The organism is Thiobacillus sp., from assembly GCF_013693775.1.
GTDB lineage: Bacteria > Pseudomonadota > Gammaproteobacteria > Burkholderiales > Thiobacillaceae > Thiobacillus.
The window spans coordinates 2,709,914-2,940,599 of record NZ_CP059257.1; the positions used below are offsets into that span (position 1 = coordinate 2,709,914).

General features: G+C 61.9%; 225 protein-coding genes, 1 tRNA gene and 9 pseudogenes (2 of these 235 cut by a window edge). 125 read left to right on the top strand and 110 right to left on the bottom strand.

Going from position 1 to position 230,686, the window contains the following annotated elements; translation table 11 throughout:
- The 9 genes and pseudogenes from HZY77_RS13325 to HZY77_RS13360 all read left to right on the top strand — a co-directional run.
- Positions 1 to 180: the end of a hypothetical protein gene (locus HZY77_RS13325; RefSeq protein ID WP_296820916.1), read on the top strand. 1,257 nt of this gene lie to the left of the window's left edge; 180 of the gene's 1,437 nt are visible here — the last part of the coding sequence; its start codon lies beyond the left edge, outside the window; the stop codon is at positions 178 to 180.
- Positions 177 to 371 (top strand): annotated as a pseudogene (locus HZY77_RS17880) (hypothetical protein); the annotation flags it as partial. The gene HZY77_RS13325 and the pseudogene HZY77_RS17880, both read left to right, overlap by 4 nt.
- A gap of 146 nt (positions 372 to 517) precedes the next feature.
- Positions 518 to 2,719: a putative Ig domain-containing protein gene (locus HZY77_RS13330; RefSeq protein WP_296815643.1), complete on the top strand. Its 2,202-nt coding sequence runs from the start codon at positions 518 to 520 to the stop codon at positions 2,717 to 2,719.
- The gene (locus HZY77_RS13335; RefSeq protein ID WP_296815645.1) at positions 2,635 to 3,819 is read left to right on the top strand and encodes a putative Ig domain-containing protein; all 1,185 of its coding nucleotides are present in this window, start codon (positions 2,635 to 2,637) and stop codon (positions 3,817 to 3,819) included. Before HZY77_RS13330 ends, HZY77_RS13335 begins: the two co-directional genes overlap by 85 nt.
- A gap of 113 nt (positions 3,820 to 3,932) precedes the next feature.
- Positions 3,933 to 4,148 carry a hypothetical protein gene (locus HZY77_RS13340; protein WP_296815647.1) on the top strand — a complete coding sequence of 72 codons (216 nt, stop codon included), beginning with the start codon at positions 3,933 to 3,935 and terminating at the stop codon, positions 4,146 to 4,148.
- A 113-nt stretch (positions 4,149 to 4,261) separates the two neighbouring features.
- On the top strand, positions 4,262 to 4,594 hold the full coding sequence (locus tag HZY77_RS13345; RefSeq protein WP_296815650.1) for a hypothetical protein: 333 nt from the start codon (positions 4,262 to 4,264) through the stop codon (positions 4,592 to 4,594).
- Positions 4,477 to 4,929, top strand: a complete 453-nt coding sequence (locus HZY77_RS13350) for a calcium-binding protein (protein ID WP_296820917.1) — start codon at positions 4,477 to 4,479, stop codon at positions 4,927 to 4,929. The genes HZY77_RS13345 and HZY77_RS13350 overlap by 118 nt, the downstream gene beginning before the upstream one ends.
- A gap of 60 nt (positions 4,930 to 4,989) precedes the next feature.
- The gene (locus HZY77_RS13355; RefSeq protein ID WP_296815652.1) at positions 4,990 to 7,146 is read left to right on the top strand and encodes a type I secretion system permease/ATPase; all 2,157 of its coding nucleotides are present in this window, start codon (positions 4,990 to 4,992) and stop codon (positions 7,144 to 7,146) included.
- A 9-nt stretch (positions 7,147 to 7,155) separates the two neighbouring features.
- A complete protein-coding gene (locus HZY77_RS13360) occupies positions 7,156 to 8,571 on the top strand; it encodes an HlyD family type I secretion periplasmic adaptor subunit (protein WP_296815654.1) in 1,416 nt (471 codons plus the stop codon).
- A gap of 7 nt (positions 8,572 to 8,578) precedes the next feature.
- Here HZY77_RS13360 and mtgA read toward each other — a convergent pair whose 3' ends face one another.
- The 3 genes from mtgA to HZY77_RS13375 form a co-directional block, all read right to left on the bottom strand.
- Positions 8,579 to 9,277, bottom strand: a complete 699-nt coding sequence (mtgA, locus tag HZY77_RS13365; RefSeq protein ID WP_296820919.1) for a monofunctional biosynthetic peptidoglycan transglycosylase — start codon at positions 9,275 to 9,277, stop codon at positions 8,579 to 8,581.
- Positions 9,277 to 10,077 carry a shikimate dehydrogenase gene (gene aroE, locus HZY77_RS13370; RefSeq protein WP_296815656.1) on the bottom strand — a complete coding sequence of 267 codons (801 nt, stop codon included), beginning with the start codon at positions 10,075 to 10,077 and terminating at the stop codon, positions 9,277 to 9,279. The genes mtgA and aroE overlap by 1 nt, the downstream gene beginning before the upstream one ends.
- A gap of 58 nt (positions 10,078 to 10,135) precedes the next feature.
- Positions 10,136 to 10,591, bottom strand: a complete 456-nt coding sequence (locus tag HZY77_RS13375; protein WP_296815659.1) for a rhodanese-like domain-containing protein — start codon at positions 10,589 to 10,591, stop codon at positions 10,136 to 10,138.
- Between the two features lie 286 nt (positions 10,592 to 10,877).
- On the opposite strand from HZY77_RS13375, the gene glnA reads away from it, so the two are divergent.
- The 4 genes from glnA to ntrC all read left to right on the top strand — a co-directional run bounded on the left by glnA (position 10,878) and on the right by ntrC (position 15,490).
- The gene (gene glnA / locus HZY77_RS13380) at positions 10,878 to 12,287 is read left to right on the top strand and encodes a type I glutamate--ammonia ligase (RefSeq protein WP_296815661.1); all 1,410 of its coding nucleotides are present in this window, start codon (positions 10,878 to 10,880) and stop codon (positions 12,285 to 12,287) included.
- 132 nt (positions 12,288 to 12,419) lie between these two features.
- Positions 12,420 to 12,890, top strand: coding sequence for a DUF4124 domain-containing protein (locus HZY77_RS13385; RefSeq protein WP_296634039.1), 471 nt, complete (start codon positions 12,420 to 12,422; stop codon positions 12,888 to 12,890).
- A gap of 120 nt (positions 12,891 to 13,010) precedes the next feature.
- Positions 13,011 to 14,066, top strand: coding sequence for a nitrogen regulation protein NR(II) (gene glnL, locus HZY77_RS13390; RefSeq protein ID WP_296815664.1), 1,056 nt, complete (start codon positions 13,011 to 13,013; stop codon positions 14,064 to 14,066).
- A gap of 5 nt (positions 14,067 to 14,071) precedes the next feature.
- Positions 14,072 to 15,490 carry a nitrogen regulation protein NR(I) gene (ntrC, locus tag HZY77_RS13395; RefSeq protein WP_296815667.1) on the top strand — a complete coding sequence of 473 codons (1,419 nt, stop codon included), beginning with the start codon at positions 14,072 to 14,074 and terminating at the stop codon, positions 15,488 to 15,490.
- A 74-nt stretch (positions 15,491 to 15,564) separates the two neighbouring features.
- Here ntrC and grxD read toward each other — a convergent pair whose 3' ends face one another.
- From grxD to HZY77_RS13460, 13 genes are all read right to left on the bottom strand, one after another.
- Positions 15,565 to 15,885, bottom strand: a complete 321-nt coding sequence (grxD, locus tag HZY77_RS13400) for a Grx4 family monothiol glutaredoxin (protein ID WP_296634055.1) — start codon at positions 15,883 to 15,885, stop codon at positions 15,565 to 15,567.
- Positions 15,886 to 15,947: 62 nt separating this feature from the next.
- Entirely contained in the window at positions 15,948 to 17,045 is a 1,098-nt protein-coding gene (locus HZY77_RS13405; RefSeq protein ID WP_296815671.1) for a nucleotidyltransferase family protein, read from the bottom strand.
- A gap of 5 nt (positions 17,046 to 17,050) precedes the next feature.
- Positions 17,051 to 17,968, bottom strand: coding sequence for an HprK-related kinase A (locus tag HZY77_RS13410; protein ID WP_296815674.1), 918 nt, complete (start codon positions 17,966 to 17,968; stop codon positions 17,051 to 17,053).
- Positions 17,965 to 18,219, bottom strand: coding sequence for an HPr-rel-A system PqqD family peptide chaperone (locus HZY77_RS13415; RefSeq protein WP_296815677.1), 255 nt, complete (start codon positions 18,217 to 18,219; stop codon positions 17,965 to 17,967). Before HZY77_RS13415 ends, HZY77_RS13410 begins: the two co-directional genes overlap by 4 nt.
- Before the next feature lie 847 nt (positions 18,220 to 19,066).
- On the bottom strand, positions 19,067 to 19,930 hold the full coding sequence (gene prmC, locus HZY77_RS13420; protein ID WP_296815680.1) for a peptide chain release factor N(5)-glutamine methyltransferase: 864 nt from the start codon (positions 19,928 to 19,930) through the stop codon (positions 19,067 to 19,069).
- A gap of 3 nt (positions 19,931 to 19,933) precedes the next feature.
- A complete protein-coding gene (gene prfA, locus HZY77_RS13425) occupies positions 19,934 to 21,016 on the bottom strand; it encodes a peptide chain release factor 1 (protein ID WP_296815683.1) in 1,083 nt (360 codons plus the stop codon).
- Positions 21,013 to 22,263, bottom strand: coding sequence for a glutamyl-tRNA reductase (gene hemA / locus HZY77_RS13430; protein ID WP_296815686.1), 1,251 nt, complete (start codon positions 22,261 to 22,263; stop codon positions 21,013 to 21,015). The genes prfA and hemA overlap by 4 nt, the downstream gene beginning before the upstream one ends.
- A gap of 46 nt (positions 22,264 to 22,309) precedes the next feature.
- The gene (locus HZY77_RS13435; protein ID WP_296815689.1) at positions 22,310 to 23,209 is read right to left on the bottom strand and encodes a TauD/TfdA family dioxygenase; all 900 of its coding nucleotides are present in this window, start codon (positions 23,207 to 23,209) and stop codon (positions 22,310 to 22,312) included.
- An 8-nt stretch (positions 23,210 to 23,217) separates the two neighbouring features.
- Positions 23,218 to 23,838 (bottom strand): hypothetical protein, encoded by a 621-nt coding sequence (locus HZY77_RS13440; RefSeq protein WP_296634102.1) that lies wholly within the window; start codon positions 23,836 to 23,838, stop codon positions 23,218 to 23,220.
- A 2-nt stretch (positions 23,839 to 23,840) separates the two neighbouring features.
- Positions 23,841 to 24,689: a sulfurtransferase gene (locus HZY77_RS13445; protein ID WP_296815692.1), complete on the bottom strand. Its 849-nt coding sequence runs from the start codon at positions 24,687 to 24,689 to the stop codon at positions 23,841 to 23,843.
- Between the two features lie 83 nt (positions 24,690 to 24,772).
- Positions 24,773 to 25,105 (bottom strand): TusE/DsrC/DsvC family sulfur relay protein, encoded by a 333-nt coding sequence (locus HZY77_RS13450; protein WP_296815695.1) that lies wholly within the window; start codon positions 25,103 to 25,105, stop codon positions 24,773 to 24,775.
- A 55-nt stretch (positions 25,106 to 25,160) separates the two neighbouring features.
- Complete coding sequence (cas6, locus tag HZY77_RS13455; RefSeq protein WP_296815698.1) at positions 25,161 to 25,820, bottom strand: type I-MYXAN CRISPR-associated protein Cas6/Cmx6; 660 nt, start codon at positions 25,818 to 25,820, stop codon at positions 25,161 to 25,163.
- Positions 25,817 to 26,011 carry a hypothetical protein gene (locus tag HZY77_RS13460; RefSeq protein WP_296634114.1) on the bottom strand — a complete coding sequence of 65 codons (195 nt, stop codon included), beginning with the start codon at positions 26,009 to 26,011 and terminating at the stop codon, positions 25,817 to 25,819. The genes cas6 and HZY77_RS13460 overlap by 4 nt, the downstream gene beginning before the upstream one ends.
- A 400-nt stretch (positions 26,012 to 26,411) precedes the next feature.
- Here HZY77_RS13460 and dsrA point away from each other — a divergent pair, with 400 nt between their 5' ends.
- The 15 genes from dsrA (at position 26,412) to cysG (ending at position 40,638) form a co-directional block, all read left to right on the top strand.
- Positions 26,412 to 27,713, top strand: coding sequence for a dissimilatory-type sulfite reductase subunit alpha (gene dsrA, locus HZY77_RS13465; RefSeq protein ID WP_296815702.1), 1,302 nt, complete (start codon positions 26,412 to 26,414; stop codon positions 27,711 to 27,713).
- Between the two features lie 66 nt (positions 27,714 to 27,779).
- Entirely contained in the window at positions 27,780 to 28,850 is a 1,071-nt protein-coding gene (dsrB, locus tag HZY77_RS13470) for a dissimilatory-type sulfite reductase subunit beta (protein WP_296815705.1), read from the top strand.
- Between the two features lie 90 nt (positions 28,851 to 28,940).
- Complete coding sequence (tusD, locus tag HZY77_RS13475; protein WP_296815708.1) at positions 28,941 to 29,300, top strand: sulfurtransferase complex subunit TusD; 360 nt, start codon at positions 28,941 to 28,943, stop codon at positions 29,298 to 29,300.
- 11 nt (positions 29,301 to 29,311) lie between these two features.
- Positions 29,312 to 29,707, top strand: a complete 396-nt coding sequence (gene tusC / locus HZY77_RS13480; RefSeq protein ID WP_296634125.1) for a sulfurtransferase complex subunit TusC — start codon at positions 29,312 to 29,314, stop codon at positions 29,705 to 29,707.
- A gap of 11 nt (positions 29,708 to 29,718) precedes the next feature.
- Complete coding sequence (gene tusB / locus HZY77_RS13485; RefSeq protein ID WP_296634129.1) at positions 29,719 to 30,018, top strand: sulfurtransferase complex subunit TusB; 300 nt, start codon at positions 29,719 to 29,721, stop codon at positions 30,016 to 30,018.
- A gap of 23 nt (positions 30,019 to 30,041) precedes the next feature.
- Positions 30,042 to 30,377, top strand: a complete 336-nt coding sequence (locus HZY77_RS13490; RefSeq protein ID WP_296769737.1) for a TusE/DsrC/DsvC family sulfur relay protein — start codon at positions 30,042 to 30,044, stop codon at positions 30,375 to 30,377.
- Positions 30,378 to 30,550: 173 nt separating this feature from the next.
- Complete coding sequence (locus HZY77_RS13495; protein WP_296815711.1) at positions 30,551 to 31,291, top strand: respiratory nitrate reductase subunit gamma; 741 nt, start codon at positions 30,551 to 30,553, stop codon at positions 31,289 to 31,291.
- Positions 31,292 to 31,341: 50 nt separating this feature from the next.
- The gene (gene dsrK / locus HZY77_RS13500; protein ID WP_296815715.1) at positions 31,342 to 32,865 is read left to right on the top strand and encodes a sulfate reduction electron transfer complex DsrMKJOP subunit DsrK; all 1,524 of its coding nucleotides are present in this window, start codon (positions 31,342 to 31,344) and stop codon (positions 32,863 to 32,865) included.
- Between the two features lie 64 nt (positions 32,866 to 32,929).
- Positions 32,930 to 34,888: an NAD(P)-binding protein gene (locus tag HZY77_RS13505; RefSeq protein ID WP_296815717.1), complete on the top strand. Its 1,959-nt coding sequence runs from the start codon at positions 32,930 to 32,932 to the stop codon at positions 34,886 to 34,888.
- 2 nt (positions 34,889 to 34,890) lie between these two features.
- Entirely contained in the window at positions 34,891 to 35,304 is a 414-nt protein-coding gene (locus HZY77_RS13510; RefSeq protein ID WP_296815719.1) for a hypothetical protein, read from the top strand.
- Between the two features lie 78 nt (positions 35,305 to 35,382).
- Positions 35,383 to 36,162, top strand: coding sequence for a sulfate reduction electron transfer complex DsrMKJOP subunit DsrO (gene dsrO / locus HZY77_RS13515; RefSeq protein WP_296634143.1), 780 nt, complete (start codon positions 35,383 to 35,385; stop codon positions 36,160 to 36,162).
- 6 nt (positions 36,163 to 36,168) lie between these two features.
- Positions 36,169 to 37,371: an NrfD/PsrC family molybdoenzyme membrane anchor subunit gene (gene nrfD, locus HZY77_RS13520; RefSeq protein ID WP_296815721.1), complete on the top strand. Its 1,203-nt coding sequence runs from the start codon at positions 36,169 to 36,171 to the stop codon at positions 37,369 to 37,371.
- A 90-nt stretch (positions 37,372 to 37,461) separates the two neighbouring features.
- Positions 37,462 to 38,832 (top strand): cobyrinate a,c-diamide synthase, encoded by a 1,371-nt coding sequence (locus tag HZY77_RS13525; protein WP_296815724.1) that lies wholly within the window; start codon positions 37,462 to 37,464, stop codon positions 38,830 to 38,832.
- Positions 38,833 to 38,850: 18 nt separating this feature from the next.
- A complete protein-coding gene (locus HZY77_RS13530) occupies positions 38,851 to 39,195 on the top strand; it encodes an iron-sulfur cluster biosynthesis family protein (RefSeq protein ID WP_296634150.1) in 345 nt (114 codons plus the stop codon).
- A 3-nt stretch (positions 39,196 to 39,198) separates the two neighbouring features.
- Positions 39,199 to 40,638 (top strand): siroheme synthase CysG, encoded by a 1,440-nt coding sequence (gene cysG, locus HZY77_RS13535; protein ID WP_296815726.1) that lies wholly within the window; start codon positions 39,199 to 39,201, stop codon positions 40,636 to 40,638.
- Between the two features lie 74 nt (positions 40,639 to 40,712).
- Here the strand turns inward: cysG and ybaL are convergent, their stop codons facing one another.
- Positions 40,713 to 42,422: a YbaL family putative K(+) efflux transporter gene (gene ybaL / locus HZY77_RS13540; protein ID WP_296815729.1), complete on the bottom strand. Its 1,710-nt coding sequence runs from the start codon at positions 42,420 to 42,422 to the stop codon at positions 40,713 to 40,715.
- A 153-nt stretch (positions 42,423 to 42,575) separates the two neighbouring features.
- On the opposite strand from ybaL, the gene nifJ reads away from it, so the two are divergent.
- The 3 genes from nifJ to HZY77_RS13555 are packed head-to-tail and all read left to right on the top strand — an operon-like array spanning position 42,576 to position 49,040.
- Positions 42,576 to 46,160, top strand: coding sequence for a pyruvate:ferredoxin (flavodoxin) oxidoreductase (nifJ, locus tag HZY77_RS13545; RefSeq protein ID WP_296815732.1), 3,585 nt, complete (start codon positions 42,576 to 42,578; stop codon positions 46,158 to 46,160).
- A 1-nt stretch (position 46,161) separates the two neighbouring features.
- Positions 46,162 to 47,175 (top strand): dihydroorotate dehydrogenase-like protein, encoded by a 1,014-nt coding sequence (locus tag HZY77_RS13550; protein ID WP_296815735.1) that lies wholly within the window; start codon positions 46,162 to 46,164, stop codon positions 47,173 to 47,175.
- A 41-nt stretch (positions 47,176 to 47,216) separates the two neighbouring features.
- Positions 47,217 to 49,040, top strand: a complete 1,824-nt coding sequence (locus tag HZY77_RS13555) for a sodium:proton antiporter (protein ID WP_296815738.1) — start codon at positions 47,217 to 47,219, stop codon at positions 49,038 to 49,040.
- A gap of 66 nt (positions 49,041 to 49,106) precedes the next feature.
- On the opposite strand, the gene HZY77_RS13560 is transcribed toward HZY77_RS13555, so the two are convergent.
- The 9 genes from HZY77_RS13560 to cynR form a co-directional block, all read right to left on the bottom strand.
- Complete coding sequence (locus HZY77_RS13560) at positions 49,107 to 50,855, bottom strand: GGDEF domain-containing protein (RefSeq protein ID WP_296815741.1); 1,749 nt, start codon at positions 50,853 to 50,855, stop codon at positions 49,107 to 49,109.
- A complete protein-coding gene (locus HZY77_RS13565; RefSeq protein ID WP_363154645.1) occupies positions 50,852 to 51,331 on the bottom strand; it encodes an extracellular solute-binding protein in 480 nt (159 codons plus the stop codon). The genes HZY77_RS13560 and HZY77_RS13565 overlap by 4 nt, the downstream gene beginning before the upstream one ends.
- Positions 51,294 to 51,839, bottom strand: coding sequence for an extracellular solute-binding protein (locus HZY77_RS13570; RefSeq protein WP_296815743.1), 546 nt, complete (start codon positions 51,837 to 51,839; stop codon positions 51,294 to 51,296). Before HZY77_RS13570 ends, HZY77_RS13565 begins: the two co-directional genes overlap by 38 nt.
- Before the next feature lie 169 nt (positions 51,840 to 52,008).
- Positions 52,009 to 52,674 (bottom strand): response regulator, encoded by a 666-nt coding sequence (locus HZY77_RS13575; RefSeq protein WP_296815746.1) that lies wholly within the window; start codon positions 52,672 to 52,674, stop codon positions 52,009 to 52,011.
- Positions 52,671 to 53,888, bottom strand: a complete 1,218-nt coding sequence (locus tag HZY77_RS13580) for an ATP-binding protein (RefSeq protein WP_296655436.1) — start codon at positions 53,886 to 53,888, stop codon at positions 52,671 to 52,673. Before HZY77_RS13580 ends, HZY77_RS13575 begins: the two co-directional genes overlap by 4 nt.
- Positions 53,889 to 53,995: 107 nt before the next feature.
- Entirely contained in the window at positions 53,996 to 54,880 is an 885-nt protein-coding gene (locus tag HZY77_RS13585) for a PhzF family phenazine biosynthesis protein (RefSeq protein ID WP_296815748.1), read from the bottom strand.
- A gap of 64 nt (positions 54,881 to 54,944) precedes the next feature.
- Positions 54,945 to 55,661, bottom strand: coding sequence for a transporter (locus HZY77_RS13590; RefSeq protein WP_296815753.1), 717 nt, complete (start codon positions 55,659 to 55,661; stop codon positions 54,945 to 54,947).
- 138 nt (positions 55,662 to 55,799) lie between these two features.
- A complete protein-coding gene (gene glcF, locus HZY77_RS13595; RefSeq protein WP_296815756.1) occupies positions 55,800 to 57,155 on the bottom strand; it encodes a glycolate oxidase subunit GlcF in 1,356 nt (451 codons plus the stop codon).
- 302 nt (positions 57,156 to 57,457) lie between these two features.
- The gene (gene cynR / locus HZY77_RS13600; protein WP_296815759.1) at positions 57,458 to 58,447 is read right to left on the bottom strand and encodes a transcriptional regulator CynR; all 990 of its coding nucleotides are present in this window, start codon (positions 58,445 to 58,447) and stop codon (positions 57,458 to 57,460) included.
- 390 nt (positions 58,448 to 58,837) lie between these two features.
- On the opposite strand from cynR, the gene HZY77_RS13605 reads away from it, so the two are divergent.
- The 21 genes from HZY77_RS13605 to HZY77_RS13700 all read left to right on the top strand — a co-directional run bounded on the left by HZY77_RS13605 (position 58,838) and on the right by HZY77_RS13700 (position 74,563).
- Positions 58,838 to 59,533 carry an energy-coupling factor ABC transporter permease gene (locus HZY77_RS13605; RefSeq protein ID WP_296815762.1) on the top strand — a complete coding sequence of 232 codons (696 nt, stop codon included), beginning with the start codon at positions 58,838 to 58,840 and terminating at the stop codon, positions 59,531 to 59,533.
- A 133-nt stretch (positions 59,534 to 59,666) separates the two neighbouring features.
- Complete coding sequence (gene cynS / locus HZY77_RS13610) at positions 59,667 to 60,107, top strand: cyanase (RefSeq protein WP_296634193.1); 441 nt, start codon at positions 59,667 to 59,669, stop codon at positions 60,105 to 60,107.
- A gap of 324 nt (positions 60,108 to 60,431) precedes the next feature.
- Entirely contained in the window at positions 60,432 to 61,253 is an 822-nt protein-coding gene (locus HZY77_RS13615) for a methyltransferase domain-containing protein (RefSeq protein WP_296815765.1), read from the top strand.
- Between the two features lie 783 nt (positions 61,254 to 62,036).
- Positions 62,037 to 62,462: an SH3-like domain-containing protein gene (locus HZY77_RS13620; protein ID WP_296815768.1), complete on the top strand. Its 426-nt coding sequence runs from the start codon at positions 62,037 to 62,039 to the stop codon at positions 62,460 to 62,462.
- On the top strand, positions 62,449 to 62,889 hold the full coding sequence (locus HZY77_RS13625) for an SH3-like domain-containing protein (RefSeq protein ID WP_296815771.1): 441 nt from the start codon (positions 62,449 to 62,451) through the stop codon (positions 62,887 to 62,889). The genes HZY77_RS13620 and HZY77_RS13625 overlap by 14 nt, the downstream gene beginning before the upstream one ends.
- Before the next feature lie 125 nt (positions 62,890 to 63,014).
- The gene (locus tag HZY77_RS13630; protein ID WP_296815775.1) at positions 63,015 to 63,452 is read left to right on the top strand and encodes a putative zinc-binding protein; all 438 of its coding nucleotides are present in this window, start codon (positions 63,015 to 63,017) and stop codon (positions 63,450 to 63,452) included.
- A 55-nt stretch (positions 63,453 to 63,507) separates the two neighbouring features.
- Positions 63,508 to 65,253, top strand: a complete 1,746-nt coding sequence (locus HZY77_RS13635; protein WP_296815778.1) for a thiamine pyrophosphate-binding protein — start codon at positions 63,508 to 63,510, stop codon at positions 65,251 to 65,253.
- Between the two features lie 580 nt (positions 65,254 to 65,833).
- A complete protein-coding gene (locus tag HZY77_RS17885) occupies positions 65,834 to 66,307 on the top strand; it encodes a hypothetical protein (protein WP_363153802.1) in 474 nt (157 codons plus the stop codon).
- A gap of 21 nt (positions 66,308 to 66,328) precedes the next feature.
- Positions 66,329 to 66,700: an SH3-like domain-containing protein gene (locus HZY77_RS17890; RefSeq protein ID WP_363153804.1), complete on the top strand. Its 372-nt coding sequence runs from the start codon at positions 66,329 to 66,331 to the stop codon at positions 66,698 to 66,700.
- Between the two features lie 37 nt (positions 66,701 to 66,737).
- Positions 66,738 to 67,466: a thiocyanate hydrolase subunit gamma gene (gene scnC, locus HZY77_RS13645; RefSeq protein ID WP_296815781.1), complete on the top strand. Its 729-nt coding sequence runs from the start codon at positions 66,738 to 66,740 to the stop codon at positions 67,464 to 67,466.
- Positions 67,467 to 67,498: 32 nt separating this feature from the next.
- The gene (locus HZY77_RS13650; protein ID WP_296815784.1) at positions 67,499 to 67,924 is read left to right on the top strand and encodes a hypothetical protein; all 426 of its coding nucleotides are present in this window, start codon (positions 67,499 to 67,501) and stop codon (positions 67,922 to 67,924) included.
- Positions 67,925 to 68,037: 113 nt separating this feature from the next.
- Positions 68,038 to 68,829 carry an ABC transporter ATP-binding protein gene (locus HZY77_RS13655; RefSeq protein WP_296815787.1) on the top strand — a complete coding sequence of 264 codons (792 nt, stop codon included), beginning with the start codon at positions 68,038 to 68,040 and terminating at the stop codon, positions 68,827 to 68,829.
- An 88-nt stretch (positions 68,830 to 68,917) separates the two neighbouring features.
- A complete protein-coding gene (locus HZY77_RS13660) occupies positions 68,918 to 70,342 on the top strand; it encodes an ABC transporter substrate-binding protein (RefSeq protein WP_296815789.1) in 1,425 nt (474 codons plus the stop codon).
- Positions 70,343 to 70,385: 43 nt separating this feature from the next.
- Positions 70,386 to 70,667 carry a hypothetical protein gene (locus tag HZY77_RS13665; RefSeq protein WP_296815792.1) on the top strand — a complete coding sequence of 94 codons (282 nt, stop codon included), beginning with the start codon at positions 70,386 to 70,388 and terminating at the stop codon, positions 70,665 to 70,667.
- Between the two features lie 39 nt (positions 70,668 to 70,706).
- Positions 70,707 to 71,159 carry an ABC transporter permease subunit gene (locus HZY77_RS13670; protein ID WP_296815795.1) on the top strand — a complete coding sequence of 151 codons (453 nt, stop codon included), beginning with the start codon at positions 70,707 to 70,709 and terminating at the stop codon, positions 71,157 to 71,159.
- Positions 71,159 to 71,350, top strand: a complete 192-nt coding sequence (locus HZY77_RS13675) for a hypothetical protein (RefSeq protein WP_296815800.1) — start codon at positions 71,159 to 71,161, stop codon at positions 71,348 to 71,350. The genes HZY77_RS13670 and HZY77_RS13675 overlap by 1 nt, the downstream gene beginning before the upstream one ends.
- Positions 71,351 to 71,353: 3 nt before the next feature.
- Positions 71,354 to 72,196 carry an ABC transporter permease gene (locus HZY77_RS13680; RefSeq protein ID WP_296815803.1) on the top strand — a complete coding sequence of 281 codons (843 nt, stop codon included), beginning with the start codon at positions 71,354 to 71,356 and terminating at the stop codon, positions 72,194 to 72,196.
- Between the two features lie 63 nt (positions 72,197 to 72,259).
- On the top strand, positions 72,260 to 72,649 hold the full coding sequence (locus HZY77_RS13685; protein WP_296764060.1) for a DsrE/DsrF/DrsH-like family protein: 390 nt from the start codon (positions 72,260 to 72,262) through the stop codon (positions 72,647 to 72,649).
- Positions 72,650 to 72,690: 41 nt separating this feature from the next.
- The gene (locus HZY77_RS13690) at positions 72,691 to 72,921 is read left to right on the top strand and encodes a sulfurtransferase TusA family protein (RefSeq protein WP_296630258.1); all 231 of its coding nucleotides are present in this window, start codon (positions 72,691 to 72,693) and stop codon (positions 72,919 to 72,921) included.
- A 76-nt stretch (positions 72,922 to 72,997) separates the two neighbouring features.
- A complete protein-coding gene (locus tag HZY77_RS13695; RefSeq protein WP_296815806.1) occupies positions 72,998 to 74,131 on the top strand; it encodes an FAD/NAD(P)-binding oxidoreductase in 1,134 nt (377 codons plus the stop codon).
- A gap of 12 nt (positions 74,132 to 74,143) precedes the next feature.
- Complete coding sequence (locus HZY77_RS13700; RefSeq protein WP_296655459.1) at positions 74,144 to 74,563, top strand: hypothetical protein; 420 nt, start codon at positions 74,144 to 74,146, stop codon at positions 74,561 to 74,563.
- A 114-nt stretch (positions 74,564 to 74,677) separates the two neighbouring features.
- Here HZY77_RS13700 and HZY77_RS13705 read toward each other — a convergent pair whose 3' ends face one another.
- The 3 genes from HZY77_RS13705 to HZY77_RS13715 all read right to left on the bottom strand — a co-directional run bounded on the left by HZY77_RS13705 (position 74,678) and on the right by HZY77_RS13715 (position 76,048).
- Positions 74,678 to 74,905 (bottom strand): DUF2798 domain-containing protein, encoded by a 228-nt coding sequence (locus HZY77_RS13705; protein WP_296655460.1) that lies wholly within the window; start codon positions 74,903 to 74,905, stop codon positions 74,678 to 74,680.
- Entirely contained in the window at positions 74,902 to 75,504 is a 603-nt protein-coding gene (locus HZY77_RS13710; protein WP_296815810.1) for a flavodoxin family protein, read from the bottom strand. The genes HZY77_RS13705 and HZY77_RS13710 overlap by 4 nt, the downstream gene beginning before the upstream one ends.
- Positions 75,505 to 75,556: 52 nt before the next feature.
- The gene (locus HZY77_RS13715) at positions 75,557 to 76,048 is read right to left on the bottom strand and encodes a DUF2938 domain-containing protein (RefSeq protein ID WP_296815813.1); all 492 of its coding nucleotides are present in this window, start codon (positions 76,046 to 76,048) and stop codon (positions 75,557 to 75,559) included.
- Between the two features lie 83 nt (positions 76,049 to 76,131).
- Here HZY77_RS13715 and HZY77_RS13720 point away from each other — a divergent pair, with 83 nt between their 5' ends.
- The gene (locus HZY77_RS13720; protein WP_296815817.1) at positions 76,132 to 76,563 is read left to right on the top strand and encodes a helix-turn-helix domain-containing protein; all 432 of its coding nucleotides are present in this window, start codon (positions 76,132 to 76,134) and stop codon (positions 76,561 to 76,563) included.
- 357 nt (positions 76,564 to 76,920) lie between these two features.
- Here HZY77_RS13720 and HZY77_RS17895 read toward each other — a convergent pair whose 3' ends face one another.
- The 9 genes and pseudogenes from HZY77_RS17895 to dusB form a co-directional block, all read right to left on the bottom strand.
- Positions 76,921 to 77,418, bottom strand: a complete 498-nt coding sequence (locus HZY77_RS17895; protein WP_363153811.1) for an RloB domain-containing protein — start codon at positions 77,416 to 77,418, stop codon at positions 76,921 to 76,923.
- 6 nt (positions 77,419 to 77,424) lie between these two features.
- The gene (locus HZY77_RS13725; RefSeq protein ID WP_296815820.1) at positions 77,425 to 78,618 is read right to left on the bottom strand and encodes an AAA family ATPase; all 1,194 of its coding nucleotides are present in this window, start codon (positions 78,616 to 78,618) and stop codon (positions 77,425 to 77,427) included.
- Positions 78,619 to 78,918: 300 nt separating this feature from the next.
- Positions 78,919 to 82,143, bottom strand: a complete 3,225-nt coding sequence (locus tag HZY77_RS13730) for a transglycosylase domain-containing protein (protein ID WP_296815823.1) — start codon at positions 82,141 to 82,143, stop codon at positions 78,919 to 78,921.
- Positions 82,136 to 83,076: pseudogene (gene hemF / locus HZY77_RS13735) on the bottom strand (oxygen-dependent coproporphyrinogen oxidase). The gene HZY77_RS13730 and the pseudogene hemF overlap by 8 nt, the downstream one beginning before the upstream one ends.
- A complete protein-coding gene (locus tag HZY77_RS13740; RefSeq protein ID WP_296815827.1) occupies positions 83,048 to 83,596 on the bottom strand; it encodes an L-threonylcarbamoyladenylate synthase in 549 nt (182 codons plus the stop codon). The pseudogene hemF and the gene HZY77_RS13740 overlap by 29 nt, the downstream one beginning before the upstream one ends.
- Before the next feature lie 18 nt (positions 83,597 to 83,614).
- A complete protein-coding gene (gene purD, locus HZY77_RS13745; protein WP_296815830.1) occupies positions 83,615 to 84,892 on the bottom strand; it encodes a phosphoribosylamine--glycine ligase in 1,278 nt (425 codons plus the stop codon).
- 99 nt (positions 84,893 to 84,991) lie between these two features.
- Entirely contained in the window at positions 84,992 to 86,551 is a 1,560-nt protein-coding gene (gene purH / locus HZY77_RS13750; RefSeq protein ID WP_296815833.1) for a bifunctional phosphoribosylaminoimidazolecarboxamide formyltransferase/IMP cyclohydrolase, read from the bottom strand.
- Positions 86,552 to 86,569: 18 nt separating this feature from the next.
- The gene (locus HZY77_RS13755) at positions 86,570 to 86,809 is read right to left on the bottom strand and encodes a helix-turn-helix domain-containing protein (protein ID WP_296655485.1); all 240 of its coding nucleotides are present in this window, start codon (positions 86,807 to 86,809) and stop codon (positions 86,570 to 86,572) included.
- A 14-nt stretch (positions 86,810 to 86,823) separates the two neighbouring features.
- Complete coding sequence (gene dusB, locus HZY77_RS13760; protein ID WP_296820921.1) at positions 86,824 to 87,876, bottom strand: tRNA dihydrouridine synthase DusB; 1,053 nt, start codon at positions 87,874 to 87,876, stop codon at positions 86,824 to 86,826.
- A gap of 131 nt (positions 87,877 to 88,007) precedes the next feature.
- On the opposite strand from dusB, the gene mscL reads away from it, so the two are divergent.
- Positions 88,008 to 88,469: a large conductance mechanosensitive channel protein MscL gene (gene mscL / locus HZY77_RS13765; RefSeq protein WP_296815837.1), complete on the top strand. Its 462-nt coding sequence runs from the start codon at positions 88,008 to 88,010 to the stop codon at positions 88,467 to 88,469.
- A gap of 113 nt (positions 88,470 to 88,582) precedes the next feature.
- On the top strand, positions 88,583 to 89,815 hold the full coding sequence (locus tag HZY77_RS13770; RefSeq protein ID WP_296815840.1) for an OmpA family protein: 1,233 nt from the start codon (positions 88,583 to 88,585) through the stop codon (positions 89,813 to 89,815).
- Positions 89,816 to 90,523: 708 nt separating this feature from the next.
- Here HZY77_RS13770 and HZY77_RS13775 read toward each other — a convergent pair.
- The 13 genes from HZY77_RS13775 to polA all read right to left on the bottom strand — a co-directional run bounded on the left by HZY77_RS13775 (position 90,524) and on the right by polA (position 101,997).
- Entirely contained in the window at positions 90,524 to 91,459 is a 936-nt protein-coding gene (locus tag HZY77_RS13775) for a sulfurtransferase (RefSeq protein ID WP_296815843.1), read from the bottom strand.
- Between the two features lie 223 nt (positions 91,460 to 91,682).
- Positions 91,683 to 91,961 (bottom strand): hypothetical protein, encoded by a 279-nt coding sequence (locus HZY77_RS13780; protein ID WP_296764109.1) that lies wholly within the window; start codon positions 91,959 to 91,961, stop codon positions 91,683 to 91,685.
- Positions 91,962 to 91,969: 8 nt separating this feature from the next.
- Complete coding sequence (locus HZY77_RS13785) at positions 91,970 to 92,146, bottom strand: hypothetical protein (RefSeq protein ID WP_296815845.1); 177 nt, start codon at positions 92,144 to 92,146, stop codon at positions 91,970 to 91,972.
- 4 nt (positions 92,147 to 92,150) lie between these two features.
- Positions 92,151 to 93,227: a rhodanese-like domain-containing protein gene (locus HZY77_RS13790; protein ID WP_296815848.1), complete on the bottom strand. Its 1,077-nt coding sequence runs from the start codon at positions 93,225 to 93,227 to the stop codon at positions 92,151 to 92,153.
- 11 nt (positions 93,228 to 93,238) lie between these two features.
- On the bottom strand, positions 93,239 to 93,493 hold the full coding sequence (locus HZY77_RS13795; protein WP_296815851.1) for a hypothetical protein: 255 nt from the start codon (positions 93,491 to 93,493) through the stop codon (positions 93,239 to 93,241).
- A 348-nt stretch (positions 93,494 to 93,841) separates the two neighbouring features.
- On the bottom strand, positions 93,842 to 94,150 hold the full coding sequence (locus HZY77_RS13800; protein WP_296630201.1) for a sulfurtransferase TusA family protein: 309 nt from the start codon (positions 94,148 to 94,150) through the stop codon (positions 93,842 to 93,844).
- Positions 94,151 to 94,177: 27 nt separating this feature from the next.
- Positions 94,178 to 94,864, bottom strand: coding sequence for a YeeE/YedE thiosulfate transporter family protein (locus HZY77_RS13805; protein ID WP_296815854.1), 687 nt, complete (start codon positions 94,862 to 94,864; stop codon positions 94,178 to 94,180).
- Positions 94,865 to 94,952: 88 nt separating this feature from the next.
- Entirely contained in the window at positions 94,953 to 95,357 is a 405-nt protein-coding gene (locus HZY77_RS13810; RefSeq protein ID WP_296815857.1) for a YeeE/YedE thiosulfate transporter family protein, read from the bottom strand.
- A 149-nt stretch (positions 95,358 to 95,506) separates the two neighbouring features.
- Positions 95,507 to 96,865: a sigma-54 dependent transcriptional regulator gene (locus HZY77_RS13815; RefSeq protein ID WP_296815861.1), complete on the bottom strand. Its 1,359-nt coding sequence runs from the start codon at positions 96,863 to 96,865 to the stop codon at positions 95,507 to 95,509.
- A 2-nt stretch (positions 96,866 to 96,867) separates the two neighbouring features.
- Positions 96,868 to 98,328 carry an ATP-binding protein gene (locus tag HZY77_RS13820; RefSeq protein WP_296815863.1) on the bottom strand — a complete coding sequence of 487 codons (1,461 nt, stop codon included), beginning with the start codon at positions 98,326 to 98,328 and terminating at the stop codon, positions 96,868 to 96,870.
- Positions 98,325 to 98,867: a phosphate/phosphite/phosphonate ABC transporter substrate-binding protein gene (locus HZY77_RS13825; RefSeq protein ID WP_296815907.1), complete on the bottom strand. Its 543-nt coding sequence runs from the start codon at positions 98,865 to 98,867 to the stop codon at positions 98,325 to 98,327. The genes HZY77_RS13820 and HZY77_RS13825 overlap by 4 nt, the downstream gene beginning before the upstream one ends.
- Positions 98,868 to 98,904: 37 nt before the next feature.
- Complete coding sequence (locus HZY77_RS13830; protein WP_296815909.1) at positions 98,905 to 99,051, bottom strand: PhnD/SsuA/transferrin family substrate-binding protein; 147 nt, start codon at positions 99,049 to 99,051, stop codon at positions 98,905 to 98,907.
- A 219-nt stretch (positions 99,052 to 99,270) separates the two neighbouring features.
- Positions 99,271 to 101,997: a DNA polymerase I gene (polA, locus tag HZY77_RS13835; protein ID WP_296815912.1), complete on the bottom strand. Its 2,727-nt coding sequence runs from the start codon at positions 101,995 to 101,997 to the stop codon at positions 99,271 to 99,273.
- Between the two features lie 13 nt (positions 101,998 to 102,010).
- Between polA and HZY77_RS13840 the strand changes: the two genes are divergently transcribed.
- From HZY77_RS13840 to HZY77_RS13850, 3 genes are all read left to right on the top strand, one after another.
- On the top strand, positions 102,011 to 102,739 hold the full coding sequence (locus HZY77_RS13840; RefSeq protein WP_296815915.1) for a TIGR00730 family Rossman fold protein: 729 nt from the start codon (positions 102,011 to 102,013) through the stop codon (positions 102,737 to 102,739).
- Positions 102,740 to 102,794: 55 nt separating this feature from the next.
- Complete coding sequence (locus HZY77_RS13845) at positions 102,795 to 103,121, top strand: DUF2782 domain-containing protein (protein WP_296815918.1); 327 nt, start codon at positions 102,795 to 102,797, stop codon at positions 103,119 to 103,121.
- A gap of 149 nt (positions 103,122 to 103,270) precedes the next feature.
- Positions 103,271 to 103,948 carry a BPSS1780 family membrane protein gene (locus tag HZY77_RS13850; protein WP_296815921.1) on the top strand — a complete coding sequence of 226 codons (678 nt, stop codon included), beginning with the start codon at positions 103,271 to 103,273 and terminating at the stop codon, positions 103,946 to 103,948.
- Here the strand turns inward: HZY77_RS13850 and HZY77_RS13855 are convergent.
- Positions 103,924 to 106,113, bottom strand: a complete 2,190-nt coding sequence (locus HZY77_RS13855; protein WP_296815923.1) for a UvrD-helicase domain-containing protein — start codon at positions 106,111 to 106,113, stop codon at positions 103,924 to 103,926. The genes HZY77_RS13850 and HZY77_RS13855 overlap by 25 nt on opposite strands.
- A gap of 173 nt (positions 106,114 to 106,286) precedes the next feature.
- Between HZY77_RS13855 and HZY77_RS13860 the strand changes: the two genes are divergently transcribed.
- Both HZY77_RS13860 and HZY77_RS13865 read left to right on the top strand, forming a co-directional pair.
- Complete coding sequence (locus tag HZY77_RS13860) at positions 106,287 to 106,409, top strand: MoaD/ThiS family protein (RefSeq protein WP_296815926.1); 123 nt, start codon at positions 106,287 to 106,289, stop codon at positions 106,407 to 106,409.
- A 117-nt stretch (positions 106,410 to 106,526) separates the two neighbouring features.
- Entirely contained in the window at positions 106,527 to 110,264 is a 3,738-nt protein-coding gene (locus tag HZY77_RS13865) for an EAL domain-containing protein (RefSeq protein WP_296815929.1), read from the top strand.
- Positions 110,265 to 110,347: 83 nt separating this feature from the next.
- On the opposite strand, the gene HZY77_RS13870 is transcribed toward HZY77_RS13865, so the two are convergent.
- From HZY77_RS13870 to HZY77_RS13880, 3 genes are all read right to left on the bottom strand, one after another.
- Positions 110,348 to 111,235 (bottom strand): phosphoribulokinase, encoded by an 888-nt coding sequence (locus HZY77_RS13870; protein WP_296815932.1) that lies wholly within the window; start codon positions 111,233 to 111,235, stop codon positions 110,348 to 110,350.
- 162 nt (positions 111,236 to 111,397) lie between these two features.
- Positions 111,398 to 111,889 (bottom strand): heme-binding protein, encoded by a 492-nt coding sequence (locus HZY77_RS13875; RefSeq protein ID WP_296815934.1) that lies wholly within the window; start codon positions 111,887 to 111,889, stop codon positions 111,398 to 111,400.
- Between the two features lie 9 nt (positions 111,890 to 111,898).
- Positions 111,899 to 112,852: a TraB/GumN family protein gene (locus tag HZY77_RS13880; RefSeq protein ID WP_296815937.1), complete on the bottom strand. Its 954-nt coding sequence runs from the start codon at positions 112,850 to 112,852 to the stop codon at positions 111,899 to 111,901.
- 110 nt (positions 112,853 to 112,962) lie between these two features.
- Between HZY77_RS13880 and leuS the strand changes: the two genes are divergently transcribed.
- From leuS to HZY77_RS13930, 10 genes are all read left to right on the top strand, one after another.
- Positions 112,963 to 115,605 carry a leucine--tRNA ligase gene (gene leuS, locus HZY77_RS13885; protein ID WP_296815940.1) on the top strand — a complete coding sequence of 881 codons (2,643 nt, stop codon included), beginning with the start codon at positions 112,963 to 112,965 and terminating at the stop codon, positions 115,603 to 115,605.
- Entirely contained in the window at positions 115,602 to 116,114 is a 513-nt protein-coding gene (gene lptE, locus HZY77_RS13890) for an LPS assembly lipoprotein LptE (protein ID WP_296815943.1), read from the top strand. Before leuS ends, lptE begins: the two co-directional genes overlap by 4 nt.
- On the top strand, positions 116,098 to 117,138 hold the full coding sequence (gene holA, locus HZY77_RS13895) for a DNA polymerase III subunit delta (protein WP_296815946.1): 1,041 nt from the start codon (positions 116,098 to 116,100) through the stop codon (positions 117,136 to 117,138). The genes lptE and holA overlap by 17 nt, the downstream gene beginning before the upstream one ends.
- Entirely contained in the window at positions 117,135 to 118,415 is a 1,281-nt protein-coding gene (locus HZY77_RS13900; RefSeq protein WP_296815950.1) for a glutamate-5-semialdehyde dehydrogenase, read from the top strand. The genes holA and HZY77_RS13900 overlap by 4 nt, the downstream gene beginning before the upstream one ends.
- Entirely contained in the window at positions 118,396 to 119,070 is a 675-nt protein-coding gene (nadD, locus tag HZY77_RS13905; RefSeq protein WP_296815953.1) for a nicotinate-nucleotide adenylyltransferase, read from the top strand. Before HZY77_RS13900 ends, nadD begins: the two co-directional genes overlap by 20 nt.
- On the top strand, positions 119,067 to 119,444 hold the full coding sequence (rsfS, locus tag HZY77_RS13910; RefSeq protein WP_296820922.1) for a ribosome silencing factor: 378 nt from the start codon (positions 119,067 to 119,069) through the stop codon (positions 119,442 to 119,444). Before nadD ends, rsfS begins: the two co-directional genes overlap by 4 nt.
- Complete coding sequence (rlmH, locus tag HZY77_RS13915) at positions 119,441 to 119,911, top strand: 23S rRNA (pseudouridine(1915)-N(3))-methyltransferase RlmH (protein ID WP_296815956.1); 471 nt, start codon at positions 119,441 to 119,443, stop codon at positions 119,909 to 119,911. Before rsfS ends, rlmH begins: the two co-directional genes overlap by 4 nt.
- Before the next feature lie 18 nt (positions 119,912 to 119,929).
- On the top strand, positions 119,930 to 120,541 hold the full coding sequence (locus tag HZY77_RS13920; protein ID WP_296630132.1) for a nucleoside triphosphate pyrophosphatase: 612 nt from the start codon (positions 119,930 to 119,932) through the stop codon (positions 120,539 to 120,541).
- Between the two features lie 117 nt (positions 120,542 to 120,658).
- Positions 120,659 to 122,110 carry a ribonuclease G gene (rng, locus tag HZY77_RS13925; protein WP_296815958.1) on the top strand — a complete coding sequence of 484 codons (1,452 nt, stop codon included), beginning with the start codon at positions 120,659 to 120,661 and terminating at the stop codon, positions 122,108 to 122,110.
- On the top strand, positions 122,107 to 122,736 hold the full coding sequence (locus HZY77_RS13930) for a DNA-3-methyladenine glycosylase (RefSeq protein ID WP_296815960.1): 630 nt from the start codon (positions 122,107 to 122,109) through the stop codon (positions 122,734 to 122,736). The genes rng and HZY77_RS13930 overlap by 4 nt, the downstream gene beginning before the upstream one ends.
- Positions 122,737 to 122,756: 20 nt before the next feature.
- On the opposite strand, the gene HZY77_RS13935 is transcribed toward HZY77_RS13930, so the two are convergent.
- The 8 genes and pseudogenes from HZY77_RS13935 to HZY77_RS13975 all read right to left on the bottom strand — a co-directional run bounded on the left by HZY77_RS13935 (position 122,757) and on the right by HZY77_RS13975 (position 132,133).
- Positions 122,757 to 123,521, bottom strand: a complete 765-nt coding sequence (locus HZY77_RS13935; protein ID WP_296815964.1) for a sulfite exporter TauE/SafE family protein — start codon at positions 123,519 to 123,521, stop codon at positions 122,757 to 122,759.
- A gap of 42 nt (positions 123,522 to 123,563) precedes the next feature.
- Positions 123,564 to 124,278: pseudogene (locus HZY77_RS17900) on the bottom strand (ABC transporter ATP-binding protein).
- Between the two features lie 16 nt (positions 124,279 to 124,294).
- The gene (locus HZY77_RS13950) at positions 124,295 to 126,250 is read right to left on the bottom strand and encodes a branched-chain amino acid ABC transporter ATP-binding protein/permease (protein WP_296815973.1); all 1,956 of its coding nucleotides are present in this window, start codon (positions 126,248 to 126,250) and stop codon (positions 124,295 to 124,297) included.
- Positions 126,251 to 126,255: 5 nt separating this feature from the next.
- Entirely contained in the window at positions 126,256 to 127,134 is an 879-nt protein-coding gene (locus tag HZY77_RS13955) for a branched-chain amino acid ABC transporter permease (protein WP_296630114.1), read from the bottom strand.
- 65 nt (positions 127,135 to 127,199) lie between these two features.
- Positions 127,200 to 128,408 (bottom strand): ABC transporter substrate-binding protein, encoded by a 1,209-nt coding sequence (locus HZY77_RS13960; protein WP_296815976.1) that lies wholly within the window; start codon positions 128,406 to 128,408, stop codon positions 127,200 to 127,202.
- Positions 128,409 to 128,521: 113 nt separating this feature from the next.
- Positions 128,522 to 129,295 carry an exodeoxyribonuclease III gene (xth, locus tag HZY77_RS13965; protein WP_296815979.1) on the bottom strand — a complete coding sequence of 258 codons (774 nt, stop codon included), beginning with the start codon at positions 129,293 to 129,295 and terminating at the stop codon, positions 128,522 to 128,524.
- 105 nt (positions 129,296 to 129,400) lie between these two features.
- Positions 129,401 to 129,946: a glutaredoxin family protein gene (locus tag HZY77_RS13970; RefSeq protein ID WP_296815983.1), complete on the bottom strand. Its 546-nt coding sequence runs from the start codon at positions 129,944 to 129,946 to the stop codon at positions 129,401 to 129,403.
- Positions 129,947 to 130,075: 129 nt separating this feature from the next.
- A complete protein-coding gene (locus tag HZY77_RS13975) occupies positions 130,076 to 132,133 on the bottom strand; it encodes a M3 family metallopeptidase (RefSeq protein ID WP_296815988.1) in 2,058 nt (685 codons plus the stop codon).
- 79 nt (positions 132,134 to 132,212) lie between these two features.
- Here HZY77_RS13975 and HZY77_RS13980 point away from each other — a divergent pair, with 79 nt between their 5' ends.
- The 5 genes from HZY77_RS13980 (at position 132,213) to HZY77_RS14000 (ending at position 137,087) form a co-directional block, all read left to right on the top strand.
- Positions 132,213 to 132,764, top strand: coding sequence for a gamma carbonic anhydrase family protein (locus HZY77_RS13980; RefSeq protein WP_296815997.1), 552 nt, complete (start codon positions 132,213 to 132,215; stop codon positions 132,762 to 132,764).
- A gap of 15 nt (positions 132,765 to 132,779) precedes the next feature.
- Positions 132,780 to 133,274: a TlpA disulfide reductase family protein gene (locus HZY77_RS13985; RefSeq protein WP_296815999.1), complete on the top strand. Its 495-nt coding sequence runs from the start codon at positions 132,780 to 132,782 to the stop codon at positions 133,272 to 133,274.
- A gap of 265 nt (positions 133,275 to 133,539) precedes the next feature.
- Entirely contained in the window at positions 133,540 to 135,204 is a 1,665-nt protein-coding gene (gene ettA / locus HZY77_RS13990; RefSeq protein WP_296816001.1) for an energy-dependent translational throttle protein EttA, read from the top strand.
- A gap of 8 nt (positions 135,205 to 135,212) precedes the next feature.
- Positions 135,213 to 136,568, top strand: coding sequence for a diguanylate cyclase (locus HZY77_RS13995; protein WP_296816004.1), 1,356 nt, complete (start codon positions 135,213 to 135,215; stop codon positions 136,566 to 136,568).
- A 72-nt stretch (positions 136,569 to 136,640) separates the two neighbouring features.
- A complete protein-coding gene (locus tag HZY77_RS14000) occupies positions 136,641 to 137,087 on the top strand; it encodes a YhcH/YjgK/YiaL family protein (RefSeq protein ID WP_296816007.1) in 447 nt (148 codons plus the stop codon).
- Here the strand turns inward: HZY77_RS14000 and HZY77_RS14005 are convergent.
- Both HZY77_RS14005 and HZY77_RS14010 read right to left on the bottom strand, forming a co-directional pair.
- Positions 137,084 to 137,458, bottom strand: a complete 375-nt coding sequence (locus HZY77_RS14005; protein WP_296816009.1) for a SlyX family protein — start codon at positions 137,456 to 137,458, stop codon at positions 137,084 to 137,086. The genes HZY77_RS14000 and HZY77_RS14005 overlap by 4 nt on opposite strands.
- Entirely contained in the window at positions 137,455 to 137,991 is a 537-nt protein-coding gene (locus HZY77_RS14010) for a TlpA disulfide reductase family protein (protein ID WP_296816012.1), read from the bottom strand. Before HZY77_RS14010 ends, HZY77_RS14005 begins: the two co-directional genes overlap by 4 nt.
- Here HZY77_RS14010 and HZY77_RS14015 point away from each other — a divergent pair.
- From HZY77_RS14015 to HZY77_RS14025, 3 genes are all read left to right on the top strand, one after another.
- Complete coding sequence (locus HZY77_RS14015) at positions 137,990 to 138,403, top strand: CopD family protein (protein WP_296816015.1); 414 nt, start codon at positions 137,990 to 137,992, stop codon at positions 138,401 to 138,403. The genes HZY77_RS14010 and HZY77_RS14015 overlap by 2 nt on opposite strands.
- Positions 138,404 to 138,582: 179 nt before the next feature.
- Positions 138,583 to 139,656, top strand: coding sequence for a THUMP domain-containing protein (locus HZY77_RS14020; RefSeq protein ID WP_296816018.1), 1,074 nt, complete (start codon positions 138,583 to 138,585; stop codon positions 139,654 to 139,656).
- Between the two features lie 58 nt (positions 139,657 to 139,714).
- Positions 139,715 to 140,683 (top strand): restriction endonuclease, encoded by a 969-nt coding sequence (locus HZY77_RS14025; protein WP_296816021.1) that lies wholly within the window; start codon positions 139,715 to 139,717, stop codon positions 140,681 to 140,683.
- A 146-nt stretch (positions 140,684 to 140,829) separates the two neighbouring features.
- Here HZY77_RS14025 and HZY77_RS14030 read toward each other — a convergent pair whose 3' ends face one another.
- Positions 140,830 to 141,957 (bottom strand): PilT/PilU family type 4a pilus ATPase, encoded by a 1,128-nt coding sequence (locus tag HZY77_RS14030; protein ID WP_296816023.1) that lies wholly within the window; start codon positions 141,955 to 141,957, stop codon positions 140,830 to 140,832.
- A gap of 3 nt (positions 141,958 to 141,960) precedes the next feature.
- Positions 141,961 to 143,013: a type IV pilus twitching motility protein PilT gene (locus HZY77_RS14035; protein ID WP_296816026.1), complete on the bottom strand. Its 1,053-nt coding sequence runs from the start codon at positions 143,011 to 143,013 to the stop codon at positions 141,961 to 141,963.
- A 49-nt stretch (positions 143,014 to 143,062) separates the two neighbouring features.
- On the opposite strand from HZY77_RS14035, the pseudogene HZY77_RS14040 reads away from it, so the two are divergent.
- The 5 genes and pseudogenes from HZY77_RS14040 (at position 143,063) to HZY77_RS14060 (ending at position 147,765) form a co-directional block, all read left to right on the top strand.
- Positions 143,063 to 143,805: pseudogene (locus HZY77_RS14040) on the top strand (YggS family pyridoxal phosphate-dependent enzyme).
- 213 nt (positions 143,806 to 144,018) lie between these two features.
- Complete coding sequence (gene proC / locus HZY77_RS14045) at positions 144,019 to 144,834, top strand: pyrroline-5-carboxylate reductase (protein ID WP_296816030.1); 816 nt, start codon at positions 144,019 to 144,021, stop codon at positions 144,832 to 144,834.
- On the top strand, positions 144,831 to 145,406 hold the full coding sequence (locus HZY77_RS14050) for a YggT family protein (protein ID WP_296816033.1): 576 nt from the start codon (positions 144,831 to 144,833) through the stop codon (positions 145,404 to 145,406). The genes proC and HZY77_RS14050 overlap by 4 nt, the downstream gene beginning before the upstream one ends.
- 146 nt (positions 145,407 to 145,552) lie before the next feature.
- Positions 145,553 to 145,864 (top strand): DUF167 domain-containing protein, encoded by a 312-nt coding sequence (locus tag HZY77_RS14055; protein WP_296655592.1) that lies wholly within the window; start codon positions 145,553 to 145,555, stop codon positions 145,862 to 145,864.
- Positions 145,861 to 147,765: a dynamin family protein gene (locus HZY77_RS14060; RefSeq protein ID WP_296816036.1), complete on the top strand. Its 1,905-nt coding sequence runs from the start codon at positions 145,861 to 145,863 to the stop codon at positions 147,763 to 147,765. Before HZY77_RS14055 ends, HZY77_RS14060 begins: the two co-directional genes overlap by 4 nt.
- Before the next feature lie 17 nt (positions 147,766 to 147,782).
- On the opposite strand, the gene ptsP is transcribed toward HZY77_RS14060, so the two are convergent.
- The 7 genes and pseudogenes from ptsP to gshA form a co-directional block, all read right to left on the bottom strand.
- The gene (gene ptsP / locus HZY77_RS14065) at positions 147,783 to 149,507 is read right to left on the bottom strand and encodes a phosphoenolpyruvate--protein phosphotransferase (RefSeq protein WP_296816039.1); all 1,725 of its coding nucleotides are present in this window, start codon (positions 149,505 to 149,507) and stop codon (positions 147,783 to 147,785) included.
- Positions 149,504 to 149,773: an HPr family phosphocarrier protein gene (locus tag HZY77_RS14070; protein ID WP_296816042.1), complete on the bottom strand. Its 270-nt coding sequence runs from the start codon at positions 149,771 to 149,773 to the stop codon at positions 149,504 to 149,506. The genes ptsP and HZY77_RS14070 overlap by 4 nt, the downstream gene beginning before the upstream one ends.
- Complete coding sequence (locus HZY77_RS14075; RefSeq protein WP_018507121.1) at positions 149,754 to 150,170, bottom strand: PTS sugar transporter subunit IIA; 417 nt, start codon at positions 150,168 to 150,170, stop codon at positions 149,754 to 149,756. The genes HZY77_RS14070 and HZY77_RS14075 overlap by 20 nt, the downstream gene beginning before the upstream one ends.
- Positions 150,171 to 150,199: 29 nt before the next feature.
- Complete coding sequence (locus HZY77_RS14080) at positions 150,200 to 151,237, bottom strand: FAD:protein FMN transferase (protein ID WP_296816048.1); 1,038 nt, start codon at positions 151,235 to 151,237, stop codon at positions 150,200 to 150,202.
- Entirely contained in the window at positions 151,234 to 151,713 is a 480-nt protein-coding gene (locus HZY77_RS14085) for a GNAT family N-acetyltransferase (protein WP_296816050.1), read from the bottom strand. The genes HZY77_RS14080 and HZY77_RS14085 overlap by 4 nt, the downstream gene beginning before the upstream one ends.
- Positions 151,710 to 152,665 (bottom strand): annotated as a pseudogene (gene gshB / locus HZY77_RS14090) (glutathione synthase). The gene HZY77_RS14085 and the pseudogene gshB overlap by 4 nt, the downstream one beginning before the upstream one ends.
- Positions 152,662 to 153,969 (bottom strand): glutamate--cysteine ligase, encoded by a 1,308-nt coding sequence (gene gshA / locus HZY77_RS14095; protein WP_296816054.1) that lies wholly within the window; start codon positions 153,967 to 153,969, stop codon positions 152,662 to 152,664. Before gshA ends, gshB begins: the two are co-directional and overlap by 4 nt.
- 43 nt (positions 153,970 to 154,012) lie before the next feature.
- Between gshA and HZY77_RS14100 the strand changes: the two genes are divergently transcribed.
- Both HZY77_RS14100 and HZY77_RS14105 read left to right on the top strand, forming a co-directional pair.
- Positions 154,013 to 154,477 (top strand): tRNA (cytidine(34)-2'-O)-methyltransferase, encoded by a 465-nt coding sequence (locus tag HZY77_RS14100; RefSeq protein WP_296629525.1) that lies wholly within the window; start codon positions 154,013 to 154,015, stop codon positions 154,475 to 154,477.
- A gap of 237 nt (positions 154,478 to 154,714) precedes the next feature.
- Entirely contained in the window at positions 154,715 to 156,427 is a 1,713-nt protein-coding gene (locus HZY77_RS14105) for a PAS domain-containing methyl-accepting chemotaxis protein (protein WP_296816057.1), read from the top strand.
- A gap of 18 nt (positions 156,428 to 156,445) precedes the next feature.
- Here HZY77_RS14105 and HZY77_RS14110 read toward each other — a convergent pair whose 3' ends face one another.
- The 11 genes from HZY77_RS14110 to HZY77_RS14160 all read right to left on the bottom strand — a co-directional run bounded on the left by HZY77_RS14110 (position 156,446) and on the right by HZY77_RS14160 (position 168,715).
- Positions 156,446 to 160,108 (bottom strand): EAL domain-containing protein, encoded by a 3,663-nt coding sequence (locus HZY77_RS14110; protein WP_296816059.1) that lies wholly within the window; start codon positions 160,106 to 160,108, stop codon positions 156,446 to 156,448.
- 194 nt (positions 160,109 to 160,302) lie between these two features.
- A complete protein-coding gene (locus HZY77_RS14115) occupies positions 160,303 to 161,289 on the bottom strand; it encodes an NAD(P)H-dependent glycerol-3-phosphate dehydrogenase (RefSeq protein ID WP_296816062.1) in 987 nt (328 codons plus the stop codon).
- A complete protein-coding gene (locus HZY77_RS14120) occupies positions 161,286 to 161,642 on the bottom strand; it encodes an SH3 domain-containing protein (RefSeq protein WP_296816065.1) in 357 nt (118 codons plus the stop codon). The genes HZY77_RS14115 and HZY77_RS14120 overlap by 4 nt, the downstream gene beginning before the upstream one ends.
- A 110-nt stretch (positions 161,643 to 161,752) precedes the next feature.
- A complete protein-coding gene (gene secB / locus HZY77_RS14125; RefSeq protein ID WP_296816068.1) occupies positions 161,753 to 162,208 on the bottom strand; it encodes a protein-export chaperone SecB in 456 nt (151 codons plus the stop codon).
- Between the two features lie 116 nt (positions 162,209 to 162,324).
- The gene (trxC, locus tag HZY77_RS14130; RefSeq protein ID WP_296816071.1) at positions 162,325 to 162,753 is read right to left on the bottom strand and encodes a thioredoxin TrxC; all 429 of its coding nucleotides are present in this window, start codon (positions 162,751 to 162,753) and stop codon (positions 162,325 to 162,327) included.
- Positions 162,754 to 162,835: 82 nt separating this feature from the next.
- On the bottom strand, positions 162,836 to 163,099 hold the full coding sequence (gene grxC / locus HZY77_RS14135; RefSeq protein ID WP_296629537.1) for a glutaredoxin 3: 264 nt from the start codon (positions 163,097 to 163,099) through the stop codon (positions 162,836 to 162,838).
- A 19-nt stretch (positions 163,100 to 163,118) separates the two neighbouring features.
- On the bottom strand, positions 163,119 to 163,532 hold the full coding sequence (locus HZY77_RS14140; protein ID WP_296629539.1) for a rhodanese-like domain-containing protein: 414 nt from the start codon (positions 163,530 to 163,532) through the stop codon (positions 163,119 to 163,121).
- A 9-nt stretch (positions 163,533 to 163,541) separates the two neighbouring features.
- Positions 163,542 to 163,760, bottom strand: coding sequence for a DUF2892 domain-containing protein (locus HZY77_RS14145; protein WP_296655628.1), 219 nt, complete (start codon positions 163,758 to 163,760; stop codon positions 163,542 to 163,544).
- Positions 163,757 to 166,975 carry an efflux RND transporter permease subunit gene (locus HZY77_RS14150; RefSeq protein WP_296816074.1) on the bottom strand — a complete coding sequence of 1,073 codons (3,219 nt, stop codon included), beginning with the start codon at positions 166,973 to 166,975 and terminating at the stop codon, positions 163,757 to 163,759. Before HZY77_RS14150 ends, HZY77_RS14145 begins: the two co-directional genes overlap by 4 nt.
- Positions 166,976 to 166,987: 12 nt before the next feature.
- Positions 166,988 to 168,028: an efflux RND transporter periplasmic adaptor subunit gene (locus tag HZY77_RS14155; protein WP_296816076.1), complete on the bottom strand. Its 1,041-nt coding sequence runs from the start codon at positions 168,026 to 168,028 to the stop codon at positions 166,988 to 166,990.
- 201 nt (positions 168,029 to 168,229) lie between these two features.
- Positions 168,230 to 168,715, bottom strand: a complete 486-nt coding sequence (locus tag HZY77_RS14160) for an Rrf2 family transcriptional regulator (protein WP_296816079.1) — start codon at positions 168,713 to 168,715, stop codon at positions 168,230 to 168,232.
- A 278-nt stretch (positions 168,716 to 168,993) separates the two neighbouring features.
- Between HZY77_RS14160 and HZY77_RS14165 the strand changes: the two genes are divergently transcribed.
- From HZY77_RS14165 to HZY77_RS14195, 7 genes are all read left to right on the top strand, one after another.
- The gene (locus HZY77_RS14165; protein ID WP_296816082.1) at positions 168,994 to 169,968 is read left to right on the top strand and encodes a multicopper oxidase domain-containing protein; all 975 of its coding nucleotides are present in this window, start codon (positions 168,994 to 168,996) and stop codon (positions 169,966 to 169,968) included.
- 15 nt (positions 169,969 to 169,983) lie between these two features.
- Complete coding sequence (locus HZY77_RS14170) at positions 169,984 to 170,769, top strand: c-type cytochrome (RefSeq protein WP_296816086.1); 786 nt, start codon at positions 169,984 to 169,986, stop codon at positions 170,767 to 170,769.
- The gene (locus HZY77_RS14175; RefSeq protein ID WP_296816090.1) at positions 170,696 to 171,070 is read left to right on the top strand and encodes a c-type cytochrome; all 375 of its coding nucleotides are present in this window, start codon (positions 170,696 to 170,698) and stop codon (positions 171,068 to 171,070) included. Before HZY77_RS14170 ends, HZY77_RS14175 begins: the two co-directional genes overlap by 74 nt.
- 14 nt (positions 171,071 to 171,084) lie before the next feature.
- Positions 171,085 to 172,020, top strand: a complete 936-nt coding sequence (locus HZY77_RS14180) for a multicopper oxidase domain-containing protein (RefSeq protein WP_296816093.1) — start codon at positions 171,085 to 171,087, stop codon at positions 172,018 to 172,020.
- Positions 172,021 to 172,097: 77 nt separating this feature from the next.
- Positions 172,098 to 172,391, top strand: a complete 294-nt coding sequence (locus HZY77_RS14185) for a heavy metal-binding domain-containing protein (protein WP_296816096.1) — start codon at positions 172,098 to 172,100, stop codon at positions 172,389 to 172,391.
- A 57-nt stretch (positions 172,392 to 172,448) separates the two neighbouring features.
- Complete coding sequence (locus HZY77_RS14190) at positions 172,449 to 173,765, top strand: efflux RND transporter periplasmic adaptor subunit (RefSeq protein WP_296816099.1); 1,317 nt, start codon at positions 172,449 to 172,451, stop codon at positions 173,763 to 173,765.
- A 2-nt stretch (positions 173,766 to 173,767) separates the two neighbouring features.
- A complete protein-coding gene (locus HZY77_RS14195) occupies positions 173,768 to 176,893 on the top strand; it encodes a CusA/CzcA family heavy metal efflux RND transporter (RefSeq protein ID WP_296816101.1) in 3,126 nt (1,041 codons plus the stop codon).
- Between the two features lie 67 nt (positions 176,894 to 176,960).
- Here the strand turns inward: HZY77_RS14195 and HZY77_RS14200 are convergent, their stop codons facing one another.
- Positions 176,961 to 177,290, bottom strand: a complete 330-nt coding sequence (locus HZY77_RS14200) for a metalloregulator ArsR/SmtB family transcription factor (protein WP_296655650.1) — start codon at positions 177,288 to 177,290, stop codon at positions 176,961 to 176,963.
- Positions 177,291 to 177,446: 156 nt separating this feature from the next.
- Between HZY77_RS14200 and gpmI the strand changes: the two genes are divergently transcribed.
- The 5 genes from gpmI to moeB all read left to right on the top strand — a co-directional run bounded on the left by gpmI (position 177,447) and on the right by moeB (position 182,929).
- Positions 177,447 to 178,988: a 2,3-bisphosphoglycerate-independent phosphoglycerate mutase gene (gpmI, locus tag HZY77_RS14205; RefSeq protein WP_296816103.1), complete on the top strand. Its 1,542-nt coding sequence runs from the start codon at positions 177,447 to 177,449 to the stop codon at positions 178,986 to 178,988.
- A gap of 29 nt (positions 178,989 to 179,017) precedes the next feature.
- A complete protein-coding gene (locus HZY77_RS14210) occupies positions 179,018 to 180,265 on the top strand; it encodes a peptidoglycan DD-metalloendopeptidase family protein (RefSeq protein WP_296816106.1) in 1,248 nt (415 codons plus the stop codon).
- Between the two features lies 1 nt (position 180,266).
- A complete protein-coding gene (locus tag HZY77_RS14215; RefSeq protein WP_296816110.1) occupies positions 180,267 to 181,676 on the top strand; it encodes a S41 family peptidase in 1,410 nt (469 codons plus the stop codon).
- Positions 181,677 to 181,759: 83 nt separating this feature from the next.
- Entirely contained in the window at positions 181,760 to 182,155 is a 396-nt protein-coding gene (locus HZY77_RS14220) for a hypothetical protein (protein ID WP_296816113.1), read from the top strand.
- A gap of 3 nt (positions 182,156 to 182,158) precedes the next feature.
- Complete coding sequence (moeB, locus tag HZY77_RS14225) at positions 182,159 to 182,929, top strand: molybdopterin-synthase adenylyltransferase MoeB (RefSeq protein ID WP_296629566.1); 771 nt, start codon at positions 182,159 to 182,161, stop codon at positions 182,927 to 182,929.
- On the opposite strand, the gene slmA is transcribed toward moeB, so the two are convergent.
- From slmA to rpsU, 6 genes are all read right to left on the bottom strand, one after another.
- On the bottom strand, positions 182,917 to 183,438 hold the full coding sequence (slmA, locus tag HZY77_RS14230) for a nucleoid occlusion factor SlmA (RefSeq protein ID WP_296820923.1): 522 nt from the start codon (positions 183,436 to 183,438) through the stop codon (positions 182,917 to 182,919). The genes moeB and slmA overlap by 13 nt on opposite strands.
- Before the next feature lie 112 nt (positions 183,439 to 183,550).
- Positions 183,551 to 183,627: transfer RNA gene (locus HZY77_RS14235), tRNA-Ile, on the bottom strand.
- A gap of 38 nt (positions 183,628 to 183,665) precedes the next feature.
- Positions 183,666 to 185,507 (bottom strand): RNA polymerase sigma factor RpoD, encoded by a 1,842-nt coding sequence (rpoD, locus tag HZY77_RS14240; protein WP_296816115.1) that lies wholly within the window; start codon positions 185,505 to 185,507, stop codon positions 183,666 to 183,668.
- A 189-nt stretch (positions 185,508 to 185,696) separates the two neighbouring features.
- Positions 185,697 to 187,391, bottom strand: a complete 1,695-nt coding sequence (gene dnaG / locus HZY77_RS14245) for a DNA primase (protein WP_296816117.1) — start codon at positions 187,389 to 187,391, stop codon at positions 185,697 to 185,699.
- A 42-nt stretch (positions 187,392 to 187,433) separates the two neighbouring features.
- Complete coding sequence (locus tag HZY77_RS14250) at positions 187,434 to 187,880, bottom strand: GatB/YqeY domain-containing protein (RefSeq protein WP_296816120.1); 447 nt, start codon at positions 187,878 to 187,880, stop codon at positions 187,434 to 187,436.
- A 17-nt stretch (positions 187,881 to 187,897) separates the two neighbouring features.
- Positions 187,898 to 188,119, bottom strand: a complete 222-nt coding sequence (rpsU, locus tag HZY77_RS14255) for a 30S ribosomal protein S21 (protein ID WP_296816123.1) — start codon at positions 188,117 to 188,119, stop codon at positions 187,898 to 187,900.
- A gap of 80 nt (positions 188,120 to 188,199) precedes the next feature.
- Between rpsU and tsaD the strand changes: the two genes are divergently transcribed.
- Positions 188,200 to 189,210 (top strand): tRNA (adenosine(37)-N6)-threonylcarbamoyltransferase complex transferase subunit TsaD, encoded by a 1,011-nt coding sequence (gene tsaD / locus HZY77_RS14260; RefSeq protein ID WP_296816126.1) that lies wholly within the window; start codon positions 188,200 to 188,202, stop codon positions 189,208 to 189,210.
- Between the two features lie 3 nt (positions 189,211 to 189,213).
- Here the strand turns inward: tsaD and HZY77_RS14265 are convergent, their stop codons facing one another.
- Both HZY77_RS14265 and plsY read right to left on the bottom strand, forming a co-directional pair.
- Positions 189,214 to 190,014 carry a hypothetical protein gene (locus HZY77_RS14265; protein ID WP_296816129.1) on the bottom strand — a complete coding sequence of 267 codons (801 nt, stop codon included), beginning with the start codon at positions 190,012 to 190,014 and terminating at the stop codon, positions 189,214 to 189,216.
- Positions 190,015 to 190,030: 16 nt separating this feature from the next.
- Positions 190,031 to 190,633 (bottom strand): glycerol-3-phosphate 1-O-acyltransferase PlsY, encoded by a 603-nt coding sequence (gene plsY / locus HZY77_RS14270; RefSeq protein ID WP_296816132.1) that lies wholly within the window; start codon positions 190,631 to 190,633, stop codon positions 190,031 to 190,033.
- 69 nt (positions 190,634 to 190,702) lie between these two features.
- On the opposite strand from plsY, the gene HZY77_RS14275 reads away from it, so the two are divergent.
- The 3 genes from HZY77_RS14275 to HZY77_RS14285 are packed head-to-tail and all read left to right on the top strand — an operon-like array spanning position 190,703 to position 192,749.
- Positions 190,703 to 191,065 carry a dihydroneopterin aldolase gene (locus HZY77_RS14275; protein ID WP_296816135.1) on the top strand — a complete coding sequence of 121 codons (363 nt, stop codon included), beginning with the start codon at positions 190,703 to 190,705 and terminating at the stop codon, positions 191,063 to 191,065.
- The gene (locus HZY77_RS14280) at positions 191,062 to 191,796 is read left to right on the top strand and encodes a sulfite exporter TauE/SafE family protein (RefSeq protein ID WP_296816137.1); all 735 of its coding nucleotides are present in this window, start codon (positions 191,062 to 191,064) and stop codon (positions 191,794 to 191,796) included. The genes HZY77_RS14275 and HZY77_RS14280 overlap by 4 nt, the downstream gene beginning before the upstream one ends.
- A 2-nt stretch (positions 191,797 to 191,798) precedes the next feature.
- Positions 191,799 to 192,749, top strand: a complete 951-nt coding sequence (locus HZY77_RS14285; protein WP_296820924.1) for a succinylglutamate desuccinylase/aspartoacylase family protein — start codon at positions 191,799 to 191,801, stop codon at positions 192,747 to 192,749.
- Between the two features lie 3 nt (positions 192,750 to 192,752).
- On the opposite strand, the gene xerD is transcribed toward HZY77_RS14285, so the two are convergent.
- From xerD to ffh, 8 genes are all read right to left on the bottom strand, one after another.
- Positions 192,753 to 193,643, bottom strand: coding sequence for a site-specific tyrosine recombinase XerD (gene xerD / locus HZY77_RS14290; protein ID WP_296816140.1), 891 nt, complete (start codon positions 193,641 to 193,643; stop codon positions 192,753 to 192,755).
- Positions 193,624 to 194,094 carry a methylated-DNA--[protein]-cysteine S-methyltransferase gene (locus tag HZY77_RS14295; protein ID WP_296816144.1) on the bottom strand — a complete coding sequence of 157 codons (471 nt, stop codon included), beginning with the start codon at positions 194,092 to 194,094 and terminating at the stop codon, positions 193,624 to 193,626. The genes xerD and HZY77_RS14295 overlap by 20 nt, the downstream gene beginning before the upstream one ends.
- Before the next feature lie 31 nt (positions 194,095 to 194,125).
- Positions 194,126 to 194,992: a TetR/AcrR family transcriptional regulator gene (locus HZY77_RS14300; RefSeq protein ID WP_296816147.1), complete on the bottom strand. Its 867-nt coding sequence runs from the start codon at positions 194,990 to 194,992 to the stop codon at positions 194,126 to 194,128.
- A 149-nt stretch (positions 194,993 to 195,141) separates the two neighbouring features.
- Complete coding sequence (gene rplS / locus HZY77_RS14305; RefSeq protein WP_296629585.1) at positions 195,142 to 195,525, bottom strand: 50S ribosomal protein L19; 384 nt, start codon at positions 195,523 to 195,525, stop codon at positions 195,142 to 195,144.
- 89 nt (positions 195,526 to 195,614) lie between these two features.
- Complete coding sequence (gene trmD / locus HZY77_RS14310) at positions 195,615 to 196,385, bottom strand: tRNA (guanosine(37)-N1)-methyltransferase TrmD (RefSeq protein WP_296816150.1); 771 nt, start codon at positions 196,383 to 196,385, stop codon at positions 195,615 to 195,617.
- A complete protein-coding gene (gene rimM, locus HZY77_RS14315) occupies positions 196,385 to 196,891 on the bottom strand; it encodes a ribosome maturation factor RimM (protein ID WP_296816155.1) in 507 nt (168 codons plus the stop codon). The genes trmD and rimM overlap by 1 nt, the downstream gene beginning before the upstream one ends.
- A gap of 1 nt (position 196,892) precedes the next feature.
- Positions 196,893 to 197,144, bottom strand: a complete 252-nt coding sequence (rpsP, locus tag HZY77_RS14320; RefSeq protein ID WP_296816158.1) for a 30S ribosomal protein S16 — start codon at positions 197,142 to 197,144, stop codon at positions 196,893 to 196,895.
- Between the two features lie 69 nt (positions 197,145 to 197,213).
- Complete coding sequence (ffh, locus tag HZY77_RS14325; protein WP_296816162.1) at positions 197,214 to 198,557, bottom strand: signal recognition particle protein; 1,344 nt, start codon at positions 198,555 to 198,557, stop codon at positions 197,214 to 197,216.
- A gap of 99 nt (positions 198,558 to 198,656) precedes the next feature.
- On the opposite strand from ffh, the gene ccsA reads away from it, so the two are divergent.
- The 8 genes from ccsA (at position 198,657) to HZY77_RS14365 (ending at position 206,228) form a co-directional block, all read left to right on the top strand.
- Positions 198,657 to 199,412, top strand: coding sequence for a cytochrome c biogenesis protein CcsA (gene ccsA, locus HZY77_RS14330; RefSeq protein WP_296816165.1), 756 nt, complete (start codon positions 198,657 to 198,659; stop codon positions 199,410 to 199,412).
- Between the two features lie 11 nt (positions 199,413 to 199,423).
- Positions 199,424 to 200,722, top strand: a complete 1,299-nt coding sequence (locus HZY77_RS14335; protein ID WP_296816168.1) for an HlyC/CorC family transporter — start codon at positions 199,424 to 199,426, stop codon at positions 200,720 to 200,722.
- A gap of 99 nt (positions 200,723 to 200,821) precedes the next feature.
- Positions 200,822 to 202,537, top strand: coding sequence for a type IV-A pilus assembly ATPase PilB (gene pilB, locus HZY77_RS14340; RefSeq protein WP_296816171.1), 1,716 nt, complete (start codon positions 200,822 to 200,824; stop codon positions 202,535 to 202,537).
- Positions 202,538 to 202,549: 12 nt separating this feature from the next.
- A complete protein-coding gene (locus tag HZY77_RS14345; protein ID WP_296816175.1) occupies positions 202,550 to 203,770 on the top strand; it encodes a type II secretion system F family protein in 1,221 nt (406 codons plus the stop codon).
- Entirely contained in the window at positions 203,770 to 204,621 is an 852-nt protein-coding gene (locus HZY77_RS14350) for an A24 family peptidase (protein ID WP_296816177.1), read from the top strand. The genes HZY77_RS14345 and HZY77_RS14350 overlap by 1 nt, the downstream gene beginning before the upstream one ends.
- Positions 204,621 to 205,229, top strand: coding sequence for a dephospho-CoA kinase (coaE, locus tag HZY77_RS14355; protein WP_296816180.1), 609 nt, complete (start codon positions 204,621 to 204,623; stop codon positions 205,227 to 205,229). Before HZY77_RS14350 ends, coaE begins: the two co-directional genes overlap by 1 nt.
- 52 nt (positions 205,230 to 205,281) lie before the next feature.
- On the top strand, positions 205,282 to 206,037 hold the full coding sequence (gene zapD / locus HZY77_RS14360) for a cell division protein ZapD (RefSeq protein ID WP_296816183.1): 756 nt from the start codon (positions 205,282 to 205,284) through the stop codon (positions 206,035 to 206,037).
- A complete protein-coding gene (locus HZY77_RS14365; protein WP_296816186.1) occupies positions 206,034 to 206,228 on the top strand; it encodes a DNA gyrase inhibitor YacG in 195 nt (64 codons plus the stop codon). The genes zapD and HZY77_RS14365 overlap by 4 nt, the downstream gene beginning before the upstream one ends.
- A gap of 3 nt (positions 206,229 to 206,231) precedes the next feature.
- On the opposite strand, the pseudogene rpiA reads toward HZY77_RS14365, so the two are convergent.
- A pseudogene (gene rpiA, locus HZY77_RS14370) lies at positions 206,232 to 206,887 on the bottom strand (ribose-5-phosphate isomerase RpiA).
- 78 nt (positions 206,888 to 206,965) lie between these two features.
- Here rpiA and ilvA point away from each other — a divergent pair.
- The 6 genes from ilvA to HZY77_RS14400 all read left to right on the top strand — a co-directional run bounded on the left by ilvA (position 206,966) and on the right by HZY77_RS14400 (position 215,680).
- Positions 206,966 to 208,483, top strand: coding sequence for a threonine ammonia-lyase, biosynthetic (ilvA, locus tag HZY77_RS14375; protein WP_296816189.1), 1,518 nt, complete (start codon positions 206,966 to 206,968; stop codon positions 208,481 to 208,483).
- 80 nt (positions 208,484 to 208,563) lie between these two features.
- Positions 208,564 to 210,507, top strand: coding sequence for a transglycosylase SLT domain-containing protein (locus HZY77_RS14380; protein WP_296816192.1), 1,944 nt, complete (start codon positions 208,564 to 208,566; stop codon positions 210,505 to 210,507).
- Between the two features lie 97 nt (positions 210,508 to 210,604).
- On the top strand, positions 210,605 to 211,642 hold the full coding sequence (locus tag HZY77_RS14385; protein WP_296816195.1) for a complex I NDUFA9 subunit family protein: 1,038 nt from the start codon (positions 210,605 to 210,607) through the stop codon (positions 211,640 to 211,642).
- A 16-nt stretch (positions 211,643 to 211,658) separates the two neighbouring features.
- A complete protein-coding gene (locus HZY77_RS14390; RefSeq protein ID WP_296816198.1) occupies positions 211,659 to 212,891 on the top strand; it encodes a multifunctional CCA addition/repair protein in 1,233 nt (410 codons plus the stop codon).
- Positions 212,892 to 213,017: 126 nt separating this feature from the next.
- Complete coding sequence (locus tag HZY77_RS14395; RefSeq protein WP_296629621.1) at positions 213,018 to 213,764, top strand: ferredoxin--NADP reductase; 747 nt, start codon at positions 213,018 to 213,020, stop codon at positions 213,762 to 213,764.
- A gap of 35 nt (positions 213,765 to 213,799) precedes the next feature.
- A complete protein-coding gene (locus HZY77_RS14400; protein ID WP_296816200.1) occupies positions 213,800 to 215,680 on the top strand; it encodes a potassium transporter Kup in 1,881 nt (626 codons plus the stop codon).
- A 58-nt stretch (positions 215,681 to 215,738) separates the two neighbouring features.
- Here HZY77_RS14400 and HZY77_RS14405 read toward each other — a convergent pair whose 3' ends face one another.
- The 4 genes from HZY77_RS14405 to HZY77_RS14420 all read right to left on the bottom strand — a co-directional run bounded on the left by HZY77_RS14405 (position 215,739) and on the right by HZY77_RS14420 (position 218,480).
- Positions 215,739 to 216,113 carry a hypothetical protein gene (locus tag HZY77_RS14405; RefSeq protein WP_296629625.1) on the bottom strand — a complete coding sequence of 125 codons (375 nt, stop codon included), beginning with the start codon at positions 216,111 to 216,113 and terminating at the stop codon, positions 215,739 to 215,741.
- A 43-nt stretch (positions 216,114 to 216,156) separates the two neighbouring features.
- Complete coding sequence (locus HZY77_RS14410) at positions 216,157 to 216,744, bottom strand: glycine zipper 2TM domain-containing protein (protein ID WP_296816203.1); 588 nt, start codon at positions 216,742 to 216,744, stop codon at positions 216,157 to 216,159.
- A gap of 45 nt (positions 216,745 to 216,789) precedes the next feature.
- A complete protein-coding gene (locus HZY77_RS14415) occupies positions 216,790 to 217,080 on the bottom strand; it encodes a hypothetical protein (protein ID WP_296816206.1) in 291 nt (96 codons plus the stop codon).
- Positions 217,081 to 217,226: 146 nt separating this feature from the next.
- The gene (locus tag HZY77_RS14420; RefSeq protein WP_296816209.1) at positions 217,227 to 218,480 is read right to left on the bottom strand and encodes an IS256-like element ISMaq7 family transposase; all 1,254 of its coding nucleotides are present in this window, start codon (positions 218,478 to 218,480) and stop codon (positions 217,227 to 217,229) included.
- Between the two features lie 97 nt (positions 218,481 to 218,577).
- On the opposite strand from HZY77_RS14420, the pseudogene HZY77_RS17905 reads away from it, so the two are divergent.
- From HZY77_RS17905 to HZY77_RS14450, 7 genes and pseudogenes are all read left to right on the top strand, one after another.
- Positions 218,578 to 219,147 (top strand): annotated as a pseudogene (locus HZY77_RS17905) (CoA transferase subunit A); the annotation flags it as partial.
- Positions 219,148 to 219,171: 24 nt separating this feature from the next.
- A complete protein-coding gene (locus HZY77_RS17910; RefSeq protein WP_363154648.1) occupies positions 219,172 to 219,813 on the top strand; it encodes a CoA transferase subunit B in 642 nt (213 codons plus the stop codon).
- 18 nt (positions 219,814 to 219,831) lie between these two features.
- Positions 219,832 to 220,443, top strand: a complete 612-nt coding sequence (locus tag HZY77_RS14430) for a TfuA-like protein (protein ID WP_296816214.1) — start codon at positions 219,832 to 219,834, stop codon at positions 220,441 to 220,443.
- A 23-nt stretch (positions 220,444 to 220,466) separates the two neighbouring features.
- Positions 220,467 to 221,435 carry an agmatinase gene (speB, locus tag HZY77_RS14435; protein WP_296816217.1) on the top strand — a complete coding sequence of 323 codons (969 nt, stop codon included), beginning with the start codon at positions 220,467 to 220,469 and terminating at the stop codon, positions 221,433 to 221,435.
- A gap of 276 nt (positions 221,436 to 221,711) precedes the next feature.
- Positions 221,712 to 223,290: pseudogene (locus tag HZY77_RS14440) on the top strand (IS91 family transposase).
- Positions 223,291 to 223,824: 534 nt separating this feature from the next.
- Entirely contained in the window at positions 223,825 to 224,364 is a 540-nt protein-coding gene (locus HZY77_RS14445) for a heme-binding protein (protein WP_296816219.1), read from the top strand.
- A 307-nt stretch (positions 224,365 to 224,671) separates the two neighbouring features.
- Positions 224,672 to 224,800: pseudogene (locus tag HZY77_RS14450) on the top strand (CoA-transferase); the annotation flags it as partial.
- A 29-nt stretch (positions 224,801 to 224,829) separates the two neighbouring features.
- On the opposite strand, the gene HZY77_RS14455 reads toward HZY77_RS14450, so the two are convergent.
- A complete protein-coding gene (locus HZY77_RS14455; protein WP_296816209.1) occupies positions 224,830 to 226,083 on the bottom strand; it encodes an IS256-like element ISMaq7 family transposase in 1,254 nt (417 codons plus the stop codon).
- A gap of 190 nt (positions 226,084 to 226,273) precedes the next feature.
- Between HZY77_RS14455 and HZY77_RS14460 the strand changes: the two genes are divergently transcribed.
- Both HZY77_RS14460 and HZY77_RS14465 read left to right on the top strand, forming a co-directional pair.
- Positions 226,274 to 227,065: a response regulator gene (locus tag HZY77_RS14460; protein ID WP_363153858.1), complete on the top strand. Its 792-nt coding sequence runs from the start codon at positions 226,274 to 226,276 to the stop codon at positions 227,063 to 227,065.
- Positions 226,950 to 228,212, top strand: a complete 1,263-nt coding sequence (locus HZY77_RS14465) for an ATP-binding protein (protein ID WP_296816222.1) — start codon at positions 226,950 to 226,952, stop codon at positions 228,210 to 228,212. Before HZY77_RS14460 ends, HZY77_RS14465 begins: the two co-directional genes overlap by 116 nt.
- A 4-nt stretch (positions 228,213 to 228,216) precedes the next feature.
- On the opposite strand, the gene HZY77_RS14470 is transcribed toward HZY77_RS14465, so the two are convergent.
- A complete protein-coding gene (locus tag HZY77_RS14470) occupies positions 228,217 to 228,348 on the bottom strand; it encodes a hypothetical protein (protein ID WP_281166656.1) in 132 nt (43 codons plus the stop codon).
- A 23-nt stretch (positions 228,349 to 228,371) separates the two neighbouring features.
- Entirely contained in the window at positions 228,372 to 228,524 is a 153-nt protein-coding gene (locus tag HZY77_RS14475; protein WP_296816225.1) for a hypothetical protein, read from the bottom strand.
- 272 nt (positions 228,525 to 228,796) lie between these two features.
- Between HZY77_RS14475 and HZY77_RS14480 the strand changes: the two genes are divergently transcribed.
- Positions 228,797 to 230,686 carry the 5' portion of an ATP-binding cassette domain-containing protein gene (locus tag HZY77_RS14480; RefSeq protein WP_296816228.1) on the top strand. 69 nt of this gene lie beyond the right edge of the window, so 1,890 of the gene's 1,959 nt are visible here — the first part of the coding sequence; it begins with the start codon at positions 228,797 to 228,799; its stop codon lies off the right edge, out of view.

Genomic DNA, 230,686 nt, shown 5'->3' on the forward strand with positions numbered 1-230,686 from the left:
CCCTCACCGGCGGCGCCCTCGTCGATGGCACCGCCAACGTCTGGAAAGACACCGCCAACGGCATCACCTACACCCTTCAAGGCACAGGCGCCAACCAGATATTGCTCATCGGCAAGGATGGCAGCGACACCGGCCTGCGCATCCAGGGCTGGCAGGCCGGCCAGCTCGGCCTCGCCATGAGCGGCACCATCGCCCCGCCCGCCGCCACCACGATCACCGGCGCCGACGGCTACAGCGACGGCCTCACCGGCACCGGTGGCGCCGACCAAATTCTCGGCCTGTCCGGCAACGACGCCTTGGACGGCAGCGGCGGAGACGACATCATCGACGGCGGCCTGGACGATGACCTTCTGGCCGGCGGCGCTGGCAGCGACCTCATCTACGGCGGAGCTGGAAGAGACATGATCCTTTCCGCCACCGGCCTCGCCCTTCAACCGCAACAAGACCGCAACAACGACGGTATGCTGGACGACTGGGCGCCGCCCCTGGCGCGGGCCCAGTCTGGACTCAGGGCAGATTGTGGGGCGTCTATGCAGACAACCAGGGTAGCGAGACCATCGAGGGAGGTGGGCCGGCGAATCAGGATAGCGCTGGTGATATCGTCTTCGGCGAAGACGGCGATGACAAAATCATCGGCGGCCTCGGCGATGACTATCTCGACGGCGGCAATGACAATGACATCCTGTGGGGCCACGGCGGTAACGACGTCCTCGACGGCGGCGCCGGCAATGACCAGCTCAACGGCGACGGTATCCTCACCATCGGGTCCTACCAGAGCCTGCTGGCAACGCAGCACGGCAACGACGTCCTCGACGGCGGCGCCGGCAATGACCAGCTCATCGGCGGCGGCCGGGATGACAGCCTGTTCGGCGGCGCCGGCAACGACCGGATGTGGGGTGACGACGGCACCGAGGCCGACCTGGGCGGCCAGTACCACGGCAGCGACTATCTCGACGGTGGCGCCGACAATGACGAAATGCACGGTGGCGGCGGAGACGACATCCTGTTTGGAGGAACCGGCAACGACCTGCTGTGGGGCGATGCCGAAAATGAAAACGACCTGTCCGGGCAATACCACGGCAATGATTACCTCAACGGCGGCGCCGGCGACGATCAGCTCGTCGGCGGCGGAAAAGACGACATCCTGGCAGGTGGCGATGGCAACGACGTGATGTTCGGCGATGCCGGCAACGACCTCGACCTGTCGGTTCCATACCAGGGCAATGATGTCCTCTATGGCGAAGCCGGCGACGATCAACTGCTCGGTGGAGGCGGTAGCGATTACCTGGATGGCGGCACCGGCAGCGATTACCTGGATGGCGGCACCGGCGCCGACGTCATGGCGGGCGGCGCGGGCGACGACGTCTATGTTGTCGACGACGCGGGTGACGTCGTAGTCGAGGCGGCGGGTGAAGGCAACGACACTGTCTACAGTGCAGTCAGCATCGTGCTGCCGGACAATGTCGAATGGCTGGTCTTGACGGGGACGGACGACCTGGATGCCACCGGCAATGCGTTGGACAACAGCCTCAATGGCAATGCGGGCGTGAACCGGCTGGAGGGCGGGGCGGGGAATGATCAGATATTGGGTGGGGCGGGGGCCGACACGATGATCGGCGGCACGGGCGACGACTACTACGAGGTCGACGACGCGGGCGACACGGTTCTAGAGCTGGCGGGAGAGGGCTACGATTTCGTGGGCAGTACATTGGATTACACGCTCGGAGACAATGTCGACGGGTTGGTGTTGAACGGCACGGCCAACTTGATGGGCACGGGTAACGCGCTGTCCAACAGCATTTACGGCAACCAGGGCGACAACATACTGGCAGGTGGCGCGGGCAACGATTTCCTGTCGGGCGGCATGGGCAACGACATCTACGTATTCAACCGTGGGGATGGCCAGGACGGCATCGACGATCTGGATGGGCTGGGCGCGGTGAACACGCTGCGATTCGGCGCGGACATCGCCGACACGGATGTGGTGGGCTTCCGGGTGGGAGATGATGTGGTGCTCAAGCTCAAGGGCAGCAGTGAATGGGTCGGTTTCGTCGGCTATTACGGCGCGGACACGGTCGATGGCGGCGTCGTTTCGAACCGCAAGATCGACCGTGTCGAATTCGGCAACGGCGTCGTGTGGGATCAGGCGATGATCCAGGCGGCCGTGGATCACGCGGCGAACAATCGTGCCCCGATTCCGTATATGGGCTTGCCTGTATTGGAGGCTCATACGGGCGATGCGTTTTCCTATGTGGTGCCGGCTACCGCGATCATCGATCTGGATGTAGGCGACTCCATCGTCTACAGCGTGTCGATGCCGGACGGCTCGCCGCTGCCGGCTTGGCTTACGTTCGATTCCGCGACGCGGACGCTGTCGGGTACGCCCGAGGCGTCGGACATCGGCAACCTGCAGTTCGTGCTGTGGGGATCGGACGATTACGGCGTGACGGTCGGCCAACTCGTGGCGCTGGGTGTTTCAGCCATCAACCATGCGCCAGTGCTGTCTTCGGCCCTGCCGGACCAGGCGGCGACCGAAGGCGCTGCCTTCAGCTTTACGATTGCGGCGAATGCCTTCACCGACTCGGACGCGGGGATACGCTCGCTTACAGCGCCACGCTGGCCGACGGTAGCGCGTTGCCCACATGGCTGCACTTCGATACGGCGACGCGTACGTTCAGCGGTACGCCCGACGCGGCCGGGGTGCTCAGCGTGGCGGTAACCGCAAAGGATACGGGCAATCTGACCGTGTCCGATGTGTTCGAGATCGCCGTTGGGGGCGTGGTGATTACCAACCATGCGCCCGAGCTGTCGCACGCGCTGCCGGACCAAGCGGCCACCGAAGGCGCGCCGTTCAGCTATACCGTCGCGGCCGATACATTCAGCGACCCGGATGCGGGCGACAGCCTGACGTATACGGCCACATTGGCGGATGGCAGTGCGCTTCCTGCCTGGCTTGGTTTTGATGCCGAGACGCGAACTTTCAACGGTACGCCTGACGCGGCAGGAACGTACAGCGTAGTCGTAACAGCTAAGGATATGGGTGATCTTGCCGTGTCCGACGTGTTTGACATCACGGTGGACGGAGTGGTGGTTGTCAACCATGCGCCCGAGTTGTCGCATGCGTTGCCGGACCAGGCGGCCACCGAAGGCGCGGCATTTAGCTACACCGTCGCGGCCGATGCGTTCAGCGACCCGGATGCGGGAGACAGTCTGACGTATACGGCCACATTGGCGGATGGCAGCGCCCTTCCTGCCTGGCTCGGCTTCGACGCGGCGACGCGCACCTTCAGCGGCACGCCTTCCGGTTCGGGCACGGTCAGCGTGCGCGTGACCGCAAAAGACATGGGAGAACTGGCGGCGTCTGATGTGTTTGAGCTTGTTGTGGCGAGCGCGGAGATATACACCACTCTCAACGGAACCTCAGTCTCCGAAATTCTGAACGGCACTTCGGGCAACGACGCCATCAATGGCGTGGCCGGCGACGATGTCATTTATGGCAATGCAGGGAACGACATTATCAATGGCGGTTCGGGGAACGACACTCTCTTTGGTGGCGAAGGCAATGATCTGTTCCAGGTGGAGGGTGACAGTGGTTCTGACACCGTGAACGGAGGGGATGGCTTCGACGAGATCCGCGGTTCGGATGGGGACGACGTCATCCGCTTCACCCTGTACAACGGTACCAACACGGTCGAACGCATAGATGGGGGCTTGGGCTACAACCGCATTGCCAGCGGCGCGTGGTTTGGGAACATGGACTTCAGCGCGACGGAGCTTGTGAACATTGCTCGTATTGAGGGGGAGCGGGTGACGACCTGATCGGCGGCAGCCAGGGCGACGATGTCATTTCTGGCGGCGGAGGGGCCGACCGCCTCTGGGGCAATGGCGGCAATGATCTGTTCCAGGTGGAGGGTGACAGTGGTTCTGACACCGTGAACGGTGGGGACGGCTTCGACGAGATCCGCGGTTCGGATGGGGACGACGTCATCCGCTTCACCCTGTACAACGGTACCAACACGGTCGAACGCATAGATGGGGGCTTGGGCTACAACCGCATTGCCAGCGGCGCATGGTTTGGGAACATGGACTTCAGCGCGACGGAGCTTGTGAACATTGCTCGTATTGAGGGGGAGCGGGTGACGACCTGATCGGCGGCAGCCAGGGCGACGATGTCATTTCTGGCGGCGGAGGGGCCGACCGCCTCTGGGGCAATGGCGGCAATGATCTGTTCCAGGTGGAGGGTGACAGTGGTTCTGACACCGTGAACGGTGGGGACGGCTTCGACGAGATCCGCGGTTCGGATGGGGACGACGTCATCCGCTTCACCCTGTACAACGGTACCAACACGGTCGAACGCATAGATGGGGGCTTGGGCTACAACCGCATTGCCAGCGGCGCGTGGTTTGGGAACATGGATTTCAGCGCGACGGAGCTTGTGAACATTGCCTGTATCGAGGGGGAGCGGGTGACGACCAGATTACCGGCAGTCAGGGTGACGATGTCTTTTCTGGCGGTACAGGCGCTGATCGCATCGCAGGTGGGCTTGGAAACGATACCTATATTTTTGGTCGAGGCGACAGCATGGATACCGTGATCGAAAACGACACCACAGCCGGCAATGCAGATGTAGCCCAGTTCCTCTCCGGCATTAGCGCCGACCAGATCTGGTTCCGGCAAGTCGGCAACAACCTGGAAACAAGCATCATAGGTACCAGTGACAAGCTGGTGATCAAAGACTGGTATCTCGGCAGCGCTAACCATGTGGAGCAGTTCAAGACCACCGACGGCGCTCAGACCCTGCTCGACAGCAACGTTGCGAACTTGGTGAACGCCATGGCCAGCTTTGCACCGCCGGCAGCCGGGCAGACTACCCTGCCACAGAACTATCAGGATGCCCTCGCGGGCGTCATCGCTGCCAACTGGCAGTAACTTCTGGCGGTGCGTCATCCTCCTGCCCCTGCAAGGGGATGACCGGACTGCGGATTGTGTATGCAAACAGAACAAACCTCACCGCCGCTATCGGTGGACAGCGGCCTCACCTGTCTCGTCATGCTCGCGCGCTTCCATCAGATCGCAGCCGACCCCGAGCAGCTGGCCCACCAGTTCAAGACCTTCGCTGAAGCCCCTTCGGCCGGACTCAGGACAGGCTTCGGCCAAACGGAGATACTGCTCGCCGCTAAGCACCTGGGTTTGCAAGTAAAGCCCGTCAAGACCTCGCTTGACCGCCTGGATAGAACCCCACTGCCGGCGATGGCGATGGATAAGGATGGCAACTACTTCATCCTCGCCCGCTTCGACGCCGACAAGGCCCTGATCCACGATCCCCGGGCCAAGCGGCCTCAAGTAATGTCCCGTGATGAGTTGCTTACACGTTGGACCGGCGAACTCATCCTCTTCACCTCCCGCGCCTCACTGATCGGCGAAATGGCGAAGTTCGACTTCTCCTGGTTCATTCCCGCCGTCGTCAAATACCGCAAGCTACTGAGCGAAGTGCTGCTGGTGTCTTTGGTATTGAACCTGTTTGCCCTTGTTACACCTTTGTTCTTCCAGGTAGTGATGGACAAGGTGCTGGTGCATCATGGCCTGACCACACTGAATGTCATCGCTGTAGGCCTCCTGGTGGTCTCCCTGTTCGAAGTCGTGCTGTCGGGCCTTAGGAGCTATGTCTTCGCCCATACCACCAGTCGTATCGACGTCGAACTCGGCGCGCGCCTGTTCCGTCATCTGCTGCATCTGCCCTTGGGCTACTTCCAGGCCCGCCGGGTCGGCGATTCGGTCGCCCGCGTCCGGGAACTGGAGAACATCCGCGCTTTCCTCACCGGCAACTCGATCACCGTCGTGCTCGACGTGCTGTTCTCGGTCGCCTTCATTGGTGTCATGTTGTTCTACAGCGGTTGGCTTACCCTGGTGGTGCTGGCCTCGCTGCCGCTGTATTTCGTGATCGCCCTCCTGGTCACCCCGTTGTTGCGGGCTCGGTTGCACGAGAAGTTCAACCGCGGCGCCGAGAACCAGGCTTTCCTGGTCGAAACCGTGTCCGGCATCGACACCCTCAAAAGCATGGCGGTGGAACCACAGATGCAGCGCCGTTGGGATGCCCAGCTGGCAAGCTATGTGTCCGCCGGGTTCAGGTCCGCCACGCTGTCGACCCTGGCGCACGAAAGCACCAACCTCATCGGCAAGCTCGTCACCGTGGGCACCCTGTGGCTCGGCGCTAAGCTGGTGATCGAGGGCAAGCTCACCGTCGGGCAGCTCATCGCTTTCAATATGCTGGCCGGCCGTGTGGCGCAACCCATCATGCGGCTGGCGCAGCTGTGGACGGACTTCCAGCAGACCGGCATTTCCGTCCAGCGTCTGGGCGACATCCTCAACGCGCCCACTGAAGTGGCGGGTAACAAGAGCAGCCTGCCGCCGATTGCCGGACGTATCAGCTTCGATCAGGTGCAGTTCCGCTACCGCCCCGATACACCCGAAGTGCTTAAAGGCATCAGCCTCGATATCCAGCCTGGCGAAGTCATTGGCATCGTCGGCCGCTCCGGCTCGGGTAAAAGCACGCTGACCAAGCTGATCCAGCGACTGTATGTGCCCGAACGCGGCCGGGTGCTGATTGACGGCCTGGATCTGACGCTGACCGACGCCTCCAGCCTCAGACGACAAATCGGCGTGGTGTTGCAGGAAAACGTGCTGTTCAACCGCACCCTGAGAGAGAACATCGCCCTGGCCGACCCCGGCGCGCCGTTGGAGCAAGTCATTGTGGCTGCCAAGCTGGCTGGCGCACATGAGTTCATTCTGGAACTGCCCGAAGCCTACGACACCATGGTCGGCGAGCACGGTTCGACCCTGTCCGGCGGCCAGCGCCAGCGCATCGCCATCGCGCGCGCCCTGATGACGCAGCCGCGCATATTGATCTTCGACGAAGCGACCAGCGCGCTGGATTACGAATCCGAACGCATCATCCAGAACAACATGCAGGCGATCTGCCAGGGGCGTACCGTCATCATCATCGCCCATCGGCTGTCTGCGGTACGCCATGCCAACCGCATCCTGGTGATGGATCATGGACAGATCGTCGAGGCCGGTACGCACGCCGAACTGCTGGAGCACGAAGCCGGGCATTACTCCCGCCTGCATCGCTTGCAACACGCCTGAGGCAGACACATGAAACGACACGCCCTGGCCGATCTGCTCAAACGCTACATCAAGGTCTTCCGTCACGCTTGGTCGCTACGGAAAGAGACCGACGCCCCCGACCTGCAACCCCACGAAGCCCAGTTCTTGCCCGCTGCACTTTCCTTGCGCGACACGCCGGTGCATCCNGCTCCGCGCATCACGCTGTGGCTCATCATGGCCTTCGCCCTGATTGTGCTGCTATGGGCCATCTTTGGGCGTATCGATGTGGTGGCTACGGCGGTCGGCAAGATCATCCCTAACGACCGTACCAAGGTCATCCAGCCGATGGAAACTGCCGTGGTCAAGGCCATCCATGTACGCGACGGACAGGAAGTCAAACCGGGCCAGTTGCTGATCGAGCTCGATGCCACTAGTGCTGCCGCCGACAGCGATCGGCTGCGCAATGAAACGTTGACCGCACAACTGGAAGCGCTGCGTGCACAAGCGCTGCTATCCGCACTGGAACACGGCATGCCACCCAAATTGAAACCGCTGATCGGCGTGGATGCAGGCCGCCTTCTGGCCGAACAGAGTCAGGCTACCGGCCAGTACCGGGAATACCTGGCTCGCCAACTGCAATTACAGGCCGAGATCACCCGCCGCCAGGCGGAGCTCCAGTCTACCCAGGATCAGGTCACTAAGCTCGAACAAACGGCCCCCATTGCCCGCCAGCGTGCGCAGGATTACCAGAAGCTGGTGAAGGAGAACTTCGTTTCCCAGCATGGTTATCTGGAGCGCGAACAGGCACGCATCGAACAGGAGCAGGATCTGGCTAGCAGTCGATCGCATGTCGTGGAAATCCGTGCCCAATTGGTGGAATCGCAACGCCAGCAAGCCACACTCGAAGCCGAGACGCGCCGTCAGTTGCTGGATCAACTCAACCTGGCATCCCAGAAAGCCGTGTCATTGGAACAGGAGTTGATCAAGGCGGAGCAGCGCAGCCGCTTGATGCATCTGACCGCACCGGTCGCTGGTACGGTCCAACAGCTTGCAGTCAGTACGGTGGGCGGAGTCGTGACGCCGGCCCAGCCCTTGATGGTGATCGTGCCGAAAGAGAATGTGCTGGAGGTGGAGGCCATGCTTCCCAACAAGGACATCGGCTTTGTGAATCCCGGGCAGGATGCCGAAGTGAAAGTGGAAACCTTCCCGTTCACCAAATACGGCACGCTGCACGGCAGGATCATCCAGGTGTCATCCGACGCGATCCAGGATGAGAAACTGGGGCTGATTTATTCGACGCGGGTGAGGCTTGGGAGGGACACCATCCGGGTGGAGAACAAGACCGTACGCCTGACGCCCGGCATGGCGGTGACGGTTGAAGTCAAGACCGGCACGCGGCGGGTGATCGAGTATTTCCTGAGTCCGTTGATGCAGGTGACGAGTGAAAGCCTGCGGGAGCGCTGACATCCTCTCAGCGCGGCACCTGCGCACTCCNCATATACCGACTGATGACCGCGACGCGGCGCTGGTATGCGCGCGAGCTGCGGTGGGTCTCGTACCAGCGCGGATTCGGCACCATCGCCGCCAGCCGGGCGGCCTGGTCGCGGCCGAGGTTGGCGGCGGAAGTCTTGTAGTAGCGGCGGGCGGCGGCTTCGGCGCCGTAGATGCCGTTGCCCCATTCGATGACGTTGAGGTAGACCTCGAGGATGCGGCGCTTGCTCCAGGTGGCTTCGATCATGAGCGTGATCACGGCTTCCTGGCCCTTGCGGATGAAGCTGCGCTCGCCGGAGAGGAACAGGTTCTTGGCGAGTTGCTGGCTGATGGTGGAACCGCCGGCGACGAGGCGGCCTTTCTTCAGGTTTTTCTCGACTGCTACTTGGATGCCCTCCACGTCGAAACCTTCGTGGGTGAGGAATTTGGCGTCCTCGGCGGCGACGATGGCGCGCTTCAGGTGGATGGAGATGCGGTCGTAGGGCACCCACTTGTGGCGCAGTGCGGCGTCGGGGTTCTTCTCCTGCTGGCGCGCCAGGCCCGCTTCCATGAAGGAGGTCATGCTTGGGTTGTGATCGATCCACCACAGCACATGGGCGAACAGCCACAGCTGATACAGCAGGATCAGCACGACCGCGGCGGCAAGGGCCTTGCCGATCCAGCCGAACAGTTTTTTCATCATGCTGTGCGCAGGGCCGCGATGACGGGGGCGGTGTCGGGGCGCACGCCGCGCCACAGATGGAACGCTTCGGCCGCCTGCTCCACCAGCATGCCGAGGCCATCGGCGGTGCGCGCGCCGTGCGTGCGGGCGAAGTCGAGGAAGGGCGTGTCGCGCCCGTACATCATGTCGTAGGCCATCGTGTCCGGGGTGAACACGCGCGGCGACAGCGGCGGCAGGTCGCCGGCGAGGCTGGCGGCGGTGGCGTTGATGACGAGGTCGTAGGNGGTATCGGCTGCGTCGAAGCCGCAAGCGCGGATGCCGCGGCCGAACAGTTCGGCGAGTTCCTCTGCGCGGCTGACGGTGCGGTTGGCGATGACGAGCGCCGCGGGCTGTCGGTCGAGCAGCGGCTCGATCACGCCGCGTGCCGCGCCGCCGGCGCCGAGCAGCAGGACGCGTTGGCCAGCGAGTGCGCAGTGCAGGTTGCGGGTGAGATCGGTGACCAGGCCGGCGCCGTCGGTGTTGTCACCCAGGATGCCGTCGGCATCGAACAGCAGCGTGTTGACCGCGCCGGCGCGTTGGGCGCGCGGACTCAGGCGGCTGGCCAGCCTGAAGGCCTCCTCCTTGAACGGCACGGTGACGTTGGCGCCGCGCCCGCCTGCCGCGATGAACGCCGCGATGCTGTCCGCAAAGCCGTCGAACGGCGCGAGGATGGCTTCGTACGTCATGTCCTGGCCGGTCTGGCGGGCAAACGCGGTGTGGATCTGCGGGGATTTTGAGTGGGCAATCGGGTGCCCGAATACGGCGTAACGGTCGGTCATGGCGGCCGTATTTTATCCGCTCAACCGGCTACCCGGCGTTTTTGTATGGACTGCCGCGTCAGCCTTGTGTCCAGGGCAGGCTTCGGTGTTTCCAGCCGTTGAGTTCGGTACGATGGCCGGTGGCCTTGTTGAGTTCGCCTTCAATGCCTTCCAGCACGTTGTAACAACTGCCGCGTCCGGCGTCGGCGCAGGCAACGGCGGCACGGTGCGAGCGCTCGCCGCTGCGGCAGATGAACAACAGCAGGGATTCCGGATCGGTGGCTTGGGCCAGTTGAATCAGAAAATGAGGATTGAGAACCCAGCCGGGCCAGGATTGCCATTCGACATGCATCGCCCCGGGAACGACGCCGTTGAGTTCGAGTTCTGCATGGGAACGTACATCGATCAGACGGGTTCCGGGAGCGATCTGCAGCAATTCGTACGCTTCGTGCGGTAATAGCGCGCCGGCAAACGACCAAGCATTCGTCTGGCTACGATGATGGGCGGTGTCGAGTAGCTCAGTGATGCGTCCCATGGCAATGTCCTTTTATTTTATTGTCGATTCAGTATATGAAACCCCCTGCTCGATGCAATTTGCACCACATTGGTGCGTCAAATGGCTCTTGTGCCTTGTTTTGGTGCGAAAGGGAAAATGATTGCGCACTATCCCCTGGCTTGAGCCTTATGGCACAATGGCTGGCGCTCGATTTTGGGTATGGCACGGTTGCTGCTAACACTTTTTCTGTGTGACGTTTTGTGTGGCGGATTTGGGCTACATGCAACGTCGTAATTCAATTCATTTCAGTTTGAGGAGATTCAGCATGGCCGTGGCCAATGTGATCAAGATGATTAAGGACGGCGAAGTGAAATTCGTCGATCTGCGCTTTACGGATACACGCGGCAAGGAGCAGCACGTTTCGATTCCTGCCCGCATCGTGACTGAAGACTGGTTCGAAGACGGCCATCCGTTCGACGGTTCCTCGATCGCCGGCTGGAAAGGCATCCAGGCGTCCGACATGCTGTTGAAGGCCGATCCCGATTCGGCCTACATGGATCCCTTCTTCGACGAGCCCACGCTGATCCTGACCTGCGACGTGATCGAGCCGTCCGACGGCAAGGGCTACGAGCGCGACCCGCGTTCGGTGGCCAAGCGCGCCGAGGCCTACCTGAAGTCGACCGGCATCGCCGATACCGCGTACTTCGGCCCCGAGCCCGAGTTCTTCATTTTCGATTCCATCACCTGGCACGACAACATGTCGGGCTGCGGCGTGCAGATCAATTCCGAGGAAGCGTCCTGGTCGTCTGCCGAGAAATTCGAGAACGGCAACACCGGCCACCGTCCCGGCATCAAGGGCGGTTANTTTCCCGTTCCCCCGGTCGACAGCCTGCAGGACATCCGTGCCGCCATGGTGCTGGCGCTGGAAGAAGCCGGCATTCCGGTCGAAGTGTTCCACCACGAAGTGGCGACCGCCGGCCAGTGTGAGATCGGCACCGTGTTCAGCACGCTGACCAAGCGCGCCGACTGGACCCAGACCCTGAAGTACATCGTGCAGAACGTCGCTCACGCCTATGGCAAGACCGCGACCTTCATGCCCAAGCCCATCGTCGGTGACAACGGTTCCGGCATGCACNNGCACCAGTCGCTGTGGAAGGACGGCAAGAACCTGTTCGCGGGCAACGGCTACGCCGGCCTGTCGGAAATGTGCCTGTACTACATCGGCGGCATCATCAAGCACGCCAAGGCGCTGAACGCGATCACCAACCCGTCGACCAACTCGTACAAGCGTCTGGTGCCCGGCTTCGAGGCGCCCGTGATGCTGGCCTACTCGGCCCGCAACCGTTCGGCTTCGATCCGCATTCCGATCGCTGCCAGCGAGAAGGCCCGCCGCATCGAGACCCGCTTCCCGGACCCCACCGCCAATCCGTATCTGTGCTTCGCTGCACTGATGATGGCCGGCCTCGACGGCATCCAGAACAAGATCCACCCCGGCGATCCGTCGGACAAGGATCTGTACGACCTGCCGCCGGAAGAAGACGCGAAGATCCCGAAGGTCTGCCACAGCCTGGAAATGGCGCTGGACGAACTCGACAAGGATCGCGAGTTCCTGACCCGCGGCGGTGTGTTCACCAATGACATGATCGATGCCTACATCACGCTGAAGATGGAGGAAGTCACCAAGTTCCGCATGACCACTCACCCGGTTGAGTTCGCGATGTATTACTCGCTGTAAACACGGGACGTGTGCAAATAATAGGGCGGCTTCGGCCGCCCTTTTTATGGCACGCCTTCAGGCTGGGCTATTCCGGAATCAAGATTGGCCGGCCGGTGTCCGTTAGCAAACGGGTACGCTACACTCAGCCCTATGTCCATCGCCCGTCTGCCCTTCCTTCTGTGTCTGATACTGGCTGCGCCTGCGCAGGCGGAAATCTACAAATACGTCGATGAAAACGGCCAGGTGACCTTTACCGATGTCTACAAGAAAGGCGCCAAGCGTGTCGACCTGCCCGGTGCGCCGACACAGCTGCCAGCCAGAAATAAAGCGCCGAGACGGGCCGCCTATACACCCAGCCCGGCGGATTTTCCGCGTATCGATCCGGGCACCCAGAAGCGGCGCGACGATATCCGGCGCCAGGTGCTGCAGGATGAACTGTCCAGCGAACGCCGCAATGCCGATGAAGCGCGCCGTCAGCTGACGTTGGGCGAGCGCCTGCAGCCGGGCGAACGGGCGACCGACGCCACCTACCTCGATCGCGTGAGCAAGCTGCGGACGACGGTGCAGCAACACGATCAGAACGTTACTTCCATCCAGCGCGAGCTGGCCAATCTGAAGTAAGTCGCCTGTACACGCATTCAAGACGCCGCCGGCAGCCCCGCTAATAGGCCGTCTGTGGTTCTGAAGAGGTTGAAGCTTCAACAACCACGCTCTGGCACAATCAGTGCTTCTACTGAGTGCATGAGCATGCCGCCGTTTTCGCCCACCGATTATTCAGGACTGGATTATCTCTCCACCGGCACCATGATTCTGGATGCCGGGCGCCGCATCCTGTATGTCAATCCTGCAGCCGAGACCTTGCTGGGCATATCCGGCGTCCTGCTGCTTGGGGATGACGCCATGTCGGTGTTCGAGCGCAGCCCCGAGTTGCTTGCTGCGGTCCAGACGGCATGTGCCCAGCAGGAAACCGTCATCGAATATGAACTCGACGTGGTGGTGAGCGGTCATCCGCCGATCCGGCTCAGCTGCAGCGTGTCGCCGCTGGACAAGCCTGGGGACGCCGTTCTGATCGAAATGCGTGCGGTCGATCCGCATCTTCGTATCGCCCGGCTGGAACAGGCGCGCCTGCAACAGGAAGCCAACCGCGAACTGCTACGCAACCTCGCGCATGAAATCAAGAATCCGCTCGGCGGCATCCGCGGCGCGGCACAACTGCTGGAACACGAGTTGCCACGCGAATCCCTGCGTGAATACACCCAGGTCATCATCAAGGAATCCGATCGCTTGCAGTCGCTGATGGAGCGGCTGCTTACNCCTCACCGCATGCCCCGTTTTGGTGCGGTGAATATCCACGAAGTCCTGGAGCGGGTCCGCAGCCTGATCCTGGCGGAAACCCCGAGCATGTCGCTCCGCCGCGACTACGATATCAGCCTGCCGGAAATCCGGGCCGATGCCGAACAGCTGATTCAAGCGACGCTCAATATCGCACGCAATGCCGTGCAAGCGATGCATGGCCAGGGTGAGATCATTTTCAGGACCCGGGTGGCGCGGCAGATCACACTGGAAAGCCGGCGCTACCAGCTTGGCATGCGCGTCGAGATCATCGACAACGGCCCGGGCATACCCGAAGACATCCGCGAACAGATCTTCTTTCCGCTGGTGTCCGGACGCGAAGGCGGCAGTGGGCTCGGGCTTGCCGTTGCACAGACGCTGGTCGCGCAAAACCACGGCACCATCGATTGCGAAAGCCGTCCCGGCTGTACCACCTTCTCCATTTTTCTTCCTTTGCCTGGCTGAACACTATGTCGAAATCAAGCTGCGTCTGGATCATTGACGACGACCGCTCCATCCGCTGGGTCCTTGANAAAGCCCTGTTGCGCGAAGATATCGCGTGCATGACCTTCAGTTCGGGCAGCGATGCGTTGCGTGAACTGGAACGCAGCACGCCCGCCGCCGTGCTGTCCGACATCCGCATGCCNGGGGTGAGCGGCCTGGAATTGCTGCAGGCGCTGAAGGAGCGGCTGCCCAAGGTACCCGTCATCATCATGACGGCATATTCCGATCTCGACAGCGCGGTGGCGGCTTTCCAGGGCGGCGCGTTCGAATACCTGCCCAAGCCTTTCGACGTCGACCAGGCGCTCGAACTGGTACGCCGCGCACTGGCGGAAAATGCCAGCCGTGACGTGCCCGCCAGCAGCGATGTCCCGATGCCGGAAATCCTCGGGCAGGCGCCTGCCATGCAGGAGGTGTTCCGTGCCATCGGACGACTGGCGCATTCGCATGCCACCGTGTTGATCACCGGCGAATCGGGCAGCGGCAAGGAGTTGGTGGCGCGTGCGCTGCATCGCCATAGCCCGCGTGCTGGCGCGCCGTTCATCGCGCTGAATACTGCGGCCATCCCGCGGGATTTGCTGGAGTCGGAACTCTTCGGTCACGAGCGCGGTGCCTTCACGGGCGCGGCCGCGCAGCGGCGCGGCCGCTTCGAGCAGGCCGATGGCGGCACGCTGTTCCTGGACGAGATCGGAGACATGCCGGCCGAATTGCAAACCCGTTTGCTGCGCGTGCTGGCCGACGGGCAGTTCTATCGTGTCGGCGGTCATACGCCGATCAAGGTCAATGTGCGGGTGATCGCCGCAACCCACCAGGATCTGGAAGTACGGGTGCGTGAAGGATTGTTTCGCGAAGATCTGTTCCACCGCCTCAACGTGATCCGCCTGCGCCTGCCGGCGCTGCGCGAGCGGCGTGAGGACATCCCGCTGCTGGTACGCCATTTCATGCAGAAAAGCGCGCGCGAACTGGGGATGGAAACCAAGGGCGTGTCGGACGCCGCGATGAAGACGCTGGTCAATCTGCCCTGGAGCGGCAACGTGCGCCAGCTCGAGAACGTCAGTCATTATCTGACCGTGATGGCGCCCGGCCAGGTGGTCGAGGTCGGGGATTTGCCGGCCGACCTGATGCAGGGGACGGTCGAGTCAAGCGGCGGCGACTGGTTGCAGGGACTGGCCGCTGAAGCCGGCGCGCGGCTGGCACGCGGTGAGGCGGCGATTCTGGATGAGCTTACCCAGGCGTACGAAAAGACGCTGATCGAGGTGGCGCTCCGCCACACCGGNGGGCGTCGGATCGAGGCCGCACATCTGCTGGGATGGGGGCGCAATACGCTGACCCGGAAAATTCACGAACTGGGGATGGATGCGGAATCCGAGAGCGACGAGTCGAAATAGCCATTCGCTTGATAAGCGAAATCCAGCGACAAAAAAGCCGACTCGAGTCGGCTTTTTGTATGCGGGGCGGCAGGTTAGGCGGCTTGGGCTTCTTCCAGAAGCTTCTGGATTTCGCCCTTCTGGTACATCTCGATCATGATGTCGGAGCCGCCGATCAACTCGCCCTTCACGTACAGCTGAGGGAAAGTCGGCCAGTTGGCGTAGTACTTCAGGTTTTCGAAGATTTCCGGATCGGCCAGCACGTTCACCGCCAGAAAGTCCTTCACGCCGCAAGCCTGCAGCACTTGCGCCGCGCGCGACGAGAAGCCGCACTGAGGAAACTGGGGCGTGCCTTTCATGTACAGCACGACGGTATTGTTGGTGACTTGGTCACGGATGCGGTCTAGAGGGGTCATGGGAGCTCCTGGACAATACTTGACTGGAATAGTCGGGAATTATACGCCCGGAGAAACCGGCGTCAAGCCAGTTTCTCGTTTCGCTGATACGGGCTGACGAAGGCTTTGTGGAGCAGATGCGGGATCAGCAGATGCACGGGCATACGCAGCCAGTGGGCGCGCACGAAAGCGGCCAGCCGTGCGGCAGGGGTGAAGCGATCGGCACAACTCGCATGGTCGGGCGCGAGAACCCGTGTGAAGATGCGGTCCATCAGGGCGAGGGTGAGGCGATTCGGCTTGTCGCGCTCGAGGGCCGCCATTGCGCTGTCGGGAATCGGCGTATCGAGGAAATAGCGTAGATAACGCAGCGCATAGAACAGCGAACGACCTAGTTGCAGCTCGTTGGCGCGCGCCGTCAGTCGCAGCCAGAAATCGGGGTTGGCAGCGGCATCGCGCAGCAACAGGTCGAGATCGGTCAGATCGCGCAGGCCATGCGGCAATTCGCCGTCGTGAAATACGTGGGTGGCCGAATGCAGGATGCGATCTTCTGTCGCCAGCACCTGGACGCCCGGCATGTCCGCCACTGCGACGGCACGATGGCGCAGTGTGGCGGAATCCGGATGATAACGTGCCGTATCGGGAAGAATGGCGTGATGCACGTCGATCACCGTGGCGCGGACGGCATGTTGTAGCGGCGGAATTTCATGCATCCAACGGCGGTAGTAGCGCTGGTCATAGTCCGACAGCAGGGTCGGGTGCCAGCCTGCAAGCATGAGTGCGGCTTCGACCGCGCCAAGTTGTGCCCGCGGGACCAGGATATCGATGTCATTGAACAGCCGTCCGCTTGCCGCGGGCAGATTGGCCATGACGTAGGCGCTGCCTTTCAGGAGAATGAAGGGGAAGGCCAGCCCTTTCAAGGCGGTACGGATATTGTCCACTTCCCAGCGTACGGCCAGTTGCTGCTTCGCGGCCAGCGTGGCCGCCGCATCAAAATGCCAGCGTGCGACGGCCGGGATGGCTTCAGTCAGCTGGTGCCGGGCCAGAACGTGCCGAACACGCGCCAGCAGGCCGGCACTCCGTGCCTGTCGCACCAGCAAGTCCCATTCGCCCATCGAAAAGCGCGTGACGGAATCGGGCGAACGCAAGGTGCAACTGAGCAAATCGCGGGACCGAGATTTCATGAATTTCACACAGCCCGGCGTTCGGCCAGACGATCGAAAGCGGCGACTGCCTCGCTCAATGCGCTGTAGCGGAAATCGTAACAGTGAGCCTGGTCGATCAGCGTGGTGCCGACGCGAAAGCCGTCCGCGCCCAGATGGCTGTAGTTGAATGCATTCTGTGCCAGAAACATGAACGTCTCGGCCCGGGAGCGGGNGGTCAGCCGTGTTTCGGCGCCAGCCTCCCATTTGGGAAAAATCACCCAGCCGGGGCGGGCCGGTTCATGCTGGCGCAGTACGCTGTCGCGGGGGCGCATGTGCGCCACAGAGCCTTTGGACGTGTCGTGCGAGACGCGATTGATAAAGGCTTCAGGATTGAACTGGCGGATGACGTCGATCGACTGGTNTTTCAGACTGACGGGGCGCGGCAATGCATGGAGCAGGCCTGTCCTGCGATCGATCAGGGTCAGCTCGTCGGAAAGCAGGCGCCAGCCCGACAACACCAGTCCTGCGGTCAGGGTGCTTTTCCNCGAGCCGGGTGGCGCCGGGAGAATGGCGGCCAGACCATNTTTCTCCACGACGGCGGCATGAATGATCAGGTAGTGGTGCGCGTGCATCGAGACGCACCAGTTCAGACCCCATTCCAGCATGGGGTAGGCCTGGTCCAAGGGCAGCGGTTTGAAAGGCTGGGCGCCATCAAAGGAAAAATTGACCTGCGGACGGAACCAGCGCCGCAGACGGGAAGGGGNGTTCAGTTCGACATGGAAATCCGCAAAGGCCTGGTGCGCGCTACGCACTTCAAATTGGCCGTAGAGCTCAGTCAGTCCCTCGGCGACGCGTGGCAGGCGCGAACGGATCCGGAGCGAGAAAGGACCGGTGCGCAACCATACGCCGTTACCGGCGAGCTGATGCCGCAAATCGGATGGAGAGAGTTGAAGCAGTTTCATGGCGTTTCGAGCAAGCCGATCCGACGCAGGCTGGCGAGCGCTTGATCCGTTTGATGAGCGAGATCCGGGCCAAACTCAAGAGACAACTGGGAAACTAGCGCGCCATGCAGCTCGTCCAAAGTCATGCCGGGATTGCTTTGGACCAGCTGGAACAGCGCTACGTTGAACGGCGCGAGGTAATGCGTGTCGCCGGATGCCGTATCGAATACAACAGCTTCCTGTTCAAAGGATTTGATCTGAAAACGTGCCAATCGTATTTGAATCGGGAGCTATTGAAGGAAAACTCAGATCATACGGGCATGGTGGTCTTGAGGTAATCCACGATCTGTGCCGAATTCCACTGTACGTTGGCCGTGGGTTCGAAGTAGCCCTTGCTGACCCATTCGTTCCAGATGCCGATCACATCCGTTTCCGAGAGGACCGGAGTTAAACCAGCTTTGGCGTTCAACAGTGCGGCAACGATATGCGCGCCCAAATTGTCAGGGTCGGTCAATCCCCAGGGGTTGGAACCATTGCTCAGCATCAGGACCTGCATGAGGGAGAGCGAGGTCTTGGGCGTGCCGGGATTGCCATCGAGATCCGCCATGAACTGGGTGCCGGAAANAAGCGGATGGAACAGGGTGCCGCCTTTCCAGTTCTGGACCTTGTTACAGCTATTCCCGGCGTTGCAGTTCCCGGGAAGATAAGGCGATGGCCAGGATCCCGAATGCGTTTTCCAGTACCCCGGCGTCCTGCCGCTACACAGCGTAGGGGTGCCATGCTGGCTCAGATTGCCCGAAACGGCACCCGAAGGCGACATGCACTGGTCGGTCGCCAATACAGGGCGGCTGGCCAGCGTGAAAATGGCAGAGACGCCTAGTGCGGCCCCCGCCAGTCTACGGCGCGAGGGATTAATTTCGCTGTTTGGCAATGTCTCTGGCGAGGTGTCTTGAGTTTCGGGTGTGTGGTCGGACATGTCAGGCCTCGATAATCATTCTGGATTTTGTCCCCAGAAAATACAGCAAGAATCGCACCAATGTACGTCATTCCTGCCTGAGTTGCCCGTCTTATGCTGTCTGCCGGCTTGTCGGGCATGCCTTGGCTTAGGGCGAGTGTAAATTATTCCGACAAGAATCCCCCGCTGACACGGCGGATGCCGGATAGATCCGGCCAGCTCTGCGGATGGGAGAATCCCGCGGCCTGAAGCAAGGCCCGGACGGCATTCGCCTGATCGTACCCATGTTCCACCAGCAGCGCGCCGCCGGGCTTGAGATGCCCGGGTGCTGCCGCGATCAGGCGGCGCAGGTCGTCCAGACCATCCGGACCTGCTGCGAGTGCGGAAAGCGGCTCGAATCGCACATCCCCGCGCGCCAGATGGGGATCGGCGGCGGCGATATAGGGCGGGTTGCCGACTATGAGGTCGAAGCGGCGTCCGGCCAGTGCAGAAAACCAGTCGCTGGTCAAAAATTCGACAGGTGCGTTGAGGATGCTGCCGTTATTTTTCGCGGCGGCGAGCGCGGCATCGGAGCGGTCCACGGCGGTCACGCGTGCAAGCGGCCGCTCCAGCGCCAGGGTGATGGCGACGCAGCCGCTGCCGGTACCGAGGTCGAGGACCTCTACTGCCTGGTCTCCGGGCATGTGCGTCAGAGCCCGCTCCACCAGCAATTCGGTATCGGGTCGCGGAATCAGGACGTCGGGCGACACGCGAAAGCTGCGGCCGTAAAACTCGCGCATGCCGGTGAGATAGGCGATCGGTTCGCCGGCCAGCCTGCGCGCGAGTAGCGTGCGAAATTGCGTGATTTGCTCTTGGGCCGGCAGGTCGGTGTCGTGCGCGATCAGCCAGGCGGGCGCCACGTCCCAGGCAAATGCGGCGAGCACGCGCGCTTCCAGTCGCGCTTCGCGCGTTTCCAGTCCGAGCGTCGCGCCAATGCGTGTTGTGGCGTCGTCGAGCAGACGGGCGACGGTCGCAGCCTCGCGGGCCATGTTTCAGCCCTCGCCGGCAAGCGTCGCCAGCAATTCGGCCTGATGTTCGGCCGCGAGCGCATCGAGCAACTCGGTGAGGTCGCCGTCCATCATCGCGTCGATCTTGTGTAGCGTGAGGTTGATGCGGTGATCGGTGATGCGGCCCTGAGGGAAGTTGTAGGTCCGGATGCGATCGGAGCGGTCGCCGCTGCCGATCAGATTCTTGCGGGTGCTGGCTTCGGTGGCCTGCTGTGCCTGGATTTCGCGATCCTTCAGGCGCGCCGCCAGTACGCTCATTGCCTGGGCGCGGTTGCGGTGCTGGGAGCGGTCGTCCTGGCATTCGACCACGAGCCCGGTCGGCAGATGGGTAATGCGGACCGCGGAGTCGGTCTTGTTGATGTGCTGGCCACCGGCGCCCGACGCACGGAAGGTGTCGATGCGCAGGTCGGTCGGGTTGATGTCAACTTCGCCGACCTCGTCGGCTTCCGGCATCACGGCGACGGTGCAGGCCGAGGTGTGGATGCGGCCCTGTGATTCGGTTTCGGGCACGCGTTGCACGCGATGGCCGCCCGATTCGAACTTCAGCCGCGAGTAGGCGCCTTGCCCAACGATGCGGAGGATTACCTCCTTGTAGCCCCCGACTTCGCCGGGATTTTCCGACACGATCTCAACCTTCCAGCCCTGGCGCTCGGCATAGCGCGTGTACATGCGCAACAGGTTGCCGGCGAACAGCGCCGACTCGTCACCGCCGGTGCCGGCGCGGATTTCCAGGAAGATGTTGCGCTCGTCGTTGGGATCTTTCGGCAGTAGCGCAGTCTGCAGTTCGGTTTCCAGTTGCCCGATTTTCGTTGCGCAATCGGCGAGTTCCGCTTCGGCGAGTTCGCGCATGTCCGGGTCGGCAAGCATCTCGCTTGCGGTTGTCCGGTCGGCCTCGACCAGCTTGTACTGACGGTAAAGCGCCACTACCGGGCTGAGATCGGCATGCTCGCGGGTGAGCTTGCGATAGCTTTCCATGTCACCGGCGATTTCCGGCTGCGACAGCAAGGCGTCGAGTTCCTCGAGCCGCTCGTCGGCGCGAGCGAGCTTGTCGGCCAGCGAGGCTTTCATTCGTGGTGCAGCCCGTAGAGTTGGCTGATGAGGCGGACCAACTGGTCGCGTTCGGCGCTGTTGGCGTGATTGAGCGCATGAGTGGGGGCGTGCAGCAGCTTGTTGGCGAGCGCATGGCTCATCGCGTCGAGTATGGCGCGCGGGTCGCCGCCGCGCGCCAGCGCTTTCTCGGCTTTCTCGATTTCGTGGCGACGATGGCGCTCGGCATTGTCGCGTAGCGAACGGATCAACGGCACCAGTTCGCGGCCTTCCATCCAGTGCACGAAGCTTTCCACGCTGGTTTCGATGATGGCCTCGGCCTGTGCCACCTGGGCGACGCGATTGTCCATGCCTTCGCGCACTACCTGCCCGAGGTCGTCCACGCTGTAGAGGAAGACGTCGTCCATGTCGGCGACTTCGGCCTCGACGTCGCGCGGCACCGCCAGGTCGACGATGAACATCGGGCGGTGGCGGCGCTGCTTGATTGCGCGTTCGAGCATGCCCTTGCCGAGGATGGGCAGCGGGCTTGCGGTGGAGGTGATGATGATGTCGTAGGCGGGCAACTCGTCGGGCAACGCGGTCAGCGGGATCACCTCGGCATTGAAGCGTTCGGCCAGCGGACGGGCACGTTCGGTCGTGCGGTTGGCGACGGTCATGCGGCGCGGGTGTTGCGCGGCAAAATGGGTGATGCACAGCTCGATCATCTCGCCAGCGCCGATGAACAGGCAGGCCTGGTCCCGGATGCTGGGGAAGATGCGTTCGGCAAGCCGCACGGCGGCGGCGGCCATCGACACCGAATTGGCGCCGATCTCGGTGCTGGTGCGCACTTCCTTGGCGACCGAGAAAGTGCGCTGGAACAGCTTGTGCAGCAGGAGGCCGAGCGTGCCGGCCTCCTCCGCGGCCTGTACTGCCTGTTTCATCTGGCCGAGGATCTGGGTCTCGCCCAGCACCATCGAATCGAGTCCGGCGGCGACACGGAAGGCATGTTGTGCCGCCTGCTCGCGCGGCAGCGTATACAGGTAGGGCGCGAGTTCACGCCGCTCGATATGATGGAAGTCGGCCAGCCATTGCGCCACGGCCTCGGNGGAAGGCGTGTTGACATACAGTTCGGTGCGGTTGCAGGTCGACAGGATGGCGACTTCGGAGGCGCGCTGGCTTTGCGTCAGTTCATGCAGCGCCTGCACCAGTTTTTCGGGGCCGAACGCCACCTGCTCGCGGATCGCGAGGGGTGCGGTGTGATGGTTGACCCCGAGGGTGAGAAGCTGCATACGGCAGGTGGCCGAAAAACGAAGACCGCTATTTTAACCGCTCCCGCTACTGCGGGCGCGCGGGAAAGTTCAGGCGGTCGTAATAGCGCCCGCGATAGAGCAGACGACGGTGGCCGGGTGAGTCGGAGAACGCGCTGCGGGTGTGCAGCACGTTGTTGCAGATGAGGCCCATGCCAGGACTCAGGCGCGCCGTGAGGACGTATTCCGAACTGGCGAGAATATCGGCCAGGGTTTTGACGGCGGCCTGCGTGACCGCGTCGTTCTTCCACACGATCGAACGGGTGCGTGCGGTGTAGCGCATATACAGAAAACCCGCGTCGGGATCGACCGCGAACACCGGGCCGCTCTGTTCCGGGCGGGCGACGTTGTCCTCGTCCATGCGAGCAGGAATGGTCATCGCATCGGGCTGCATCAGCGCGGCAACATAATCGGGGCTGGCATCGCGCAACTGGATATAGGCAATCTCGTGGTCGAGCAGGGCGTTCTCGCCGCCGGATTCGGCATCCTGCGCGCAATGCAGCGTCATGCCGAGAATGCGGTGATCGAGTGCGTTGTAGTAGCCGTCGGTATGCCAGTTGATCGGCTTGTGGGTATAGGGAATGAAATCGCCGCGTACGCTGCCGCCTTCGTCGCTGGCCGGGGTGATGCTGGAAAGCCCGTCTTCATCGGCCAGATAGTTGCCTTCGAGGCGGGAAAGGCCGAGTTGTTGTGCCAATCGATGCGGGATCGACTTGTCGGCGGCAGGCAGGTGCGATGCGCTGTAGATGGCCATGTTGGCGCGCGCGCAGCACGCCTCGAGCGTGTCGGCTTCGTCGGCAGTGAGATGGCGTGGATCGTCCAGCGACACAACCAGTTCGTCGATGCGGCGCGGATAGGCGGCAAGCCGGGCATTGCGCCAGGCGCGGTAGCCGCTCTCGTTGCCCAGATCGAAAGGCGAATTCGCCATGCCGCGCCTTATTCCGGAGGCAGCATGTCGGGCGAACCGAAGCCGCGCTTGACCGGCGCGTCGGACAAGAGGCCCTTGAAGCTCTTCCTCACCGTGCCCATCATCTCGGGCATCTCGATGTCCATGATCTGGTCCATGATCCAGGTCTTGTCGTTGTCGCCCATCTCGTCACGGATCTGCAAACCGAGGAAACGTAACGCCGGGAAGCTGGCCTTTTCTTCGTCAGGGAACTCGAATTCCGCATAGTCGGCGAAGCGGCGGTTGAGGAAATCGATGAATTCCTGTTTGTAGTTGCGCGGGTCGTTTTTGCCTACCACTTCGCGCACGTTCTGCTCCATCACTTCACCGAGCCGGTTGGCGACCGCCTGCAGTACAGCGATGCGGCGTTCGGGTGTCAGCGTTGCATAGGCCATGCGGTCGCAGTAATGCACCAGGAAGGCGAGGAATTCGGCGATCAGCTTGAAGCCGCGCGCCGGGGTGATGATGTCGTAGTTTTCGCGGCCGAGGTTGTCCACGGCCTTGTCGGCGACGCGCCAGGTGGTCGTGGCGACAGCGGTAGCGATTTCTTCGGCGCTGCGCTCGCCGTCTTTCTTGAACCAGACAGTTTTGACGCGGATAGGCATGGCCATGATTATTCTCCTGTGGCGACGGGGCGGGCGGGATCGGTGATCCACTCGCTCCACGAGCCGGGGTAAAGCCGTGAACCGGGAAGACCGGCGACTTCCATCGCCAGAATGTTGTGGCAGGCGGTGACGCCGGAACCGCACATGTGGATCACCTGCCAGGCGGGCCTGCCCTTGAGCAGGGCCTGATAGTTTTCGCGCAGCGCTTCGGGCGGCAGGAAGGTCCCGTCCACGTCGAGATTTTCGTCGAATTGCCAGTTGATCGCACCAGGTACGTGCCCGGCCACCGGGTCGAGCGGTTCGAATTCGCCGGAGAAGCGGCGGTCCGGACGCGCATCGAGGATGAGTTGCTCGCCGGAGTGTGACGCGCGCAAGACCTCGTCCGCCGCGACGATCTGGGTCGGTTCGGGCAGGCAGGCGCAGGCACCCCGGTGTGGCGCCGGGATGTCGGCATTGACCGGGCGCTTTTCGCGCAGCCATTTCGGGTAGCCGCCGTCCAGCAGGGCCACACCGGGGTGCCCGAGCCAGCGCAGCATCCACCACAGCCGCCCTGCCATGGCGCCATAGCTGTCGTCGTATACCACGACCTGTTTGTTGACGCCTACACCCCATGCACACAGCTTTTCGGTCAGCACGCGCGGATCGGGCAGCGGGTGGCGCCCGGTGGTTTCGCCGATGGGGGCGGAGAGATCCTCGTCCAAATGCACATAGCGTGCACCCGGGATATGTGCTTTCTCGTACGCCTGACGACCTGCCTCGGTGTCGGTGAGGGTGAAGCGGCAGTCCAGGATGACCCAGTTGGGATCGTCCAGGTGGACAGCCAGATCTTCAGTGGTAACGAGGGTGTTGGAAAACATCGTTGGAGCCGTGATAAGTGAACTTCAGGTCGGAGCGGGCAGCGAGGAAACCGCTGCCCGCCCAACGGGGTCTCTGACTGCTATCAGTAACCGCCCTTGCCGTAAGGCTTGGTCAGGCCGGCAACGCGGGCGGACTGACGTGCGGGCTGGTTGGGGAAGAGCTCATACAGCTNTTTCTTCCAATCGGTACCGGGATGCAGGTCTTCCATCTCGGACAACATGTTGCGGAAGTTCGGGGTATGACCATCTTCCTTGTATTTGTCGCGCATATAGTTGATGACGGTCCAGTGATCGTCGGTCAGCGTGATTTNTTCAGCTGCGGCGATGACGGNGGNGACGTCGTCGCTGAAGTTGGCTTCCAGCAGGAAGTCTTCTTCACCGGTTTCGAGCTCTTCGCCATTTACAACATAAGACATGTTTTCTCCTTTCGGGTTGGTCACTAAAGAATCGCCGGAACAACCGGCAGCGGGTTCAATGGTTCGCCGGCATCACCGGCGCAATGGATTTGTGCGGGATGAAAATCCCGCATCCTAACAAACGGTTGCGTCCCATGCCTTCGTCCTGCAGTTGCAGGGACTTGTGTGGCGGCACGTCATGCAGCATCAGACTGTAGCCGTAGATTGGGCCGGATGCGGTTTGCAGGGTTTGCTGTTTGCCGCAGATGAATCCGCAGCGCAGCTGGAAATGGCCATCCAGTTCGCGCATCACGTCCTGCACGAATTGTTCTTCACTCGCCCGGCCCGTGTCAACGAAGTGTGCGTAGATGTTGGCGAAGGCACTGAATTCACGGGTCTTGAAGCTGCCGATCTGCAGGCGGTGACCGGCCAGGTCCAGTGTCTGCCCGACCAGGCGCTGCATCTCGTCCACACGTGTCTTGGGCACGCGCACGAGCATCTTGGTACGCCGATTGATGTTGAGCGTGGCATCGCCACTGTTGGTTTCTGCACCTTTGAGATGCTGGATGCCAGTGCCACCATCCTCACCCAGCCAGGGGAGCAGGCGCAGCAGTGCCTCCGACATCAGTTGTGCATTGTCGGCCGGAATGGTGGTGCCGGCCAGATCGAATTGCAGGTCGATCATGTGCGGCGTGTACGCTTCGGGCTTGTTTTCAGGCCAGCCTGCCCAGTTCACGGCGCGTCTCCCGCATGGTCCTTGGCCCAAGCCTGCATCAGGTCGGCCCATTTCTGCGCGCTGACCGGGTCGACGTCGAAAATAGTGAAGCGCTTGTTCTCGCGTATGCGGATGCGTAGAAACGGCACGCCTCCCGACTCGTGGGTCAGGTGCTGGAACTCGATCTCCTGGCCGCCGAAGGGGAGTCGCATCTTGTCTAATGGTGTGATCTCTGGCATGGAATCTCGATCCGGGTTGCTTCAATTCGATATGAATGCGTTGTACAGCAACACAAACAAACCTTGCTTTAATAAGGTTGTTGCGTACCATTTCAACCCTGCTTGTTACAGGGGCTTGCGTTTGCAACAATATTTTAATACTCTTATTGATTCCTGTGGCGGCCACGTAATGTCTCACCCTTTGCCTAGATGGGGCATTACCGCGTTGGGGAAATCGATCTACTCCTTTTGGGTAGGTTAAAACCTACCGCGATGGAGTAATCGTTTTACCCATGAGAATGATGGTGATGCGGCCATCAACTCAATACGATGATGGGATACCGTTGAGCTGTCGGCTGAGCGGGCATTTCGAAATGTTCTAGGAGAGAAAACTATGGCAAAGAAGATGATTGATACGCCCAATCTGGACGAGCTCGAGAAAGGCCCGTGGCCGAGCTTCGTGACCGGTCTGAAGCGTCTGGCTAAGGACAACGACATGATGGTTGACCTGATGGGTCAGCTGGAGACGTCGTACAAGACCAAGTTCGGTTACTGGAAGGGCGGTACGGTTGGCGTGTTCGGCTATGGTGGTGGTGTGATNCCCCGCTTCACCGAGCTGAAGGACGAAAACCACCAGCCGCTGTTCCCTGAGGCAGCTGAATTCCATACCCTGCGCGTGCAGCCGCCCGCAGGCATGCACTACACTTCCGACCTGCTGCGCAAGATGTGTGACGTCTGGTCCGCGACCGGCGGCTCGGGCCTGATCGCCTTCCATGGCCAGTCCGGCGACATCATGTTCCAAGGCATCAAGACCGAAAACGTCCAGAAGGCCTTCGATGAATTCAATGAAATGGGCTTCGACCTCGGCGGCGCCGGTCCCGCGCTGCGCACCTCGATGTCCTGCGTCGGCGCCGCTCGTTGCGAAATGTCCTGCTACGACGAAGCCAAGGCTCTGCGCACCGTCATCAACAACAACCTGGACGACATGCACCGTCCGTCCCTGCCGTACAAGTTCAAGTTCAAGTTCTCCGGCTGCCCGAACGACTGCGTGAATGCCATCCAGCGTTCCGACATGGCCACCATCGGCACCTGGCGCGACAACATCCGCGTGAACGAAGCCCAGGTTCAGGACTACATGAAAGCCCACGGCATGAACGATCTCGTCAACGACGTGATCAGCAAGTGCCCGACCAAGGCCATCACCCTGGTTGAAACCGGCAAGTTCCAGGCCAGCGAGCATGTTTCCGCGGCCAATCTGGGCAACGGCCAGACCATGTGCATCGACAACAAGAACTGCGTGCGCTGCATGCACTGCCTGAACGTCATTCCCGGCGGTCTGCTGCCCGGTAGCGACAAGGGCGTGACCATCCTGGTGGGCGGCAAGGGCGTGCTGAAGATCGGCGCCACCATGGGTACCGTGGTGATTCCGTTCATGAAGCTCGAATCCGACGAGGACTTCGAGAAGCTGAACGAACTGGCTCGCAATATCCTCGACTTCTTTGCTGAGAACGCACTGGAGCACGAGCGTACCGGTGAAATGATCGAGCGTATCGGCCTGACCAACTTCCTCGAAGGTCTGGATATCCCGGTTGATCCCAACATGATCAGTGCACCGCGTTCCAACCCCTACTTCCGTTCCGACGACTGGGACGAGCAGGTGGAGAAGTGGAACGAGTACAAGCAGTCCGCCGCTTAAGTTTTCGCTTACCGCGGGCTCTGGTGAGAGCTGGGGCCCGTGCATTAAATCAGTTGGAGATAAAACATGGCAGAACTACGTCCGCCTATCGAATCCGGCGCCCCGGATCCGATGCCCTACATGCATCCCGTGATGGTCAAGAACTATGGCAAGTGGTCTTTCCACAGCCATCCGAAGCCGGGTGTCCTGTACCACCGCGCTGAATCCGGCGACGAGATCTGGACGGTCAAGGCCGGTACCCAGCGCCAGATGGACCACTACACCATCCGCGAACTGGCCGACATTGCTGACCAATATGGCGATGGTTTCGTGCGTTTCACCGCGCGTTCCAATATCGAATACATGGTGGCTGATGGTTCCAAGGTCGAGCCGCTGATCAAGGCGCTGAACGACAAGGGCTATCCCATCGGTGGTACCGCCAACTCCGTGTCCATGATCGCGCACACCCAGGGCTGGCTGCACTGCGACATCCCCGGCACCGACGCTTCCGGCGTGGTCAAGGCGCTGATGGACGAGTTGTATGACGACTTCGTCAAGTGCGAGATGCCCAACCGCGTCAAGCTGTCGACCTCCTGCTGCGAGATCAACTGCGGCGGCCAGGCCGACATCGCCATCATCGTTCAGCACACCAAGCCGCCGAAGATCAATCACGATCTGGTTGCCAACGTGTGTGAGCGTCCGTCCGTTGTTGCCCGCTGCCCGGTGGCGGCAATCCGTCCCGCCCTGGTGAACGGCAAGCCCTCGCTGGAAGTCGACGAGAAGAAGTGCATCTGCTGCGGCGCCTGCTTCCCGCCCTGNCCCCCGATGCAGATTAACGATCCCGAGCACTCCAAGATCGCGATCTGGGTGGGCGGCAAGAACTCGAACGCCCGTTCCAAGCCGACCTTCCACAAGCTGGTCGCGTCCGGCCTGCCGAACAATGCGCCGCGTTGGCCGGAAGTGAGTGAGGTGGTCAAGAAGATCCTCGCTACCTACAAGGCTGACGGCAAGCCTTGGGAGCGCATGATCGACTGGATCGACCGCATCGGCTGGCCCGCATTTTTCGAGAAGACCGGTCTGCCCTTCACCAAGTATCACATTGATAACTGGCGTGGTGGTCGTGCCAACCTGAACGCTTCTGCGCACATCCGTTTCTAAGCTGTTTGGGAAGCTGTCAGCTCCGCCACCGCCCTGGCTGTGGCGGATGCTTGATAACAATGACTGGATTTTTCGGAGTTTGAGCTAGCCATGCAATTCGGCATTCTTGTAAACGAAGGGCCTTACAACCATGAGGCCAGTGACTCCGCTTATCTCTTCGCCCGTACGGCGATCGAGAAGGGGCACAAAGTTCCGCGTATNTTTTTCTACCATGATGGCGTGAACAACTCGACGCGCATGGCTGAGCCGCCGCAGGATGACCGCAACGTCACCATGCGCTGGTCCAAGCTGGCCGAAGAGCATGGCATCGACCTCGTTGTGTGCGTGGCCGCTGCGCTGCGTCGTGGCATCAAGGATGAGTTGCTGGCCCCGGGGTTCCGTATTTCCGGTCTAGGTCAGCTGGTGGAAATGGGTATTCAGTACGATCGTCTCGTGACGTTCGGTGATTAAGGGTTAACGAGATGAGCGATATGGACGATATGGATGACGGCTCGGGTGTCGTCAAGAAATTCATGTTCCTGAACCGCAAGGCGCCGCACGGTACTGTGTACGCGTTGGAAGGTCTGGAAGTGGTGCTGATTACCGCCGCCTTTGATCAGGATGTGAGCATGGTCTTCACCGACGACGGTGTGTACCAGCTGATGAAGGGCGTCGACACCAAGGGCATCGAGGTCAAGGACTTTTCCAAGACCTATCGTGCACTGGAAGGCTATGACATTGAGAAACTCTATGTCGACCAGGTGTCGCTGGATGCGCGTGGTCTGACCGAAGACGACCTGATTGTGGATGTGACGGTGCTCTCCGTCGATGAGATGGCGAATCTCATGGCCGAGCAAGACGTCGTGATCAGCTTCTAAGGGGACCGGACATGCTGCATATTGTGAATAAATCGGCCACTGAGCGCAGTTCGCTGGAAAGCTGCCTGCGCATGGCCACCAAAGGTTCTGCTGTATTGCTGATCGAAGACGCGGTGTACGCGGCGACGAACGGTAACGCGGCAGCGGCGAAAATCCAGGCAGCAGCAGCTGACCTCAAGATTTACGCACTCGGTCCTGATCTGGCGGCGCGCGGCATGGCTGGGCGTGTGCTGGACGGAGTCAATGTCGTGGATTACGGCGGTTTTGTGGATCTGGTCGCAGAGCACAGCAACTGTCAGTCTTGGCTGTAACTTTTAATAGAAGGAGTATTGCTATGCCCATGGTGAATATCGCCGGTAAGGAAGTCGAAGTCGACGAGGAAGGCTATCTGGTCGACCTGTCGCAGTGGAACGAAGACATCGCCAAGTACATGGCGCAGGAAGAGAAAGTCGACCTGACCGAAAGCCACTGGGAAGTCGTCAACTTCCTGCGTGAGTACTACGCCGAATACCAGATCGCTCCCGCTGTTCGCGTTCTGACCAAGGCCATTGGCAAGAAGCTCGGCCCGGAAAAAGGCAACAACAAGTACCTGTACGAGTTGTTTCCCTACGGCCCCGCCAAGCAGGCTTGTAAGATCGCGGGTCTGCCCAAGCCGACTGGCTGTATCTAAGTTGTAAATCGTCGGGTCGCCTCGGATTTTCGGGGCGGCTCCGATCGTTATGTTTCCCAATCAAATGGGGCGGGGAGGGTTCGCCCTGCGTTTGATTCGCAAACAAAACGTTGGTAAGGAATGCAATTCCGCCAGGCATTTCATCGCGTGGTGGGACGGGGTCCGATAGGAGAGTGAGTTTGTCTACTGTGACGATGATTTACGCCGGGATGTTCTACATCGCCACCTTCCTGCTGGTGGTGGGTCTGGTCTACAAGATTTTTGATTACAGCCGCACACCCGCACCGCTGGTCATCCCGACGACNCCTGCGCCGACTACGCGAACTGGCGTGGTGTATCGGATGGCGAAAGAGGTGGTGGTATTCGAGTCGCTGTTCAAATCGAACAAGTGGATCTGGGTATTCGGCTGGCTGTTCCATTTCGGTCTGTTTCTGGTTCTGGCGCGCCACCTTCGCTATTTCACCCAGCCTGTCTGGTTCTGGGTCGACATCGTGCAGCCCTTCGGCAAGTATGCCAGCATCATGATGGTCGCTGGCCTGGCGGGACTGTTGGCGCGCCGCTTCGTTGTCGACCGGGTGCGCTACATCTCGACACCGTCCGATTATCTGATGCTGCTTCTGCTGATCGGGATCGGCGTGTCCGGCATGCTGATGACCTTCGTCGCCCATACCGACATCATTTCGCTGAAAGAGTTCTTCATGGGCTTGATGTATCTGGATATCCAGCCGCTTCCGCAGGACCCGATCCTGCTGGTGCATCTGGCCCTGGTGGCTTCGCTGATGGTGATCTTCCCGGTCAGCAAACTGTTGCATGCGCCGGGCCTGTTCTTCAGCCCCACCCGCAACCAGGTCGACAACCCGCGTGAACATCGCCATGTAGCGGCATGGGCTGCACGCCTGGATCAGAACAACTGATTCGTCGACGACGATTGACGAACGCCTAAGTACGGACAGAGGACTCACACGTGGCTGCTGCTGAATTTGACATCCCAGAAATCAAGGACGACATCGAGGTTCCCAAGCTTCACGAAGGCGTCATGTCGCATGTCAAGTCCTTCCCTGCGCCCAAGTCGGTTCAGGACTTCATGGGATATCCGCATGAACTGGGCGAGGACTGGAAAGAGCGCGCCATCGACAAGATGGGCGACCTGCTCGGAAAGTATCGCTCGCTGAAGGTTTTCCTTGATGCGTGTGTGCACTGCGGTGCGTGCACCGACAAGTGCCACTATTACCTGGGCACCTCGGATCCCAAGAACATGCCGGTGGCGCGCCAGGATCTGATGCGTCAGGTCTACCGCCGTTACTTTACTACAGCGGGCAAGCTGTTTCCCAAGCTGGTGGGCGCCAAAGACCTCACCAAGGAAATCCTCGACGATTGGTACAGCTACTACCATCAGTGTTCGGAATGCCGCCGCTGCTCGGTGTACTGCCCATACGGCATCGACACGGCCGAGATCACGATGGCTGGCCGCGAGATTCTTAACCACGTCGGCATGGGTCAGAAGTATTCCAACGAGATTCTCGGCAAGGTGCAGAAGATTGGCAACAACCTGGGCCTGCCTGGTCCCGCGCTGATCGATACCCTGGAAGGACTGGAAGAGGACATCGAAGCCGACACCGGCGTGCCGGTCAAGATGCCGATCGACGTGAAAGGCGCTGAAGTGCTGCTGATCACGCCGTCTGCCGACTTCTTCTCCGAGCCGCATGTTGAATCGCTGATCGGCTATGCCAAGGTATTCCACGCGGCGGGCATCAACTGGACCCTGTCCACGCATGCGGCAGAAGCGGGCAACTTCGGCCTGTTCAATGGCAACTACGAAACGATGCGCAAGGTTGCCATGCGGATCAGGGACGCCGCGCTGGAGCTTGGCGTCAAGCGCATCGTCGTCGGCGAGTGTGGCCATGCCTGGCGCGTCGCCTACAGTTTCTGGAATACGCTGACCGGTATCGGCTATGGCGGCAACGATCCTTTCTCGATCGAACTGCAAAAGCAGCTCGATCCGACCTATCCGCAGCCGCAACATATTTGCGAACTGACCAACGATCTGATCAAGTCCGGCAAAATCAAGGTCGATCCGTCAATGAATGATGATCTGATCGTGACTTACCACGATTCGTGCAACGTGGCCCGCGCGTCGCGCATGGGTACTGAACCCGGTGGCCAGTTCACCATTCCGCGCGAACTGATCAAGTCGGTGGTGAACAACTTCCACAACATGGCGGACGACACCATCTATGAAGCCACGTTCTGCTGCGGCGGCGGCGGCGGCGTGCTGACGGACGACCTGATGGAAGTACGCGTCAAGGGTGCGTTGCCGCGTGCGACTGCACTCAATAATGTGGTCAAGGAATACCAGGTCAACTTCATGGCCACCATCTGTGCCATCTGCAAGGCGCAGTTCACCAAGGTTTTGCCCAAATATGGCTTCGACATGAGCATGGTGGGCGGTGTGCATCAATTGGTTAGCAAGGCGATCAAGCTGGACTGAGTTGGGTCACAGAACTGATTGCGATTTATCTATCTTTAGTTACGTAGGCGTTAGGAGAACCAACATGGCTGTCACGACGAACAAAGCAAAAACCGAAGGCGTTACATGGCGTCGTTATAATGATGGCGAGTCCGACAAGAACTATCGTTCTTCGCAGGATCGCATCTTCCAGTCGAGCTGGACGCACAAGTGCCCGGAATACATGCTCTCCACGCCGCCTTGCCAGGGCTCCTGCCCGGCCGGTGAAGACATTCGCGGCTACCTCAACATCGTGCGTGGCATCGAGAAGCCGCCCGCGGGTGTGACCTGGCAGGAATATGCCTTCCGCCGTATCACCGAAGCCAACCCTTTCCCCGGCGTGATGGGCCGTGTCTGCCCCGCACCGTGTGAGTCCGGTTGTAACCGCAATCAGGTCGAAGACCACGTTGGCATCAACTCGGTCGAGCACTTCGTCGGCGACTGGGGCATCGAAAACAACATGACCTACACGTCGACCGCAGCCGAAACCGGCAAGAAGGTTGCCGTGATCGGTGCCGGCCCTGCCGGCCTGGCCGCCGCCTACCAGCTGCGTCTGCGCGGCCATGGCGTGACCATTTTCGACGAGCACGAAGAGCTCGGCGGCATGATGCGTTACGGCATTCCCGGCTTCCGGACCCCGCGTGAAATGCTCGATGCGGAAATCAATCGCATCATCGCGCTGGGCGTAGAAACCCGCCTGAAGACCCGTATCGGTTCCGACGTCAGCTTCGAACAGCTGGAAAAGGATTACGACGCCATCTTCATGGCGATGGGCGCCCAGGCTGGCCGTCCGCTGCCGGTTCCCGGTGCTGAGGCGCCCAACTGCGTGACCGCCGTCGCGTTCCTGCGCGCCTTCAACGAAGGCCGCCTGCAGCATGTCGGCAACCGCGTGGTGGTCATCGGCGGTGGCGACACCTCGATCGACGTCGCCACTGTTGCCCGCCGTCTCGGTAATGTCACCAAGTCCGGCACGCACGACGACCGTCCTGAAAATGTCATCGCCGGTCACATGGCATCCGATGTCGCCTCGATCTCCGCCCGCGAAGGTGCCGAGGTGGTGCTGGTGTCCCGCGCCACCATCGACAAGATGGCTGCCAACAAGCACGAAGTCGAGCATGCCCAACAGGAAGGCATCGAGATCATCGGCGGCGTGACCCCGGTTGCCGTGGTCGTCGACGCGAATGGCCGTGCCACCGCCCTGCGCGTGGCCGACTTCGTGATGGAAGGCAAGGAAACCAAGATCGTCGAAGGCACCGAGCGCGACCTGCCGGGCGACCTGATCGTGTCCGCGATCGGCCAGGGTGTCGATTTCACCGGCCTCGAGAAATTCAACAACAATAACGGCTTGATCAAGGCCGACAAGAACTATCGCTTCCCCGGCAGCGAGAAGATCTTCGTTGGCGGCGACGTGATCCGTCCGCACCTGCTGACCACCGCAATCGGCCATGCATCCATCGCCGTCGATGGCATTGATGCCTATCTGGCCGGCAAGGAACTCGACAAGCGTCCGAAGGTTGACGTCCATCATTTCGACGAAATCCGCAAGTGGCTCGAATCCGGCCACGAGTACAGCGAAGTCAAGGGCCAGATCTGGGGTACGTCGGAGCGCAAGGACATCCTGCACAACTTCGAAGACCGTTCGGCGCGCCACATCATTCCGCACAACGAACTGTTCCTTGGTCATTTCCCCAATGTTCCGCGCAACATCCGCGAGGTGACCGTGCTCGACAAGGAAGGCGCGCTGGGCAACTTCGAAGAGCGTCTGCATGCCTTGTCGGAGAAGGCTGTCGTCGACGAGGCCAAGCGCTGCATGTCCTGCGGCCAGTGCTTCGAATGCGACAACTGCGTCGTGTACTGCCCGCAGACCGCCGTGTTCAAGGTCAAGAAGAAGGACAACCCCACCGTCGGTCGTTACGTCGATACCGACTACGGTAAGTGCATCGGCTGCCATATCTGCGCCGACGTTTGCCCAACCGGCTACATCGTCATGGGTATGGGTGACTGAGCGTGGCAGGCAAGATCAAACGCCTCCTGGCTTTGGGGGCAGTCGTGTTGACGACTGCGGCCCTGGCCTGGGCCGGGTCGGATGACCAGCCCAAGGCCAGTGGCGCACCCAAGCCCGTGATTACGAAGGCTGTCAAGGGCGAGCAGTGCGTCGAACCCAATGACTTCATGCGGCGCAACCACATGAAAGTGTTGCTGCATCATCGCGATGAGACTGTGCTTGAAGGTATCCGTACCAAGAAATACAGTCTCAAGGAATGCATCAATTGCCATGCCAGTGAAAAACTGGCAGCGTTGCTGCGTCCAAGGACGACTTTGCGTGAGCTGCCACAGCTATGCGGCTGTGAAAATCGATTGTTTCGATTGCCACTCCACCAAGCCGCAGGGCTCGATGGCGATGCACCCGTTGAACGCTGAGACGGCGCATTACGCGCACAAGCTTGCGGCCCAGGCCAATAGCAAGATCAGCGCGGAAGAGATGGCTGGGATTGCCCAATGAACGATATGAAATCGATGTCCGACAATACGCCCAGTTCACCCGAGCGTCGTCGTTTTATCAGCGTCGCCACGATGACGGCGGCAGGCGTGACCCTGGCCCCTGGCGTGATGTTGATCGACGTGGCGCATGGTCGTCCTGAAGAGCAGGCTGCCAGCAGCGCGGTGCGTTGGGGCATGCTGGTCGACGCGACCAAATGCGCAAGCGGCTGCGACGAGTGTGTGTCTGCCTGCAGTACAGAAAACGGCTGGACCCCGGTGGCTGAAAGCAAGCATCCCAAGCAGGCGCCGCAATGGATCCGCAAACTGGAATTGCAGGACCCGCTGACCCAGGCAGAAACCAACCTGCCCATGATGTGCCAGCATTGCGAAGAACCGCCATGCGTGGACGTGTGCCCGACCGGCGCCTCGTTCAAGCGTGCTGACGGCATCGTGCTGGTCAACCGCCATACTTGCATCGGCTGCCGCTACTGCATGATGGCGTGCCCTTACAAGGCGCGCTCGCTGGTGCACGAGCCGCTGAACGATACCCAGAAGCCGGATGTGCCGCGTGGCATCGGCTGCGTCGAAGCCTGTACGTTCTGTGTGCAGAAAGTCGATCGCGGCGACGGTACGACGGCATGTGTCGAAGCGTGTACGGCCTCGGGTCACAACGCCCTGGTGTTCGGCGACATGAACGACCCCGAAAGCGAGATCTCCAAGCGCCTGCGCGAACTGCCGACCAAGCAGGTGCGGGCCGATCTGAATCTCAATGTCGGCGTTCGCTATCACGGAATCTAAAACAACATGGCAAGCATCACTTTCCGCGAAGTAGAAGGCAGCAGCATGAAGTACTGGCTGCTGTTCGGGGGCATCGGCCTCTTCGTACTGTTCGGCTTTTTGTCCTATTTGTACATGCACCATCATGGTCACGTTGTGACCGGCATGGACAACCAGATCGTCTGGGGCCTGCCGCACGTATTTGCAGTGTTCCTGATCGTGGCCGCCTCGGGCGCACTGAACGTCGCGTCGATCGCGTCGGTGTTCAACAAGCCGATGTACAAGCCGTTGGCACCGCTGTCGGCCATTCTGGCGCTGGCACTGATGCTGGGCGGTCTGCTGGTGCTGGTGCTCGACCTCGGTCGCTCCGATCGTCTGATCGTGGCGATGACGCACTTCAACTTCAAGTCGATGTTCACCTGGAACGTGTTCCTTTACTCTGGCTTCTTCGCGCTGGTGGGCATCTACCTGTGGACCATGCTGGATCGTAACGTCAAAATCTACTCCAAGGCGGCAGGCACGGCGGCATTCATCTGGCGGCTGACCCTGACCACCGGTACGGGTTCACTGTTCGGTTTCCTGGTTGCACGCGAGCTGTACGGGACCTCGATGCTGGCGCCGATGTTCATCATCATGTCGTTTGCCTACGGCCTGGCTATCTACCTGATGGTGCTGGTCGCGGCCTACGCCTGGACCGGACGACCGCTTGGCGATGCCGTGATGATGCGATTGAAGAGCCTCCTCGCGGTATTCGTCGCAGCAGTACTCTACTTCGTCGTGGTGTATCACCTGACCAACCTGTACTTCGCCAAGCTGGGTAGCGTCGAAAGCTTCATCCTGCGCGACGGCGGCATCATCACCACCTTGTTCTGGGTGGGGCAGATCGTAATCGGCTGTGTCGTTCCGCTGGTCATTCTGCTGAGCGGCCTGGGCAGGCAGCGCAGCTGGATCATGATCGCCAGTGCGCTGGTCATCCTGGGCGGTATTGCGCAGATGTACGTCACCATCATCGGGGCCCAAGCCTATCCGCTGGACATGTTCCCGGGGATGACGATGAAGAGCAGCTTCTATGACGGGGTGATCCACGAGTATTCGCCGACCATGGCCGAGTTCTTCCTGGGGCTGGGTGGCGTCGCCATCGCGCTGCTGGTCACCACCTTTGCCGTCAAGGTACTGCGTTTGCTGCCGGCCAATCTGGACGATGCCACGATTGCCAAACTGGAACATTGATGCATAACCTGCCGGGCGCCAGTCTGGCAGGGATCGTCCGGAATGAACCAGCAAGCCACATCAAACGATTCTGACAAGCGCGGGGCTCCAATGCCCCGCGTCTTCATTTCTGCCGCGCATAAATCGTCGGGGAAGACCACGCTGACGCTGGGCTTGTGCGCTGCCCTGCATGCGCGTGGCCATGAGGTTCAGCCGTTCAAGAAAGGCCCGGATTACATCGATCCCCTGTGGCTGGGCATGGCGGCACAGCGCCCCTGCTACAACCTCGATTTTCACATGATGCAGCGCAGCGAAATCGAGCGGCAGTTCGCCAGTGCTGCAGCTGGCGCCCACATCAGCCTGATCGAGGGAAACAAAGGGCTGTATGACGGCCTCGACCTTGACGGCAGCAACAGCAATGCCGCGCTCGCCAAATTGCTGGGTGCGCCGGTGGTGTTGGTGATCGACGCGCGCGGCATGACACGCGGGGTGGCGCCGTTGATCCTGGGGTATCAGGCGTTCGATCCGGACATCCGCATTGCCGGCGTCATCCTCAACAATCTCGGTGGCAGCCGACATGAATCNAAGCTGCGCGCGGTGATCGAGCATTACACGGATGTCGAAGTGATCGGCGCCGTCCAGCACGACGCTAGCATGCAGATCGCCGAGCGTCATCTGGGTCTGGTGCCGGCCAACGAGCAGCAGGCTGCACGGGCGCGCATCCAGCACGTAGCCGAGCGGGTCGCAGCCCAGGTCGACCTCGATCGGCTGCGGGCCATCGCCGACAGCGCGCCCGCACGTGANGGCGCCGGACGAGCATCCAGCCCGGGCAGCGGGGGGCAGGTGCGGGTGGCAATCGCCCACGACCCGGCCTTCGGTTTCTACTACAGTGAGGATATCGATACCCTCCGGGCATCCAATGTCGAACTGATCGAACTGGATACGCTGCATGCGGACACGCTGCCCGATGTGGATGGACTCATCATCGGCGGCGGCTTTCCTGAAGTGTTCATGGCCGAACTGGAGGCCAATGTTTCCTTGCGCAGCCACATTCGAAGCGCCATTGAAGCCGGGTTGCCCACCTATGCCGAATGCGGNGGGCTGATGTATCTGTCGAGACGGCTCGACTGGCAGGGAAAGCGTTGCGAGATGGTGGGGGTGGTGCCAGGCGACACGGTGATGCATGATCATCCTGTGGGACGAGGCTACGCGCGGCTGCAGCCCACCGGCGACGATCGCTGGCAGGAAACAGCCCCGATCCCCGCACATGAATTTCACTATTCCAGCTTGGAAAATCTCCCGGCCGACTCCATCTATGCATATGAGGTCAAGCGTGGTCATGGCATCGATGGCGTACATGACGGCTACCAGCAATACAATCTTCTCGCTGCTTACGTGCATCGCCGTGGCAGCGGGGAACAGGGCTGGATCGCGCCTTTTCTGAACCAGGTGCGTGCGCATAAGGCGCGCGCTGCCGCTTAATTACCGAGGGATGAACCCATGATCAAGATCACCGACGCTGCTGCCGCGCAGATTCGCGCCGCCAACAACAATCCGGATGTATTCGAGATGATCCTGCGGGTGGCCGCCTATCAGGAGGACGACGGCAGCGTGAACTACGGCATGGGCTTCGATACCGAACGCGAGGCCGACGAACATCTCGTCGTCAATGGAATCGAAATCCTGATTGCCGCGTCCAGCACGCCGTATCTGCAGGGCGTAACGCTCGATTTTGTCGAAATGAATCCGGGCGACATGCGCTTCATCTTTATCCCGCCCTATTCGGCAGAAGACGGACCCGAGTCCGATTCAGAGCCGGACGCTGACGCCACCTCCGCCGAGTAAGCCATGAATTACCTGCCGATTTTCCTTGACCTGCGCGACCGCCATTGCCTGGTGGTGGGCGGTTCCGAGACAGCCGCACGCAAGGCTGAACTGCTGCTGCGTGCCGGCGCGCGCGTCGATGTCGCTGCGCCCGCCTTGCACGAAGGCTTTGGGCGCCTGCCGCATGCCGATTGCCTGAACCGCGTGGCGGATGTCTTTACGCCCGACTTGCTCGATGGCAAGGATGCGGTAATTGTGGTCGAGGAGGATGCGGCCGCAGCCAAGGTCGTCGCGGATGCGGCGCGCGCACGTCACATCCCTGTCAACGTGGCCGACAAGCCGGCATTGTGCAGCTTCATCCTGCCGTCGATCATCGACCGCTCGCCGATCATGGTGGCGGTCTCGAGCGGCGGCGAATCGCCGGTGCTCGCGCGTATGCTGCGAGCGCGGCTGGAAACCCTGGTCCCGGCTGCGTATGGCCGCCTGAGCGCACTGGCTTCGCGCTACAAGGATCGCGTGCGTGCGGCGATCAAGCCGGAACAGCGACGCGCGTTCTGGGAGAAAGTGTTCCTCTCGCCGGTTGCCGAAATGGTGTTTTCCGGGCGTGACGTCGAGGCCGAGGCGCAGCTTCAGGCCATGATCCAGGACGGTGCCGAGCATACGATCAGCCGCGGCGAGGTCTATCTGGTCGGTGCCGGCCCGGGCAATCCCGACCTGCTCACCTTCCGCGCCCTGCGCCTGATGCAGCAAGCTGACGTGATCGTCTACGACCGCCTGGTCTCGCCGCCCATCCTCGACATGTGCCGGCGCGACGCCGAGCGCATCTACGTCGGCAAGGAACGCGACGACCACGCAGTGCCGCAGGAAGAGATCAACCTGATGCTGGTGCGACTGGCCAAGGAAGGCAAGCGCACGCTGCGGCTGAANGGGGGCGACCCCTTTATCTTCGGCCGTGGCGGCGAGGAGATCGAGACGCTGGTTGAGCACGGCGTGCCGTTCCAGGTGGTGCCGGGCATCACCGCGGCCGCCGGCGTGGCGTCCTACGCAGGCATCCCGCTCACCCACCGCGACTACGCGCAGTCGGTTGCCTTCGTCACCGGCCATCTGAAGGAAAACACCTTCAACATGAACTGGGAGGGCATCGCGCGCCGCGACCAGACCATCGTCATCTACATGGGGCTGAAGGGCCTGCCGCTGCTGTGCGAGGCGCTGATCAAGCATGGCCTGACCGCCGACACCCCGGCGGCCATCATCCAGCACGGCACCCTGCCGACGCAGCGCGTCATCACCGGCGACCTCACCACGCTGCCGGCGCTGGCGGAACAGGCCGGCCTCAAGGCGCCGACGCTCATCATCGTCGGTAATGTGGTCAAACTGCGCGAGAAGCTCGGCTGGTATCAGCCCGAGTTGCACAGCGAGCAGGCCCATCTCACCCCGCTCGAGGCGGTGGACCACTTGCGCTGAACCGTTCGGCCGGAACACGGTATCAGGGCCGGGCGGCTGCAGCGCCCGGCGTATCATGTCGAAAGGTGGCGCAATTAGATGTGCGCCTCGGCCTGTTGTCCCTTCACGCATTCGCTTACGTGGCGCACCATGCTGTTCGCCAGCTCACGTTCTCCCACCAGGACATCCACGCTTTGTTCGCGCCGTAGCAGCGCAGCCTCATCTTCACAATGGCTACGCACCAGGATATGGATGCGAGGGTTGAGCGTACGGGCGATCTCGATCATCTTGCGCGCCTGGAAGGCGTCGGGAATGGCGATGACCAGCATCAGTGCGCGTGCGATGTGTGCCTGGATCAGGACGGCCGGTTCGGAGGCATCCCCGACAACGGCGTGAATGCCGCGGGTACGCAGTCTTTCCACTTCCTCGCGCTGCTGCTCGGCAACCACATAGGGCTGGCCCTGGGCATCAAGTGCTTCCGCGATGTGACGGCCAACGCGGCCGTATCCCCNCAGTACGATGTGGCCGGTGAGCGTGTGCGGCGTGACGTCAGCGGGCAGTTCGGCCAGCGGGTCATCGCGCTGTTCCAGTTTGCGTGCCAGTTTCGAACGTGCGCGGATCCACGTCTGAGCGGGCTCGATGACCGTGAACACCAGGGGATTGAGTGCAATCGAGATCAGCGCGCCGGCCAGAATGAGGCTTTGCCCCTCGGCAGGCAGCACACCGAGCATCACGCCCAGGCCGGCCAGGATGAAGGAGAATTCGCCGATCTGCGCGAGGCTCGCCGAGACGGTCAGCGCGGTATTGAGCGGATAGCGGAAGGCCAGCACCAGCAGGAACGCCGCCAACGACTTGCCGAACACGATGATGGCAACCACGGCGAGTACCTGCAGCGGCTGCGCCAATAACACGCTCGGATCGAACAACATGCCGACCGAGACGAAAAACAGCACGGCAAAGGCATCGCGCAGCGGCAGTGTCTCCTCGGCGGCACGGTAGCTCAACGCCGATTCGCGTAGCACCATGCCCGCGAAAAACGCACCCAGCGCAAAGGAGACGCCAAACAGCACGGACGAGCCGTAGGCGATGCCGAGCGCCGCGGCCACCACGCACAGCGTGAACAGTTCACGCGAGCCGGTGCGGGCAACCTGCCACAGCAGCCAGGGAANAAAGCGTCGTCCGCCTACCAGCATCAGCCCGATGAACAGCGCGACCTCCCCGAGCGTGATCGCCAACGTGGCCAGCAGCGAATGACCGCTTGCCGTCCCGGGAGTGTTGCCGAACACCTGGGCCAGCGGTGGCAGCAATACGAGCACCATCACCATCACCAGGTCTTCCACGATCAGCCAGCCCACTGCGATGCGGCCGTTCGGCGTGGCCAGCGCTCCCAGGCTTTCCAGCGCTTTCAGCAACACTACCGTACTCGCGACCGACAACGACAGGCCGAACACGATGCCGGCCATCAGGTTCCAGCCCCACCAGCTGGCCAACGCCACGCCCATCGCAGTTGCCACGGCAATCTGGACTACGGCACCGGGTAGAGCGATCTTCTTCACCGACAGCAGGTCATCGAGCGAGAAATGCAGGCCCACCCCAAACATCAGCAGCATGACCCCGATTTCCGCGAGTTGGCCCGCGAGCGCGGTATCTGCCACGAAACCTGGAGTGAAGGGGCCGATCACGATGCCGGCCAGCAGATAACCGACCAGTGCGGGCAGCCGCAAGCGAACGGCAATGAAACCGAATATCAGCGCCAGGCCGAGCGCGGCAGCAATGGTGGTGATGAGTTCGACGCTGTGTGGCATGGCAGATGAGCAGGTGGAGCTTTAGCGGACACGAGGGGTTTAGTGTACTGGATGCAAATTCATTTCCCGACGCGTTTATCGTCGTCGTGATGGCTGGTCCATTCGCGAGTCGCGTCTAGAATAAAAGACGGAGTTATCCTGTAAGAGCCCCTTATGACCACGACGCTTACCATCGACGGCAACGAAGCCGTTGCCCGCATGGCCTACCTCGGCAACGAGGTGATCGCGATTTATCCCATCACACCGGCATCCAGCATGGGCGAATGGGCGGACGAATGGGCCTCGCAGGGCAGGCCCAACCTGTGNGGGGCAGTGCCGAAAATCATCGAGATGCAGTCGGAAGGCGGTGCCGCCGGCGCACTGCATGGAGCACTCACGTCCGGCGCGCTGGCGACCAGCTTCACGGCCAGCCAGGGCCTGCTGCTGATGATTCCCAACCTCTACAAGATCGCCGGCGAACTGACGCCTTTCGTCCTGCACGTCGCGGCGCGCACGCTGGCGACGCACGCGCTGTCGATCTTCGGCGACCAGTCCGACGTCATGGCTTGCCGCGCCACCGGCTGCGCCATGCTTGCCGCCAACTCNCCGCAGGAGGCGCAGGATTTCGCGGTGATCGCGCAGGCGGCGACCTTGGCGGGACGAATTCCCGTCATCCATTTCTTCGACGGCTTCCGGACTTCGCACGAGGTGGCAAAGATCGCTGCGGTCGATGCGGAAACCGTGCGTGCGATGATCGATGACAGCCTGGTGGCGGCGCATCGGGCCCGCGCGCTGTCGCCGGAGCATCCGGTGCTGCGCGGCACCTCGCAGAATCCCGACGTGTTCTTCCAGTCGCGCGAACGTGCCAATCCCTACTACGATGCCTTCCCCGGCATCGTGCAGGACGCAATGGATCGTTTCGGCGAGCTCACCGGACGTCAGTACACGCTGTTCGACTATGTCGGGGCGACGGATGCCGAACGGGTGATCGTGCTGATGGGCTCCGGCGCCGAGACTGTGCACGAGACAGTCGAGCATCTCGTCGCGCGTGGCGAAAAGGTGGGTGTGCTGAAGGTGCGACTGTACCGGCCGTTTTCACCGGCGGCGCTGCTCGAGACATTGCCGCCAACTGTCACATCCATTGCCGTTCTCGATCGCTGCAAGGAACCCGGCGCCGACGGCGAACCGCTCTACAAGGATGTGCTCGGCGCGCTGGCGCAGGCATCGGCAGATGGCCAGCGCAGCATGCCGCGCGTGACCGGTGTCCGCTATGGGCTTGCCAGCAAGGAGTTCACCCCGGGCATGGTCAAGGCGGTGTTCGACGAACTAGCCGTCGCCACACCGAAACGCCAGTTCACCGTCGGCATCCACGACGATCTCACCCACCTGTCGCTGCCATGGGACACCGCCTTCCGTACCGATGCGTCGCAGCAGTTGCAACACGCCGTGTTCTGNGGGCTCGGCGCCGACGGTACGGTGTCAGCCAACAAGAATTCGATCAAGATCCTCGGCGAGGCCACCGACCTGCAGGCCCAGGGCTATTTTGTCTACGACTCGAANAAATCCGGTGCCGTCACCGTCTCGCACCTGCGCTTCGGTCCGGTACCCATCCGGTCCACCTATCTGGTCGAGCCAGGCATGGCCGGATTCGTCGCCTGCCACCAGCCGATGTTCGTCGACCGCTATGAATTGCTCGAACACGCCGCGCCCGACGGGGTTTTCCTGCTCAACACGCCCGCGTCGCCGGACCAGGTGTGGGATACGCTGCCGCAGGGATTGTGCACGCAGATACGGGAGAAACGCCTGCAGTTATGGACGATCGACGCCTACGCCGTCGCTGCGGAGGCTGGCATGGGACGGCGCATCAACACCATCATGCAGACCTGTTTCTTCGCCATCTCCGGCATCCTGCCAAAGGACGAGGCGATCGCCGCGATCAAGCAGGCGGTCGACAAGACCTACGGCAAGAAGAGCCGACGGCTGGTCGAGTTGAATTACCGTGCCATCGACATGACCTTGTCCAAGCTGCACCAGGTTGCGATTCCCGCCCAGCGAGCCGCAAGCATGGTACCCGGACTGCATGCCGAAACCGAGATGTCCGCTGCCTATCCGGACTTCGTGCACGATTTGACGCTGCCGATCTACCACGGCCATGGCGATGCCCTGCCGGTGTCCCGCCTGCCAGCAGATGGCAGCTACCCGCTCGGCACCGCACAGTACGAGAAGCGCAACATCGCGCTGGAGATCCCAGTATGGGAGGCCGACCTCTGCACCCAGTGCGGCAAGTGCGTGTTCGTCTGCCCCCACAGCGCGATCCGCGCGCGCGCCTTNCCTGCCGAAGCCGCCAAGGATGCGCCGCCTACCTTCAAGCACGTGCCGGCCAGGAGCAAGGAATTTCCGGCGGGCACCCACATCAGCTACCAGGTGGCCGCGGAAGACTGCACCGGTTGCGGCGATTGCGTCGAGGCCTGCCCGATTCACGACAAGTCCAACGTTTCGCGCCGGGCCGTGAACATGGCACCGGTTGGCTCGCTGCGCGACCAGGAACGCGACAACTTCGATTTCTTCCTGCGCTTGCCCGAGTTTGATCGCGCGGGAGTGAAGCACAACACCATTCCGGGTGCCATGCTGCTCGATCCCCTGTTCGAGTTTTCTGGCGCTTGCGCGGGCTGCGGCGAGACGCCCTACATCCGGCTCGCCACCCAGCTGTTCGGCGACCGCATGCTGGTCGCCAATGCCACCGGCTGCTCGTCGATCTATGGCGGCAACCTGCCGAGCACGCCCTACACGGTGAACGGCGCCGGGCGCGGTCCGGCGTGGAGCAATTCGCTGTTCGAGGACAACGCCGAATTCGGCCTCGGCATGCGGCTGGCGGCCGATCAGCTGATGGGCTATGCGCAGCAACTGGTCCGGGAAATGGCGACAGAGATCGGCGGCGATCTGGCCGACGCACTCATCACAGCCGGCCAGCGCGAGGAGACGGAGATCGTCGCACAGCGCCAACGTGTGGCACAACTGCTCGAAAAACTGGCGTCTTCGCGGCACCCGCGCGCGCAAGTGCTCGCCAGCGTCGCCGAATGGCTGATCCGCCGCTCGGTGTGGATCATCGGTGGCGATGGCTGGGCCTACGACATCGGCTACGGCGGCCTCGACCATGTGCTGGCGCTGCCGTACGACGTCAATATCCTGGTACTCGACACCGAGGTCTATTCCAACACCGGCGGCCAGACATCCAAGGCCACGCCGATCGGCGCGGTCGCCAAGTTTTCGGCCGGCGGCAAGGCCACCGCGAAGAAGGACCTGGCCAAAATCGCCAGCGATTACGGCCACGTGTACGTGGCGACGGCGGCTTACGGCGCCAGNGACGTCCAGACCCTGCGCGTGTTCCACGAAGCCGAGTCGTATGACGGCCCATCGCTCATCGTCGCCTACAGCCCGTGCATCGCACACGGCTACGACATGCTGTATAACCAGCGCCAGCAAGAACTTGCGGTGAAGAGCGGGCACTGGCCGCTGTTCCGATTCGATCCGCGGCTGGAGGCGGCGGGGGCCAATCCTTTCAAGCTCGACTCCGCGGCGCCCAGCCAGCCGGTCAAGGCCTTCATGGAATCGGAGACCCGCTTCGCCATGTTGCAGCGCAGCCATCCCGAGGCGGCACAGCGTTTCCTGGAACAGGCGCAGCAAGAGGCTGACCGGCGCTTCAAGGCCTACCAGGACATGGCACAGGGCCATGCCGACGAATCCAAACCCGGAGCCTGACATGATCGACCTTTCCACCGACTATCTCGGCCTTGCGCTCAAGAATCCGCTGGTGCCCTCGGCCTCGCCGCTGTCGCGCGACCTCGACACCGCCTTGCGGCTGGAGGATGCCGGCGCGGCCGCGCTGGTGATGTATTCGCTGTTCGAGGAGGAACTCTGCGCGGAAGATGCGATGCTCGACCGCTTTCTGTTGCACGCCGACATCGGCCATGGCGAAGCGGAAAGCTTCCTCCCCGGCCATGGCGAGTTCCGCGGCGGCCTCGAGCGCTATCTGTCGCACCTGCACCAGCTCAAGCGGCGCCTGGAGATTCCCGTGGTGGCGAGCCTCAACGGCGTATCGCCGTCGGGTTGGGTGGAACTCGGACGTGCGCTGGAGCAGGCCGGCGCCGATGCACTCGAACTCAACGTCTATCACGTCGCCGCCGACATGCACGCTGCCGGCGAAGCCGTCGAGGCGCGCTACATCGGCTTGTTGACCGAACTGCGTCGCGTGGTGAGCCTGCCCATCGTCATGAAGCTGTCGCCTTTCTTTTCGTCGCTGCCGCATTTCGTGCGCCAACTCGAAGCCGCCGGCGCGAATGGCGTCGCCGTGTTCAATCGCTTCTACCAGCCCGACATCGACCTCGACGAGATGCGCATGACCGACCAGCTGCATCTCTCGTCGGCCGAAGAGGCCTTGTTGCGTATCCGTTGGATCGCCATCCTGTACGGCCGCACTCGCCTGACGCTTGCCGCCACCGGCGGCGTCCATAGCGAAAGCGAAGTGCTGAAACTTTTATTGGCGGGCGCCGATGTCGTGCATCTGGCCTCCTGCCTGCTGCAGCACGGCCCCGACAAGCTGACCGGGATTCTCGCGGCAATGCAAAACTGGATGGAGGAAAAGGAATATGCCTCCATCGCCCAGCTCAAGGGCAGCATGAGCCAGAAGAATCTGCCCGATCCTTCGCTCGTCGCGCGTGCGAGCTATCTACGTGTGCTGGACAGTTTTACCCCGCGGCCGGGCGTCTGGTCCTGAACGGATGCCGGACGCCATGTCGAGGGAAGTGGGCGTAATGCATGGTTGAGCACGCCCTGGTCAGCCTCAGTGCCGTCGTCATCCTGGGCATTGCCGCCCAGTGGCTGGGCTGGCGTGTGCGCATCCCCTCGATCCTGTTGCTGCTGGTATTCGGTATCGTGGCCGGGCCGATATTGGGTTGGATCCATCCCGGCGAGCTGCTGGGATCGCTGCTGTATCCGGTGGTCTCGCTCGCAGTCGCGGTGATTCTGTTCGAAGGCGGTCTCAGTCTGTCGGTGAAGGAGTTTCGCGCCATCGGCGGTGTGGTGGCCTGGCTGGTCACGCTGGGAGCGGGTATCACCTGGGTTATCGGCACGCTGGCGGCGCACTGGATACTTGGACTCGACTGGCCGCTGGCGATCCTGTTGGGTGCGGTGCTGGTGGTCACCGGCCCCACGGTCATCGGGCCGATGCTGCGATTCATTCGGCCGACAGGCCAGAGCGGCGCCATCCTGAAATGGGAAGGGATCGTTATCGATCCGATCGGCGCCATGCTCGCAGTGCTGGTATTTCAGGTCACGGCCTACTCGGGGGCCGAACATGGAATGATCGTGGCAACCAGCGTACTGAAAACCATCGCCTTCGGGACCCTGGTCGGCCTGCTGGGGGCATTGACCCTGGGGCTGTGCCTGAAACGGGACCTGATTCCCGATTCCTTGCAGAACCCGGTGGCCGTCATGTTCGTCGTCGCGGTCTTTACCGGCGCCAACCTGCTGCAGTCCGAATCGGGCCTGCTGGCCGTGACGATCATGGGATTTGCCATGGCCAACCAGAAAGCTGTCCCCATTAATCACATCGTCGAATTCAAGGAGAACCTGAGGGTACTGCTGATTGCGGGCGTATTCATCCTGCTGGCTGCCCATCTCAAGCCGTCGGACCTCGACCAGATCGGGATCGCCAGTTTCATGTTCTTCCTGGTCCTGGTGTTCATTGCGCGCCCCGCAGCCGTCTTTGCCTCCACGCTGGGGAGCAAGCTCAGTTTCCGTGAGAAGTTGTTCATTTCGTGGATGGCGCCGCGCGGCATCGTTGCCGCCGCCGTGGCGTCGGTGTTCGCACTGCGCATGGACGAAGTGGGGCTGGCGAACGCGGACGTGCTGGTTCCGCAGACCTTCTTCGTCATCATCGGAACCGTAGCCCTGTATGGCCTGACCGCGCCACTGGTCGCGCGACGGCTCGGCCTGGCCAAGGCCGAGCCGCAAGGCGTCCTCTTTCTGGGAGGACGTTTCTGGGTTCGCGAGATGGCCAAGGTTCTCCTGGATGAAGGCTATCCGGTCATGCTGGTGGACAACAGCCAGCACAACGTGTCGGCGGCGCGCATGGCCGGCATCCCGGCCTTTTATGCCAGCATCTTTTCCGACACAGTGCTGGACCGTGTCGAGATCAGCGGGATCGGGAAACTCATGGCCATGACCAGCAACGACGATGTCAATTCGCTGGCGGCGCTGCATTTCGCTCCCTTGTTCGGGCGTGCGCAGGCCTACCAGCTCATGCCCGAAGATGAAAAACAGCTTGCGGCCCACTCACGTCATCTCAGGGGCCGTTTTCTGTTTGGCAAGGACATGACGCACGCAGCCTTGACCCGATGGTTCACCGATGAGGCCGTGGTCAAGAAAACCCGGCTGAGCGAGGAATTCGGCTTCGAGGAATTGAAGGCCCAGTATGGTCAGGTGCAGCCGCTGTTCCTGATCACCGAAGAGGGTGCGCTTCAGGTCTTCACGGTTGAAGGGACCATCAAGCCGCAGGCCGGACAGACCTTGATCAGCCTGGTGCTGGCACAGCCGGAAGCGGAGGAACTTGCTGCAGCCACTGCGCAAGCGACACCGTAAGCCCCTGCCTATGTTATGTGGCGCGTGCTTCCGCAATATTTCCCGGACAGATGATCGATATCCGGGTCAGGAGGAAGCAGGCGGGGTGGAATAGAAGCGATAGCCATTGCGCCCTGCCATCTTGGCGGCGTACATGGCTTCGTCGGCGCGCGCGACCAGGGTTTCCGCGTCGCTTCCATCTTCCGGCAGGATGCTGATTCCGATGCTGAGGCCGAGCAGGACTTCGCGTGTGCCGGCAATGATGGGTGTCTCGAATTGGGCGATCAGCTTGTGTGCGATCGTGGTCGCCGGTTCCCGTGAGCCCAGCGATTCGATGAGGATGATGAATTCGTCGCCGCCCAACCGGGCCAGCGTGTCCACCGCCCGCACACAGTGCTGCAGCCGCGCGGCGACCACCTGCAACACGCGGTCGCCCGTAGCGTGGCCATGGCTGTCGTTGACGTCCTTGAAATTGTCGAGATCGACGAACATCACGGCGAGCTGCATGTCAGCCTGCTCGGCCCGAACAATGGCCTGCTGCAACACATCGAAGAACATCCGCCGGTTGGGCAATCCGGTGAGCGTGTCATGTCGCGACAGATGGTCGAGCGTGCGCCGTTGTTCGTCGAGCACCACCATCTGGTCGCGGATCTGGGTGTGCATATGCGCCACGCCGCGCGCCAGATCGCCAAGCTCGTCCTTGCGATCGAGCGGTAGTTTGCCCAGGTCGCGCCCGGTCGAGACGCGACCCACTGCCTGCAGGATCAGCTGCAGCGGATAGGTCAGGGCGCGCGACATCCAGAGTGCCAGAACGAAGGCGATGGCGCTGAAGACGAATACGATGTTCAAGGTGGCCGTGGCCAGCGTGTGGGTGGGCCGCGTGATTTCCCGCTGCGGCATCGACAGGCCGACGATCGCAAACGGGTCGTCCGATACATAGTCCCNCAGCGGCTGCCGAAGGAAGACTGCCGTCGTGGGTGCGGTAGGATGGCCGCGCAGGGGCGGCGGATTGTTCAGCGCAATCACCCGGTAGTCGGCTTTGCCGTCGACGATGTCTTTCACGGGTGGAAATACGTCCTGTGCCAGCATACGGCGGCCGCGCTGGAAGCCGAAGGTCTGCTCGGGATCGGGGTGGATCAGGAAATCACCTTGGGCGTTGGTGAGATAAAGCTTCAGCGTGGGCGGCAGATCGGCCTTCAGCAGATCGAAGAGGCCGTTGAGGTCGATATTGATGACGACCAGGCCATACAGGCGGCCATTCGAGGCAAATACCTGACGCGCGACCTGCAGCGTAGGCTGGCCGTGGCCGGTGGCGCCCTGTTCCTGGTTGACGAAGATCGGCGAAAGATAGGTTTNCCCGGGTTTGAGCTTCAAGGTTCGGAACACGTAGGGGAAATGGCCTTNTTCCTGCAATGCGGCGTCATCGACCCGTGTCAGGTCCGAGCCGTCACGATCGATCCGCACGACCTCCAGCCCGTGGCGGTCCGCCCGGATCAGCCGTATCTGGAAGTACTCGGGCTGGATGGCGAGCACCGACTCGAAGATCCTGGCCAGATTGTTGCGGGCGGCAATGGCGTGCGGGGACGCATCGGGCAAGTCGGCCACGGTCTGAGTGGCCGGCAGCTCGGCCAGCAAGGTGACCTCTTTGGCGGCCTCTCGGATGTTCAGGATGAGGCGGCGTCCGAGGACGCGCGTCGAAGTCAGCATTTCGCGTTCTGCCGCTTCGGCCAGCAGACTCTGGCTCGACCGATAGGCGTAATAGCCGGTCAGTCCTGAGGCGAGGATGCCCAGCGCCGCCATGAGCAAGGTGATGCGGGTACGGATGCCGAGCTTCATTGCAGCAGGCGAGATTCGCGCTCGCCAGACAGGATGCGCTGCCATAGCCGGTTGCGCCAGGTGTCGTCTTCCACCGGTTGAAGCCAGATCACGCGGCCGCTGGCATGTGCGGCGCCGGTAGCCTCAAGTGTGTTGGCCAGCCCTTGGCGTGCGCTCAAGGCGTGGCTGACGGCGGGTTCCAGGGTGTAGTCGATCCAGGCTTCCGCCAATGCCTTGTTGCGCACGCCACGGCTGACTGCCCAGCAATCGAGCCAGGCCAGCACGCCATTGCGCGGGACCACATAACCGATGTCGGCACCGGCGTCGCGCAGTTGCTTGACTTGTTGGTTTCCATAGTTGGCAAACAGCAGGGCGGCGGATTGCTCGCGAAACAGCTGCGTCGCCTCCTCGGGCAGTTTGTAGAAGGCCAGTGCATTGCGGCGCAGCGCCAGCAGTTTTTCAGTACCTGCTGCCTGGCACCGGGCGGAATATGGAATGGATCGAGTCCGAGTGCCAGTGCCGCCAACGAGAAATTATGCGTACCGCCGTCGAACAGCAATACCTGGCCGGCGTACCGGGGTCCCACAGGTCGGCATATCGACTCGGGGCGGTCTTGAAGCGCCGGCGATCGTAGATCAGGCCCATTTCGGAGTAGGTGTAAGGAATGGCGTACACCCTGCCGGCGCGGGTGATGCCGGGAATGGTACTCAAAGGCCTGAAGCGGGGCAGTTGCTTGCGGAGATTGGGAATGTTCTGGGTGTCGATTGGCTGGATGAGGCCGCTGTCGATGTAGTGCACCATCTCTGCCGTATTGGCGGCGATGACATCGAAGTGTGCACCCTGGTCTGCAGCCATCTTCTCGCGCAGGACGTCATCGTTGTCGACCAGCGTGACCTCCACATGTACGCCATGACGTTGCTCGAATATCGTGACCAGGTCCGCGTCGGCGTAGCCTGGCCACGCCAGGACACGCAGCGTTTCCATTGCCAGGGCAGACTGCGGCATTCCCAAATACGCGGCCAATGCAATCCAGATAAGCAGGGCACAGCGGCTGATTCGCAAGCAAAGCATGATTGCTCAATTAGCGGATGCGCATTGACATTGTTTAAGGGAAAAGGCCTCCAAAACGCAAGCCGACGTGTCCCGACTCCCGGGATGGCCGATTGCCATGGAACTAGCGTCCGTCACTTCTCCCGCCGGGGGCTACCCGGTGCTCGACGGCGAATACTGCCGCTTCCACCCGTGATGAGAGGTTCAGCTTGGCGAGGATGTGGCGGACATGCAGCTTGACGGTGTCGTGGCTGATGTCGAGGGTGCGCGCGATGGCCTTGTTGCTTTCGCCGCGCGCCAGATGGGTGAGGATTTCGCGTTCGCGTGGGGTCAGCGCGTCGAGCAGGGATCCGGCATCCTGCCCTTTCTGATCGTACAGCTTGACCAGCTTGGCCGTCATGGCGGGCGCGACGACGGTTTCGCCGCGCTGGGCGCGCAGGATGGCGTCGACCACTTCGTCGGGCTCCATGCTTTTCAGCAGATAGCCGTTGGCGCCGGCACGGAGTGCCCGTGCGAGATCGTCCTCGGCTTCCGACAGGGTGAGGATGAGGATGGGCAGGTCGAAATCCTCGGCACGCAACTGTTGCATCAGCGTGATGCCGTCGGTGCCCGGCATGTTGAGGTCGAGAATGAGGACATCGGGGCGATGCGCCCGTAGCAGACGGGAGACATCGTCCGGATTGCCGGTGAAGGCCGTGACTTCGATACTGCCACTCTGCTCGAGCAGCTCGGCCAGTCCCTTGCGGAACAGGGTATGGTCGTCGACGAGAATGATGCGGGTGAGGCTCATGCGACGTGCTCGCTGTGCTGATGGGATGCGGCGCGTTGCGGAAAGACCAGTCGGATGACGGTGCCTCCGGCTGGGCGGGATTCCACGCTGAGCTTACCATTCAGCTTGGCCGCGCGCTCGCGCATGATGGTCAGGCCGAAGCTTTTGCCCAGGGTGGACGATTCGTCGTTCTTCTTCTGCACGCCGACGCCGTCGTCGGCGACGTTGACGATGTACTGGCCGTTTTCCAGATCGAAGGTGATGACGACATGGCGTGCGCGGGCATGTTTGGCGATGTTGTAGAGCGATTCCTGGATGATGTGGAAGACCTGGATTTCCTCGTCGGGCGACAGCGAGACATCTTGCACCAGATTGAGGAAGTCGACGTCGGCGTTGGCTTTCTTGCGGAAGCTCTTAGCCATTTCCTGGATCGCCGGCACCAGGCCGCGCGGGTTGATGCGGTCACGGTACTGGGTGATGAGGTCGCGCAGGTCGGCGTAGGCGAGGTCGACCGCTTCCTCGACGTCGCCGAGGTAACGATTGGCCTTGGGGTAATCCTCGTGGCGCATCGCGTCGCTCAATACGGTGAGGCGCATCTTGGCGTAGGCCAGCGTCTGCGCCAGCGAATCGTGGATCTGGTTGGCCAGCATCTGGCGTTCGTTCATCAGCGAGATGCGCATGTTTTCGCGCGTCAGCCGTGCGTTTTCCAATGCGATGCCGAGGTGTTCGCTGATCGAACGGAACAAGAGGCGCACATCCTCGGGGACGGTCTTGCCTTCTTCGAGGAACAGGTTGTAGACACCCATGACCTGGTTCTTGTGCATCAGCGGCACCGCAACCACGGTGTTGCAGCTGTCGCTGAAATAGGCGTCGTTGGCTTGACGCTTGCAGAAGGCGACGTTGTTCCAGCTGCTCACGGTCACCTCGCGCGCCGCCTTGCCGCAGACACCGCAATCGACGCTGACGATGTTCTCGTGCTCGACCAGTTCTGGCGGCAGGCCCACCGAGCCGATCAGCCGCAGGTGGGTACGATCGTCGGTGATGACGCGCACCGCGCCTGCCTGTGCACCCGCCAACCGGATCATGGTCGACAGGAAGCGTCCCAGCAGCTGTTCGACGTTGGAGTCGGTGGACAGGCTGGTGGTGATTTCCGACAGCACACGCAGCGCCGGGATGCTGACGTTGCCCGAATCGGGCGGCGTGTGCTGGATCAGGGGATGAATGTTGTCTTTCATGGTGCGATCAGAAGACGTAGCTTTTCAGCATATCCGATTTATGCGCGATCCCAAGCCGCCGGGGCGAGTCGGTCGCGAAAAACCGGCGGGTTCAAAGGGGTTCCGCGTCAAAGCAGATCCCCCTTGATGACGGGAAGCACGCGTCCGCCCACACTTATTTCAGGGGTTCCATCGGACGTGCCGGCACGCAGCCTCACCAGGGAAGGCCGGTTCATTTCGTATCCCTGTTCAATGCGCAGCGACAGGCNTGGATCCGGGAGAATCGGATGTTCCAGGAGATAGGCGCCGAGGAAGGCGGCTCCGTTGCCCGTCGCCGGATCCTCGCGTACGCCGTGGGCCTCGAAAAAGAACCTGACGCACAGGTCGTTGCAGGCGTGATGCGTTTCGCGGCAGAACAGGTACACGAGCGGGGNGAAGCCTTGCCTGGCCAATGGCGCGAAGGCGTCGAGATCCAGTTTGCAGCGGCGTAGTGCGTCGAGGCTGCGCAGGGGCACGATCATGGCTGAAATGCCGGCGGTCATCTGCTGGATGGGAGAGGCTGTCTCGATATCGTCGGGTGAGATGCCCAGCGCTGTCGCCATGGGTTTGCGGTCGCATGTCGCCCCAGACGTCACCTGGGGTGCCTGAAACCACGCGGTTTCGGGTTCGTCGGCAGCAAGTTCGAACGTGACGGGAACCTGGCCGACCGCAAGATTCAGCCGCACCGGCGCGGACGTGCCAGGTGCAATCTGTTCCCGGATGACCCAGGCTGTCCCGAGGATCGGGTGCCCGGCAAAGGCGATTTCCCGCGCAGGCGTGAAGATCCTGACCCGGTGGCCGCCATCGCGCTCCGGGGCGGTGTAGACGAAGGTCGTTTCCGAGAAATTCATCTCGGTCGCGATCTGCTGCATCGTTTCGTCGGAGAGGTCGTCGGCATGGGTGACCACCGCCAGTTGGTTGCCGGCGTAGGGTCGTTCTGCAAAAACGTCAACGATGTGGAAAGGGTGCGTCATGGCCGTGCTGCCCAGCAACAATCAACCGGGCAGTATAAAAGCTTTTCCTGCGTGCGGCGTACCGTTAAAAGCGGATGGCCAAGCCGGTCAGCCATGCCGAATCTGCGGCAGGGTGGGTCATGCCTTTGCGGTACCCGAGGTCAATATCCAGATTCGGGGTGACGGAATAGACCAGCCCCAGCACCATCGACCCCACGTTGGGATGACCCGACCGTTCGGCACAGCTTTCCACGCTGGCGTCGCCTACCAGGCGCAGCGACTCGCCGAGCGCGTATTCCGCGGCAACCGAGGCGTGGTAAATATGGTTCCGTTCGTCCGTTCTGTCGTGGATGTTGCGCGTGTAGCCGAGGTGCACGTGAAAGGTCCAGGGCTCGCCTGCATAGGTCATCACGGCGAACAGACTGGGCGTAACGTGCCCCGCGCTCAACCCCTTGTCGTCGTCTCCGGTCGGCAAACCCAGCCCGGGGCGCAGGGCGAAACTCAGCGCGCCTTCGTCGTAGAAGCGCCACTTGGCGGCAATCTCCATGTCTGCAAACCCCTGGATGGTGGTGGCGTCCGTGGCGGCCAGCCGGTCGGTCTGGCGCTCATGCGGCAGAGAGACGATCGCGTCGAGGGTGTCCGTGAGGCCAATGGATAGAACAGTATTGATGCGCTGATCGCGCGTGTTGGTGGAGTCGTCCTTCGTGTGGCTGAGATCGTGCGTCAATTCCAGCTGAACATGGCCGGCACCCTGGGTGCCGGTGTCCTCCGTAAGGAGCGGGTGCGCGCCCAGCGCTGTCACGGGCCATTGGCCGCACATGAGCAATACGAAGATGCTTACGATTCTTGTTGTTGTCTTCATTCCCTTGTTTTTGCTGCCGAGATCGTTTTTATCGAATGGTTTTGGTGTGCCCGCTTCGGAGACAGGCCGTTCCTTGTGTCAAGAATCGGCGTTGGCGGACGCCGGGTTCATGTGCGGCTCAGGATTGCCGCGTAGTTGGGAATCTGCTTCCTGGAATGTTTTGTCCAGCAATTCGATCCAATGGCTGACCGGCACTGGCGACGCCAGGGCCAGATGGGTCAGGCAGCCGATATTGGCCGTTGCGATGGCCTCCGGGCGACTGACCAGCAGGGTTTCCAGCTTGCGCTCGCGCAACGATTCCGAAAGCGTAGGCTGCAGGAGAGAGTAGGCGCCTGCCGAACCGCAGCACATGAAAGGATAGCGAACGGGAAGGAGCTTGAACCCGGCGCGCTTCAGCAGTTTTTCGACCACGCCGTTCAGTTTTTCGCCATGCTGCAGGCTGCAGGATGACTGGAAGACGATGCGCCGCGGCTTCGCAGGAGCGGGCAGGGCATGAAGCGGGTCGTCATTCCACTCCTCGGCGACGATTTCCGCGATGTCACGGGTCAGTTCCGAGAGGCGTGCCGCCTTGTCGCGGTATTGGGGATCGTCGTGCAGCAGCTGGCCGTATTCGCGAAAGTGCATGCCGCACCCACTGGCAGTGAGGACGAGAGCTTCGGCGCCGGCCTCGATGTGCGGCCACAAGGCGTCGATGTTCTTGCGCATGAAGGCACGCGCTTCACCCGTCTCGGCCATGTGATGGCTCAGGGCGCCGCAACAGCCGTCGCTGGCCGGAATCAGCCGGATTCCGAAGCGATCCAGCACGCGAGCGGAGGCGGCATTGATGTCGGGCGCGAGGCCGGGCTGCACGCATCCCTGCCAGATCAGCATGCGCCGGCCATGCGGCCGGTCGGGCCAGACGCCAGCCTGGCGCCGCTGCGGAATCCGCGCACGCAGGTCTTCCGGCAGGAAGCGTCGCAGGGCCTGCCCTGTGCGTAGCAAGGCCGTGAAGCGGTAACGGTAGGGCACCACGGCACGCAGCGCACGGCGGGCCAGTTTCTCCTTGAGCGGGCGAGNGGATTCCTTTTCGACCAGCTCTCGCCCGATATCGAGCAGACGTCCATAGCGCACGCCCTGCGGGCAGCTGGTCTCGCAAGATCTGCAGCCAAGGCAGCGATCGAGATGGAGTTGCAGATTGGCGCTGAGCGTGCGGCCTTCAAGGGTGCTGAGGGTATAGGCCGGCAACTCAAGCGTGTCTGGGGTGGGTTCCTTGCCCTCCATGAACTGCTTGATGAGATAAATGCGCCCGCGTGGCCCGTCCCACTCGTCATCCAGCAGCCGGAAGGTCGGGCAGGTAAAGGTACATTGTCCGCATTGCACGCAGGAAAGCAGGAGCGATTCCGCTTCGCGTCCCAGTTCGGTATCGCGGTAGGGTTCGGCCAGCTCGGTTTTCATGCTCGCTCTCCATGTAGAAACACGTGTTTTACCCGATGGATCGAAGCCTGGTTCCGAGGTTCGGGCGACGGCGTTTGACGGGATGAGTTTTCAGTGCGCGGGATCAGCGCTGCGTCTTCGTGATCACGGTAGGCGGTCGCGTGATCGATCGAACTCATTCGTCAGTCGCCTTCGGATAAGACTATGGGCCAGGCAAAAATGCTTGTCCAAGACCTTATTCCGATTGTGCTAATAGGAACGGATTATGCTGGGCCGGCACGTCATCCGGAAACGCAATTTCCCCGCCGGCGCGCCTGAAACGGCTACTCGTTCGAAGTGGATTCTTCGAGCAGGGAATCGAAATCGGCACCGAACTCCGCGAGCGCGCTTTTGTTGGCACCGGGACGGTTATGGCACCAGAGTGTTGCCAGCACGCCAAATGCCGTACAGGCCGGGCTCTTGTAACCCGACTTGCGGCAGATCAGGGTAATCGTGTGGTGCGGCATGTCGGGTTGCAGCATCACCGGATGGAGTCCCTGCTGCGAACAGATGATGCTGTGGGGAAGGATGGTGGCAAGCCGGCCGAGGCGGGCGACTTCGACAATGACGCTGAGCGAATTGGTTTCCATCGCGATACGCGGTGTGATGCCATGTTCCAGGCAATACAGGTCGATATGGCGTCGCAGCGCAAAATCGGTGTTGAGCAATACCAGCGACTCGTTTTCCAGTACCTGGGGACTCAACGACTCGGTCTGGCCGGCGCGAGGGTGCGCCTTGCCTACGGCCAGGTTCAGCGTTTCAGTGAACAGGACATGGGTGTCGATCTCGTTCGAGCGGGCGACGGTCGAAAGCACGTTGGAGAAAGCGATACCAATATCGATATTACCCTCTGCCACGTCCGCCTCGACGGCGTCCTGGGGCAATTCGCGCGTACTGACGGTGATTCCGGGGTAGCGGGTATTGAAGGATTCCAGCAGGGNGCTGACCAGGTGGTCGGTGATGGGTGTCATTCCCAGGCGCAGCGAACCGCGGCTCAGGTCCTGCAGCTCATGGATGGCCCGTTTTCCTTCGTCCAGTTCCCGCAAGGCGCGGCGGGCATAGTGCAGATAAACCTCCCCGGCGGCGGTCAGTTGTACCGTCCGTCCGGACCGGTCCAGCAACTGCACGTCGAGCAAATCTTCCAGATGTTTGATCTGCTGCGACAGCGTGGGCTGCGAAACGAACAGCAGTTCCGCGGCGCGCGTGAAACTTTGCATATCCGCCACCGCAATCAGGTAGCGGATGGAGCGCGGGAAGATGAGATTGCGTTGCATAGCCAAACCTTATAGCACTAATCGGAATAAAGACTTGGAAAACTATAGCTAGTTAGTCCATTGTTGTGAACATACGATTTGTATCGATGTTCCTGGAGACAGCGCACCAGATCGACATACGCCTTTCATTATGACCGAACCTGCTTGGGCGGGGTTGGTTATCAATGCATTGGAATATTCGAGAATGTTTATGGACTATCGAGCACGTGTCGTAGTTTGACGATGATCGACATGCAAGGTTCTGCCACATGGGCGTGCAGCGCTGGCTGGCGCTACGCATATGGAAGCAGAGCGGGCCGTCGGTCATTCTGTCTGGATTACTGGTCGTTACCTGGCGAGGGCTGGGCAACAAGATTCGTTAGTTAGAGAGTGCACAAAGGAGGAAACACCATGCATATTGAACCAGGTATTGTTGAAGGCGCCAAAATGACACTGAGTTACGCTACGGCGATCGGGGTATTTGGCTATACGGCGAAGGTGGCATTGAATTCGATCAAGCAGGACGGGATCATNCCCCTGGGAATTCGCAGCCTGATCGCGGCAGCCCTCGTATTCAGTTTCTTCGAGGTGTTTCCGCACTATCCGATCGGTGTTTCCGAGGTTCACCTGATCCTGGGCTCGACGCTCTTCCTCATGTTCGGTGCGGCGCCGGCGGCCATCGGTCTGGCGCTCGGGCTGTTGACGCAGGGCCTCTTCTTTGCGCCATGGGATCTGCCGCAATACGGCATGAACGTGACGACGCTGCTGGTGCCCCTGTTCGCGCTCAGCGCCATTGCGCATCGCTATATTCCTGAGAAAACGGCTTACAAGGATGTGAAATACAGCCAGTGCCTGGCGCTGTCGACTGCCTACCAGGGTGGCGTGGTGGCCTGGGTTGCCTTCTGGGCGATCTACGGCCAGGGCGTGGGTGCCGCGAATCTGGCGCAGATCGGGACGTTCGGTGTCGCCTACATGTCGGTCGTTCTCATCGAGCCGCTGCTGGATCTGGCCATTCTCGCTGCCGTGAAGAGTTTGCATCAGCTGCAGGACAGCACGGTGTTCCAACAGCGTTTCTATCGGGTAGCGGCGGCCCGCGTGGGAAGCTGAACGCCATAGCCGGGAGGACATCCGGACGGCTGTCCTCCCGATACGGATCGTTTACGTATTACCCGCCACCCATTTGACCAGATACACAGTTGCCGGCGGCCTGTCCGCCAGGTCAACGCAAGGAGCAGTACCGATGAATAAAACAGAAATGAAAGAAGCGATCCTCCAGGCCAAGTCCGGGAAAGGCTTGACGTGGGGCGATATCGCCAAATCGGCAGGCTTGTCCGACGAGTTTGTCTGCTCGGCATGCCTGGGCATGAACCACCTGGAAAAGCCGCAAGCCGATGCGGTGGCCGAGACGCTTGGTCTTGGCGGTGAGGTTTCGGCAGCGTTGCAGCGCTTCCCGACCAAGACATGGGATCGCCCCATTCCGACGGATCCGCTGATTTACCGCTGGTACGAGATGTTGAACGTATATGGCGAGACGATCAAGGAGATGATCAACGAGAAATTTGGCGACGGCATCATGAGCGCCATCGACTTCACCATGAACATCGATAGACAGGAAGACCCGAAAGGCGATCGCGTACTGGTCACGATCAGCGGCAAGTTCCTGCCCTATAAATCCTGGTGAGCGCGTCATGGCTACGCCCTCGAGAGGGCGTAACGGGAATGAGGTCCCGTTTGCCGTGAAGCTGGCCGAACTGATCATGGAAACAAGCATTCATTGAACATAAGTGTTAGGGCTCCTCAATCCGGTATCTACTCCTCCTGTGCCGGATGTCCTAGGGTTGCCGCCTCCTCGTGAGGCGGCTTTTTATGAATAGGCCGCAGGCCATTGTGCAGTGCGGTGGCCTGCTTCAGCATCGATTCGCTACTCCAGCCGTCTGGAGGATGCCTGCTTTTCGGACTCGGTTGTGCTGGACGATCGGGCTTTATCTTAAAAATGAGGTGATGTATGGCTGCGCGTGATCCCCACCGTTTCGTCAATGAACTTGATGAGGCCGCACTCGAACGTCTCGTCGCCCGACTTGAAAGCCGGGCACGCGATGGTGTCTTTGCGCGCCTGCTCGACAACTATGTGGCTCGACTTGCCTTGCCCCCGTCCGCCCAGGTGCTGGAAGTGGGTTGCGGCACGGGGGCTGTGCTGCGGTCGATCGCGCGCCGGGACGACTTTTCCGGCAAGGCACTGGGCGTCGATCAATGCAGCCATTTCATCGATGCCGCGAACGGTTTCGCGCGAAGCGAGCAGGTCGATGGACGGATTGCTTTCCAGATTGGCGACGCGCACCGCCTCATGTTCCCCGATGCGACATTCGATGTCGTCATCGCGCACACGCTGATCAGCCACGTGACCGCGCCCCTCGCGGTTTTGGGCGAGATGACGCGCGTAGTCCGCCCCGGCGGCACCGTGGTTGTTTTCGATGGCGATTACGCCTCCTTGACCTATGCTTACCCAGACCACGACTTCGGCCGCCTTGTCGACGAGGCCCTGGCGAATGCCACGTTCAACAACCCGCGGATCATGCGCGATCTGCCGCGGCTCCTGCCCGAGCTCGGCCTGAGCCTGGCAGATGCCTGGGGCGATGCCGTGGTCGAAATCGGTCAGGCGAGCTATTTCAAATCGTTCGCAGAGACCTATGTTCCGTACGTCAAACAGGCAGGATTGTTGCCGGAACGCGCGATGGAGGTCTGGCACAACGAGCAGCGCCAGGCGATGGAAAACGGAACGTTCTTTGCTGCGTGCAATTACTACACATACATAGCACGTCGTATCTAATCCGTGCACGTGTCAGTGTGGACGCCTCAGGACGATACAAATAATACGCTCCAGTTATTTCCCGGTTATGGCTCGGCAAGGTGCATCAGAAAACGCTTTTATGCCCAGGGAAACGTGCCATCTGGGGGATTAACGTCTATAGCAAAATCCTATGAAGATAATCGGAATTAAGACTTTGAAACAATGGATCTCCGGGCGCATAGTTATTCATAGAATTGAGTGGAATCCGCGGCAGGACAGCAATAGCATTTCAGGAGGTTGTTCTTTATTTGATACGGGCAATTTGTTGAAGCCGACTTGTTTGTGATCCATAAAGCGGCCAGTGCAGCGATGTGTATGCAAATGACATGCTCGAAGATCGAGCAATGAAATGGCATGACCTAGCGGATGGGTTTTCCATTAAAAGATATAAGGATGCTAATAGTTTTATGGTCGTGGCCACAGGCCAGCGACGATTGCCAGTGAAGTTGGCAATTTCGAGATTCTCGAAATGAAGGAGCGGTAGCTGGACATAAGGCCGTCCGGTGGAGAGTGTGGTCCGTGCTAGCCACGAATGCCAGGCATCCGGCATGTAAGGTGGCTAGCCGGGTCCGTCACGATCATTGATGTAACGGAATAAGGAGAACGGCATGAATGCCTCGAGCAATCTAGCAAGAACTGAAAATGGCGGTTGGTTGAACGATGCGGGACCTGTTCCCCTACCGAAAGCCTCATCCCGGAGTCAAAGCGTGTCGTGTCTCCATGTGTTTTGGATAAAGTCCGGCAGGAAGGGAGGTCAGGTTCATGACAACGCATAACGCACCCAAGCCACCGCAGCCTGAGTCGAGTGCAAAAGCTTCGGAAGCTGTCGACACCAGGGAGTTTCCCAATCCGGAATTCTTTGGAAGTACGTTTAAGGAGTTTATGCGAACAGCCCATGACCTCGGGGGCGAAGCAGGCGGCCCCATCCAGTTGCAAGAAAGAGAGCAGATGGGCTGGGAGAAAGACACTATGGTGACCTGCGAATGCCTTGCTTGGCGTGGCATCTGGAACCATACGGAAAAGCTTCGTCGGGTCGTCGATTTGGGCGACAAGCAATACTTTTCATTACCTTACGCCGGGCGATTCTTGCTTTCTGCTACGCGGGCCTTGGTTGATAAGCAGCTCGTTTCACTAGCCGAACTGACCAACAAGATTGATGAGGTGAAAAAGCGTTATGAACAAAAATGATTATGCCGGATTGGACATGGAGGCTGACGCCCATGAGTGCGCGGGCAAAGCCGTTGATTCGCCCATGTACGATCGCCTGCGGATCGCTGAAATTGCCGAAGGCGTGGGCGATCCCCAGTGCTACAAAGGAAAAGCGGGTGGCCCGCCCAGGTTCAAGGTGGGCGATCAGTTGCGGGTCAAGGATATGCCGGATGTCTTTTATAACCAGACGCCGGGCTATACGCGCGGAGTGGCAGGGACAGTTTTGTCAGTCGTATACGAAAGCCCCACTCCGGAAGACGAAGCCTGGGGCCGCATCAATCAAGCGGAATGGTTTTATCTGGTGAGTTTTCGGCATGTGGATTTGTGGGGTGCCGATGACCCGGATACAAATCCGAACGATACGGTACAGGCTGAGATGCCTGAACGCTGGCTGGAACCAGCATAGTTTCCGGTCAAGGGCATAAGCCGCCGGCAGGCGACGGGGCATGGGGATTGGCGTGGCTGCGCGAATGTGATCCATATGCCCGATGACGACATTATGTCTGATAGTTGTGTGTTCCAGGAGATGCCATGGCTCGGCAAAGCAACCATCTTCCGCTGGTGTACAGCTGTTCGGGCTGTTCCAGTGCGGCGCAGACCGCCAATGCGTTGGCTCTGCGTCTCGATCACGAGGGCGAGGCACAGATGTCCTGTATCGCCGGCGTGGGCGCCGACATACCACGTTTCGTTCGCCAGGTAACGTCGGGCCGGACCATTCTCGCGCTCGATGGCTGCCCCCTGGCCTGTGTCCGAAAGAGCCTGAAACGCCACGGTGTGGAGCCTGACCGCTACGTGCAATTGAGCGAGCAGGGAGTGAAAAAGCGTTATGGCCAGGATCCCCAGGATGTCGACATGGAGCGGCTCTATCCGCGGATGGCCGCCTTGGCCAAAGAGATTCGCTCCGATTGTGGCAGCAAAACGGTTGCGACTGCGGGCGAGGACGACGAGATCTGTGGCCACTTTGATTAACGCAGTTAACCAAGCATCCGGAACGGGTGCCGCGGGATGATAAAGGAGAAAACCGATGGGACTCATCACGATGGATCAGGTTGATCTTTCCACGGTCGAGCCGGCCAACGAATATCCGCAGAGAATGAAGGGCCAGCAATTCCTGGCGGAGTTGGTGCGGCGATCGGGCGTAAAGGCGGTNTTNTTCGTTCCAACGTTCCTGTATCCCACGCTCGTGGAGTTGGCGAATGATCCGGTCAAGCGCGTGCTGTGTCATTCGGAGAAGGCGGCGGGCTATATGGCTGACGGCTATGCGCAGGCATCGGGCAGGCCAACGATGGTGATTGCGCAAGGCGGTCCCGGAGCAACAAATCTGTATGCGGGCCTCGTGGATGCCTGGCAGAGCAATACCCCGCTGCTTGCGGTGACGCCAGTCCTGCCCGGCTCGCGCTACCAAGGCAACTCTTATCAGGAAGCCTACGTGGATTTTCGTCCGGTGACCAAGTACGACGCAGAAGTGAGGTCGATCGATCGGATGGCGGAATTNTTTGGCAAGGCTTATCGGGAAATGACGACGGGCGCGCCGCGGCCGGTCCACCTGTATCTGGATGGCGCTTTGGAAGCGGCGGAGTCTGAGTTTGATTTCCGTTATCTGGATCAGCGCTACTTTTCCTATCCGGCATTCCGTCCGCGAGCGGACGACGCGCTGGTGGAGCAGGCGGTTCTGGAGCTCCGAAATGCGGAGCGCCCGGTGATGATTTGCGGCCGCGGAACGCTAGTGTCGGGCGCATGGAAGGAAGTGACGGCGCTGGCCGAGCAGTTGGAGATACTGGTCACCACGACCCTGAATGGAAAGGGCAGCATCGATGACCGGCATCCTCTGGCGCTCGGCGTCACGGGCACCTACCGGCGCCCATTCACCGATGCGGTGATCGCCGAAGCGGATCTGGTGCTCTATGTGGGCGGCCATCAAGGCGGGGCCACGACGAACCTGAGGCGGATGCCGGAGCCGGGCGTGCGTGCGATCCACATCGATATCAACCCGGCACAGCCCGGCGCGAACTACCCCAACGTCTTGCCGCTTGTCGGCGATGCGCGCACCGTGCTGCGTCAGATGCTGGAGGTAGCGCGTTCGGGAAAGCGGAGCGTGCATGGCAAGTGGGTGGAGAAGGCGCAGGAAAGACTGCGGGTATGGCGTGAGAGCGAAAATGCACACATGCACAGCAACGCGATTCCCGTCCGTCCGGAACAGTTGGCGACCGAACTCGTAAGGGCTTGCCCGCATGACACGCTCTTCGTCGCTGATACCGGATATGTGGGCACATGGGCTGGCGTCTTCATGGACCTCCCCGCAGGGAAGAATTTCCTGCATTGCGAGGGGAGCCTGGGCTGGGCGTTCCCGGCGGCAATGGGGGCCAAGGCGGCAGTGCCCGAGCGGCCGGTGGTGGCATTCACGGGCGATGGCGGGTTTTTCTATCACCTCGCCGAGATCGAGACGGCCGTGCGCAACAAGATCAATCTGGTCACGGTCGTTCTGAACAACCAGGCGATGGCATTCCAGACGCATTTGCTGCGAAACGTCTGGCCGGATTCCCGCAACCTGGACAAGTTGTCGGAATTCGGGGCAACAAATTTCGCGGGAATAGCTCGGGAGATGGGCGCCAGGGGTGTAAGGGTGACGGATCCCAGGGATATCGGAAAGGCGATTAGAACTGCTATCGATTCAAATATGCCGGCAGTAATAGATGTGGTTATTGATCAGGCTGCCGTTGCGCCCGTGGCAGTCATGGCAGGGCAGGGGAGCCGCGGGAACGCACTATAACTACTTCAAGACAGTGAAAAGGAGTGCTCTGAGTGAGATCTGGGATGCGTGCGCCTTTTTGCCCCTGAACAGATTTCTACGCTATGGCCAAAATGTAGCGCAGTTCCGTCACGTTTATCGTTTCAGGGGCGGGTGACACGCTCAAAATTTGTCTCGTTGCCTATTTCTTCTGCCGTCGTGTCCATCACCTAACGCAACTACTCATTTGGCGTCGCCGAGTCAGCATAGACGCGGTGGTGTGAAACATCCGGATTGGCGCGAGATATTCTCGCGGTCGTGATGCGTTTTTCTGCCTCATCGCGTGGAAACCAAGCAAGCATCAGGGCTCCGGGCCTATAGCAAAACCCTATGGGGATCATCGGAATTAAGACTTGGAAACCAATAGTTAGATGACGCATAGTTGCCCCATCAAAGATCTGCGATGGAATCCACCGCAACGCAAACATGAAGGTGTGACCGGAAATGCTTCAGGTTTTTGATGTTGGTAATTTGTAGAAGCCGAGTTGGCGTAGAAGTAAGGCAACCATAAATCGCATTACGGCAAGCCGACTTGTTCGTAATCCACAAAGGAGTCAACACAATGTCATCGTCAACCAGAGAAGAGGTGCTCCGACATATCGAGACTGTCGGCTACATGCAGCCGGCTCTGCACAAGCAGACGCACGCGCCCTCACCCGACCAGATCGACCACTCGCTGTGGCGCGCCTATACGCGTACCTCGCACGACGTCGGCGGCGAACCGGATGTGCCCATCGTATGGACCGAGAAGGAAGAAGAGGTCTGGGAACTGAACACCTTTGCCACCTGCGAATGCCTGGCATGGCGCGGTGTGTGGACTGCCGAAGAGCGTCGCCGCAAGCAGAACGTGGACGTCGGCCAGACGCAATACCTGGGGTTGCCCTACTACGGCCGCTGGCTGCTGACTGCGGCACGCATTCTGGTCGACAAGCAGTTCTGCACGCTCACCGAACTTGTCAACAAGATCGATGAAGTGAAAAACNNGCGCCAAGTCAGATCAGGGTCTGGGCGAATACCTCCCGCAAAGACCAAGTAAATTTCAAGAGGTGAAGACGCTATGAGCAATAAGCCTGTTTACGACAGAACCCACCACGCCAAGATGGCAACCGGCATCGGCGATCCTCAGTGCTTCAGGGGCAAGGCCGGTCCGGCCAAGTTCAAGGAAGGCGACCGCGTGCGCATCAAGGATCTGCCCGATCTGTTCTATACCCGCACCATGACCTATACGCGCGGCGCGACGGGAACCATCGTCAAGCTGGTGTACGAGAGCCCGGCAGCCGAAGACGAAGCGTTTGGCAATGAGGATCACCCGGAGTGGTTCTACAGCATCGTGTTTGCGCAGAAGGATCTCTGGCCCGAGTACAGCGACAGCTTCGGCAATGACACGCTGGAGACCGAAATCCCGGAACGTTATCTTGAGTCGGCTTGAATCGACTCTCGGACATTATTGACTAGAGGAAATACACATGTCTGATCATCACCACGACCATGACCACGACCACGGCCATAAGCCGGCTCCGATGGTCGATGAAGTCAGCGATTTCGAAATTCTCGAAATGGCTGTCCGTGAACTGGCCATCGAAAAAGGACTCTTTTCCGCTGAAGACCACCGCGTCTGGAAAGAGTACGTGCATACCCTTGGCCCGTCGCCCGCAGCGCGCCTGGTTGCCAAAGCCTGGTTGGATCCCGAGTACAAAAAGCTTTGCATCGAAGATGGCGTCGAGGCCAGCAAGGCCGTAGGCGTGAACTGGGTGACCAGTCCNCCGACCCAGTTCGGCACCCCCAGCGACTACTGCAACCTGCGCGTCCTGGCGGATACGCCCACCTTGAAGCATGTCGTGGTGTGCACCCTGTGTTCGTGCTATCCGCGTCCGATCCTGGGGCAGTCGCCCGAATGGTATCGCACGCCTAACTATCGTCGGCGCCTGGTGCGCTGGCCGCGTCAGGTTCTCGCCGAGTTCGGTCTGCAACTGCCGCCGGAAGTTCAGGTTCGTGTTGCCGACTCCAACCAGAAGACCCGCTACATCGTCATGCCGACCCGTCCTGAAGGCACGGAAGGCTGGACCGAGGATCAACTGACCGAGATCGTGACGCGCGACTGCCTGATCGGCGTGGCGGTGCCGAAACCCGGCATTACCTCGAACGCCAAGCGTCCGGTGCGTAAGGCGATTCGTCCGGTTCATCACGACCACTGAGCATCAGGCAGTACGTTAGCAAGGAGCGAGTCATGGCCACAGTTGANAAAAATGTCCCCGGCGCAACCGAGCGCTGGAGTGGTACCGATCTGACGCCGATTGGCGTGCTTGAGGACGTCCGCGGTCGCGGACGGGTTTGGGAGGACCTGGCGGCGCAGTATGGCGTCACGAATCCCGATCCTCCCTGGAAGATCGACCTGGAAGCAACGTGCGACATGCTCGCCGCCGACTCCTGCGTCAAGCCATACGATCAGGTCGAGCCGGGTTCGTGTGCCCTGCCTTCCCTGGAGCGGCGTGCTGAGGAGGACGATTTGTCGGAAACGCTCTACGAAGACGTGCCGTTCCCCGAACGGCAGTTGCTGGCACTGGCCCACTCGATGATCAAGCGTGGCCTGATCGACGAGGCGGAACTGGCCCGCCGTCTGGAGGAAGTTGGAAAACGTCTCAACAGCGCCTGATGGCGGGAGCCCGGCATCTTGCCGGGCAGGGCGAAGCGTCCCGCGAAATCAACCAGAATCCTGCCATGAGTCCTTGTGGGCCGGGCGATGGAAATAAACAGAGGAATATGTAGATGGCAATACGTGGAACAGAAATCAAGATCCAGGGCCTGACCCACCGTTACAGTTCACGGACCGGGGTGACCTTCAATCGGGTTGATCTGGTGTCGCCGCCCGGTGAGGCGCTGGCAATTATCGGCCGTTCGGGTTGTGGCAAATCCACGCTGCTCCATATTCTGGCCGGCATCCTGAAGCCTACCGAAGGCAAGGTCCTGCTCAATGGGACGGCGATTACTGCACCGTCGCCCCGCTGGGTCATGATGTTCCAGGCGCCGCATCTGTTTCCCTGGATGACGGTTGCCCAGAACGTCGGCGTCGGCTTGAGTTTCGGGCGCTGGTCCAAGGAAGAAACCGCAGAGCGCGTGACGGAAGCGATCAAGCTGGTCGAGCTGCAGGATTTCGCCGCCGCCAACGTGCAGGATCTCTCGGGCGGCCAGCAGCAGCGTGTGGCGTTGGCCCGGTCGCTGGTGATGGAGCCGGAACTCCTGCTGCTGGACGAACCGTTCTCCGCACTCGACGCGTTTACGCGTTCATCCTTGCAAAAGGATGTGCGCAACATCGCCAAGCGCAAGGGCTTCAACATCGTCTTCGTGACGCACGATATCGACGAAGCCGTGATCATGGGCGACCGTGCCGTGATCATGGCGGGTTCGCCCGGAAACATCGTCCACGAACTGGATATCGATCTTCCCGATCCGCGTGATCGCCACGACACGGCAGTTCAGGCTTTGCGTACGCGTCTGATGGCGACGTTCCAGGAAGCGGCGAACTACAAGAAACCGGAGTCGGCCACGCTGGCTGCATGATCTGCGACTTACAGAATTGCTCAATAGTGAAGAGGCAGGATGAGCAAACACCGGTCGGGATACCGACCCTCACCTTAGGAGACCGAGAATGAAGAAATATCTATACGAAGAGCATAACCAGCCGCGTCCGCTGGTGCACGTTGATGGATGTTCATGCGGTACATGTGGCAAGGCCCGTCCGATCGACCCGCGCATGCAGAGGATGATGCCCGACAATCCGGACATCGGCGACGGCATGGAAGATCCCAATCTGGAACTTGCCTATGACCCGCTGTTCAGTTCCGTCCTCGGCTCAGGCGTCAGCCGGCGCGACATGCTCAAGATGGCCGGTCTCTCNCGCCTTGGGGGCATGGCTGGCATGGGCGGCATGCTGTCTTCGTCGGCTTTCGCTGCCGAAAAGAAATTTTCCAAGCCATTCGACCCGGTGGTCAAAATCGGCTATCTCCCGATTACCGATGCGGCGACGCTTCTGGTTGCGCATGAAATGGGCTTCTTCAAGAAGCAGGGCATCGAGTCGGAGCCGCCGACCCTGATTCGCGGCTGGTCGCCGCTGGTCGAGGCCTTCTCGTCCCAGCGTTTCAACCTCACGCACATGCTCATCCCGGTGCCGATCTGGATGCGCTACAACAACAAATTCCCGGTGAAGATCACGGCCTGGAACCATACCAACGGCTCCGGCATCATCGTCCACAAGAGCAGCGGCATTACCTCGCCCAAGGACTTCGGCGGCAAGCAGTTCGCCGTGCCGTACTGGTATTCGATCCACAACATCATCTCGCAGAAAATCCTGCGGGAAGCCGGCATTACGCCCGTGGTCCGGCCGCAGAACGCGAAGCTTGCGCCCAACGAGTGCAACTTCCTCGTGCTGAACCCGCCCGACATGCCGCCTGCGCTTGCGGCGAGACAGATCGACGGCTATTGCGTCGCCGAACCGTTCAATGCGCTTGGCGAACTCAAGGCGGGTGGCCAGATGCTGCGCTTCACCGGCGACGTCTGGAAGGGGCACCCCTGCTGCGTGGTCGTCATGCACGAGGACGACGCGATGGACCCCGCCCGGGCAGCCTGGGCGCAGGGCGTCCATAACGCCATTGTCGAGGCGCAGATCTATCTGTCCAACAACAAGAAGGCGATGGCGCAGATGTTGTCGAAGGACGGCAAGAAGTACCTGCCGTTCCCGTCCGAGGTCGTCGAGCGCGCGATGTTGTTCTACAGCCCGGCCGATTACTCGACGCCGCCTGCCATCAAGCATCCGGAGTGGGGACAGAGCCGCATCAATTTCCAGGGCTGGCCGTATCCGAGCGCGACCGAATATGTGGTCGACGAGCTCAAGAAAACGCTGGTCGGCGGCGACCTGGGCTTCCTCAACAAGCTCACCCCCGACTTCGTGGCCAAGGATCTCGTCAACTACACCTATGTCAAGAAGGCGCTCAACGCCAATCCGACATGGAAGGCCGATCCAAGCGTGCCGCANAAAGGCGATCCCTTCGTGCGTAAAGAGGTGATTGAATTATGAGTTATGCAGTCACACCCGCCGGGAGGGCGGCTTCTGCCGCCTGATGAAACATCGGGCGGTGCAGAGTCTTGGCTGGGCAGCGGGCGGCATTGCGATCCTGGCCATCCTCTGGTTGATCGGAGGGTACTTTATTGCCAACAACCCGACGACGAAGACCTTCGTCAAGTTCGGGCTGTTCCCGACACTCCAGGCGTTTCCGGAATTGTGGGGCCAGGGCAAGATCCAGAATGCGTTGGCCGCCAGCGGCTTTCGCCTGGGCTCGGGCCTGTTGATCGCCATCGCCATCGGGGTGCCGTTCGGCATCCTCATGGGGCGCATCAAGTGATTCCGCGACTTCACCAACTCGCCGTTCCAGTTCGTGCGGATGATCAGTCCGCTCTCCTGGATGCCGCTTGCGGTGCTGGTGTTCGCAACGTGGAACGGGTCGATCATCTTCCTGATCGCGATCGCGGCGGTCTGGCCGGTGATGTTTGCCACCGCGGCCGGCCTGGCCAAGGTCGACCCGAACTGGTTCAAGGTGGCGCGCAATCTTGGCGCCAAGCCCATGCACATCCTGACCAAGGTGATCATGCCGGCGATCACGTTCGACGTGTTGTCCGGCATCCGCCTTGCGCTAGGGGTTGCGTGGATCGTGCTCGTCCCGGCCGAATATCTCGGCGTGACGTCCGGCCTGGGCTACGCCATTGAGGATGCGCGCGAGACGCTTTCGTACAACCACCTTACTGCGATGGTGGTCACGATCGGTATCGTCGGCTATTTCCTCGACAGCATCCTGGTGGCGCTCATCAAACGCTACAGCTGGCATCGGGGAGGCTGATGGGCAAGGAATCCTACGCCTCGGCAGGGCAGTTCCGGGATACGCCGGGCTGCCGGCTGATGGCCACGCTCCATCTGGACATACATATGAACGTTGACAAGAAGTTACACGATATGAATGACACGTATTTGATCGAAAGAGTGCCCCACGGCCAGGCGTTTTCCGCGCCGGTTGCATGGGCGGGGGAATGAGCAATGAGCAGCCAAACCGCAACAGTGGGCGGCGGCGTAGTCAGTGCAGGCGTCAGTGGAAACTGTCTTTCCCGGGCCATTAAGAATACTGCAGACAAGTCGCTGCATTTCTTCGTGGGCCTGGCTGTACTGTTCGCGCTCTGGGGGATCGGCATCTACTTTGTCGCGCTCAATCCCTCGACGTCGCAGTTCGTCGATTTCGGCCCCATCCCGGCCCTCAAGTCGCTGCCCGAGATGTGGGAAAACGGGATCATTCCCAAGGCCTTGTCGAGCACTGGCTACCGGCTGGGTGCGGGACTGGGCTTGGCGATCGCCATCGGCATCCCGCTCGGCATCCTCATGGGCCGCATCCGGTGGTTCCAGCGGCTGACCAACGTGCCGTTCCAGTTCCTGCGCATGATCAGCCCGCTGTCCTGGGAACCGATCGCGGTTGTCGTATTCGCGGGTTGGGAGCAGGCGATCATCTTCCTGATTGCGATCGCGTCCGTCTGGCCGGTTGCGTTCGCCACTGCCTCCGGCCTGGCCAAGGTCGATCCCGCCTGGTTCAAGGTGGCGCGCAACCTCGGAGCCAAGCCCTGGCAAATGGTGACGCGGATCATCATGCCGGCGATCACCTTCGACATCCTGACCGGTATCCGCCTGGCACTGGGCGTCGCATGGATCGTGATCATCCCGGCGGAGTTTCTCGGGGTCACCTCCGGCTTCGGTTTCGCCATCGAAGATGCGCGCGAAGGCTTGGAATACTCGCACCTCATGGGGCTGGTACTGGTGATCGGTGTCGTCGGCTTCGTGCTGGACAGTATCTGCGTGCTGCTCATCAAGCGTTTCAGCTGGCACCGCGGTTGATCGGATGAATCGTCGCCAGACATCGATCCGAACATGAATTCTCACAAAGTAAGGTAGAAGCAAATGTCAAAAATCAACATCATCTGCGTCACGGGTACACGCGAAAAACTACAGATGGCCGCAATGATCGCGTCGGTTGCCGCAGCGACGGGAGACGAGGTTTCGGTCTTCCTGTCCATGAATGCCATTCCGTATTTCGTGAAGGGCCACACGGAGGATGCGCCAGTTGAAGGTGAACTTGGCGCGCTGATGGCAAAGGAAAAAGGCGTGCCGTCCTTCAAGGTGCTGTTCCAGCAGGCGGTCGAATTGGGCGATGCCAAGTTGCTGCCGTGCTCGATGGCGATGGACATCATGAAAGTCACGCACGATGACTTCGACGCCGAAATCGGACCCGCCACCGGGCTGACACGCTTCCTGAGCGATGCCGAAGGCGGGCAGATGCTGACGTTCTGAGCGGACGGCGAATTGAACCACATGTTTTCTGGAGAACTGCAATGAGTGATACCAAAATTGTCGACGCACGCGATACCTTCTGCCCCGGGCCGCTGATGGAACTCATCACCCACATGAAGCAGAGCAGCGTGGGAGATACCCTCGAACTGTTGTCGACCGACGAAGGTTCCGGCGCCGATGTGCCGGAGTGGGTCAACAAGGTCGGCCACGAGATCCTCAGCAATGAAAAGATCGACGGGGTCTGGCACATCAAGATCCGCAAGGCCAAGTAATACGCTACGGGCTGGGCACGTTGTCGCGCCCAGGTACCAGGACATCCTGGTAATTAATTTTGGATAGGAGAATGCAATGAGAATCTTAGTCGTCGGTGGTGGCACAGGCGGTACCATTGTGGCCAACAACCTGGCACGGCGGCTGTCTGCTGAGATTCGTTCCCGCAGAGTCCGGATTACGATGCTTTCGGCATCCGACAAGCATATGTACCAGCCTGGCCTGCTGTATGTTGCGTTCGGGCAAATGACCCCGGACCAGCTGTATCGCGATCAGGCGAGCCTGCTCGAAGGAGCCATCGATTTTCACGTGGACCCGGTCGAAAAATTCCAGCTCGACCAGAACAAGGTCGTCACCAAGAGCGGCAAGGTTTACGAATACGACATCCTTGTGATGGCCACCGGCTCGCGCATCGTTCCCGAACAGATTCCCGGCCTGGTGGAGGGCGCGGAGACGTTCTACACCGAAGCCACCGCGGTCAAGCTGTTCAAGCGCCTGCGCGAGATCCAGGAGGGCACGGTTGCCGTCGTCGTCGGCGTGCCGCACAAATGTCCGATCGCCCCGGTCGAGCTCATCTTCGGCCTGCACGATTATTTCAAGGCGCGCGGCATCCGCGACAAGATCAAGATCAAGTACCACTATCCGATCGGCCGCATTCACACCATCAAGGAAGTCGCCATCTGGGCCAAGCCCGAATTCGACCGCATGGGCATCGAGTACGAGACGTTGTTCAACGTCGGCGAAGTGGACGTGGAAAACAAGGTGGTGCGCAGTGAGGAAGGCACCGAGACCCAATACGACCTGCTCATCGCCATCCCGCCGCACCACGGCATGGAAGTGATCGAGAAGAACAACCTGGGCGAGGGCGGATGGATCCCGACCGACCGTTTCAAACTCACCATGAATGGCCACGACAACGTCTTCGTGCTGGGCGATACGACCAATCTGCCCGTCAGCAAAACAGGCTCCGCGGCGCATTTCCAGGCAGAGGTGATCGCCGAAAACATCGCCTCGATGATCAAGATCGGCACGCCGGTCCGCGACTACGACGGCAAGGTCTACTGTTTCATTGAAACAGGCCACGACAGCGCGACCTACGCGATGTTCAACTATCAGAACCCACCCGATCTGAAGCCGCCGTCGAAACCCATGCACTGGTTCAAGATGTCTTACAACCAGATGTACTGGACAAGCGTACGCGGACTGCTCTGAGAAAGCCAAACCATGACAACACAAACTGAAACGTCTATCCCCGCAATGGACACCGAAGATCTGCAACGGCTCGTCGAAGTCGCGCAGCTCGTCACCGCGGCCCGGGACGCCATGTCGGACGAGATCGTCACGCGGCTGTCATGGGCGATGAGCGAGGGCCTGACCTTGCTCGACCGTCTGACGCGCAACGAAGGCCTGATGCATCTGCTCAAGGTCCTTGATCGCCAGGACACGCAGTATCTGTTGATCGCCCTGTCCGACGCGATCCATGAAGCGAGCCAGGAAATTCCGGCCAATCCGCCGGCAACGGGCGGCCTGGGATGCCTGATGCGGGTGGTCCGCGACCCCGGAACGCAGGAAGGCTTGCGCCTCCTGTCAGTGATCGGCAAGCACCTGAGCCACAGCATGCGCGAGCAGCACCGGCACGGCTAGACGCGTCCAGGGAGCCAGGCGCAAGGCCTGGCGCGACGGGATCCAAAATTCCGTTCCCTGGCGCAGGCGGCCCGATCAGGGCCTCTTGCCGCGCCTATGCGGCAAGAACATCCATCAATCCTTCGTCGTGAGAAGTTGAACGGCCTTACGGGCAACCGGCGTGACCAGTAGCACGGTTGGAAACGCAAAGAGCCACGCTGCAAGCCACGAACTGGCCCACATGCCGACAAAATACGATGTCGGACCGATAGCGCGAAACGTTGCAATTCCCGAGACCAGCATGGACATCAGTCCGGAGAGAAACAGGCTGAATAGCTGCGGCCCGTATTTGCGGGGAATCATGCACACACCTTTCCCTCTTCCCTGAAGGCGAGGCGGGTATCTGAGACTCGATGCATTACCTCGGAAAAATTCCGGCCAAACATCCTGGCCGTCTTGATGTCGCCTGCCGGGAAGGAATCGGCCGGTGCGGAGTGGCCTGCCTGAGCCATCAGGCCTGACCAGGAACCGAGTCGATTGGCGGCTTCATCGTAGGNGGCGCCGGTGTGTTGCTCGGGAAGGATCGGGTTGCCCATCCAGATCATCCCGTGCTGCATGCAGAAAACGAACATCGACATCAGGGTTGACTGCTTGTCGCCGGACGGCAGCGACGACACCGTGAACCCGGCAGCCAGCTTGCCCTTGAGTTGCTGGGTGCGCCACAGGTGTCCGGTGGCATCCATGAAGGTTTTGAAAGGACCCGAGACGCCTCCCAGGTAAGTCGGTGAGCCAAAAATGTAGCCGTCGTACTTGAGCAGTTCGTCGGGCGCCTTGGTCAGGTCTTCTGCCTTCAGAATATGGACGTCTGTATCTGGGACGCTATGGGCGCCTTCAAAGATACGGTTGGCAATGTGCGCCGTGTGCCCTTGGGCGCTGTGGTAGATGATGGCAAGCTTTTTCATGTTTCTTACTCCAGACAGTGGTGGGTTGCTTTTCAGAAAGGCACGGCTCTCATCACGCTATCCATGCAATCAGGGCAGCGGATAAATAGAGGCCCAGACCAAAGACGGTGTGATTGACCACGCTACGGAGGCAGTTCTTGAGTGGCGTCGGCGTTTTGGATGCAGCAAAGCCCGAGCCCATGGCCGGTTGCATCACAAAGAGCGGAACCACGACAGTGCCCACGCCGACCAAAACGGCCGGAACCCAGGATGGGTCACGTGTCCAGCCGATGCCAAAGATAGCCACGAGCAGGCCCGCGAAGGCGATACCTGTTGCATAGTGGGTGAACCAGCCCAGCATCAATTCACTAGGAATTGGCTGTGCCTTCCCGATGGATGGGTGGGCAAACCTGCCACGGGACAAGTGCCCAACCCATCTCCCGATAAACGCGAAATTGAGCGTCTGGACGCCTATTCGCTTGAGGAACATGAGCCAGATGTCCATGACTGCGGTAGCGCCGATCCCGATGAGCGTAATGTTGGTGATGTCTTGCAGGTGTGTCATGTGAATCCCCTTTTCTGTTGACTGACGGACGTGTTGAGCGCACTGTACGAGTTGAAGTCAACTTCAAGTCAAGGGGTTTTTGGATGGACATCGCCGAAGTTGCCAAACACACTGGGGTGCCTGCTTCAACGCTGCGCTATTACGAGAAACAAGGACTCATTGCCTCGGTCGGACGGCAAGGGATGCGTCGCAGATTCGCCCCCGGCGTGCTGGATCAATTGGCATTGATTTCTCTGGGGCAGGCCGCCGGGCTTTCTCTGGATGACATTCGCTCGATGCTCCTGCCCAACGGGCACCCGAGTATCGACAGGCAGATGCTGGCAGACAAGGCCGACGAGATCGATGCGCTGATCAAGCGGCTGCGAGCCGTGAGCCGGGGACTGCGGCACGCGGCAGCCTGCCCCGCGCCCAGCCATGCCGAGTGCCCGAGCTTCCAGAAGCTGCTCAAGGCGGCCGCTTCCGGCGCCCTCGAGAAACGCTGGAGGCGCCCGGGACTTAAACTTCCCTACAAATAGAAACTGAAGCCGTGCCACGTGGATTGTGCAACGTCGTTGTAAATCATTGACGGGACGAGCCTCTGAAGTAGGATGTTTCGCATTCCCAACAATGACAGATGTCCGTTTTCAGACGCATGGTTAGCATTGGCGGCGCATATGTCACCGGCCATTTCGGCCGAGGACGCGACGGTCGACAAGATAGCCATGGCGGACAGGTCATCGGCCTGAACGGACTATCACGGGAGCAATAGTGACAGTCTGATTTTCTGGCCAGAGCTGACGTTCAAAGATAAGCCGGGGGCGATTTATACTGACGGGGAATGTTATTTTAGAAGACCTAGCCCCGATGCGATGGAAAACCAGCCTGATTACTGGTTAGTACCCCAGTAGCTTAAGTAAAGTATCGATCGATGGTTCATTTGCACGGCCGGCCTCAAGACACTCGGGCCCGAAATGCGCAGCATAGTTTTGGCGCATGGTGGGATCGTTGTTGACATAGGGGGCCAGATACTTTTTCAATGCCTTAGCATCGCCAACCGGGTTTTTCCCTAATAGCCGCAGCATTACGGCATCGAAGCAAGGTTCGGACGCCAGAACCCGGATTTTCTTGGCTTTGGCCTGCCTCTCCACAGCCGCTGTCCAGTCAGTATCAGTGTCCAGCATCGCGGCGACTGAGTCGTAAGCCGTGTTGGCGATCTGTCGGATCGTCCAGTCGATCACATGCTTCGCCCNCTTGCCGTGAGCGTTCTTGACCGTTACAGACAGACCACAACCACGCGGAGCATACAACTGCTTTACATGATTAAGGAATGCCTCTTCATGATAGCCCTCGCCCACAATCAGCAAGGTACGCTGCGCTTTCCAGATTGCCATGCCTGGTTAGTCAAAAACCGGCACAGCGCCGTAAGCACCAGCCATATATTTGGCGTAAAAATTATCGTCGTTGCGTATACCTTCCACCGCATCCATGCGGCTTGCCGTACTCTCGCAATCTGCATTTTTCTGCACCAGCATCACCTGAGATTTGTGGATGAGATTCAGCACCTCAATGGCGTGGCAGGTAAATATAAGCTGTGCCTGGTGGGGATTCGTGGCCGGATTCGCAAACAGATCAAGAATTGGTTCCAGCATATGCGGATGCAGGTCGTTCTCGAATTCGTCGATGAGCGCCAGGCCGCCGATATCCAGAGTCTCCAGCAGTCGTGCCAGTAAAACGAAAGCCCCTTGGGTGCCGCTAGATTCCAGAGCGAAGGGCAGATGAAATTCCGTACCGCGGCTCCGGTGTATGCCTAAAGGCAACCACAATTTTTGCGGTGGTTTGTCTGGTTGCTGTGCGTCAGGAACCACTACTTCCTGTAAGTCGATGCCACTCAGCCCCAAGTCCCAGGATGACAACAATGTATCCATGTGCTTACGTTGCTCGGGGTGTGAAAAGAAATGCTGCGCAGCCACCTGAACCGCCAGGTCGCCCATAGGAATACGGCCAAGCACATTCACATTGGTAACGACATAGGCCGCAGCCATTCGCGTGGCCAGCGACACCCCAAACTGTGCAGCCCATGCGATCAGTGACACATTCGGGCGCACTCTGCGTGCTTCCTGTGCCGGCAAGCCAAAATCCTGTTGCTTCACTACATAGGATTTTGATTCTGCATCCCAGTCCCGAACGAAGACATAGCCGAAACGCTCGCGCTTTTGATAGAGCGCCTCATGCAATACACGTTCGGGCGTGCAGCGCAAAACATAGCGCCAAAGTTTGCCGTCAAAATCCACTGTCGCCTCAAACTCGCTAGGCTCATTTGAAGCAGAAAAGTGAGGCGTAACCGGGATGCTGGCTTCAGGAGGCTGTTGGAAAGACTGACTGATAAACCAAGCGATGAAAGCCACTGGCTTTAACAAGGCTGTCTTGCCGCTGCCATTGGGGCCGATTACAGCCATCAGTTTGGACACACGCTCGCCCGTCCCGGCCTCGGTCATCCAGTCAGTCAAGGCCGTTTTGCGGCCGATGGTCAGATCAACCTCGGTCTGCTCACGGAACGACTGAAAATTGGAGAAAGCGTAGTTGTGGAGCACCGAAATCTAAAATAAATATGAATATCAACAAATTACTGTTAATAATATTTGTTAATCTAAAAAAACAAGCTTTTTCAAACCGCGCATCCTTACTCTTTTTGCAAGCGCGACGAAGTCAGCAGAACAATATTCACCGTTCGTGCAAGTCGACCCTCGTGCATATCTATTAAGGAGGTCAGCTTCGCCTACAAAACGGACTGTCACTAATACCCCTCATGACAGTCCGTTCAGGCCGAAGGCGTCACTCGGTTATGCCGCGCGTTTTCACCCACCTGTATGTGCTGGCCTGCATTCCCCGCGTCAGGGTGACGGAACGGCGGGTGCCGAGTTCGCGGGCGGCGTGACCGGAACCGGCAGCACCACGTTGGGTTCGAGATCCTCAGNGAAGCCGCCCTGGCTGACCGGCTGCTTGACCGTCGGGTCGGCCTGGCTGGTGGAGCCGTCGGGTTTTTCCTTCACCGATGCGTGCGGGGCGGCGGGAACGGGAGCAGGAGCCGGCGCCGCAGCCGGTTCGGGCGTGGGTTTCGCGGACGCAGACGGCGGGGTGGGCGGCTCCGGATACAGGTGGGGCTGCAGTTGCGGCAGCAGGGTTTTCAGCATCTGTGCGGTGAGCGAACTGGTGAAACCGAACCGCCCGGCCTGCTCGCCTTCCACCACCGCGGTCAGTGTGCCGAAGTAGCGATCGCCCATGTAGAACACGAAGGTGGCGGAGCGGCTGACGACGCGCGAATCGATGAGCTGGCCGCCCTTGCCATAGGTCTCGAAACGGTGGTCGCCTGTGCCGGTCTTGCCGCCCATGGTGATGGGCTGGCCGGCCGGGTNCCTGAGGGCGCCGGCCAGCCGCCCGGCGGTGCCGCCTTCGACGACCTTGGCCAGTGCGCGCCGAACGGTTTGCGCCACTTCGACCGGCAGCAGGCGCTCGCCCGGAGCCGGCTTGCGGGACAGGCGGGTGTCGTAGGNGGTGTGGGCCGCGAAGTGCATGCCGGTGAGGCTTACCGTCGGTGCGCGCACGCCGTCGTTGACCAGGATGCCCATCAGTTCGGCCAACGCGGCAGGCCGGTCGCCCGAGGCGCCGATGGCGGTGGCGTACGAGGGCGTGATGTTGTCGAACGGATAGCCCAGCCGTTTCCAGTCGCGCAGCAGGCCGTCGAAGGCCTCGACCTCGAGCAGCGACTGGATGCGGATGTCCTGCGCGTTCTTGCGGCTGGTCTTGAACAGCCAGTTGTAGACCTCGCGGCGGGCGTCGGCGCCCTGGTCGTCGAGCGTCTTGAGGTCGGTCCCGGGCGCGCTGCGCAGGGCTTTCACTACCCATAATTCCAGCGGATGGATCTGCGTCACGTAGCCGCGGTCGGCCAGGTTGTAGGCATCGGGCGCGTGGGTCTCGTAGAGCGATTTGAGTGTCTTCGGGCTCAGGCTGGCACTGGCCGGCACGTTGGCGTGCAAGGCGGTGACATAGGCGTCGAATCCAGCCTGCGGTTCGAGATAACGGTAGGCCGAGGTGAAGCGGCGCGGGTTTGCACGGACGCGCGCATAGACATCTTCCGCCATTTGCACAGGCGTCTGGCTCTTGTGGTTTTGGTAGAAGCGGCGGATGAACAGACGCCCTTCCTGGTCGACGAAACGCATCAGGTAGGTCTGGCGCATCGGGTTGCTGGCGTCGTCTAGGATGCGTGCGGCGGCACCCGGCGAAGCGCTGGCGTAATGCCGCACGATGTCGCGCATGATGCGGATGTAGACGAGGTTGACCGAGTTCTTCGTGGCCTCCCACACGTCCATCACGCGGCTGTTGTCCTTGGCGTCGAAGTTGACGAAATCGTGCAGGCCGCCGCCGGTGAAGAACATTTCCCGCGCCGCCGAATACTGGCGACCCATCGCCGCCTCGAGCAGGGCGTCCCGCTTGATGTCCGGCTGGCTCAGCAGCGTGGCGGCCACCCACTGCGCCAGCACGTCGCGCTGCGGTTGGGCTTTCTGCCTGAGCGCGGCGGCGTCGAGTGTGCGGTAGGTGTCGTACGTTTGAGAAATGATCTGCAGGTAGGTGACCAGGGTACGCAGCTTGGCGGTGGAGCCCAGATCCAGCCGGGCCTGGCTGTTGATGTCGAACGGCTGGTTGAGGTTGTCGGCCTGGACGCGCAGCACATTGCCCGATGGCGTTTTCTCATACAGCGTGAAGCTGTAGATCACCTGGTCGAATGCGTTGTCGGGCTTCAGCAAGCGGAACCCGATCAGTCCCGAAGCGGCGGCGGCTTCCGGATGGGCCAGATTTTGCAGGTAGCGGCTGACGATCTTCTGCGCCGGCTGGTTGATGGTGGTGTCGACCTGCAGATCCAGCCGGTCGAGGTCGTACAGACGGGGCTCGCCCAGCATCTGCGCGACACGGATGCGTTGGGCGTTGGTGGCTTTTTGGTCGACGAAGCGGGGCGCCGGCGGATCGACGCGCTCATGCGTGCTGCGCAGTTTGACCCGTTTGGCGCGGTCGGCGAGTTCGCGCGAAATGACCTGGGCGTTGGCCAGCAGGTCGAGATGGTCGTCGGTCAGGGCGTCGAGCGCCTTGCGGTTGGCGGCCAGATAATAGGATGGGCGGCGCTCGGCGATGATCAGCGACAGCACATGCTTCAGCGCGCTTGCATAGGCGGTTTCGCCGACGTGCGTCTTTTTCTCCAGGATCGCGTTGATCTCGCCGAAATCCAGTCCATACCAGGCCCACAGCCCGTCGGCGATGCCGTTGACCTCTCCGAAGCGCGGCGCGGCCGCAAGCGGTACGGTGTTCAGGTAGGCCATCACCGTCTTCTTGCGCATCGGCAGCGTATTGGGCCCGTCGAGATAGGCGCGCAGGCTGGCCGTGGCCATCTGGCGCAGCTTCTCGCTCATGTCGCTGGTCAGCCCCTCGGAAGAGTGGCGGTACTTCTCGATCTGCGTCGGCAGGGTGCTGCCGCCGGGCACGTTGCGGTGGGTGTCGATGAGGCTGATGCCTTTCTCCATCAATGCCTGGGCGAGGCGATCCCATTCCACGGCCGGGTTGCGGGTGGGAAACTGCTCGGTCAGCAGTTCGCGGTTTTCGATGTAGAGCAGCGAATCGACCAGGACCTTGGGAATATCCTCGAAGCGGTGGTACACCCGGGTTGGATGCAGCGCCTGATACAAGGGCTTGCCGTCGCTGTCGAGCAGGCTGAGGCCGGCCTGGTCTTTTTCGTGATAGGGCAGGAACAGGCCGAGGTCGCTGGCGCGCGCCATCTGGATGCTGATCCTGGCCTGCTGGTCGATCTTCCAGCCGGCCTTGTCCAGCTGCGCCAGGTAATGCGGCAGCTTGCTGTAGCCGAGCCGCACATCGTAGGGACCCTGGCCCGGGTAACGGATGCGGTCGGACGGTCCGGGGCGGATTTGCCAGGTCATCTTTTGCGCCGCCTGCGCGATGTATTTTGCTTCCAGCGCCGACGACAACAATTCGTAGGCGATGAGCCCGGCCAGGACAACGAGCAGCAACAGGACGCCAAGGCCGATCAGGATGCGGCGCGGGATTTTATGCATGCCAGTCGCGTGCGGTCAGGAACTCGGTGTACAGCGCAGCTTCCGGCGTACCAGGCTCGGGGTGCCAGTCGTAGCGCCATTTCACGATCGGCGGCAGCGACATCAGGATGGATTCGGTGCGGCCGCCCGACTGCAGGCCGAACAGGGTGCCGCGGTCATACACCAGGTTGAACTCGACGTAGCGGCCGCGTCGGTAGGCCTGGAAGTCGCGTTCGCGTTCGCCGTATGCGATGTCCTTGCGGCGTTCGAGGATGGGCAGATAGGCGGTGAGAAAGGCGTCGCCCACGCTCCTCGTCATCGCGAAGGCATGGTCGAAGCCGCCTTCGGAAAAGTCGTCGTAGAACACGCCACCGATGCCGCGCGGTTCGTTGCGATGCTTGAGGAAGAAGTAGCGGTCGCACCACTCCTTGAAGCGCGGGTGCAGGTCGGCACCGAAGGGGTCGAGCGCCTGCTTGCACGTGACATGGAAGTGCCGCGCGTCCTCCGCGAAGCCATAGTAGGGCGTGAGGTCCATGCCGCCGCCGAACCACCATACCGGCGCCTCGCCGTCCTTCAGTGCGACGAAGCAGCGCACGTTCATGTGCACCGTCGGCGCATGGGGATTGCGCGGATGCAGCACCAGCGATACCCCATCGCCTCCCAGCGACGGCCGGCGAGTTCCGGGCGATGCGCGCTGGCCGAAGGCGGCAGCTGGCTGCCGAGCACATGCGAAAAATTCACCCCGCCGCGTTCGAATACCCGGCCTTCCTCGATCAGTCGCGAGATGCCGCCGCCGCCTTCGGGACGCTCCCAGGCATCGGTGCGGAAGGGCAGGCCGTCGGCGGCTTCCAGTGCGGCGACGATGCGCGCCTGTAGGTCGAGCAGATAGGTTTTGACGGCAGCGGTATCGGGGTCGTGGCAGACATCAGGGGCGAAGTATCGTTCCGGTGGCAAGGTCGATCAGGGTGGAAGGGCGGCGGCGGCGGCCGATGCGGCCGGCGACCACGCGTACCCGCGTGCCGAATATTCTGCGGCATTCCGCAGCGGTTTTGGCGGGTTTGCGGCCACTTTTGTTGGCACTGGTGGAAACCAGCGCCATGCCGAGGCTGCGGCATAGGCGCGCGGCACCTTGATGGGCGGTGACGCGCACCGCAATGGTGGGGCGGCCGCCGGTCAACTCGGGCGGGCAGACCGCGGAGGCCGGCACCACCCAGGTGACCGGGCCGGGCCAGCTGCGCGCCATCCGCGCCCGATCGGAGCCGTTCAAGGGTCGAACGAATGGCTTGAGGCGCTTGAAGTCGTCGGCGATCAGCAGCATGCCCTTGGCTGCACTGCGGCCCTTCAGTCGGATCAGCCGCTTCAGCGCGCGCGGATTGCGCGGGTCGCAGCCGAGGCCATAACAGGATTCGGTCGGGTAGGCGATTAGCCCGCCGCGCCGCACATGCGCGCGTAGCGCGTCGATGTCACCGTTCACGGCGCACCGCTTGCCGTCTCACTTCTTCCGGTCAAGCGCGCGCCAGCCAGTGTCGCGCCGGTATTGCATGCCGTCGAAATGAATGCTGGCAATCGCTTCGTAGACGCGCTTCTGCGCCATGCGCACGCTGTCGCCAAGTACGGTCACGGCCAGTACACGGCCGCCGCTCACCACGGTACGATCGTCCTGCGCGATGGTGCCGGCATGGAAGATATGCAGGTCGTCGGCAGCGGCGGGCAAGGCGCCGATGACAGCACCCTTCTTCGGCGCATCGGGGTAGCCTTCGGCGGCAAGCACCACGGCGAGCGCGGTACGGCGGTCCCATTCGGCTTCGATCTGGTCGAGCTTGCCGTTGACGGCGGCTTCCAGAAGAGCGACCAGATCGGACTTCAATCGCATCATGATCGGCTGGGTTTCGGGGTCGCCCATGCGGCAGTTGAACTCGAGCACCTTGGGCGCGCCGTCGGCGCCGACCATGATGCCGGCATAGAGAAAGCCGGTGAACCGGATGCCGTCGGCGGCCATGCCCTCGACGGTCGGGTGGATCACCTCGCGCATGATGCGTGCGTGCAGTTCGGNGGTGACCACCGGCGCCGGCGAATACGCGCCCATGCCGCCGGTATTGGGACCCTGGTCGCCGTCCTGCAGGCGTTTGTGGTCCTGGCTGGAGGCCAGCGCCAGCACGTGCTCGCCGTCGACCATGACGATGAAGCTGGCTTCCTCGCCGAGCAGGCATTCCTCGATCACCACGCGGTGGCCGGCCTCGCCCATGCTGTTGCCGGCGAGCATGGCGTCGACCGCAGCGTGCGCTTCCTCGACGCTCGTTGCGACGACCACGCCCTTGCCGGCAGCGAGTCCGTCAGCCTTCACCACGATGGGCGCGCCGTGCTGGTCGATGTAGGCGTGTGCAGCAGCGGCGTCGGTAAAGGTGCCGAAAGCAGCAGTGGGAATGCCGTGGCGCGCCATGAACTGCTTGGCGAAATCCTTGGAGCTTTCGAGCTGGGCGGCGGCCTGGGTGGGGCCGAATATCTTCAGTCCGGCGGCACGGAAGGCGTCGACCACGCCTGCCGCCAGCGGCGCTTCGGGGCCCACCACGGTGAATGCAATATCCTCGTCGCGGCGAACAAACTCGACCAGCGAGGGGATTTCCGTCAACGGCACGTTGACAAGTCCGTCTTCGGCTGCGGTGCCGCCATTACCGGGCGCGACGAACACTCGCGAGACACGCGGGGATTGCGCGAGTTTCCACGCCAGTGCGTGTTCGCGTCCGCCAGAGCCGATGACTAGGATTTTCATGTGAGTGAGTGGTGAGCAGTAAGCGGGGAGCGGTGAACGTTCGGAGGTGAGGACAGGCTTTTTCCGCTCACTGCTCACCGCTTACCGTTCACCTAGTAGTCAATGTCTGAAATGTCGCGTCCCGGTGAACACCATGGCGATGCCATGTTCGTTCGCGGCGGCGATGACTTCGTCGTCGCGCATCGAGCCGCCGGGCTGGATCACGGCCTTGATGCCGGCAGCACCGGCCTGGTCGAGGCCGTCGCGGANAGGAAAGAAGGCGTCGGACGCCATCACCGAGCCGGGCACCGCGAGGCCGGCGTGCTCGGCCTTGATCGCGGCGATGCGGGCGGAGTTGACGCGGCTCATCTGGCCGGCGCCGACGCCAACGGTCATGCGGTCCTTCGCGTACACGATCGCATTGGATTTGACGAACTTGGCGACGCGCCAGGCGAACAGCAGATCGTCCATTTCCTTGTCGGTGGGCGCACGCTGGGTGACGACTTTCAGTTCGCCATGCAGCAGCACGTCGGCATCCTGCACCAGCAGGCCGCCGGCCACGCGCTTCATGTCCAGCTGGGCGACTGCACCGCTCCATGTCCCGCATTCGAGCAGGCGTACGTTCTTCTTGGCGGCGACGGCGGCGGACGCTTCCGGACTGACTTCGGNGGCGATGATGACTTCGACGAACTGGCGCTCGACGATGGCCTGCGCAGTTTCGCCGTCCAGGCGGCCGTTGAAGGCGATGATGCCGCCGAAGGCCGATTCGGGATCGGTCTGGTAGGCGCGGTTGTAGGCGTCCAGAAGGTTCGCACCGTAGGCCACGCCGCAGGGGTTGGCGTGCTTGACGATGACGCACGCCGGGGCGGCGTCGAACAGCTTCACGCATTCGAGCGCGGCGTCGGTGTCGGCGATGTTGTTGTAGGAGAGCTCCTTGCCCTGGATCTGGCGCGCCGTGGCGATCGTGCCGGCCGGGGCGCTGGCCTCGACGTAGAAGGCGCCGGCCTGGTGCGGATTCTCCCCGTAGCGGCAAGTCTGCGCACGGGTGAACTGCAGGTTCAGTTTTTCGCCGAAAGTCTCGCGCTCGTTGCTGTCGTTGAGCGCAGTCAGATAGTTGCTGATCGCGCCATCGTATTCGGCAGTGTGGCTGAAGGCTTTCTTCGCCAGCGTGAAGCGGGTGGCATCGGTCAGGGCGCCGCCGTTGGCCTGCATTTCCGCGACCAGCGCCGGGTAGTCGGCCGGGTCGGTGACGATGGCGACATGGCGGTAGTTCTTGGCCGACGAGCGCACCATTGCCGGGCCGCCGATGTCGATGTTCTCGATGGCGTCGTCCAGCGTGTGCGGCTTCGACACTGTGGCGACGAAGGGATAGAGGTTGACGCATACCAGGTCGATGTAACCCATGCCGTGCGCGGTCATGGTGGCGACGTGCTCCGGCAGGTCGCGCCGCGCGAGGATGCCGCCGTGGACCTTAGGGTGCAGCGTCTTGACCCGGCCGTCGAGCATCTCGGGAAAGCCGGTGTATTCGCTGACGTCGATCACCGCGAGGCCGGCGTCGCGCAGCGCTTTGGCGGTGCCGCCGGTGGAGAGCAGTTCGACGCCGGCGCCGGCGAGCGCGCGGGCGAAGTCGACGAGGCCGGTTTTGTCGGAGACGGAGAGCAGGGCTCGCTGTATTTTCATTTGGCGATGGTCAGGATGTCAGTCGGAGAGGCCGTGTTCGCGCATTTTCTTGCGCAGGGTATTGCGGTTGATGCCGAGCATGTCGGCGGCGCGGGTCTGGTTGCCTTCGGCACGATCGAGGATGTAGGCCAGCAGGGGCTTTTCAACCGCGCTCACCACCATGGTGTAGATCTCGCTCGGCGTTTCGCCGTCGAGGTCCTTGAAATAGCGGTTCAGCGACCGCCGCATGCACGCGGCGATTTCGTTTTCTTCTATCATGTTGAAGTTCCCCTTTATGCCGCGAGCCTTGAGGCCGCCGGCATGTCTTCCGCGTTATTGTTGTCGTGACCGGTTTCATAGCGCAGACGGTCGTCTGCGCGTGCTGCCTGGGCAAAGTATTCGTTCACGACGGCGAGCTGTTCGGCCACCGAGTCGAGCTGGTTCATCGTATGCCGAAAGACACTGCTGCCGACTAGTCCTTTTGTGTACCAGGAGATGTGCTTGCGCGCCACGCGCACGCCGGTGACGTCGCCGTAGAAGGCATACAGGTCGTGGATGTGTTCGAGCAGCACGGCGTGGATTTCCGCCACCTCGGGTTGCGGCAGGCGTGCGCCCGTGGCCAGGAAATATTCGATCTCGCGGAATATCCACGGGCGTCCCTGCGCGGCGCGGCCGATCATCACGGCGTCGGCACCGGTGTATTCGAGGACATACTCCGCTTTCTCCGGTGTGGTGATGTCGCCGTTGGCGATGACGGGAATGCGGGCTTCCGCCTTGACCGCGCGGATGGTGTCGTACTCGGCCTCGCCCGTATAGCCGCAGGCGCGCGTGCGGCCGTGCATCGCCAGCGCCTGCACGCCTGCGTTCTCGGCGATCTTCAGGATATTGAGCGCATTGCGGTGTTCGCGATCCCAGCCGGTGCGGATCTTCAGCGTGACCGGAACCTCGGGGACGGCGGCGACCACGGCATCGAGGATGCGGCCGACCAGAGATTCGTCCTGCAGCAGCGCCGAGCCCGCCATCACGTTGCACACCTTCTTGGCCGGGCAGCCCATGTTGATGTCGATGATCTGCGCCCCGCGGTCGACGTTGTGGCGTGCGGCTTCCGCCATCATCCGCGGATCGGCGCCGGCGATCTGCACGCTGATCGGATCGACTTCGCCTTCGTGGTTGGCGCGTCGCGCAGTCTTGGCCGAACCGTACAGCAGCGAGTTCGACGTCACCATCTCGGACACGGCCATGCCCGCGCCCAGCTTCTTGCAGAGCTGGCGGAAAGGCCGGTCGGTCACCCCGGCCATGGGGGCGACGATCAGGCGGTTCTTGAGATGGTGGCGACCGATACGCATAAGGAGTGGCATTTTACCCTCCTCGCGGGTCTCGACCAAGCGTGAAAATTTCCGCTTTTGTGGTGGTGCATCGAGGCGAGAGCGGCTACCATCAACGCGGCTATACAGGATCAACAATCAGGAGGATAAGCATGAGTTTCATGACTGAATTCAAGGAGTTCGCGGTCAAGGGCAATGCCATGGACCTGGCGGTGGGCGTCATCATCGGTGCGGCGTTCGGCAAGATCGTCGACTCGATCGTCAACGATCTGATCATGCCGATCGTGGGTGCGATATTTGGCGGCTTCGATTTTTCCAACCTGTTCCTGCCGTTGAAGACCGTGCCGGAAGGCGTGGCGATGACCTTGGTGGAAGTGAAGAAAGCCGGGGTGCCGGTATTCGCCTACGGCAGCTTCCTGACCATCCTGCTGAATTTCATCATCCTGGCCTTCATCGTCTTCATCCTCGTCAAGCAGATCAACCGGCTGAAGAAGGCCACCCCGCCTGCGCCCGCCGCGCCGGCCGCACCGCCGGAAGACATCGTGCTGCTGCGCGAGATCCGGGACAGCCTCAAAAATAGGTTTTATCGTCCTTGCGTGAGTCCGATCCGGTAACCGAGCCATCAATCGGCAACCGGATTGCCGGGCGCGCTGTCCGTCTGAAAGACCCGATTCGCCCGAGCACCGAGGGCGGCTGCGGGTTCGGTTTATTTGCATACGGGATCACCATGAAACAATCCTACGCAGTCTGGCTGTTGGCCGGCATGGCGGCATTGGGCGGCGCGGCCCATGCCGCGGACATGCCCGAGCACGAATTGGGGCTGCTGCTGGGCGGTGGCCGGGCAGACAAGGATCTGGTCGGCGGCAAGGATGGCGTCAGGCCGCTGTTCGGCCTGCGTTACGGCCAGCAGCTCAATGATGACTTCAATCTCTTCGGCGATCTGGTGTACGGCGCCTATGACGGCAATCGCGCCGGCGTGGGCGATGCCGATGTCCTCACGCTGCGGGGCGGGCTCGAATGGCTGTTTTCCCGACAGCCGCGCTACAACTGGTTCCTGTCGGGCGGCCTGGGCCTGATGAACGTCAACACCGACGGCCATGTCGACTTCACCCGCCCCATGGCGTCGTTGGGTATCGGCCAGGAGTGGGCCGTGGGGACGAACAATGCGTTCCGCTGGGAGCTGCGTGCCGATCAATCATTCGGCAACAGCACGCTGCCGAATGCCGGGCTGACCAATGTCCAGGCGTTGCTGGGCTATTCCTGGGGCCTGGGCGCGCCGCCCGATTCCGACGGCGACGGCGTGGCCAACCGCCGGGACGTGTGCCCGCATACCCCGCGCGGCGCCCAGGTCGACGTGCANCGGATGCCCGCTGGACGCCGACAACGACGGCGTGTTCGATGGCCTCGACCGCTGTCCCGATACGCCGGCCGGCGTGAAGGTCGACGCCGGGGCTGCCCGCTGGATTCCGACGGCGACGGGATTCCGGATCACCGGGACGCGTGCCCGGCGGTGCCCGCACCGGGTACCGCCGATGGCTGTCTGCCCCCGGCCGTCAAGCCGCCACCGCCGGCGCCTGCAGCCGAGCCGCAGCCGGCACCTGCCGTCGTCCCCGCGGCGCCCAGGAGGCTGATGCTGGATGGCGTGAACTTCGACAACGACAGCGCCAGCCTGCGTCCCGAATCGCTCGCTATTCTGGACAATGCCGCCGCCACGCTGAAGGAGTGGGGCGAGGTCAAGGTGGAAGTGGCGGGCTACACCGATGCGGCCAGTTCCATTGCGTACAACTTCACACTGTCGCAGCGCCGGGCCGAGACCGTACGCGCCTATCTCATCACGCGCGGAATTGCCGCCGAACGCCTGACTGCCCGGGGATATGGCGAAGCCCAGCCGGTGGCCGACAACAAGACCGCTGCGGGCCGTGCGAAGAACCGCCGTGTGGAACTGGTTCCACTACAGTAAACGGACAGGAGGCAAGCGGAACGGGCGCACTGGCGCCCGTTTTTTCGTCCGGGCGGAGGAGCGTCGGTGGAAGGCGGTTATGGATGGCCGGCGGCGAAATAGACCATCAGGCTGGCGATTTCCTCGTCGGAAAACGGGTTCTTCAGGGTGGTACGGGNGACCCCGTGAACCCCGCCCAGCATGCGCGCGACGAATTCCGTGGAGGGGGTCGAGCGCGCCATGTCGAACAGATTCGGGGCAGGGTTGGCGGCATGCGGATCGTTGTATTGATGACAACCGATGCACAGCGTCCGGTAAAGATCTCNCCCGGTCTTGGCCCGCAGGGGCGTCTGGATGAGCGGAATGAAATACGTGGTGTCCAGGGGCAGCGTCGTCGCGAGGGACGTCGCACTGCGCAGGAACCGTTCCGGTCTGCCATGACGGAAATCGGCGCGCAGGGCGGCGACGGCAGGAAGCGGGATTTGCGTCGAGGGATTATGGTTGTTCCGCTCGCGGGCGGTCATGTCCAGGGTGCCCAGGATGCTGGCGATCCGGGCCTGCAGTCCGGTGCGGCGGATCGCGGGGGTGGCCGGGTCGGCGAGCAGTCGGGCATCGCCCTGGAGCACGGCCACGTCGACCCGCAGCGCCCGGTCGTACTCCCCGGCGGCCAGCGCGGGCGCGCCAGCCGTCAGGAGTGCGAGGACTGCCAGGCTACGGCGCATGCGGCCTTTATTCGGCCTTGACCTTCTGCATCATGGGCAGGCTGGCGTTGGCCGACCATTGGCTCATCGAGCCATCGTAGACTTTGGCCGACTTGTTGCCGAGCAGTTCGCTGGAGACGAACCATCCCAGAGAGGCCCAATGCCCGGTGTTGCAGAAGTTGATTTCCTTGCCCGTGACCGGCACGCCGGCTTCCTTGTACAGGGCTTTCAGCTCGGCCGGCGAACGGAAGCTGCCCGTGTTGTTGTCGGTGAGCCAGCTTTCCGGCAAGTTCTTGGCACCGGGCAGAGTGCCATTGCGTTTCACGGCCGGTACGCTCCGGTTGACCCCCAGAAACTGGTCGTTCGGCCGGTTGTCCACCATGACCACGCCTTCCTTCAGGGCCTGGGCCACGTCCGCTTCGCCCGGGATCATGTCCTTGCGCAGCTGGGCGGTGAAGCTTGCTGGCTTGGGTGTGTTCGCGCCGGTCTCGATCTTGTTGCCCTTCTCGTCCGCATAGGCTGCGTAGCCTCCGTCGAGGATGGAGACGTTGTCATGTCCCAGCACCTTGAACGTCCAGTAGACGCGGGTGGCGCTGCCCATGTCGAGGCCGTTGAGGCCGGCGGAATAGATCACCACGTGGTCGTTGTTGCTGATTCCCAGGCTGCCGATGAGCTTCTCCAGATCCTTCGTGGGCGGCAACATGCCCGGGATGTTGTTGACCTTGGTCCGCCAGCCGTCTTTCATGTAATCGCTGTACACGGCGCAGGGAATATGGCCCCGCAGGTAGTCGATCTTGCTGTGGCCGTCCAGCTGGTTGCGGATGTCCAGGACGACGATGCCCGGCTGGCAGGCATTCGCTTTGATCCACTGGGTGTTGACCAAGGGCGTGGCATCGGCCCAGGCCGCCCCGCTGCCCAGAATCCAGGCTGCGGTCAGTGCGGTCAATACGCTTACGTTTTTCATCTGTTCTACCTCCGTGATATTGATTTAAACAACAACGATCCGGTCTGCTGCCAGCAATGCCTGCAGTAGCCGGTCCCACCNCTCCTCGTCGTCTTGAGATGAGGGCATGATGGGCCGCCGGACCGTGTGGCACACAGGCAAGGCCGCCAGGGCCTCGGCCAAGGTGGACCGGTCCGGAAAAATCCCTGTTTCAAGCACGACGAATTCCATTAGCTTTCCTCCATCAGAAGCTCATCACCACGTCGGTCGACATGAGCGCCTCGGCCAGCCGGGACCGGTCCAGCTGAGGCAGATCCTCCGCCTGTACCGTGGTCTCCGGAGTGATCTCGGCCAGTTCCAGAAGCTCGGCCTGCTCGGCGTTTTCCGGCGTGTCGGCTACCGGCCGATCCATGAATACGAGCCGCACCTGGTGACCAAAGATGGTCAGGCCCGCGGCTACCCGCATGGCCTCGGCGTGGTCCCGGCGGGCCAGCAGCAATATTGATTTGATGGTGTCTGCCATGGCTCGCCTCACAGGGTCAGGATGTTGTCCGCAACGCCGACCATGGCGCTGTGGTTGGTTTGGCTGCCCAGTTCCACAGGGCATGCCTGCTGTCCCATGAAGCGGAACCAGGAGTGCTCGCACGCCACCTGTTGGTCGGCCTGGCCAATCAAAGTCGCCAGGGTCGGATCGCCCAGGAGCTTCACACCGTCATTGGTGAAGAAGCATCCCCACTGGATGTTGTTTCTCAGGCACGCCGAGGCCAGGGGTGCCAGCAGCGGCCCGCCCTGGTCGGTGGAAACCACGATCAGCAATTTCATGCTTTGTTTTTCTCCGTAGATACCAAGCGCTTGTAATCAGGACCAACAGTCCCGCAACTGTTGCCACGGCGGCTATTGCGGCTTGCGCAGGCTGGGCGGCAGGCGTCGGGGGCTGCGANNTCGGTGCCGCCACGCTATCCGGATAGGTCTCCGCGTCCATCGGCAGCGCCGGATGGTTGGCCCATTCGACCCAGCCGCCCGGCAGGACTTNTGCCTGGGCGCGTGCGCCGGCCCGGGCCAGGGTGAAATAGGCGACGGACTCGAAAGGGTCGTGCCCGTACACCACGAATGGCCCGGGCGGCAGTTGCGTTTGACCCCGTCCGACTTCCGTCCGGAGTTCCGCCATGGGCAGGGATTGCGCGCCAGGCAGATGCCCGCCCCTGGATGCGCGGATGGTTTCGCCCCAATACGCCGACTCGGGCCTGCCGTCCACCAGGGTCGGGGAATGACCACGCTGCAGTTCAGCTGCCAGCTCGCTACGCAATACCATGGTGTCGGCCCTGACCGTTCCTTCGTAGATGGGCTGGCGGAGCATGCCACGGGCCGTCCCCGGCCCCAGGCTGGAGACGGGAAGGCCGGCACCGTCCGAGATCGGCCGGTTCAGCACCGTGACCGCGGCCTGCCCGGACAGATACAGCATGCCGGCGACGAAATCGCGTTCCCAGGGGTTGTCGCCGACCACCAGCACCGCATCTTTGGCGGCGATCCCGGCCGTGCCCAGCAGCCAGTAGATGTCGGTGAAGGCGGCCAGACGGCCATGCGGACCGAGGAAATCCGATGCAGGCAGGCACTTGGCGTTCACCACGCTACGGTGCAGACACGCCGCCAGCGGACGCGCATCCACGACCGTGGCGTGACCGATCAGTCCGCTGGCATCGGCGGTATAGGCGAAATTTTCGCCATGCGCCGATCCTTGGGCGACGATGCCCAGCGTGGCGGCCAGCAGCAACCTGTCGAAGCGTTTCATGCGCCGCGCCTTCAACAGCCCCCGAAACGATGGGGCGCTTCAGCCTGGGCTGCCGCGGATTTGGGGGCAGGGGGATTCTCGAGGTAGTAGCCCACGAGATCGGTAACCGAGACGGTGCCGTAGTCCTTGCCGAGGTCGAGGTCCGCCATGCTTTCCATGGGCTGGGGCGTCTGCGCCTTGGACAGGGTCGCGGCGGGCACCGCGGCATAGGGGAACAGGATCGCGCACAGCCCCAGGGTGGTTCCCAGAGCGGCGGTCCAGAACACCAGGATGTCTTTTTCACGGGCGTCTCCTCAGAACACGTCCTGGGTCAGGCACAAGTAGATGAGATAGAAAGCCACGAAAAACATGACGATCTGCGCGATGGTTTCAAGATCCAGCGTCATGGCTGCCGTCCTTTCCAGTGAAATGGCGTACCAGCATGCCCACATCCAGGGGCGTGCCGTCGACCGGGTTGATGACGGNGGGTGTGAGATAGGGCACGCCGTCCCGCGTCGCATGCAAATAGGCGGGACGGGCGATGAAGATGTAGGCAAAGCTGCCTACCGTGACGGCTGCCGCGACGGCGGCGAATAGCGCCATCTGTATCTTTCCGAATGACATGGCGCGCTCCTTCAGTTCTTGCGGACAAGCACGCGCCAGTAGCGATCGGCACGGACCGTGGCGAGGTGCGTGCTGGCCAGGTCCTTCATCATGGGCGGGATGGCCTCCATGGAGGTCGGATTGTCGATCATGACCTCGACCACGTCGCCTGACGCCGCGCCTGTCAGGGCCTTCTTGGTCATGAGCTGCGGACGCGGACAGGAATCCCCGAGGCAGTTGATTTGCTGCGCGACGGTGACCGACGTTCCATCCGGCAGCGTGACGGTTGCCGTCGGGGCGGCGTGGGCGGTCGAGTCGTTCTTCTTGCTGAAAAGTCCCATCGTGGGTGTCTCCTGATCTGAATGTGCTTAGGTGGATTGTTCGGCCGTCACCCGGGCGGCGCCTTGCGGCACGGCCTTGTCGTTGTCGGCCCAGGCGTTGCAGGCGGCGGATTCGCTGTGGGCTTGGGCGCCGGCACCGGCGCGCTCCCGGCGCAGGATCGCCCGGTAGAGACCGTACAGAACCAGCGTTTGAATGGCGCCGAAGACGACCGCCGGGATCTTGGTCTTTTCCTGCAGGGTCGCGGCGTTGGCGAAGCCGAGCTGGAGACCTGCCAGGTTGAAATTCCCGGTCATGGTGCTTGGCGCCGGCGGCCAGTAGGTGAAGGACCACAGCAGGGAGAACAGGAACATGCCGATGAAGGTGAACAGCAGGGCCCAGATGGCCCCGACGTTGCCCTCTCCGGCCTTGACCCAGGTGGAGACCGTGCATGCGCCGGCCAGCACCATGCCGATTCCGAACAGGAACAATCCGACGAAGGTGTTCAGGCCGACGTCGAAGTGCANGGGTTTGCCCGCGCCCACGGTGATGAAGGCGGTGAATCCCATGGTGAGGATCATCATGGCGACCAGCAGCGCTTTGGTATTGCGATAGGTCTTGAACAGCATGGCGTCCCGCAGGGCCGCCACGTTGCAGTAACGGGAACGCTGCACCAGCAGCCCGACGACGGAGCCGAAGACGAATGCAGTGAGGCATTGGGCAATGACGTTGTTCATCGTGTCATCCCTCCAGGCTTTTCTTGTAGATCCAGGTGCCCACCCAGGCCCCGGCCAGGANTCCGCTGATGGCCAGATACCCCCAGATTCATTTCGGGGTGAGGCCATAGAAGGTGCTCACATTGCAGACGAAGGCCAGGCGAATGCCGATGCCCATGAGCAGCCCGCCGATGGTGATCATCACCCACTCGGACAGGCGGTGCGGCATGTGCCAGTTGAATTCCTTGCTGAGGACGGCGCCGACCACCGCACCGAACAACATGCCCAGGCTGATGTAAATTTTCCAGTAGCCCGGGTCGGGCGGAAAGGCGACGTTCCAGAATGGGATGCNGGAGAGAGAATCGCCCAGGAACATCTGGGCGATGAGGCCGGTCATCATGGTTTCGCCGCCGCCCACGGTCCAGGCGCCCACGATCTGGAAGAGGAAAATGTTCAGTACAGCGATGATGGCCATGGCGGCCACCGGACTGAGGGTCTTCTTGAATAGCTCCATCCTGTTGCTCCGTAGTGGTTTTGGAAACACCGTGCGAAGGTGTTTGCCACTACGTTGAGCAACGGCTGTGCCAGGCTGCTTTATCGACGCCGTTTCAAGGGCTTGGCAAAAACCGGCAACCGCGCCGGCCATTGCCGTGAATCATTACGCTACAGGGCTGGATCGGAATCGGCCACGGCCAGCACGCCCATGTCCTGCAATTTGCGGCGCAGGGTCGAGCGGCTGATGTCCAGACGGCGAGCGGCGGCCACCTGGTTGCCCTGGCAGGCATCCAGGGTCTCCCGGATGTAGTCCGCCTCGATCTCGGCCAGGGTCTTCCGCTTGTCGGCGGCGGGCTTCGACGCGTGCATGGTGATGGCAACTTCGTCGGCGCCCAGCACGGGTCCCGAGTACAGGGCGAAGCTTCGTTCGATGACGTTCTTCAATTCCCGCACATTGCCCGGCCAGTCATAGGCGAGCAGCTTTTGCTTCGCCGCCGGGCTCAGGCCCAGTTCGGCATGCTTGAGACGCTCTCGTTCCATGTCCAGGAAATGTTCCGCCAGCGGCAGGATGTCCTCCTGGCGTTCCCGCAGTGGCGGAATGTCGATGCGCAGTACGTCGAGGCGGAACAGCAGATCGCTGCGGAAGGTATTCTCCGCCGCCATGTGTTCGAGGTCCCGGTTGGTGGCGGCGATGATGCGCACATCCACCTTGACCGAGGTTTCGCCGCCCACCGGCCGCACCTCGCCTTCCTGGAGGACGCGCAACAGTTTGGCCTGCAGGCGCGGGCTGATGTCGCCGATCTCGTCCAGGAACAGGGTGCCGCCGTGAGCCTGCTGGAACAGGCCCTTGCGGTTGCTGGTGGCGCTAGTGAACGAGCCCTTGATATGGCCGAACAGCTCCGAGTCCAGCAGGTCCTCGGGCAGGGTGCAGCAGTTGATGGCCACGAAGGGGCCTTTGCTGCGGTTGCTGATGCTGTGGAGGGCGCCCGCCAGGACTTCCTTACCGGTGCCGGTTTCCCCGGTGATGAGCACAGGCAGCTCCCGGTCCCGGATGCGTTCCACGATCTCCAGGATGCTGGCCATGCGCGCACTGCGGGCAACGATGTGGCCGAGCCGGTCGCGGCCCAGCAACTCGCCCCGCAACCGCGTGACTTCCTCGCGCAGCGAACTGCGTTCCAGCACCTTGCGGATGCGCAGTCGCAGCTCGTCCGGGTTGATCGGCTTGGTCAGGTAGTCGTAGGCGCCCAGGCGCATGGCCTCCACCGCGGATTCGATGGAAGCGTAGGCGGTCATCATGATGCTTTCAGCCGGGTAGGCGATTTCCTTGAGATACGCCAGCAGGGACAGGCCGTCTTCCGGCCCGATCCGCATGTCGGTGATGACCAGGTCCACGATATGGCGGTCCAGCTGGGCCCGGGCCTCTTCCAGATTGGCGGCTTCCAGTGCGACGTGGCCATCGCCTTTGAGGAGCAGGCCCAGGGTTTNTCGTATGGAGAATTCGTCGTCGACGATGAGGATGGTCGCCATGGTTATCCGCCGCTGTCCAATTCAAAACTGATCTCGCTGCCAACGCCCAGCTCGCTGGAAACCGAAAGCTGGGAACGGTGCTGGACCAGGATGCGCTGGACGATGGCCAGGCCCAGGCCGGTACCGTCCCGGCGCCCGGTGACGAAGGGCTTGGTCATGTCCTTGATGAAATCCGGTTGGATGCCGCAGCCGGTGTCGGCCACGGTCACAACGATCTTGCCGCCCCGCCGGACGGTCCGGAAGGACAGCAGACCATCGTCCCCCATCGCCTGGACGGCATTCAAGGCCAGGTTCCATACAACCTGGCGAATCTGGTCGTGGTCGAACACGGCCAGGCAGGCGTCGGGTGGGCATGTCACGGCTACCCGGATGTNTTNTCCGGGCGGCAGGTCCTGGCGCAGCATGCTCGCAATCTCCTCGATCAACGCCGCCAGATTGCCTTGCGCCGGCTGGGATTCGCGGATCTTGGCGAAATCGAGAAAGTCGCTGAGGATGCGGTTCAGGCGATGGGACTCGTTGTTCAGAATGCCGATCACTTGCGACCGGTCTTCGCCCTGTAGCGTGTCGCCGCTTAGCAGGTTGACCGAATTGATTACGGCCGACAGGGNGTTGCGGATTTCGTGGGCGATGCTGGCGGACATCTCCCNCACGCAGGCGAGGCGTTCCGCCTGGGTGCGCTGCCGGTGTTCCCGCAGCGCTTCCTCCGACGCCTGTTTGAGGGAGATCACCATGTTGTTGAAGGCGATGGCGAGCATGCCCACCTCGTCGCGCGACGTGATGGGTAGTTGGACATCCAGGTCGCCCTTGCCGATCCGGGCGGTGGCCTCGACCATGTCATGCAGCTTCCGGGTGGTGGCCAGGGACAGGAGCCAGGCGGCGAAGCTGCCCACGACCAGCGCCAGCAGGATGAACAGGGATCCGTCCAGCCAGGTCTTGCGCATGGCCGAATCCATGCGGGCCGTGGACAAGCCGAGCGTCACGGTGCCGACCGTCTGGCCTTCGATCTGGATGGCTTCCCGCAGGTCGAGCGTGTGGTCACCGGGCGCCANGGGAAAACTGTCGGACTGGTCGATCCGCGGCGGGAGGCGTTTGCCCAACCGGTCCGGCAACGTGGTGCCGAGGATATAGCCGCGCGAATCGGCGATTTCGCAATACGCCACATCGGGCTGGCGTTCCACCTTCTGGATGATTTCCGCCAGGGCGCCCAGGTCTTCAGTCAGCACGGTATTGGTGGAGGCCACGGCGGTCATGGAGATCAGGGCGCGGCTCCGGTTCAGGAGTTCAAGCTCGATGCGGTCAGACTGCTCATGGACCGCGGCGGCGGCGAAGATGCCCATCAGGACCACGTGCACCAGCGCCACCGACAGGATCAGGCGAAAGCGCAGCGTCTGGAACAAGGCTGTGCGTAATGGCGCGCTGCCCGCGAGCGGCACGGCAAGACCGGNGGGCGCCACGACACTCATTCTTCGCCGACCTTTTCATATTCCCGGTCGTTGGCGGCAACGAATCCCTGGGGCAGCGCCATGCCGCCCAGGATGGCCTGACCGCGAGGCGTTTGACCCAGTTCGGTCAGCACCGCCACGATGGCGTCGGCATCAGCCGGCGACATGTCGTTGCGCACCGCGATGGGCATCTGCGGTTCCGGGGGCGTTTCAGCGATCACCCGCAAATCGTTGCGCACGTCCTTGGGCATGGAACGCAGGGAAGGCTTCCAGGTGCCGGCCATATCCACCAGGCCCGAGTACAGCGCCATCAGGGCGGAATCCTGGGAGCCGAAGTATTTGACCTGGAACCTTCGATCCACGTCGATTCCCAGTCGGGACAGATAGCGCCGGGTCATGACCGTGGCCGCGTAGGCACCAGGGTCGGGAAAGCCGATGCGGAGTCGGGGCGGCAACTGGGCCGGGTCCAGTTCCTTGAGCGGACTGTCCCGGCGCACGACGAGGATGCCGGTGAAAGGCTCTCCGCCTACCTTGGCGACCACGTGGTAGCCATGTTCCAAGGCGCGCGAACACAGCAGGGGATTCAGATAGAGAATGTCATAGTTTTTCCGAGACCCGGGTCATGAAGGCGGAAAAGCTGGGGGCGGTGACGAATTGCACCGGTCGTCCCAGGCGCTCGCTCAGGGCTTCCGCCAAAGGCAGGAACATGACGGCCAGCTTGTTCGGGCTCTGCAGGGGCAGCACCCCAGGCGGTAGACGCCCTGATCGGCGCCCGCCGATGGCGTGCCGAATGTCATGAACAGGGCCACGAGCGTGCCGCGGACTGCCGCACCGGCCCGCCCGCGGGAGGCGAAAAGGAGAGGACTGCAATTACCCATGGCGATCAATGGTATCCGAGTGGCATCGACAGGTTAATGCGCCCGGAGGCCACAAGGATCGAGCCATCCGCGAAAGGCATACGCGTCAATGGGCGCGTTCCCAGTTGGGACCGACGCCCAGCTTGGCATCGAGCACGACCTTGAGCTGGGCAACGCCGCACATGAGCGCAGGGAGCACGTCGCAGATCGCGTTGCGTTCCGCCTCAGGCACTTCGAGAATCAGTTCATCATGCACTTGCATGATCAGCTTGGTTTGCATGCCCTGTCTGTCGAGGTGATTCTGTACCGCGATCATCGCCAGCTTGATGAGGTCGGCGGCGGTGCCCTGCATCGGTGCGTTGATGGCGGCGCGTTCGGCGCCCTGGCGGCGCGCCGGGTTCTTCGCGTTGATCTCCGGCAGGTACAGCCGGCGTCCGAACACGGTCTCGACGTAGCCTTGGCTGCGCGCGGTCTCGCGCGTGCGCTGCATGTAGTCGGCCACCCCGGGGTAGCGCGCGAAATAGCGGTCGATGTAGGTCTGGGCGGCGGCACGCTCGAGGTTGAGCTGGCTGGCCAGACCGAATGCCGACATGCCATAGATGAGCCCGAAGTTGATGACCTTGGCCATGCGCCGCTGGTCGGCGCTGACGTCGTCGAGCGGTACGCCGAAGACTTCAGCGGCGGTGGCGGTGTGGATGTCGCGGTCCTCGGCGAAGGCGGTCAGCAGGCCGGCGTCGTCGGACAGGTGCGCCATGATGCGCAACTCGATCTGCGAATAGTCGGCGGACACCAGCACGTGTCCGGGCGGCGCGATGAAGGCCTCGCGGATGCGGCGGCCCTCGGCGGTGCGCGCGGGGATGTTCTGCAGGTTGGGATCGGAACTCGCCAGCCGGCCGGTCACCGCGGTGGCCTGCGAATAGCTGGTATGCACGCGCCCCGTCCGCGGATCGATCATCTGCGGCAACTTGTCGGTGTAGGTCGACTTCAGCTTGGCCATGCCGCGATAGTCGAGGATCGCGCGTGCGATGGGGTGGTCGAGCGCGAGCTGCTCCAAGGTTTCCTCGTCGGTGGAGGGCGCGCCGCTGGGCGTTTTCTTGACGACCGGCAGGCCTTTTTGCGTGAACAGGATGTCACCGATCTGCTTGGGCGAACCGAGGTTGAACGGCTGGCCGGCCTCCTGGTAGGCGCGCTGCTCCAGCTCCAGCATCTTGCGGCCGAGTTCGCCGCTCTGGGCGGCGAGCAGGGTGCGGTCGATCAGCACGCCGGTGCGCTCCATGCGGAACAGGATTTCCGCCACCGGCAGCTCGATGTGACGGTAGACGAATTCCAGCTTGTCGGACGCCTCGATCTGCGGCGCCAATGCATCGCGCACGCGCAGCGTGACGTCGGCATCCTCTGCGGCGTATTCGCTGGCACGTTCGATTGCCACTTGTTCGAAGCCGATGCGCGCCGCACCCTTGCCGGTGACGTCGTCGTAGCTGATCGTGGCGAGGCCGAGGTGGCGCGACGCCAGGTTGCCGAGTTCGTGCGACTGGTGCGCTTCGAGCACGTAGGATTGCAGCAGGGTGTCGTCGATGACACCGCCGAGCGCGATGCCGACGTTGGCAAAGACGTGGCGGTCGTACTTGAGATGCTGGCCGATGATTTTGGGTTCGCGGTTTTCCAGCAAGGGTTTCAGCTTGGCCAGGGCGGCGTCGCGATCCAGTTGCGTGGGCGCGCCGGCATAGTGGTGTGCCAGCGGCAGGTAGGCCGCCTCGCCATGTGCCGTGGCGAACGAGATGCCGACCAGTTCGGCCTGCATGGCATCGAGGCTGGTGGTCTCGGTGTCGAGCGCAAACGTCGGTGCCGAACTCAGCTTGGCGATCCAGGTGTCGAGCTGGGTTTCCGTGAGGAGGGTTTCGTAGTGGGCGCGGTAGTTGCCGCTGCTGTCCTGTTCGGGGATCTCGGGGTTCGCCGTCGCGGCGGCATCGAGTTCGCGCAACCAGGTCCGGAACTCGTAGCGTTCGAACAGCGGCCGCAGCACGCCGGTATCGCGCGGTTTCAGGACGAGATCGTCGAAATCGAAAGGCAGGTCGACGTCGGTCTTGATCGTGATCAGCACGCGCGCCTGCGGCAGCCAGTCGAGCGCGGCGCGCAGGTTATCGCCGACCACGCCCTTGATCTCGTCGGCGTGCGCCATCAAGTTGTCGAGCGTGCCGTATTCGGTCAGCCATTTCACCGCGGTCTTGGGGCCGCATTTGGCGACGCCGGGCACGTTGTCGACCGCGTCGCCGACCAGCGTGAGGTAATCGATGATGCGCTCGGGCGGCACGCCGAACTTGGCGGCGACACCGGCCTCGTCGAGCGTCTCGGCGCTCATGGTGTTGACCAGCGTCACATGGTCGTCGACCAGCTGGGCCATGTCCTTGTCGCCGGTGGAAACGATGCTGTGGATCCCCTTCCGCTCGGCGTGATGCACCAGCGTGCCGATCACGTCGTCGGCCTCGACGCCGTCGATGACGACGAGCGGCCAGCCTTCGGCGCGGATCGCTTCGTGCAGCGGTTCGATCTGGCTGCGCAGGTCGTCCGGCATGGGTGGGCGATGTTCCTTGTAGGCCGGATACAGCTCGTCGCGGAAGGTCTTGCCCTTCGCGTCGAACACGCAGGCGATATAATCGGCCGCATGGTCCTTCCGCAGCTTGTGCAACATGGAGAGCACGCCCTTGATCGCATTGGTCGGCTCGCCTGCCGAGTTGCGCAGGTCGGGCAGCGCGTGGAATGCGCGATACAGGTAGGATGAGCCGTCCACCAACAGCAGGATTTTTCTTGGCTGGCTTACATTAGAATCGTTCACGAGGCGCTCGAAAATGCACTTGGAAAAATTGCCCGCCGCCGCTGACCCGGGGCGCACCGCCGAGATCGACTACTCGGCACGCGAGTCATGGCGGATGCTGGGAATTATGGCAGAGTTCGTCGAGGCGACCGAACGGCTGGCGTTCATCCGCCCGGCCGTGTCGATTTTCGGCAGCGCCCGCACGCCGCCCGACCACGCGTATTACATGTTGACCGAAGTCATCGCGCGCAAGCTGTCCGACGCCGGCTTCTCGGTCATTTCCGGTGGCGGCCCCGGCATCATGGAGGCCGCCAACAAGGGAGCCTACTTCGGCAAGTCGCCCAGCGTCGGCCTCAATATCCAGCTGCCCCACGAACAGAGTGCGAACACCTACCAGGACATCAGCCAGACCTTTCAGCANTTTTTCGCGCGCAAGGTCATGTTCGTCAAATTCGCCGCCGCCTATGTCGTCATGCCGGGCGGTTATGGCACGCTGGATGAACTGAGCGAGGCGCTCACGCTGGTGCAGACCGGCAAGATCGCGCGCATTCCCATCATCCTGGTGGGTTCGAAGTTCTGGGCGGGGCTGGTCGACTGGGTGAAAGGCCGGCTGGTGGAAGAAGGCATGATTTCNCCGGAGGATGTCGACCTGATGCATGTCATCGACGACCCCGAACAGGTGGTCGACGCCATTTTCGGCCACTATGANAAACGCGGCTTCATCCCGTCGTTGGCCGAGCGCGATATCCAGTTCAATCTGTAATTGTGTGCCCGTTCGTTTTAAATCCATTCTGTTTGCCTTGATTCCGGAGCCTGCCATGCGTTATTCCGTTTTGTTGTTGACCCTGCTGTTGAGCGGCCTGGCCGTCGCCGCCGGCCCGTCCGACCGGCCGCCCGGGCTCACGCCCGTCCCCGACGGCGCGCCGGGCCCCGGCGATGCGCCGCCCGTGACCATCAAGCCGAGCAGCCAGGGTGGGCGCGTGATCGAATATCGCGCGCATGGCAAGCTCTACATGCTGAAAGTCATCCCCAAGGTGGGCAAGCCCTATTACCTCATCGACGANAAAGGCGACGGCCAGTTTGCCCGTCAGGACAGCCTCGATTCCGGGATGCGCCCGCCGATGTGGGTGATCAAGGAATGGTGATTACGGCGTTCTGAATCTTTGCATGCGGCGTCGGTTAAAATCGGCCGCATGAATACCGCTTCCAATCAAGACGTCCCGCGCAAGGTCGCGGCCAGCCAGGGTTTCCAGTGGGTGGTCGCGGGCTTTCGCCTGTACCGAAAAACCCTCTGTTGTTGTCGGCCGCATTTGGCTTGATGTTCGGCGCGATCATGGCGCTCGGCCTCATTCCGCTGGTGGGCGGCTCGCTGTCGGATCTGGCCTCGCCCCTGATGGTGGCAGGCTTCATGGCGGCATACCGCGCACTCGACCGGAGCAAGGAACTCGAGTTGCCGCATTTTCTGGCAGGCGTGCGCGGGCCGGTGATTCCGCTGATGACGGTCGGTGCAGTGCAGTTGCTGGGTGCGCTGGTGATCGGCCAGATCATGCTTGCCATGGGCTTCGACCCGCAGGCCGTGATGGACACCGCCAAAGGCGGCAAGGCTTCGCCGGCCGAGATGCAGGTCATGATGAATCAGGCCCTGCCTGCCGTGCTGGTCGGCATGGCGCTGTTTGTCCCGCTGGTCATGGCCACCTGGTTCGCCCCCGCGCTGATCCTGTTTGGTGGCGCCCGTCCGGCCACCGCATTAGGCGTGAGCCTCAAGGCCGTCGCCCGCAACTGGCTGGCGATGTTGACCAACAGCATCGCGCTCGGCTTGCTGCTGTTCATCGCTGCGCTGGTGCCGCTGCTGCTCGGCCTGCTGGTTGCGATGCCGGTGCTGTTCGGTTCGCTGTATGCCTCGTACCAGGCGATTTTCGCGGTATGGGCAGACGATACCGCACCGGTTCAGGCAGGCGACAGTTTGGCGTAGGCCAACGCGAGCCACTTCGTCCCGGCGTCGCGAAATTTCACCTGTACCCGTGCGTCCGCGCCGCGCCCTTCGAAATCGATGATGATGCCGGTACCGAATTTGGCATGGGCGACGCTTTGCCCCACCTTGTAGCCGGTGTCGTTGCCCGGGGCTGGCGTGCCATAGCGGCCGGTAGTCTGCTGGACGCCTGACGGATAGGCGGAATCGCGGCGGTTGAGGTTGAGCAAGACCTGTCCCGGCAGTTCGTCGAGAAACCGCGACGGCAGGCTGTAGCGGATCTGCCCATGCAGCATGCGCGACTGCGCGTGCGACAGGTACAGACGCCGCCGTGCGCGGGTGATCGCTACGTACATCAGCCGCCGTTCCTCTTCCAGGCCATTCTCCTCATGGGCGCTCTGCTCGTGGGGAAACAGGCTCTCCTCCAGGCCGGTGATGAACACCGCGTGGAATTCCAGCCCCTTGGCGGCATGGACCGTCATCAGCTGCAGTGCGTCGTGGCCGGCGCCGGCCTGGTGTTCGCCGGCTTCCAGCGCGGCATGGGCGAGAAAACGATCCAGTTCGGACGATGCCTCGGTTGGAACAGAACCGTCCGGCGTTGCTTCGGGCGCATCCGAAAGGCCGCCTTCTTCCGAAAACAATGCAGCGGCGTTGATCAGTTCGTTGAGGTTTTCCAGGCGATCGGCACCGTCCTTGTCGGCACGGTAGTAATCCGCCAGGCCGCTGGCCTCGATGACATGGTCGATCACCTCGGCCAGCGGCAGATCGGCGGTGGCCTGCTTGATGGCTTCGATCAGCGTGGCGAAGCCGGCCATCTTCCCGCTACTGGTGCAGGCTGCCTGCCATAGACTCGTCCCTGAACGCGCGGCGTGGTCGGCCAGTTGTTCCAGCGTGCGCGCGCCGATGCCGCGTGCGGGAAAGTTGACCACGCGCAGGAAGGCGCCGTCGTCTTCCGGGTTGGTCAGGAGACGCAGGTAGGCCAGCGCGTGCTTCACTTCCTGGCGCTCGAAAAAGCGCAGGCCGCCGTATACGCGATACGGCACGTGGGCGGAAAACAGCGCGTGTTCCAGCACGCGCGACTGCGCGTTGGAGCGGTACAGCAGTGCCATGTCAGACAGCGCCACGCCTTCGCGGTTGAGCGACTTCACCTCGTCGACGACGAAGCCCGCCTCGTCCTGGTCGGAATAGGCCTCGAACACACGTATGGGCTCGCCTTCGCCTTCGGCCGTCCACAGATTCTTGCCGAGTCGGTGGGCGTTCTGCGCAATCAGCGTGTTGGCTGCGGTGAGGATGTGGCCGTGGCTGCGGTAGTTCTGCTCCAGCTTGATGACGTTGCCGTGCGCGAACTCGCGCTCGAACTCGGCCATGTTGGCCGTGTTGGCGCCGCGAAAGGCGTAGATCGACTGGTCGTCGTCGCCGACTGCGAACAGGGCGGTGTGCGGGCCGGCGAACAGCTTCAGCCATCGGTACTGCAGCGTGTTGGTGTCCTGGAATTCGTCGATCAGGATGTGCCTGAAACGATCCTGGTAATGCTGGCGCAACGGCTCGTTGCGATACAGGAGCTCATAGGAGCGCAGCAGCAGTTCGGGAAAGTCGGCCACGCCCTCGCGCTGGCATTGCGCGTCGTAGGCCTCGAACAGTTCGGCCATGCGCATCGAATATTCGTCGAAGGCCTCGGCGTCGCGTGCGCGCCGGCCGGCTTCCTTGTGGCCGTTGATGAACCACTGCACTTNTTTCGGCTCGTATTTCTCGGTGTCGACGTCCATCGTCTTCATCAACCGCTTGATCGCCGACAGTTGGTCCGAACTGTCCAGGATCTGGAATGACTGCGGCAGCCCCGCCTCGCGCCAGTGCGTGCGCAGCAGCCGGTTGGCCAGCCCGTGGAAGGTGCCGACCCACATGCCGCGCGTGTTGATCGGCAGCATCGCCGAAATGCGGGTGAGCATCTCCTTCGCCGCCTTGTTGGTGAAGGTCACCGCGAGGATGCCGTGCGGTGACACCTGACCGGTCTGGATCAGCCACACGATGCGTGTGGTCAATACCCGCGTCTTGCCCGAGCCGGCGCCTGCCAGAATCAGTGCAGATTCGTGCGGCAGTGTCACCGCAGCGCGCTGTTCGGGGTTGAGGTTATCCAACAGATGCTTGTGCCCTTCAGNGGAGGCGGACATACAGGGTAAAATCAGACAGTCAATCGCAGATTATAAAGGTCTACAGATGGTGAAAATTTTGTTTTTGGCGATCTCGTGGGCACGCTTGGCATGGTGTCAGACGAGATCGCCCTGCCGCCCGACGTGACCGACGTCGAGCGCCTGTTGTTCGTGTTGTCACAGCGCGGCGAAATATGGAAAAAATGCTGCTCGGCAATCCCAAGCTGAACGTCACGATCAACAAGCAGTTCGCTGAAAAATCGACGCCCGTCAAGGACGGAGACGAAGTCGCCCTGGTCGGGTTCGCGATGATCTGAATACGCGGCCCCGGTTTGCCGCCGCCTGTGCGGAAAGACCGACTATGATGTGGCAATTGGGTGGCGGTATACCACGATTACCGGGGATCCTTGTTCATGACGATGGGGTCGAGCGCAATGGCGGTTCCAGGCACGCACCATCTCAACCGTCCGCTGCTTGTGGGCGTGATTGTTTTTCTCCTCTCCGCCATCGTGTCGGGTGCGCTCGTCTGGCAGTTTGAACAGAATTCCCGGGAATCGGAACGTGCGCGCGTGGCCCGTCTTGCCGCCGACCATGTGCATTCGATCGAATACGCCATCGAGCACGCGCTGTCTGCCAGTCAGACCCTGGCGGCCCTGGTGCGCCAGGGACAGGGACGTGTCCCCGATTTCGCGTCCCTGGCTGCGACGATCCTGCCGTTATATCCCGGCGTATCCGCGCTGGCACTGGCGCCTGACGGGATTGTCCGGGACATGGCGCCCGGCAACAGGGCCGGCATCGGCCTGGATCTGCTGAATGACCCGGCGCTTCGCGACGACGCCTTGCGCGCCCGCGACAGCGGCAAGCTGACCCTCGCCGGGCCGCTTGAACTGGCGATCGGCGGAACGGGGATCGTTGGACGTTTGCCGGTATTCCTTGAAGACAGGACGGGGCATCCGTCATTCTGGGGCTTCACCATGGTCGTGATGCGCCTGCCGGAGGCGCTCGATCAGGCCCATCTGAGCCATCTCGACGGAGAGGGCCTGGCTTATGAACTGTGGCGCGTCCAGCCGGGCAGCGGGAANAACCAGGTCATCCTTCGTTCCTCGAGCATGTCACTCGTCAATCCTGTCGTGCAGGCTGTACAGGTACCCAATGCCACCTGGATGCTGAGCGTGGCACCGGCCGCGGGATGGGCGCAGCCGTTCAGGCTCTCGGGCATGACCGTGCTGGCGCTGGTGTTCAGCCTGATGCTGGGCTACCTGGCCTGGCTTCTGTTTGTGTTGAAAGCGCACAAACAACTGCTCGAGGCGCGTGTCGAGCAGCGCACCGCCGAGATCCTGATGACGCAGCGCAAGTTGCGGGCCACGCTCGATGCTATCCCCGACCTGGTCTGGCTTAAGGATACGGAGGGAATCTACCTGGGCTGCAATCCGATATTCGAGCGCTTCTTCGGCGCAAGTGAAGCCGATATNCGTCGGCAAGACCGACTACGATTTGGTCGACAAGGAACAGGCGGATTTTTTCGCGCGCACGATCGCACGGCCATGGAGGCTGGAAAGCCGAGCGTCAACGAGGAATGGCTGAACTTCGCCGACGGTGGTGGCGGATTGTTCGAGACGGTCAAGACGCCCATGTTCGACACGGCGGGGCGGCTGGTCGGCGTGCTGGGCATCGCTCGCGACATCACCGCCCGGGTCGAGGCGGAACGGGCTCTGCGCGATTCGCAGGAGCGCACCCAGCAATACCTGAATGTCGCCGGCGTGATGCTGGTTGCGTTGAACATCGCGGGGTGCGTCGAACTCGTCAATCGCAAGGGCTGTGAAATGCTGGGCGTGCCGGAAACGGACATTCTCGGCAAAGACTGGTTCGAGCATTTCCTGCCTGAACGCATACGAAACGAGGTCAGGACCAGGTTCGTCCAGATGCTGGAAGGGAATGTCACGCCGGTCGAATACACGGAGAATGCGATCCTGGCCCAGGGCGGAGAGGAGCGCATCGTGGCCTGGCATAACGCGGTTCTGCGGGACGCAGCGGGCAGAGTGAAGAGCGTGCTTTCTTCTGGGGAGGATATTACCGAGCGCAAGCGGGCGGAGCAGGCGTTGCGCGACTCGCGGGAGCGCCTTCAACTGCTGCTCGATTCGATGGCGGAAGCCGCCTACGGTGTGGATTTCGAGGGCAAGTGTACGTTTGCCAACCGCGCTTTCCTGCGCATACTGGGCTACCAGGATGAGCGGGAAGTGCTGGGCAAGTCCACCCACGACCTGATTCATCATTCCTATCGTGATGGGCGCGCTTATCCGGAAAGCGAATGCAAGATGCATCGCGCCTACCTGTCCAACCAGGCGGTCAATGTGTCCGACGAGGTGTTCTGGCGCAAGGATGGCACGTCGATCCCGGTTGAATACTGGTCCAACCCCATCGTCGTCGACGGCGTGACGGTGGGTGCGATCGCGACGTTCGTCGACATCAGCAAGCGCAAGCAGGCCGAAGCAGAAGTCAGCCTCGCGGCCAAGGTATACGAGCAAAGCGGCGAGGGCATCATGATCACCGACGCCCAGCACAACCTCGTGATGGTCAACCAGGCATTCACTGCGATCAGCGGCTATAGCGAGGCCGACGTGCTGGGGCGGAATCCGCGCATACTGTCCTCAGGACGTCACGACAAGGCGTTCTACGCGGCGATGTGGGCCGACATCGCCGCGCACGGCCGCTGGCAGGGCGAGGTCTGGAATCGCCGCAAGGACGGCAGCCTGTACCCGGAGCTGCTGTCGATCATCCAGGTGCGCGACGAGAAAGGCGAAGTAAGCCACTACATCGGTATTGCAAGCGACATCACCCAGCGCAAGGCGGCGCAGGCGCACATCCAGCGTCTGGCGCATTTCGANCCCCTTACCGGGCTACCGAACCGCGCACTGCTTGGCGACCGCATCAGCCATGAACTCAGTGCAGCCCAGCGCAATGGCACGCAGGTTGCCATCCTGTTCGCCGATCTCGACCACTTCAAGAATGTCAACGACACGCTGGGCCACCGTATTGGCGACGAATTGCTGATCACCGTCGCCGGCCGCCTGAAAGACGCCATACGCGACGTGGACACGGTTTCACGCCANGGGGGCGACGAATTCATCCTGATCCTCCCCGCCACCGATAGCGGCGGCGCGGCACATGTGGCCGAAAAATTGCTGGAAGCCGTGGCACAGCCTTACCAGATCGAGGGGTTTGAACTGGGCGTGACGCTGTCCATCGGCATTGCCATGTATCCCAGCGATGGCGAAGACTTCGAGGCACTCTCCAAATGTGCCGATGCCGCCATGTATCGCGCCAAGCACGACGGGCGTAATACCTACCGTTTTTTCACTGCGGAAATGCAGGCGCGCTCGGCGCGCAGTCTGCAGATGGAAAACGCCTTGCGCCGCGCGCTGGAACGCAACCAGCTGAGCCTGCACTACCAGCCCCAGCTTTCATTGCATGACGGAGGGCTCATCGGCGTGGAGGCGCTGCTGCGCTGGGAGCATCCCGAGATCGGCACGATCGCGCCAGCCGAGTTCATCCCGATTGCGGAAGAAAGCGGACAGATTCTGCCGATCGGCGAATGGGCTATGCGCAGTGCCGTGCAGCAGATGAAAGCCTGGGTGGATGGGGGACTGGTGCCCATGGCCATGGCGGTCAATCTGTCGGCCGTGCAGTTTCGTCATCCCCATCTGCCTGAACGGGTCAGCCAGATCCTTGAAGAAATCGGGCTGCCGCCGCAGTACCTGGAACTGGAACTGACCGAAAGCGTGGCGATGGACGACGCGCCGGCAGCCATCGCGATCATGAACAACCTGTATGAGCGCGGCATTCGCATGTCGATCGACGACTTCGGAACCGGGTATTCCTCCCTGAGCTATCTGAAACGTTTCAAGGTCCATCGTCTCAAGATCGACCAGTCCTTCGTCAGGGGAATCGCCGAGGACCCGGAAGACCGTGCCATCGTCAGCGCCATCATCAGTCTGGCAGACAGCCTGGGATTGCTCACCATCGCAGAAGGCGTCGAGACGGACGGGCAGTTGGCTTTCCTGCGCGAACAGGGATGCCGCGAGGTGCANGGGTATTACTTCAGCAAACCGCTTGAGGCAGGCCGGTTCGAAGCGTTTGCGCGCATAGCGTATCCCGCGGCCTGGCAAGGATGAATTTCTCGATGTCCAAACGAAAACGGAGCCGTCTGGCTCCGTTTTCGTTTGGGTGAGGCCGGCCGCAACCGGCCCCACTGTGTTTACTTGTTCTTGTTCGCGATCATGTCCTGGATCAGCGGCGCCAGGATCAGTTCCATGGCGAAGCCCATCTTGGCGCCCGGCACCACGATGGTGTTGCGGCGCGACATGAAGGAGTTCGGGATCATGTTCAGCAGGTAGGNGAAGTCGACGCCCTTCGGTTCGCGGAAGCGGATCACGATGAAGCTCTCGTCCGGCGTCGGGATGTCGCGCGTGATGAAGGGGTTGGAGGTGTCGACGGTCGACACGCGCTGGAAATTGATGTCGGTGCGCGAGAACTGCGGGGTGATGTAGTTCACGTAGTCCGGCATGCGGCGCAGGATGGTGTCGACGATGACGTCGGCGGAGTAGCCGCGCTCGGCGCCGTCGCGATGGATCTTCTGGATCCATTCGAGGTTGACGATGGGCACCACGCCGATGCCGAGGTCGACGTGCTTGGCGACATCGACGTCGTCGGTCTTCACCAAACCGTGCAGGCCTTCATAAAACAGCACGTCCGAACCGGCGGGCACGTCTTCCCACGGGGTGAACTCACCGGGGTTGAGGCTGGTGTTGAGGCGCTTGTTGTGCTCGGCAGCCTCTTCGTCGCTGTGGATGTAGTAGCGCTTCTTGCCGCCGCCCGTCTTGCCGTAGGTCTCGAACAGTTCGGCCAGCTTGGCGAAGTGGTTGGACTGCGGACCGAAGTGACTGAACGACATGTTGCCTTCGGCTTCGGCCTTCTTCACCGCTTCCTTGAATTCAACGCGCGACAGGCTGTGGAAGCTGTCGCCTTCGATGACGGCGGCGTTGATCTTTTCGCGGAAGAAGATGTGCTCGAACGCGCGCTTGACGGTTGTGGTGCCGGCGCCGGATGAACCCGTGACCGCAATGACGGGATGCTTCTTGGACATGCTGGGACTCCCTGAAGAGGTATGAGAATGAAAGCGAAACGCGCCATTTTAACCGCAAGGCGTAGGCCGTGGTAGTAGCGGCGGCGCATACGCTCGCGGGTACGCAGGGGGCCGTGGCTGGCAACAAACGCACAGCCAGCGCGGGCGTCCCGCCGCAATGCGCTACGAGGCGAATTCCAGGCGTTCCTCGACTTTCTGCAGGGCGGAAGCGGCGCAGGCGGCGTCCTTGTCGCCGCCGGGCGCGCCTGACACCCCGACCGCGCCGATCAGGCTGCCGGCAGCCCGGATCGGCAGGCCGCCTTCCATCACGATGAGGCCGTCGATATGGTTGAGTTCGGGACGGATATCGCCGCGAGCGGCGCGGAATTCGCCGGAATCGATGCCGGACATGATGCTCATGCCGGCCTTGCGCTCGGCGATTTCGAGGGTGTGGCGCGCCGCCAGTGTGTCGCGCAGTGCGGCCTGAACGTTGCCGGCGCGGTCGAGCACGACGGCGGATACGTTATATCCCTGTCCCCGGCAGGCTTCGACAGCGCCCATGGCGATGTCGCGCGCGAGTTCGAGACTGATCTGCTTGACCGGCAGGACGTCGGGCTGGGCAGCGGCAGCCGGGAAAGAGAGGGCGATCAGCGTGGGTAGAAACAGGTTTTTCATGGGGTCTCCTCAGGGGTAAAGGTTCTTGATGCGATAACCGCGCATTGCCAGCAGGGCAGGCACGCCGTCCGCACCGGTCAGGTGCAGGGCGCCGATGGCGACAAAAGGCTGATGGCCTGCGGCGAGCATTCGGTCGATGCTGGCTGCCATGTGACGGTTGCGTTCGGTAAACAGTTNTTGCTGCATCCAGCGCGCTGAGCGCGGATTCTCGCGCATCGATGCCAGCGACTGCTGCTGCAGGGCCTGCGCATCGCTATCGAGCCAGGCGTCGACGAGTGCCTGGGTGTCGCCGCGTAGCCGGCCTTGCTCCAGCATCCGGAGCGTTTCATCGAGAAAGGCGAGTTGTTCCTGGGGCGTGGTGCTGTCGAAAAGCTCAAGCTGATAGTCGATGCTTTCCAGCTCATCGATCGGCTTGTCGAGCCCTTTCGCCAGCGCGATCAGGTACAGATCGGTGGCATAGGCCGGCTCGAAGCCCGATGCCTGCATGGCGCCCATCATGAGCGATAACGCGGCCATCCAGGGTTTGTATGCCTGAAGCGAGTCGCGAGGGACCCTCAGAGTGTCGAGCTGGGTTTGCAGCCGTTTCCGGAGGGAGGGCGACAGCAGGGAATCGAGACGTTGGGAATCGGGCAGGACGGCATGACGCTGTACGGCAGTCTGCATCTTGTCGCTCTGGGTAGCGTCGAGTTCAACCACCAGTTCGCTGGATTGTGCCAGGGCCTGCGTGACGACAAGGTCGAGCGGAAAGAAATCCGGCCTGCCGACGTGTATCGTGCCGAAAAGATAGGCGGTCTTCCCGTCCCGACTGACTTCGTAAAGCAGTCCCCGGCTGGGCGCAGATTTGAGCTGCTGCAGGACATCGGTTGAAGCGGCCGGGGCTTCTGCCGGCGGCGGATCCGCCCAGGCGAATTGCCACCCGGCCAGCAGCCACAGCAGAATCAGGCGTAGCGTTCGACAGAGCATGCGGTTTCTCCCGGNGGCACCAAAAATAGCGCCATCCTGCCATGCGGTAGCCGCATGAAGGCGATAGGTATAATCGCCCACCAGCATTTTCACTATTTTGAGCGGTTTTGATGCAAGAAAAATACCTTCCCTCGGAAATCGAGCGCGCCGCGCAGGCGCAATGGGCGGCCAGCCAGGTCTACCGCGCCCGCGACGCATCCGATCGCCCCAAATACTATTGCCTGTCGATGTTCCCCTACCCGTCGGGCAAGCTGCACATGGGCCACGTCCGCAACTACACCATCGGTGACGTGCTGGCGCGCTATCACGCCATGCGCGGGTTCAACGTGATGCAGCCGATGGGCTGGGACGCCTTCGGCCTGCCGGCGGAAAACGCCGCCATCGCCAACGGCGTGCCGCCTGCGGCGTGGACCTACGCCAACATCGACCACATGCGCACGCAGCTGCAGGCGCTCGGCTTCGCGATCGACTGGTCGCGCGAGCTCGCCACCTGCAAGCCCGACTACTACCGCTGGGAGCAGTGGCTGTTCACCCGCCTGTTCGAGAAGGGCGTGATCTACAAGAAGATGGCCACGGTCAACTGGGATCCGGTCGACCAGACCGTGCTCGCCAACGAGCAGGTGATCGAGGGGCGCGGCTGGCGCTCCGGTGCGCTGGTCGAGAAGCGCGATATCCCGATGTACTTCTTCCGCATCACCCAGTACGCGGATGAATTGCTGAGCGGATTGGACAAGCTGCCGGGCTGGCCCGAACGGGTGAAGACCATGCAGGCGAACTGGATCGGCAAGAGCGTCGGAGTGCGCTTTGCCTTCCCGTACACGCTGGACGGCAGGGATGAACTGCTGTGGGTGTTCACCACCCGCGCCGATACCATCATGGGTGTGACCTTCTGCGCGGTCGCCGCTGAGCATCCGCTCGCCACCCGCGCCGCCGCAAACAACCCCGAACTCGCCGCATTCATCGCCGAATGCAAGCAGGGCAGCGTCGCCGAAGCTGACATGGCGACGATGGAAAAGAAGGGCATGGACACCGGCTTCAAGGTGACGCATCCGCTCACCGACGAACAGGTGCCCGTCTGGGTCGGTAACTACGTGCTGATGAGCTACGGCGAGGGCGCGGTGATGGCCGTGCCGGCGCACGACGAGCGCGATTTTGGCTTTGCCGTGAAATACGGTCTGCCGATCAAGCAGGTGATCGGCGTTGATGGTGAGATTTTCTCGCTCGACGCCTGGCAGGAATGGTATGGCGACAAGGTACGTGGCCGCTGTGTCAATTCCGGTAAATACGACGGCCTCGGTTACGAGGCGGCGATCGACGCCATCGCCGCCGACCTCGCCGCGAAGAATCTCGGCGAAAAGAAGACACAGTTCCGCCTGCGCGACTGGGGCATTTCGCGCCAGCGCTACTGGGGCTGCCCGATCCCGATCATCCATTGCGACACGTGTGGCGACGTGCCGGTGCCGGCCGAGCAGCTGCCGGTGGTGCTGCCCGAGGACGTCGTGCCGGACGGCTCCGGCAACCCGCTCAACAAGCGTGCCGACTTCGTCAATTGCAGCTGCCCCAAATGCGGCGGCGCGGCACGGCGCGAGACCGACACCATGGACACCTTCGTCGAGTCCTCGTGGTACTACGCGCGCTACGCCTGCCCCGATTTCGACGGCGGCATGCTCGACTCACGCGCCAACCAGTGGCTGCCGGTCGACCAGTACATCGGCGGCATCGAGCACGCGATCCTGCACCTCCTGTACGCGCGCTTCTTCCACAAGCTGATGCGCGACGAGGGCCTGGTGGCGAGCGACGAACCCTTCGCCAACCTGCTGACGCAGGGCATGGTGGTCGCCGACACGTTCTATCGCGAGGCGGCCGACGGCAAGAAGACCTGGTTCAACCCGGCTGATGTCGAAATGAAGGACGGCATGGCGGTGCTGAAATCCGACGGCCAGCCGGTGATCGTCGGCGGCACCGAGAAGATGTCGAAGTCGAAGAACAACGGCGTCGACCCGCAGGCCCTGATCGACCAGTACGGCGCCGACACCGCACGCCTGTTCACCATGTTCGCCGCGCCGCCGGAGCAGAGCCTGGAATGGTCGGATGCCGGCGTCGAGGGCGCACATCGTTTCCTCAAACGGGTTTGGTCATTCGCGTTTGAAAATCAGATGGGCATTACCGCCTACCACGACTACCTGAAGAACAATTCCGGTAAGGCGTTTGATTGGGCCAATGCATCGAGTGAGGCGAAAGCCTTTGGGCGTGACATCCACCTGAATTTGAGACAAGCTCAGTTCGACTATTCGAAAAATCAATTCAATACAGTTGTGGCTGCGTGCATGAAAATGCTCAACAGCCTGTACCGAATCACAGAACCAGCGGCAGCTTCAGGCGAAACGACAACAATCGAGTTTTCGCCAACTGCGGCACTGAAAGCTCAAGGCTTTGGAATCCTGCTCCGCGTGCTTTCCCCAATTGCTCCGCATATTTCGGAGAAACTTTGGGATGAACTGGGCTATAGCCCAAGCCTCATCAACGCGGGCTGGCCGGAAGTGGACGAGAATATCCTGGTACAGGACGAGATCGAGCTGATGCTGCAGGTCAACGGCAAGCTGCGCGGGCAGATCCGCGTGGCGGCGGCGGCCGACAAGGCCGCGATCGAGGCCACCGCGCTGGCGAGCGAAGTGGCCCAGAAATACCTGGGAGGCCAGCCGCCGAANAAAGTGGTGGTGGTGCCCGGGCGTTTGGTTAATATCGTGCTATGAACCGACGACTCTTCCTTGCGGCCGTGCCGGCGCTCCTCGCGACCGGGTGCGGTTTCCAATTGCGCCGCTATGACGGCATCCCGTTTGCCACCCTGTATGTCGACGCGCCGGCCGGCAGCCTGGTCGCGCAGCGTATCCGGAACAGCCTGACCTCGAACAAGAAAACCCGGCTGGCGGCGAGTGCGGGCGAAGCCGAGGCGGTGCTCAAGATCAGCCAGGAAGAACGTACCAAGGTCATTCTTTCGTTGTCCGGGGCGGGACGCGTCACCGAATACCGCTTGGGTCTGCGGCTGACGTATTCAGTGAACGACAAGGCGGGAAAACGTCTGGCTGCTCCCGAGGTTCTCGAGCTCACGCGCGATATCACTTACGACGACACCAAGGTGCTGGCTAAGGGCGCGGAAGAGCAACTGTTGTATCGCGATATGGACGACAACGCCGCCCAGCGGATCGTGCGCCGTCTGCAGGCGATCAAGCCCAGTCCAGCAGCCGATGAACATCCCGGCTGAACGTCTGCCCGAGCAGCTTGCGCGCGGCTTGGCCGCGCTTTACGTGGTGGTGGGCGACGAGCCGCTGGCGGCACAGGAGGCGGGCGACGCGATCCGGGCGGCGGCACGTGCGGCGGGACACAGCGAACGCAGCGTGTTTACGGCGCAGGGGCGCACCAACTGGCAGGGTATTTTTGCCAGCGGCGATAATTTCTCGCTGTTCGGCGAACGCCGCCTGACCGAAATCCGCATTCCCTCCGGCAAACCCGGCGTCGACGGCGCCAAGGCATTGGAGACCTACGCTGGCCGCCTGCCGGCCGATACGCTTACGCTCATCAGCCTGCCGGGACTGGACTGGAAGACCATGCAAAGCCGCTGGTTCGCGGCGCTCGCCAAAAGCGGTGTGGTCGTCGAGGCGCGACCGGTCGATCGCACGTCCTTGCCTAACTGGATCGATCGGCGGTTGATCCGGCAGGGCCTGCGTGCCGAACGCGCCGCGCTGGATTTTCTGGCCGACCAGGTCGAGGGTAATCTGTTGGCCGCCCAGCAGGAAATCGACAAACTCGCGCTGTTGCTGCCGCCAGGAACGGTGACGCTGGCCGATGTCGAACATGCGGTGGTCGATGTCAGCCGGCTCGAAGCCGAGGCACTGCAGGATGCGTTGTATGCGGGTGACGGCGTACGATTTGCGCAGGTGGTCATCGATCTCAGGGACGCTGGCGAAGCGGTGCCGGCCATCCTGTGGCAGGTGTCGTCGGCAGTGCAGTTGCTCCTCAGGCTAAAATTGGCGTTGGCACAGGGCGACAGCCTATCCGGTTTGATGCGCACGCTCTGGGGACGCGACAAGCAGCGGGCGCCGCAGATCGAGCGGGCGCTGAAACGCCTGACGCTTGCACAGGTCGAAACAGCGCTGGCCGACCTGGCGCTGATCGACCGTCAGGCCAAGGGGCTGGAGCGTGTGGGCGACCCCTGGGATACGCTGCTGCGCGTGGGCATGACACTGGCTGGACCTGATTCCGGGCAGCTAGGGAACAGGACAAGATGATGGATGTGAAAAGCTATATGCAGACGGTGGGCAAACAGGCGCGCGAAGCTTCGCGCATGATTGCCCGTGCCGACACCAACCAGAAGAACCGTGCCCTGCAGGCCATGGCGACAGCGATCCGGCGCGATGCCGCAAAATTGCTCGAGGCCAATATGCGCGACATGGAGCATGCACGCAGTTCGGGCTACGATACGGCGCTGCTCGACCGCCTGCAGTTGACCGATAGGACCATAGCGGGCATGGCGGATGGCCTGGAACAGATTGCCGCCCTGCCCGACCCAATCGGCGAGATCGACGGCCTCAAGTACCGCCCTTCCGGCATCCAGGTTGGCAAGATGCGGGTGCCGCTCGGCGTCATCGGCATCATCTACGAAGCGCGTCCCAACGTAACGGCGGATGCCGCCGGGCTGTGCCTCAAATCCGGCAACGCGGCGATCCTGCGCGGCGGTTCCGAAGCACTGCACTCCAACCAGGCGATCGCCGCCTGCGTGCGCGAAGGGCTGGAAGCCGCCGGGCTGCCCGCGACCGTGGTACAGGTGATCGAGACCACCGACCGCGCCGCGGTGGGCGAACTCATCACCATGAAGGATTACGTCGACGTCATCGTGCCGCGCGGCGGCAAGGGTCTGATCGAGCGCATTACCGGCGAAGCCAGGGTGCCGGTGATCAAGCATCTGCACGGTAACTGCCATGTGTACGTCGACGACCGCGCCGATCTGGCGAAAGCCGTGAAGATCGTCGAGAACGCCAAGACGCAGCGCTACGGCACCTGCAACACCGCGGAATCGTTGCTGGTGGCGCGCGGGGTCGCCGCGACGGTGTTGCCCGAGATCGGGAAAATGCTGACGGGCAAAGGTGTGGAAATGCGCTGCTGTCCCGAGGCGCTGGGCATCCTGATGGGTGCAGGCGTCGCGGCGGACAAGCTGAGGGCCGCGGTGGACACCGACTGGGACGAGGAATATCTCGGCCCCATCATTGCGGTGAAAATGGTCGACGATATCGACGCCGCGATGACCCACATCAACACCCACGGTTCGCACCATACCGATGCCATTGTCACCGAGGACTACGGCCGGGCGCGGCGTTTCCTGCGCGAGGTCGATTCGGCCAGCGTGGTGGTCAACGCCTCCACCCGTTTTGCCGATGGCTTCGAATATGGCCTGGGCGCGGAGATCGGCATTTCCACCGACAAGATCCACGCACGCGGCCCGGTCGGCCTGGAAGGTCTGACCAGCCAGAAGTGGGTGGTATTGGGAGATGGGCACGTCCGCGGGTAAGGCCATGCCGCCCATCGGCGTGATGGGTGGCACCTTCGACCCCATCCATTTCGGCCACCTGCGTCTGGCGGAGGAGATGGCCGATGCCCTGGCCCTTGAGCGCGTCCTGTTCATCCCTGCCGGGCAGCCGCCGCACCGAGATGCGCCGCGTACGGCGGCCGGCCACCGGCTGGAAATGGTGCGTCGCGCGATCGGCGGCAATCCGCGCTTTGTGGCGGATGCGCGCGAGGTGCAGCGCCCACAGCCAAGCTACACGGTCGACACACTCATGGCCTTGCGTGCCGAGCTGGGCCAGCAGCCGCCGCTCTGGCTGCTGCTGGGGGCGGATGCGTTTCTCGGCCTGCCCGGCTGGCACGACTGGCGGCGGTTGTTCGAACTGGCGAATATTGCCGTGGCGACCCGGCCCGGTGCGCAGTTGCTGCAGCCGGGCGCCATAATGGAGCCCTTGAAAAGCGAAGTGACGCAGCGTCAGGTCGCCAGCCGCAATCCGGCCGCCCAGCCGGCCGGTGCGATACTGCTGCGCACAACCCCGCTGCTGGACATTTCGGCCACCGCGATCCGCGGCATGCTCGCCCGACACGACAGTGCGCGTTACCTGCTTCCCGACGCCGTGCTGGATTACATTCACGAATACCAACTTTACGCATGCACATGAATATTGAAGAGAAAGTTAAACTGATCGTCGTCGCCCTTGAAGACATCAAGGGCCAGGACATCGCCGTGCTCGATACCAGCAAGCTCACCTCGCTGTTCGAACGCATGGTGATTGCCAGCGGCACGTCCAACCGTCAAACACGCGCGCTTGCCGACAATGTACGCGTCAAGATGAAAGAGGCGGGCGAATACGTGGGCAACACGGAAGGCGAGGACACGGGCGACTGGGTGCTGCTGGACCTGGGCGAAGTGATCGTCCATGTCATGCAGCCCGCCGCACGTGCCCATTACAATCTGGAAGAACTGTGGGGCGCGGGCGAAGCAGCGCGCGCGCGGCACATCAAGCCGACCACTAGGATTGGCGTGGCCCGATGAAACTCCATGTGATCGCCGTCGGCCACAAGATGCCAGGCTGGATCGATGCGGGCTATGAGGATTACGCACGGCGTATGCCGCCGGACATGCCGCTGCTCCTGAATGCGATCAAGCCCGGGCATCGGGTGGCAGGAGAGGATGGGTCACGTGCGCGTCAGCTGGAGGCCGAGCGTATCCTGGCTGGGCTGCCTGCGGGCTGTGTGCCGGTAGTGCTCGACGAGCGCGGCACGCAGGCGACCACGCGTGAGCTTGCGGCGTGGCTGCAAGGCTGGATGGCGGAGGGCCTGTCGCCGGCATTTGTCATCGGCGGGGCGGACGGCCTTGACGCCAGCGTGAAGACGCGCGCCGGCAAGCTGCTGGGCCTGTCGAAACTGACCTTGCCGCATGCGCTGGCGCGGGTGCTGCTGGCCGAGCAGTTGTATCGTGCCGCATGCATCATCAAGGGCCATCCCTACCATCGGGATTGAGGGGGAATAACGAGAATCATGCTGGTCGACAAACGAATCTATCTGGCGTCCCAGTCGCCGCGGCGGCGCGAGCTTCTGAAACAGATCGGGGTGGCCTTCGACGTGCTGGCGCTGCGTGCGGTGGCGGGTCGCATGGACGTCGTCGAGGTTCCGCGCGCAAATGAGGTAGCGTCCGATTTCGCACAGCGCATGGCAATCGAAAAGGCTGCCTGCGGCTGGCGTGCAGTGGACGCGCGCCGCCTGTTGCGTTTTCCAGTGCTGGGTGCGGACACGGTGGTCGAGCTCGACGGCGCCATTCTGGGCAAGCCGGCCGATCGCGCCGGCGCTGAAGCCATGCTGATGCGCTTGTCGGGGCGTACGCATCAAGTACACACCGCTGTGGCGGTACAGCACGAAGACCGGATGGAAATGCGCCTGTCTTCCAGCCAGGTCAGATTGGCCGAGCTCGATGCGGCGGCCATCGGCCGCTACCTTGAAACCGGCGAATACCTTGGCAAGGCGGGCGCGTACGGCATCCAGGGGCGCGCCGGCGCGTTTGTCGAACATATCGACGGCAGCTACAGCGGCATCATGGGACTGCCGTTATATGACACAGCCATTTTATTGAGGACCTTCGGTCTCGCTGTCTGAGCGATATTTAACCAAACCTTTTCTAAATCAAAACCGAGGCCCGCTTTCCGGGCGCGCCACGCGGTTGCCGTGGATGTTCGCGTCGGTTTTGATTTAGAAATGGATCCAGCATTTGCCATGAGCGAAGAAATCCTCGTCAACGTCACGCCGCAGGAAATCCGTGTCGCCGTGCTGCACCTGGGCGCGGTACAGGAACTGCATATCGAACGCGCCCAGTGTCGCGGCCTGGTGAGCAACATCTATATGGGACGCGTAGTGCGCGTGCTGCCGGGCATGCAGTCGGCCTTCATCGACATCGGCCTGGAGCGCGCCGCCTTTCTTCACGTGGCCGATATATGGGAAGAACGTCACAACGGCGAAGCGGAACGTCCGATCGAGCAGATCCTGCACGAAGGGCAGAGCCTGATGGTGCAGGTGATCAAAGACCCGATCGGCACCAANGGGGCGCGCCTGTCCACCCAGATCAGCTTCGCCGGCCGTTACCTGGTCTACCTGCCGCAGGAAACCCACATCGGCATCTCGCAGAAGATCGAAGGCGAGGAAGAGCGCGAGCACCTGCGCCAGAAACTGCATCAATTGATGCCGGAAGACGCCACCGGCGGCTTTATCGTGCGCACCATGGCCGAAACCGCGCAAGACATCGAGATGCAGGCGGACATCGACTATCTGCGGCGGCTGTGGAGCAGCATCCAGTCGCGCGGCAACTGCGCGGTGCCCTGCCTGCTGTACCAGGATCTCGATCTGTCGCTGCGCGTGCTGCGCGACTTCGTCAATCGCGACACCAGCCGCATCCTGATCGACTCGCGCGAAACCTATCAGCGCATGGCGGAATTCGCGAAGAACTATACGCATGCGGTGCACGACAAGCTGCAGCACTATGGTGCCGACCGGCCGCTGTTCGACCTGTATGCCATCGAGGATGAAATTGCCAAGGCACTGGGGCGGCGCGTTGACCTGAAGTCGGGCGGCTATCTCATCATCGACCAGACCGAGGCGTTGACCACGGTCGACGTCAACACGGGCGGCTTCGTCGGCGCGCGCAATTTCGACGATACCATCTTCAAGACCAACCTCGAGGCCGCACAAGCCATTGCGCGCCAACTGCGTCTGCGCAACCTCGGCGGCATCATCATCATCGACTTCATCGACATGGACAACGCGGAGCATCAGGACGCGGTGCTGACCGAGCTGAAGAAAACCCTGGCGCGCGATCCCACCCGGACCACCGTCAGCGGATTCTCCACGCTGGGTCTGGTCGAGATGACCCGCAAACGGACGCGGGAGTCGCTGGCGCATGTGCTGTGCGAACCCTGCCCCACCTGCGCCGGACGGGGTGAAATCAAGACCGCGCAAACCGTGTGCTACGACGTGCTGCGCGAAATCCTGCGCGAGGCGCGCCAGTTCGGTGCGCGTGAATACCGCATCGTCGCCGCGCAAAGCGTGATCGATCTGTTTCTCGACGAGGAATCCGGCAGCCTCGCCCAACTCATCGACTTCATCGGCAAGCCGGTGTCGCTGCAGGTTGAGACGACCTATCCGCAGGAGCAGTACGACATCATCCTGCTGTGAAAACCCGGGCGCAACCGACCTACTGGCACCAGGCCTGCAACGAACTCGGTGCAGGCGATCCGGTGATGGCAGGGCTGATCGCGCGCTATCCCGACGCGGTGCTGGGCAACCGTGGCGACCCTTTCCAGACGCTCGCGCGCGCCATCGTCGGTCAGCAGATTTCGGTCAAGGCTGCCGACAGCGTATGGGCGCGTTTTGCCGAATTCGCTCGGCATGTGACGCCTGGGCATGTCGCCACGCTCGAATTGGACGGTCTGGCAGCGTGCGGCCTGTCGCGCCGCAAGGCCGAGTACCTGCGCGACCTGGCCGGGCATTTCGTCGATGGCCGCGTCGAGCCGGCGCGCTGGAANAAAATGGACGATGAGGCGGTGATCGCCGAGCTCGTGGACGTACGCGGCATCGGCCGCTGGACGGCGGAGATGTTCCTGATCTTCAGCCTGCGCCGCCCCGACGTGTGGCCGGTCGACGACATCGGCCTGCAGAAAGCCGTTGCGGTGCATTATCTGGATGATGCGCGTCCCACGCCCCAGGCCTTGCGTGAGCATGGCGTGCGCTTCGCGCCCTGGCGTACCGTCGCTACCTGGTATCTGTGGCGAAGTCTCGATCCGGCGGTGGTGCAGTACTGAGATTGCCTGGCTCGTCGGACTCAGGCGTAAACCTTGAAGCCATAGACCGCGGTGAGCAGGCTGCCCAGTCCGATCACGGTGCCCTCCAGCCATCTCCGGGGAATGCGGCGTGCCAGGCGTCCTCCCAACACGCCTCCGACTATTGCGCCCGTCAGGGTGACCAAAGCGGGAATCCAGACGATCACGCTACTGGCCACCAGCAAAACCAGGGATACGGTGGTGATGCCCGTGGCGAGCAGATTCTTCACGCCGTTCAGCTCGTGCGTATCCTCAATGCCGGACAGTGTCAGGGTGGCAAGCAGCATGATGCCGAGCCCGGCATTGAAATAGCCTCCGTAGACGCCGAGTGTGAACGTGAGAAACGCGGCGAGTGCGCCCTTTCCTCCGTGGTGTGTGGNAAAGAGCTGATGGCTGAAGGCCAGCATTGGCCCCTTGAAGGCGAAGGCGAGGGTGGCAGACAAGAGGAGCCAGGGGACGGCCTGCATGAAATAGCGGTCCGTGCTGTGAACCATCAACCAGCCGCCAAACGCGCCGCCACACACGGCCGCCGCCATCAGACGAGGCAATTCCTTGCGCCGCTGCCCGAGTTCCTTGCCATAGCTCAGCAAGGCCAGGGCATGGCCCGGCCAGATGGCGAAGGAGTTGGACGCATTGGCCGCTACGGGAGGAACGCCCACCGCAAGCAAGGCCGGGAAGGTAAAGAAGGTTCCGCCTCCTGCAATGGCGTTGGCCGCGCCACCGAGCACGCCCGCGCCGACCAGCAGGAGACCCTGCCAGATATCCATCAGGCCGGGTCGCGCTGGGAATCGGGCGCGGCGTCCAGACGATCAGCCCAGGTAGGCGGCGAGCACGCGCTCGTCCTCGCGCAGGTGGGCGGGGTTCCTTCGATGGCGATGTGACCGCGGTCCATCACGTAGGCGTAGTCCGCCACTTCGAGGGCACTCTTGGCGAACTGTTCCACCAGCAACAAGGTGATGCCGGTTTCCTTGAGACGGCGGATGGTGTGGAACACCTCCTGCACGATGATGGGGGCAAGCCCCATGGAGGGCTCGTCCAGCAGCATGACCTTGGGCTTGGACATCAGGGCGCGGCCGATCGCGAGCATCTGCTGTTCTCCGCCCGACAAGGTGCCGGCCGTCTGCAAGCGCCGTTCCTCGAGGCGCGGAAACAGTGCATAGATATTTTCCAGGTCGGCGGCGGCTCGGGCGCGGAAGCCGAAGAACCGGGGCAGGCGGCCATAGGCACCCAGCAGCAGGTTGTCCTCCACCGTCAGGGGCCGAACACCTTCCGCCCTTCCGGCGAATGCGCCAACCCGAGGCGGGCGATGTGGGCGGCATCCTGATCCTGGACCGGCCGTCCGTCCAGCAGCACGCGTCCGCGATTCGGCCGGATCATCCCGGATATCGCCCGCATGGTGGTGGTCTTGCCCGCGCCGTTCGCCCCGATCAGGGCCACCACCGTGCCCGCTTTCACTTCAAGCGACACGCCGACGAGCACTTCACTCGTCCCGTATCCTGCATGCAGATTCTCGACCGTCAGCACAGCTCCGTCCTTCCCTTCATCCAGCCTGCGCGGGTGCAGCGGCGCCTGCCGGATCGTCCACTACACCCAGATAGGCCTCGATCACCTTGGGATCGCGTTTGACCTGCTCCGCCGTTCCGGCGGCGATGATCTTGCCGCCATCGAGTACTGTCACGACCCCGCACAATTCGCTGATCACGTCCATGTGATGCTCGATCAGGATGATGCTGATGCCGCGTTCATGAATGCGCTTGATGATGTCCATCAGCTTGCTCACATCGGGATGGGCGAGCCCTGCCGCCGGCTCGTCCAGGATCAGCAGTTCAGGTTTGCGCGCCAGCGCGCGGGCGATTTCCAGGAAGCGCTGGTCACCGTAGGTCAGGTCCTTGGCCAGGCTGCGGGCCTGGTCTCCGAGTCCCACCAGCTCCAGCAAGGCCAGAGCGGCGGCACTGGCGCNGTTTTCTTCGGCCCGGGCCAGCCCCAACAGGACAAGCGGCAGCGGACTGCGGTAAACGTCCTTGAGCGCGACCATGACGTTGTCCAGGGCGCTGAGTTCGCCGAACAGCTGAAGGTTCTGGAAAGTGCGTGCCACGCCTGTCCGCGCCACCTTGAACAGGCTGCCGACGGGCAAGAGCTTGCCGCGCAGCAGCATGTCGCCGCCGGTCGGGACGTAGAGACCGGAAATGACGTTCACCGCAGTGCTCTTGCCGGAACCGTTGGGGCCGATCAGGCCGTGGATTTCTCCGGCCTGTACGGTCATGGATACCCCATCCACGGCCTTGACGCCGCCGAAGTACCGTTCCAGGCCGCGCAATTCCAGAAGTGCGCCGCCGTTCGCGGTCCGTTTGGGCAGGACGGTATCCAGCGAGGCCGGCGCCGGCAGGCGAGGCGGCTCGATGTGGAACAGCCTGGTCAGGAAACGGGCGGCGAAACCCATCAGGCCCTCCGGCAAACCCACCACTACGGAAAACAGCATCAGCGCGAAAATCGCCTTGCGCCAGTCCTCGGTGTTCTCCACGATCAGGCTGCCCACCATCAGAATGCCCATGGCCGCAACAGGCGCAAGGGCCTGGAACGGGCGGGTGGTCTNTTTCAGCAGGCCTTGTCCGCCTGCCGCCAGGGCGATCAGCAGCCCGATCGCGGAAAAGATCTGGAACAGCCNCCGGTTGGACAGCAGATTGGGCAGCAGGGCGATCAGGGAAGCGCCCACCAGCGCGCCCCACAGGCTCTTGCGCCCGCCCAGCACCACGCCCAGGAGCAGGATCACCATCAGATCCCAACCGAAACTCTGCGGCTGCAGATACTGGAAATTGAAGGCATACAGTCCGCCCGCCAAGCCGCCCAGCCCGGACGCGAGGGCGAAGCCGGCGACCTTGTGGCGGTAGGTCCCGACGCCCATGGCATCGGTGGCGATGGGACTGTCGCGCAGGGCCTCGAAGGCGCGCCCCCATTGCGACGACAGCAGGTTGCGCATCGCCATCCAGACCAGGGCGAGCAGCAGCAGGCACAGCCAGAAAAAGCCCGGCGCATCGAGCGTCATGCCGAGGAAGGGCGGCCGGCTGACCTGCAGGCCCTGGGCACCGAGCGTCAGGCCTTCCCATTCGTTCAGGGTGGTTGCGCTGAGGGCCGAGAAGCTCAGGGTCGCCAAGGCGAACTGCGGGCCTTCCAGGCGCAGCGCGGGGAAGGCCAGCACGGTGCCGAAGATGAGTCCCACGACGAGGGCCGCCGCCAGCGCCGCCAGCATGCCGAAGTCAAAATTGGCCACGCAGAGGCCGGCCGCATACGCGCCCAGGCCGAGGAAAGCGGCCTGGGCGAGGTTCACCTGGCCCAGATAGCCAACCGTGACGTCGAGACCGATCAACAGGATGCCGTAGATGGCGAGCAGCGTCAGCAAGCCCAGGACATAGCTGTTGTCCACCATCAGGGGAATCGCGGCGAGCAGCGCCAGGACCGCCAGTTCGGCGCCACGAATCAGAAGCAGGCGTTTCCACATGTCCGCTATACCTTCCGGATGCTGGCCTTGCCGAACACCCCGTTGGGGCGCACGGCCAGCGCAAGAATGAGCAGAACCAGGCCGGGCGCCTCACGCCAGCCGCTGCCGAGATAGAAACTGGTCAGGCTTTCCAGCGCGCCGAGGAACAGGCCGACCAGCACGATCCCGAATCCGGAATCGAGCCCCGCCACCACGGCCACCGAGAAGGCCTTGAGGATCAGCACCGAGGCCATGGTCGGTCCCACCGTGGTGATAGGCGCCACCAGGATGCCCGCCAGCGCCGCGACCAGACCCGACAGGCCGTAGGAGAGCTGGATCGTGCGGGTGGCCGAGATCCCCATCAACTGGGCGGCATCGCGATCCGCCGACACCGCTTCGAACGCCTTGCCCAGCAAGGTTTTGCGCTTGAACAGCTCCACCAATCCCATGACTGCCAGCACGCCGATGGCTACCGACAGTTCCAGCGGGGTGACGTCGATGCCGAAGAAATGCAGAGGATCGGATGAAATCGGGGTGGGGAAGGGCCGGTCGTCCCGGCCCCAGATGTTTTCGGCCGCCGAGAAACCCAGCAGGCCCAGGATGATGGTGAGCAGGATCCAGCCCTCGCCCTTCTGCTCCAGCGACAGGCGTACCGCCGCCCGTTCGACGAACAGGCCCAGCACCGCGCCGAACAGCATGCCTCCCGGGACCACCAGCCAGTAAGGCAGGCCGCTGTCGATGAGGGTCAGGCTGAAGAAGGCGGACAGCATGACCAGTTCGCCCTGGCCGAAGTTGATGCTCTTGCTGGTGGCGAAGGTCAGCTGGAAGCCGTAGGCGATTAGCGCGTAGACCATGCCCATCAGCGCGCCACTCACGGCCAGCTGGACGATCAAAAGGGTATACATAGCGTGTGTCGTATTGGCTGTCAGCAGCCGGGGAGGGAATGATGCCCCTCCCCTTCTTGTTTATCTTATTTGCCCGCTTCCTTGATCAGGCGCTGGCGATCGGCCTTGTTGGCGAACACCACCCGGCCATCCTGGACCATCCCCATCACCACCTGAGCGCGGCGAAATGCCTCGTGGGTCTGCTCGTTGGCCGGATCCCATTTGCCGTAAGGCTGTTTCCAGGTGGCGATCACGCCTTTGACCGGATCGCGAAGATCCTCCAGGGCATCCTTGATCTTGTGGGTATCGGTGCTTTGCGCCTGCTTGACGGCGGCGGCGAAGACATAGACGGCGTCATAGCCCTGGGCGGCGGACATCGGCGAAGGAATGCGGGATACGCCGTAGGCCTTGTGGTAGCTGTCGATGAAGCTCTTGACCTTGGGTGTGATCGGGTCCTCGATGAAGGTCTGCGGCATCAGGGTGCCATTGCCGTTCTTGCCCGCGTTGTCGATGTAGTTGGACATCGACAGGGTCCAGCCGCCGATCAGGGGCTGCTTCATCCGCAGCTTTGCCATGCCGTTGGACACGGCCGCCAGTTCCGGCCCGATGCCCCAGATCAGGATGCCCTGGGCGCCGCCGAACTTGGCTTTCAGCAACTGGGCGGTCATGTCCTTGTCGCCGATGTTGAATTTCTCGGTGGCCACCACCTGCAGCTTGTTGCCCTGCTTCTTGATCTGGTCGAGCAGGTCGTCGCGTCCGGATACCCCGTAGTTGGTCGAGTCATGGAGGATCGCCACCTTGGTGAGCTTGCGGTTGATGGCTTCCTCCACCACCATGGCGGCCTGGATGCCGTCATCGGCGGAGAAGCGGAAGATGGACAGGTCCTTCACACCGGCCTTGCTCCACTGGGTCATGGAGGCGGAGCCTGCCGCCGGCGTGATGATCTTGGTGATGCCTTTTTCCTGGAAATACTTGTCGCCCGCGAGGACGACACCGGTATTCACCGTTCCGATGACACCCGCGAGGTCGCCCATGGAAGACAGTTCCTGGGCAATCAGGGCGCCGCGCTCGTTCTTGCCTTCGTCGTCCCGCTCGACCACTTCGATCTTCATCTTTTGGCTGCCTACCTGGATGCCGCCGGCGCGGTTGATTTCCTCGATCGCCAGTTTGGCGCCGTCCCGCATGGACACGCCCATCGGGGCCGAGCCACCGGTATAGGGGCCGGTCAGGGCAATCTTGACCGTGTCCGCAGCGTACGCCTGGAGGCTGAACAAACCCGTCGTGAGAACAGCCAATATCGTTTTTTCATGATCACAATCTCCGTCGAAAGTTGAACATACTTGTCAGGCCCCCGGTCTGCGCCGTGGCTGTGGGGATTATAGGTCGAACGCAAAGGGAAAACCGGGATTCAGGCATCCAGGCCGATCTCCGCCAGTACCGGCGCGTGATCCGACGGGCGTTCCAGCTTGCGCATGTCGCGGTCGATGGTGCTCGACGTGCAGGCGGACGCGAGCGGGGCGGAGAGCAGGATGTGGTCGATGCGCAGGCCGTGATTGCGGCGGAAGCCCATCATGCGGTAGTCCCACCAGGAAAAACTTTNTTCGGGCTGCTCGAACAGGCGGTAGCTGTCCTTGAGACCCAGTTCCAGCAGGGCGCGGAAGCGTGCACGCTCGGGTTCCGATACCAGCACGCAGTCTTTCCAGACTTCGGGGTCGTGCACGTCACGGTCTTCCGGGGCGACATTGTAGTCGCCGAGCACGGCGAGCCGGGNGTGGCGCACCAGTTCATCCTTCAGCCAGGCGGCCAGTGCATCGAACCAGGCGAGTTTGTAGGGATATTTGTCGGAATCGAGGCTTTGGCCGTTGGGGCAGTACACGCACACCAGGCGGACGCCGTCGACCGTGGCTGCGATCACGCGCTTTTGTTCGTCGTCGAACCCGGGGATGCCGGTCTGCATGTCGACCGGTTCGGTGCGGCTGAGAATGGCGACGCCATTGTAGGTCTTTTGTCCGGAAAACACGACGCGATAACCCGCCGCGGCGAGGTCGGCGACGGGGAAGGCATCGTCGGTGAGCTTGGTTTCCTGCAGACACACCGCGTCGGGCTGGCGGGTGGCGAGAAAGTCCAGCAACTGGGGCAGGCGGACCTTGAGGGAGTTGACATTCCAGGCGGCTATTTTCATATCGCCGAGTGTAGCGCATACGATCTTTCATGGGCTTTAGCCCATAGTGGATCGGCGTCCTTCAGCACAGCCGCCAGGGCTGCGGCGCCTTGGACGCAAGAAGGCTCAGGGATGGGGTGCGGCGGGTGCGGGTTGTGACGTCGGTGCGGGTACCGGTGCAGCGGCGGTCTCCGGCTTGCCGCCCGAAGGCGCCTTGGGATAGCCCGCGCGATCGAGCGCGGCCTGCCACTGCCCGGCTTCGAAACCGTCGATTCGCTCGCTGCCGACGACGAGCACCGGCACGCTCAGGCGGCCGGTGAGCTTTTTCAGTTCGGCCTGAGCTTCGGGGCTGGCTTGCGGATCCTTGCCGCTGAACGGGACACCGCGCTGGGTGAGCAGTTGGCGTGCCTGGTCGCAGGGAATGCCGCAGGCGCTGGCATACAGCGTGACGGGGTATTTCTCGCGTGCCGTCTTGGCGTCGTAGGACTCGCCGATTTCGATGACGTTGCCCTTGAAGGCCTTTTGCTGGGCGTTTTTGATGCTGGGCGGGGGCGGCTGGTCGCTATATACCGTGCGGCCCTGCGCGTCCTTCCATTGATACAGCTGGGCGGCGCCCGCCGACAAACTTGCCGCCGCCAGCCACATCGCCATCAAGATGGATCCTGCTTTCATGCCGTGCTCCCTTAAGACGTAATCAACCGACTTAACGGACATCAGGGCGCCGAGCTTTACCCGTACATCCAGAAGGGGATCCAAGGGCAGCCGGGAAACGAAGGCCGCTTGCACGGCTTTCACCCCCGTTCACGCCATGCCGTTATGGCGCAGCAGGGCGTCGATGGTCGGTTCACGGCCGCGGAAGGCCTTGAACGATTCGAGCGCCGGGCGCGCACCGCCCTGGGCGAGAATCTCGCTCCAGAAGCGATGGCCGACCTCGGGATTGAGTACGCCGCCGTAGCCCTCGGCCTCGTCCTCGAACAGCGCATAGGCGTCGGCGGACAGCACCTCTGCCCATTTGTAGCTGTAGTAGCCCGCCGCGTAGCCGCCCGCGAAGATGTGCGAGAAGTTGTTGGGGAAGCGGTTGTAGGCCGNGGGCACGATGACCGCGACCTTCTTGCGGATGTCGTCGATCAGGTCCTGGGCAGTGCGCTTGCCGTTGGGATCGAAGTCATCGTGCAGGTGCATGTCGAAGCTGGCGAACTCGATCTGGCGCAATGTCTGCAGGCCGGACTGGAAGTTCTTCGCGGCCAGCATCCTGTCGAACAGGGCGCGCGGCAGCGGTTCGCCGGTGTCGACGTGGGCCGTCATGTGCTTCAGCACGTCCCATTCCCAGCAGAAATTTTCCATGAACTGGCTCGGCAGTTCGACTGCGTCCCATTCGACGCCGTTGATGCCGGATACGCCGAGTTCCTCGATCTGCGTCAGCAGATGGTGCAGGCCGTGGCCGGTCTCGTGGAACAGGGTGATGACTTCGTCGTGGGTGAACAGCGCGGGTTTGCCGCCGACTGGCCCGGAAAAATTGCAGTTGAGGTAGGCCACCGGCGTCTGGATGCCGTCCGCTGTCTTGCGGCGGGTGATGACGTCGTCCATCCAGGCGCCGCCGCGCTTGGANNAGCGCGCGTAGAGGTCGAGGTAGAACTGGCCGACGCGCTGGCCGGCATGGTCGGTGAGCGTATAGAACTTCACATCCGGGTGCCACACGGGTGCGCTGTCTTCGCGGATGTGCAGGCCGTACAGCGTTTCGACCAGCTTGAACAGGCCAGCCAGCACGCGCGGTTCGGGGAAGTACTGCTTCACCTCCTGGTCGGAAAAACTATAGCGCGCCACACTCAGTTTTTCCGAGACATAGGAAGTGTCCCAGGCTTCGAGCGTTTCGTATCCCAGTTCGTCGCGTGCGAAGGCTTTCAGCTCGTCGAAATCCTTTTCCGCATAGGGGCGGGCGCGGGCGGCCAGTTCGTCGAGGAACTTCAGCACGTCGGCCGGGGTGTCGGCCATCTTGGCGGCCAGCGACACCTGGGCGTAGCTCGCGAAACCGAGTAGTTCCGCTGCCTCGCGCCGCAGCCTGAGAATGCGGGCGATGAGCGCGGTGTTGTCAAGCTCGGGCTTGCCGAATTCGGAGGCACGGGTGACATAGGCGCGGTAGAGGATCTGCCGCAGTTCGCGGCTGTCGGCGTACTGCATCACCGGCAGGTAGAACGGCATCTGCAAGGTGATCTTCCAACCGGTTTCGCCGTCCGCTTCGGCGGCCGCCTTCATCATCGCCAGCACGTCGTCGGGGACGCCGGCGAGTTCGGACACCTCGTCGATGACGAGGTGGTAGTCATTGGTGGCGTCGAGCAGGTTTTCCTCGAATTTGGCCGACAGCTGCGCCAGCTCTTCCTGGACCTGCATGAAGCGGGCCTTCTTGTCGGCGGGCAGCTCGGCGCCGCCGAGGCGGAAGTCGCGCAGCTCATTCTCGACGATCTTCTTGCGCGGCGCCGACAGTGCGGCGTAGCCGGGGCTGGCCTTGAGCGCCTTGAATTTGGCGAACAGCGCCTCGTTCTGCCCCAGTTCGGCGTAATACACGGTGATCTTGGGCAGGTTGGCGTTGTAGACCTCGCGCAACTCGGGCGAATCCATTACCGAATGCAGGTGCGACACCTGGCCCCAGGCGCGTCCAAGTCTCTCGTTGGCGTCGTCGAGCGGCGCGACGAAAGCGTCCCATTCGGCCGGCGTGTCGGCCGCCTCTGCCCGCGTCACGGCCGCGCGGGCATCGGCCAGCAGCTGGTCGATGGCGGGGGTGACATATTCGGGCTTGAATTCGGCGAAGCGGGGCAGACCGGAAAAATCGAGCAGAGGATTGTTGCCCTTTGGGGTATTCATGGCGATAACCAACAAGGAAGAGAGAGGGAATTATACTTTCGGGCTGGATACCTGATTTTCAAGCCCGGTTTGAAACCCTATGACTGACGATGTTTATGCCGACAGACTGGCGCCGCATCACGGCGCCGCCCCCATGCTTGCCACCGGCGCCTGGGTGCATCCGCGCGCCACGGTCATCGGCGAAGTCAGCCTGGGGCGAGATGCCTCAGTGTGGCCGGGTGCCGTGATCCGCGGCGACGTCAATTCGATCGCCATTGGCGAGGCGAGCAACATCCAGGATGGCAGCGTGCTGCACGTGTCGCACAAGACGCCGCTCAGCCCGGCAGGCGGGCCGCTGGTCGTCGGCGCGCGCGTGACGGTGGGCCACACGGTGATCCTGCATGCCTGTACCATCGAAGACGAATGTCTGATCGGCATGGGGTCGATCATTCTGGACCATGCGGTGGTGCAGAAACACGTGCTGCTGGGCGCCGGTTCGCTGGTGCCGGAAGGCAAGGTACTCGAATCCGGCCATCTCTATCTGGGCCGCCCCGCCAAGCTGGTGCGCCGGCTCACCGATGAAGAAATTGCCTATTTCAGCTATTCCGCGCAGCACTATGTGGCGCTGGCGCGGTCGTATCAAGACGTTTAATTCCCGGGAATCCATATGAAACTCGCCAAACCCTTCCTCATCGTCGTGGCTGTGCTCGCCATTGCGGGCGCGCTGGCCTATGCCCTGATCGACAAGCCCACGGCGCCTGCGTCCACGTTCACCACACTGGAAGGCAAGCCCATTACGCTCAACGACCTGCGCGGCAAGATCGTGCTGGTCAACTTCTGGGCGACGTCCTGCCCCGGCTGCGTCAAGGAAATGCCCGACCTGATCGAAACCTATAACCAATACAAGGGCCGCGGCTTCGAAGTCGTCGCGGTGGCGATGAGCTACGATCCGCCGAACTACGTCGCCAATTTCGCGAAGACGCGCCAGCTGCCGTTTCCGGTGGCGCTCGACGTCAACGGCGAGCATGCCCGCGCATTCGGCAACGTGCAGCTCACGCCCACCAGCTTCATCATCGGCAAGGATGGCCACATCCTGGAACAGAAACTGGGCGACCTCGATTTCGCCAAGCTGAAAGCCCTGCTCGACAAGGAACTGACGTGATCAGGACTTTCGTCGCGGCCGGCTTGCTGCTGATGCTGGCCGCGTGCGACACGCTTCCCGCCCAGCCCCACGCTCAAGGGAACAGGAAACCGGCGCCGGCCGGGCCGCCTCCGCCTGCGATGCCCGACGGCCCGCTCGTCTGCCCGACCGACGTCAAGCTTTGCCCGGACGGGCGTTACGTCAACCGCAGCCCGGACAGGGAATGCGAGTTCGATGCCTGNNTCCCGGCGACCCTTCTCACTAAGTTTTCTGGACTGTTTATTTCATGGCGCAATACGTTTATTCCCTCAATCGCGTTGGCAAGATCGTTCCGCCCAAGCGGCAGATCCTGAAGGACATTTCCCTCAGNTTTTTCCCGGGCGCCAAGATTGGCCTGCTGGGCCTGAACGGCTCGGGAAAATCCTCGCTGATCCGCATCATGGCGGGCGTCGACAAGGACATCGAGGGCGAAGCGATCCCGATGCCGGGTATCCGCATCGGCTACCTGCCGCAGGAACCGCAGCTTGATCCGTCGCACACGGTGCGCCAGGCGGTCGAGGCGGGGCTGGGCGAGATCGTCGCGGCGAAGGCGCGGCTGGACGAGATCTATGCCGCCTACGCCGAGCCCGACGCCGATTTCGACAAGCTGGCCGAGGAGCAGGCGAAGTGCGAGGCGATCCTCGCCACGGCCGGCGCCGACCTGGACACGCAGATGGAGATCGCCGCGGATGCCTTGCGTCTACCGCCGTGGGACGCGGTGATCGGCAACCTGTCTGGCGGCGAGAAGCGCCGCGTCGCGCTGTGCCAGCTGTTGCTGTCGAATCCCGACATGCTGCTGCTCGACGAGCCGACCAACCACCTCGACGCCGAGTCGGTCGACTGGCTGGAGCAGTTTCTGGTGCGCTACCCCGGCACCGTAGTGGCGGTGACGCACGACCGCTACTTCCTCGACAATGCCGCCGAGTGGATCCTGGAACTCGACCGCGGCCACGGCATCCCGTGGAAGGGCAACTACACCAGCTGGCTGGAGCAGAAGGAAGCGCGTCTGGAAACCGAGGCCAAGCAGGAAGCCGCGCGCATCAAGACCATGAAGCACGAGCTCGAATGGGTGCGGCAGAATCCCAAGGCGCGCCAGGCCAAGTCGAAGGCGCGTCTGGCGCGTTTCGAGGAACTGAACTCGGCCGAATACCAGAAACGCAACGAGACGCAGGAAATCTTCATTCCGGTCGGCGAGCGGCTCGGCGACAAGGTGATCGACTTCCACAACGTGTCGAAATCCTTCGGCGACCGCCTGCTGATCGACAACCTCAGCTTCAGCGTGCCGCCCGGCGCCATCGTCGGCATCATCGGCCCCAACGGCGCGGGCAAGTCGACCTTCTTCAAGATGATCACCGGCCAGGAAAAGCCCGACAGCGGCGAAGTCGAGATCGGCCAGACCGTGAAGCTCGCCTACGTCGACCAGAGCCGCGACGCGCTCGCCGCCGACAAGACCGTGTTCGACGAGGTCGCCGAGGGCCGCGACATCCTCACCGTCGGCCGCTATGAAATTCCGTCGCGCGCCTACCTCGGCCGCTTCAACTTCAAGGGTGGCGACCAGCAGAAGCTCGTCGGTAATCTGTCCGGCGGCGAGCGCGGCCGCCTGCATATGGCCAAGACCTTGATTTCCGGTGGCAACGTGCTGCTGCTCGACGAACCGTCAAACGACCTCGACGTCGAGACGCTGCGCGCACTCGAAGACGCGCTGCTGGAATTCGCCGGCTGCGTGCTGGTGATCTCGCACGACCGCTGGTTCCTCGACCGCATCGCCACCCACATCCTCGCCTTCGAAGGCGACTCGCAGGTGACCTTTTTCCCCGGCAACTACCAAGAATACGAAGCCGACAAGAAGAAGCGCCTGGGCGAGGAGGGTGCCAAGCCCAAGCGCATCCGTTACAAGCCCATCAGCCGCTGAGCCAGCGCGTGGAGCGCCCCAGCCCGCCTGACCGTCTGCGCCGCCTGCCGTTCGCGGCAGGGGTGCTGGTGGCCTGCGCGGTCTGGCTGCTGCTGCAGACGTTTGTCTGGCTGGATCAGGAACGGCGCCATCAGGCCGAACGCGCGGTGCTGCAGGCCGAGGCCGCTACCGTGCGCTCACGCCTCGAGTCGGAACTGAACGCCACGCTGTCGCTGAGCCTCGGTCTGTCGACCTTCGTGCTCGCCAAGCCCGATTTTTCGCAGGCCGATCTGGCGCAGGTCGCGGCTTCGCTGATCCGCCTGCAGCCGGCGATCCGCAGCGTGGCGCTGGCGCCCGACAACGTGATTCGCTACATCTATCCGCTGGCGGGCAATCAAAAGGCGCTGGGCCTGCGTTATCTCGAGGTTCCCGCCCAGCGCGACGCGGTGCTGCGCCTGATGCGGGAGCAGCGCCCGGTGACGGCAGGACCGATCGAGCTGGCGCAAGGNGGGCTCGGCATCATCAACCGCATTCCCGTCATCTTTACCTGGCCTGACGGTTCGCCCCATTACTGNGGGCTGGCCTCGGTGGCGATCAACCCGCTTCCCATCTTCGAACGGGCCGGCATCCGGTCCGACACGCGCGACAACGTGCGTTATGCCTTGCGCGGCAAGGATGGCCTGGGCGCGCAAGGCGAGGTTTTCCTGGGAGACGCCACCCTGTTTGACAACCCCGATGCGGTGTTGATGGAGGTCGTCATCCCGGGCGGGAGCTGGCAACTGGCGGCGTGCCCGCTTGCCCCGGCGGATGAACATGGGCTGTGGGTGCAGGCCTTGCTGGGGGTGCTCGCAGCCGTGGCAGGCGCGCTCATGGCCTACTCGCTGTCGGCCCATCAGCGTATTCGCAGCATGGCGCTGCATGACCATCTCACCGGCCTGGCTAACCGCCGCCAGTTCAAGCTGCGGGGACAGGACCTGTTTGCGCTGGCCCGACGCAGCGGCTGCCAGCTGACCCTGCTGAATATCGATATCGACGATTTCAAGTCCATCAACGACACCTACGGGCATGCCGCCGGCGATGCCGTGCTGGTCTATGTCGCCAACACGCTGCGTACGTGCTGCCGGGAATCCGACCTGCTGGCGCGGGTGGGCGGCGACGAGTTTGTGGTGCTGCTGCCGGACACCCCGGCGGGACCGCCGCTGGATGCGCTGTTGGATCGCCTGCATGCGGCGATTGATGTCATAGTGCCCGGCGCCGCGGTTCCCATCAGGCTGCACATCAGCATCGGCGTGGCGACATGCAGCGATGCCACGCCCACGCTGGATGCCCTGATGCATGAGGCGGACGAGGCGATGTATCGCGCCAAGGAAAAGGCGGCTGGTTGAGTGTGCGCACACGCCTGAAAGGAGGCATGATGCGCAACGGCCCGCCCGATCCACTTCCGGTTTTCTCATCTTATGATTCTCGACACGCTTGCCCATGCCGAACGTTATCGCGCGCTCCATCCACTGTTTGAACGTGCCTTCGACTTCCTGCGCGATACTGATCTGATGGCGCTCGCCCCCGGCAAGCACGACGTACAGGGCGAGCAGATTTTCGCCATCGTCGAGGCATGCGAGGGGCGCACGCGGGCGGAGGCGAAGTTGGAATGCCATCGGCGCTACATCGACATCCAGCTGGTGCTGGCAGGCGTCGACGAGATGGGCTGGAAGCCGGTCGCGGCGTGTGGCGATCCGGCGACCGACTACGATCCCGCGCGCGACATCCGCTTCTTTAACGATGCGCCGTCCAGCTGGATCGCCACGCCGCCGGGCGCATTCTGCCTGTTCTTTCCAGACGACGCGCACGCGCCTCTGGTCGGTGCCGGCATGATCCGCAAGGTGGTGGTGAAGATCGCGGTCTAGCTATTGGTATTTCCATAAAACGCGACATGTTTTTCACCACCGTTCGGGCTGAGCTTGTCGAAGCCTGTCCTGAGCTTGCCGAAGCGGCCCCGTGCCCACTCGGAAATGCCCTTCGACAAGCTCAGGGCGAACGGAATTTCGTCATGCGCAATGGACGCCCCAATAATTCTAATAGTGCGGGGGATCTCGTCGCGCGGCGTGCGCGTCTCGTCGGGCCGGCTGTCCTTCATCCTGTCGTTCAGCAGGCGCAGCTGCTGCTGCAAGGAGTCGATCTGGTCCTGCTGGCGGACCACGATCTGGTTCAGTGTCTCGAGCAGGTCTTCGGCAAAAGCGAGCTTGGTTTCGAGTTCGGTGAGGCGCGCGTCACTCATGGCTGTTTGGTCCGGGGAAGCAAGGGCACGACGAGTTTTTCCAGCCGGGNGTAATGCAACTGTCCGGCGACCTTGTGACGGATATGGCCGTCGGCATCGAGGATGAACGAGGTCGGGACGGTCGAGACGTTGCCAAACGCCGCGGTCACCGAGGCATTGGTCGGTGCGGCCCGGAACGTATAGCCCTTGTCCTTCATCCAGGCGTCGATTTTCTCCGGCGGGTCGTCGACACTGATCGACACGACGTCGAATCCGCGGCTGCGGTAATCCTGCCAGAAGGCGTCGATCACCGGCTTTTCCTTGCGACAGTAGGGACACCAGGTCGCCCAAANATTCACCAGCACGACCTTTCCTTTGAGCGCGTCGCTGGTCAGCGCGCTGCCGTCGGTCAAGGTGACCTGCCAGGGCGGGACGGCATGGTTTTCATCGCTGACCTCGGCCGGTGGGCGAAACCACAGCCAGGCGACCAAACCCAGTAAAATCAGGGTCAGCGGACTCGGTGTCCATTTTTNTACGAAGGCGCGTCTATCCATGTTGTGGCTGAAATCGTTTCATATCGTGATGGTGGTCAGCTGGTTCGCCGGCCTGTTCTACCTGCCGCGCATCTTCGTCAACCTCGCGATGGAAACCCACGAAGCCGCCTACGACCGCTTGTTGCTGATGGCGCGTAAATTGTATCGGTTCGTCACCCCCATCATGTGGCTGACCCTCGCCACCGGCATCGGGCTGTGGCTGGCGTATTTCCCGTTCAGCATGAACTGGATGTGGGCCAAGCTTACGCTGGTCGCCGGTCTGGTCGGTTATCACCATGTCTGCAAGGGCCTGCTGCGTGCATTCGAAGCCAGACAGAACGTCAAGTCGCACATATGGTTCCGCTGGTTCAACGAAATCCCCGTGATCGTGCTGCTGATCGTGGTATTGCTGGTGGTGCTGAAACCGTTTTAAGCATTCTTGAAAGTATTTTTGAAGCCTCATCCCCAAAAAACCAGCCCCGTCGTAAACCTGCGCCGCATCCCGTCCGCCCCGAGCGTGAGGCCCTGCCACCTGCCAGCCATTTCGCCACCTGCCCGCGCGGGCTGGAGGAACTGCTGGTCGCCGAACTGAACGCCGCCGGGGCGCAGGTCGTGCGCCAGCTGCCTGCCGGCGTGCTGTTCATGGCCGACGCCGCCGCCGAAATGCGCGCCAACCTCACCTCGCGCATCGCCACCCGCATCCTGCGCAAGGTCGGCTACACCCGCTACCGCAAGGAAGAGCACATCTACCGCGCCGCGCTCGACCTGCCGTGGCCCGAGTGGTTCGACGTCGGCAAGACCATCGCGGTCAAGGTCGGCGCGCAGAACGCGCCGCTGAAAAGCCTCAACTTCATCACGCTGAAGATCAAGGACGCGATCTGCGACCGTTTCCGCGAGGAGACCCGCGCGCGGCCGAGCGTCGACACCGAAGCGCCTGATGTGCCGGTGTACGCCTTCCTCACCCCGGACGCTGCGACCTTCTACCTCGACACCAGCGGTGAGCCGCTGTTCAAGCGCGGCTTCAAGCGCGAGGCGAGCGCGGCCTCGATCAAGGAAAACCTCGCCGCCGGCCTGTTGCTGCTATCCGGCTGGGAGCCCGGCACGCCGCTCTTGGACCCGATGTGCGGTGCCGGCACCATCCTGCTCGAAGCGGCCGACATGGCGCTGAACCGGGCGCCGGGGCGCGCCCGCCATTTCGCCTTCGAGCACTACCGCGATTTCGATGCGGCGCTGTGGAAACGCATCAAGGACGAGGCGAAGGCACAGGAAAAGTCGCTTGGCCGCCTGCCGATTTTCGGCGCCGACCAGGATCGCTGGGTGCTCGACAAGGCGCGCAACAACCTCGCCGCCGCCGGCTATGCCGACGCGATCGAGTTGAAGGTGTCCGACGTGCTCGATCTGAAAGCGCCGATGCCAACCGGCACCATCGTCACCAACCCGCCCTACGGCGAGCGTATCGGCGAGGCCGAGGACCTGGCCGAGTGGTATCCGCTGCTGGGCGACTGGCTGAAGCAGAATTTCGCCGGCTGGGAGGCGTGGATCATTTCCGGCGACCCGCTGCTGCCGAAGGCGATCGGTTTGAAAGCGAGCCGCCGCATCCCGCTGTTCAACGGTCCGATCGAGACGCGTTTCCTGCAGTACAAGGTGATTGCGGGGTCGATGAAGGCGAAAAGCCAGAAGCTGTAGCCGGCCCGCAATAATGGTGTCTGCCCCTATTTGCTCTTGTTTGTGGGAATTGTAAGAAATGCCAGTTTTAGATTTCAAAGAAATTCCTGAAGCCCACAAAGCAACAGGACGCCAAGACACATTCGAGTTATTTGCTCGTGANTTTTTGTCCTTCATGGGGTACAAAATCATTTCGCACCCTGACAGAGGAGCGGATGGTGGCGCAGACCTTATCGTTGAAGAGAAAAGGACCGGAGTCGGCGGCGAGACAATTGTCCATTGGCTCGTCAGTTGTAAGCACAAAGCGCACAGCGGTAACTCAGTTAGCTCTGCAGATGATGGAAATATTGTTGATCGTGTTGCGTCAAAGAAATGTGACGGATTTATCGGCTTCTACTCAACTCTTTCCAGCAGTGGGCTTTCTGGTGTTCTTGAAGGAATCAAGGATCGTATTGAATTCCAGATCTACGATAGGGAAAGAATTGAAAAAGAGTTGCTTCATTCGGCCCGGGGATTAGAGGTTGCTGAGCGATACTTCCCCATATCACTCGCGGCTTGGAAAACGAACAACCCTGAGCCAGCAAAAATTTTCGCCGATGAGCCTTCGTTGAAATGCAAGGTANNTAAGGTATGTGGCAAAGAACTTCTCGATAAAGAAGACAAAGGCGTAATTACACTCTGGCAACGAAGAAGAACGGATTACGAAAAGGAGCCGGAGCACTTCGAGCATATNTTTTGGACATGCAGAGGTAATTGCGACCAAGCTCTATCGCAATACCTGCGGTCAAAAACAAAGGGATTGACCGATGGATGGGAAGATATCGGAGATGTGATGATGCCAACGGTGTTCATCAAGTGGGTGATCTCGATCCTCAATGAATTGCACCGTGGAACCATTTACTCTGACGAGGCCTTCGATCAATTAAAAGAATTCTTACTGAATGTCTATCCGTTTGCATGCAGGCATTTAACAGACAAGGAAAAGGAAAGAGTGCAATCCTTGATGAGGATCCCTTCATATTTGGGTGGGCTTGGGTATGACCACTAACGGAATCACTCCACCGGACCCGCACAGTCCGAAGTGAGTTCAAGCGTGCCGCGTTCAAACCCAAAAAATCTCGGCCTATTTCTTCAAATATCAGCAATAAAAAACGGGGTGCCAGGCACCCCGTTTTGTTTTACATCCCCAATACTTCAAACAATATCGAGGTGATCCAGCCCCGCCATCATGTCGCGCCCCTTGGCTTCCTGGCCGTGCAGCTTGATCTGCAGGCGTAGGTCGTTGAGGCTGTCGGCGTTGCGTAGCGCATCCTCGTAGGAAATCATCCCGGCCTCGTAGAGGTCGAACAGCGCCTGGTCGAAGGTCTGCATGCCGAGCTCGCGCGACTTCGCCATGATTTCCTTGATCTCGTGGACGTGGCCCTTGAAGATCAGGTCGGCGATCAGCGGCGAGTTGAGCAGGATCTCGACCGCGGCGACGCGGCCGTTGCTGCCTTTCCTCGGGATCAGGCGCTGCGAGATGAAGGACTTGAGGTTGAGCGACAGGTCCATCAGCAGCTGGTCGCGCTTTTCCTCGGGGAAAAAGTTGATGATGCGGTCGAGCGCCTGGTTGGCGCTGTTGGCGTGCAGGGTCGACAGGCACAGGTGGCCGGTCTCGGCGAAGGCGATCGCGTATTCCATGGTGTCGCGGTCGCGGATTTCGCCGATCAGGATGACGTCGGGCGCCTGGCGCAGGGTGTTCTTCAGCGCGGAGAACCAGTTGTCGGTGTCGATGCCGACCTCGCGCTGGGTGATGATGGATTTCTTGTGCTCGTGCACGTATTCGATCGGGTCCTCGACCGTAATGATGTGGTCGGCGGCGTTTTCGTTGCGGTAGCCCACCATCGCCGCCAGCGAAGTCGATTTACCGGTACCGGTACCGCCGACGAAGATCACCAGGCCGCGCTTGATCATGGCGACGTCGCGCAGGATCGGCGGCAGGTTCAGCTCCTCCATCTTCGGGATCTTGGTGTTGATGGTCCGCATCACCACGCCGACGCGGCCCTGCTGCACGAAGACGTTGACGCGGAAGCGGCCGATCTCGGGCGGGCTGATCGCGAAGTTGGATTCGTTGGTGGCCTCGAAGTCCTTCCATTGCCGCTCGTTCATGATCGAGCGCGCCAGTTCGCTGGTATGCGCGGGGGTCAGGCTCTGGTTCGACACCGGGGTGATCTTGCCGTCGACCTTGATGGCTGNGGGAAAGCCGGCCGTGATGAACAGGTCGGAGGCATTCTTCGCCAGCATCAGACGCAGCAGGTCGTGGATGGTTTTCTCGGCATTCATCGTTCAGTCCTCAGCCCATGAAGGNNCGTCTTTGTTCTGCGCGGCGGCACGCGCCACGCCCGGGGCGACCACATTGCGCCGGACCAGGTCCTGCAGGCACTGGTCGAGCGTCTGCATGCCGAGGTTGCCGCCGGTCTGGATCGACGAATACATCTGCGCGACCTTGTTCTCGCGGATCAGGTTGCGGATCGCCGGGGTGCCGATCATGATCTCGTGCGCGGCGACGCGGCCGTTGCCGTCCTTGGTCTTCAGCAGCGTCTGCGAAATCACGGCGCGCAGCGATTCGGACAGCATCGAACGCACCATTTCCTTTTCTGCCGCAGGGAACACGTCGACCACGCGGTCGATGGTCTTGGCGGCGGACGACGTATGCAGCGTGCCGAACACCAGGTGGCCGGTTTCGGCGGCGGTCAGCGCGAGGCGGATGGTTTCCAGATCGCGCAATTCGCCGACCAGGATGACGTCCGGGTCTTCCCGCAGCGCCGAGCGCAGGGCGTTGTTGAACGATAGCGTATGTGGACCGACCTCGCGCTGGTTGATCAGGCATTTCTTGCTCTGGTGCACGAATTCGATCGGGTCCTCGACGGTGAGGATGTGCGCGTACTGGTTCTCGTTGACGTAGTCCATCATCGCGGCCAGCGTGGTCGACTTGCCCGAGCCGGTCGGGCCGGTGACCAACACGATGCCGCGCGGCTGGTCGGAGATTTCCTTGAAGATGGGTGGTGCGTTGAGTTCTTCCAGCGTCAGCACTTTCGACGGAATCGTCCGGAATACCGCGCCGGCACCGTATTGCTGGTTGAAGGCGTTGACGCGGAAGCGCGCGAGGGAAGGGATCTCGAACGAGAAGTCGATTTCCAGCGTTTCCTCGTACACCTTGCGCTGGCTGTCGTTCATGATGTCGTACACCATGCGGTGCACGTCCTTGTGGTCCATCGGCGGCAGGTTGATGCGGCGGATGTCGCCGTTGACGCGGATCATCGGCGGCAGGCTTGCAGAGAGGTGTAAGTCGGACGCCTTGTTCTTGACGGCAAAAGCCAGCAGTTCGGAAATATCCACGCGTGCCTCGTTCAGTGTTTGGATGGGGTTTTGTCAGATAATAAACGTTATGGATAACGGCCCAGCAACACGCAAACTTGAGCCTGACGTGCCGCCATGCGACAGCCCCGCAGGCGCCCGTTTGCGGGCCGTGCAGGCGCGTCTCGCGCAGGCTGCGGCCGAAGCCGGGCGCAGTGCGGCGGAGATAGGCCTGCTGGCCGTCAGCAAGACCTTCGGCGCGGCGGCGGTGCGCGATCTGGTCGCCTGCGGCCAGCGCGAATTCGGCGAGAATTATGTGCAGGAAGCACTGGAAAAGCAGGCGGCCCTGCACGATCTGCCGCTGGTGTGGCATTTCATCGGGCCGATCCAGAGCAACAAGACGCGGGCGATCGCCGAGCACTTCAGCTGGGTGCACAGCGTCGACCGCCTGAAGGTTGCCGAGCGTCTGTCCGCCCAGCGTCCGGCCGTCTTGCCGCCGCTGCAGGTCTGCATCGAGGTGAATGTCAGCGGCGAAGCGAGCAAGGGCGGGGTGGCGCCGGCCGAGCTGCCCGCGCTGGCGGCGGCGGTGGCGGCGCTCCCGGCCTGCGCTTGCGCGGCCTCATGGCGATTCCCGCGCTGACCCTCGACGCAGTGGCGCAGCGTGCCGCATTCCGGCAGGTACGTGAACTGTTTGACGATCTGAACATGCGCGGCCATGCGCTCGATACCCTGTCGATGGGCATGTCGGGCGATCTGGAAGCGGCGATTCTGGAGGGCGCGACCATCGTTCGGGTCGGAACCGCTCTCTTTGGTGAAAGGAATTACCTCGGATGATTCATAAATTGACGCGCGCCCTCGCTGGTCTTTTGTTTCGTATGGAAACTTTGCTCCACCCGCAGGGCAGGCCGTGGTTGTAAAGCCGAAAAATCGGCAACAACCACGCTCAGTCGGGCGTATGAATCACTACGCCACTCCTTCCCCAATTCCCCTACAAAACAAAATCCTGCGCGATCATCGCGCGAATTCATGAAACACCCGAGGTGAAACATGCATAAAGTGAGTTTTATTGGTGGCGGCAACATGGCGGCCGCCATCATCGGCGGTTTGATCGCCAGCGGCACCCAGCCTACTGACATCGAGGTGGTGGAAATCAATGCCGACGCCCGGGCACAGCTGTCCGCGCGCTTCGGCGTCGTGACCCATACGGACCTGTCGCAGGCGCGGCTGCATGGCCTGATCGTGCTGGCGGTCAAGCCGCAGACCCTGCCGGACGTGGCGGCCTCNCTTGCGTCCCGGCTCGCAGGCCATCTGGTGATCTCGATCGTCGCCGGGATTCGCGTGGCTGACCTTGCGCGCTGGCTGGGCGGGCATGGCCGTATCGTCCGCACCATGCCCAATACGCCGGCGCTGGTCCAGGCAGGGGTGACCGGCCTGTATGCGCCGCCGGACGTCGACCAGGACGCGCGCTCGCAGGCCGAAACGGTCTTGCGGGCCGTGGGCGGCGTGGTGTGGGTCGAGGACGAGTCCTGGCTGGATGCCGTGACGGCGGTATCGGGCAGCGGTCCCGCCTATGTGTTCTATTTCATCGAGTCGCTGGAGGCCGCCGCCGTGGCACANGGCCTGCCGGCCGCCACGGCGCGCCAGCTGGCGCTGCAGACCTTNTTCGGCGCGGCCAAGCTGGCGCTCGAATCGGGCGAGGAGCCGGCCGTCCTGCGCCAGCGGGTCACGTCCAANGGGGGCACCACGGAACGCGGCCTCGCGGCGCTGGAGGCGGCCGCGGTGAAGCGCGGCATTGGCCAGGCGGTGGAGGCGGCCAGCCTGCGCAGCGCCGAACTGGGCGATGAACTGGGGCGACTCGCATGATTGCAGGTGCGTTGACCTTCCTGATCCAGACGCTGGGCAACCTGTTTGTGATTGCCGTATTGCTGCGTTTCATGATGCAGCTATACCGGGTGCCGTTTCGTAATCCCTTTTCGCAATTCATCGTTGCCGTCACCGATTTTGCGGTCAAGCCCCTGCGCCGGGTGGTGCCGGGCCTGTTCGGCCTGGACTGGGCGTGCCTGCTGCTCGCCTGGCTGGTCGAACTGGTGGTGGTGATAGCGAGCTACTGGCTGGATGGCTTTCCATTCGCGCTGGCGGGAGGCAAAGTGTGGCCGGTCATGCTCGGTCTGGCGGCGATACGGCTGGTCAGCCTGACGGTGTACATGATCATCGGCCTGACCCTGGTGCGCGCGGTGCTGTCCTGGGTGAATGCGAATACCCCGCTGATGCCGGTGGTCTATGAGTTGACCGAACCGTTTCTGCGTCCCCTGCGCCGCATCGTTCCGATGGTCGGCCAGGTCGACCTGACGCCGCTGGTGCTGTTCATCCTGTGTCAACTGGTCCTGATGGTGCCGGTATTGGCGATCGAACGGGCCTTGCTTGGCGCACTCTGATTCAGATTCAAAACCAACCGTGACTTTGTCGATTTCACCTCGCCCGCAGGGGCAGGCCGTGGTTGTAAAGCCGATCAATCGGCAACAACCACGCTCCGCCGTGCTATTTGCACTGTCTTCGGCTCATCTTCGCGTCACAGTTGGTTGTGAACCCGAATAAACCGCCGGTCTGGGCGCACCGCAATGGTGCGGACTGGCTGCTGGAGTTGCACGTGCAGCCAGGCGCGAAGGTGACCGCCGCCGTCGGCGAGCATGGCGGTCGCCTGAAACTAAAGATTGCCGCCCCGCCGGTCGATAACAAAGCGAATGCGCATCTGTTGGCCTGGCTGGCCGCGCGACTGGGGCTGCCGAAATCCGCGGTGCGCCTGGTTCGGGGCGAGACTTCGCGGCAGAAGACCGTGGTGGTGTGTGGCGCCGACGCACCCTGGCGTGATATCGAGACAAGCAGTCGAACATGAGCATCCATCTGGAACAGGAAGTCGCCGAGTACAGCGAGCGGCGGTTGCGGCTGGCGACTGCGATCACCGACTACGCCGACTGGCTCGACCGCCAGCACGGCATCGATGCCGAACGCACCCTGCGCCTGGCCGACACCGCAGCAGGCCTGCGCCAGGACAAGCTGGTGGTGGCCTTCGTGGCCGAGTTTTCGCGCGGCAAGACCGAGCTCATCAATGCCCTGTTCTTTGCCAACCACGGCCAGCGCCTGCTGCCGTCCGACGCCGGGCGCACCACCATGTGCCCGACTGAACTGTTCTCGAATCCGGAAGAGGTGCCGAGCCTCTGCCTGTTGCCGATCGAAACGCGCCGCCGCGGCGAATCGCTGGCGCGTTTCAAGCACATGCCGATCGAGTGGTGCCGGGTCTTGCTCGATCCTGCCGATCCGCGCCAGTTGCAGGAAAGCCTGAANAAACTGACTGAAACCAAATCGATGCCGGCGGTGGAAGCCATCGAAATGGGACTATGGAACGGCGAGGACGCCAGCGAGCGCCACTTGCTGCGCGCCGACGGTACCGTGGAGGTGCCGGCCTGGCGCTACGCCATGGTCAATTATCCCCATCCGCTGTTACAGGCCGGGCTGACGATCCTGGACACCCCGGGACTCAATGCGCTGGGCGCCGAACCCGAGCTCACCCTGTCGGTGATTCCGAATGCGCATGCGGTGATGTACCTGCTGGCCACCGATACCGGAGTGACGCGCTCGGATCTCGAAATCTGGCAGAAACACGTCCACCGCCATTCCAACTACCACGTGGCGGTCCTCAATAAGATCGACATGCTGTGGGACGAACTCAAGAGCGACGCCGAAGTGCAGGCGACCATCGAACGCCAGGCCGAAGAAACCGCGCGCGTACTGAAGCTGCCGCGCAGCCGTGTGTTCACCGTGTCGGCGCANAAAGCGCTGGCGGCCACGATTCGGGGAGATGTGGCGCTGCGCGTGCGTTCCGGTATCGAATCGCTGGAGTATCTGCTGGCGCATCAGGTGATCCCGGCGCGACGCGACATGCTCTACCATGCGGTCAGCCGCGAAGTGGCGGCGCTGCTCGACGAGAGCCGGACCGATCTGGCCGCGCGACTCAAACGCAGCAGCGACGAACTGATCCAGCTGACCCAGTTGTCGGGCAAGAACCGCGAACTGATCGAACAGACGCGCGCCAGCCTGCAACAGGAGAAGGACAGTTACGACGCCACCGCCGACCAGTTCCGCGCGACCCGGAAAATGGTGCAGGGACAGGGTGAACATCTGCTGTCGAACCTGTCTGAAGATACGCTGGATACGATCCTGAAAGCGGCCCGCGACGCCATGGAAAACAGCTGGACTACACGCGGACTGACCAGCGGCATCCGCCACCTGAGCGAAGAAATGGGCGGCCGCTTCCAGCAGGCGACCCGTCTGGCGGACAACATGCTCGATGCGCTCGATCAGGCCTATATGCGGTTTCACCGCAAGCACAATCTGCCGAAGATGCAGGTGCCGCGGCTCGATCTGGGCGCCTACCGCAACCGGCTGGACGCGCTGACCCGCGAGACGGACGCCTTCTGCAAGGATCCCGCCAACCTGATGCTGGAAAAACGTTTCATGATCCGGCGTTTTTATGCCGGCCTGGCCGAGGAGGCGCGCAAGGCATTCAAGCTCGCGCGGCTGGAGGCGGAGCGCTGGCTGCGTATCGCGCTCGATCCCATCATGACGCGCATCCGCGAGCACAAACAGTATCTCGACACGCGGCTGGCCAGCCTGCAGCGTATCCTGGAAAACATGGGCACGCTGCACAGCCGCATGGCGCAGATCAAGCAGGAGATCAGCACGCTACGCCACGACAAGCTCGAACTCGCCCGCATGGCCGAGCAACTCGCGGCTTAGGGTTCCGCCAGACTTGACTAGCCGTTCAGGCGCTCCAGCAGTACCGAGGTCTTGTCCGGGTCGGTGTTCTTCAGCAATCGCTGCGTAGCCGAAGTCAATTCATCCAGGTGGGATTTCAGCACCTGCTGCTTGACCTGCAGCAGGCTGGCGGGCTGCATCGAAAACGTCCGCAGCCCCAGCCCCAGCAACAAGCGCGTCAGCAGCGGATCGCCCGCCATTTCCCCGCATACCGAAACCGGTTTGCCGGCCTTGTCGCCGGCTCGGATGGTCAGCTGGATGAGGTTGAGCACCGCGGGATGCAGCGGATCGTACAGATGCGCGACGCTGTCGTCGGCGCGGTCGATCGCCAGCGTGTACTGGATCAGGTCATTGGTGCCGATCGACAGGAAGTCGAGCTGCTCGGCGAAGAAGCTGGCCGAGAGCGCGGCGGCGGGAACTTCGATCATGCCCCCGAGCAGGATGCCTTCGTCGAATTTCAGCCCGTCCTTGCGCAGTGAGGCCTTGGCCTCGTCGATGCGTTGCAGGGTCTGCCGCAACTCCATGAAACTTGCCAGCATGGGAATGAGGATGCGTACCTGGCCATGGACCGATGCCCGCAGGATCGCGCGCAACTGGGCATGGAACAGGCCGGGTTCGGCCAGGCACAGGCGGATTGCGCGCAATCCCAGTGCCGGGTTGTCGGCCACGGTGTGGCCCCACGGCGCTTGCTTGTCGGCGCCCAGGTCAAGCGTGCGGATGGTGACCGGCTTGCCGTCCAGCGCCTCGGCCACCGCCTTGTAGGATTCGTATTGTTCTTCCTCGCTCGGCAGGTCGCTGCGGTTGAGGAAGAGGAACTCGCTGCGGAACAGGCCGATGCCGTGCGCACCCGCGGCCTTCACCGCGTCGATGTCGGAGAGCAACTCGATGTTGGCCATCAGTTCGACCGGCGTGCCGTCCAGGGTGGCCGATTTGCTGGTCTTCAGCCGCTTGAGCTTGTCGGTATCGATGCGCCATTGATTCTGCCGCAGCCGGTATTCGGCCAGCACCGACTCGTCCGGATTGACGATCACCACGCCGTCGCGGCCATCGACGATCAGCAGGTCGTGGTCGCGGATCAGGCCGCGCCCGTTGTGCAGCGCCATCACCGACGGCATGCCCATGCTGCGCGCCAGGATCGCCGTATGCGACGTGGTGCCGCCGAGATCGGTGATGAAGGCGGCGAAATGCACGTTCTTGAAGATGACCATGTCGGCCGGCGACAGCTCGTGCGCGACCAGGATGCGTTCGCTGTCGAAGTCGACGTCCAGCGGCAGGTGGCTGGGGTGGCCCATCAATGCCTTCAGCACGCGCTGAACCACTTGCACCACGTCTTCCTGGCGGCTGCGCAGATAGGCGTCGTCGATTTCCTCGAAGCGTGCCACCAGCGCTTCCATCTGCTGCGCCAGCGCCCATTCGGCGTTGCACTGGGTTTCGCGGATCAGGTGCTTGGGCGCCTCGGCGATCATCGAGTCGCCGAGGAACATCAGGTGCATGTCGAGAAACGCGGACAGCTCGGCCGGCGCATTGGGCGGAATGTGGCTGCGCAGGACTTCCAGTTCGGCACGGGTGGCGAGGATGGCCTCGTCGAAGCGCGCCAGCTCGTNCCTGATGTATTTGCGGTCGAGCATGTACTGCGGCACTTCGATGCGCGCATTGGAGGTGAGGTGGGCATAGCCGATGGCGATGCCGCCGGAGACGCCGATGCCGTGCAGCGAGAAGCTCACAGTTCTTCTCCGAAGCCGCTGGAAATCAGGCCCGCCAGCGCATCGATGGCTTCCGCCTCGTCGTCGCCGTCGGTTTCCAGGGTGATGGTGCTGCCCTTGGCGGCGGCCAGCATCATCACGCCCATGATGCTCTTGGCATTGACCCGACGGCCATTGCGCGACATGAACACATTGCTCTTGAAGCTGGATGCCAACTGGGTCAGCCGGGCCGACGGGCGCGCATGCAGGCCCAGTTTGTTGACGATTTCAACGTCCCGTTGCTGCATGGCACATGGTCTCGGAAATATGGTTGATACTGTTGCGGCCGCCTTCGACGATGCGCTCGATGAGCTGCGGCAATGCCAGGGTGTCGCGGTAGTTCAGCGCCTTCAGCAGCATCGGCAGGTTGACGCCGGAAACGCCTTCGATATGGGCGGGTTCGAGCAGGCGGCACAGCGTGTTGCTGGGTGTGGCGCCGTAGACGTCGGTCAGCACCAGGATACCGTCGCCTTCGTCCAGTTCGGCCAGGCGGGACTGCAAGGCCTTCTGCCGCTCGTCGGGGTCGGCATGGCCGATGAAATCAATCGTGGCGAGGCCGCGCGGGCGCTGCCCCAGCACGTGGGTGGCGCATTCGACCAGGCTGTCGGCGAGCGAGCCGTGAGCGACGATGAGAATGCCTATCATGGGGTGGATGTCAGGCCAAAACCAGCATTCTAGCGAAGCCGGGCTTTCATTGCTGGGGAGACATGGATTTGCCCGGCGGCGTCCACCGCCAGATAGTCGGCGATAGCCAGCCGGGACGCGTTGTCGGCCAGCCGGGCGGCGCCGTCGATGAAGAGCGGTTTGGACAGCGCGTCCGAACGTGTCCCGGCATGATCGCCCGAAACCAGGATCGTGACCGATTGCATGCCGGAGGCCGGCCAGCCGGTGCGCGGATCGATCAGATGGCAGTAGCGATGCCCACCGGCTTCGAAATAGCGCTGGTAATCGCCCGAGGTGCCGATTGCGTCGCCGTCGTGCAGATCCAGCGTGGCCAGCGTGCCGGGCTTGCGCGGATGCTGGATGCCGACGCGCCATGGACGGTCGCCATGCTGTCCCAGCGCGATGACATTGCCGCCGATGTTCACCAGTGCGTTTTTGATGCCGTGGGATGTCAGGATGCGAACGGCCTCATCCAGTGCGTAGCCTTTGGCGTAGCCGCCGAGATCCAGCTGGACGGCCGGATTGTCGCTCCAGACCTGGTTGTGTTCGATATGCAGGTCTTCCATGCGCGGCGCTGCCTTCACCCAGCGTGCAATGGCGGCGGCATCCGGTACGTTCCCCTGCGGCGTGTCGGCATGGAATCCCCACAATGCAATCAGGTTGCCGATGGTTGGGTTGAACAGGTCGTTTGACTGGGCCGAAATCGTTTGGGCGTCACGCAGCATGGCGGCGAGCTCGGNGGAGACGGGAATGCGCGCCCNCTTGGCCAGTCCGGCGTTGAGCCGCGACAGTTCGCTCGGTTGCCAGGCATGCAATTGGTGATGCAGTGCATCGAAACGCGCCAGTACGGCGGCGATCGCCTGTTGGGCCTGCGTTTCCGGTGCGTCGTAGACACTGACTTCGACCAGGGTGCCGAATACGTAGGATTGCTGCTGAACCAGTGGCGGCGAACTGCAGGCGGCCAGGGCGAGGGGCATGAGCAGCAGCCACAGAATGAGCCGTGCGATGCCTCCATTCAGGGTGCTGACGTTCGACGTGGCAGGGTTCACAACAGCATTCTCAGCTTGCGGCCACCGGCAACGGAAAACCCCTCACGCTCATAAAACGCCAGAGTTCTATCGAATTGCGGGAGCGGCGGGGTGGTGACTTCCAGCCGTTTCCATCCTCGCACCGTGCCGTATGCCCTGGCTGCGGAAACCAGCCGCATTCCCAGACTGCGGGTGCGGTATGCCGGGCGAACGTACAGTTCCGGGATCGTGCCGAAAGCGCCTTCGGCATACAGCGCGTGGCATTCGCAGAGCGCCACGAAGCCGACCGGATCGCCATTGGCAGGCCGGGCCACGAAGACGACATAGGTCCCGTTGGCCAGGTATGCCTCCAGTCTTGCGGTCGTTTCCTGGAGATTGAAGTTGAAAGCGCGGGTGTCGATCGCGTTCATGATTTCCGCGAGCAATTCGCCGACCAGGACGGCAATTGCGGGGGCATCCTTCGTATGGGCCTGCTGGATCAGGATGTCGGCGGTCATCCCGGCGACTGTTCGGCGAGCCGGGTGTGCTCGACCGCGGCGATGAATTGTGCGGCAACGTCGTGCCCGGTCTGCGCGGCGATTTCCTGGAAACCGGTCGGACTGGTGACGTTGATTTCGGTGAGGCAGTCGCCGATCACGTCGAGCCCGGCGAGGAAGATGCCGTGGTGTTTCGCCCACGGCGCGATGGTTTCGGCGATCTCGCGGTCGCGCATGGACAGGGGTTGCGCACGGGCCGTGCCGCCGGCGGCAAGGTTGCCGCGCGTTTCGCCCGCCAGGGAATGCGCGCCAGCGCCCAGGGCACCACCTCGCCGTCGATCAGGAGGATGCGTTTGTCGCCGTCCTTGATTTCCGGCAGGTAGCGTTGCGCCATGATGGCGCGGCGGCCGCGCTGCGTCAGCGTTTCGAGGATGGCGTTGCGATTGAGGTCGGATTGCGTCAGGCGGAAGATGCCACTGCCGCCCATTTCGGTGAGGGGCTTGACGATGATGTCCTGGTGCTCGGCGAGGAAACGCCCGATATTTGCGGCATCGGCGGCAACCAGGGTGGGGGCGACGAATTGCGGAAAATTGAGGATCGCCAGTTTCTCGTTGAAGTCGCGCAGGGCGGCCGGCCGGTTCAATACGTGCGCGCCATTGGCTTCGGCGATGCCCAGCAGATGGGTGGCCAGCAGATAATCGGTCTCCACCGGCGGGTCGGTGCGCATCACCACGGCGTCGAAATCCTTCAGGGCGCGAACATCACTTTGCGTGGCGCGGTACCAGTCGTCGTCGGTGCGTACTTCAAGCGCGACGCTGGCCGTACAGGCGATGCCGCTTGCGATGTGCAATTGGCTGGCCTCGGCAGCGAACACGGCATGGCCGCGCGCCACGGCGGCGCGCATCATGGCCACCGAGCTGTCCTTGTAGGGCTTGAGGCCGGCCAGGGGATCGACGATGAACAGCAGTTTCATGCAGCGGCAACCGCGTTTTCGGTGTTCTCGGCCTCGTTGAGCGCCTCGTCGAGCTCGATGCTGGCAGCCAGCATCGCCAGTCGCGCAATCACCCCGTAGGCGTAGAAGCGGTTGGGCGCGGCGTCGGGGTTGGCGCTGCGGTCGGGCGTCAGGCAGGTGTCGTCGAACGCCAGGGGCACGAAATGCATGCCGGGGCTGTTGAGGTTCTCGTCCGACCCGCGCCCGGTGTGCACGCGGTAGAAGCCGCCGACGACGAAATGGTCGAGCATGTAGACCACCGGTTCGGCGACCGCGCCGTTGATGCTTTCGAAGGTGTAGACCCCTTCCTGGATCAATACCTCGCTGAAGGCGAGCCCTTCCTTGCCGACCGCCATCTTGTTGCGCTGCTTGCGGTTGAGTTCGCGCACGTCGTCCGGCGATTTCACCGTCATGATCCCCATGCCATAGGTGCCGGCGTCGGCCTTGACGATGACGAAGGGCGGCTGGTCGATGCGGTACTCGTCGTATTTGAGCTGGATCTTGTCCAGCATCTCGCCCACTTTCTCGGCCAGGCATTCTTCGCCCTGGCGCGCCTGGAAGTCGATCTTGCCGCAGTGGTTGAAATAGGGGTCGATCAGCCAGGGGTCGATGCCGACCAGCCGGGAGAATTCGCTGGCGACGTGCTGGTAGGCCGCGAAATGGCTCGACTTGCGGCGGGTCGCCCAGCCGGCGTGCAGCGGCGGCATGATGGTCTGCTCGATGCCCTTGAGGATATCGGGCACGCCCGCCGAAAGGTCGTTGTTGAGCAGCACTGCGCAGGNGTCGAAGCCTTCCAGCCCGACGCGGGCGCCCTTGCGGACGAGTGGCTCCAGCGTGAGACGCCCGCCGGCTGGCAGTTCCAGCGTGGTCGGCTGGGTGATCTCGGGAATCAGGGTGCCGATGCGCACGATCAGACCGGTCTGGCGCAGGATGTGCGCGAGCACCGCGACGTTCTGCAGGTAGAAGGTATTGCGCGTGTGGTTCTCCGGGATCAGCAGCAGGCGCTGGGCGTCGGGGCAGATCTTTTCCACCGCGCCCATTGCCGCGTGGATGGACAGCGACATGAACGACGGGTTGAGGTTGTTGAAGCCGCCCGGAAACAGATTGGTGTCGACCGGTGCCAGCTTGAAGCCCGCGTTGCGGATGTCAACCGAGGTATAGAACGGCGCCGACTGTTCCTTCCATTGCTGGCGAAACCAGTGCTCGATGGTCGGCTGGGCATCGAGCAGGCGTTTTTCCAACTCCAGCAGCGGGCCGGTGAGTGCAGTGGTGAGGTAAGGAACCATAGAATAGGGCTTTCGAAGAAGGTTTTATTTTAGGCCAAGCCGGATGTTTGACATCGTTTTGTTTCAGCCCGAGATTCCGCCCAACACCGGCAACCTCATCCGCCTTGCGGCCAACACCGGCTGCCGCCTACATCTGGTCGAGCCGCTGGGCTTCGACCTGTCGGACAAGCAGGTGGCGCGCGCCGGGCTGGATTACCACGACATGGCCTGCGTCACGGTGCATGCCGGCTGGGACGCGGTACAGGTGGCCCTGGCCGACCGGCGCTGGTTTGCGCTCACCACCAAGGGCAGCGCACGCTATGCCGATATCGCCTTTCGGCCGGACGACGTGCTGCTGTTCGGCCCGGAGTCGCGCGGCCTGCCTCCGGATATCCTGGGACAGTTCGACGCGGGCCATCGCCTGCGCCTGCCGATGCTGCCCGGTTCGCGCAGCATGAACCTGTCCAATGCCGTCAGCGTGGTCGTGTTCGAGGCCTGGCGCCAAAACGGCTTTACGGGCGGCGCCTAAGCCCGCAGCACGTAAGGCTGCATCCTCTCGCACACCTTGGACATCACCTGTCTCGATTGACTCCCGGGCGTCCCATGGTTCGGGTCTTGCCTGCCTGCGCATGAATTCCAGATAGGTCGCGGCGCTAAAGTTTACGTGGGGAAGACGATATTAAAGATAACGTTATCTATATATGTCATTTATCTTGAATGGTCCGCCGGATAACGTATCGAGAAATAACAGATAGTTGAGGAAGGTATGCGCGTCAATTTGCCCATTACGAATAGTGAATATGAATTGAGCGACGGCGTGTCGCTGGTCTCCAGGACCGATTTGAAGGGGCGAATCATCTACGCAAACCTCGCCTTCATCGAGGCAAGCGGCTTTAGCGAAGCCGAATTGCTCGGGAAACCCCATAATCTTGTCCGCCACCCGGACATGCCGGAAGAAGCGTTTTCGGATCTCTGGGCTACCGTGAAAGCCGGCTTGCCCTGGAGCGGCGTGGTGAAGAACCGACGCAAGAATGGGGATTTCTACTGGGTGTTCGCCAACGTGACGCCGGTGCATGAAAACGGCGCGACGAACGGTTACCTGTCGGTTCGAACCAAGCTGTCGCGGGCACAGATAGCTGAAGCCGAGCATCTTTATCGCCAATTCAAGGAGGGCCGGGCGGACCATATGGCGATCCGGCATGGCATGGTCGTCCGTACAGGGCTGCTTGGCCGGTTGATGTCNTTTCCGGCGTATTCCGGTCAATCAGCGCATTGCGTTGAGCACCGGGATCGGCGCGGCCTTGATGCTGGGGTCGGCCTGTTCGGCGGGTGGGAAACCCGCGACCTGGCCAAGGCGGCCGGCGTGCAGAGTGCGTTACCTGCATTGATGGTGACGGCAGGCGGAATCGGTGCGCTCCTGACGCTGTCATTCGGTTATTTCATCTCGCGCACGATCCTGCGTCCGCTGGACCGTGCGTTGGGCGTCGCACACGCGATCGCAGGCGGCGATCTGTCACTTCAGTTCGAGGTGTCAGCCTGGGACGAGACCGGCCAACTGATGCGTGCGTTGACCCAGATGAAGGCCAACATGGTCGGCGCGGTGTCGGATATCGGCTTGAACGTCGAGAGCATCAGGATTGCGGCCAGCGAGATCGCTTCCGGCAACGCAGACTTGTCTGGGCGCACCGAATCGCAGGCATCGAGCCTTGAGGAAACCGCCAGTTCCATGGAAGAGCTCACCAGCGCGGTGAAGCAGAATGCCGAGCATGCGCGCCATGCCAACCAGCTGGTCGGCTCGACTGCCGAGATTGCTGCCAAGGGCGGGGCGATGGTTGGACAGGTGGTCGACACCATGGCCTCGATCAGTGCCAGTTCGAAGAAAATTGCCGATATCATCGGCGTGATCGACGGTATCGCCTTCCAGACCAATATCCTGGCGCTGAACGCCGCCGTGGAGGCGGCGCGCGCCGGNGAACAGGGGCGCGGTTTCGCCGTGGTCGCGGGCGAAGTCAGGAGCCTGGCGCAGCGTTCCGCCGGCGCCGCCCGCGAGATCAAGTCGCTCATCGGCGATTCGGTGGAAAAGGTCGATCTGGGCAGCAAACTGGTGGGCGAAGCGGGCGGGGCCATGGAGGACATCGTCACTTCGGTGGAACTGGTGGCCGAACTCATGAGTGGGATTGCCACGGCAAGCCAGCAGCAGAGCGCCGGCATCGAGCAGGTCAATCAGGCAGTCGGGCAGATGGACGAAATGACCCAGCAGAATGCCGCGCTGGTGGAGCAGGCCGCAGCGGCGGCAGAGAGCCTGCATGAGCGGGCGGACAAACTTGCCCAGGCTGTAAGTATGTTCCGCCTGCAGCGTGGTGGAACGTCAGTCCGACCCGAGCGTGCCACGCGGCCGGTTTTGCACATGTCGGCCCGGACGACCCGGATGCCGGACACCTCCAGGGCCATACCGGAAAAGCGGGCGGCCGCGCGCTAGCCAAGGCCCCTGCCGCTATCAGGTGCAGGCAGTTCGGTCGATAATCGTGGTGCCCTGCCCGCTGCGAGCCTGCAGCCAGGTGATCAGTTCGTTCAAAGGAAGAGGCCGGCTCAGGTGATAGCCCTGGGCTTGCTCGCATCCCATGCTGGCCAGCAGGGCCAGGGCTTCCGCATCCTCCACGCCTTCCGCGATGACGCGCAGTCCCAGGCTGTGGGCCAGGGCGACGGTGGACCGCACGATGATCGCGTCCTGGGTGTTGCCGTTCATGCCCATGACGAATGAACGGTCGATCTTCAGGGCGCTGAGCGGGAGGCGCCTCAGATAGGCCAGGGAGGAATAACCTGTGCCGAAATCGTCGACAGCGATGTTCACGCCCATGGCCGCGATTTCCTGCAGCAACGCGACCGAGCTGTCCGNGTCGTGCATCAGGGCGGTCTCGGTCAGTTCCAGCTCGACCTCCTGTTCGGGGATGCCATGCCGGTTGATGGCATCCGCAAGCCGGGCCACGTAGTGGGCGTCCATCAGGTTGCGTACGGAAAGATTGATGGCCACGGGTTGCGTATACCCCAGGTCGTGCAAGCGCCGTTTGTCCGCCAGCGCCAGGTCCATGATGGCGGTCGTAAAGGGGTGGATGACGTCGTTCATTTCCACCAGATGGATGAAGGCGCCGGGATACAGCAGACCGCGACGGGNGTTCTGCCAGCGCACCAGCGCCTCGAAACCGGTGACCTGTCCGCTCGCAATGTCCAGCTTGGGTTGGTAGTGAAGCACCAATTCCCCGCCTTGGACCGCCTGCACCAGTTCGCTGGCGAGGGCGAGACGGTCCGGGCTGTAATTGTCGAAACTGCGGTCGTAGACCACGACACCGGCCGTCAGCGTCTTCGCCTGATACATGGCCACATCCGCCGCCCGCAACAGCGCATGGCTACTCTCGCCGTGTTCCGGGTGGTACGCCACGCCCACGCTGACGCCAACCTGCAAGGCCATGCCATCCACCATAAAAGGCCTGCGCAGCACCGTCGTCACATGTTTGGCCAGCGTGACGGCATCGCNTTTGTCATGCAGTCCCGTGAGCAGTACGGCGAATTCATCTCCACCCAGGCGACAAACCAGGGCATGCGTGCCAGACAGGGCGTCTTGCAGCCGCGGGCCGATATGCGTCAGCAGGTGATCGCCAACGTGGTGGCCCAGGGTGTCATTGATTTCCTTGAAGTGATCCAGATCCAGCAGCAGGAGTGCGGTCAGCCCGTCGGGAGCCTGCTCGATCCGGACTGCGAATTCCTCATGCAGGACCGAGCGATTGGGCAAAGCGGTGAGACTGTCGTGTTTGGCCTGGAAGCCCAGGCTGACGACATGGCGCGAATTGGCGATGGCCAAGGCAACGGTATTGCTGAAGGCGTTCAAGGTTTCCAGTTCCACATCGCTGAAGGTCCGCTGCTCACGGTATGCCAGATTGATGCAGCCCAGTGCCTGCTCGTGATAAATCATGGGAATGATGAGTGCCGAGTTCAGATTCGCCGCGGTCAAAACATTCTTCAGATCAGTCGGAACACGGTCGTCGTGGGAAAGATCTTTGCTAGCCAGCAAGCGCTTTTGAATCACCGCCTGGCCGCTTTGGCTTCCCGCTACGGGCAGGTTGACGATCAGGCGCAATATCCGCTCCTCGAAACCGCGATGGGCCACCAGGTCCAACCGGGCGGCATCCGCAGACAGCAGATAGATCGCGATACTCGGCGCATGGCTCAGGCCGAGCAGGGCCTCCATGGTTTCCTGGAGGATCGCGTCCAGTTTCAGAGAGGAGTGGAGGCGATTGGATAACTGGTTGATGAGACGCAGATGTTCGTTGCGTTCGATCAGGGCCTGGCGCGAGAGCATCAATTCGGCCTCGGCTTTCTTGCGTTCGCTGATGTCGCGCACGGTCGCCAGGATGTGTGGTTCGTCCCCGATCATGACGATGTTCAAGGTCACTTCCGCATCGAAGGGCGTGCCATCGTAACGTTGGTGGCGCCATTCGAAGAACTGGGTTTCACCGTCGAAGGCCGCCGTGATTTTCTCCTGCGCCTTGGTCTTGGACAGGTGGCCATCCGGCTGGAACTCGGNGGAATACCGATAAGGCGTGGTGCCGATGATCTGCTCGCGCGTGCAGCCGAACATCTCCAGCGTGGCCGGGTTGCAATCCACGAAGTACTCCCNCTTCATCAGGAAGATGCTGTCGCCCGCACGTTCAAACAGGGTGCGATAGCGCGCCTGGCTGTCGCGCAGACTGGCCTGGGTCTGCTTTTGCGCAGACAGATCCGCTGCGACTCCCAGGAAACCTTCGATTTTTCCATCCGGGCCATGCANAGNGGTGACCGACAGCCGCACCGGAATACGGCTTCCATCCCTGCGCAGATAGATCCACTCGCGCTCCTCGGATTGGCCGCGCCTGGCCTTGGCGACAAAGGCATCAAACCCGGGCTGGATCGGTTCGCCCAGTTCCTGGGTGAGCGCTGCCGCGTGCTGACGTATTTCGTCCGTGTCGTGGAAGAGGGCCGGCGTCTGCTTGCCGATCACCTCGTCCGCGGCATACCCGAGCATGCGCTGGGCTGCCGCATTGAAGCTGACAATGATGCCGGCGGTATCGGTGGAGATGATGCTGTAATCGGCACTGTCCAAGACGGCCTGTTGCCAGGCGGAAAGATGCGCGACGGCTGCGTCGGACTCGATCTGGCGTGCCAGTGAGCGCCGATAGATCCATGTGCCGCCCAGCAGGAAGACGATGAGCAGCAGGCTGGCCAACAGCAGCCGCTGCAGCCAGTTGTATACGATGGCATGCCAGGGAATCAGCGAGCCGGCCAGCAGGCCATACTCGTCTATGCGTTCGTAGACGAGATAATGGCGTCCCTGATTACGCGGAAGATTGATACTCGTCGCGCCGCGTTCGCGCTTGGCTGCGGCAAGCTGGCGAAGGGTTTCCGGCGAGACCGGCTGGCCATATGTACGTTGGATCGTGGCGCGTGGTTCGCCCGCGGGCAGCGGATAGAAATATTGCAGGTAATGGTCGTCGCGCAGCAGCCCCATCTGGATCTCGGGCGGCAGGGTCGTGTGCGCCCACAATGTGGTACCGCCCTCGATCGAATACCCGGCCGTCATGACGGCCACCAGCCGGCCCTGCGAATCGAGAATGGGCACCCGCACCGGGTTCACCCAGAGATTCAAGGCTTTCATGTAGTACGGCCGGCCGAGCTGGATATGGCCGGAACGGATGCTGGCGAGGAAACTGTCGCGGGTTTCGGGTTGGCTCAGCAGGTTGGGCAAGGGTTTGCCATCCGGGACGCCACTGACCAGTACGAGTTGTCCATCGGGCCTGGCCAGCCCCAACCCGGCCATGCCCGGGTCGATCGATTTCATGCGCTCGATGAGTTCGCGCCCGCGGAAGGGTGATTGCAAAGCGCCCTGGGCGATGAGTTCGCTGCCCAGGCCGCGCAGGACCAGTTCATAGTTTTTCAACGTGGTGCGCGTGTTCTGCACCAGGATGCTGTTGAAATAACGCAATTGCGCCTCGATATCCCGTTTCGCATCGAACCAATGCCGGGTAACGGCGATGAAATAAGCCAGCACGAAGAACCCGATCAAGGCATAGAACAGGCCGCGCAGAGGTCTGGGGTCGTTCTTGGATAGCGGTTTGACGGAGCTGCTCATGCTGATGGAGGCCTAGGGGGCGAATCCTTTGTTCGTTGTGTTGTGAGGCAGCCTGTCCGATGTGTAACGGACATTGTTAAATGGACTGTAGCCGGGCGCCTGCACTACGACAAGCGCCGTTTTAAGGTGGGCGTCGGGTCGATTCTGCCTGCGATATAGGCGAGGTGGCTTTCGAAAGGCGTGAGGCCGGCGCTTTAAAACTCGGCCTTGATTTCCCGGTTCAGCAGGGTGTCGACCGCATGAGCGGCAGGCATGCCATCGAACAATACCTGGTAGACAGTATGGGCGACCGGCATGTCTACGCCGAGTTCATCGGCCAGCGCGGCGACTTCGCGTGCGGTGGTGACGCCTTCGGCCACATGGCCAAGTTCGCTGAGGATGGCATCGAGCGGGAGGCCGCGGGCAAGCCGCAGGCCGACCTGGCGGTTGCGCGACAGATCGCCGGTTGTGGTGAGAATCAGATCGCCGAGGCCCGACAAGCCCATAAAGGTTTCGAAGTGGCCGCCGAGCTTGACGCCGAGGCGGGTCATTTCGGCGAGGCCGCGGGTGATCAGTGCGGCGCGGGCGTTGTGGCCAAGCTGCAGGCCATCGCAGATGCCGGCGGCAATCGCCATGACATTTTTCAGCGCGCCGCCGAGTTCGACGCCGATGACATCGTCATGTGCATAGATGCGCAGGCGCTGGCCCGACAGGCTCTCCGCCAGATGTTGTGCCAGGGCGGTGTCGTGGCAGGCCAGCGTAAGTGCGGTGGGATAGCCCTGCGCAACTTCCTGGGCAAAGCTGGGGCCCGACAGCACGCCGGTTTGAGCGTGCGTGGGGAGCAGCTCGGCGACGAGTTGATGGGGCAATTTCCGGCTGCCGGGCTCGAAGCCTTTGCTGACCCAGATCAGCGGCGGCAGGTTGGCACGGGTGGCCAGGGCGGCCAGCGTCGGGCGCAGGCCGCCGCTGGGGACGGCGAGGACGATGAGGTCGGCCGCCTCGACGGCGGAGCCGAGATCGGGATTGAAGTGCAGCGCGTCCGGTAATCGGCAGTCAGCCAGATAGCGTGCATTGACGCGGGTCGTACGCATGGCGTCGAGTTCGGCCGCATTGCGTCCCCACAGGGTGACGGTATGGTGGGGAGCCCAGCTGGCTGCCAGCGCGGTGCCCCATGCGCCGGCACCCAGTACCGACAGCTTCATTGCCCCCAGACCTCTTGCATCAATATCCAGCCGGTCAGGCCGTTGGCATGTTTGACTGGCAGCCAGCCGGTGGCGTCGGGTTGGCCGGTGACGTCGAGCAGCACGCCGCGTGTGGCACGAAACACGGGGGCGGCATCGGCCCGCGGCTGTTGCCGGACGGTGCCGGTTTCAGTTTTGACGATCACGCTCCGGGGACCGTCGAGGGCTGATTTCTCGATCCATGCCAGCCGGCCGGTGTAGTCGCGCACCTTGACCCAGGCCGCGGTGTCGACGACGACTTCGAGCGGCAGGCCGCTCCCCGCAACAGCCAGCTTGCCGGCTGCGGTCGAGGGCGTCGTACAGCACGGCGGCATGTCCGGTGCTGCGGTATTCCAGTGCGCTGGCCGGATCCGCCAGTGCAAACAGCAGGCTGCCTGCGAGCAACAGGCCGGGGCGAAACCGTCGCACGGTCAGCACGTCCGCTTCAATGGGTTTGCGCCGGCGCGGCCTGCTGCTGCGCCTGCTGTTGCTGCAGGAACAGGGCTTCGAAGTTGACCGGATTGAGCAGCAGCGGCGGGAAGCCGGCGCGGATCACCACGTCGGACACGGTCTCGCGCAGATNAGGGAAGACGATGTTTGGGCAGCCGATGCCCAGGACCATGGGCAGCTGGTCCTGCGGCACGTGTTCGATGCGGAAGATGCCGGCCTGGGTGCATTCGACCAGGAACATGGTCTTGTCGCCGGTCTTGGCGGTGACGGTGACGGTGATGCTGGCGTGGTACAGGTCTTCGCCGAGTGCGCGGCTTTCGGTTGACATGTTGACGTCGATCTGCGGGGCTTCGCGCTCCAGGTAGATGGCAGGTGCGTTGGGCACTTCCACCGACAGATCCTTGACGTAGAGCTTTTCGATGTTGAATACGGGTTGTTGCGCGTCGGCCATGATGTCTCCCTGAATAAGAAAACCGGAGCCTGGGCTCCGGGGATGGGCCTATTTTACACGGGCTTTAAGTCGCCTCCATGAATCTGCCGCGCGATGACGGGACCTGCTTCGCAACCTTATTGGACGCCTTGCGACGCCAGCCAGCGTTTCAGCGCATGGGCTTCCATCGCACCCGAGATGCGCGCGGCCTCGACGCCATTCCGGAACAGGATCAGGCTGGGGATGCCTTTGATGTGGTGGCGCATCGACACCTGCGGATGGGCTTCGGTATCGACCTTGGCGAAGCGCACACGCGTGCCCACCTCGGCGGCCACCTGCTGGAAGACCGGCGCCATCATCTTGCAGGGGCCGCACCAGCCGGCCCAGAAATCGACCAGTACCGGCAGTCCAGCCTTGGCGATGAAGCGGTCGAACGTGTCGGCGGTGAGATCCACGGGTTTGCCCGGCAGCAAGGGCGTGCCGCATTGACCGCATTTGGGCCCGTTGGACAGCCGATCGTCCGGCACGCGGTTGATGGCGAGGCAGTGGGGGCAGGCAAGTTCCATCGGGAGTCCTTGAAGCGAATGATCTTCGCTTCAAGGTGGGGGCGATGCCGGAAATTCAAGCGTGTTCCGGCAAGCGGCGCGCTCAGGCGCGGTTCAGCAGCGGCACCAGTTCGCCCGCGGCGTCGAGTGCGGACGTGTCATCGAAGCCGCCGACGTGGGTGTCGCCGATGAAGACCTGCGGGACGGTACGACGGCCGCCGGTGCGCGTCATCATTTCCTCCTGCTTGGTCGGGTCGAGATCGATGCGGATCTTTTCGATTTCGGTGACGCCGCGGCTCTTCAGCAGCCGCTCTGCGGCGACGCAGTAGGGGCAGACGGCGGTGCAATACATGACGACTTTGGCCATGGGGCCTCCTTGTTCGGGATTACTTGGCGACAGGCAGGTTGGCGCGTTCCCACGCCAGGATGCCGCCCGCCTGGTTGTACACGGTCTCAAAACCGGCCTTTTTCAGCAGGTTGCAGGCGCGCGCCGAGCGCTGGCCGCTACGGCAGGTGACGAGGATGGGTTTGGCCTTGAATTTCTCGAGTTCCTGGAGACGGCCGGACAGCTGGCCGAGCGGAATGTGCTTGGCCCTGGGAATGTGGCCGGTGGCAAATTCCTTGTCTTCGCGCACGTCGAGGATCAGCGCGTCGTCGTTGAAAAGGCGGGTGGCTTTCAGCGTGTCGGCTTCCTCGATGCCGGAGAGCTTGCCGCCGATGAAGGACCACACCAGCATGGCGCCGGATACGCCGGCCACGGCCACCAGCATCCAGTTCTGCTGCAGGAATTGAATGTCCATGTCCCCTCCTTACAGCCCGCAGCCCGGTTTGACGCCCGCCTTCTTCAGCATGATGTCCATCGGGCAGAAACGGGTGATGCCGGACTGGAACAGGTTGAAGCCGACGAAGGCGGTGAACCACAGCCACGACAGGTGGGTCATGTCGACGCTGCCGGAAAAGTGGGCCAATGCCAGCGACAGCATGATGAAAAATCCGGCGATGATACGGACCATACGTTCAACGGTCATGATGAAACTCCTGCTTTCGGTGAAGAATGTTTACGGTAGTTGGCAGCGTAATACAGCACGGGAATCACCACCAGCGTCAGCAAGGTGGAGACGAAAATGCCGAAAATCAAGGATACCGCCAGTCCGGAGAAAATCGGATCGTCGAGTATGAAGAAAGCGCCCAGCATGGCGGCCAGCCCGGTCAGCACGATGGGCTTGGCCCGGGTAGCCCCAGCCTGGATCACTGCTTCCTGGAAATCCATACCGGCTGCTGCCTGCTCGTTGATGAAATCGACCAGCAGGATCGAGTTGCGCACGATGATGCCGGCCAGGGCGATCATCCCGATCATCGACGTGGCGGTGAACTGCGCGCCGAGCAGGGCATGGCCCGGCATCACGCCGATGATCGTGAGCGGGATCGGCGCCATGATGACGAGCGGGGTCAGGTAGCTCTTGAACTGCGCGACGACCAGGATATAGATCAGTATCAGCCCGACCGCATAGGCGAGTCCCATGTCGCGGAAGGTCTCATAGGTGACCTGCCACTCGCCGTCCCATTTCAGGCTGAATCCGGTGTAGGGATCGGCGGGCTGGTGGATGAAGTACTCCGACAGCGTGCCGCCCTGCGCCAGCGGTTTGTCTTTCAGTGCACCGCGCATTTCGAACAGGCCATACAGCGGCGAATCCAGCTTGCCGCCGGTGTCGCCGACCACGAAGACCACGGGCAGCAGGTCCTTGTGGTAGATGGTTTNTTCGCGTGCGCTCGGCATCACTTCAATCAGCTCCGACAGGGGTACCAGGTTGCCGTCGTTGCCGCGCACCGTCAGTTTCAGTAAATCGTCCAGCCCGCTCTGACGTTCAGGCGGCAGGGTGATGCGCACCGGAATTTCGTACTTGGCGCCGCTGCCGTGGATGGGTGTGACATTCTCGCCCGACAGCCCCATCTTCATCGCTGCGACGATGTCCTTCTGTGCCACGCCGGCAACCGCGGCCTTGTTTTGCAGCACGCGCAGCACGAAGCGCTGGGCATCGTCTTCGACCGTGTCGTCGATGGCGACGATGCCTTTGGTTTTCTCGAAGACGCTGCGTACCTGCTTGGCGACCTGGATCTGTGCGTCGTAATCGGGGCCGTATATTTCGGCCACGATCGGTGACATGACCGGCGGCCCGGGCGGCACCTCGACCACTTTGACGTCGGCACCGTGCTTCCTGGCGATCGCTTCGACCACCGGACGGATCGCCTGTGCAATTTCGTGGCTCTTGCGGTCGCGGTCGTGTTTGTCGAGCAGGTTGACCTGCAAATCCCCGACCTCGGGGCCTGAGCGCAGGTAATACTGTCGCACCAGGCCGTTGAAATTGATCGGTGCAGCGGTGCCAGCATAGGCCTGATAGTCGGTGACTTCGGGGACTTGCGCAACCGCAGTGCCCATTTCGCTCAGCACCTGGGCAGTCTTTTCCANGGGTGTGCCAACCGGCATGTCGACGATGATCTGGAATTCGGACTTGTTGTCGAACGGCAGCATTTTCAGGATGACGAGCTTGACCATCGGCAAGGCGACCGACAGCAGAATGGCGACGCCGATCCCCAGCCACAGCTTGCGACGCGCACCCTTGCCCTCGCTGCCGCGCAGGAAAGGCGTGAGGCGGGCGCGGAACAGGGCGAGCAACTTGTTGTCGCTTGCCGCGTGTGCGCCGTGCGCTTCTTGCTTGATCAGTTTCAGCGCCAGCCAGGGCGTGACGATGAAGGCGATGGCGAGAGAGATCACCATGCCGATCGAGGCGTTGATCGGAATCGGGCTCATGTACGGGCCCATCAGACCGCTGACGAAAGCCATGGGTAGCAAGGCTGCGATCACGGTGAGGGTGGCGAGGATGGTCGGCCCGCCCACTTCGTCGACTGCACGCGGAATGATCGCTTCGAGGCCGTCGTGGTCCAGATTCATGCGACGGTGGATGTTTTCCACCACCACGATGGCGTCATCGACCAGGATGCCGATCGAGAATATGAGTGCGAACAGCGATACCCGATTGAGCGTGAACCCCCAGGCCCACGAGGCGAACAGCGTGGCCGCGAGCGTCAGCAGTACTGCGGCGCCGACGATCAGTGCTTCGCGCTTGCCGATGGCGAACAGCACCAGCAAGACGACCGAGGCCGTCGCGAAAATCAGCTTCTGGATCAGCTTCTTGGCCTTGTCGTCGGCGGTGGCGCCGTAGTTGCGGGTGACGCTGACCTCGACACCTTCTGGCAAGACGCTGTTTTGCAGGCTGTTGACGCGTGCGATGACCTTTCTGGCCACATCGACCGCGTTCTCGCCGGGCTTCTNTGAAATCGCCAGCGTGACCGCCGGGTAGGTCTGGCCATTGTCGGCCTTGTTTTNTCCACCGGCGCCAGGGCCATGCCAGACGTAGCGGGTGGGCTGGTCGGGGCCTGCAGTCACGCTTGCCACATCGCTGATGTAGACCGGGCGCCCCTGTGCGACGCCGACGACAAGTTGACGGACGTCATCGGCGCCGGTGAGGAAGGTTCCGGTCTGGACGAGAATTTCCTGGTTGTTCGAGACCAGTGTGCCGGAGGGTTGGGCGGCGTTGGAGACCTGCAGCGCGTCGCGGATGTCCTTGGGCGTAATGCCGAATGCGGCCATGCGATCGGGGTCCATCATCACCCGTACGGCGCGGCCGGGGCCGCCGATGGTCGTGACTTCGCGGGTGCCGGAAATGCGCTTGAGTTCGATTTCGGCCGCGTGGGCGGCCTGCTCCAGTTCGTAGGCGCCGCGGTTCGGGTCGCGCGTCCACAGGGTGACGGTGACGATCGGCACGTCGTCGATGCCGAGCGGTTTGATGATAGGCTCGCCGACGCCAAGCTCGGGCGATACCCAGTCACGATTGGCCTGGATGGTGTCGTACAGCCGCACCAGTGCCTGGGTGCGGTCCTGGCCGACCAGATACTGCACGGTCAGAGTCGCCATGCCGGGCTTGGAGACCGAGTAGATGTGCTCGATCCCGGCGATCTGCGACAGCACCTGTTCGGCGGGCGTTGCCACCAGGGCTTCGACGTCCTTGGCCGACGCGCCGGGGAAGGGGATGAACACGTTGGCCATGGTCACGTTGATCTGCGGCTCTTCCTCGCGCGGCGTGACCAGAATGGCAATCAGGCCCAGCAGGGCCGCGATCAATGCGATCAACGGCGTGAGCTGGGACGTGAGGAAGAAACGGGCGATGCGTCCGGAGAGTCCCATGCGTCTGTCCGTTTACTTGGCTGGCTGGTTGGCGGTGCTTTTGGCGTAGATGCCCGCCTTGACCGGCTCGAGCGCAATGACGTCGCCCGGGTTCAGCCCGGCCAGCACTTCCACCTGCCCGCGTGCGTTCGGCGTACCCAGCCGGACCTGCCGCAGGCTTACCTTGCCCTGATTGACGACATAGACCGCGGTGATTTCCGAACGCCGGACGACGGCGCTGAGCGGGATGGTGAGCTTGCGCGCGCTGGCCATGGAGAAATGCGCACGCGCGAACATCCCGGGAATGACACCTTCCACGTCGGCAGGCAGGTCGATGCGCACCTTGACCGTGTGGGTGGCCACGTCGGCGGACGGCAGCACGGTGATGCCGGTGGCGGCAATCCATTTGTTGAGCGAGGGAATCTCGACTGCGACGCGCGGTGCAGCCTTGACCTCGGCGAGTTTGTATTGCGGGATGTTGGCAATGACCCGCATGTNCCTGGGGTCGAAGCCGGTCATCAGCGGTTTGCCGGGCGTAACGGTTTCGCCGACTTCGACATGGCGGGCGGCCACAATTCCGGAAAACGGCGCGGTGATCACGGTGTAGCCACTGACCGCTGCGGTTTGTCCCGCGCCGGCGCGGGCAGCACGGGCGGCGGCCTCGGCTGAGCGGTACTCGGCCGTGGCGCGATCGAGTGCGGCCTGACTGATGAATTTCTGCTGGAACAGTTGCTGCTGGCGTTCGTAATTGGCGCGTGCATTCTCCAGCGTGGCGGTAGCCTGGGCCACTTGTGCCTGGCTGCCCGTCGCGGCCGAGGACAACTCCTGGGCAGACAGCCGTACGATCACCGATCCTGCCTTGACGTAATCTCCCGCATCGAAATTGACCGCGGCCACGCGTCCCGATACCTGGGCCGCGACGGTGGACTGCTTGACGGCCTCGACGGTGGCTTCGGTGCTGTAGCCTGTATCCGTCATCTGGTAATTCACCGTGGTGGTGGTAAATGGCAGCGCAGCCCAGGCGGGTTGCGAAACGAGTACGGCACAGGCCAGCAGGCAGGCAAACTTAGACACTGACGCATCTCCCGAAAAATCATCCATTAGTTTAGTCTAATATATTATTTAATTCAATAACTTGTGATGGACGTGGTGACTCGTTCTGGCTTGTCATGCGCACTCGCTCAGTGAGGTTTCCCTCTGTCGCCCGGCAGCGAGGGGGCTGTACGGAATATAAGCTTAGCCCGTCTCACCTCGTGGCATGCAGATCCGATTCGCTCAGGCACTACGCTTCTTCTTGCGGCCGCCGGCCGGAGACGAAATATCGTGCACCAGGTGCAAGGGAGCCACGAGTGGAGGCATGGAGCTCCCCGTGATATCTGACAGGCGATAAAAATCCAGGGTGGCCAAGAAGCTTTTGCGTGCCTCGATCAGAATGGATTTCAGTGCGCATGCCGGCAGCATCGGGCAATTCTGGTGCTCGGCGCTGAAGCATTCCGCGATGTCCATGTTGTCTTCGGTGTCCCGTACCAGATCGCCTACGTTGATCATGTCTGGTGATCTGGCGAGCCGCATGCCACCCCNCTTCCCACGCACCGTCACGATGTAGCCGCATTGCGCCAGGCGATGTACCACCTTCATCAGGTGCGTGGAGGGGATGTCGTACTCCTGCGCAATGTCGGCAATGGTCGCCAAGCCGTTTGGGTGACGAGCCAGATAAATCATCACACGCAAGGAAAAGTCCGTGAATTTGGTCAGCCGCATGGCATCTCCTTCGGTCTGCGTTATGCCATGTGGCGTTGTGCTGGATGCTCTGATTGACACGTCATTATATCTGGCTGCGTCTGGCCGTGCGCCCGGCCTCTGATTGGCACTTTATAACCATTAGGAAATTGAAGCCCAGGTCCTTGTCATATGGCATTTATTAAGATATATTTCATATATATCTTATAGGGAGGCCATATGAAAAAGGATTTCACCGTCGAATCAGCATCACNCGCGGCGCGGCCCTGTTGTGTCTNGGGGTGGCTTTGGGTCATCCCATGCCCGGGTATGCCGACAAGCGCACGTTCGAGATGACGATCGAGGACACCAAGATCACGCTGGTCGACAAGCAGCAATTCCACACATTCGCCTTCAATGGTCAGGTACCGGGCCCCTTGATTCATGTCAAGGAAGGCGACGAGCTCACCGTCAACGTCAACAATCTGACCACGCTGCCGCACACGATTCACTGGCACGGCATGTTGCANAAAGGAACCTGGCGCATGGATGGCGTGCCGGACACCACCCAGTCTGCGATCAAGCCTGGCGACACCTTTACCTACAAGTTCATTGCCGAGCCGTCCGGCACCATGTGGTACCACTGCCATGTCAACGTCAATGAACACGCGGCGATGCGCGGCATGTGGGGCCCCTTCATCGTCGATCCGAAAACGCCCAAACCGATCGAGAAGAAGGTGACGAAGGACTACATCCTGATGTTGTCTGACTGGGCGTCGAAATGGGCATTCAAACCGGGTTACGGCGGCGTCCCCGGGGATGTGTGGGATTACTTCACGCTCAACGGCAAGGCGTTTCCCGATTCGCAACCGCTTCGGGTGAACAAGGGCGACGTGGTGCGGATCCGCCTGATCGGCGCGGGCGAGTTGACCCACTCCATCCATATCCACGGCCACGTCTTCCAGGTGGCCTTCAAGGATGGCCGTCCGCTGCCTATGCCCTACGAGGCGGACACCATCATGGTCGGCCCGGGCGAACGCTACGACCTCATCCTGACCGCCGACAACCCGGGTCGCTGGATGGTGCATGACCACGTCGATTCCCACACGATGAACGGCGACAAGCCGATGGGCGGTCTGATGACGGTCATCGAATACAACGAAATCAACCGCAACGACCCGTTCTACGCCTGGAAGAACAAGGCGTTCGTGCCCGATTTCTATTACGAAGAATCCCTGAAGAAACCCTATGGCATGTATGACGCGCCTGCCTTCAAGGGCCAGGCCGTTCAATAAGCGAAAGGATCGATGATGAAGTTATCTCTTCTGGCCGCATTGGCCATGGGGCTGGTCGCAGCTCCGGCATTCGCGGCAGACAGTGTCGGGGCTGGCATCCTGAAATCGCAATGCATCAGTTGCCACGCCATTGTAAAACCGGACAACGCCAGCCTCGACCGCCTGTGGGAGCGGAAGGGGCCGGACCTGTACTACGCAGGCAGCAAGTTCAACCGGCCCTGGCTGGAAAAATGGCTGCAGAACCCGGTACGCATCCGGCCGGCCGGCGAGTTGTATACCAAGCATATAAAGGGCAGCGACAAGGAGGATGTCGTGGACGAGTCGACCATGACGTCCCATGTGAAGTTGTCGAAAGCGGATGCCGAAGCGGTTGCCGAGGCACTCATGGCGTTGACGGGCCCGGCAGATCGGGTGAGCAAGGGCGCATTCAAGGGCGATAAGGTGAGCATGTCCATGGGGGCGATGTTCTTCAACAAGCTCCGCGGCTGCGCCGCCTGCCATCAGGCCAAGCCTGGAACCGGCGGTTCCTCCGGGCCTGAGCTCTACACCGCAGGCGAGCGTCTGCAGCCCGATTACATCTACAGCTACATCAAGAACCCGCAGGCGATCGATCCGCACATCTGGATGCCCACGCTCAACCTGGCCGAACCGGATCTGCAGCGACTGACGGGTTACATCCTGCAACTCAGCGCATCGGAGGGAAATGAAAATGAATTTCGGTCCACGCATGCCCGCATTCCTGCAGGCAGGGCTCTTCGTGGCCACCTGTTTCGTGTCCGGCGGTCCTGCCTCGGCAGATGAGCCGTACACGCAGCGTGCGCTGCGGAACTACAACACCTACTGCGTTCAGTGCCACGGCATCAATCGCAATGGCAGAGGAATCAACAGTCGCGATATGTCGGTCCAGCCACGGGATCACAGCGACGCGAAGGGGATGGGCGACATTCCCAACGAGGAAATATTCCACGTCATCAAGGACGGCGGGCTGGCAGTGAACAAGTCGGTCCTCATGCCGGCCTGGGGCAACGTCATGAATGACGAGGAAATCAAGGAGTTGGTGGCGTATCTACGCTTTGTCTGCAACTGTGGTTCGAGTAAATAACAAGGAGCTTCAAAATGAAACAAAACAAGATGCTGGGGATGGCGCTGGCAGGCGTGGCGGCATTGTCGATGCTGTCATTCCAGGCCGAGGCGAAAACGGTGCAGGTCACGCTGCACGCAACGGAAGTGGATTTGCCGATCGATAACAAGGGGACGATGTACCGAACCTGGACCTTCGACGGCAAGGTGCCGGGCCCAGTGGTTCGGGTCACCGAAGGCGACACGGTCGAGTTCACGCTGATCAACGACAAGACCAACAAGAATTCACACTCCATGGATTTCCACGCGGCGCGACTGGATGTGGTGAAGGATTTCGGGTCCATCAAGCCGGGCGAGGAGAAGCACTACACCTTCACCGCCAATTATCCTGGCGTGTTCTTCTACCACTGCGGCTCCGATCCGATGATCCAGCACATCGCACGCGGCATGTTCGGGACCATCATCGTCGATCCGAAGGATGCCCATGCCATGCCGAAAGCGGATCGCGAATACGTGCTGATCCAGTCGGAGCTCTATCCGAACCCGGACGCCAAGGAAGACATGATGCAGAACAAGTGGAGCAACGTCATGTTCAACGGCGGCATCTTCAAGTATGACCCGGTGCACGATCCGGCAGCGACCCGTTGGCTACAGGCCAAGCCGGGCGAGCGTGTGCGTGTCTACTTCGTCAACGCGGGTCCCAATGAGTTCTCGTCCTTTCATCCCATTGCGGGCATCTGGGATGCCGTCTACCCCAGCGGCAACCCGAAGAACGTCGAGCATGGCCTGCAAAGCTTTGTCGTGGGACCGGGAGACGCAGCGACATTCGACCTGATCTCGCCCAAGGAAGGCGCCAATGCGATTGTGACCCACTCGCTGAAGGCTGCCCTCACGGGGGCCATCGCAGTGATCATGTTCAGCAATGATGCCGATCCCAACATGGGCCACGGCGAGCAGATCCTCGTTCGCTGATGGCAGGAAAGTGATGGGCGCCGAGTACCTGGTTCAACCGGGTGCTCGGCGCCCACTCAACATACGGAGATCCACCCATGAATATCAAACGACAGTCGAACCCCGTCGTACGAGTGCTGGCGAATGTATCGTTCCTTGCCGTACTCGCCGGCATCGCGCCGGGATACGCCGCTCAAGCCGCAAGCCAGGATGGAGGCGTGCCTGCAACACATATCAGGATGTCCGGCAACGACCGGCCGGATTCGCTCGCACCGCACAATGCCGAGGACAACTGGGCATGCCCCATGCATCCCGAGATTCATCGCCACGAACCCGGAAAGTGCCCCGTGTGCAAGATGAAACTGGTCAAGGCCAAGCCGAAGAACGTCTAGCCGCCGCGATCCGGATGGCCCTTTGATTCGCGTCAGTAACAGGCTGGATATCCTCCCATGACCTCGTCGTTTGTTCGTACGTTGTATTACGGTGTGCTGCTGGCCGTTCCTGTCTGCATGGCAGGCGTCGCGTATTTTGCAGAACGGCTTCCGGGCGTGAGGTCGGATGGCATCGTGCAGTCCGCGCAGGCTTCGGATCGCCTTGAGCCGCTGGATGGAACGGCGGGCATCCGGAAAATGTGGGTCTGCCCCATGCACCCCAATATTCTCCAGGACCACCCCGGGTCCTGCCCGATATGCGGAATGGATCTGGTGGAGACGGGCGCTGCACATGATCATCGCACAGCGGGCATACAGGTCGACACGGCGTTGCAGCAGCGCATGGGCATGCGGTTGGCGGATGTGACGCCGCACCGTATGAACCGGGCGGTGCATACCTACGGCAACGTCGGAATCGACGAGACTTCCCTTTACAGCATCAGCCCCAAGATCGACGGCTGGATTCGCAAACTGCATGTCAGTGCACCGGGACAGCAGGTCACCTCAGGGCAGATCCTGTATGAGATCTATTCGCCCGAACTGGTGCAGCGCCAGCGCGAATATATCGAGCTGCTGCAGCGGCGGGATCAGCTGCTGGAAAACATGACGGATTATTCTGGCCAGAATGCCCAAATGGCCGCCAGCCTGGCACGCGAACGCATCCGTACGCGGGATAAGTTCGCCTATGCCGATGTCAGCGACGCCACGCTCGCCGCCATCGAGTCCACCCGCCGCACGATTGACCGGGTACCGGTGTACGCCACCCGATCCGGCTTCGTCACCCAGATCGGCGCGCGGGAAGGCGACTACGTGACGCCGATGACCAAGCTGCTGACCGTGGCCGATGTCGCCACGGTCTGGATCGACATTGTCCTGTATCCCGACCAGCTCGAATGGGTCAGGGAGGGCGACAACGTGACCGTGACGTTTCCTCATTCCGGGCGACCACCACTGACCGGTCATCTCGTGTTCGCCTTGCCTACCGTGGATGGCGCGACGCGCACCGCCCGGGCACGCCTGACGGTGAAGAACACGGATCGCCAGCTTCGGCCGGGCGCATTCGTGGATGTCGTCATTGCCACGCATCCGCGAACGGTGCTCGCGGTACCGCGTTCGGCCGTGATTCGTACGGGCCGGGGCAACCGGGTCATGCTGGCGCGGGAAAGCGGGCATTTCATGCCGGTTCCCGTGGAAACAGGCATCGAAAACGGCGACTTCGTCGAGATCACCGACGGGTTGCAGGAGGGAGCGCAGGTCGCCGTGAGCGGGCAGTTCCTGCTGGATGCGGCGGCCTCCCTGAACGATTCCGTGCAGCGCATGCAGAACAGCCGCTGAGCATGATCCGGCGAATCATCGAGTGGTCGCTCGCCAACCGACTGTTGGTGCTGCTGGCCACGCTGCTGCTGACGGCCTGGGGCGTGTACTCCGCGCAGAATATTGCGCTGGATGCGATACCGGACCTGTCCGATACCCAGGTCATCGTCAAGACGGCGTATCCCGGCCAGTCGCCGCAGCTCGTGGAAGATTCGGTGACCTATCCGCTGACGTCGAGCCTGTTGTCGGTACCGGGCGCCACGGCAGTACGCGGTTTTTCCATGTTCGGCGAGTCCTATGTCTACGTCATTTTCAAGGATGGCGTCGATCCGTACTGGGCGCGTTCCCGCGTGCTGGAATACCTGAGCCAGGCGGCGTCGCGCCTGCCGGCAGGCGTGACGCCCACGCTGGGACCCGATGCATCCGGCACAGGCTGGATATTCGAATACGCGCTGGTGGATCGCCACCATCGCTACGATGCGGACCAGTTGCGGGCAGTCCAGGATTTCTACCTGAAATACGAGTTGCAGGGCCTGCCCGGCGTGGCCGAGGTGGCCAGTGTCGGCGGCATGGTGCGCCAGTTCCAGATCGAGGTGGATCCGAACCGCCTGGCCGCCTACGGGATTTCACTGGAACAGGTCAGCCAGGCGGTGCGCGACAGCAATCTCTCGGGCGGCGGGTCGGTCATGGAGATGGCGCGCGCCGAATACATGATCCGCGCCAATGGCTATCTGAAGACGCTGGACGATTTCCGCACAATCCCTTTGGGCACGGATGCCGAGGGTGTTCCCATTCGGCTGCAGGATGTGGCACATGTCCAGACGGGACCGGAAGCGCGGCGAGGNGTAGCCGACCTCGACGGCGAAGGCGACGTCACCGGCGGTATCGTGGTCATGCGTTATGGCAATAATGCGCTGGAAACCGCAGCACGCGTCAAAGCCCGCCTCAAGGAACTGCAGGCGGGCCTGCCGCCCGGCGTCGAGCTGGTGATCACGTATGACCGCTCCGGTCTCATCACGCGCGCCATCGACAATCTGCGCAGCAAACTGGTGGAAGAGACCTTGATGGTGGCGCTGGTCTGTCTGCTGTTCCTGTTCCACCTGCGCTCGTCCCTGGTTGCCGCGCTCACCCTGCCGGTCGGCATCCTCGCGGCGTTCATCGTGATGAAGCAGCAGGGCGTCAGCGCCAACATAATGTCTCTNGGGGGCATCGCCATCGCCATCGGCGCCATGGTGGATGCGGCCATCGTGATGATCGAGAACATGCACAAGCACCTTGAGCGGGCCGGACCCGGCAGCGACTACTGGGCGGTTGCACGCGCCAGTTCGGTCGAAGTCGGCCCCGCGCTCTTCTTCTCGCTGCTCATCATCACGGTGTCCTTCCTGCCGGTNTTTGCGCTCTCGGGCCAGGAAGGGAAACTGTTCGCGCCGCTTGCCTACACCAAGACTTATGCCATGGCGGCGAGCGCAGCGCTGGCCGTCACGCTGACGCCGGTGCTGATGGGCTATTTCATTCGCGGCCGTATCGTCCATGAGCGCAGCAATCCGCTCAATCGCGTGCTGCAGGCGCTTTATCGGCCGGCGCTGCTGGCGTCGCTGAATCATCCCAAACGGGTGCTGCTGCTGGCCGTCCTGCTGCTGGCTAGCGCGGCATGGCCCGTCTCCCGCCTGGGTAGCGAGTTCATGCCGCCGCTGTACGAGGGCGATCTGCTGTACATGCCGACCACGTTGCCGGGCGTGTCTGTCGACGAGGCCGCCAATATTCTGCAGATCACCGATCGGCTGATCCGCCAGATGCCGGAAGTGGCGCGCGTGTTCGGTAAGGCCGGCCGTGCCGACAGCGCAACCGACCCTGCGCCGCTGTCCATGCTGGAAACCACCATTCTGCTTAAACCAAGGAATGAATGGCCTCCGGGTGAGACAGTAGAGGAACTGATCCAGAAGCTCGACCGTGCCGTACGGTTGCCCGGTCTGACCAATTCCTGGGGCTATCCGATTCGTACCCGCATCGACATGTTGTCTACCGGCATCCGCACAGCGGTCGGCATCAAGATCACCGGCCCCGATCTGGCCGGGATCGCCGCGCTGGCAGAAACGCTCGAAACCACGCTGAAGAAAATACCCGGAACACGCGCCGTATTCGGCGAACGCGTCACCGGTGGGCGGTATCTGGATATCGATATCGACCGCGCACAGGCTGCGCGCTACGGCGTCACCGTTGCGGCGGTTCAGCGCCTGATCCAAAGCGCCATCGGCGGTGAGAACATCGGTACGGTTGTGGACGGGCGCGAACGGTTTTCCATCAACCTGCGCTATCCGCGCGCCTTGCGTGACTCGATGGAGACGCTTGCCGAAAGCCGGATTGCCACCCCGTCCGGAATCCAGGTGCCGCTCGGGACAGTCGCCCGCCTGCGCATCGCCGACGGGCCGGCCGAAATCAAGAGCGAAAACGGACGCCTGACCGGCTACGTCTATCTCGACATCGAAAGCCGGGACTTGGGCGGCTACGTCGAAGCGGCCCGGCAGGCGGTCGACACCCAGGTCAAACTGCCGTCCGGCTACGCTATCGCCTGGTCCGGCCAGTACGCGAATCTGCAGCATGCCAGGCANAAAATGCTGTGGCTGATTCCATTCACCGTGCTGCTGGTTCTACTGCTGCTGTACTTGCACTTCCGCGAGCCAGGCAAGGTGGTATTGGTCGCCGTCTGCCTGCCGTTTTCCCTGGTGGGCGGGTTCTGGCTGGTCTACTGGCTAGGCTACAACCTGTCGGTGGCGGTGGGCGTCGGCTTCATTGCGTTGGCGGGCGTGGCGGCGGAGTTCGGTGTCGTGATGCTGCTCTATATCGACAAGGCCGTCGAGGAATCCCGGCAGTTAGGCTGCCAGTCGGTTGATCGCGTCGTGCTCCGGCAGGCGGTCGTCCAGGGCGCGCTCATGCGTGTGCGGCCCAAGATGATGACAGTGGCGGTGATCGTGGCGGGCCTGCTGCCCGTCATGTTCAGCGATGGTGCCGGCTCCGAAGCGATGAAGCGGATTGCCGCGCCGTTGGTGGGTGGCATGCTGACGGCACCGCTGCTGTCGCTTTTCGTCATCCCGGCGCTGTACTGGAGTTGGAAGGGGCGTGGCGCGCATTCTCAAACTGGAAATGATTGAGTGGCATTCGAAACACAAGGCCCGGCACGCCTGTGCGTGGCCGGGCCCTGGGATACGGCGGCTTGACTTACTTGGTGAACCCGCAGAAGACGTCGCGCATCATGCCCAGAAGCTTCAGGGTGCGGGTGTCGCCCACGCGATAAAACACGCGATTGGCATCCTTGCGGGTGCGCAGCACGCCTTTGTCGCGCAGGATGGCGAGGTGCTGCGAGATATTGCTTTGCGACGTGCCGACATGGTCGACGATGTCCTGGACACTGACTTCCTTGTCGCCCAGTACGCAAAGAATTTTCAGGCGCAGAGGATGTGACATGGCTTTCATCGCACGCGAGGCTTGCTCGATGTGCTCATCCTTGTCCATGAGGTCCACTTGATCCCAGTCAGCTGCCATATTCATTCCTCAGTCCTACGGGTCGCGTAACGGCGCGGCCAACTTCGTCAAAATACAGCCGTGCGTTACTTATAATCTTACTTTTTGGATTGCGTATAGATTAGCAATCACGCATATATTAAAATATTTCCACGAAAACGAGTCAGGTTATACAAATTTTTCATGAAAACCGTGCCGGTTCTCCTCATCATCCTCGACGGTTTTGGTTGCCGCAAAGAAAGCGCGGACAACGCGATTGCCCAGGCCGCCAAGCCCAATTGGGACCGGCTATGGAAGAATAATCCCCATACTCTTATCCATGCATCGGAATCCGAAGTAGGGCTGCCCAAGGGGCAGATGGGCAACTCCGAGGTGGGGCATCTGAACATCGGCGCGGGGCGGGTGGTGTATCAGGAGTTCACCCGTATCGACCGCGCCATCGAATCGGGCTATTTCTACACCAATCCGGCCCTGCTGAACGCCGTGCATCTGGCACGCGACAATGGCAGGACGCTGCATGTGCTGGGCCTGCTGTCGGATGGCGGTGTGCACAGCCACGAGTCGCATTTTCATGCCCTGCTCGATCTGGCGGCGCGTGAAGGACTGCACAAGGTCTGTCTGCACGTATTCCTGGATGGTCGTGACACGCCGCCGAAAAGTGCCGAAATCTATTTGCGCCGCCTCAACGAGAAAATCGGGCAGACCGGCGTCGGCCACATCGCATCCATGATCGGCCGTTATTACGCGATGGACCGCGACCGGCGCTGGCAGCGGGTCAAATCCGCCTACGATCTCCTGACCCAGGGGCGCGCCGAGTTCATGGCGGAGAATGCGCTGACCGGATTGGAAGCCGCCTACGCGCGCGGCGAAACCGACGAATTCGTCAAGGCCACGGCCATCCTGCCGCCCGACGGCAAACCGGTGAAGATGGAGGACGGCGATTCGGTCATTTTTCTCAATTTCCGTTCCGACCGCGCGCGCCAGTTGTCGCGGCCCTTCATCGAGCCCGATTTCAGTGAGTTCGAGCGCGAAGTCACGCCCCGGCTGGCGACCTACTGCACGCTGACCGGCTACAGCGACGATTTCCAGGTGTCGGTCGCCTTTCCGCCCGAACGGATCAAGAATGGCCTGGGCGAATACGCCGCCAACCTCGGCTTGCGCCAGTTGCGCATCGCCGAAACGGAGAAATATCCGCACGTCACCTTTTTCTTCAACGGCGGCGAAGAGATATCCTTTCCCGGCGAAGATCGCGTGCTGGTGCCGTCNCCCGACGTGGCAACCTATGACCTCAAGCCCGAGATGAGTGCCTTCGAGGTAACCGACAAGCTGGTCGCCGCGATCGGCAGCCAGCAATACGATCTTATCGTCTGCAATTTTGCCAATCCCGACATGGTGGGCCACACCGGTGACCTGCAGGCGGCGATCAAGGCGATCGAGACGGTCGACACCTGTCTGGGCCGGGTGGTGGACGCGCAACAGGCGCGGGGCGGGGAAGTTCTGGTCACTGCCGACCACGGCAACGCCGAATTGATGCGCGACGCCGCAACCGGCCAGCCACATACCGCGCATACCATGAACCTGGTACCGCTGATCTATGTTGGGCGACGCCATGCCACGCTGGCGGAAACCGGCGCGCTCGAGGATGTCAGCCCGACCCTGCTGAAGATGATGGGCGTGGCGCAACCGCCCGAAATGACCGGCGAGGCCCTGGTGCAGTTTGAGTAAGCCCGTCCGGTTCGGGTAAGCTCGCCAGGGTGAACTTCAAACAACTCTTCGTCCTGCTGGTGCTGTCCGGACCGCTGTGCGCCAGCGCCAACCAGGCCGACCGTAAGCAGTCCGAACTCGACGCCCTCAAACAGCGCCTGCAAACCCTGCAGCAGGATTTTCGCGACACGCAGACGCATCGCCAGGAAGCGGCCGACGAGCTGCGCCAGTCCGAACGGGCGATCAGCAACGCCGTACGTCAGCTACGGCAGCTGGATGGCGAGCGCCAGCGCACGCAGAGCGACCTGCAGTCGCTGACACAACAGGTCGACGCAACCTCGGCGCGTATTCGCACACAGCAGGCCCATCTGGCGCAGACGCTCAAGAGCGCTTACCAGCGCGGGCAGGGCGATGCGCTCAAGCTCATCCTGAATGGTGCGGACCCCAACCAGACCGCACGCGATTTGCGCTATCTGGCCCACCTCTCGCGTGCGCAGCAGGCCATGATCGACACACTGCGTGCCGACTTGGCGCAACTGTCCGCCTTGCAGCAGCAAGCCTCGCAGAAGACAAACGACCTGGCGCAATTGCAGGCCACGCACGAAGCCGAGCAGCAAAAGCTGTTGGCCGACAAGCACGCCCGCGAGCAGGTGTTGCAGAAACTCTCCGTGCAAATCCAGCAACAGCGGCGCGAGATTTCCACCTTGAAGCGCAATGAACGCAGCCTGACCCAGCTGGTCGAGCGCCTCAACCGGGTGATGGCGGAGCAGGCTGCGCGAGAGGCTGAACGCGCGCGTGCGGCCCGGCAGACGAAGCAGCGGGAGGCAGAGCGCGGCTCAACCGGCCAGCAGCGCCGTCCCGTGGCGGTTAATACCGATACGCCGGTGGCTTTTCGGTCGAGCCAGCCGTTCTCTCGGCTGAAAGGTTTGCTGCATTTACCGGTTGCCGGGGAACTGATGAACCGCTTTGGTGCTCCGAGAGAAGGCGGCGGGTTGAGCTGGAAAGGCTTGTTCATCCGGGCCGCCCAAGGTACGGCGGTGAAGGCGATCGCAGCCGGACAGGTGGTGTTCGCCGAGTGGCTGCGCGGCTTCGGAAACCTCATTATTGTTGACCATGGTGACGGCTATATGAGCCTGTACAGCAATAATGAAAGTCTGTATAAGCAGGTGGGCGACCGGGTTCAGCCCGGCGATGCGATCGCTGCGGTTGGCAACAGCGGTGGCCAACCCGACACGGGCCTGTATTTTGAAATGCGGCATCAGAGCCGTCCTGTAAANCCCCTGGACTGGGTGAAGTGAGATGACACAAAAGGCAAAACTCGTACTGGTCGGTCTGGCTGGCATACTCGCTGGCGCCGCATTGACCCTCAATCTGCCGGCGATTGCCGACAAGGATGCGGAGACTGCGCTGCCGGTCGAGGAGCTGCGTGCCTTCACCGATGTGTTTGCCCGCATCAAGAGTGACTATGTCGAGCCAGTCGACGACAAGAAACTGATCGCATCGGCGATCAACGGCATGGTGAGCGGGCTGGACCCGCATTCGGCCTATCTCGATGCCGAAGGCTTCAAGGATCTGCAGGTGGGCACCCAGGGCGAATTCGGCGGTCTGGGCATCGAAGTCGGGATGGAAGACGGCTTCGTCAAGGTCGTCTCGCCGATCGAAGATACGCCTGCCTTCAAGGCCGGGGTCAAGCCGGGTGACCTGATCATCAAGCTCGACGATACGCCGGTGAAAGGCATGACGTTGAACGATGCGGTGAAGCGCATGCGCGGCAAGCCGGGGTCGCCGATCAAGCTCACCATCGTTCGCAAGGGCGTCGACAAACCCATCGTGCTGACCCTGACCCGCGCGGTCATCAAGATCCGCAGCGTCAAATCCAAATTACTGGAAAACGGGTACGGTTACGTGCGCGTGACGCAATTCCAGGAACATACCGGCGAACTGCTGGCCGAGGCCCTGGACAAGCTCTACAAGGACAACAAGGCGCCGCTCAAGGGCCTGATCCTGGATCTGCGCAACGACCCGGGCGGCCTGCTGAATGGCGCGGTGGCGGTGGCGGCGGCTTTCGTCAAGCCGGACAGCCTGGTGGTGTACACGGACGGGCGTACGGAGGATGCGAAGATGCGGTTGACCGCCAGCCCGGAAAATTACCTGCGCCCGATGCAGCTTGATTATCTGAAGGGTTTGCCGGAGGGCGTCAAGCAGGTGCCGATGGTGGTGCTCGTGAACGGCGGCTCGGCCTCAGCCTCCGAAATCGTGGCNGGGGCACTGCAGGATGACAAGCGTGCCGTCATCATGGGTACCCGAACCTTCGGCAAGGGCTCGGTGCAGACCATCCTGCCGATCGGCAACGGCACGGCGATCAAACTCACCACGGCGCGCTACTTTACGCCGAGCGGACGCTCCATCCAGGCCAAGGGCATCGAGCCAGATATCGTGGTGGAAGACCCCACCATGCCGTCCGATGATCAAGGTCTGGGCATTCGCGAGGCGGATCTCGAGCACCACCTGAGCAATCCCAATGGCGGGGATTCGACGCCCAGCAAACCGAGCGAAGCCATCAAGGCCGCGCCGGCTGACCGCGCGCCCCGGGCGGCGTCGAGAAAGCCGACGACGCTGGAACCGGGCGAGATCGTGTCGAAGAACGATTTCCAGGTGAACCAGGCGCTGAACCTGCTTAAAGGGCTGCAGATCCTGCAGGGGCGTTGAGCGGCTGTGCTGTGTGGCCCGCAGGGGTTCCACAGCACAAACGGCGCGGTATACTGAGTTGACCTAGCCTGCCGGGAGGCGTCATGCGTCCGTGCGACCTCGAGAANAACCGCGAAATCGTCTTTCATGCCTTGCCTGCCGGCCAGGCCGAGCGCGCCTTGGCGCTTTTGGCTGGTCTGGAGGGGCTGGACGTGGCCATCGGCGCAGACGTCTATCGTCTGCAGGTGCGGTATCACATCTGCGAGTACACGCTGGAAGGGCTGGAGACTGCGCTGGCGAGCCAGGGGTTCCATCTCGACAACAGCCTCCTCTGCAAGCTCAGGCGTGCACTGGCGTATTACTGCGAGAGCGTGCAGCGACGCAACGTCGCAGCCAACGAGCCGGACATCAAATCCCAGCAGGCATTCATGAAAGTCTACGAGCGCCACCTGCATGGCGATTGCGACGAAACGCCGGAAGAGTGGCGGAGCTATAAATAGCCCATGGAGTTGAACGACACACTGCTGCTGCGCTACAGCAGACACATCCTGCTGCCCGATGTCGGTGTGGACGGGCAGGCACGTATATCAGGTGCGTCGGTGTTGATCATCGGTGCCGGCGGGCTGGGTTGCCCGGTCGCACTTTATCTGGGGGCGTCGGGCGTCGGACGGTTGTGGCTGGCGGACGGCGATACGGTCGACCTGACCAATCTGCAGCGGCAGATTGGTCATGCCACGGCAGCCATCGGCGAGAACAAGGCCGATTCGCTCGCGCGCAGCGTACGCGCCATCAATCCTGAGATCGAGGTGCAATCCATTCGGGAAGCGCTGAGCGGCGAAGCGCTGCATGAAGCGGTGGCGGCGGTCGATCTGGTCGTCGATGCGTCGGACAACTTCGCTACCCGGCATGCGGTCAACCGGGCCTGCGTTCAGTTGGGCAAACCGCTGGTGTCGGGGGCTGCGATCGGTTTTTCGGGGCAACTGGCGGTGTTCGATACCCGCCGTGCCCGCACACCCTGCTATCACTGCCTGTTTCCGGATCAGGCCGGCGAACCGGAGATGCGCTGCGCCGAGGCNGGGGTGTTTTCTCCTCTGGTCGGCGTCATCGGCGCAATGCAGGCGATGGAAGCCCTGAAATATCTGGCTCAGGTGGGAGAGTTGCTGATCGGCCGGCTGCTGCTATGGGATGGCCTGCGGGCCGAGGTTCGCGTGATGAACGTGCCGTACGATCCGGCCTGCCCGGTTTGCTCGCAGGCCGCGCGTCAGGCGGGGTGAACGTCGAGCAAACGCGCCATCAGCAGCTCGATATCGCCGCCGGGCGGGCGGCTGAATCCGCTCTTGGCGAACTGATGCCAGCGTCCTACCACCATGCATTGCAGCAGATTGGCCAGCGGCCCGCTCAGTTCGGACTGCTTGTCGCCGCAAAAGCGCAGGCATTGCCGCAACTGGGCTTCGATTCGGTCGTGTAGTTGATTGATGCGTTTTTGCAGGCGCTCGTTTTCATGCACCAGTGCATCGCCGATCAGCACGCGCGTCATCCCTGGATTCTTCGCCGCAAAATTCAACAGCATGCTCAGGATGGCTTCGATCTGAGCGGACGGCGAGGGCGTGTCGGCGGTGATGCGCGCAATCAGGCCAAACAGGGTTTGTTCGATAAACTCGATCAGACCCTCGAACATTTGCGCCTTGCTGGAAAAGTGCCGGTATAGCGCGGCTTCGGATACCCCGATGCGGGCTGCCAACGCCGCCGTGGTGATTTTCTCAGGCTGCGGTTCCTGCAGCATCGCGGCGAGTGTTTGCAGAATCTGCAACCGGCGCTCGCCGGGTTTTCTGGCTTCCCTTGCATCTGACACCCCCAGTTTTTATTAGGGGTGATTATCGCTGATGTTGGGTAATTGGTGGGTCTGCACGGACTTGAACCGTGGACCAAGGGATTATGAGTCCCCTGCTCTAACCAACTGAGCTACAGACCCGAAAACGTAGCTGCCCCGCGATGGGCGGGGCAGGAGACTTATACTTCGCCGCTGCCGGTAAAGCTTTTCAGCTTTTCGGAACGGGTCGGGTGGCGCAGCTTACGCAGGGCCTTGGCTTCGATCTGGCGGATCCGCTCACGCGTGACGTCGAATTGCTTGCCGACTTCTTCCAGCGTGTGGTCGGTGTTCATTTCGATGCCGAAGCGCATGCGCAATACCTTGGCTTCGCGCGAGGTCAGGCTGTCCAGCACTTCGCGGGTAGCGTCGCGCAGGTTTGCGTAGATCGCGGAATCGTCAGGCGACAGCGTGCTGGAGTCCTCGATGAAGTCGCCGAGGTGGGAATCCTCGTCGTCGCCGATCGGCGTTTCCATGGAAATCGGCTCCTTGGCGATCTTCATGATCTTGCGGATCTTGTCTTCCGGCATTTCCATCTTGATCGCCAGCGTCGCCGGATCGGGCTCGATGCCGGTTTCCTGCAGGATCTGGCGGCTGATCCGGTTCATCTTGTTGATCGTCTCGATCATGTGCACCGGGATGCGGATGGTGCGCGCCTGGTCGGCGATCGAACGCGTGATCGCCTGGCGAATCCACCAGGTGGCATAGGTCGAGAATTTGTAGCCGCGGCGATACTCGAACTTGTCCACGGCTTTCATCAGGCCGATGTTGCCTTCCTGGATCAGATCGAGGAACTGCAGGCCGCGGTTGGTGTATTTCTTGGCGATCGAGATGACTAGGCGCAGGTTGGCCTCGATCATCTCGCGCTTTGCGCGGCGGGCCTTGGCCTCGCCGGTCGACATCTGCTTGTTGATGTCCTTCAGGTTCTTGATCGGTAGACCGACACGATCCTGCATCGCGATCAGGGCTTCCTGGTGTGCCTTGACCTCGTATTGCACCTTGGAAAGCGTCGAGCAGTAGGCTTTCTTCGCAGCGATCTCCCGGTCCAGCCACGTCAGGTTGGTTTCATTGCCGGGGAAAGCCTTGATGAAGTGCGGACGCGGCATGCCTGAACGGGTGACGCAGAACTCCATGATCTTGCGTTCGTGCGAGCGCACCTCTTCCACCGCACTGCGGATCTGCTCGCACAGGTTGTCCACCTGGCGCACCGAGAAGCGGATCGCCATCAGTAGCTCGGTGACTTCGGACTGGGCTTTCATGTGCTGCGGACTGCCGAGGCCATACTTGGCATGGGCTGTCTGTGCTTNTTTGTAGGCTTTGCGGATGAAGTCGAACTGCACAAGCGCTTCGGCTTTGAGCTGCGCCAGATTGGCGGCTGCGAGCTTGGCGCTGGCTTCTTCGTCGTCGTCCTCATCCGTCTCTTCTTCGTCGGCGGACGTGTCTTCCTCTTCAGCCGCGGCTTCGGTTTCCATTTCGACGAAGCCGTCGATCAGCTCGTCGATGCGCATCTCGTCTTTTTCGACCTGTGCCGCCATGTCCAGGATTTGCTGGATGGTGAGCGGACACGACGAAATCGCCTGCACCATGTGGCGCAGGCCTTCCTCGATGCGCTTGGCGATCTCGATTTCGCCTTCGCGCGTCAACAGATCGACCGAGCCCATTTCACGCATGTACATACGGACCGGATCAGTCGTGCGACCGAATTCGGAATCGACCGTGGTCAGCGCCTGCTCGGCTTCCGCAACGACATCCTCGTCGGCGACGGCCGGGGCGGCTTCCTGCATCAGCAGGGTTTCGGCGTCCGGCGCTTCATCGTAGACTTGGATGCCCATGTCGTTGATCATGCTGATCACGCCTTCGATCTGGTCGGCGTCCAGCACCTCGTCGGGCAGGTGGTCGTTGATCTCGGCGTAAGTCAGGAACCNCCGTTCCTTGCCGAGGATGATGAGGTTCTTCAGCTGGGTGCGGCGCGCTTCCGCCTCCACCGGCGTCAGCTCCTTCAGGGGAGTAGCGCTTCGGGTTTTGGCGCTACCACCTGGTTTTCTTCCACGTACAGCCACAGGTTATTCTCCGCTCAGGTTCCGCCCCCGCGCACCGCACGCGGACAGAAAAAATCGTTCAAAAACCGGCAATTATACCGCAAGCCGGCACTTTGTCTTGCCGTTTCTGGCAAGCTAGGAACGTGCCAGTTCAGTCAATTCCTGGCGCTCGCTGGCGCTCAAACTGCCGAGCGGGCGCATGGCCAGTTCCTGTTGCCTTCGCCTGCGCCAATCGTCGCGTAACTGTTTGACGGCGCCATCGAACTCCGCGTTCCAGTCCCAGGTGTCGTCTTTGTCGAGCAAATCGGTCATTAGCTCATCGATCAAGGGCTCCAGCACGCTGCCTTTGGCCGTTTCGCTGAGGGTCTGCGGCTTGAGCGGGCCAACCTCGCGCAGCCAGGCCATCAGTTCGCCGGTAGGACCGCTTAGCGGGTCGTTTGCATCGAGCCAGCAGGGTTCGACCTCGGCCACCCGCTGTGGATTCATCAGCAGGGTGCGGGCCAGGCTGCGCACCCGCGATGGCGCTGGGCGGCGTTGCGGACGCGGGAGAGGTCGGCGCGCTGCAATGGGTTTGAGCCCGAGACGGCTGAGTTCGTCAGCCTGGAGATGCGCAAGTTCCGCAATCTGCCGTTGGATCAAGCTGGCCAGCAGGGGCGCGGCAATTTTCTCCAGCAAGGGTTTGGCGTCCTTGATCAAGGCTGCCCGGCCTTCCTGGCTGTCGAGTTTGCGGTTGCGCGCCAGTTCGCGCACCAGAAAGGCGGACAGCGGCAGGGTGTCGGTGTCCAGTAGGTGCAGGAATGCGTCGTGGCCGTGGGTTCGGATATAGCTGTCAGGGTCCTCGCCTTCCGGCAGGAACAGGAAGCTGACCTCCTTGCCGTCCTGCAGCGCCTCCAGCGAGTTTTCCAGCGCGCGCCAGGCGGCCTTGCGCCCGGCATTGTCGCCGTCGAAGGCAAAGACCAGGCGGTCGGTGTGGCGCAGCAGGGTACGCGCATGGATTGGCGTGGTGGCGGTGCCGAGGGTGGCGACGGCGAACGCCACGCCGAGTTGAGCCAGCGCGACCACGTCCATGTAGCCTTCGACCACAATGACGCGCCCGGCCGTCTTGATCGCGGCGCGCGCCTCGAACAGGCCGTAGATTTCCGAACCCTTGTGGAACAGCGGGGTTTCCGGCGAATTGAGGTATTTCGGTTCGCCCTGGTCCAGCACGCGCCCGCCGAAACCGACGATCTGGCCCTTGATGTTCCTGATAGGGAACATGATGCGATCGCGGAAGCGGTCGTAGCGCCCGTGGTCGCCGTCGATGACGAGGCCCGAGGCGGCGAGGGCGTCGGCCGCGTAGTCGGCGTAGACCTGCTTCAGCGGGGAGCCCTCCGGCGCGTAGCCGATACCGTAGCGGGCAGCGATGGCGCCAGTCAGGCCGCGGCGCTTCAGATAGTCGATCGCGCGCGGGGTCTGTTTGAGCTGTTTCTTGTAGAACTGCGCCGCCTGTTCGAGCGCATCCCACAGCGCGGGCGGCGGTTTGGGGCGCTCGGGCTCGCCGGACTCAGGCACGGGCAGGCCGACATCCTGGGCCAGGGCCGCCACGGCGTCGGGGAAGCTCATGTGCTCGTATTCCATGAGGAAGCCGAGCGCAGTGCCATGTGCGCCGCAGCCGAAGCAGTGGTAGAACTGCTTGGTCGGGCTGACGGTGAAGGAGGNGGTTTNTTCGCTGTGGAAAGGGCAGCAGGCCTGGTAATTCTGCCCGGCTTTCTTCAGCGGCACGCGGCGGTCGATGACATCGACGACGTCGACGCGGGCGAGCAGGGTGTCGATGAAATCGCGCGGAATCATGATGACCGCATGATAAACCCGAGCGCGTCGCGCCGGATGGGGTTAGCCCGCGAGACGGACCTTGATCAGTGCGGAGACCTGCCCCATGTCGGCACGGCCAGCAAGGCGGGGTTTCAGCAGCCCCATGACCTTGCCCATGTCCTTGGCGCTGGACGCGCCGGATTCGGCAATGGCCGTGGCAACGGCGGCTTCGACTTCGGCAGCGGAGAGTTGTTCGGGCAGGTAGGCCTGCAGCACGACGAGCTCGGCCTGTTCGGCCGCCACCAGGTCGTCACGACCGGCAACCTGGAATTGGCTGATCGAGTCCTTGCGCTGCTTGATGAGTTTTTCGACGATGCTGCTGACTGCAGCGTCGTCCAGTTCGATGCGCTCGTCGACTTCTCTCTGCTTGATGGCAGCCAACAGGAGACGGATCGTGCCGAGGCGCGCCATCTCTTTGGCGCGTATGGCGGTTTTCATGTCGTCAGTGATGCGTGCCTTGAGCGACATGCGTGGGAGATTCCGCGTCAGCGCGGAATCAATACATCTTGGGGGAGTTGCTGGCTGCGCAGGCGCTTGCTCTGGCGCTTGACTGCGGCGGCGAGCTTGCGCTTGCGCTCGGCGGTGGGCTTCTCGTAGAACTCGCGGGCGCGCAGTTCGGTCAACAAGCCGACTTTTTCGATGGAACGCTTGAAACGACGCAAGGCAACGTCGAACGGCTCATTTTCTTTGACTTTGACGTGAGGCATGTGGCAGTGGCTTCCGGGAAACGGGAAAAACGAGAATAATAGCAAGCCCTAACGGATTTTTCCAGTCCCCTGTTTCCCCTATGCTGGTACTTGGCATCGAGTCGTCCTGCGATGAAACCGGTGTTGCGCTATATGACAGCGTGCGCGGCCTGCTGGCGCACGCGCTCTATTCACAGATCGCCATGCATAACGACTATGGTGGCGTGGTGCCCGAACTGGCGTCGCGAGACCATATCCGGCGGGTTCTTCCCTTGACACGCCAGGTTTTGGCTGAAAGTGGGTGCGCACTGGAAGCGCTCGACGGCATCGCCTATACGCANGGACCGGGGCTTGCCGGCGCGCTGCTGGTGGGAGCGGGGATGGCGCGTGCGCTGGCGTTTTCGCTGAATATCCCGGCAGTCGGCGTGCATCATCTGGAAGGCCATATGCTGTCGCCGTTGATTTCCGATACGCCACCGGAATTCCCCTTCGTCGCCTTGCTGGTGTCGGGTGGGCACACGCAGTTGATGCGGGTGTCAGGCGTTGGCCGCTACACGCTGCTGGGCGAGACGCTCGACGACGCGGCCGGTGAGGCCTTCGACAAGACTGCACAATTGCTGGGCCTGGGCTACCCGGGCGGGCCGGCGCTGTCGAAACTGGCGGCCACGGGCGACGCCAGCCGCTTTACCTTGCCGCGCCCGATGCTCAATTCGGGCGATTTCGATTTCAGCTTCAGCGGCTTGAAAACTGCGGTGCTGACACTGGTGCGCAAGCAAGGNCTGGATCAGGCGGCCGACATCGCGGCGGCGTTTCAGGCGGCGGCGGTGGACGTGCTGGTGAGCAAAAGCCTGGCAGCCTGTGTCCACAGTGGCGTGACGCGGCTGGTGGTTGCCGGCGGCGTGGGCGCCAACTCGCATCTGCGCGAACGGCTGACGCGCGAGGCGGCGGCACGCAGTATCAGCGTGTTCTATCCGAGGCTGGAGTTCTGCACAGACAACGGCGCGATGATCGCCTACGCGGGCGCGCAGCGTTTGGCGACGCATAGGAAGACATCGGACCTGACGTTTGCGGTCAAACCGCGTTGGGAGTTGGTGACGCTCGATGCCGTGTAAGCCTTATCTGCGGAACATCGGGTAGGCCTCGCGCAAGGCCTTGAGCCATTNTTCACCGCCTGTGAAATGGGCAATCTGATCCGGGAATAGCAAGAACCCCACCAGCACGGCCATCAGGCACACCAGGATGACCGTGCTGAAAATGCTTTCCGGACGCAGCACGCCCCAGTAGCGGCTGACCAGGAACAGCGTGTCCTTCTTGTGTTCCGACATCGACAGCCAGCGGCGCAGCAATTTGACCGCGAGGTAGGCTGCGTAGCCGCCGGCCAGCGAAGCGAACACGATACGGAAGATGGAGAACACATCCAGCCCGCCACCAAGATATTCGTGATACAGCCAGGAGACGAAACCCAGCGACAGCGATGCCAGGATCGCAATGGCCACGTTGATGAACAGCCGCCGACGCTCGCGGGCGAGGTCGCGCTGTCGTTCGATGAAGAAACTGTCGACTTCGCGCTTGAAGTATTCGACCTTTTCCTGCACCAGCGATGAAAACTCCGCCTTGGCGTGGACGATGCGGGCATCCATCAGGGAGCCCAGCCGTTCACCGGCATAGTCGACCAGTTCGCGTACGTCGTCCTTGGTGAACTGGCGCTGTTCATGCAACTCGTCGGAAATCTTGTCGAGCTTGGCGTCAATCTCCTGGCTGGCGCGCCAGATGACATCCTTCAGTTCGGTGCCGGCCTGCGACACGCCTTCCTTGACCACATCCGACAGGCGTTCACCTGCGTGGTCGATCGCTTCGCGCGATACCTCGGCGAGGCTTTCCTTTGCGTGCTCAATGCTTTTGTCGAAGAAGGCCATGTTCAGTGAGATGGGGTCAGGAGCGGGCGCCGATGCGTCCTTCCTGGCCGGATATCAGTTTGATGAGATTGCTCTTGTGACGATAGACCAGCAGCAGGGCGACCACCAACACGGTCATGGCCGTATTCCCCCAGCCCGTCAGCAGGCCCGAATAGACAGGGGCCAGTACGGCGGTGGTCAAGGCGGCCAGTGAGGAAATGCGGAATAGCCCGGCCATGAGCAGCCAGGTTGCCAGGCAGGCCAGGCCGAGCCAGGGGTTGAGGCCGAGCAGCAGGCCGAGCGCCGTGGCCACGCCCTTGCCGCCCTTGAAACGGAAAAACACCGGAAACAGGTGGCCGATGAACACGGCTAGCGCGCACAGCAGGGCAATGTCTTCGGACAAATCGAACTGCGGAGCCAGCATGCGCGCCAGTACCACGGCCACCCAGCCCTTGAGCGCGTCGCCAAGGAGCGTCAGCGCGGCCGCGGCTTTGCGCCCGGTGCGCAGCACGTTGGTGGCACCGGGATTACCCGACCCGAAGCTGCGCGGGTCGGGCAGGTGCATGGCGCGGCTGACGATCACGGCAAACGACAGCGAACCAAGCAAATAGGCGACGGCAATAAACAACAGCGTGGTCATAAACAAGTCAGTAAAATGGCGGGTTTTGGGCGGGCTTGTTGGTGAGCGCCGCCGTGGATGATCAAGACAATGGATATTCTATTTTTGCGGGACTTCCGTCTCGAGTTGATTATCGGCATATACGAGTGGGAACGCAAAGTTCCGCAGCCGGTTCGACTCGATCTGGAAATCGGCTTGCCCGACAGCAAGGCCAGCGGGACCGACAACGTGGCCGACACCATCGACTATGGGGCGGTGGCCGTGCGGGTGAAAGACTACCTGCACAACGCGCCGCAGCCGATCACGCTGGTCGAGTCGGTCGCCGAGCATGTGGCGGCGATTATCCGCGACGAATTCGGCGCGCCGTGGGTGAAGGTGTCGGTAACCAAGTTCGCCATCGTACCGGGCATCAAGGAACTCGGCATCACCATTGAACGCGGCACGCGTCTGTGAGTGTTGAGCAGATCGCCCTCATGGCGGTCATCCTGCTGGTGGCGTATGTCATCCGGGGCATCACTGGCTTTGGGTCGGGGCTGATTTCAGTGCCTTTGCTGGCGCTCATTTTGCCGCTGAAATTCGTGGTGCCACTGGCCCTGCTGCTGGATTTCACCGCCTCGATGGTGATGGGTAGCTTCAATTTCGGGCGTGTGAAATGGAGCGAGATCGGTGTGCTGATTCCATTCAGCATCCTTGGCGTAGCGCTGGGCACCAGTCTCTTGGTCAATTTGCCATCCGGGCCCGTGATGATTGCGCTGGCCGGGTTCGTTTTCGTCTTTGCGATACGCAGTGTGTTCAATATCCGTGGCGACAAGCTGATCGCGCGCGGCTGGGCCGTGCCGGCCGCGCTGACGGGGGACGGTAGGCGCGTTGTTTGGCACTGGGGGCCTCCCTATGTCATTTACCTGACCCATCGCATCCACGACAAAAGCGATCTGCGAGCGACGTTTTCTGCACTATTCTTTGCGGATGGCATGTCCCGCATCGTCAGTTTCCTGATAGCCGGGCTGCTGATGAGTGCCAAGGTGTGGACCGCCTATTTTGCCGCGCTGCCGCTCATGCTGGGCGGACTCTATCTGGGTGGGCGCGCGCATGTCGGGTTGAGCCCATCGCTGATGACGCGCCTGGTCGGCGTGTTGTTGCTGGTGTCGAGCGTGTCGCTTTTATTCAAGGCCTTGCATGCATGAATATGCTTGAATCGTTGCATTTCCAATCCGTGTCGTTCAGCGGTCTGGAGTCAGGAACGCGCCTCATCGTGCTGGGTGCGGTGCATGGTAATGAAACCTGCGGGACACAGGCGATCCGCCGCGTAATCGCCGAGATCGAGTCCGGGCAACTGAATATCGTGGCCGGAAGCGTGACCTTCGTGCCGGTCACCAACCCCTTGGCCTATGCACGCCATCAACGCATGGGCGACCGCAATCTCAACCGCAATCTCATGCCCACTGAAACCCCGGTCGAGTTTGAGGATCGCATTGCCAACTGGCTTTGCCCGTTGCTGGCACAGCATGACGCGCTGCTCGATCTGCATTCGTTTCACACTGCGGGCGAGCCTTTCGCCATGTTGGGTCCGGAAGACAATCAGGGCTTGCTGGAGCCGTTTGCACGTTCGCAGGAGGAAACCGCGCTGGCGTTGCGGCTGGGCGTGCGCCGCTTCGTCGACGGCTGGCTCGATACCTATGCCGCAGGTGTCGAGCGCCGATTGGCGGCCGGTGTGTCGGCACGCGAGGCCGACGTGCATTACGGCGTGGGCACCACCGAATACATGCGGGCGCAGGGCGGCATCGCGCTCACCCTTGAATGTGGGCAGCACGACGATCCTGCCGCGCCTCTGGTGGCTTATCACGCCATTCACAATACGCTGGCGCATCTGGGACTGACGGCTGCAGCCAGACCGGCAGCCGTGACCGACACCGAGGCGCTACGCCTGTATCAGGTTGTCGATCGCGGCCATGCTGACGATCGATTCGTTCGCGACTGGGCCAGCTTCGATCGCGTACATGCCGGCGAAGTCATCGGTACGCGTTGCGGCGAGGCGCCGGTGGTGGCCGACCGTGATGGATACATCGTGTTTCCCAACCCTGATGCGCGGCCCGGGCAGGAATGGTTCTATCTGGCTAAACCGAGTGCGCGTGTGTGACGTTCAGCCGCGCGGGTGGTGTTGTGCGTGCAACTGCTTCAACCGCTCGCGTGCGACATGGGTGTAGATCTGCGTAGTGGAAATGTCGCTGTGCCCGAGCAGCATCTGCACGACCCGCAGGTCGGCGCCATGATTCAGCAAGTGGGTGGCAAAGGCGTGACGCAGCGTGTGCGGTGACAGCGGACGGGCGATTCCGGCGGCCAGTGCGCGACGCTTGATGAGATGCCAGAATGCCTGGCGCGTCATGCCTTCGCCGCGCGCAGTGACGAACACGGCGTCGGAAAGACGTTTTTGCAGCAGCTGCGGGCGCGCTTCAAGCGTATAGCGTCGCAGCCACTGCACCGATTCTTCGCCCAGCGGTACCAGCCGGTCCTTGTTGCCTTTGCCGGTGACACGCAGTACGCCGTCGTTGAGATTGAGCGCGGTCAATTTCAGTCCCACGAGCTCCGAGACCCGCAAGCCGGTGGCATAGAGCGTTTCCAGCATTGCGCGGTCGCGCAGGCCCATGGCCGTGTTGGAACCGGCGCTGTTGAGCAGGCGTTCGACATCCGTTTCGGTCAATGTCTTGGGTAACGCACGCGGCAGTTTGGGGCGGTCCAGATTGAGCGTGGGGTCACTGGCGATCAGGTTTTCACGCAGCAGATAACGGTAAAACCGCTTCAACGCCGAACTGTATCGCGCCGCGCTGCTGGGCTGGCTGCGGCGGGCGAAACGCCACGCCAGGTAAGCTTCAAGATCACCCGGGACGACCATATCCAGGCTGCGTGTCCGTTCCTTTTCCAACCAGGCAGCAAAGGTTTTCAGATCGCGCCGATAAGCCGCCAGCGTGAGGTCGGCCAACCCGTCTTCCAGCCACAGATGATCGCAAAACCGGTCAATCAGGGTGTCGCTCATGTGCCAGCAACCAGGTTTTCACGTCGAGCGGCGTGCCGCTCGATGCGTGCATGAACCCTCCGAGTCCGCTGGCCGCCACGACGCGATGGCAGGGAATGAGGATGGGCAAGGGATTGGACCCGCAGGCCTGCCCCACCGCGCGCGCGGCTGTGCCGAGCTGCTTGGCCAAGGCGCCGTATGTTGTCGGTCGCCCGTGAGGAATCGCCATCAGCGCATGCCATACGCGCAACTGAAATGGCGTGCCCGACAGTGTGTAGAGCAGGGTGAAGGCATGAGCGGGATTGCGCCAGTAGGCATCGAGTTCGCGGCTTAGTTGGCGGGCGCGGGTATCCCGTTGGCCGGAGAGGGGCGTCTCGATGGGCAGAAAATCCAGCCGTGTCAGCACCTCGCCGGTGAAGCAGGCACCGAGGCGGCACATCGGGGCGCGGAGGATGGCGTCATGCGCGAGCATGTCCGCATTCTAAGCGGGGTGAGGCAGTCTGTCAGGACAGCGTCACGGTGCAGCACGATTTTCGTGCCCAGCCTTTAGGGGGATGGACGGGTGGCAGCCAAGTCGACCAGGCTGCAGCTGGTCTTGCGTGTGACCTGGCAATCCGGCGTACCCGGGACATATTCAAATGCGCATGAACGCGCCTGCAACATGGTCCAGTCCGCTTCGGAATAAGCCTGCGCCGGCAGGTTGGGTGGGTAGAACACGCAGCCGACGCAAAACTCTTCGGTTGTACAGTCTGAGAGGGGGACATAGGGGGCCTTTTAAGCGGTTCTGGGGTTGCGACTGCTCGCCAGGCGCAGTCCCACACTTCATCCAGATAGCCTGGCAGGGGATGGGGCAATATCCCGTCCAGGCGTGTGGTAATCATGCGGATGGGGCCGCCGAACAGGCTGGCGGAGGCGACCATGACATCCATCTGGCGGATCTCGCCGCGTGCGATGCCGCGGCTGATCATCTCGCGCATCATGACAAACGGCCGGGAGGAGCAGATCGGGGCTTCGTCCGGCAAAAACTCACGATGCCGTGCATATAGCAGGAAAGCCATTTCCCATGGTTCGGCTTCGGCCCAGGCAAACAGACGCGCCACCAGTTCACGGGCTTGGTCGTGGCTGCTGCCTTCCATGTGTACGACGTCCTCTATGAGGTGTTGCATCCGGGTAGTGAGTGCCGCGTATAACGTGCGTGCGAGCCCTTCCTTGTCGCCGAAATGATGATAGATCGATCCGATGCTCACGCCGGCCGTGCGGCCGATGTCGTGTACTGACGTGTTGAAATACCCTTGTTCGGTGAACAGGCGCAACGCGGCACCCAGCACGAGTGTGCGGGTGTCTTCCTGTTGAAAGGCAGCTGCGGGCATGATGTGATTAGAACGAACGTTCATTCTAATCTAGTGTGATACACGATGGTAGTCAAGCGCAGTTTGCGGTCGGGCGAAACAGGCCATCCAGTAAGGGCCAAACAACAACGCCCGCATGAAGCGGGCGTTGTGTGGGCAACGGAGAGGGCTTATTCCGCAGCTGTGGCCGCAGCCTTGCGGGCGGGCAGCTTTTCCTTGATGCGCGCGGACTTGCCGGAGCGCTCGCGCAGGTAGTACAGCTTGGCGCGGCGGACGTCGCCGCGGCGCTTGACTTCGACGCTGGCGACCAGCGGCGAGTAGGTCTGGAAGGTGCGCTCGACACCTTCGCCAGCCGAAATCTTGCGCACGGTGAAGGCGGAGTTGAGGCCGCGGTTACGTTTGGCGATGACGACGCCTTCGTAGGCCTGCAGACGCTCGCGGTTGCCTTCCTTCACTTTCACTTGGACGACGACGGTGTCGCCGGGGGCGAAGGCGGGGAGGGTTTTACCCAGACGGGCGATTTCTTCCTGTTCGAGTTGTTCGATGATATTCATGATGTTGCTTCCTTACATCTGGCGGGAGAGGTGCGTCCTCGGTCTTCCGACCATTGGGCGGACATCACGCCGTTTCACATGGCCAGAGGCTATTCGCCTCGTGCCGCTTCGTTCTGCAATGCACCGGATGGATGCCTCGCAAGAAAATCCTGTTCCTGCTTTGACAATCCACGCCTGGCCAACAGGTCGGGGCGATGGATTGCCGTGATCGTCAGGCTTTGCTGCAACCGCCACTGGGCAATTGCAGCGTGGTTGCCGTTTTTCAGTACCTCTGGCACCGCCATGCCCTGCCACACCTCGGGCCGGGTGTAGTGCGGACAGTCGAGCAGGCCATTGGCGAAGGAATCCTCCACCGCCGAATCCGCATCGTTCAGCGCGCCCGGCAGTTGCCGGATGAGGGCATCCATCAACGCCAGCGCGGGCAACTCGCCGCCCGAGAGCACAAAGTCGCCGAGGGAGCATTCCTCGTCTACGCGGCGCTGCAGCAGCCGCTCGTCGATGCCTTCGTAACGCCCGCACAGCAATACCAGCGCGGGCTTTTCCTTCAGTTCCATCACCCGCTGGTGTGTCAGCGGGCGGCCGCNGGNGGAAAAATGCACCACCCAGGGCGTCAAGTTATCGTCGGCCAGATCCTGCTGCACGGCATTCAATGCGCGATCCAGCGGTTCGGCCAGCATCAACATGCCAGGCCCGCCACCGTAAGGGCGGTCGTCCACCGTGCGATGCGGATCGTCGGTGAAATCGCGCGGATTCCATGCGCGAAATCGGTACAGCCCGCGGTCCAACGCCCGCCGCGTGATGCCGTAATCCAGTACGGCATCGAACATCTCGGGGAAGAGCGTGATGGCATCGAAACGCATCAGTAATCCTCGCCCCACTCCACCTCGATCGTCCCGCCGGGTAGATCCACCTTGCCGACGAAGGCCGCAACGAACGGAATCAGGTATTCCCGAGCGCCTTTGACGACCAGCAGATCATTCGCGCCACTTTCCATCAGGCTGTCGACGGTGCCCAGTTCGATGCCTTCGTGGTTGACGACTTTGAGGCCGATCAGATCCGACCAGTAAAACTCGTTTTCCTCCGGCGGCGGCAGTGCGCTTTTCGCCACCGAGATTTCCTGTCCGCGCAGGGCATAGGCCGCGTCGCGGTCGTCGATGCCGGCCAGCTTGGCGACCAGGGCTTTGCCGTGGTCCTGGATGGTCTCGACGGTGTAATGCGTCTGCTGTTCGCCGCGCCCGACACGCCAGGATTCGAAATCCATCAGCGCCCCGGGGTCTTCGCTAAAAGGCTGGACCTTGACCCAGCCCTTGATGCCGAACGGGGCGGCGATGCACCCCATCACGACCCAGTCGCTGCCCTGATTCAACTCAGGCGGCGGCGGGCTTGTTCTGCTTGACCAGACGGGCGACGGTGTCGGACATCTGTGCACCATTGCTCACCCAATAGCCAATGCGCTCCTGATCCAGGCGCACGGCTTCGGCGCCTTCGGCAGCGACCGGGTTGTAGAAACCGACGCGCTCGATGAAGCGACCGTCGCGGCGGCAGCGCGAGTCAGCGACCACCACGTTGTAGAAAGGACGGTNTTTGGCGCCGCCGCGCGAAAGACGAATAACGACCATGATTCAACCCACCGGTAAACGGAGAAACCGCGAATTATACCCAAAATTCACCGGCTTGCCAGTGGGACGTTACCGCATGCCGGGCAGCATGCCCTTCATGCCGCGCATCATCTTGCCCAGTCCGCCCTTGCCCATCATCTTCATCATCTTCTGGGCTTGTTCGAACTGGTTCAGCAGTTTGTTGACTTCCTGCACTTGTACGCCCGCACCGGCAGCAATGCGGCGCTTGCGCGAGGCCTTGATGATGTCGGGTTTGCGGCGCTCCAGCGGAGTCATGCTGTTGATGATGCCTTCGACCCGGTTGATCGCCTTGTCGTCGGCGCCTGCCGGCATGGCCATCTGTCCGGCGCCGGGGAGCTTGTCCATGAGCGCGGAGAGGCCCCNCATTTTGCGCATCTGCTGGATTTGCGCCTTGAAGTCCTCGAGGTCGAAGTCCTTGCCCTTCTTGACCTTGTCGGCGAGTTTCTTGGCTTCGGCCAGATCGACCGAGCCTTGCGCCTGTTCGATCAGCGAAAGCACGTCGCCCATGCCGAGGATGCGCTGCGCCATGCGTTCGGGGTGGAAGGGTTCCAGTCCGGTGGGTTTTTCGCCGACACCGATGAATTTGAGCGGCTTGCCGGTGATGTGGCGCACCGACAGTGCCGCACCGCCGCGCGCGTCGCCGTCGAGCTTGGTCAGCACGACGCCGGTGAGTGGCAGCGCCTCGTTGAAGGCCTTGGCGACGTTGACGGCGTCCTGGCCCTGCATGGCGTCGACGACGAACAGCGTCTCGACCGGTTTGATCGCGGCATGCAGCGCCTTGATCTCGGACATCATCGCTTCGTCGATGGCCAGGCGGCCGGCAGTATCGACGATCAGCACGTCGTAGAACTGCTTGCGTGCGTGATCCTGTGCCGCTTGTGCGATCCTGAGCGGGTTCCGCTCGTCGCCCGCTTCGAAAAAGCTGACATCGAGCTGCTTGGCGAGCTGTCGCAACTGGTCGATGGCGGCCGGGCGGTAGACGTCGGCCGAGACGAGCAGGATTTTCTTCTTGCGGTTCTTCAGCAGCAGCGCGAGCTTGCCGCTGGTCGTCGTCTTGCCCGATCCCTGGAGACCGGCCATCAGAATCACAGCGGGCGGGGTAGCGGCCAGGTTCAGTTCGGCGTTTTCGCCGCCCATCAGGCGGGTGAGCTCCTCGTGGACGATACCGATCAGCGCCTGGCCCGGCGACAGGCTGGTGAGGACTTCCTGGCCCAGCGCGCGGGTCTTGACCGCTTCGATGAAATCCTTGACCACCGGCAACGCGACGTCCGCCTCGAGCAGGGCGAGGCGCACCTGGCGCAGGGTGTCCTGCACGTTGGCTTCGGTGATGCGGGCCTGTCCGCGCAGTGATTTGACGACGCCGGCAAGGCGTCCGCTGAGATTTTCTAACATGGCTTCCTTGTTGCCGCTATGGGCGGCATGGATAATGGGGCTGGCTGAATCCAAATTCCATTTTAACGAATGTCCCCGCTATTGCTGGTTACTTTGTGTGTGAGCGCGCTGTATGGCTGGATCGCCTGGCGCCTGCAGCGCACGCCCTCCGCGTCCTCTGTGCGCGTATTGACGCCGTTGGCCCTGCTGGCGCATGGCGCATTGATCTTCAATTCAGTGCTGGGCCAGGGCGATATCCGACTGGGATTTGGCAACTCCCTGTCGACGATTTTCTGGCTGACTGCGCTCACATACTGGCTGGCCAGCCAGGGCGCNGCGCTGGCGCGCCTGCAGTCATGGGTCAGTGGCCTGGCAGCGATATCGGTCCTGGTCATGGCGGTTTTTACCGAAACCCATGCCATACCGGATTCGCAGGCGCTGGCCTTGCGTGCGCACCTAGTGGTGTCTTTCCTCGCCTATGGTCTGCTGGCGGTGGCGGCCCTGCATGCGGTGATGATGACCATGCTGGAAAAGCAGCTGCATCGCGGGGCATTGCTGCAAGGCGGCGCGCCGCCCTTGCTGACATTGGAAGCCATGCTGTTCAAGACCATCGGCGTGGGATTTGCGCTGTTGACCCTGGCGGTGTTCAGCGGGGTGTTCTTTTCTGAGGAACTCTTCGGCAAGCCGTTGCAGTTTTCGCACAAAACCGTGTTCGCCATCCTGTCCTGGCTGGTGTTCGGTGGCCTGCTGCTGGGAAGGCATTTTCGGGGTTGGCGCGGGCGTACAGCGCTGATCTGGACGATTACCGGGTTCACCCTGCTGCTGCTGGCCTACCTCGGCACTCAGTTTGTGCTGGAAGTGATACTCAGGCGTTGAGGCAATTCTGATTGGATAGTTTTTCCACCAGCACGCTTTTTATAACACTCGCCGTCCTGCTGCTGACTTCGGCATTNTTTTCCGCGTCCGAAACCGCGATGATGGCCATCAATCGCTACCGATTGCGGCACGCAGCGGACTCAGGCGAGCGNGGGGCGATGCGTACGCAGGCACTCCTGGACAAGACCGACAAACTGCTGGGCGTCATCCTGCTCGGCAATAATCTGGTCAATTCCGCCTCAGGTACGCTGTCGGCCGTGCTGGCCATACGCTTGTTCGGGGCCGGCGAAATCGTGCTGTTCACGGCGACGCTTCTGCTGACCTTTCTGATTCTGGTATTCAGCGAAGTGACGCCCAAGGTGCTGGGCGCCTCTTTCCCCGAACGGGTGGCCTACCCCGCATCGCTTCTGCTCACACCCTTGCTGAAACTGGTCTACCCCGTAGTGTGGTTCGTGAATCTGTTCGTGCAGGGCATCCTGCGGTTGTTGCGGATCAGACAGCCCGAGCCGGGGCAGGGCAACAGCCTCGGTCTGGAAGAGCTGCGGACCATCGTGCTGGAATCGTCCGGCAGACTGCCGCGCGAGCATCACCGAATCCTGATGAACCTTCTNGAGTTGGAGGACATCACCGTGGATGATGTGATGACGCCACGCAGCCAGATCGAGGCGATCGATATCGAGGACGATCCCGAGCGGATGCGACAGCAGATTTCCACCAGCCACCACACCCGGCTGGTGGTGCATGCCGGTTCGTCCGACAATCTGCTGGGTGTATTGCACGTGCGCCGAGTATTGCATGCGCTGACAGGCAAGGAACTGGATCCGGCTACGCTGAGAGACAATCTCGAGACTCCCTATTTTGTTCCGGCAGGCACGCCGCTGTTTACCCAGTTGCGCAATTTCCAGTCCAGCCGGCGGCGGCTGGCGCTGGTGGTCGATGAATACGGCGAACTCCAGGGGTTGGTGACACTGGAGGATCTGCTGGAGGAGTTGGTTGGCGAGTTCACCACGCAGGCGCCGTCGGATGCGGGGTATCTGCGGCGCGAAGAGGATGGCAGCTGGCTGGTGGAAGGCAGCGTTCTGTTGCGCCACCTGAATCGCAAGCTGGGCCTTTCGCTCCCGCTGGACGGTCCGAAGACACTGAACGGCCTGCTGCTCGAGCAGTTCGAGGACATCCCTGAAGCGGGCGTGAGCCTCAAGCTGGGCGACGTGCCGGTGGAAATCGTGCAGACGCAGGACCGCGCAGTCAAGATGGCGCGCATCTATCTGCCGGTGACAGACGATGTCTTGTCCGGAAACGCCTCAATTTAGTCGAAAAATCGCCGTTAAGGCCTGTGATTCTCTGTGTCTGCCCCCTCCGGGCGGGCGAAGGGACGATAATTTGACGCTGGACTTGTCTGGAATCGAGCTATGGCTGCTGTGACAAACACCAACAATTTAACCGGGCTGGCGCGTGCCATGGTCAACCATGGCTGGCTGTCCGAGGACGACGCCGAGGGAGTGTGGAAACGCGCCAGCCAGTCGGGCGATTCGTTCGTGACCGAATTGATCAAAGGGCGGCGGTTCAAGTCTGATCAAGTTGCCGAGTTTGCGGCTGCCTCGTTCGGTTTTCCCTACCTGGACCTGAATGCCATGGATCATGAGAGCCTGCCGCAAGGGCTGCTCGATCCGAAACTGGTGCAGAAACGGCGGGTGCTCGCCTTGTATCAACGGGGCAACAAGCTGTATGTGGCGACGTCAGACCCTACGCATCTGCAGGCGCTGGACGAGGTGAAATTCCAGATCGGCCAGGCGGTGGAGCCCGTGGTGGTGGAGGACGACAAGCTCGGCAAGCTCATCGAGAAGATGGGTGAAGCGAACGACAACACGATGGCTGTGTTGAATGCCGAAGACCTCAATCTGGATTTCGCCGACGAGGAAAGTGCCGCTGCCCAGCAGGACACGGGCGGCATCGAAATCGACGATGCGCCCGTGGTGCGCTATCTGCAGAAGATCATGCTCGACGCCATCAATATCGGCGCATCCGACATCCATTTCGAGCCGTACGAGAAGTTCTACCGCATCCGCTACCGGCGTGACGGCGTCTTGTCCGAAGTGGCCCAGCCGCCAATGGCGATCAAGGATAAAGTGGCCTCGCGCATCAAGGTGTTGTCGCGGCTGGATATTTCCGAAAAGCGCGTGCCGCAGGATGGCCGCATGAAAATGGTGCTGTCGAAGAACCGCGCCATCGACTTCCGGGTCAGCACCTTGCCCACGCTGTATGGCGAAAAGATCGTCATGCGTATTCTCGATCCCACTAGCGCGCAGTTGGGGATCGAGGCGCTCGGCTACGAGCCGTGGCAGAAGGAACTGCTGCTGAATGCGGTGCAACGCCCCTATGGCATGGTGCTGGTGACCGGTCCGACCGGTTCCGGCAAGACGGTGTCGCTCTATACCTGCCTGAATATCCTCAACAAGCCCGACGTCAACATCTCGACGGCTGAAGACCCGGCGGAAATCCAGTTGCCCGGAATCAACCAGGTCAACGTCAACGACAAGGCCGGACTGACGTTCTCGGCGGCGTTGAAATCCTTCCTGCGGCAGGATCCAGACGTCATCATGGTCGGTGAGATCCGCGACCTGGAAACCGCCGATATCGCCATCAAGGCCGCGCAAACCGGCCATATGGTGATGTCCACTCTGCACACCAACGATGCGCCCGGAACCCTCACTCGTCTGTTGAACATGGGCGTGGCGCCGTTCAACGTGGCCTCCTCGGTGATCCTGATTACCGCGCAACGGCTAGGGCGGAAGTTGTGCAGCTGCAAACAGCCTGCCGATATTCCACAGGAAGCGCTGCTGGCGGCAGGCTTTACCGAGGAGCAGCTCGACGGCAGCTGGAAACCTTACAAGCCGGTGGGGTGCGATATCTGTGGCGGCACAGGCTATAAAGGGCGTGTAGGCATCTACCAGGTCATGCCGATCACAGATGAAATGACTCGCATCATCCTCAAGGGCGGGGACGAATCCGATATTGCCGACCAGGCACGACGCGAAGGCGTGCTCGACCTGCGGCAGGCAGGTCTGTTGAAAGTGAAATCCGGTCTCACCTCGCTGGAAGAGGTCGAGGCCGTTACCAATCTCTAAGGAATTCCCTCTATGGCTACAGCGGCAAAAGCAGTCAAGGACGCCACCTTCCTGTGGGAAGGGATGGACAAGCGCGGCAAGAAGGTCAAGGGCCAGATGCAGGCCGGCGGCGAGGCCGTGGTCAATTCCCAGTTGCGCAAGCAGGGCATTACCGTCACCAAGGTCAAGAAGCAGAGTGCCCTGTTCAGCGGCGCCAAGAAAATCACCGACAAGGATGTCACGCTGTTCACCCGTCAACTGGCCACCATGATGAAGGCAGGCGTACCTTTGCTGCAATCCTTCGAAATCGTGGCGCGCGGGCACTCCAATCCTTCGATGCAGCGCCTGCTGATGGAAATCAAGGCGGACATCGAAAAGGGCAGCAGCCTGACGCAGGCGTTNCGGACGCCACCCCTGTATTTCGACGCGCTGTTCTGCAACCTGGTCGGAGCGGGCGAGTCGGCCGGTATTCTCGAAGGCGTACTCGACCGTCTCGCGATCTACAAGGAAAAGATTCTTGCCATCAAGAGCAAGATCAAATCGGCTCTGTTCTACCCGGTATCCATCATTGTGGTGGCGTTTGTCATCACGGCCATCATCATGATTTTTGTGATTCCCGCGTTCAAGGAACTGTTCAGCAGTTTTGGTGCAGATCTGCCGGGGCCGACCCTGGTGGTCATGGCAATATCGGACTATTTTGTCAAATGGTGGTGGGCAATTTTCGGTGTGATCGGCGGCGGGCTGTANTGCTTTTTCCAGGCATGGAGACGTTCGCGCAAGGTACAGATGTTCATGGATCGCCTTGTACTCAAGCTGCCGATTTTCGGACCGGTCATCGAGAAGGCCACCATCGCGCGCTGGACGCGCACGCTGGCAACCATGTTTGCGGCGGGCGTGCCGCTGGTCGAAGCCTTGGAATCGGTCGGTGGCGCGTCGGGTAACCAGGTATTTGTGGAGGCCACCCATAAAATCCGCGGAGAAGTGGCGACCGGTACGGCATTGACCGTGGCGATGCAGAATTCCGGACGTTTTCCCAACATGGTGCTGCAGATGGCAGCCATCGGTGAGGAATCCGGCTCGCTCGATTCCATGCTGGGCAAGGTAGCCGATTTTTACGAAGCCGAGGTCGACGACGCGGTCGAAGCGTTGTCGAGCCTGATGGAGCCGATCATCATGGTGGTGCTGGGTACCCTTATCGGTGGCATGGTGATCGCCATGTACCTGCCGATCTTCAAGATGGGCCAGGTTGTCTGATGGATATGCTGCATGCTGAACCAGCCCTCTTCACCGGGCTGGTNTTTTTATTTGGGCTGCTGGTGGGCAGTTTCCTCAATGTCGTCATCCATCGGCTACCTAAAATGATGGAGGCCGAGTGGCGGACGCAATGCGCAGAATTGCATGGCGAGCCCTTGCCTGAAGTCCCTCGCTATAACCTGTGGCTACCGCGCTCGGCCTGTACCCAGTGTGGACATCAGATCACTGCGTTGGAGAATATTCCGCTGTTGTCGTGGCTGTGGCTACGCGGTCGGTGCTCGGCCTGCAGTACGCCTATCAGTGCGCGCTACCCGCTGGTGGAACTGCTTACCGCGTTGCTGTCGGCGGCAGTCGCCTGGAAATGGGGTGCCAGCGTGCAGACAGCGGGTGCGCTGCTTCTGGTATGGGTGCTGATCGCGCTGGCCTTCATTGATCTCGATACCACTCTGCTGCCGGACAGTCTCACCTTGCCGCTTGTATGGCTGGGCTTGCTGTTCAACCTGAACGGGGCTTTCGCCAGCCTGCCGGATGCGGTGGTCGGCGCCATGGCCGGTTACGGAGTGCTGTGGTCGGTGTACTGGCTGTTCAAACTGGCAACCGGCAAGGAGGGTATGGGGTTCGGCGACTTCAAGCTGCTTGCGGCCATCGGCGCGTGGCTCGGCTGGCAGATGCTGCCCGTCACGTTGCTGCTGTCGTCGGTGGTCGGTGCGGCGATCGGCGTGGCGATGATCGTGCTGGTCAAGCATGACCGTCGCGTGCCGATCCCCTTCGGTCCGTACCTGGCTGGCGGCGGCCTGGTGGCGCTGTTNTTTGGCGCCGACTTGACGCAGGCCTATCTCGCACAATTCTGATGTTCAAGGTCGGCCTCACTGGNGGGATCGGCTCGGGCAAGTCGACCGTCGCTGATTTGTTTGCCGGACATGGTGTGCCGGTAATCGATACGGATGTCATCGCGCGCGCCTTGACCGCCCCGGGGAGNATGGCGCTGGAAGCGGTCCGGGCAGCATTCGGCGATCAGGTGATGCAGGCAGATGGTGCCTTGGATCGTGCTGCCCTGCGCCGGCGCGTATTCTCCGATGCCGATGCCCGGCATCAGCTTGAGGCCATCCTGCACCCGCGTATTCGGTCGGTGGTGGAACAGCAGCTTGCTGCCCTGAGTGCNCCCTATGTCCTGATCGTGATCCCCTTGTTGGTGGAAACGGGTGCGTACCAGGAGATCTTGGATCGTGTGCTGCTTGTCGATTGCCCCGAAGAGCAGCAGATCACGCGGGTGATGACGCGCAGCGGACTGACGCTGGACGAGGTGAAAGCCATCCTCGCGACACAGGCCGGGCGTGCCGCGCGCTTGGCGATTGCAGACGATGTGATCTCCAATGCGGCGTCTCCCGAAGCATTGCGCACCCAGGTCGCGGCCCTGCATCGGCGTTACCTGGCGTTTTCTACTACACCGTTGTCTTGATTTTCCACATGGATAGGCGACAATCGGTCCAACCAAACCAACGCGTTGCGGCGTGATCCACTACGAATATCCCCTGAGCGAACGCATCCGCACTCTNTTGCGGCTGGAAGACCTGTTCGACCGTTTCGATGCCTACGCCGCATCGTCCGATTCGCACGCGCATCATGCAGCCTTGCTGACCCTGTTCGAGATGGCCGAGGTCGCGGCGCGCGCCGACCTGAAATCCGACCTGCTGCAGGAACTGGATCGGCAGAAAGCCGTGCTGACTGCGCTACGCGGCAATCCTCATGTCCAGGGCGCCACGCTGGAACAGGTGCTGACCGCGATCGAGGCAGCCCACCATGGCATGTACCAGTTGCCTGGGAAAGTGGGCCAGCACCTGCGCGAAGACGATTGGCTGATGGCGATCAAGCAACGCGCGGCGATCCCGGGCGGTATGTGCGAATTCGATCTGCCTTCCTATCATTACTGGCTGCATCAGGCGACGGAGATGCGTGTGGACCAGCTGCACAAGTGGCTGGCGCCGTTTTCGTCGATTCGCGCCGCCGTTGAAATCATACTCGGCCTGCTCCGCGACAGCGGCCAGCCAGATCTGCAGCATGCGAACAATGGGAGCTATCAGCGCATGCTCGAATCGCGCAATCCGCAACTGATCCGGGTCACTTTGGTCGACGAACTGCCTTGTGTGCCCGAAATTTCGGCCAACAAGTACATGCTCAACATTCGCTTTGTCCATGCGGGATCGGGTGCGCTGCGAACCTGTACCGGCCAGTCGATCGATTTCGACCTGACCTTCTGCACGCTGTGAAAACCGCCGTCACACCCCAGGTCGTCAGTTGCCCGACCTGCGGGGCGGCCGTGACGTGGTCGGCGGAAAACCGCTGGAAGCCGTTCTGCAGCGAGCGTTGCAAGCTGATCGATCTGGGCCAGTGGGCCACCGAAAAATATCGCGTGCCGGCCGAAGAGCAGGAACCCGACGACGAGTCCCCGCCGCAGTAAGGATTATTTCGTGTAGGTCTTGACGCCATTGGGCGTGCCGAGCAGTAGCACATCCGCGCCGCGCCGCGCGAACAGGCCGTTGGTGACCACGCCGACAATGTGATTGATCGCCGTTTCCAGCGATACCGGGTCGACGATGGACAGGCCGTGCACGTCGAGGATGAGGTTGCCGTTGTCGGTGGTAAAGCCTTCGCGCAGACGGGGCTGTCCGCCCAGCTTCACCAACTCGCGCGCAACGTAGGAGCGCGCCATCGGGATGACTTCGACCGGCAGCGGAAACTTGCCGAGCACGCCGACCAGCTTGCTTTCGTCGGCGATGCAGATGAACTGCTTGCTGCACGCCGCGACAATTTTTCCCGCGTCAGTGCGCCGCCCCCGCCCTTGACCATGGCGAAGTGCTCGGTGATTTCATCGGCACCGTCGACGTAGATTTCAAGCTCGCCCACATTGTTGAGATCGAGCACCTGGATGCCGTGGCTTTTCAGGCGGCTGGCGGTTGCCTCCGAACTGGCGACGGCGCCGTCGATGCGGCCTTTCACGTCGGCCAGCGCGTCGATGAAATAGTTGGCGGTCGAGCCCGTGCCTACCCCGATGATGCCGCCCTTGGCATAATCCACCGCGGCACGTGCCACGGCTTGCTTCATTTCGTCTTGAGTCATGATGTTTTCGTCGTTTTCGATGCAGCCCGCTAAGATAGCGGCATCGCCCTTTTTACAAACCTCGCATTCGCCGCCGCCATGAGCCAACCTGACGATTACCTCGAACGCATCCTCACCTCGCGCGTCTACGACGTGGCGATCGAGTCGCCGCTCGACGTGGCCCACAATCTGTCGCGCCGTCTCGGCAACCAGATCCTGTTGAAGCGCGAAGACCTGCAGCCGGTGTTTTCCTTCAAGTGCCGCGGCGCCTACAACAAGATGGCCAAGCTGACGGCGGCGCAGCTGGCGCGGGGCGTAGTCGCCGCGTCAGCGGGCAATCACGCGCAGGGTGTAGCGCTGGCGGCGCAGAAACTGGGTGCAACGGCCATCATCGTGATGCCGGCCACCACGCCCAAGATCAAGGTCGATGCGGTGGCCGCGCGTGGTGCACAGGTGATCTTGCACGGCGACAACTACGATGAGGCCTGCGCGCATGCAACCCAGATCGCCAAGGAATCCAAGGCGACCTTCGTTCATCCTTACGACGATCCTGATGTGATTGCCGGCCAGGGCACCGTGGCGATGGAACTGCTGCGCCAACATCCCGAACCGATTCATTCGATCTATATTCCGGTCGGTGGCGGCGGGCTGATTGCCGGCATGGCAGCCTATATCAAACGCCTACGTCCGGAGATCAAGATTGTCGGCGTCGAACCCGAGGATGCCGACGCGATGGCACGCTCGTTGTGCAAGGGCGACCGCATCACCTTGCCGCGCGTGGGCATATTCGCCGACGGTGTGGCAGTGAAGAAGGTCGGCAAGGAAACCTTCCGGCTGTCGCAGCTGTATGTCGACGAGATCATTCGGGTCAACAACGACGCCATCTGTGCGGCGATCAAGGACGTGTTCGAGGACACGCGCTCGATTCTGGAGCCGGCTGGTGCGCTGTCGATTGCCGGGATGAAGGCCGCGATCGCAGCTGACAGGCTCAANGGGAAGACGCTGGTCGCGGTGGCCAGCGGAGCCAACATGAACTTCGACCGCTTGCGCTATATTGCCGAGCGCGCCGAACTGGGCGAAAAGCGTGAGGCCGTGCTGGCAGTGACCATTCCCGAGACGCCGGGCAGCTTCAAGACTTTTTGCGGTCTGTTGGGCGCGCGCAACATCACCGAGTTCAACTACCGCTATTCCGACCCCAAGATCGCGCGGGTGTTCGTCGGTCTGTCGGTGCCGGGGGCGGGCGAAAGCGCGCGCGTGGTCGAACTGCTGCAACGTCATGGGCTGGAAGCACTCGACCTGACCGACAACGAAATGGCCAAGCTGCATATCCGCCATCTTGTCGGCGGGCGGGCGCCCGAAGCGGTGAACGAGGTGCTGTACCGCTTCGAATTCCCGGAGCGCCCCGGCGCCTTGATGCAATTTCTGCAGAGCATGAGCCGCGGCTGGAACATCAGCCTGTTCCACTATCGCAACCATGGCGCCGACTATGGCCGCGTGCTGGTCGGCATTCAGGTGCCGGAAAAGGAAAAGCCCCGTTTCCAGAAGTTTCTGGACGAATTGGGCTACCGCTACTGGGACGAATCCCGCAATCCGGCCTACAAACTATTCCTGGCCTGACGCAACGCTCATGCGCCTCGGTACCCGGGATGGTGTGTATCGTGCGTGTTACCCTCGCACGATGCTTCGGATAATCGTTTTTGCTGCTGGGGGCCTTCATCGTGACGACCGCCTGGGCCGCGCCGGGCGATGCTGCCGTGAAGCAGGCGCAACAGGCATATGCCGCACGTAAGCTGGCGGATCTGGAACGTGCCGCGCGCAAGATACCCTCCGATCATGTATTGGCGCCCTATGTCGAGTACTGGCGTCTGACCCTGGACAGCCGAACCGAGGATGCCCGTATCGCTGATTTCCTTGCGCGCTACCCGGGCAGCCGGCTGGCCGAGGTTTTGCGCACCGACTGGTTGAAATCGCTCGGTGCGCGCGAAGCCTGGCCGGCGTTCCTGGCCGAATATCCGCGGCTCGTCAAACCCGATGCGGCGCTTCAGTGCTACGCCTATCGCGGGGAATGGGCCCAGGGCAATCGCAGTCACGAGCGCGAGGCGGTTTCCTTGTGGTTTACCGGCCGCGACATGCCGTCGGCCTGTAGCCCCCTGTTCACGCAGTTGATCGAGGCGGGGCTGATCGGCGAGGAAGACATCTGGCGGCGTTTCCGTCTAGCCCTGGAAGCGGGGAATCTCAATGTGGCCAAGGTGGTAGCCAATGCCCTGGCCGAAGCACAACGTCCGTCTGGCAGCTTGCTGGATCAGGCTACGCGCGATCCGGCCCGTCTGTTGAATGCGGGCACCCTCGATCTAGCCCGTCGCAGCGACCGTGAAATTGCGCTCTATGTGCTCGACCAACTGGCCCGGCGCGACTCCGCCCAGGCGGAACAGGCATTGCGCAAATGGGCACCGCAGTTCAACCCGATGGAATTGCGCACGGCCTGGGCGCGGCTCGCCACCTGGGCCGCGCGCCGTCACGAATTGCTCGCACTGGACTGGTTCCAGCAGGCCGGGAGCGTGGCGGTGAACGATGCCCAGCGTGAATGGTGGGCACGCGCAGCGCTTCGTGTGGGCGATTGGAAAGTCGTTCAGCAGGCGATCGACAGCATGGGAGAGGCTCTACGCGCGCAGCCGGTGTGGCGCTACTGGCGCNNGCGCGCGCTGCAGGCAAGTGGCCAGCACGTGGCCGCCAACGCCATTTTTCTGGCCTTGTCGCATGACCACGATTACTACAGCCAGCTTGCCCAGGAGGAACTCGGGCCAGTCATGCAGGCGGCGCCCGCCGTCAACATCAAGACGGGCGGCAACAACGTGGCCGAGATCGCCCGCCAGCCGGGAATTGCCCGTGCCGTGGCCCTATATGAACTCGGCCTGCGCGCCGATGCCACCCAGGAATGGAACTGGGCAGTCCGNGGGTTTTCCGATACGCAGTTATTGGCGGCGGCCGAACTCGCCCGGCGCATGGAATGGTATGACAGTGCCATCAACACGGCCGAGCGCACCCGCGAACTGCACGATTTCGAGTTGCGTTTTCTGGCGCCCTACCGCGAGCAGGCGCATCAAGCCGCACGCGAAAACGACATCGACGAGGCATGGGTATATGGCCTCATGCGGCAGGAAAGCCGTTTCGTCAATGTCGCGCGCTCGAGCGTCGGTGCTGCCGGCCTGATGCAGATCATGCCGGCCACGGCGCGCTGGATTGCGAAACGCCTCGGCATCCGGCGCTTCCAGGTGGACGAGATGCGCGATCCGGCCAGAAACATCCAGTTTGGCGCGTATTACCTGAAACACGTGCTGTCCACGCTGGACGGTTCGCCGGTACTGGCCACCACCGCCTACAATGCAGGCCCAGGACGTGCGCAGCGCTGGCGCAGCGCACAACCGATGGAAGCCGCGATTTACATCGAGTCGATCCCGTTTGCGGAAACGCGCGACTACGTGAAGAAAGTGATGAGCAACGCCATGTATTACGCAGTGCGTTTCGGGCAACCCTCGGTGCTATTGAAAGAGCGGCTGGGACTGGTCCCGCCGCGCGAGACGCCGGTCGCACCGACAACCGATCCGGATACCTCGTCGGAAGTCGAACAGCCGGACGGCTAGTCTGGACGTTTCATACAGCCAGCGCGGGCACCGTGCAAATTTATGAAACTTCCGGGCTAAAATCAGAATCGTCTTATATACCTAAACGAACATCAATATGAAGATTCAACGCATCTGCATCCTCGGCGGCTCCGGTTTCGTCGGTACCCAGCTCGTCAGCCAGCTCGCCGCGCGCGGTCTCCAGATCCGTGTGCTTTCCCATCGCCGCGAAATGGCCAAGGAGCTGATCCTCCTGCCCACGGTGGACGTGATCGAGGCCGACNNGCACGACCAGCAGGAACTCATCCAGCATTTCCGCGGCATGGATGCCGTCATCAATCTGGTCGGCATCCTGCACGAAGACAAGGTCGGTCGCGTCGATCTGCCCAGTGCACGCCGCGGTGATTTCCAGAGGGTCCATGTCGAACTGCCGCGCAAGGTCATTCATGCCTGTGGCGAATCCGGCGTGCACCGCCTGCTGCACATGAGCGCGCTCGGTGCCGATCCGAACTCGCGCTCGGCCTATCAGCGCTCCAAGGGCATTGCCGAGGCGCTGGTACGGGAGGCCGCCATGCGCCACAGCGAGCATGAGAACTGGTACCTCAACGGACCCAAATTCATCCATGGCTACGACCTCAACGTCACCATCTTCCGTCCGTCGGTGATATTCGGCCGCGGCGATTCCTTCCTGTCGATGTTCGCCCGGTTGCTCAAAAGCTTTCCGGTCCTGCCGCTCGCCGCGTCCGGCAGCCGCTTTGCGCCGGTGCATGTCGAGGATGTCGCCCGCGCCTTTGCCGACAGCCTGGATAACACCGCCACCTACGGCCAGACCTACGATCTGTGCGGTCCAAACGCGTATACCCTGCAGGAGCTGGTGAGCTACGTGGGCGACGTCATCGGCAAGAAGCGCAGCATCATCCCGCTGGGCAAATGGATGTCGTATTTCCAGGCTTGGGCGCTCGAGTTCAAGCCTGGCAAGAAGCTGATGACACGCGACAACTACTATGCCCTGTGCACGGACAACGTATGCCGCGGCGGCTGGCCGTCGGTGTTCGATTTCCAGCCGGCGTCGCTCGAAGCCATCGCTCCCGAATACCTGCGCGCCGATACACCGCGCGCGCGGTACGAGGATTACCGGGAAAACGCCCACCGCTAGGAACCGCTGCGCCGCCATGAAAACCTACATCGTTGGCGGCGCAGTGCGTGACCGGTTACTGGGACTGCCGGTGGCCGACCGCGATCATGTCGTCGTCGGCGCGACGCCCGACGACATGGTTGCGCTGGGCTATCAGCCGGTCGGCAAGGATTTTCCGGTCTTCCTGCACCCGCAAACCCACGAGGAATATGCGCTCGCGCGCACCGAGCGCAAATCCGGGCACGGTTACAAGGGTTTTACCGTCTATGCCGCACCGGAAGTTACGCTGGAAGAGGATCTGCGCCGACGCGACCTCACCATCAATGCGATAGCCGAAGATGAGGATGGTACGCTGGTCGATCCTTACGGCGGGCAGGCCGATCTCGCTGANAAAATCTTCCGCCATGTGAGCGAGGCCTTTGCCGAAGACCCCGTGCGGATTCTGAGGGTCGCGCGCTTCGCCGCGCGCTTCACCGACTTTGTCGTGGCGCCGGAAACCAACACGCTGATGCGGCAGATGGTCGACAACGGCGAAATCGACGCGCTCGTGCCTGAGCGCGTGTGGCAGGAAATCGCACGCGGCCTGATGGAGATTCAGCCCTCGCGCATGTTCCAGGTGCTGCGCGACTGCGGCGCGCTGGCACGGCTGTTTCCCGAGATCGATCGCCTGTTCGGCGTGCCGCAGCCGCCCGCGCACCATCCCGAAATCGATACCGGCGTGCACGTCATGCTCGTCGTCGACTGGGCGGCACGCCAGGGCATGAGCTTGCCGGTGCGCTTTGCGGCCTTGACGCATGACCTGGGCAAGGGCGTGACGCCTCCAGAGTTGTGGCCTGCACACCACGGTCACGAAGCCAAAAGCGTCGACCTGGTGCGGGCGTTGAGCGAGCGCGTTCGCGTGCCGGCTGACTGCCGCGACCTCGCTGTCGCGGTGGCGCGCGATCATGGCAACGTCCATCGCGCGCTTGAATTGCGTCCCGGAACGATTGTTGAATTGTTGGAACGGGTCGATGCCTTCCGCCGTCCCGAGCGCTTCGACGCCTTCCTGCAGGCGTGCGAATGCGATTTCCGCGGCCGGCCCGGCTACGAGGAAAAACCGTTTCCCGAACCAGGGTATCTCCGCCAGGCACTGCTGGCGGCGCAGACCATCGATGCCGCCGAGGTGGCGCGCAACGCAAAGCCGACAGGAATACGAGAGGCGATCTTCCAGGCGCGTATCCAGGCCGTGGCGGCGTGGCGCGATCACGGAGCCGGGATTGAACGCAAATAGGGCGTGAGAACAGCAGTATATGGATTGGAACTGCGCGCCGTCATGGGCGTCCAATTCCCGAGTGGGCTTGTTGCACGTCGCGAGACGGTGCGGCAAGATCGATCGAAATCTGAAACGGAGGGGAGCATGCCTTACAGCGAGCAAACGGTGCAGTCGGTGCGTCCATGGTCGGACAAAACATTCAGCTTTACCCTGAGCCGTCCGCAGGATTTTTCATTCGAGAACGGCGAGTTCGTCACCATCGGCCTCAAGCGCGAAGGCAAGCTGGTGGCACGCGCGTATTCCATCGTTTCCACTGCCGACCACGACCATCTGGAGTTTCTCAGCATCCATGTGCCGGATGGCCCCTTGACCAGCCAGTTGGTCCATATCCGTCCCGGTGACAGCGTGTGGGTCAACAGCAAGGCTACCGGTTCGCTCACGCTGAACCATGTATTGCCCGGCCGCGTGCTGTACATGCTCGCCACCGGCACCGGGCTGGCGCCGTTCATGAGCCTGATCCGCGATCCAGAACTCTATGCACGCTATGAGAACGTGGTGCTGGTGCACTCGGTGCGCACCGTGGCCGAACTGGCCTACCGTGCCGAAATCGAGGCGATGGACAACCCGCAGCTGTATTACGTGCCGACCGTGACGCGCGAGCCGTTTCCCACNCCCGAACGCGGTGGCGATCTGTTCCGTTCNGGGGCGCTGTCGCAACGTCTCGGCCTGCCTGCCCCCGATCCGGAACATGACCGCGTGATGATCTGCGGCAATCCGGCGATGACGCGCGAACTCACGCATCATTTGAAGGACACAGGCTGGACGTTGACCAACCATCGAGGTATCGGCAATTTCACCACTGAAGTTGCGTTTGTCGTGCACCACGAATAATCTGCCGGCTTCGCCCCTTCCCGGCATCCCGCTTCATGGAAGCAAACGCTCACAGCCGCGCGGCGCTGACCCTTGCCGCGCTCGGTGTCGTCTATGGCGACATCGGCACCAGTCCGCTCTATGCCCTGAAGGAAACCCTGAGCCCGGCCCATGGCATCCCCGCCGGGCCCGAGACCGTGCTAGGCGCCGCGTCGGCGATTTTCTGGGCGTTGATGCTGGTGGTGTCCCTGAAATACGTGCTACTGGTGCTGCGTGCCGACAACCACGGCGAAGGCGGCATCATGGCCTTGCTTGCACTGGCACGGCAGGCCGTCGCGGAGCGGCCGCGTGCATTGCGTATGGTGGCGCTGGCCGGCATGGCGGGCGCTGCACTGTTCTACGGCGATGCCGTGCTGACCCCTGCGATTTCGGTGCTGTCGGCGGTCGAAGGCTTGTCGGTCGGCACCCATGTGTTCGAACCCTATGTGATGCCGCTGGCAATCGCCGTACTCACCGGCTTGTTCATCATGCAGCAGCATGGCACGGCCAGCGTGGGTGCCTGGTTCGGTCCGATCGCAATGCTCTGGTTTGTCGCGCTGGCGGTNGGGGGCGTATACCAGATAGCGCACTATCCACAGGTACTGAACGCACTGTATCCGGAACATGCCTGGTGGTTCATCACCCAGCATGGCTTTGCGTCGTTCGTGGTGCTGGGGGCCGTGCTGCTGGCCTTTACCGGTGCCGAAGCGCTCTACGCTGACATGGGGCATTTCGGTCGCGCGCCGATCAGGCTGGCGTGGTATGGCCTGGTGTTTCCTGCTCTGGTGCTGAATTATCTGGGGCAGGGCGCCCTGTTGTCGCGGATACCCGCTGCTGGGCACAATCCCTTCTTTCTGCTTTACCCGGCATGGGCACTCTATCCCATGGTGCTGCTGGCTACCGCTGCGACAGTGATCGCCGCTCAGGCGACCCTCACCGGCGCCTTCTCGCTCACGCGGCAGGCCATCCAGCTGGGCTACCTGCCACGCATGCAGGTGGTGCAGACGTCGTCCAAGGCTTTCGGACAAATCTACATTCCGGTCGTCAACTGGCTGCTGTTCGTGCTCGTCGTGGGGGTGGTCGCCGGCTTCGGCAAGTCGGACCACCTCGCCGCCGCATACGGGCTCGCCGTAACCGGCACCATGCTGGTGACGACGCTGCTCACCTTTTTCGTCATTCATTACGGGTGNGGGTATGGCCTGTTCGGCAGTCTTGCGGTGACTGCCATGTTCCTGCTGATCGATGCTGCATTCTTTTCATCCAGCTTGCTGAAAATCACCGAGGGCGGCTGGTTTCCGCTGATCCTGGGGAGCCTGGTGTTCATCGTCATGCGAACCTGGGTGCGCGGAAGGCGCTGTCTGTTGGCTCAGGTTGGCGCAGCGGATATTCCCCTGACCGATTTCCTCGCCGGTCTCATGGCGCATCCGCCGACGCGCGTCCCGGGAACCGCAGTATTCCTCAATGCCAGTGCCCACACCGTGCCGCATGCGCTGCTGCACAACCTCAACCACAACCGGGTGCTGCATGAGCGGCTGGTGTTCCTCACCGTCAGGATCAAGACCGAACCGTGGGTAGCGTTCGAAGACCGCATGCAGGTCGAACCCTTGGGCAACGAAGCCTATGCCGTCATCCTCACCTTCGGTTTCAAAAACCGTCCCGACGTGCCCGCTGCACTCGAAGGCCTGGGGCCGCAATTCGGCCTGACGTTCGAACCCATGCAGACCTCGTATTTCCTGAGCCGCGAAACCATCGTCCCCAGCAAGGGAGTTGAAAGCGGGATGTCCCACTGGCGCGAACAGCTGTTTCGGTGGGTGTCGCGCAATGCCGGCAGTGCGGTGGAATATTTCAACCTGCCTGCGAACCGGGTGATCGAACTGGGCTCACGGGTGGAAATCTGAACCGGGTTCTTTACACATCCGAATCAGATGCGTTCGCAGGCCATCGTCCCGAGCCGGCTCAGTCGTAGTCATGACGGCGATGCTCGCGGCGATGTTCCCGGCGCTCCTCGCGCCAGCCATCCCGCCCACCGTGGCGGTGGTTCCAGCCACGATCATCCCAAGGCCTGTAGTCACCGCGGTAATAGACGCGCTCGACCCGATAGGGCGGCGGCAGCATGATGGTGGGGCCGGGATAGTATGACGTTCGGGTCCAGTAACGGCTGCCGCCTGATTCGTACAGGACCCGGAAGCCATCAGGCCGATAGGTCCCGAAAGAAATGACAACGTTCGGCTCGACCGATACCACACGGCCATAACCGTAGCTGCCGCCATGGGCGAAACTGGCGCTGGAAGCGGTGAGCAGGGTGGCTGCAAGCAGCAGTGTGCGTAACATGGTTGTTCTCCTTTACAGATTAGGGTGGGTCTGCGGATGCGCGTCAATCGTTCCAGTCGCCGCGATCGTCGTTCCAGCGCGCATCGCGCGGATCATCGGCCACCGAAAAGTTCCCGTTCAGCGTCAGCCACTTGCCGGNGTCGTACGGCAGGCGGGTGCTGTATTCGCGTCCCTGGAAGCGGTAGCGCACGTCGTAGCCGCTGACGACCTGGCGATAGTTATCCTGGACCCGACAACGCTCGACCTGACGCGGGCGCGTTTCCTCGTAGCGTGTGCCACCGCCATTCCAGCGGTCACCTACCACGGCGCCCGTGGCTGCGCCCACGGCAGCGGCGGCCACCCGACCGTCGCCCTTGCCGACGGTGGAACCGAGCAGGCCACCGGCGATGGCGCCGAGAATCGCACCGCCGCCGCCATTTCCTTCCCGGTAGCTGCGGGTTTCGTGGCCAACGGTTTCGGTCCAGCATTCGCGGCGCGGTTCGTTGACCGTGTCGTAGATCGGCGTGCTCGAAAGCACGCGGGCACGGGTGACGAAACCATCCGCGTCATAACGGCCGGGGCCGGCGTACGCGCCGCCGCTGGCGACAAGCAGGGCGGCGACCAGAGTCGTGTTCAGAAGGCGTGTTTTCATGCTTACTCTCCTTGCTACAGTGAATTCAGTGCTTGCGCGCCGAGGTCAGCGACGGTCGCGGGGGCGACCCTCATCCTCGAATTTGCGTTGCTGGCGACGCTCGTAGCCGTAGCCGTAACCTTGGGGCTCGTCGCCGCGGTCGCGTCTGGCATCGCGCCGCGTGTCACGTCGCGCGTCCCAGCGGTCATCGCGCGCATCCTGTCGAGCCTCGTCGGCGCGATCGCGCTTGGCCACGATGATCACGCCATCCATGAAATTCGGTGCTGCCAGAACCGGGGCGGCAATCACCAGTCCCAATCCGGCCAGCCCAATAATCCAGTTTCGTCGTGTGTTCATCGTGGTCTCCATTTCTGTGGTTGCTTGTTTCGCTTCCACGCTTCGCAGTTTGGTTGAGGAAAGTAAGCACACTGTTTCACGCAGGGGTGATTTTGTAACAGTGTGTAACCGGCGGATGAGTTATTGTCAAATCTGGTGTATGGGCATCAAGCCGCGTTCCTGTCTGATTGATCCTGTACTTGCTCGCCGTCCTTGAACTTCACGTTGTTGACCACGAGGGCCAGCAGATCAAATCCCTTGATCCGTTTCCAGCGCTTCTGCGCGGTTTCCAGTAGCTTGTAGACCATCGCCAGCGTGGTCTCTCGGGAGCCGCAGTTCCGCGCTCTCTTGCTTCTCAGGCGCACCGTCGAAAACGTCGATTCGATCGGATTGGTCGTCCGGATATGGATCCAGTGTTCTGCCGGGAAGTCGTAGAAGGCCAGCAGCTCCTCACGATCCTTGCGCAGCCGTTCCATGGCGCCGGGATACTTCGACTCGAAGCGAACCAGAGTCCGGTCAAAGGCCTTGTGTGCGTCAGCCCGCGTCTCGGCCATCCAGATCTCATGCAGCGCCGCCTTGACTTTCGGTTGCACCGACTTTGGCAGCGCGGACAGGATGTTCGCCGTCTTGTGCACCCAGCAGCGCTGATGGCGGGTGTCCGGATAGCACTTGGCCAGTGCTTTCCAGAAGCCCAAAGCGCCGTCGCCGATGGCCAGCTTCGGGCTGGTCGTCAGGCCCCGGGCCCGCAGTCCCGACAGCAGTTCTGACCAGCTGGCCTCCGACTCTCGGTAGCCGTCCTCAACCGCAACCAGCTCCTTGCGCCCATGCTCCGTCACGCCGATGATCACCAGCAGGCAGAGGCGGTCATCCATGCGCACGTTGCTGTATACGCCGTCGGCCCACCAGTACACGTAGCGGCTTTGGCTCAAATCTCGCTGACACCACTCCCGGTGCTCATCGATCCAGTGCTGCTTCAAGCGACTGATGGTGTTGGCCGACAAGCCCCTGGCCTGATCACCCAGCAACGCGGCCAGTGCCTCTTGGTAATCGCCGGTGCTCACACCCTTCAGGTACAGCCAGGGAAGCACTTCCTCCACACTCCGGGCTCGCTTCAGGTACGGCGGCAGCAAGGTGCTGTTGAAGCGAACCCCGGAACCACTCCGATCCCGTACTTTCGGCACCTTGATGTCGACATTGCCGATGCCGGTCTGGACAGTACGCTCAGGCAAATAGCCATTGCGCACGACGGCCTGACGGCCATCCGGGAGCCGGTGCTCGGCATGCTGATCCAGAAGCGCCTGAAGCTCGGCCTCGACGGCCTGTGCGATCAGCTCCCGTGCCCCAGTCCGCAGCAGCTCGGTCAGCGGATCAATAACGTCTTTTTCTGGTTGTGGAAGAGTCTTCAGGGTAGACTTGGCCATGGCGTATCACCTTCTGTTGGTTGTTGATCTGGCGTGATCAATCAACAGGATACGCCATCCTTTCTACCTTCCCGTACACCAGAAATGACCATAACTCCTGCGTGACAGCGGCGTACAAAACCTCTCAGTGATCTCCAACAATGCGGGGGCNAACGGACTCGGCCTTGGCAAGTTGTTGCTGTCGCGGCAGATCAAGAAGATGTATTCATCCTACGTTGGCGAGAACAAGGAGTTCGAGCGCCAGTATCTTGCAGGTGAGCTGGAGCTGGAATTCACNCCCCAAGGTACTTTGGCCGAGAAGCTGCGAGCNGGGGGCGCCGGCATCCCTGCATTCTTCACAAGGACGGGTGTGGGCACGGTAGTGGCTGAAGGCAAAGAGACACGTGTGTTCAATGGCGAGACCTATGTGATGGAGGAGTCGTTCTTCCCGGATGTGTCTTTGGTGAAGGCACATATAGCCGACAAATCCGGAAACCTGCGCTTTCGCATGACCGCGCGCGGCTTCAATCCGGCCGTGGCCACGGCGGGAAAAATCACCATTGTCGAAGCGGAGAAGATCGTCGAGAACGGAGAACTGGCTCCTGACGATGTGCATCTCCCGGGCATCTATGTACACCGCATCGTCCATAACCCGGACCCCAACAAACACATTGAACACCGCACGGTGACTCANGAAATCGGGAGATTGAACATGGCATGGACAAAGGATCAGATGGCTGCGCGGGCAGCCAAAGAACTTCAGGATGGCTTTTATGTCAATCTCGGCATCGGCATCCCCACTCTGGTGGCCAACCATGTGCCCAGTGACATTGAGGTCTGGCTGCAAAGCGAAAACGGCCTGCTGGGAATCGGNCCCTTTCCCACGGAAGACCAAGTGGATGCGGACTTGATCAATGCCGGCAAGCAGACCGTAACAACCATCCCGGGTTCATCCTTCTTTGGCACGGATCAGAGTTTTGCCATGATCCGAGGAGGAAAAATCAACGTGTCCATTCTGGGCGCCATGCAGGTGAGCCAAGCAGGTGATCTTGCCAACTGGATGATCCCAGGCAAGATGGTGAAAGGTATGGGCGGGGCCATGGACTTGGTGGCTGGGGTGAAACGGGTCATCGTGCTGATGGAACACGTGGCGCGGACGAAGGACGGCACCACCGACCTGAAGATCCTGCCGTCATGCACGCTGCCGCTGACCGGATTAGGCGTCGTCGATCGAATCATTACGGACTTGGGCGTGATGGATGTGACGCCGCAGGGGCTGAAGCTCATCGAACTGGCCGATGGCGTGACCTTCCAGGAGATCCAGGAAAAGACGGGCGTTCCACTTTTGCAGTAAGACTGCTTTCCGGCCAGCATGAAGTCGATCGTATTCCTGGGATTGAGCCTAGCGGTGGCAGAAGCCCAGCAAATCCTTGATGCGGATTATCGCGGGCCGATTGTCCAAGGCGACCTCGATGCCATTGCCTCCCCAGCGCTGGTCGTCATCATCGACGGCATCCTCGACAGTGACCAGCGGCTGTCTGGTGCAGAGGTGGTCAGGGCACTGGATCGCGGCCTGGTAATTCACGGCGTATCGAGCTTGGGGGCCGTATTGGCCGTCGAGCTGGAACACAAGGGGCTGAGAGGCTATGGCCGGATATACGAGGTACTGCGGGGTCTGGATACGGATCTGGTGAATCTGATCATGGCGCTCTATACCGCCGACCAACTCAGGCCATTGACGACCCCATTGATCAATGCCGTCGTTTACTGCTGGGAACAGAACGCCAGCTCGGAAAAACTCGATGCCGTAGTGCATGAACTCTCACGCATTCCGCTTGACGCCCGCAATTGGGAGCGCATAGAAGATGCGGCAGCCCATGCCGGCATGAAATTGCCGGCAACTGCACGGCTCATGGATGTAAAGCGGGAGGACGCCGTCCACCTGCTCCAGTCATTGGATAAATGCCCGCTCGTAGTTGAATGAACTTGCGCCATAGGGAGCCCGTTGTGACAGACCCGTCCAGTTCAAAAATCCGCATTCGCCCTCGGCCGACAGATAACGCTTTCCTGGGCGACCTGCATGGTGGCTCCCGCGAGCCGACATATTCCGGTGCGCTTTCCTTCATGAGACGGCGCTTCAGCCGCGATCTGGCGGGAGTGGACGTGGCAATCTGGGGCGTCCCCTTCGATGCGGCGACCTCCAACCGCCCCGGCGCGCGCTTCGGGCCGCAGGCCATGCGCCGGGCATCGGCCATCTTCAATGGCGACCCGCAGTTTCCCTCTGGTCATGATCCCTTCGACAAGCTTGCCGTTGTGGATTGGGGCGACTGCTCATTCGATTTCCGCCACCTTGAACGCGTGCCCGAACTCATCCAGGCTCAGGCCGCCGAGATTCTTGCGACGGGAACCCATCTGATTACCTTGGGCGGAGACCATTCGATCGCGCTACCGCTGCTGCGCGCCCATGCGCAGAGACATGGGCCACTGGCCCTGGTGCAGTTCGATGCCCATCAAGACACATGGAAGGATGGCGGTGGTCAGTCGCATGGGGCCTTTGTCACGCGGGCCAAAGCAGAGGGAGCCATCGACACACATCGCTCAATCCAGGTCGGCGTCCGGACCATCGCCCCCAATGATTTCGGCATCGAGATCATCAACGCTCATGAGGCGCGCAGGCTGGGCGCCACTGGAATTGCCCAGCGGATCCGAGAAAGAGTGGGAACTGCTCCGGCCTATCTGTCATTCGACATCGATGCGCTCGACCCGGCCTTCGCCCCAGGTACCGGTACGCCCGTCATTGGCGGGCTGGCTTCCATCGACGCTCTGCTCGCCCTGTGGGAACTGCGCGACCTTGACTGGCGCGGCATGGATCTCGTCGAGGTGTCGCCGCCCTATGACCATGCTGACATCACAGCGCTCGCGGGGGCAGCGGTGGTGCAGCACTACCTTCAAATACTGGCCGAGAAGTCACGCTGACCTCGGCCAGATCCATGAACCACAACCTACAGGAGAGCCCCATGATTTCTGGCGTGAAATACGGACACACCAACCTGATTGCAAGGACTGGCGCAGCCTGGCAAAGTTCTACGAAGAACATTTCGGCTGCGTTCCCGTCCCTCCGGAGCGAGACTTCAAGGGCCACGATCTGGAGCGTGGGACAGGAATCCCTGGAGCCCATTTGCGCGGCGCTCACCTTCGCCTACCAGGCCACGGCGCGGAAGGCCCGACCCTGGAAATATTTGCGCAGTATTCATGCCAGCCACCGCCAAACCCAAGCGCTACAACCCCGCCACCCCGAACGCACTCTGCTCTACCAAACCGTGGCCGAGCACTACGAGAGCTGGCTGGAGCTGGCTTGCGAGGGTCAATTTGAGGGCCAGGGCGACCACCACAGCCCCAGGCCCTACGTGCGCAAAGCGTTCGAGAAATATCTGGAGTGCGGCATCTTCGCCCACGGCTTTGCCCGCGCCCGCTGCGACGACTGCGGACACGACTTCCTGGTCGCCTTCTCGTGCAAAGGCAGGGGTGTCTGCCCCTCATGCAACACCCGGCGCATGGCTGAGACGGCGGCACACCTCACCGACCATGTGTTTCCCGCCTGCCGGTGCGCCAGTGGGTGCTGTCGGTGCCCAAACGGCTGCGGTACTACATGCAGCGAGAGGGCCCGGTGCTGGGCATGGTGCTGCGCATCTTCCTACGCGTCATCGCGCAAACGCTGCAAGCCAACAGCCCTGGTGCGGCCAATGTGGACAAGGCAGCACTGCACATAGGCGCAGTCGCCTTCATCCACCGCTTTGGCTCCAGTCTGAACGAGCATGTGCACTTCCATGTCTGCGCAGTCGATGGCGTGTTTGAGGAAGTGGCGGGCGAGGAGGTCGATGCTGCTGATGCAGCTTCTCAAAGCTCACCATCGCGCATCATCTTCCACCCCGCCACCGGCGTGACTGCGGATGCCGTGGGTCAGGTGCAGGCCAGCTTACGCAAACGCATCCTGCGCGCCTTTGTCGGACGGGGCCTGCTGGAGAGTTTCGAGGCCCAAGAGATGCTGGGCTACAAGCACAGCGGGTTTTCGGTGGACACCAGCGTGTGCATAGCGGCGCACGACCGCGCCGGGCTGGAGCGGCTGCTGCGCTACTGCGCCCGCCCGCCGTTTGCCATGGAGCGGCTGCGCAAAGCGGGCAGCGAGCTGGTCTACCGCTGCGCCAAGCAGCACAGCGAGCCCGGCAGCCTGCCTCACAACAAGCGCGGCGTAAAGGCCGATGAGATCACCCTCACCCCGCTGGAGCTGATTGAACGTATCGCCAAGCTGGTGCCCCCGCCGCGCACGCACCGCCACCGCTACTTTGGCGTGCTGGCACCGAACTCACCCTTGAGGCCTGCCGTCACGGCGCTGGCGCGTGATGCAGCGGTGAAACCGGCGCAGGTGCAAGCCGAGCCAGCCAGCACGGCTGCAGGCGAGGGCGCACTTGGGGTAAGAAGCCCACTGCCAACCCAGACCGAGCCCGCCCAGCCGGTGCCACCCAAGCGCCCGGCGCACTATTTGTGGGCGGTGCTGATGGCCCGTATCTACGAGGTGTTCCCGCTGCTGTGCCCCATCTGCGGCGGGCAAATGCACATCATCGCCTTCATCACACACAGTGCCGATATCCGCCAAATACTGGAGCACATCGGGGTGGAGACGGAGCCGCCGCACATCACCCCGGCACGCGGGCCGCCACTGTGGGACGAGTGCGACGCGCAAGCCGCAGAGGGCGTGGAGCCAGCCCCAGACTGGGATGAAGCGACCCAACCGGCCCCGGACTTCGAGGTCGATCAGCGCGTCAGTTGGTAGGGTGGCAACAGCGGTTAACAGTGGTTTTGCCAACGTTGCGAGGCAGCGCTGCGCCTGTCACCGCCAAAAACGGGTCATACCGAAAAATCTCGGGCAACTGGCTTTGAGAAATCAACCCAGCAGTCCCCTGTGTGCATGCCTGAGACGCCCCAAACGTGTGCTATACTTGTGCTCATGCGGTTGGATTTCCTATCCCCGACCGGCAGCTTGCTGATCAAAACGCCTGAAACGCCACGACTGAATATTGGAGAATCCGAATGACCCGCGACCATGATCGAAATACACCCGATAGAATGAACCTGCCATCCAAACGTGTGCTATACTTGTGCTCATGCGGTTGGATTTCCTATCCCCGACCGGCAGCTTGCTGATCAAAACGCCTGAAACGCCACGACTGAATATTGGAGAATCCGAATGACCCGCGACCATGATCGAAATACACCCGATAGAATGAACCTGCCATCCAAACGTGTGCTATACTTGTGCTCATGCGGTTGGATTTCCTATCCCCGTCAACAACATGAGGACTAGCAGATGCAGTTGAAACAAAGAACATCCGTCCTACGTCGAAATCTAATGTTCATCGGAGCATCGGCGCTGGTTGGAGTACTCATGGGGCCGACTATGGCTGTGGGCGATGATACGTTCACCGTTAAGAGGATGTCCGTGGAGATAGCCCGTGACATAGCCCAGAGCGCTCTCGAGGCATGCCGCGAAACCGGCTATCAAGTTGCGGCGGTGGTGGTCGATCGGAATGGCGATCCAGTGGCGATCCTGCGTGACGTATTCGCCCCGCGCATAATGATCGAAATCGCTATGCGGACTGCTAATACAGTTGTCATGTCAGGGGTAGACTCCGGCGAATTCGTACGTAATGCGAAGGACCTGGCCGAGAAACTTGATCACATTGGTATCACACTCTCAGAAGCGGGCGCTGTACGCATCGAAGCCGCTGACGGCAGCTTTCTCGGCGCGGCCAGTGTTAGTGGTGCACCAACCGGGGAAGATGATGAAAGGTGTGTACGTAAGGCATTGAAGGCAGTTGAGGAACGCCTGATGTTTGACGACATGTGACAGCAACTACTCGTTACCGTTCGGTGCTAACCGAGAGGTGTTGGACGAAGCGGGCCTGTCGGAGAAGCAAATCGAGCTGCTGCTCAAGCGTGGAGTGATCCGCCAAGCATCGACTGGTGGCAACGAATAACGGTTATGGCCGAAATTGCGGGAGGTATGGCTAGAAGTCTCGACAGGTTCCAGGTCTGCGCAGTTGGTCCGTCGTTAATCTTTCGCTAATTCCTGCGCAACGCGGTGCCATGCGCAGCCCACCTACGTTTGTAGCCCGCTTGGCGATGGGCGGGTTGAGTTCTTTATCCAGGAGGCAATTTTGAACAAGATGTATCCCAGTGCTGCCGAGGCGCTTCGAGGCGTCGTGGCCGACAACCAGCTATTGGCAGTAGGCGGCTTCGGCTTATGCGGCGTCCCCGAACTGCTCATTGATGCGCTGCGTGACGAGTTATTGTCAAATCTGGTGTATGGGCATCAAGCCGCGTTCCTGTCTGATTGATCCTGTACTTGCTCGCCGTCCTTGAACTTCACGTTGTTGACCACGAGGGCCAGCAGATCAAATCCCTTGATCCGTTTCCAGCGCTTCTGCGCGGTTTCCAGTAACTTGTAGACCATCGCCAGCGTGGTCTCTCGGGAGCCGCAGTTCCGCGCTCTCTTGCTTCTCAGGCGCACCGTCGAAAACGTCGATTCGATCGGATTGGTCGTCCGGATATGGATCCAGTGTTCTGCCGGGAAGTCGTAGAAGGCCAGCAGCTCCTCACGATCCTTGCGCAGCCGTTCCATGGCGCCGGGATACTTCGACTCGAAGCGAACCAGAGTCCGGTCAAAGGCCTTGTGTGCGTCAGCCCGCGTCTCGGCCATCCAGATCTCATGCAGCGCCGCCTTGACTTTCGGTTGCACCGACTTTGGCAGCGCGGACAGGATGTTCGCCGTCTTGTGCACCCAGCAGCGCTGATGGCGGGTGTCCGGATAGCACTTGGCCAGTGCTTTCCAGAAGCCCAAAGCGCCGTCGCCGATGGCCAGCTTCGGGCTGGTCGTCAGGCCCCGGGCCCGCAGTCCCGACAGCAGTTCTGACCAGCTGGCCTCCGACTCTCGGTAGCCGTCCTCAACCGCAACCAGCTCCTTGCGCCCATGCTCCGTCACGCCGATGATCACCAGCAGGCAGAGGCGGTCATCCATGCGCACGTTGCTGTATACGCCGTCGGCCCACCAGTACACGTAGCGGCTTTGGCTCAAATCTCGCTGACACCACTCCCGGTGCTCATCGATCCAGTGCTGCTTCAAGCGACTGATGGTGTTGGCCGACAAGCCCCTGGCCTGATCACCCAGCAACGCGGCCAGTGCCTCTTGGTAATCGCCGGTGCTCACACCCTTCAGGTACAGCCAGGGAAGCACTTCCTCCACACTCCGGGCTCGCTTCAGGTACGGCGGCAGCAAGGTGCTGTTGAAGCGAACCCCGGAACCACTCCGATCCCGTACTTTCGGCACCTTGATGTCGACATTGCCGATGCCGGTCTGGACAGTACGCTCAGGCAAATAGCCATTGCGCACGACGGCCTGACGGCCATCCGGGAGCCGGTGCTCGGCATGCTGATCCAGAAGCGCCTGAAGCTCGGCCTCGACGGCCTGTGCGATCAGCTCCCGTGCCCCAGTCCGCAGCAGCTCGGTCAGCGGATCAATAACGTCTTTTTCTGGTTGTGGAAGAGTCTTCAGGGTAGACTTGGCCATGGCGTATCACCTTCTGTTGGTTGTTGATCTGGCGTGATCAATCAACAGGATACGCCATCCTTTCTACCTTCCCGTACACCAGAAATGACCATAACTCCCGGCGGATAGCGTGCCGTCCCTGCTGATATATTTGCCACATGGAAAAAGACATCATTTATGTGACCGACGACGACCGGGCATCCGCGAACTGGTGGCCGAATACCTGGCAAGCCAGGGCTATCAGGTCGAAACGGCTGAAGACGCGCCCGCGCTCGATCGCCTGCTGGCCGCCCGCCTGCCGGATCTGCTGGTGCTCGATTGGATGATGCCGGGCGAAGATGGCCTGTCGGTCGCGCGGCGGCTGCGTGCGCAGCCGGGTTTTCCGCCCATCATCATGCTGTCGGCCCGGGGTGAAGACATCGACCGCATCATCGGCCTCGAGGTCGGCGCCGACGACTATCTGCCCAAGCCGTTCAATCCGCGTGAACTGCTGGCCCGTATCCGCGCGGTGCTGCGGCGACAGAATGGCGCGGCAGCACCGGCCGCGGCCGAAACCGCCCGGCTGGTGCATTTCGGCCCGTTCAGCGTCAACCTCGACGCCCGTACACTCAGTCGCGACGATGCCGAGATCCCGCTGACCAGCGGCGAATACGAACTGCTGGAAATCTTCGTCACCCATGCCAACCGTGCGCTGTCGCGCGACTGGCTGATGGACCAGCTACGGGGATTCGAACGCGATCCGTTCGACCGCAGCATCGACGTTCGGGTGAATCGCCTGCGCAAGAAGATCGAGGATGATCCGGCCAATCCAGCCTATATCCGTACCCAGCGCGGTCAGGGCTACCTGTTCGTGCCGCAGGGCAAGGGTGAAGCACTTCCCTCGCTCGTTGTTCGCCCGCACCGCGCTGACGCTGGCGCTGGCATTTGTCGTGTTTCAGGCAGCCGCATTCTGGGTGGTGTATCGCACCTTGATCGTACCGGTGGCGGAACGCTCGGCCGATGATCTGGCCGGCCTGATCGTGCTGTCGGCACAAACCTGGGTGGAGCTACCGCCGCAGACGCGCGCGGCGTTCGAGCGCGAACTGGCGCGCCGCCACGGGTTACGCCTGACCACCGTGAATATCGGGGCGACGGCGGACGCGCCGCATTTCGCTTTCCGTACCCAGATCGAGGATGCACTGAGCCGGCGCGTCGGCGACGACGTGATCTTGCGTGGCGTGCCCGGAACAGAAGCGGCCTGGCTGGATATTCCTGTNGGNGGGCATGACCTGCATGCCGGCTTCTTTCCGCGCCGTTACGCAGTCAAGCCGCCGCTGGCAGCCATCGCGGTCGTTGCCCTGGGCACATTTCTCAGCCTGCTGACGGCCTTGTTCCTGGTGCGCCGCATCACTGTGCCGCTGGCGCGCGCGGCAGGCGCAGCCAGGCAGGTTGGGGCGGGCGAATTGCCCGAGCCCTTGCCTGAAACCGGCCCCGCCGAACTCGCCGAACTCGCTCGTCGTTTCAACACCATGGCGGGCGAGGTGCGTGCCCTGCTGGATAACCGCACCACCCTGCTGGCAGGCATTTCGCATGACCTGCGTACCCCCATGACACGGTTGCAGCTCAACCTGGAAATGTTGCGCGATGCTCCCAGCCCGGCGCGTATCGACCGTGCGGTGGCCGACCTGGCCGACATGAACAAGCTGATTGCGGGGTATCTGGAACTGGCGCGTACCACCCAGGCGGAAAATCGGGTGCGCTTCGACCTCGCCGGCCTGCTGGAAGAGGCTGCGGTCGATGCGAACCTGTCGTGGCCGGGCGCGGTGCCGTGCATGATCGAGGCCAGCCGCCTGGCTGTGCGGCAAATCGTGTCGAACCTCATCCAGAATGCGCAGCGTTACGGCGGCACGCCGGTCGAGCTGGTGCTGGAATGCACCGGGAGTCTGGCGCGCGTGGTCGTGCGCGATGCCGGCACCGGCATTCCGGACGACCAGCTGGAGAAAGTGTTCAGGCCGTTCTATCGGCTGGAAACGTCGCGTTCACAGGCAACCGGGGGAACGGGCCTCGGGCTGGCGATCGTGCGGCAGCTGGCGGAAACGAACGGTTTGAAGGTGGTGTTGCGCAATCGCCCGCAAGGCGGGCTGGAGGCGATACTGGAAATCCGCCGTTAGGCGGTCACGCGCACTGCGCGGTCGTGCGTCGCAGCACCCGGAATTCGACGAACAGCAGCGTCAGGCTGAACATCGACATGCGGCAGGTGCTGCCGCTAAAGAATCCCAACGGCGAGCGAGACAGATTGATGCTCACGCTGGTGGCTCGACCGACTTGCATCAGACGGAAGGCTGACGGGCAAACAGGGAGAACTGCACGAACAGCAGCGAGAGGCTGGTGAGGCTCATGCGCTCGGTCTGGCCGTGGAACCACGCAAAAGGCGAGGCGCTGAGTTCGAGGACCAGTTGGTTTTTGCCGAATTGCAGTTTCATGATGTACTCCTTGGGTTGGCTTGCTTGCCTGAATACCTGCAATGCCTGTGCCATCTGGGGGCAGTGGTTGTGGCGAAAAAGTGTAAATAAAACAAATGGATGCGTGTGGCTTGTTTATGGCGCAGACGTAGGCTGTGACGTGAATTGACGGAAAACCGTCATCCCGTGTCGAAGCGTTAAACAGTCGACATGCCGGCCGGGCGAATCGGGGCGGCAAGGTAGAATCCGGCTTTCGGTTTGGGCGGGGCGTTTCGGCGCACCGCATCGTCTGCATGATCATCCTCAAGAATCTCAGCCTGCGGCGCAGCGCCAAGGTCCTGCTCGACAACGCGTCGGTGTCGATCAACCCCGGCGAAAAGGTCGGCCTGGTCGGCCGCAACGGCGCCGGCAAGTCCAGCCTGTTCGCGCTGCTGAACGGCACCCTGCATGAAGACAAGGGCGACTTTTCGATGCCGTCGCAGTGGCGCATGGCACAGGTAGCGCAGGACATGCCGGAAACCGCCGAATCCGCCACCGACTTCGTCATCGCCGGCGACACCCAGTTGGCCGAGGCGCAGGCCGAGGTGACTGCCGCCGAGGCGAGCGACGACGGCGAGCGCATGGCGCACGCCTACATGGCGCTGCATGACGCCGGCGCCCACGATGCGCAATCGCGCGCGCAGGCACTGATCCTGGGACTGGGCTTTCAGGTGCGCGAACTGAATCAACCGGTCAACAGCTTTTCCGGCGGCTGGCGCATGAGGTTGCAATTGGCGCGCGCGCTGATGTGTCCGTCGGACCTGCTGCTGCTCGACGAACCCACCAACCACCTGGATCTCGATGCCTTGGTATGGCTGGAAGCCTGGCTCAAGAAATACCCCGGCACCCTGCTGGTGATCAGCCATGACCGCGAGTTTCTCGATGCCGTGACCAACGTCACCATCCATATCGAAAACGGCCAACTCACCCGTTACGGCGGCAACTACAGCACCTTCGAGGACATGCGCGCCGAGCAGATGGCGCTGCAGCAGGCAGCGTTCGCCCGCCAGCAGGACAAGATCGCCCACCTGCAGGCCTTCATCAACCGCTTCAAGGCCAAGGCCAGCAAGGCCAAGCAGGCGCAAAGCCGGGTCAAGGCGCTGGATCGCATGGAAAAACTGGCGCCGATGCTGGCGAGCGCCGATTTCACCTTCGAATTCAAGGAACCGCTCAACCTGCCCAACCCCATGCTGACGATCGACGACGCCAGCTTCGGCTACCCGCCGTCTGCGGACGCGCCGACCGGCACGCCGCCGACGGTGATCGTGCAGCACGTCAGCAAGTCGGTCTTCGCCGGCCAGCGTATCGGCATCCTCGGTGCCAACGGCCAGGGCAAGTCGACCCTGGTGAAGACCGTCGCGCGCACGCTGCCGGTGGTCGCCGGCACGGTGACCGAGGGCAAGGGCCTCAACATCGGCTACTTCGCGCAGCAGGAACTCGACGTCCTGCGTCCTGCCGACACGCCGCTGGAACACATGATCCGCCTCGCCCGCGACACGATTGCCAACGGCGGCGCCGGCCAGTTCAGCAGCCGCGAGCAGGACCTGCGCAATTTCCTCGGCACCTTCAACTTCAGCGGCGACATGGTCAAGCAGGCGGTCGGCACCATGAGCGGCGGTGAAAAGGCACGGCTCGTGCTGTGCATGATCGTGTGGCAGCGTCCGAACCTGTTGCTGCTGGATGAACCGACCAACCACCTCGATCTGGCCACGCGTGAGGCGTTGGCGATGGCCCTGAACGAATTCGAGGGCACGGTGATGCTGGTCAGCCACGACCGCGCGTTGCTGCGCGCGGTGTGCGACGAATTCTGGCTGGTGACGCGTGGCGGCGTGGAGCCATTCGACGGCGATCTGGACGATTACCAGCGCTATCTGCTGGACGAGGGCAAGCGGCTGCGTGAAAGCTTGAAAGAGGCAGGCAAGGCCGCCGAACCGCCCAAGGTCGAAGCGCCGCTTGTCGTTGCGAAACGTACAGCGCCTTCGGGGAAACTCAAACCGCTGAAACAGGCATTGGAAAAGCTCGACAAGAGCATGGCCGCGCTGCAGGCCGAGAAAGCCGCGCTTGAAGCACGGCTGGCCGGAACCCTGTCGGTCGAGGACATCACGGAAACGGGCCGGCAGCTTCAGCACGTCAATGACGAGTTG

Coding starts and splice junctions, on each gene's coding strand:
- HZY77_RS13355 (WP_296815652.1), top strand. CDS start 4,990: ATGCAAACAGAACAAACCTCACCGCCGCTATCGGTGGACAGCGGCCTC.
- HZY77_RS13375 (WP_296815659.1), bottom strand. CDS start 10,591: ATGGGACGCATCACTGAGCTACTCGACACCGCCCATCATCGTAGCCAG.
- HZY77_RS13385 (WP_296634039.1), top strand. CDS start 12,420: ATGTCCATCGCCCGTCTGCCCTTCCTTCTGTGTCTGATACTGGCTGCG.
- grxD (WP_296634055.1), bottom strand. CDS start 15,885: ATGACCCCTCTAGACCGCATCCGTGACCAAGTCACCAACAATACCGTC.
- HZY77_RS13405 (WP_296815671.1), bottom strand. CDS start 17,045: ATGAAATCTCGGTCCCGCGATTTGCTCAGTTGCACCTTGCGTTCGCCC.
- prmC (WP_296815680.1), bottom strand. CDS start 19,930: ATGGCCCGCGAGGCTGCGACCGTCGCCCGTCTGCTCGACGACGCCACA.
- prfA (WP_296815683.1), bottom strand. CDS start 21,016: ATGAAAGCCTCGCTGGCCGACAAGCTCGCTCGCGCCGACGAGCGGCTC.
- HZY77_RS13435 (WP_296815689.1), bottom strand. CDS start 23,209: ATGGCGAATTCGCCTTTCGATCTGGGCAACGAGAGCGGCTACCGCGCC.
- HZY77_RS13440 (WP_296634102.1), bottom strand. CDS start 23,838: ATGGCCATGCCTATCCGCGTCAAAACTGTCTGGTTCAAGAAAGACGGC.
- HZY77_RS13445 (WP_296815692.1), bottom strand. CDS start 24,689: ATGTTTTCCAACACCCTCGTTACCACTGAAGATCTGGCTGTCCACCTG.
- HZY77_RS13460 (WP_296634114.1), bottom strand. CDS start 26,011: ATGCGACTCCCCTTCGGCGGCCAGGAGATCGAGTTCCAGCACCTGACC.
- tusC (WP_296634125.1), top strand. CDS start 29,312: ATGAGCGATATGGACGATATGGATGACGGCTCGGGTGTCGTCAAGAAA.
- tusB (WP_296634129.1), top strand. CDS start 29,719: ATGCTGCATATTGTGAATAAATCGGCCACTGAGCGCAGTTCGCTGGAA.
- HZY77_RS13490 (WP_296769737.1), top strand. CDS start 30,042: ATGCCCATGGTGAATATCGCCGGTAAGGAAGTCGAAGTCGACGAGGAA.
- HZY77_RS13505 (WP_296815717.1), top strand. CDS start 32,930: ATGGCTGTCACGACGAACAAAGCAAAAACCGAAGGCGTTACATGGCGT.
- dsrO (WP_296634143.1), top strand. CDS start 35,383: ATGAACGATATGAAATCGATGTCCGACAATACGCCCAGTTCACCCGAG.
- nrfD (WP_296815721.1), top strand. CDS start 36,169: ATGGCAAGCATCACTTTCCGCGAAGTAGAAGGCAGCAGCATGAAGTAC.
- HZY77_RS13530 (WP_296634150.1), top strand. CDS start 38,851: ATGATCAAGATCACCGACGCTGCTGCCGCGCAGATTCGCGCCGCCAAC.
- HZY77_RS13550 (WP_296815735.1), top strand. CDS start 46,162: ATGATCGACCTTTCCACCGACTATCTCGGCCTTGCGCTCAAGAATCCG.
- HZY77_RS13555 (WP_296815738.1), top strand. CDS start 47,217: ATGGTTGAGCACGCCCTGGTCAGCCTCAGTGCCGTCGTCATCCTGGGC.
- HZY77_RS13570 (WP_296815743.1), bottom strand. CDS start 51,839: ATGCCGCAGTCTGCCCTGGCAATGGAAACGCTGCGTGTCCTGGCGTGG.
- HZY77_RS13575 (WP_296815746.1), bottom strand. CDS start 52,674: ATGAGCCTCACCCGCATCATTCTCGTCGACGACCATACCCTGTTCCGC.
- HZY77_RS13580 (WP_296655436.1), bottom strand. CDS start 53,888: ATGAAAGACAACATTCATCCCCTGATCCAGCACACGCCGCCCGATTCG.
- cynS (WP_296634193.1), top strand. CDS start 59,667: ATGAATAAAACAGAAATGAAAGAAGCGATCCTCCAGGCCAAGTCCGGG.
- HZY77_RS13615 (WP_296815765.1), top strand. CDS start 60,432: ATGGCTGCGCGTGATCCCCACCGTTTCGTCAATGAACTTGATGAGGCC.
- HZY77_RS13620 (WP_296815768.1), top strand. CDS start 62,037: ATGACAACGCATAACGCACCCAAGCCACCGCAGCCTGAGTCGAGTGCA.
- HZY77_RS13625 (WP_296815771.1), top strand. CDS start 62,449: ATGAACAAAAATGATTATGCCGGATTGGACATGGAGGCTGACGCCCAT.
- HZY77_RS13630 (WP_296815775.1), top strand. CDS start 63,015: ATGGCTCGGCAAAGCAACCATCTTCCGCTGGTGTACAGCTGTTCGGGC.
- HZY77_RS17890 (WP_363153804.1), top strand. CDS start 66,329: ATGAGCAATAAGCCTGTTTACGACAGAACCCACCACGCCAAGATGGCA.
- HZY77_RS13655 (WP_296815787.1), top strand. CDS start 68,038: ATGGCAATACGTGGAACAGAAATCAAGATCCAGGGCCTGACCCACCGT.
- HZY77_RS13665 (WP_296815792.1), top strand. CDS start 70,386: ATGAAACATCGGGCGGTGCAGAGTCTTGGCTGGGCAGCGGGCGGCATT.
- HZY77_RS13670 (WP_296815795.1), top strand. CDS start 70,707: ATGATCAGTCCGCTCTCCTGGATGCCGCTTGCGGTGCTGGTGTTCGCA.
- HZY77_RS13675 (WP_296815800.1), top strand. CDS start 71,159: ATGGGCAAGGAATCCTACGCCTCGGCAGGGCAGTTCCGGGATACGCCG.
- HZY77_RS13680 (WP_296815803.1), top strand. CDS start 71,354: ATGAGCAGCCAAACCGCAACAGTGGGCGGCGGCGTAGTCAGTGCAGGC.
- HZY77_RS13685 (WP_296764060.1), top strand. CDS start 72,260: ATGTCAAAAATCAACATCATCTGCGTCACGGGTACACGCGAAAAACTA.
- HZY77_RS13690 (WP_296630258.1), top strand. CDS start 72,691: ATGAGTGATACCAAAATTGTCGACGCACGCGATACCTTCTGCCCCGGG.
- HZY77_RS13695 (WP_296815806.1), top strand. CDS start 72,998: ATGAGAATCTTAGTCGTCGGTGGTGGCACAGGCGGTACCATTGTGGCC.
- HZY77_RS13700 (WP_296655459.1), top strand. CDS start 74,144: ATGACAACACAAACTGAAACGTCTATCCCCGCAATGGACACCGAAGAT.
- HZY77_RS13705 (WP_296655460.1), bottom strand. CDS start 74,905: ATGATTCCCCGCAAATACGGGCCGCAGCTATTCAGCCTGTTTCTCTCC.
- HZY77_RS13715 (WP_296815813.1), bottom strand. CDS start 76,048: ATGACACACCTGCAAGACATCACCAACATTACGCTCATCGGGATCGGC.
- HZY77_RS13720 (WP_296815817.1), top strand. CDS start 76,132: ATGGACATCGCCGAAGTTGCCAAACACACTGGGGTGCCTGCTTCAACG.
- HZY77_RS13755 (WP_296655485.1), bottom strand. CDS start 86,809: ATGATAGAAGAAAACGAAATCGCCGCGTGCATGCGGCGGTCGCTGAAC.
- dusB (WP_296820921.1), bottom strand. CDS start 87,876: ATGCGTATCGGTCGCCACCATCTCAAGAACCGCCTGATCGTCGCCCCC.
- mscL (WP_296815837.1), top strand. CDS start 88,008: ATGAGTTTCATGACTGAATTCAAGGAGTTCGCGGTCAAGGGCAATGCC.
- HZY77_RS13775 (WP_296815843.1), bottom strand. CDS start 91,459: ATGAAAAACGTAAGCGTATTGACCGCACTGACCGCAGCCTGGATTCTG.
- HZY77_RS13780 (WP_296764109.1), bottom strand. CDS start 91,961: ATGGCAGACACCATCAAATCAATATTGCTGCTGGCCCGCCGGGACCAC.
- HZY77_RS13800 (WP_296630201.1), bottom strand. CDS start 94,150: ATGGGACTTTTCAGCAAGAAGAACGACTCGACCGCCCACGCCGCCCCG.
- HZY77_RS13860 (WP_296815926.1), top strand. CDS start 106,287: ATGGAAAAAATGCTGCTCGGCAATCCCAAGCTGAACGTCACGATCAAC.
- HZY77_RS13875 (WP_296815934.1), bottom strand. CDS start 111,889: ATGAAAAACCTGTTTCTACCCACGCTGATCGCCCTCTCTTTCCCGGCT.
- lptE (WP_296815943.1), top strand. CDS start 115,602: ATGAACCGACGACTCTTCCTTGCGGCCGTGCCGGCGCTCCTCGCGACC.
- holA (WP_296815946.1), top strand. CDS start 116,098: ATGAACATCCCGGCTGAACGTCTGCCCGAGCAGCTTGCGCGCGGCTTG.
- HZY77_RS13900 (WP_296815950.1), top strand. CDS start 117,135: ATGATGGATGTGAAAAGCTATATGCAGACGGTGGGCAAACAGGCGCGC.
- nadD (WP_296815953.1), top strand. CDS start 118,396: ATGGGCACGTCCGCGGGTAAGGCCATGCCGCCCATCGGCGTGATGGGT.
- rsfS (WP_296820922.1), top strand. CDS start 119,067: ATGAATATTGAAGAGAAAGTTAAACTGATCGTCGTCGCCCTTGAAGAC.
- rlmH (WP_296815956.1), top strand. CDS start 119,441: ATGAAACTCCATGTGATCGCCGTCGGCCACAAGATGCCAGGCTGGATC.
- HZY77_RS13920 (WP_296630132.1), top strand. CDS start 119,930: ATGCTGGTCGACAAACGAATCTATCTGGCGTCCCAGTCGCCGCGGCGG.
- HZY77_RS13955 (WP_296630114.1), bottom strand. CDS start 127,134: ATGTATACCCTTTTGATCGTCCAGCTGGCCGTGAGTGGCGCGCTGATG.
- HZY77_RS13970 (WP_296815983.1), bottom strand. CDS start 129,946: ATGAAAGCAGGATCCATCTTGATGGCGATGTGGCTGGCGGCGGCAAGT.
- HZY77_RS13980 (WP_296815997.1), top strand. CDS start 132,213: ATGACTGACGATGTTTATGCCGACAGACTGGCGCCGCATCACGGCGCC.
- HZY77_RS13985 (WP_296815999.1), top strand. CDS start 132,780: ATGAAACTCGCCAAACCCTTCCTCATCGTCGTGGCTGTGCTCGCCATT.
- HZY77_RS14000 (WP_296816007.1), top strand. CDS start 136,641: ATGATTCTCGACACGCTTGCCCATGCCGAACGTTATCGCGCGCTCCAT.
- HZY77_RS14005 (WP_296816009.1), bottom strand. CDS start 137,458: ATGAGTGACGCGCGCCTCACCGAACTCGAAACCAAGCTCGCTTTTGCC.
- HZY77_RS14015 (WP_296816015.1), top strand. CDS start 137,990: ATGTTGTGGCTGAAATCGTTTCATATCGTGATGGTGGTCAGCTGGTTC.
- HZY77_RS14050 (WP_296816033.1), top strand. CDS start 144,831: ATGATTGCAGGTGCGTTGACCTTCCTGATCCAGACGCTGGGCAACCTG.
- HZY77_RS14070 (WP_296816042.1), bottom strand. CDS start 149,773: ATGCAGCAACGGGACGTTGAAATCGTCAACAAACTGGGCCTGCATGCG.
- HZY77_RS14075 (WP_018507121.1), bottom strand. CDS start 150,170: ATGATAGGCATTCTCATCGTCGCTCACGGCTCGCTCGCCGACAGCCTG.
- HZY77_RS14085 (WP_296816050.1), bottom strand. CDS start 151,713: ATGACCGCCGACATCCTGATCCAGCAGGCCCATACGAAGGATGCCCCC.
- HZY77_RS14100 (WP_296629525.1), top strand. CDS start 154,013: ATGTTTGACATCGTTTTGTTTCAGCCCGAGATTCCGCCCAACACCGGC.
- HZY77_RS14115 (WP_296816062.1), bottom strand. CDS start 161,289: ATGAAGCTGTCGGTACTGGGTGCCGGCGCATGGGGCACCGCGCTGGCA.
- HZY77_RS14120 (WP_296816065.1), bottom strand. CDS start 161,642: ATGCCGCCGTGCTGTACGACGCCCTCGACCGCAGCCGGCAAGCTGGCT.
- trxC (WP_296816071.1), bottom strand. CDS start 162,753: ATGGAACTTGCCTGCCCCCACTGCCTCGCCATCAACCGCGTGCCGGAC.
- grxC (WP_296629537.1), bottom strand. CDS start 163,099: ATGGCCAAAGTCGTCATGTATTGCACCGCCGTCTGCCCCTACTGCGTC.
- HZY77_RS14140 (WP_296629539.1), bottom strand. CDS start 163,532: ATGGACATTCAATTCCTGCAGCAGAACTGGATGCTGGTGGCCGTGGCC.
- HZY77_RS14145 (WP_296655628.1), bottom strand. CDS start 163,760: ATGACCGTTGAACGTATGGTCCGTATCATCGCCGGATTTTTCATCATG.
- HZY77_RS14170 (WP_296816086.1), top strand. CDS start 169,984: ATGAAGTTATCTCTTCTGGCCGCATTGGCCATGGGGCTGGTCGCAGCT.
- HZY77_RS14175 (WP_296816090.1), top strand. CDS start 170,696: ATGCCCGCATTCCTGCAGGCAGGGCTCTTCGTGGCCACCTGTTTCGTG.
- HZY77_RS14180 (WP_296816093.1), top strand. CDS start 171,085: ATGAAACAAAACAAGATGCTGGGGATGGCGCTGGCAGGCGTGGCGGCA.
- HZY77_RS14185 (WP_296816096.1), top strand. CDS start 172,098: ATGAATATCAAACGACAGTCGAACCCCGTCGTACGAGTGCTGGCGAAT.
- HZY77_RS14190 (WP_296816099.1), top strand. CDS start 172,449: ATGACCTCGTCGTTTGTTCGTACGTTGTATTACGGTGTGCTGCTGGCC.
- HZY77_RS14200 (WP_296655650.1), bottom strand. CDS start 177,290: ATGAATATGGCAGCTGACTGGGATCAAGTGGACCTCATGGACAAGGAT.
- slmA (WP_296820923.1), bottom strand. CDS start 183,438: ATGCTGCAGGAACCGCAGCCTGAGAAAATCACCACGGCGGCGTTGGCA.
- HZY77_RS14250 (WP_296816120.1), bottom strand. CDS start 187,880: ATGTCGCTCAAGGCACGCATCACTGACGACATGAAAACCGCCATACGC.
- rpsU (WP_296816123.1), bottom strand. CDS start 188,119: ATGCCTCACGTCAAAGTCAAAGAAAATGAGCCGTTCGACGTTGCCTTG.
- plsY (WP_296816132.1), bottom strand. CDS start 190,633: ATGACCACGCTGTTGTTTATTGCCGTCGCCTATTTGCTTGGTTCGCTG.
- HZY77_RS14275 (WP_296816135.1), top strand. CDS start 190,703: ATGGATATTCTATTTTTGCGGGACTTCCGTCTCGAGTTGATTATCGGC.
- HZY77_RS14285 (WP_296820924.1), top strand. CDS start 191,799: ATGCTTGAATCGTTGCATTTCCAATCCGTGTCGTTCAGCGGTCTGGAG.
- xerD (WP_296816140.1), bottom strand. CDS start 193,643: ATGAGCGACACCCTGATTGACCGGTTTTGCGATCATCTGTGGCTGGAA.
- HZY77_RS14295 (WP_296816144.1), bottom strand. CDS start 194,094: ATGCTCGCGCATGACGCCATCCTCCGCGCCCCGATGTGCCGCCTCGGT.
- HZY77_RS14300 (WP_296816147.1), bottom strand. CDS start 194,992: ATGCCCGCAGCTGCCTTTCAACAGGAAGACACCCGCACACTCGTGCTG.
- rplS (WP_296629585.1), bottom strand. CDS start 195,525: ATGAATATCATCGAACAACTCGAACAGGAAGAAATCGCCCGTCTGGGT.
- pilB (WP_296816171.1), top strand. CDS start 200,822: ATGGCTGCTGTGACAAACACCAACAATTTAACCGGGCTGGCGCGTGCC.
- HZY77_RS14405 (WP_296629625.1), bottom strand. CDS start 216,113: ATGTTACGCACACTGCTGCTTGCAGCCACCCTGCTCACCGCTTCCAGC.
- HZY77_RS14415 (WP_296816206.1), bottom strand. CDS start 217,080: ATGAACACACGACGAAACTGGATTATTGGGCTGGCCGGATTGGGACTG.
- HZY77_RS14420 (WP_296816209.1), bottom strand. CDS start 218,480: ATGGCCAAGTCTACCCTGAAGACTCTTCCACAACCAGAAAAAGACGTT.
- HZY77_RS14430 (WP_296816214.1), top strand. CDS start 219,832: ATGAAGTCGATCGTATTCCTGGGATTGAGCCTAGCGGTGGCAGAAGCC.
- HZY77_RS14445 (WP_296816219.1), top strand. CDS start 223,825: ATGCAGTTGAAACAAAGAACATCCGTCCTACGTCGAAATCTAATGTTC.
- HZY77_RS14455 (WP_296816209.1), bottom strand. CDS start 226,083: ATGGCCAAGTCTACCCTGAAGACTCTTCCACAACCAGAAAAAGACGTT.
- HZY77_RS14475 (WP_296816225.1), bottom strand. CDS start 228,524: ATGAAACTGCAATTCGGCAAAAACCAACTGGTCCTCGAACTCAGCGCC.